Origin of the sequence: Actibacterium pelagium, assembly GCF_002285415.1 — a bacterium.
Classification (GTDB): Bacteria; Pseudomonadota; Alphaproteobacteria; order Rhodobacterales; family Rhodobacteraceae; genus Actibacterium_B; species Actibacterium_B pelagium.
Window position 1 is genome coordinate 115344 of sequence record NZ_NSBU01000006.1, and the last position, 228955, is coordinate 344298.

General features: G+C 57.4%; 216 protein-coding genes, 2 tRNA genes and 2 riboswitches (2 of these 220 only partly in view). Of the genes, 127 read left to right on the top strand and 91 right to left on the bottom strand.

Annotation, left to right across the window (positions count from 1 at the left end; translation table 11 throughout):
• From hisD to CLM58_RS07520, 13 genes are all read left to right on the top strand, one after another.
• Positions 1-731, top strand: partial view of a histidinol dehydrogenase gene (gene hisD, locus CLM58_RS07455; RefSeq protein ID WP_095595314.1) — the 3' portion only. 577 nt of this gene lie to the left of the window's left edge; the window shows 731 of its 1308 coding nt (coding positions 578-1308); the start codon falls outside the window, past its left edge; the stop codon is at positions 729-731.
• A gap of 3 nt (positions 732-734) precedes the next feature.
• The gene (locus CLM58_RS07460; protein WP_095595315.1) at positions 735-1493 is read left to right on the top strand and encodes an SDR family NAD(P)-dependent oxidoreductase; all 759 of its coding nucleotides are present in this window, start codon (positions 735-737) and stop codon (positions 1491-1493) included.
• Positions 1490-2470 carry an alcohol dehydrogenase catalytic domain-containing protein gene (locus CLM58_RS07465; protein ID WP_095595316.1) on the top strand — a complete coding sequence of 327 codons (981 nt, stop codon included), beginning with the start codon at positions 1490-1492 and terminating at the stop codon, positions 2468-2470. Before CLM58_RS07460 ends, CLM58_RS07465 begins: the two co-directional genes overlap by 4 nt.
• 11 nt (positions 2471-2481) lie before the next feature.
• Entirely contained in the window at positions 2482-2772 is a 291-nt protein-coding gene (locus CLM58_RS07470; protein ID WP_095595317.1) for a UxaA family hydrolase, read from the top strand.
• Positions 2773-2784: 12 nt separating this feature from the next.
• Complete coding sequence (locus tag CLM58_RS07475) at positions 2785-3966, top strand: UxaA family hydrolase (protein WP_095595318.1); 1182 nt, start codon at positions 2785-2787, stop codon at positions 3964-3966.
• Between the two features lie 645 nt (positions 3967-4611).
• Positions 4612-6345, top strand: coding sequence for an ABC transporter substrate-binding protein (locus tag CLM58_RS07485; RefSeq protein ID WP_095595320.1), 1734 nt, complete (start codon positions 4612-4614; stop codon positions 6343-6345).
• A gap of 134 nt (positions 6346-6479) precedes the next feature.
• Positions 6480-7544: an ABC transporter ATP-binding protein gene (locus tag CLM58_RS07490; protein WP_095595321.1), complete on the top strand. Its 1065-nt coding sequence runs from the start codon at positions 6480-6482 to the stop codon at positions 7542-7544.
• Between the two features lie 7 nt (positions 7545-7551).
• Complete coding sequence (locus CLM58_RS07495; RefSeq protein ID WP_095595322.1) at positions 7552-8637, top strand: ABC transporter ATP-binding protein; 1086 nt, start codon at positions 7552-7554, stop codon at positions 8635-8637.
• Positions 8634-9497, top strand: a complete 864-nt coding sequence (locus CLM58_RS07500) for a carbohydrate ABC transporter permease (protein WP_095595323.1) — start codon at positions 8634-8636, stop codon at positions 9495-9497. Before CLM58_RS07495 ends, CLM58_RS07500 begins: the two co-directional genes overlap by 4 nt.
• A 13-nt stretch (positions 9498-9510) precedes the next feature.
• A complete protein-coding gene (locus tag CLM58_RS07505; protein WP_095595324.1) occupies positions 9511-10308 on the top strand; it encodes a carbohydrate ABC transporter permease in 798 nt (265 codons plus the stop codon).
• Positions 10308-10586 carry a DUF2160 domain-containing protein gene (locus CLM58_RS07510; RefSeq protein WP_095595325.1) on the top strand — a complete coding sequence of 93 codons (279 nt, stop codon included), beginning with the start codon at positions 10308-10310 and terminating at the stop codon, positions 10584-10586. Before CLM58_RS07505 ends, CLM58_RS07510 begins: the two co-directional genes overlap by 1 nt.
• An 87-nt stretch (positions 10587-10673) precedes the next feature.
• Positions 10674-11072, top strand: a complete 399-nt coding sequence (locus CLM58_RS07515) for a BlaI/MecI/CopY family transcriptional regulator (protein WP_095595326.1) — start codon at positions 10674-10676, stop codon at positions 11070-11072.
• Complete coding sequence (locus tag CLM58_RS07520; RefSeq protein ID WP_095595327.1) at positions 11062-12195, top strand: M56 family metallopeptidase; 1134 nt, start codon at positions 11062-11064, stop codon at positions 12193-12195. The genes CLM58_RS07515 and CLM58_RS07520 overlap by 11 nt, the downstream gene beginning before the upstream one ends.
• 38 nt (positions 12196-12233) lie before the next feature.
• On the opposite strand, the gene CLM58_RS07525 is transcribed toward CLM58_RS07520, so the two are convergent.
• Complete coding sequence (locus CLM58_RS07525; protein ID WP_095595328.1) at positions 12234-12992, bottom strand: DeoR/GlpR family DNA-binding transcription regulator; 759 nt, start codon at positions 12990-12992, stop codon at positions 12234-12236.
• A 180-nt stretch (positions 12993-13172) separates the two neighbouring features.
• On the opposite strand from CLM58_RS07525, the gene glpD reads away from it, so the two are divergent.
• From glpD to CLM58_RS07540, 3 genes are all read left to right on the top strand, one after another.
• On the top strand, positions 13173-14801 hold the full coding sequence (gene glpD, locus CLM58_RS07530; RefSeq protein WP_095595594.1) for a glycerol-3-phosphate dehydrogenase: 1629 nt from the start codon (positions 13173-13175) through the stop codon (positions 14799-14801).
• Positions 14798-16285: a glycerol kinase GlpK gene (gene glpK / locus CLM58_RS07535; protein WP_095595329.1), complete on the top strand. Its 1488-nt coding sequence runs from the start codon at positions 14798-14800 to the stop codon at positions 16283-16285. The genes glpD and glpK overlap by 4 nt, the downstream gene beginning before the upstream one ends.
• 232 nt (positions 16286-16517) lie before the next feature.
• On the top strand, positions 16518-17276 hold the full coding sequence (locus tag CLM58_RS07540; protein ID WP_095595330.1) for a sulfite exporter TauE/SafE family protein: 759 nt from the start codon (positions 16518-16520) through the stop codon (positions 17274-17276).
• A gap of 19 nt (positions 17277-17295) precedes the next feature.
• Here CLM58_RS07540 and CLM58_RS07545 read toward each other — a convergent pair whose 3' ends face one another.
• Complete coding sequence (locus tag CLM58_RS07545) at positions 17296-19893, bottom strand: cation-translocating P-type ATPase (protein ID WP_095595331.1); 2598 nt, start codon at positions 19891-19893, stop codon at positions 17296-17298.
• Between the two features lie 108 nt (positions 19894-20001).
• On the bottom strand, positions 20002-21753 hold the full coding sequence (locus tag CLM58_RS07550) for an AMP-dependent synthetase/ligase (RefSeq protein ID WP_158221871.1): 1752 nt from the start codon (positions 21751-21753) through the stop codon (positions 20002-20004).
• 138 nt (positions 21754-21891) lie between these two features.
• Between CLM58_RS07550 and CLM58_RS07555 the strand changes: the two genes are divergently transcribed.
• Together CLM58_RS07555 and CLM58_RS07560 are read left to right on the top strand one after the other, a co-directional pair.
• Positions 21892-23151 (top strand): aminotransferase class I/II-fold pyridoxal phosphate-dependent enzyme, encoded by a 1260-nt coding sequence (locus CLM58_RS07555; RefSeq protein ID WP_158221872.1) that lies wholly within the window; start codon positions 21892-21894, stop codon positions 23149-23151.
• Positions 23152-23154: 3 nt separating this feature from the next.
• Positions 23155-23943 (top strand): SDR family NAD(P)-dependent oxidoreductase, encoded by a 789-nt coding sequence (locus CLM58_RS07560; RefSeq protein ID WP_095595334.1) that lies wholly within the window; start codon positions 23155-23157, stop codon positions 23941-23943.
• A 3-nt stretch (positions 23944-23946) separates the two neighbouring features.
• Here the strand turns inward: CLM58_RS07560 and CLM58_RS07565 are convergent, their stop codons facing one another.
• The 5 genes from CLM58_RS07565 to CLM58_RS07585 all read right to left on the bottom strand — a co-directional run bounded on the left by CLM58_RS07565 (position 23947) and on the right by CLM58_RS07585 (position 28218).
• Positions 23947-25005, bottom strand: coding sequence for a hypothetical protein (locus tag CLM58_RS07565; protein ID WP_095595335.1), 1059 nt, complete (start codon positions 25003-25005; stop codon positions 23947-23949).
• A complete protein-coding gene (locus tag CLM58_RS07570) occupies positions 24995-26545 on the bottom strand; it encodes a GH3 family domain-containing protein (RefSeq protein WP_158221873.1) in 1551 nt (516 codons plus the stop codon). The genes CLM58_RS07565 and CLM58_RS07570 overlap by 11 nt, the downstream gene beginning before the upstream one ends.
• Positions 26542-26973 carry a GtrA family protein gene (locus tag CLM58_RS07575; RefSeq protein WP_143226540.1) on the bottom strand — a complete coding sequence of 144 codons (432 nt, stop codon included), beginning with the start codon at positions 26971-26973 and terminating at the stop codon, positions 26542-26544. Before CLM58_RS07575 ends, CLM58_RS07570 begins: the two co-directional genes overlap by 4 nt.
• A 156-nt stretch (positions 26974-27129) precedes the next feature.
• Positions 27130-27828 carry an LOG family protein gene (locus CLM58_RS07580; protein ID WP_095595338.1) on the bottom strand — a complete coding sequence of 233 codons (699 nt, stop codon included), beginning with the start codon at positions 27826-27828 and terminating at the stop codon, positions 27130-27132.
• Positions 27829-27867: 39 nt separating this feature from the next.
• A complete protein-coding gene (locus tag CLM58_RS07585; RefSeq protein WP_095595339.1) occupies positions 27868-28218 on the bottom strand; it encodes a hypothetical protein in 351 nt (116 codons plus the stop codon).
• A 132-nt stretch (positions 28219-28350) separates the two neighbouring features.
• Between CLM58_RS07585 and ppsA the strand changes: the two genes are divergently transcribed.
• The 7 genes from ppsA (at position 28351) to CLM58_RS07620 (ending at position 39560) form a co-directional block, all read left to right on the top strand.
• On the top strand, positions 28351-30756 hold the full coding sequence (gene ppsA / locus CLM58_RS07590) for a phosphoenolpyruvate synthase (protein WP_095595340.1): 2406 nt from the start codon (positions 28351-28353) through the stop codon (positions 30754-30756).
• Positions 30757-30935: 179 nt separating this feature from the next.
• A complete protein-coding gene (locus tag CLM58_RS07595) occupies positions 30936-32501 on the top strand; it encodes an inorganic phosphate transporter (protein ID WP_095595341.1) in 1566 nt (521 codons plus the stop codon).
• A gap of 13 nt (positions 32502-32514) precedes the next feature.
• Positions 32515-34179 (top strand): Na/Pi cotransporter family protein, encoded by a 1665-nt coding sequence (locus CLM58_RS07600; RefSeq protein WP_095595342.1) that lies wholly within the window; start codon positions 32515-32517, stop codon positions 34177-34179.
• 258 nt (positions 34180-34437) lie between these two features.
• The gene (locus CLM58_RS07605; protein ID WP_095595343.1) at positions 34438-35691 is read left to right on the top strand and encodes a sarcosine oxidase subunit beta family protein; all 1254 of its coding nucleotides are present in this window, start codon (positions 34438-34440) and stop codon (positions 35689-35691) included.
• Positions 35692-35702: 11 nt separating this feature from the next.
• Positions 35703-36005 (top strand): sarcosine oxidase subunit delta, encoded by a 303-nt coding sequence (locus CLM58_RS07610; RefSeq protein ID WP_095595344.1) that lies wholly within the window; start codon positions 35703-35705, stop codon positions 36003-36005.
• Entirely contained in the window at positions 36002-39004 is a 3003-nt protein-coding gene (locus CLM58_RS07615; RefSeq protein ID WP_095595345.1) for a sarcosine oxidase subunit alpha, read from the top strand. The genes CLM58_RS07610 and CLM58_RS07615 overlap by 4 nt, the downstream gene beginning before the upstream one ends.
• A gap of 1 nt (position 39005) precedes the next feature.
• Positions 39006-39560, top strand: coding sequence for a sarcosine oxidase subunit gamma (locus CLM58_RS07620; RefSeq protein ID WP_095595346.1), 555 nt, complete (start codon positions 39006-39008; stop codon positions 39558-39560).
• 4 nt (positions 39561-39564) lie between these two features.
• On the opposite strand, the gene CLM58_RS07625 is transcribed toward CLM58_RS07620, so the two are convergent.
• Positions 39565-40581, bottom strand: a complete 1017-nt coding sequence (locus CLM58_RS07625) for a GlxA family transcriptional regulator (protein WP_229666228.1) — start codon at positions 40579-40581, stop codon at positions 39565-39567.
• Positions 40582-40815: 234 nt separating this feature from the next.
• Between CLM58_RS07625 and CLM58_RS07630 the strand changes: the two genes are divergently transcribed.
• The 6 genes from CLM58_RS07630 (at position 40816) to CLM58_RS07650 (ending at position 47957) form a co-directional block, all read left to right on the top strand.
• Positions 40816-43377, top strand: coding sequence for a GcvT family protein (locus tag CLM58_RS07630; protein ID WP_095595347.1), 2562 nt, complete (start codon positions 40816-40818; stop codon positions 43375-43377).
• A 72-nt stretch (positions 43378-43449) separates the two neighbouring features.
• A complete protein-coding gene (locus CLM58_RS07635) occupies positions 43450-44205 on the top strand; it encodes an IclR family transcriptional regulator (protein ID WP_095595348.1) in 756 nt (251 codons plus the stop codon).
• Positions 44206-44367: 162 nt separating this feature from the next.
• Positions 44368-45081, top strand: a complete 714-nt coding sequence (locus tag CLM58_RS07640) for a corrinoid protein (protein WP_095595349.1) — start codon at positions 44368-44370, stop codon at positions 45079-45081.
• Positions 45082-45088: 7 nt separating this feature from the next.
• Positions 45089-45403 (top strand): hypothetical protein, encoded by a 315-nt coding sequence (locus tag CLM58_RS16995; RefSeq protein ID WP_143226541.1) that lies wholly within the window; start codon positions 45089-45091, stop codon positions 45401-45403.
• Between the two features lie 21 nt (positions 45404-45424).
• Positions 45425-47005 carry a trimethylamine methyltransferase family protein gene (locus CLM58_RS07645; RefSeq protein ID WP_095595350.1) on the top strand — a complete coding sequence of 527 codons (1581 nt, stop codon included), beginning with the start codon at positions 45425-45427 and terminating at the stop codon, positions 47003-47005.
• A 118-nt stretch (positions 47006-47123) separates the two neighbouring features.
• A complete protein-coding gene (locus CLM58_RS07650; protein ID WP_095595351.1) occupies positions 47124-47957 on the top strand; it encodes a methylenetetrahydrofolate reductase in 834 nt (277 codons plus the stop codon).
• A 29-nt stretch (positions 47958-47986) separates the two neighbouring features.
• On the opposite strand, the gene CLM58_RS07655 is transcribed toward CLM58_RS07650, so the two are convergent.
• The 3 genes from CLM58_RS07655 to CLM58_RS07665 all read right to left on the bottom strand — a co-directional run bounded on the left by CLM58_RS07655 (position 47987) and on the right by CLM58_RS07665 (position 50407).
• On the bottom strand, positions 47987-48226 hold the full coding sequence (locus CLM58_RS07655; protein ID WP_095595352.1) for a hypothetical protein: 240 nt from the start codon (positions 48224-48226) through the stop codon (positions 47987-47989).
• Positions 48219-49406, bottom strand: a complete 1188-nt coding sequence (locus CLM58_RS07660; RefSeq protein ID WP_095595353.1) for an aromatic ring-hydroxylating oxygenase subunit alpha — start codon at positions 49404-49406, stop codon at positions 48219-48221. The genes CLM58_RS07655 and CLM58_RS07660 overlap by 8 nt, the downstream gene beginning before the upstream one ends.
• 95 nt (positions 49407-49501) lie before the next feature.
• Entirely contained in the window at positions 49502-50407 is a 906-nt protein-coding gene (locus CLM58_RS07665) for a LysR substrate-binding domain-containing protein (RefSeq protein ID WP_095595354.1), read from the bottom strand.
• 447 nt (positions 50408-50854) lie between these two features.
• Here CLM58_RS07665 and CLM58_RS07670 point away from each other — a divergent pair, with 447 nt between their 5' ends.
• The 11 genes from CLM58_RS07670 to CLM58_RS07720 all read left to right on the top strand — a co-directional run bounded on the left by CLM58_RS07670 (position 50855) and on the right by CLM58_RS07720 (position 61449).
• On the top strand, positions 50855-51841 hold the full coding sequence (locus tag CLM58_RS07670) for a LacI family DNA-binding transcriptional regulator (protein ID WP_095595355.1): 987 nt from the start codon (positions 50855-50857) through the stop codon (positions 51839-51841).
• Positions 51842-51976: 135 nt separating this feature from the next.
• A complete protein-coding gene (locus tag CLM58_RS07675) occupies positions 51977-53266 on the top strand; it encodes an extracellular solute-binding protein (protein ID WP_095595356.1) in 1290 nt (429 codons plus the stop codon).
• 114 nt (positions 53267-53380) lie between these two features.
• Positions 53381-54268 carry a carbohydrate ABC transporter permease gene (locus CLM58_RS07680; RefSeq protein WP_095595357.1) on the top strand — a complete coding sequence of 296 codons (888 nt, stop codon included), beginning with the start codon at positions 53381-53383 and terminating at the stop codon, positions 54266-54268.
• Positions 54268-55101, top strand: a complete 834-nt coding sequence (locus tag CLM58_RS07685) for a carbohydrate ABC transporter permease (protein ID WP_095595358.1) — start codon at positions 54268-54270, stop codon at positions 55099-55101. Before CLM58_RS07680 ends, CLM58_RS07685 begins: the two co-directional genes overlap by 1 nt.
• Before the next feature lie 42 nt (positions 55102-55143).
• Positions 55144-56457: a glycoside hydrolase family 32 protein gene (locus CLM58_RS07690; RefSeq protein ID WP_268236444.1), complete on the top strand. Its 1314-nt coding sequence runs from the start codon at positions 55144-55146 to the stop codon at positions 56455-56457.
• A complete protein-coding gene (locus CLM58_RS07695) occupies positions 56450-57427 on the top strand; it encodes an ABC transporter ATP-binding protein (RefSeq protein ID WP_095595360.1) in 978 nt (325 codons plus the stop codon). The genes CLM58_RS07690 and CLM58_RS07695 overlap by 8 nt, the downstream gene beginning before the upstream one ends.
• A 196-nt stretch (positions 57428-57623) precedes the next feature.
• Complete coding sequence (locus tag CLM58_RS07700) at positions 57624-58139, top strand: GNAT family N-acetyltransferase (RefSeq protein ID WP_095595361.1); 516 nt, start codon at positions 57624-57626, stop codon at positions 58137-58139.
• A gap of 285 nt (positions 58140-58424) precedes the next feature.
• Entirely contained in the window at positions 58425-59192 is a 768-nt protein-coding gene (locus tag CLM58_RS07705; protein ID WP_095595362.1) for an ABC transporter ATP-binding protein, read from the top strand.
• A gap of 33 nt (positions 59193-59225) precedes the next feature.
• Complete coding sequence (locus tag CLM58_RS07710) at positions 59226-59951, top strand: transporter substrate-binding domain-containing protein (RefSeq protein ID WP_095595363.1); 726 nt, start codon at positions 59226-59228, stop codon at positions 59949-59951.
• A gap of 56 nt (positions 59952-60007) precedes the next feature.
• Positions 60008-60709, top strand: a complete 702-nt coding sequence (locus CLM58_RS07715; RefSeq protein ID WP_095595364.1) for an ABC transporter permease — start codon at positions 60008-60010, stop codon at positions 60707-60709.
• Complete coding sequence (locus CLM58_RS07720) at positions 60709-61449, top strand: ABC transporter permease (RefSeq protein WP_095595365.1); 741 nt, start codon at positions 60709-60711, stop codon at positions 61447-61449. The genes CLM58_RS07715 and CLM58_RS07720 overlap by 1 nt, the downstream gene beginning before the upstream one ends.
• Before the next feature lie 107 nt (positions 61450-61556).
• Here CLM58_RS07720 and CLM58_RS07725 read toward each other — a convergent pair whose 3' ends face one another.
• From CLM58_RS07725 to CLM58_RS07745, 5 genes are all read right to left on the bottom strand, one after another.
• Positions 61557-62846 carry a TRAP transporter large permease gene (locus tag CLM58_RS07725; RefSeq protein ID WP_095595366.1) on the bottom strand — a complete coding sequence of 430 codons (1290 nt, stop codon included), beginning with the start codon at positions 62844-62846 and terminating at the stop codon, positions 61557-61559.
• Between the two features lie 71 nt (positions 62847-62917).
• Positions 62918-63922: a TRAP transporter substrate-binding protein gene (locus tag CLM58_RS07730; RefSeq protein WP_095595596.1), complete on the bottom strand. Its 1005-nt coding sequence runs from the start codon at positions 63920-63922 to the stop codon at positions 62918-62920.
• A gap of 22 nt (positions 63923-63944) precedes the next feature.
• Entirely contained in the window at positions 63945-64433 is a 489-nt protein-coding gene (locus CLM58_RS07735) for a TRAP transporter small permease (RefSeq protein ID WP_095595597.1), read from the bottom strand.
• 44 nt (positions 64434-64477) lie between these two features.
• On the bottom strand, positions 64478-65614 hold the full coding sequence (locus CLM58_RS07740) for an FAS1-like dehydratase domain-containing protein (RefSeq protein ID WP_095595367.1): 1137 nt from the start codon (positions 65612-65614) through the stop codon (positions 64478-64480).
• Positions 65615-65652: 38 nt separating this feature from the next.
• Positions 65653-67212 (bottom strand): acyl-CoA synthetase, encoded by a 1560-nt coding sequence (locus tag CLM58_RS07745; protein WP_095595598.1) that lies wholly within the window; start codon positions 67210-67212, stop codon positions 65653-65655.
• 149 nt (positions 67213-67361) lie between these two features.
• Here CLM58_RS07745 and CLM58_RS07750 point away from each other — a divergent pair, with 149 nt between their 5' ends.
• Genes CLM58_RS07750 through CLM58_RS07760 form a run of 3 tightly spaced genes read left to right on the top strand, consistent with a single transcriptional unit; the run spans position 67362 to position 69790 of the window.
• A complete protein-coding gene (locus tag CLM58_RS07750; RefSeq protein ID WP_095595368.1) occupies positions 67362-68147 on the top strand; it encodes an IclR family transcriptional regulator in 786 nt (261 codons plus the stop codon).
• Between the two features lie 3 nt (positions 68148-68150).
• On the top strand, positions 68151-68573 hold the full coding sequence (locus CLM58_RS07755; RefSeq protein ID WP_229666227.1) for a PaaI family thioesterase: 423 nt from the start codon (positions 68151-68153) through the stop codon (positions 68571-68573).
• Positions 68570-69790: a CaiB/BaiF CoA transferase family protein gene (locus CLM58_RS07760; RefSeq protein WP_095595369.1), complete on the top strand. Its 1221-nt coding sequence runs from the start codon at positions 68570-68572 to the stop codon at positions 69788-69790. Before CLM58_RS07755 ends, CLM58_RS07760 begins: the two co-directional genes overlap by 4 nt.
• A 281-nt stretch (positions 69791-70071) precedes the next feature.
• Here the strand turns inward: CLM58_RS07760 and CLM58_RS07765 are convergent, their stop codons facing one another.
• Positions 70072-71445: an aspartate aminotransferase family protein gene (locus CLM58_RS07765; RefSeq protein ID WP_095595370.1), complete on the bottom strand. Its 1374-nt coding sequence runs from the start codon at positions 71443-71445 to the stop codon at positions 70072-70074.
• A 222-nt stretch (positions 71446-71667) separates the two neighbouring features.
• Here CLM58_RS07765 and eutB point away from each other — a divergent pair, with 222 nt between their 5' ends.
• The 4 genes from eutB to doeB are packed head-to-tail and all read left to right on the top strand — an operon-like array spanning position 71668 to position 75839.
• Complete coding sequence (gene eutB / locus CLM58_RS07770; RefSeq protein ID WP_095595371.1) at positions 71668-72672, top strand: hydroxyectoine utilization dehydratase EutB; 1005 nt, start codon at positions 71668-71670, stop codon at positions 72670-72672.
• Positions 72659-73651, top strand: a complete 993-nt coding sequence (gene eutC, locus CLM58_RS07775; RefSeq protein ID WP_095595372.1) for an ectoine utilization protein EutC — start codon at positions 72659-72661, stop codon at positions 73649-73651. The genes eutB and eutC overlap by 14 nt, the downstream gene beginning before the upstream one ends.
• Before the next feature lie 11 nt (positions 73652-73662).
• Entirely contained in the window at positions 73663-74850 is a 1188-nt protein-coding gene (gene doeA, locus CLM58_RS07780) for an ectoine hydrolase DoeA (protein ID WP_095595373.1), read from the top strand.
• Positions 74847-75839: a N(2)-acetyl-L-2,4-diaminobutanoate deacetylase DoeB gene (doeB, locus tag CLM58_RS07785; RefSeq protein ID WP_095595374.1), complete on the top strand. Its 993-nt coding sequence runs from the start codon at positions 74847-74849 to the stop codon at positions 75837-75839. Before doeA ends, doeB begins: the two co-directional genes overlap by 4 nt.
• 546 nt (positions 75840-76385) lie before the next feature.
• Here the strand turns inward: doeB and CLM58_RS07790 are convergent.
• The 4 genes from CLM58_RS07790 to ltnD form a co-directional block, all read right to left on the bottom strand.
• The gene (locus CLM58_RS07790; protein WP_095595375.1) at positions 76386-77147 is read right to left on the bottom strand and encodes a hydroxypyruvate isomerase family protein; all 762 of its coding nucleotides are present in this window, start codon (positions 77145-77147) and stop codon (positions 76386-76388) included.
• The gene (otnC, locus tag CLM58_RS07795; RefSeq protein ID WP_095595376.1) at positions 77144-77794 is read right to left on the bottom strand and encodes a 3-oxo-tetronate 4-phosphate decarboxylase; all 651 of its coding nucleotides are present in this window, start codon (positions 77792-77794) and stop codon (positions 77144-77146) included. Before otnC ends, CLM58_RS07790 begins: the two co-directional genes overlap by 4 nt.
• Positions 77791-79062 carry a 3-oxo-tetronate kinase gene (gene otnK / locus CLM58_RS07800; RefSeq protein ID WP_095595377.1) on the bottom strand — a complete coding sequence of 424 codons (1272 nt, stop codon included), beginning with the start codon at positions 79060-79062 and terminating at the stop codon, positions 77791-77793. Before otnK ends, otnC begins: the two co-directional genes overlap by 4 nt.
• A gap of 240 nt (positions 79063-79302) precedes the next feature.
• A complete protein-coding gene (gene ltnD, locus CLM58_RS07805) occupies positions 79303-80205 on the bottom strand; it encodes an L-threonate dehydrogenase (RefSeq protein WP_095595378.1) in 903 nt (300 codons plus the stop codon).
• 173 nt (positions 80206-80378) lie between these two features.
• Between ltnD and CLM58_RS07810 the strand changes: the two genes are divergently transcribed.
• Positions 80379-81383 carry a LacI family DNA-binding transcriptional regulator gene (locus tag CLM58_RS07810; protein ID WP_229666226.1) on the top strand — a complete coding sequence of 335 codons (1005 nt, stop codon included), beginning with the start codon at positions 80379-80381 and terminating at the stop codon, positions 81381-81383.
• Positions 81384-81756: 373 nt separating this feature from the next.
• The gene (locus CLM58_RS07815) at positions 81757-82287 is read left to right on the top strand and encodes a GFA family protein (RefSeq protein ID WP_229666225.1); all 531 of its coding nucleotides are present in this window, start codon (positions 81757-81759) and stop codon (positions 82285-82287) included.
• Between the two features lie 117 nt (positions 82288-82404).
• Here the strand turns inward: CLM58_RS07815 and CLM58_RS07820 are convergent, their stop codons facing one another.
• The 3 genes from CLM58_RS07820 to CLM58_RS07830 all read right to left on the bottom strand — a co-directional run bounded on the left by CLM58_RS07820 (position 82405) and on the right by CLM58_RS07830 (position 86099).
• Positions 82405-84039 (bottom strand): hypothetical protein, encoded by a 1635-nt coding sequence (locus CLM58_RS07820; protein WP_095595381.1) that lies wholly within the window; start codon positions 84037-84039, stop codon positions 82405-82407.
• A gap of 2 nt (positions 84040-84041) precedes the next feature.
• Positions 84042-84782: an ABC transporter ATP-binding protein gene (locus CLM58_RS07825; RefSeq protein WP_095595382.1), complete on the bottom strand. Its 741-nt coding sequence runs from the start codon at positions 84780-84782 to the stop codon at positions 84042-84044.
• 381 nt (positions 84783-85163) lie between these two features.
• Positions 85164-86099, bottom strand: a complete 936-nt coding sequence (locus CLM58_RS07830; RefSeq protein ID WP_095595383.1) for a LysR substrate-binding domain-containing protein — start codon at positions 86097-86099, stop codon at positions 85164-85166.
• A 66-nt stretch (positions 86100-86165) separates the two neighbouring features.
• Here CLM58_RS07830 and CLM58_RS07835 point away from each other — a divergent pair, with 66 nt between their 5' ends.
• Genes CLM58_RS07835 through CLM58_RS07845 form a run of 3 tightly spaced genes read left to right on the top strand, consistent with a single transcriptional unit; the run spans position 86166 to position 87991 of the window.
• Positions 86166-86915 (top strand): hypothetical protein, encoded by a 750-nt coding sequence (locus CLM58_RS07835; protein ID WP_229666224.1) that lies wholly within the window; start codon positions 86166-86168, stop codon positions 86913-86915.
• A 27-nt stretch (positions 86916-86942) separates the two neighbouring features.
• Positions 86943-87458 carry an OsmC family protein gene (locus CLM58_RS07840; protein ID WP_095595384.1) on the top strand — a complete coding sequence of 172 codons (516 nt, stop codon included), beginning with the start codon at positions 86943-86945 and terminating at the stop codon, positions 87456-87458.
• 26 nt (positions 87459-87484) lie between these two features.
• Positions 87485-87991 carry a GFA family protein gene (locus CLM58_RS07845; RefSeq protein ID WP_095595385.1) on the top strand — a complete coding sequence of 169 codons (507 nt, stop codon included), beginning with the start codon at positions 87485-87487 and terminating at the stop codon, positions 87989-87991.
• 744 nt (positions 87992-88735) lie between these two features.
• Here the strand turns inward: CLM58_RS07845 and CLM58_RS07850 are convergent.
• Positions 88736-89281, bottom strand: coding sequence for a PAS and helix-turn-helix domain-containing protein (locus tag CLM58_RS07850; RefSeq protein WP_095595386.1), 546 nt, complete (start codon positions 89279-89281; stop codon positions 88736-88738).
• Between the two features lie 203 nt (positions 89282-89484).
• On the opposite strand from CLM58_RS07850, the gene CLM58_RS07855 reads away from it, so the two are divergent.
• From CLM58_RS07855 to CLM58_RS07890, 8 genes are all read left to right on the top strand, one after another.
• Entirely contained in the window at positions 89485-90954 is a 1470-nt protein-coding gene (locus tag CLM58_RS07855; RefSeq protein ID WP_095595387.1) for an ABC transporter substrate-binding protein, read from the top strand.
• 10 nt (positions 90955-90964) lie between these two features.
• Complete coding sequence (locus CLM58_RS07860; protein ID WP_095595388.1) at positions 90965-91912, top strand: ABC transporter permease; 948 nt, start codon at positions 90965-90967, stop codon at positions 91910-91912.
• 2 nt (positions 91913-91914) lie between these two features.
• Complete coding sequence (locus CLM58_RS07865) at positions 91915-92763, top strand: ABC transporter permease (RefSeq protein WP_095595389.1); 849 nt, start codon at positions 91915-91917, stop codon at positions 92761-92763.
• The gene (locus CLM58_RS07870) at positions 92760-94334 is read left to right on the top strand and encodes an ABC transporter ATP-binding protein (RefSeq protein ID WP_095595390.1); all 1575 of its coding nucleotides are present in this window, start codon (positions 92760-92762) and stop codon (positions 94332-94334) included. The genes CLM58_RS07865 and CLM58_RS07870 overlap by 4 nt, the downstream gene beginning before the upstream one ends.
• A complete protein-coding gene (locus tag CLM58_RS07875; RefSeq protein ID WP_095595391.1) occupies positions 94331-95794 on the top strand; it encodes an amidase family protein in 1464 nt (487 codons plus the stop codon). Before CLM58_RS07870 ends, CLM58_RS07875 begins: the two co-directional genes overlap by 4 nt.
• A gap of 57 nt (positions 95795-95851) precedes the next feature.
• Positions 95852-97306, top strand: coding sequence for an aldehyde dehydrogenase family protein (locus tag CLM58_RS07880; protein WP_095595392.1), 1455 nt, complete (start codon positions 95852-95854; stop codon positions 97304-97306).
• A gap of 9 nt (positions 97307-97315) precedes the next feature.
• A complete protein-coding gene (locus tag CLM58_RS07885) occupies positions 97316-98062 on the top strand; it encodes an SDR family oxidoreductase (RefSeq protein ID WP_095595393.1) in 747 nt (248 codons plus the stop codon).
• 967 nt (positions 98063-99029) lie between these two features.
• Positions 99030-100304 (top strand): AMP-binding protein, encoded by a 1275-nt coding sequence (locus CLM58_RS07890; RefSeq protein WP_233133020.1) that lies wholly within the window; start codon positions 99030-99032, stop codon positions 100302-100304.
• Positions 100305-100620: 316 nt separating this feature from the next.
• Here the strand turns inward: CLM58_RS07890 and CLM58_RS07895 are convergent, their stop codons facing one another.
• Complete coding sequence (locus CLM58_RS07895) at positions 100621-101340, bottom strand: winged helix-turn-helix transcriptional regulator (protein ID WP_095595394.1); 720 nt, start codon at positions 101338-101340, stop codon at positions 100621-100623.
• A gap of 157 nt (positions 101341-101497) precedes the next feature.
• Here CLM58_RS07895 and CLM58_RS07900 point away from each other — a divergent pair, with 157 nt between their 5' ends.
• The gene (locus CLM58_RS07900; RefSeq protein ID WP_095595395.1) at positions 101498-102100 is read left to right on the top strand and encodes a DUF1326 domain-containing protein; all 603 of its coding nucleotides are present in this window, start codon (positions 101498-101500) and stop codon (positions 102098-102100) included.
• 11 nt (positions 102101-102111) lie between these two features.
• The gene (locus CLM58_RS07905; RefSeq protein WP_158221875.1) at positions 102112-102846 is read left to right on the top strand and encodes a DUF2182 domain-containing protein; all 735 of its coding nucleotides are present in this window, start codon (positions 102112-102114) and stop codon (positions 102844-102846) included.
• A 248-nt stretch (positions 102847-103094) separates the two neighbouring features.
• Here CLM58_RS07905 and CLM58_RS07910 read toward each other — a convergent pair whose 3' ends face one another.
• Together CLM58_RS07910 and CLM58_RS07915 are read right to left on the bottom strand one after the other, a co-directional pair.
• Complete coding sequence (locus CLM58_RS07910; protein WP_095595397.1) at positions 103095-104012, bottom strand: ankyrin repeat domain-containing protein; 918 nt, start codon at positions 104010-104012, stop codon at positions 103095-103097.
• A 652-nt stretch (positions 104013-104664) separates the two neighbouring features.
• Positions 104665-105633: an SMP-30/gluconolactonase/LRE family protein gene (locus CLM58_RS07915; RefSeq protein WP_095595398.1), complete on the bottom strand. Its 969-nt coding sequence runs from the start codon at positions 105631-105633 to the stop codon at positions 104665-104667.
• A gap of 410 nt (positions 105634-106043) precedes the next feature.
• Between CLM58_RS07915 and CLM58_RS07920 the strand changes: the two genes are divergently transcribed.
• Together CLM58_RS07920 and CLM58_RS07925 are read left to right on the top strand one after the other, a co-directional pair.
• A complete protein-coding gene (locus CLM58_RS07920) occupies positions 106044-107069 on the top strand; it encodes a methionine synthase (RefSeq protein WP_095595399.1) in 1026 nt (341 codons plus the stop codon).
• 421 nt (positions 107070-107490) lie between these two features.
• On the top strand, positions 107491-108453 hold the full coding sequence (locus CLM58_RS07925) for a diacylglycerol/lipid kinase family protein (protein WP_095595400.1): 963 nt from the start codon (positions 107491-107493) through the stop codon (positions 108451-108453).
• Between the two features lie 372 nt (positions 108454-108825).
• Here CLM58_RS07925 and CLM58_RS07930 read toward each other — a convergent pair whose 3' ends face one another.
• Positions 108826-110442 (bottom strand): tetratricopeptide repeat protein, encoded by a 1617-nt coding sequence (locus CLM58_RS07930; RefSeq protein WP_095595401.1) that lies wholly within the window; start codon positions 110440-110442, stop codon positions 108826-108828.
• A gap of 103 nt (positions 110443-110545) precedes the next feature.
• Here CLM58_RS07930 and CLM58_RS07935 point away from each other — a divergent pair, with 103 nt between their 5' ends.
• From CLM58_RS07935 to CLM58_RS07960, 6 genes are all read left to right on the top strand, one after another.
• Positions 110546-110845, top strand: coding sequence for a hypothetical protein (locus CLM58_RS07935; protein WP_143226543.1), 300 nt, complete (start codon positions 110546-110548; stop codon positions 110843-110845).
• A gap of 524 nt (positions 110846-111369) precedes the next feature.
• Positions 111370-112389 carry a BMP family protein gene (locus tag CLM58_RS07940; RefSeq protein WP_095595403.1) on the top strand — a complete coding sequence of 340 codons (1020 nt, stop codon included), beginning with the start codon at positions 111370-111372 and terminating at the stop codon, positions 112387-112389.
• A 40-nt stretch (positions 112390-112429) separates the two neighbouring features.
• A complete protein-coding gene (locus CLM58_RS07945) occupies positions 112430-113947 on the top strand; it encodes an ABC transporter ATP-binding protein (protein ID WP_095595404.1) in 1518 nt (505 codons plus the stop codon).
• The gene (locus tag CLM58_RS07950; RefSeq protein WP_373286817.1) at positions 113947-115020 is read left to right on the top strand and encodes an ABC transporter permease; all 1074 of its coding nucleotides are present in this window, start codon (positions 113947-113949) and stop codon (positions 115018-115020) included. The genes CLM58_RS07945 and CLM58_RS07950 overlap by 1 nt, the downstream gene beginning before the upstream one ends.
• Positions 115020-115961 carry an ABC transporter permease gene (locus CLM58_RS07955; protein ID WP_095595602.1) on the top strand — a complete coding sequence of 314 codons (942 nt, stop codon included), beginning with the start codon at positions 115020-115022 and terminating at the stop codon, positions 115959-115961. Before CLM58_RS07950 ends, CLM58_RS07955 begins: the two co-directional genes overlap by 1 nt.
• A gap of 9 nt (positions 115962-115970) precedes the next feature.
• Positions 115971-117266 carry an amidohydrolase family protein gene (locus tag CLM58_RS07960; protein ID WP_095595406.1) on the top strand — a complete coding sequence of 432 codons (1296 nt, stop codon included), beginning with the start codon at positions 115971-115973 and terminating at the stop codon, positions 117264-117266.
• A gap of 730 nt (positions 117267-117996) precedes the next feature.
• Here the strand turns inward: CLM58_RS07960 and CLM58_RS07965 are convergent.
• Positions 117997-118455 (bottom strand): Lrp/AsnC family transcriptional regulator, encoded by a 459-nt coding sequence (locus CLM58_RS07965; protein ID WP_095595407.1) that lies wholly within the window; start codon positions 118453-118455, stop codon positions 117997-117999.
• Positions 118456-118631: 176 nt separating this feature from the next.
• On the opposite strand from CLM58_RS07965, the gene CLM58_RS07970 reads away from it, so the two are divergent.
• The 6 genes from CLM58_RS07970 to CLM58_RS07995 all read left to right on the top strand — a co-directional run bounded on the left by CLM58_RS07970 (position 118632) and on the right by CLM58_RS07995 (position 125684).
• A complete protein-coding gene (locus CLM58_RS07970) occupies positions 118632-119486 on the top strand; it encodes a transporter substrate-binding domain-containing protein (RefSeq protein WP_095595408.1) in 855 nt (284 codons plus the stop codon).
• 69 nt (positions 119487-119555) lie between these two features.
• Positions 119556-120221 carry an ectoine/hydroxyectoine ABC transporter permease subunit EhuC gene (gene ehuC / locus CLM58_RS07975; RefSeq protein ID WP_229666222.1) on the top strand — a complete coding sequence of 222 codons (666 nt, stop codon included), beginning with the start codon at positions 119556-119558 and terminating at the stop codon, positions 120219-120221.
• A gap of 10 nt (positions 120222-120231) precedes the next feature.
• Positions 120232-120903, top strand: a complete 672-nt coding sequence (ehuD, locus tag CLM58_RS07980; protein ID WP_188720555.1) for an ectoine/hydroxyectoine ABC transporter permease subunit EhuD — start codon at positions 120232-120234, stop codon at positions 120901-120903.
• A gap of 13 nt (positions 120904-120916) precedes the next feature.
• Positions 120917-121723: an ectoine/hydroxyectoine ABC transporter ATP-binding protein EhuA gene (gene ehuA, locus CLM58_RS07985; RefSeq protein WP_095595410.1), complete on the top strand. Its 807-nt coding sequence runs from the start codon at positions 120917-120919 to the stop codon at positions 121721-121723.
• A 58-nt stretch (positions 121724-121781) separates the two neighbouring features.
• Positions 121782-123251, top strand: coding sequence for a pyridoxal-phosphate dependent enzyme (locus CLM58_RS07990; RefSeq protein ID WP_095595411.1), 1470 nt, complete (start codon positions 121782-121784; stop codon positions 123249-123251).
• 180 nt (positions 123252-123431) lie between these two features.
• Entirely contained in the window at positions 123432-125684 is a 2253-nt protein-coding gene (locus tag CLM58_RS07995; RefSeq protein ID WP_095595412.1) for a molybdopterin-dependent oxidoreductase, read from the top strand.
• 224 nt (positions 125685-125908) lie between these two features.
• Here CLM58_RS07995 and CLM58_RS08000 read toward each other — a convergent pair whose 3' ends face one another.
• Positions 125909-126796: a LysR family transcriptional regulator gene (locus tag CLM58_RS08000; protein WP_095595413.1), complete on the bottom strand. Its 888-nt coding sequence runs from the start codon at positions 126794-126796 to the stop codon at positions 125909-125911.
• A 130-nt stretch (positions 126797-126926) separates the two neighbouring features.
• Here CLM58_RS08000 and CLM58_RS08005 point away from each other — a divergent pair, with 130 nt between their 5' ends.
• From CLM58_RS08005 to CLM58_RS17000, 4 genes are read left to right on the top strand one after another with little or no spacing between them, the layout of a single operon-like run.
• The gene (locus CLM58_RS08005; protein WP_095595414.1) at positions 126927-127334 is read left to right on the top strand and encodes a GFA family protein; all 408 of its coding nucleotides are present in this window, start codon (positions 126927-126929) and stop codon (positions 127332-127334) included.
• 19 nt (positions 127335-127353) lie between these two features.
• On the top strand, positions 127354-127554 hold the full coding sequence (locus CLM58_RS08010) for a DUF1059 domain-containing protein (protein WP_095595415.1): 201 nt from the start codon (positions 127354-127356) through the stop codon (positions 127552-127554).
• A 9-nt stretch (positions 127555-127563) separates the two neighbouring features.
• Positions 127564-127935: an ectoine synthase gene (locus CLM58_RS08015; RefSeq protein ID WP_095595416.1), complete on the top strand. Its 372-nt coding sequence runs from the start codon at positions 127564-127566 to the stop codon at positions 127933-127935.
• A complete protein-coding gene (locus CLM58_RS17000; protein ID WP_143226544.1) occupies positions 127932-128333 on the top strand; it encodes a hypothetical protein in 402 nt (133 codons plus the stop codon). Before CLM58_RS08015 ends, CLM58_RS17000 begins: the two co-directional genes overlap by 4 nt.
• A 110-nt stretch (positions 128334-128443) precedes the next feature.
• Here the strand turns inward: CLM58_RS17000 and CLM58_RS08020 are convergent.
• Positions 128444-128519 (bottom strand) — tRNA-Ala (locus CLM58_RS08020).
• An 89-nt stretch (positions 128520-128608) separates the two neighbouring features.
• On the bottom strand, positions 128609-128938 hold the full coding sequence (locus CLM58_RS08025) for a TIGR02300 family protein (RefSeq protein WP_095595417.1): 330 nt from the start codon (positions 128936-128938) through the stop codon (positions 128609-128611).
• Between the two features lie 159 nt (positions 128939-129097).
• Here CLM58_RS08025 and CLM58_RS08030 point away from each other — a divergent pair, with 159 nt between their 5' ends.
• Both CLM58_RS08030 and CLM58_RS08035 read left to right on the top strand, forming a co-directional pair.
• Positions 129098-129790 (top strand): M48 family metallopeptidase, encoded by a 693-nt coding sequence (locus CLM58_RS08030; protein WP_095595604.1) that lies wholly within the window; start codon positions 129098-129100, stop codon positions 129788-129790.
• A gap of 33 nt (positions 129791-129823) precedes the next feature.
• A complete protein-coding gene (locus CLM58_RS08035) occupies positions 129824-130474 on the top strand; it encodes a GntR family transcriptional regulator (protein ID WP_095595418.1) in 651 nt (216 codons plus the stop codon).
• 59 nt (positions 130475-130533) lie between these two features.
• Here CLM58_RS08035 and lpdA read toward each other — a convergent pair whose 3' ends face one another.
• The 7 genes from lpdA to mdh all read right to left on the bottom strand — a co-directional run bounded on the left by lpdA (position 130534) and on the right by mdh (position 141035).
• The gene (gene lpdA, locus CLM58_RS08040) at positions 130534-131928 is read right to left on the bottom strand and encodes a dihydrolipoyl dehydrogenase (protein ID WP_095595419.1); all 1395 of its coding nucleotides are present in this window, start codon (positions 131926-131928) and stop codon (positions 130534-130536) included.
• Between the two features lie 131 nt (positions 131929-132059).
• Entirely contained in the window at positions 132060-132818 is a 759-nt protein-coding gene (locus CLM58_RS08045) for a hypothetical protein (protein ID WP_095595420.1), read from the bottom strand.
• Between the two features lie 149 nt (positions 132819-132967).
• Positions 132968-134470: a 2-oxoglutarate dehydrogenase complex dihydrolipoyllysine-residue succinyltransferase gene (odhB, locus tag CLM58_RS08050; RefSeq protein WP_095595421.1), complete on the bottom strand. Its 1503-nt coding sequence runs from the start codon at positions 134468-134470 to the stop codon at positions 132968-132970.
• Positions 134471-134476: 6 nt separating this feature from the next.
• Positions 134477-137431, bottom strand: coding sequence for a 2-oxoglutarate dehydrogenase E1 component (locus CLM58_RS08055; protein WP_095595422.1), 2955 nt, complete (start codon positions 137429-137431; stop codon positions 134477-134479).
• 92 nt (positions 137432-137523) lie between these two features.
• Positions 137524-138405, bottom strand: a complete 882-nt coding sequence (gene sucD / locus CLM58_RS08060; RefSeq protein ID WP_095595423.1) for a succinate--CoA ligase subunit alpha — start codon at positions 138403-138405, stop codon at positions 137524-137526.
• Positions 138406-138410: 5 nt separating this feature from the next.
• Complete coding sequence (gene sucC, locus CLM58_RS08065) at positions 138411-139604, bottom strand: ADP-forming succinate--CoA ligase subunit beta (RefSeq protein WP_095595424.1); 1194 nt, start codon at positions 139602-139604, stop codon at positions 138411-138413.
• A 468-nt stretch (positions 139605-140072) separates the two neighbouring features.
• On the bottom strand, positions 140073-141035 hold the full coding sequence (gene mdh, locus CLM58_RS08070) for a malate dehydrogenase (protein WP_095595425.1): 963 nt from the start codon (positions 141033-141035) through the stop codon (positions 140073-140075).
• A gap of 159 nt (positions 141036-141194) precedes the next feature.
• Here mdh and CLM58_RS08075 point away from each other — a divergent pair, with 159 nt between their 5' ends.
• From CLM58_RS08075 to CLM58_RS08115, 9 genes are all read left to right on the top strand, one after another.
• The gene (locus tag CLM58_RS08075) at positions 141195-141950 is read left to right on the top strand and encodes a sulfite exporter TauE/SafE family protein (protein WP_095595426.1); all 756 of its coding nucleotides are present in this window, start codon (positions 141195-141197) and stop codon (positions 141948-141950) included.
• Between the two features lie 89 nt (positions 141951-142039).
• Positions 142040-142891 carry an HpcH/HpaI aldolase/citrate lyase family protein gene (locus CLM58_RS08080; protein WP_095595427.1) on the top strand — a complete coding sequence of 284 codons (852 nt, stop codon included), beginning with the start codon at positions 142040-142042 and terminating at the stop codon, positions 142889-142891.
• Between the two features lie 17 nt (positions 142892-142908).
• Positions 142909-143454: an NnrU family protein gene (locus CLM58_RS08085; protein WP_095595428.1), complete on the top strand. Its 546-nt coding sequence runs from the start codon at positions 142909-142911 to the stop codon at positions 143452-143454.
• A 36-nt stretch (positions 143455-143490) separates the two neighbouring features.
• Positions 143491-144525 carry a MaoC family dehydratase gene (locus CLM58_RS08090; RefSeq protein ID WP_095595429.1) on the top strand — a complete coding sequence of 345 codons (1035 nt, stop codon included), beginning with the start codon at positions 143491-143493 and terminating at the stop codon, positions 144523-144525.
• 281 nt (positions 144526-144806) lie between these two features.
• The gene (gene sdhC, locus CLM58_RS08095) at positions 144807-145190 is read left to right on the top strand and encodes a succinate dehydrogenase, cytochrome b556 subunit (protein WP_095595430.1); all 384 of its coding nucleotides are present in this window, start codon (positions 144807-144809) and stop codon (positions 145188-145190) included.
• A gap of 10 nt (positions 145191-145200) precedes the next feature.
• Positions 145201-145572 carry a succinate dehydrogenase, hydrophobic membrane anchor protein gene (gene sdhD / locus CLM58_RS08100; RefSeq protein ID WP_095595431.1) on the top strand — a complete coding sequence of 124 codons (372 nt, stop codon included), beginning with the start codon at positions 145201-145203 and terminating at the stop codon, positions 145570-145572.
• A 13-nt stretch (positions 145573-145585) separates the two neighbouring features.
• Complete coding sequence (gene sdhA, locus CLM58_RS08105) at positions 145586-147391, top strand: succinate dehydrogenase flavoprotein subunit (protein ID WP_095595432.1); 1806 nt, start codon at positions 145586-145588, stop codon at positions 147389-147391.
• 12 nt (positions 147392-147403) lie between these two features.
• On the top strand, positions 147404-148183 hold the full coding sequence (locus CLM58_RS08110; protein ID WP_095595433.1) for a succinate dehydrogenase iron-sulfur subunit: 780 nt from the start codon (positions 147404-147406) through the stop codon (positions 148181-148183).
• 58 nt (positions 148184-148241) lie between these two features.
• Entirely contained in the window at positions 148242-149504 is a 1263-nt protein-coding gene (locus CLM58_RS08115) for an isoprenylcysteine carboxylmethyltransferase family protein (protein ID WP_158221878.1), read from the top strand.
• Between the two features lie 48 nt (positions 149505-149552).
• Here the strand turns inward: CLM58_RS08115 and CLM58_RS17125 are convergent, their stop codons facing one another.
• The 3 genes from CLM58_RS17125 to CLM58_RS08130 form a co-directional block, all read right to left on the bottom strand.
• On the bottom strand, positions 149553-150512 hold the full coding sequence (locus CLM58_RS17125; protein WP_158221879.1) for a YceI family protein: 960 nt from the start codon (positions 150510-150512) through the stop codon (positions 149553-149555).
• A 123-nt stretch (positions 150513-150635) separates the two neighbouring features.
• The gene (locus CLM58_RS08125; RefSeq protein WP_095595606.1) at positions 150636-151121 is read right to left on the bottom strand and encodes a flavin reductase family protein; all 486 of its coding nucleotides are present in this window, start codon (positions 151119-151121) and stop codon (positions 150636-150638) included.
• Between the two features lie 96 nt (positions 151122-151217).
• Positions 151218-152048, bottom strand: coding sequence for a 2-dehydro-3-deoxygalactonokinase (locus tag CLM58_RS08130; protein WP_158221880.1), 831 nt, complete (start codon positions 152046-152048; stop codon positions 151218-151220).
• A 155-nt stretch (positions 152049-152203) separates the two neighbouring features.
• On the opposite strand from CLM58_RS08130, the gene CLM58_RS08135 reads away from it, so the two are divergent.
• Together CLM58_RS08135 and CLM58_RS08140 are read left to right on the top strand one after the other, a co-directional pair.
• A complete protein-coding gene (locus CLM58_RS08135; protein ID WP_095595436.1) occupies positions 152204-152641 on the top strand; it encodes an RrF2 family transcriptional regulator in 438 nt (145 codons plus the stop codon).
• 151 nt (positions 152642-152792) lie between these two features.
• Positions 152793-154538 carry an alpha-amylase family glycosyl hydrolase gene (locus CLM58_RS08140; RefSeq protein ID WP_095595437.1) on the top strand — a complete coding sequence of 582 codons (1746 nt, stop codon included), beginning with the start codon at positions 152793-152795 and terminating at the stop codon, positions 154536-154538.
• Here the strand turns inward: CLM58_RS08140 and CLM58_RS08145 are convergent.
• The 7 genes from CLM58_RS08145 to CLM58_RS08175 form a co-directional block, all read right to left on the bottom strand.
• Positions 154535-155758 (bottom strand): glycosyltransferase family protein, encoded by a 1224-nt coding sequence (locus tag CLM58_RS08145; protein ID WP_095595438.1) that lies wholly within the window; start codon positions 155756-155758, stop codon positions 154535-154537. The genes CLM58_RS08140 and CLM58_RS08145 overlap by 4 nt on opposite strands.
• A gap of 18 nt (positions 155759-155776) precedes the next feature.
• Positions 155777-156556 carry an HAD-IIB family hydrolase gene (locus CLM58_RS08150; RefSeq protein ID WP_095595439.1) on the bottom strand — a complete coding sequence of 260 codons (780 nt, stop codon included), beginning with the start codon at positions 156554-156556 and terminating at the stop codon, positions 155777-155779.
• Positions 156557-156744: 188 nt separating this feature from the next.
• Positions 156745-157731 (bottom strand): hypothetical protein, encoded by a 987-nt coding sequence (locus CLM58_RS08155; protein ID WP_095595440.1) that lies wholly within the window; start codon positions 157729-157731, stop codon positions 156745-156747.
• A gap of 69 nt (positions 157732-157800) precedes the next feature.
• Complete coding sequence (locus tag CLM58_RS08160) at positions 157801-159021, bottom strand: hypothetical protein (protein ID WP_095595441.1); 1221 nt, start codon at positions 159019-159021, stop codon at positions 157801-157803.
• A gap of 174 nt (positions 159022-159195) precedes the next feature.
• On the bottom strand, positions 159196-159681 hold the full coding sequence (locus CLM58_RS08165; RefSeq protein WP_095595442.1) for a HugZ family pyridoxamine 5'-phosphate oxidase: 486 nt from the start codon (positions 159679-159681) through the stop codon (positions 159196-159198).
• Positions 159682-159691: 10 nt separating this feature from the next.
• Positions 159692-160120, bottom strand: a complete 429-nt coding sequence (locus CLM58_RS08170) for an excinuclease ABC subunit B (RefSeq protein WP_095595443.1) — start codon at positions 160118-160120, stop codon at positions 159692-159694.
• Between the two features lie 19 nt (positions 160121-160139).
• Positions 160140-160466 (bottom strand): DnaJ family domain-containing protein, encoded by a 327-nt coding sequence (locus CLM58_RS08175; RefSeq protein ID WP_095595444.1) that lies wholly within the window; start codon positions 160464-160466, stop codon positions 160140-160142.
• A 210-nt stretch (positions 160467-160676) separates the two neighbouring features.
• On the opposite strand from CLM58_RS08175, the gene CLM58_RS08180 reads away from it, so the two are divergent.
• Positions 160677-161165 (top strand): NYN domain-containing protein, encoded by a 489-nt coding sequence (locus tag CLM58_RS08180; RefSeq protein ID WP_095595607.1) that lies wholly within the window; start codon positions 160677-160679, stop codon positions 161163-161165.
• Between the two features lie 345 nt (positions 161166-161510).
• Positions 161511-162023 carry a MarR family transcriptional regulator gene (locus CLM58_RS08185; protein WP_095595445.1) on the top strand — a complete coding sequence of 171 codons (513 nt, stop codon included), beginning with the start codon at positions 161511-161513 and terminating at the stop codon, positions 162021-162023.
• 3 nt (positions 162024-162026) lie between these two features.
• On the opposite strand, the gene uvrB is transcribed toward CLM58_RS08185, so the two are convergent.
• Entirely contained in the window at positions 162027-164213 is a 2187-nt protein-coding gene (gene uvrB, locus CLM58_RS08190; protein WP_095595608.1) for an excinuclease ABC subunit UvrB, read from the bottom strand.
• Positions 164214-164342: 129 nt separating this feature from the next.
• Here uvrB and CLM58_RS08195 point away from each other — a divergent pair, with 129 nt between their 5' ends.
• Positions 164343-165152 (top strand): class I SAM-dependent methyltransferase, encoded by an 810-nt coding sequence (locus CLM58_RS08195; protein ID WP_095595446.1) that lies wholly within the window; start codon positions 164343-164345, stop codon positions 165150-165152.
• On the opposite strand, the gene CLM58_RS08200 is transcribed toward CLM58_RS08195, so the two are convergent.
• Positions 165146-166093, bottom strand: coding sequence for a homocysteine S-methyltransferase family protein (locus tag CLM58_RS08200; RefSeq protein ID WP_095595447.1), 948 nt, complete (start codon positions 166091-166093; stop codon positions 165146-165148). The two genes, CLM58_RS08195 and CLM58_RS08200, sit on opposite strands and share 7 nt — an antisense overlap.
• Between CLM58_RS08200 and CLM58_RS17005 the strand changes: the two genes are divergently transcribed.
• From CLM58_RS17005 to CLM58_RS08215, 3 genes are all read left to right on the top strand, one after another.
• A complete protein-coding gene (locus CLM58_RS17005; protein ID WP_143226545.1) occupies positions 166004-167053 on the top strand; it encodes an NAD(P)-dependent oxidoreductase in 1050 nt (349 codons plus the stop codon). The two genes, CLM58_RS08200 and CLM58_RS17005, sit on opposite strands and share 90 nt — an antisense overlap.
• A gap of 90 nt (positions 167054-167143) precedes the next feature.
• Positions 167144-167455, top strand: a complete 312-nt coding sequence (locus CLM58_RS08210; protein ID WP_095595448.1) for an ETC complex I subunit — start codon at positions 167144-167146, stop codon at positions 167453-167455.
• Positions 167455-167910: a GNAT family N-acetyltransferase gene (locus tag CLM58_RS08215; RefSeq protein ID WP_095595449.1), complete on the top strand. Its 456-nt coding sequence runs from the start codon at positions 167455-167457 to the stop codon at positions 167908-167910. Before CLM58_RS08210 ends, CLM58_RS08215 begins: the two co-directional genes overlap by 1 nt.
• A gap of 6 nt (positions 167911-167916) precedes the next feature.
• On the opposite strand, the gene CLM58_RS08220 is transcribed toward CLM58_RS08215, so the two are convergent.
• On the bottom strand, positions 167917-169428 hold the full coding sequence (locus CLM58_RS08220) for a peptidoglycan-binding domain-containing protein (protein WP_095595450.1): 1512 nt from the start codon (positions 169426-169428) through the stop codon (positions 167917-167919).
• A 134-nt stretch (positions 169429-169562) separates the two neighbouring features.
• On the opposite strand from CLM58_RS08220, the gene CLM58_RS08225 reads away from it, so the two are divergent.
• A tRNA-Arg gene (locus CLM58_RS08225) sits at positions 169563-169639 on the top strand.
• 16 nt (positions 169640-169655) lie between these two features.
• On the opposite strand, the gene CLM58_RS08230 is transcribed toward CLM58_RS08225, so the two are convergent.
• From CLM58_RS08230 to CLM58_RS08255, 6 genes are all read right to left on the bottom strand, one after another.
• Positions 169656-170849 carry a TCR/Tet family MFS transporter gene (locus CLM58_RS08230; RefSeq protein ID WP_229666220.1) on the bottom strand — a complete coding sequence of 398 codons (1194 nt, stop codon included), beginning with the start codon at positions 170847-170849 and terminating at the stop codon, positions 169656-169658.
• Positions 170850-170852: 3 nt separating this feature from the next.
• Positions 170853-171560, bottom strand: a complete 708-nt coding sequence (locus CLM58_RS08235; RefSeq protein WP_158221882.1) for an alpha/beta fold hydrolase — start codon at positions 171558-171560, stop codon at positions 170853-170855.
• Entirely contained in the window at positions 171553-172335 is a 783-nt protein-coding gene (pcaD, locus tag CLM58_RS08240; RefSeq protein WP_095595453.1) for a 3-oxoadipate enol-lactonase, read from the bottom strand. Before pcaD ends, CLM58_RS08235 begins: the two co-directional genes overlap by 8 nt.
• Positions 172335-173537 (bottom strand): endonuclease/exonuclease/phosphatase family protein, encoded by a 1203-nt coding sequence (locus tag CLM58_RS08245; RefSeq protein ID WP_095595454.1) that lies wholly within the window; start codon positions 173535-173537, stop codon positions 172335-172337. Before CLM58_RS08245 ends, pcaD begins: the two co-directional genes overlap by 1 nt.
• 75 nt (positions 173538-173612) lie before the next feature.
• Positions 173613-174449, bottom strand: a complete 837-nt coding sequence (locus CLM58_RS08250; protein ID WP_095595455.1) for an alpha/beta fold hydrolase — start codon at positions 174447-174449, stop codon at positions 173613-173615.
• Positions 174446-175132 carry a haloacid dehalogenase type II gene (locus CLM58_RS08255; protein ID WP_095595456.1) on the bottom strand — a complete coding sequence of 229 codons (687 nt, stop codon included), beginning with the start codon at positions 175130-175132 and terminating at the stop codon, positions 174446-174448. Before CLM58_RS08255 ends, CLM58_RS08250 begins: the two co-directional genes overlap by 4 nt.
• A 141-nt stretch (positions 175133-175273) precedes the next feature.
• On the opposite strand from CLM58_RS08255, the gene CLM58_RS08260 reads away from it, so the two are divergent.
• A complete protein-coding gene (locus CLM58_RS08260; RefSeq protein WP_095595457.1) occupies positions 175274-175702 on the top strand; it encodes an FKBP-type peptidyl-prolyl cis-trans isomerase in 429 nt (142 codons plus the stop codon).
• A 140-nt stretch (positions 175703-175842) separates the two neighbouring features.
• Positions 175843-177120 (top strand): flavin-dependent oxidoreductase, encoded by a 1278-nt coding sequence (locus CLM58_RS08265; protein ID WP_095595458.1) that lies wholly within the window; start codon positions 175843-175845, stop codon positions 177118-177120.
• Here CLM58_RS08265 and CLM58_RS08270 read toward each other — a convergent pair.
• From CLM58_RS08270 to fabA, 4 genes are read right to left on the bottom strand one after another with little or no spacing between them, the layout of a single operon-like run.
• Positions 177117-177464: a YigZ family protein gene (locus tag CLM58_RS08270; RefSeq protein ID WP_095595459.1), complete on the bottom strand. Its 348-nt coding sequence runs from the start codon at positions 177462-177464 to the stop codon at positions 177117-177119. The genes CLM58_RS08265 and CLM58_RS08270 overlap by 4 nt on opposite strands.
• Before the next feature lie 9 nt (positions 177465-177473).
• Complete coding sequence (locus CLM58_RS08275) at positions 177474-178262, bottom strand: enoyl-ACP reductase FabI (protein ID WP_095595460.1); 789 nt, start codon at positions 178260-178262, stop codon at positions 177474-177476.
• A gap of 6 nt (positions 178263-178268) precedes the next feature.
• The gene (fabB, locus tag CLM58_RS08280) at positions 178269-179498 is read right to left on the bottom strand and encodes a beta-ketoacyl-ACP synthase I (protein WP_095595461.1); all 1230 of its coding nucleotides are present in this window, start codon (positions 179496-179498) and stop codon (positions 178269-178271) included.
• 30 nt (positions 179499-179528) lie between these two features.
• The gene (gene fabA / locus CLM58_RS08285) at positions 179529-180038 is read right to left on the bottom strand and encodes a bifunctional 3-hydroxydecanoyl-ACP dehydratase/trans-2-decenoyl-ACP isomerase (RefSeq protein ID WP_095595462.1); all 510 of its coding nucleotides are present in this window, start codon (positions 180036-180038) and stop codon (positions 179529-179531) included.
• Positions 180039-180181: 143 nt separating this feature from the next.
• Between fabA and irrA the strand changes: the two genes are divergently transcribed.
• Complete coding sequence (gene irrA, locus CLM58_RS08290) at positions 180182-180619, top strand: iron response transcriptional regulator IrrA (protein ID WP_095595463.1); 438 nt, start codon at positions 180182-180184, stop codon at positions 180617-180619.
• Between the two features lie 15 nt (positions 180620-180634).
• Here irrA and CLM58_RS08295 read toward each other — a convergent pair whose 3' ends face one another.
• From CLM58_RS08295 to CLM58_RS08305, 3 genes are all read right to left on the bottom strand, one after another.
• Entirely contained in the window at positions 180635-181144 is a 510-nt protein-coding gene (locus tag CLM58_RS08295; RefSeq protein WP_095595464.1) for a GNAT family N-acetyltransferase, read from the bottom strand.
• On the bottom strand, positions 181141-181908 hold the full coding sequence (gene cobF, locus CLM58_RS08300; RefSeq protein ID WP_095595465.1) for a precorrin-6A synthase (deacetylating): 768 nt from the start codon (positions 181906-181908) through the stop codon (positions 181141-181143). Before cobF ends, CLM58_RS08295 begins: the two co-directional genes overlap by 4 nt.
• A gap of 65 nt (positions 181909-181973) precedes the next feature.
• Positions 181974-182645: an energy-coupling factor ABC transporter permease gene (locus CLM58_RS08305; RefSeq protein ID WP_095595466.1), complete on the bottom strand. Its 672-nt coding sequence runs from the start codon at positions 182643-182645 to the stop codon at positions 181974-181976.
• A 33-nt stretch (positions 182646-182678) separates the two neighbouring features.
• A riboswitch (cobalamin riboswitch) is annotated at positions 182679-182900 on the bottom strand.
• A gap of 174 nt (positions 182901-183074) precedes the next feature.
• On the opposite strand from CLM58_RS08305, the gene CLM58_RS08310 reads away from it, so the two are divergent.
• Complete coding sequence (locus CLM58_RS08310) at positions 183075-183809, top strand: hypothetical protein (protein ID WP_095595467.1); 735 nt, start codon at positions 183075-183077, stop codon at positions 183807-183809.
• A 61-nt stretch (positions 183810-183870) separates the two neighbouring features.
• Here CLM58_RS08310 and cobA read toward each other — a convergent pair whose 3' ends face one another.
• The 5 genes from cobA to cbiT are packed head-to-tail and all read right to left on the bottom strand — an operon-like array spanning position 183871 to position 188213.
• Positions 183871-184587, bottom strand: a complete 717-nt coding sequence (gene cobA / locus CLM58_RS08315; RefSeq protein WP_095595468.1) for a uroporphyrinogen-III C-methyltransferase — start codon at positions 184585-184587, stop codon at positions 183871-183873.
• Positions 184584-185888: a cobyrinate a,c-diamide synthase gene (locus CLM58_RS08320; RefSeq protein ID WP_095595469.1), complete on the bottom strand. Its 1305-nt coding sequence runs from the start codon at positions 185886-185888 to the stop codon at positions 184584-184586. Before CLM58_RS08320 ends, cobA begins: the two co-directional genes overlap by 4 nt.
• On the bottom strand, positions 185885-186670 hold the full coding sequence (gene cobM, locus CLM58_RS08325) for a precorrin-4 C(11)-methyltransferase (RefSeq protein WP_095595470.1): 786 nt from the start codon (positions 186668-186670) through the stop codon (positions 185885-185887). Before cobM ends, CLM58_RS08320 begins: the two co-directional genes overlap by 4 nt.
• A complete protein-coding gene (locus tag CLM58_RS08330; RefSeq protein ID WP_095595471.1) occupies positions 186667-187029 on the bottom strand; it encodes a cobalamin biosynthesis protein in 363 nt (120 codons plus the stop codon). The genes cobM and CLM58_RS08330 overlap by 4 nt, the downstream gene beginning before the upstream one ends.
• Positions 187026-188213, bottom strand: a complete 1188-nt coding sequence (gene cbiT, locus CLM58_RS08335) for a precorrin-6Y C5,15-methyltransferase (decarboxylating) subunit CbiT (protein WP_095595609.1) — start codon at positions 188211-188213, stop codon at positions 187026-187028. Before cbiT ends, CLM58_RS08330 begins: the two co-directional genes overlap by 4 nt.
• On the opposite strand from cbiT, the gene CLM58_RS08340 reads away from it, so the two are divergent.
• Complete coding sequence (locus tag CLM58_RS08340) at positions 188212-188961, top strand: cobalt-precorrin-6A reductase (protein ID WP_095595472.1); 750 nt, start codon at positions 188212-188214, stop codon at positions 188959-188961. The genes cbiT and CLM58_RS08340 overlap by 2 nt on opposite strands.
• On the opposite strand, the gene cobJ is transcribed toward CLM58_RS08340, so the two are convergent.
• Genes cobJ through CLM58_RS08375 form a run of 7 tightly spaced genes read right to left on the bottom strand, consistent with a single transcriptional unit; the run spans position 188937 to position 196836 of the window.
• On the bottom strand, positions 188937-189674 hold the full coding sequence (gene cobJ / locus CLM58_RS08345; protein ID WP_095595473.1) for a precorrin-3B C(17)-methyltransferase: 738 nt from the start codon (positions 189672-189674) through the stop codon (positions 188937-188939). The genes CLM58_RS08340 and cobJ overlap by 25 nt on opposite strands.
• Positions 189671-190387, bottom strand: a complete 717-nt coding sequence (locus CLM58_RS08350) for a precorrin-2 C(20)-methyltransferase (protein ID WP_095595474.1) — start codon at positions 190385-190387, stop codon at positions 189671-189673. Before CLM58_RS08350 ends, cobJ begins: the two co-directional genes overlap by 4 nt.
• Positions 190388-190390: 3 nt before the next feature.
• A complete protein-coding gene (locus CLM58_RS08355; protein WP_095595475.1) occupies positions 190391-191020 on the bottom strand; it encodes a precorrin-8X methylmutase in 630 nt (209 codons plus the stop codon).
• Positions 191004-192191 carry a precorrin-3B synthase gene (cobG, locus tag CLM58_RS08360; RefSeq protein WP_095595476.1) on the bottom strand — a complete coding sequence of 396 codons (1188 nt, stop codon included), beginning with the start codon at positions 192189-192191 and terminating at the stop codon, positions 191004-191006. Before cobG ends, CLM58_RS08355 begins: the two co-directional genes overlap by 17 nt.
• Positions 192188-195433 (bottom strand): cobaltochelatase subunit CobN, encoded by a 3246-nt coding sequence (cobN, locus tag CLM58_RS08365; RefSeq protein WP_095595477.1) that lies wholly within the window; start codon positions 195431-195433, stop codon positions 192188-192190. The genes cobG and cobN overlap by 4 nt, the downstream gene beginning before the upstream one ends.
• A 9-nt stretch (positions 195434-195442) precedes the next feature.
• Entirely contained in the window at positions 195443-196477 is a 1035-nt protein-coding gene (gene cobW, locus CLM58_RS08370; protein WP_095595478.1) for a cobalamin biosynthesis protein CobW, read from the bottom strand.
• On the bottom strand, positions 196474-196836 hold the full coding sequence (locus CLM58_RS08375; RefSeq protein WP_095595479.1) for a DUF1636 family protein: 363 nt from the start codon (positions 196834-196836) through the stop codon (positions 196474-196476). Before CLM58_RS08375 ends, cobW begins: the two co-directional genes overlap by 4 nt.
• An 81-nt stretch (positions 196837-196917) precedes the next feature.
• Positions 196918-197112, bottom strand: a riboswitch (cobalamin riboswitch).
• A gap of 36 nt (positions 197113-197148) precedes the next feature.
• Here CLM58_RS08375 and cobO point away from each other — a divergent pair.
• Genes cobO through CLM58_RS08395 form a run of 4 tightly spaced genes read left to right on the top strand, consistent with a single transcriptional unit; the run spans position 197149 to position 199909 of the window.
• Entirely contained in the window at positions 197149-197769 is a 621-nt protein-coding gene (gene cobO / locus CLM58_RS08380; protein WP_095595480.1) for a cob(I)yrinic acid a,c-diamide adenosyltransferase, read from the top strand.
• Positions 197769-198116 carry a Lin0512 family protein gene (locus CLM58_RS08385; RefSeq protein WP_095595481.1) on the top strand — a complete coding sequence of 116 codons (348 nt, stop codon included), beginning with the start codon at positions 197769-197771 and terminating at the stop codon, positions 198114-198116. Before cobO ends, CLM58_RS08385 begins: the two co-directional genes overlap by 1 nt.
• Positions 198113-198457 (top strand): Lin0512 family protein, encoded by a 345-nt coding sequence (locus CLM58_RS08390; protein ID WP_095595482.1) that lies wholly within the window; start codon positions 198113-198115, stop codon positions 198455-198457. The genes CLM58_RS08385 and CLM58_RS08390 overlap by 4 nt, the downstream gene beginning before the upstream one ends.
• Before the next feature lie 3 nt (positions 198458-198460).
• A complete protein-coding gene (locus CLM58_RS08395) occupies positions 198461-199909 on the top strand; it encodes a cobyric acid synthase (protein ID WP_095595483.1) in 1449 nt (482 codons plus the stop codon).
• A gap of 10 nt (positions 199910-199919) precedes the next feature.
• Here CLM58_RS08395 and bluB read toward each other — a convergent pair whose 3' ends face one another.
• Genes bluB through CLM58_RS08420 form a run of 5 tightly spaced genes read right to left on the bottom strand, consistent with a single transcriptional unit; the run spans position 199920 to position 203825 of the window.
• The gene (gene bluB, locus CLM58_RS08400) at positions 199920-200543 is read right to left on the bottom strand and encodes a 5,6-dimethylbenzimidazole synthase (protein ID WP_229666219.1); all 624 of its coding nucleotides are present in this window, start codon (positions 200541-200543) and stop codon (positions 199920-199922) included.
• Positions 200540-201502 carry a threonine-phosphate decarboxylase CobD gene (gene cobD, locus CLM58_RS08405; protein ID WP_095595485.1) on the bottom strand — a complete coding sequence of 321 codons (963 nt, stop codon included), beginning with the start codon at positions 201500-201502 and terminating at the stop codon, positions 200540-200542. The genes bluB and cobD overlap by 4 nt, the downstream gene beginning before the upstream one ends.
• A gap of 15 nt (positions 201503-201517) precedes the next feature.
• Positions 201518-202456: an adenosylcobinamide-phosphate synthase CbiB gene (gene cbiB, locus CLM58_RS08410; protein WP_198950960.1), complete on the bottom strand. Its 939-nt coding sequence runs from the start codon at positions 202454-202456 to the stop codon at positions 201518-201520.
• Positions 202453-203274 (bottom strand): propanediol utilization protein, encoded by an 822-nt coding sequence (locus tag CLM58_RS08415; protein WP_095595486.1) that lies wholly within the window; start codon positions 203272-203274, stop codon positions 202453-202455. The genes cbiB and CLM58_RS08415 overlap by 4 nt, the downstream gene beginning before the upstream one ends.
• Positions 203271-203825, bottom strand: a complete 555-nt coding sequence (locus CLM58_RS08420) for a histidine phosphatase family protein (protein ID WP_233133056.1) — start codon at positions 203823-203825, stop codon at positions 203271-203273. Before CLM58_RS08420 ends, CLM58_RS08415 begins: the two co-directional genes overlap by 4 nt.
• A 69-nt stretch (positions 203826-203894) precedes the next feature.
• Here CLM58_RS08420 and cobU point away from each other — a divergent pair, with 69 nt between their 5' ends.
• The 11 genes from cobU (at position 203895) to CLM58_RS08475 (ending at position 216346) form a co-directional block, all read left to right on the top strand.
• Complete coding sequence (gene cobU / locus CLM58_RS08425; RefSeq protein ID WP_095595487.1) at positions 203895-204410, top strand: bifunctional adenosylcobinamide kinase/adenosylcobinamide-phosphate guanylyltransferase; 516 nt, start codon at positions 203895-203897, stop codon at positions 204408-204410.
• Complete coding sequence (cobT, locus tag CLM58_RS08430; RefSeq protein WP_095595488.1) at positions 204403-205425, top strand: nicotinate-nucleotide--dimethylbenzimidazole phosphoribosyltransferase; 1023 nt, start codon at positions 204403-204405, stop codon at positions 205423-205425. Before cobU ends, cobT begins: the two co-directional genes overlap by 8 nt.
• Positions 205422-206156 (top strand): adenosylcobinamide-GDP ribazoletransferase, encoded by a 735-nt coding sequence (gene cobS / locus CLM58_RS08435; protein WP_095595489.1) that lies wholly within the window; start codon positions 205422-205424, stop codon positions 206154-206156. Before cobT ends, cobS begins: the two co-directional genes overlap by 4 nt.
• A 427-nt stretch (positions 206157-206583) precedes the next feature.
• The gene (acs, locus tag CLM58_RS08440) at positions 206584-208530 is read left to right on the top strand and encodes an acetate--CoA ligase (RefSeq protein WP_095595490.1); all 1947 of its coding nucleotides are present in this window, start codon (positions 206584-206586) and stop codon (positions 208528-208530) included.
• 11 nt (positions 208531-208541) lie between these two features.
• Positions 208542-209159: an adenylate kinase gene (locus tag CLM58_RS08445; RefSeq protein WP_095595491.1), complete on the top strand. Its 618-nt coding sequence runs from the start codon at positions 208542-208544 to the stop codon at positions 209157-209159.
• 188 nt (positions 209160-209347) lie between these two features.
• Positions 209348-209605, top strand: coding sequence for a DUF4212 domain-containing protein (locus CLM58_RS08450; RefSeq protein WP_095595492.1), 258 nt, complete (start codon positions 209348-209350; stop codon positions 209603-209605).
• Positions 209606-209623: 18 nt separating this feature from the next.
• Positions 209624-211396 (top strand): sodium:solute symporter family protein, encoded by a 1773-nt coding sequence (locus tag CLM58_RS08455; RefSeq protein WP_095595493.1) that lies wholly within the window; start codon positions 209624-209626, stop codon positions 211394-211396.
• An 86-nt stretch (positions 211397-211482) separates the two neighbouring features.
• Positions 211483-213303 (top strand): DUF294 nucleotidyltransferase-like domain-containing protein, encoded by a 1821-nt coding sequence (locus CLM58_RS08460; RefSeq protein ID WP_095595494.1) that lies wholly within the window; start codon positions 211483-211485, stop codon positions 213301-213303.
• A gap of 21 nt (positions 213304-213324) precedes the next feature.
• Positions 213325-213849 (top strand): hypothetical protein, encoded by a 525-nt coding sequence (locus tag CLM58_RS08465; protein WP_095595495.1) that lies wholly within the window; start codon positions 213325-213327, stop codon positions 213847-213849.
• 2 nt (positions 213850-213851) lie between these two features.
• Complete coding sequence (locus CLM58_RS08470; protein ID WP_095595496.1) at positions 213852-214232, top strand: response regulator transcription factor; 381 nt, start codon at positions 213852-213854, stop codon at positions 214230-214232.
• Positions 214229-216346 (top strand): 3'-5' exonuclease, encoded by a 2118-nt coding sequence (locus CLM58_RS08475; protein ID WP_198950961.1) that lies wholly within the window; start codon positions 214229-214231, stop codon positions 216344-216346. Before CLM58_RS08470 ends, CLM58_RS08475 begins: the two co-directional genes overlap by 4 nt.
• On the opposite strand, the gene truA is transcribed toward CLM58_RS08475, so the two are convergent.
• On the bottom strand, positions 216316-217089 hold the full coding sequence (gene truA, locus CLM58_RS08480; protein ID WP_095595497.1) for a tRNA pseudouridine(38-40) synthase TruA: 774 nt from the start codon (positions 217087-217089) through the stop codon (positions 216316-216318). The genes CLM58_RS08475 and truA overlap by 31 nt on opposite strands.
• An 83-nt stretch (positions 217090-217172) precedes the next feature.
• On the opposite strand from truA, the gene CLM58_RS08485 reads away from it, so the two are divergent.
• Both CLM58_RS08485 and CLM58_RS08490 read left to right on the top strand, forming a co-directional pair.
• Complete coding sequence (locus tag CLM58_RS08485; RefSeq protein ID WP_095595498.1) at positions 217173-218585, top strand: YcjX family GTP-binding protein; 1413 nt, start codon at positions 217173-217175, stop codon at positions 218583-218585.
• Positions 218582-219577 carry a YcjF family protein gene (locus tag CLM58_RS08490; protein WP_095595499.1) on the top strand — a complete coding sequence of 332 codons (996 nt, stop codon included), beginning with the start codon at positions 218582-218584 and terminating at the stop codon, positions 219575-219577. The genes CLM58_RS08485 and CLM58_RS08490 overlap by 4 nt, the downstream gene beginning before the upstream one ends.
• On the opposite strand, the gene CLM58_RS08495 is transcribed toward CLM58_RS08490, so the two are convergent.
• Together CLM58_RS08495 and CLM58_RS08500 are read right to left on the bottom strand one after the other, a co-directional pair.
• Positions 219574-219984, bottom strand: coding sequence for a group III truncated hemoglobin (locus tag CLM58_RS08495; RefSeq protein ID WP_095595613.1), 411 nt, complete (start codon positions 219982-219984; stop codon positions 219574-219576). The genes CLM58_RS08490 and CLM58_RS08495 overlap by 4 nt on opposite strands.
• 71 nt (positions 219985-220055) lie before the next feature.
• Positions 220056-220484 (bottom strand): SET domain-containing protein, encoded by a 429-nt coding sequence (locus CLM58_RS08500; protein ID WP_095595500.1) that lies wholly within the window; start codon positions 220482-220484, stop codon positions 220056-220058.
• A 335-nt stretch (positions 220485-220819) separates the two neighbouring features.
• Between CLM58_RS08500 and ileS the strand changes: the two genes are divergently transcribed.
• Entirely contained in the window at positions 220820-223732 is a 2913-nt protein-coding gene (ileS, locus tag CLM58_RS08505; RefSeq protein ID WP_095595501.1) for an isoleucine--tRNA ligase, read from the top strand.
• Positions 223733-223742: 10 nt separating this feature from the next.
• On the opposite strand, the gene CLM58_RS08510 is transcribed toward ileS, so the two are convergent.
• The 3 genes from CLM58_RS08510 to CLM58_RS08520 all read right to left on the bottom strand — a co-directional run bounded on the left by CLM58_RS08510 (position 223743) and on the right by CLM58_RS08520 (position 225739).
• The gene (locus tag CLM58_RS08510) at positions 223743-223994 is read right to left on the bottom strand and encodes a hypothetical protein (protein ID WP_143226546.1); all 252 of its coding nucleotides are present in this window, start codon (positions 223992-223994) and stop codon (positions 223743-223745) included.
• A 111-nt stretch (positions 223995-224105) separates the two neighbouring features.
• The gene (locus tag CLM58_RS08515; protein ID WP_095595503.1) at positions 224106-225035 is read right to left on the bottom strand and encodes a tyrosine recombinase XerC; all 930 of its coding nucleotides are present in this window, start codon (positions 225033-225035) and stop codon (positions 224106-224108) included.
• Entirely contained in the window at positions 225032-225739 is a 708-nt protein-coding gene (locus CLM58_RS08520) for a DUF484 family protein (RefSeq protein ID WP_095595504.1), read from the bottom strand. The genes CLM58_RS08515 and CLM58_RS08520 overlap by 4 nt, the downstream gene beginning before the upstream one ends.
• Positions 225740-225918: 179 nt before the next feature.
• Between CLM58_RS08520 and CLM58_RS08525 the strand changes: the two genes are divergently transcribed.
• Complete coding sequence (locus CLM58_RS08525) at positions 225919-228114, top strand: primosomal protein N' (RefSeq protein ID WP_095595505.1); 2196 nt, start codon at positions 225919-225921, stop codon at positions 228112-228114.
• A gap of 1 nt (position 228115) precedes the next feature.
• Here CLM58_RS08525 and CLM58_RS08530 read toward each other — a convergent pair whose 3' ends face one another.
• Positions 228116-228799, bottom strand: a complete 684-nt coding sequence (locus tag CLM58_RS08530) for a YitT family protein (protein ID WP_233133058.1) — start codon at positions 228797-228799, stop codon at positions 228116-228118.
• A gap of 45 nt (positions 228800-228844) precedes the next feature.
• On the opposite strand from CLM58_RS08530, the gene CLM58_RS08535 reads away from it, so the two are divergent.
• Positions 228845-228955: the 5' end (the start) of an MFS transporter gene (locus CLM58_RS08535; RefSeq protein WP_095595614.1), read on the top strand. It continues 1122 nt past the right edge of the window; only the first 111 of its 1233 coding nucleotides appear in the window; it begins with the start codon at positions 228845-228847; the stop codon falls past the right edge of the window.

A 228955-nucleotide genomic window follows, 5' to 3' on the forward strand; every position in this document is an offset into this window, starting at 1 on the left:
TGCCCAAGGCCAATATTCTTGTTGGTCCGGGCAACCAGTTCGTGGCCGAGGCAAAGCGTATGCTGTTTGGCCGTGTTGGCATCGACATGATCGCAGGGCCGACCGACAGCCTTGTTCTTGCCGACGAAACCGCCGATCCGATGGTGGTCGCCGCAGACCTCGTTGGTCAGGCGGAGCATGGCTATAACTCTCCGGTTTGGCTGGTGACCAATGATCGGTCCCTTGCGGAAGAAGTCATGCGCCTTGTACCGACCCTGATCGACTCTCTGCCCGAGGTGAATCGCGAAAACGCGACCGCGGCGTGGCGTGACTATGCCGAGGTGATCCTGTGCGGTGATCGTGAAGAAATGGCCGCTACGTCTGATGAATATGCACCGGAACACCTGACCGTTCAGGCAGATGATCTGGATTGGTGGCTGGGCCGTCTGTCCTGCTACGGTTCGCTTTTCTTGGGCGAAGAAACCACCGTGGCATTTGGCGACAAGGCGTCCGGCACAAACCACGTGCTGCCAACCTCTGGCGCGGCCAGCTACACCGGCGGTCTAAGTGTTCACAAGTACATGAAGATCGTCACTTGGCAGAGATCCACCCGCGAAGGGTCCAAATCGGTTGCCGAAGCCACCGCCCGGATCGCGCGACTGGAAGGGATGGAAGGTCACGCCCGCACAGCGGATATTCGTCTGAAGAAATACTTCCCCGACGAAGACTTCGTTCTGAGTGCAGGGGAATAACTGGTGGCGCACTCCGACCTTTTCAGCGTTGAGGGGCGCGTTGCCCTTGTCACCGGGGCCAGTTCTGGCCTTGGGCGACATGCAGCAAATGTGCTGGCGAATGCCGGGGCCAAAGTTGTAGGCGTCGCCCGCCGAGCCGAAGCGCTAGAGGACTGGGCCAATAGTGTCGGTGATGCAGCGGCGGCCGTAGCCGGGGACATTGCTGAACTGTCAGGATTGCCCGAGTTGGCGCAGCAAATCCGATCTCCCTTTGGCAATCCGGACATTCTGGTCCATGCCGCCGGGCTAAACCCGCGCAGACCCGCAGAAGAGGTGACGCCCGAAATCTGGAGTGCGACGCTGGCGGTCAACCTGTCCGCCCCGTTCTTCCTGAGCCAGGCCTTCGTGCCGCCGATGAGGGCCAAAGGGTGGGGGCGGATCGTCAACTTTGCCTCGCTACAGTCCTTTCGGGCCTTCCCTGATGGACTGCCATATGGCGCGTCAAAGGGTGGCGTTGCCCAGATGACCCGCGCCATGGCCGAGGCTTGGTCTGGTGATGGGGTCAATGCCAACGCCATCGCGCCGGGCTTCTTTGAGACAGAGTTAACAGAAGCCGTCTTTGCAGACCCTGTGCGCGCAGCCCGAAATGCGGCGCAAACCTGTATCGGCCGCAACGGGGCACATGACGATCTTGATGGGCCTCTGTTGTTCCTTTGCTCGGATGCGTCTCGCTATGTGACCGGACAAATCATGATGCTGGATGGGGGGTTCACTGCAAAATGAAGGCGCTTGTTTATACCGGTCCGCAATCAATGGCCTACAGGGATGTTGCGGCCCCGGACCCGAAGACGGGTGAAGTTTTGATCCGTGTCGACAGTGTGGGGATTTGTGGCTCTGATATGCATGCTTTTCTAGGGCACGATGACCGACGCCCCGCGCCCCTTATCCTTGGTCACGAAGCTGCCGGAGTGATTGTTGGTGGCTCTCGCGATGGCGCGCGGGTCACGATCAATCCATTGGTGACGTGTGGCACTTGCTCGGCTTGTCTGTCGAAGCGCGAGAACTTGTGTCCAACGCGTCAGATCATCTCCATGCCGCCGCGCGAAGGCGCCTTCGCTGACTACGTCGGGATGCCAGAGAGCAATCTGGTCACCGTTCCAGATGGCTTTTCTCTGGCAAAGGCCGCTTTGGCAGAGCCCTTGGCGGTCAGTTGGCATGCGGTCCGTCTTGGGGTTGAGGCGCTGCACCCGTCAGACGACCGCCGAGCGATTGTTCTTGGGGGTGGCGCGATTGGCTTGGCTGCAGCGCTGGCGCTGAAGGCGATGGGCGTTAATGACGTTCTGATCGTTGAACCAAACGAGACCCGTCGCGCCTATCTTGAAAAGACCTGTGGTCTGCCAGCCGCCAAGGCGGCTGAGGGCCAGTATCCACTGGTGGTAGATGCGGTTGGCTATGCGGCGACCCGCGCGACGGCCTCGGCCATCGCGACTCCCGGTGGTGTCATCGTACACATCGGTCTGGGAGAAGACACCGGAGGTCTCGATATCCGCCGCATGACGCTGCAAGAGATCACCTTCATCGGCACCTATACCTACACCGCACAAGATTTTCGCGACACCGCCCAAGCCATGTTTGATGGCCGTTTGGGCGCCCTTGACTGGGTCGAAACCCGCCCGCTGTCAGAGGGCGCTTCGGCTTTTGCAGACATTAAAGCCGGACGTGTCGCGGCCCCGAAAACCATTCTTAAACCTGAAGCCTGAGGAGACTACAAATGGCTGAAATTCCGCACCTTCTTGTCCACGAACATGCCGACAATGTCGGTGTTGTGGTGGTCGAAGGGCTGACCGCAGGCACCGATATGCTGGTCTGCGTCACCCACGACAACTCGACTTTCCGCCTGACCGCAGGCGCGGATGTCCCGATCGGGCACAAGATCGCTCTGAAAGATTTCAAGGACGGCGATACAGCAATCAAATACGGCGAGGATATTGGCAAGATCATCGCCGACATTCCCAAGGGCGGCCACGTGCACACCCACAATTGCAAGACCAAACGCTGGTAAGGAGTGCGACTGATGCCATTCGATTTCAAAAATATGACCGTTCAGGGCTACCGCCGCGAAAACGGTCGCGTCGGGGTTCGTAACCACGTCATTATCCTGCCGGTAGACGATATCTCGAACGCCGCCTGCGAGGCTGTTGCCAACAACGTCAAGGGCACGCTTGCGCTGCCGCATGCTTATGGCCGCCTTCAATTCGGCGCGGATCTGGACCTGCATTTCCGTACCATGATTGGAACCGGGGCTAACCCGAATGTCGCTGCCGTGGTGGTTATCGGGATCGAGCCGGGTTGGACGAAGCGGATCGCCGACGGCATCCGTGAGACCGGCAAGCCGGTCGCAGAATTCTCGATCGAGCAGAAAGGCGACTTCGAGACCATCCGCCAGGCAAGCTGGGCCGCGAAAGAGTTTGTCCATCTCGCCACGGAATACCAGCGTGAGGAATGTTCTCTGAACGAGTTGTGGATTTCGACCAAGTGTGGTGAGTCTGACACCACCACCGGTCTTGGGTCCTGCCCGACCGTCGGCAACATGTACGACAAGCTGCTGCCCGAAGGGATCACCGGCTTCTTTGGTGAGACCTCAGAGATTACCGGGGCCGAACACATCTGTCAGAAACGCGCCATCAACGAAGAGGTTGGCGAGCGCTGGTACAAGATGTGGAAAGCCTATCAGGATGACGTAATCTTTGCGCATCAGACTGATGACCTGTCGGACAGCCAGCCGACCAAGGGCAATATCGAAGGTGGCCTGACCACCATCGAGGAAAAGGCCCTGGGTAATCTGGAGAAGATCGGTCGCACCTCGCAATATATCGATATTCTGGACGCGGCCGAAGCGCCCCAATCCGGCAACGGTCTGTACTTCATGGACTCGTCGTCGGCTGCTGCGGAATGCGTGACACTGATGGCTGCGGGTGGCGCTGTCATCCACACCTTCCCAACCGGGCAGGGTAACGTGGTCGGTAACCCGATCGTGCCGGTCATCAAGATCACCGCGAACCCCCGCACTGTCCGGACTATGGGTGAGCACGTCGATCTTGACGTGTCAGGCATCCTGCGCCGCGAGCAGACCATCGACGAGGCCGGTGATGCGCTGATCGAGATGATCCGCCGCACGGCCAACGGCCGTTATACCGCTGCCGAGGCTCTGGGACATCGCGAGTTCTCGATGACCAAGCTTTACCGCAGCGCCTAAATACTTCGGAGGTGGCGCCAACCTGTGCCACCTCCCACACCCAAGATTGGCTTTTGGGGTGCGGCATGTATCAACATGTCCTCATTCCGGTTGCAACCGAGCAAGAAAGCGTTGCTCCAAAAAGGATTGAACCTACACCAGCGCTGTTTGCGGACCGCGGTTGAGGCAAGGCCGCCCTTGGGGGCTGGCTTGGTCGCGAAAAGAGACGTTTTCTTTGAGCGTAAAGGGCACGGGCCAATCGGTCTTCCAGGCGCTTCACAAAATCATTTTGACCCGGAAAATTCGGCTGATTTCGGGGTGGGAAAAGCCCTTCGATTGCAAGCTTTGTCGACAATGATTCCCCTTTAATGCAGCGCAATACCGAAAGAAATAAATCATATACGAAAGAAAAAGATTGTGAATTTCCTAAGTACTCAAAGAAACGAACATGAGCTGGAATCGTGGCTAAGTAGTTGAAAGAAAATAAAAAACAACAAAATTCTAAGCTTTTATCTCGTTCTTTGTAATTTCTGCACCAGCAAAAACGAACATATTAATTTGTTCGTACTAAATAATTAGTTTGACAGGTGGTACATTGGTATGACAGCTCTGTGTCAGTCAAAGCGCATAAGCGGATTGGCATATAAATCTTAGGGAGGAAGCAAGATGCGTAAGTATCTCTTCTCCGCCGTTGCGGTATCGGCCGTGATTGCGGGAACAACTGGCTTTGCCGATGAGGCGGCCGCGAAAAAGTGGATCGACAGCGAGTTCCAGCCGTCGACTCTGAGCAAAGACGAACAAATGGCCGAGATGCAGTGGTTCATCAACGCCGCCGCGCCTTATGCGGGTATGGAAATCAACGTCCTGTCCGAAGGTATTCCCACACATGGTTATGAATCCGAAGTCCTGACCAAGGCCTTTGAAGAGATCACCGGCATCAAGGTGAACCACCAGATTCTGGGTGAGGGCGAAGTTGTGCAGGCGGTTCAGACCCAAATGCAGACCAAGCGGAACCTGTATGATGGCTATGTCAACGACTCGGACCTGATCGGGACGCACTCGCGTCTGCAACTGGCTTACAACCTGACCGACCAGATGGCGGGCGACTGGGCGGCGACAACCTCGCCGACGCTGGATCTGGATGACTTCATGGGCAGCCAGTTCACCACAGGTCCGGATGGTGACCTGTACCAGCTGCCGGACCAGCAGTTCGCGAACCTGTACTGGTTCCGTAAAGACTGGTTTGACCGCGCCGACCTTCAGGAAGCGTTTAAAGCCAAGTACGGCTATGACCTTGGTGTTCCGGTCAACTGGTCGGCCTATGAAGACATCGCCGAGTTCTTCTCGAACGACGTCAAGAACATCGATGGTGTCGATATCTATGGTCACATGGACTACGGCAAGCGCGCGCCTGACCTTGGTTGGCGCATGACCGACGCGTGGCTGTCGATGGCAGGCGCTGGTTCGAAAGGTGAGCCGAATGGCGTGCCGATCGACGAATGGGGCATCCGCATGGAAGCGGGTTCTTGTAACCCGGCAGGCGCAAGCGTTTCCCGCGGTGGTGCGGCGAACGGCCCGGCTGCGGTCTATGCGATCCGTAAGTGGGACGAGTGGCTGCGCAACTATGCACCGCCCGGTGCCGCAAGCTTTGACTTCTACCAGTCGCTGCCTGCCCTGTCGCAAGGCAACGTTGCTCAGCAGATCTTCTGGTACACCGCCTTCACCGCAGACATGGTGAAACCGCAGTCTGAAGGCAACAACACCGTGGATGCCGATGGCAACCCGCTGTGGCGGATGGCACCCAGCCCGCATGGCCCCTACTGGGAAGAAGGCCAGAAGGTTGGTTATCAGGACGTGGGTTCCTGGACTTTCCTGAAGTCGACCCCGTCGGATCGTGCTCAGGCAGCTTGGCTTTATGCCCAGTTCGTGACGTCCAAGACTGTTGACGTGAAGAAGTCCCACGTGGGTCTGACCTTCATCCGCGACAGCTCGGTCAACCACGAGTCCTTCAGCGAACGCGCACCGAAGCTGGGTGGTCTGGTGGAATTCTATCGCTCGCCTGACCGCGTTGCATGGTCGCCGACCGGTATCAACGTTCCGGACTATCCGAAGCTGGCCCAAATCTGGTGGCAGCAGATCGGTGACGTGAACTCGGGTGCCTTCACCCCGCAAGAGGCGATGAATCGCCTGGCCGAGGAGATGGATATCACCATGGCCCGGATGCAGGCAGCAGACGAACGTGCCAACGTCTATGGTGGCTGTGGTCCGCGTCTGAACGAAGAGCAGAGTGCCGAGTACTGGTACGCCAATGGTGGTGCGAAACCTCCGCTGGCGAACGAGAAGCCGCAGGGCAAGACCGTCAACTATGACGAGCTGGTTGCCCGGTGGGCCGCTCAGTAAACTGAAGATCCCCGCCGGCTGGCGGCGGGGACCCCTCTACAGGCACCGGTAGTCCTTCATTTTCCGGTGCCACAGGTCCCGACGCGGCCTCTCCCCGTCGCGCGGGACGCCTTATCTGAAAGAAACGCAGTACAATGGCACTCGAACTTCGAAAAGTGACCAAACGTGTTGGCGCAGAGCTACACATCAAGGAGACTTCGCTGATCCTTGAGCCGGGTCACTTCAATGTCCTTCTGGGCGCGACCGGGTCCGGCAAGACATCCCTGATCAAGATGATGGCAGGGCTTGACCCCATCGCAAGCGGTCAGGTCTGGATGGATGGCCAGGACGTCACGCAGCTGAACACGCAGAAGCGCAATATCAGCTTGGTCCACCAGTTTTTCATCAACTATCCGCACATGACGGTATTCGATAATATCGCCTCGCCCCTGCGCGTGGCCGGCATGGCGAAATCCGAAATTCAAGGTCGCGTGGAAGAGGCCGCAGATATTCTGCAATTGCGCCCGATGTTGCACCGCCGCCCGCAGGAACTGTCTGGCGGTCAGCAGCAGCGAACGGCGCTGGCCCGCGCGATTGCGAAGGAAAGCAAGGCGGTTTTCCTGGACGAACCTTTGGCCAACCTTGACTACAAGCTTCGCGAAGAGCTTCGTGATCAGCTGCCAGAGTTGTTTGCCGGTCGCGGCGCCGTGGTGGTTTATGCCACCTCAGAGCCGGAAGAGGCGCTGCTGCTGGGTGGTCGGACAGCCTTGATGGATGATGGGCGCGTCACCCAATTTGGTGTCACGGCTGATATCTATCGCAACCCTTCTAACGTGCTGGCGGCAAGCGTCTTTTCGGACCCGCCAATCAACACGGCCGAGATTGTGAAGCAGGGCGATACGGCTCTTATGAATGCCGGGGTCAGTTGGACCTTGAGTGGCGATGCCGCGGGTCTGGCGGACGGCACCTATACCGTCGCGATCCGTCCGCACCACGTGGTGCCTGTTGCTGACGATCATGCGACCGTTCACATGTCGGGGCGGGTGCAGGTGACCGAACTGTCTGGCTCTGAAAGTTCTGCACATTTCGAGATGGGCGACAGCAGTTGGGTCTCATTGTCCCCCGGCGTCCATCCCTACGAAGTGGGTGAAATCCACGAATTCTTCATGAACCCGGACGCGTGCTATTTCTTTGCACCCGACGGGTCACGGGCAGCGTGAGGCGACTATGGCTAAAATCACTCTATCCAAGCTGCGTCACAGCTATTACCCGAACCCCAAAGACCCTTCGGATTACGCTCTGAAAGAGATTGATCTGGAATGGACCGATGGCGGCGCCTATGCGCTTTTGGGCCCATCGGGTTGCGGGAAGTCGACCCTTCTGAACATTATCTCTGGTCTGCTGGTTCCTTCTGATGGTCGCATCCTGTTTGACGGGAATGATGTTACCGATCTGGCCCCCGACAAGCGCAACATCGCGCAGGTATTCCAGTTCCCGGTGATCTACGACACGATGACCGTTTACGATAACCTGGCTTTCCCCCTGCGAAACCGTGGGCGCAGCGAAGAGATCGTCCATGAACGTGTCATGGCCATCGCCGAGATGCTGGAAGTCACCGACATGCTGCAGACCCGTGCGGCAGGTCTGTCTCCGGATAACAAGCAGAAAATCTCGATGGGGCGCGGGCTGGTGCGCGAGGACGTGAACGTTGTCATGTTCGACGAGCCGCTGACCGTGATCGACCCGCATCTGAAGTGGAAGCTGCGTTCGAAGCTGAAAGAGCTTCACCAGCGCGTCAAAGCCACGATGATCTATGTGACCCATGACCAGACAGAGGCTTTGACCTTTGCCGATCAGGTGGTGGTCATGCAGGAGGGCGAGATCGTACAGATCGGCACCCCGGTCGAATTGTTCGAACGTCCCGCGCATACCTTTGTTGGCCACTTCATCGGGTCGCCCGGTATGAACGTCCTGCCCGCAGAGTTGCGAGGCGGTGTGGCCTACTTCGGCGACAGCGCCGTGGCCTTGGAAGGTCCGGTTCAGGGCCAACCTGCCGGCAATATCGAAATTGGCATACGCCCAGAGTTTGTTTCGCTTGGTGATGCAGGTCTGCCTGCCACGGTCACCAAAGTCTCTGACATTGGTCGTCACATCGTTGTCGAGTGTCAGGCGAGTGGCGCCAAGATCAATGCCATCATCGAGGGCGAAGCGCCGAGCCAAGGGGCAGAGGTCAATCTTGTCTTCGACCAAAGCCAGACGCGACTTTACGTCGACGGCTGGATCGCAACGCAGGCCCAGGAGGCAGCAGCATGAAAACCGTAAACCATAAAGGATGGTACTTCGTTGCGCCGGTTCTGGTCCTGGTGGCCTTTAATGCGCTGATCCCGATGATGACCGTCGTCAACTATTCGGTGCAAGAAACCTTCGGTGACAACGTGTTCTTCTGGGAGGGCCTGACATGGTTCGAACAGATTCTGCGGTCCGATCGTTTCCATGCGGCCCTTGGGCGGCAGTTCATGTTTACCGCGCTGATCCTGCTCATCGAGGTCCCGCTGGGCATTGCCATCGCCCTGTCGATGCCGCGCAAAGGGTTCTGGGTGCCGGTCTGTCTGGTCACCATGGCCTTGCCAATGCTGATCCCGTGGAATGTGGTTGGCGCGATGTGGAACATCTTTACCCTGCCGGACATCGGTCTGCTTGGGTATTTCCTGAACCACACGCTTGGCATCAACTATGACATGACACAGGATCCTGTTGCGGCCTGGGTGACCATTATCACCATGGATGTCTGGCACTGGACCTCGCTGGTCGTGCTGCTCAGCTATGCCGGTCTGGTCTCGATCCCGGACGCCTATTATCAGGCGGCCAAGATCGACGGGGCCAGCAATTGGGCGGTGTTCCGGTTCATCCAACTGCCCAAGATGAAGAATGTTCTGACCATCGCGATCCTTCTGCGGTTCATGGACAGTTTCAACATCTACACAGAGCCCTTCGTCCTGACGGGCGGTGGCCCCGGCAACTCGACCACGCTTCTGTCGATCGACCTTGTGAAAATCGCCCTTGGGCAGTTCGACCTAGGTCCCGCAGCCGCCATGTCGCTTATCTACTTCGCAATCACTCTTCTGGTCAGCTGGCTGTTCTACACGCTGATGACCAAAGACGATCAGAACTAAGGAGGCCCTGGATATGCAAAAACGATCCATCGTCCCCATCGTCTATATCCTGTTCCTGTTGCTGCCGATATATTGGCTGGTCGCAATGAGCTTCAAGACGACGAATGAAATCCTCGCGGGCTTCTCTTTGTTCCCGCAGACCTTCACGCTTGAGAACTATGCGACGATCTTCACCGATCCCAGCTGGTACTGGGGCTACATCAACTCGATCTTGTACGTGTCGATCAACACGGTGATCTCTGTCTGTGTTGCGTTGCCAGCGGCCTATGCCTTTAGCCGGTATCGCTTTCTGGGCGACAAGCAGCTGTTCTTCTGGCTGCTGACCAACCGGATGGCACCTGCTGCGGTCTTCGCGCTGCCCTTCTTCCAACTGTATTCGGCTGTGGGGCTGTTCGATACCCATCTTGCCGTTGCGCTGGCCCACTGCCTGTTCAACATCCCGCTGGCGGTCTGGATCCTTGAAGGGTTCATGGGTGGAGTACCGAAAGAGTTGGATGAAACCGCCTTTGTCGACGGCTACTCCTTCCCGCGCTTCTTCGCGACGATCTTCGTCCCGGCGATCAAAGCGGGCGTAGGTGTGGCGGCCTTCTTCTGCTTCATGTTCTCATGGGTGGAGTTGCTGCTGGCCAAGACCCTGACGGCTGTTGATGCGAAACCCATCGCGGCGACCATGACCAAGACGGCCTCTTCCGCAGGGTACGAGCTTGGCCTGCTGGCGGCTGCGGGCACACTGACAATCATCCCGGGCGCAATCGTGATCTACTTCGTCCGCAACTATATCGCGAAGGGCTTCGCGATGGGGAGGGTATAATGCTAAGTTGGATGGCCTGGACCTGGCCCACCGCCCTGTTGTTCATCGGTATCTTCACCGCGATCGGGACCTTGATCATGATCGAGATCCGCCACCCCGGCGGCGATGAGCGCCGGGGCGTTCTGGGGCTGACCACCACCCGCGGTGACCGCCTGTTCATCAGCCTTCTGGGCACAAGCTATATCTTTTTGGCTTGGCTTGGGCTGGTTGGAATGCCGCTATGGACACCACTCGGACTGTCAATCGCCTGGGGAATCTTCTGCTTCTGGAAAGTCTAGAAACCCTATCTCTTAAAAAAATAGTTTGTCCCGGCATTGGTATCGGCTACCTTGCCGGGACAGCTTCAAAACGGACCGCTTAAGTCAATGCCAAGAAAACAGAACAACGATCTTCTGACCGAGGTAGAGCTCGAGTTTATGAACGTCGTCTGGGAAACCGGCGGCGGAACCGTGCGTGACATCCTTGCCGAACTGAACAAAGTGCAAGAGCGGGCGTATACGTCCGTGGCGACTGTTTTGAAGATCATGGAGCAAAAAGGGTTTCTGACCAGCGAACGACGTGATCGCTCGTTAGTGTATCATCCGACTGTTCCGAAGGCAGATTACCAAAAAACGACGCTGAAGAACCTATCAAGCAAGCTTTTCAATGATACGCCTGCCGCTCTTGTCGCGCGCCTTGTGGAGGACGAGGACGTGACCAGCGAAATGCTGGAAGAGATGCGGGCGCTGCTGAACGAAAGGTTGGGGGAGGACAATGGACTCTGATGCGCTGCTGAATACGTATATAGACCTGAACCTGTTACTGCTCGCCGGAGCGATGATCTGGCTGGCCTTGCGATGGGGTTTGGCAAGGATTGGGCTTGGGGCGGCTTTCCTGCCTCAGCTGCGACTGATGAATTGGATGATCATCATCCTCGCCCTGTCGCCCGTGTTTGCCTCTGCTGTCAGCCATTGGATCGTCGCCCGCCCTCCGAACCTGTCTGACATGCTGGTTTCGCAATATCTGCAGGGTAACGTGCAGATGAGTGCGTCAGATTTCGAAGCGCTGCTGGGGGCCCGAGAAGAGGGCGTTCGCGCGCTTCTGTCGATGCAGTCCGTCGGGGCCAAAGCCCTTTTGGCAGGGTTCTTTTTGGGGGCGTTGTTCTGTTTCGGTCAAACTGCTCTCGCAGTTATCCGGTTGCGTAACATCGTCTCTCGTGCGTTTCACTGGAAGCGGATTGGGACCGTCAACCTGATGTTCAGCGACACCGCCAAGGTTGCCTTTTCGACCCGTGGGCTTTTCAAGCGTTATGTCATCCTGCCCTCGACCCTGTTGCAGTCGCCTAAAGACCTACGCCTAACCATCAGCCATGAGATTCAGCACTTCCGTCAGCGGGACATCGAATTCGAACTTTTACTAGAGGTTCTGCGCCCAATGTTGTGGTGGAACCCGGCCTTCCACATCTGGCGCCGCGAAGTCCGTCAGATGCGTGAATACGCGTGCGATCAGGCCCTGATTTCGCGCCCGAATTTCGACGCGCGCGCGTATTGTGAATGTTTGATCCGGGCCTGCACGGTCGCGGCACAAGAACGCGCCTATTTCACACGTCGCACACCAGCTGTGGCGCTTGTGGATCGCCGCGAAACCCGTCGCAGTTCTTCGCTCTATCGCCGTATTCTGCATGTTGCAGATGGGGCAGGGCGCCCGGGCAGCCGTGCAAGCTGGACCATGGTGTCTTGCCTGCTGGTCTTTGCGGTCTTCTCGACCGCTGTCATGATTCAGCGCCCTGCAGAGTGGAGCCATGACCGCATCATGTTGTCGACGGTCGTGAACCTAGAGCGTATGGCCAAGCGCAGCGAACCACCCGTCAGCCCGTTTCAGGGCGGGTTCGTAGGGGTTACGGATTAACTGCTCGGGTTAGTGCGCTGGCAGGCTGCCCGTAAGATCTAGGGCACAATGATTTGCGTTCCCCAGTCAGAGCATTTCGCGGCCAGATCGTCGGTCAGCGGCTGATCGGTAAAACACGCGTCAATCTCGGACAGCGAACAAATGCGCGCCGGAGCGCTTCTTTCAAATTTGGAATGATCGGCGACCAGAAAGATGTTTCTGGCCTGTCGGATGATCGTCTGGCTGACGCCGACCTCTTGAATGTCATAATCAAGCAGGTCCCCGTCTTCATCCACGGCCGAACAACCGATGATCGCATAATCATATTTGAACTGCTCGATGGCGCGCATTGTCTGACTTCCGACCAGCCCGCCGTCGGTGCGCCGCAGGGCGCCCCCCATCACCACAACTTCGCAGTTTGAATTGTCTGCAAGAATATTGGCGACGTTCAGGTTATTGGTGAACACCAGAAGATTGGCATGGTTCAGAAGGGCAGTTGCCACGGCTTCGGTGCTGGTGCCGATGTTCAGAAAGACAGAGCTGTCTTCTGGAATGAGTTCCGCACATTTATGGGCGATAGCGGCCTTGGCCTCTTCGTTCAGCCCTCGCCGATGTTCGTAGCCGATATTGGACACGGTGGAGGGAATGATCGCCCCGCCGTGGACCCGGTCCAGCTTGCCGGTCTCGGCCAGTTCGGTCAGATCGCGGCGGATCGTCTGAACGGTTACCTGAAAGTGCTCGGCCAGCCCTTCTACCGTGACCTTGCCCTCGCGACGGGCGATTTCAAGAATTTCCGGCTGACGAAAGGTTTGGGACATAAGGGGCTCGCTTTTCTTTCGAATGTGTTCGGTTTTCCGGCGTGACTCAAGGGAAGTCCAGCGAATTCCGACAGGAATCCTCAATTCTGCGTAATAACGAACAATAACGAATATATTTGCGTTGAAAATGGAATAATTCTGTGTTCGTAAGGGTTCGTAACGGACGTGCTGGAGATTCTGATGTCCCACTTCAATGAAACCGAAACCCCGGTTGACCTGTTTGTTATCGGCGGCGGCATCAATGGCTGCGGTATCGCGCGGGATGCCGCGGGTCGGGGCCTGTCGGTGATGTTGGCCGAGAAGAACGACTTGGCGTCGGCGACATCCTCGGCGTCGACCAAGATGTTTCATGGTGGGCTGCGCTACCTAGAGTATTTCGAGTTTGGCCTTGTCGCCAAGGCCCTGAAAGAGCGCGAGGTACTGCTACGTGCCATGCCGCATATCAGTTGGCCGATGCGGTTTGTTCTGCCGTATCACAAAGACATGCGGTTCGAAGGATCGACGCCAACCTCGCGGTTGCTGAGCTTGGTTATGCCTTGGATGAAGGGGCGGCGACCGGCTTGGCTGATCCGGTTGGGGCTGTTTCTATACGACACGCTTGGTGGGCGTCAGAAGATCCTTCCGGGGACCAGTACGGTCAACCTGCGTAAGGATGTTACGGGTAAACCGTTGCAACAGCGCTTTGCCAAGGCGTTTGAATATTCGGATTGCTGGGTCGAAGATTCCCGGCTGGTTGTCCTGAACGCCCGCGACGCCGAGGCCCGAGGCGCAACAATCCTGACGCGAACAGAGGTTGTCAGCGCTGAAAGAAAAGACGGGCTTTGGAAGGTGGTTTTGAACGATCGCGAAACCGGTGCGCAGTCGACGGTTTTTGCCCGCGCGTTGGTCAACGCTGGCGGCCCTTGGGTGGCAGATGTGATCCAGCAAAAACTGCGCCTGAATTCTAGCGAAGGGGTTCGGTTGGTGCGCGGCAGTCACATTGTCACCAAGCGCCTTTATGACCACGACAAGGCCTATTTCCTCCAAGGCGAAGACGGGCGGATCATCTTTGTCATTCCTTACGAAGAAGACTTCACCCTGATCGGCACCACTGATCTGGATCATGAAGACTTGTCGAAAGCCCCTGAGTGTACCGACGCAGAGGCCGACTATCTGTGCGCCTTCGCATCAAACTATTTTGAGAAGCCGCTAACGCGTGATGATGTGGTCTGGAGCTATTCCGGTGTGCGCCCGCTTTATGACGACGGGGCAAGCTCTGCGACGGCCGCAACCCGTGACTATGTACTATCACTGGATCAGGCGGGCGATGCAGCGCCGATCCTGAACGTCTTTGGCGGCAAGATCACCACCTACCGCAAGCTGGCCGAAAACGCGCTTGCCAAGCTGCAGCCCTTCTTTCCACAAGCAACCGGGGATTGGACCGCGGGGGTCACTTTGCCCGGTGGGGATTTCCCGGTTGATGGAGTTCCACGGCTGATTACCCAATTGCAGACAGACTATCCCTTTCTGGATGACTATTGGGCGCGCCGCTTGGTCAAAGCCTATGGCACCGAGGCTCAACAGATGCTGGTTGGCGCAAGCGGGGAAAAGGATCTGGGGCGGGCCTTTGGTGCGACCTTGACAGAGCGCGAGGTCCGGTGGCTCATGGCACATGAATATGCCCGTCGTGCCGAGGATGTCGTTTGGCGGCGCAACCGGTTGGGGCTTCGGATGAGCAAGGATCAGATCGCGGCGCTCGACCAATGGATGGCCACCGCGTACGCGGAGGGGGCTAAAAATAAATCGCCGGTGGAGGAGGCTGTCCAATGACCCATATTCTTGCGATCGATCAGGGGACGACCTCGACACGGGCTATCCTTTTTGATAGGGCGATGTCTGTGGTCGACAGTTCCCAGCAAGAGTTTGCACAGCATTTCCCGGATTCAGGCTGGGTAGAGCATGACCCCGAAGACTTGTGGACCACCACGGTCGATACGTGCCGAGAGGTTCTGGCGAAGACCGGTCTGACGGCAAGCGACGTCACCGCCATTGGGATTACAAACCAGCGTGAAACCACCGTGGTCTGGGATCGTAAGACCGGCAAGGCCATCCACAATGCAATTGTCTGGCAGGACCGCCGGACATCAAGCCTGTGCCAGACACTTCGGGACGCGGGCCATCAGGCAATGGTGACCGAGAAGACCGGTCTGCTTCTGGACCCCTATTTTTCTGGGACAAAGCTGAAGTGGATTCTCGACAACGTCGAGGGCGCACGGGAGCAGGCCGAGAAGGGCGAACTTTTGTTCGGCACGGTCGATAGCTTTCTGATTTGGAAGATGACCAATGGCGCCGCGCATGTCACGGATGCCACCAACGCCGCGCGCACCATGCTTTATGATATCCGCAAAGGCCGGTGGAGCCAGACAATCTGTGACATGCTGGATATTCCGATGCAGATGCTACCAGAGGTCAAGGATTGTGCCGCCGATTTCGGCCATGCGACGGCCGATTTCGCAGGGGCCGAGCTGCCTATCCTAGGTGTTGCCGGTGACCAGCAGGCGGCGACTGTTGGGCAGGCCTGTTTCCAGCCGGGGATGCTGAAATCCACCTATGGAACGGGCTGTTTTGCTCTGTTGAATACGGGCGATACGCCGGTGATCAGCCAGAACCGCCTGCTGACCACGATCGCCTACCAGCTGGACGGCAAGCCGACCTATGCGCTTGAAGGTTCGATCTTTATCGCGGGTGCCGTGGTGCAATGGCTGCGGGATGCGTTGAAGATCATCGACAGCGCGGCCGAGACGCAAGAACTGTCTCAATCTGCCGATCCAACGCAATCGCTGATCCTTGTACCCGCTTTCACTGGGCTGGGTGCGCCATACTGGAACCCGGATTGCCGGGGCGCGATCTTTGGGCTGACCCGAAACTCTGGCCCGGCCGAGTTCTCTCGTGCAGCTTTGGAATGCGTTGGCTTCCAGACACGCGATCTGTTGGAAGCGATGCAGGCGGACTGGGGTGCGGGCTCTGGCTCTGCCACCCTGCGTGTCGACGGCGGGATGAGCGCAAGCGATGTAGCGATGCAGTTCCTGTCCGATATCATCGGAGCAGAGGTCGACCGCCCGGTCGTGCTGGAAACCACGGCGATTGGTGTGGCCTGGCTGGCAGGGATGCGGGCTGGTGTCTACCCGAACATGGAAGAGTTCGCTGCGCACTGGCAACGCGAACACCAGTTCGCGCCGTCCATGGATGCAGAGACACGTACCGAAAAATACGCAGCCTGGAAACGAGCGGTAGAGGCAACCATCAGCGTTTAGGTAAGGTTGAGGCCTTTTGGGGAAAACTCACACACACAAAGGTCTGGCGGCAACCGTGGTCGGGCCTTTCCCTTAGCGTATGACGAAGGCCAAATTTCCTAGGGAAATAGTGGTTGGTTTGTTGTCCGAATTTCCGTTTTCTTACTTTTCTTTCTTAGATCTGAGTTTCTGCGCCTAGTGAGCTATTGATCGGTTCAGGATGACCGATAATGTGCTCACGTAAGAGGACTAGATGATCAGTGAGTTTACGTTAAACCTGCCGCCGTATGCCCTGGCTTTGACGGGTGTCGTTATCTTTGTCGCCTCCTTTGCGCGGGGATATTCAGGCTTTGGCTTCTCAGCCATTCTGATGGCGGGTTTGCTGCCCATCCTGCCAGCATCGCAGCTGGTCCCGCTTTCCATCGCGCTAGAGATTTTGGCGTCTTGTAGTCTTGCGCCGCGCATCCTGCCGGACATCAACCGACGGTTTTTGGCAATCCTTCTGGTCGCCAGCCTGATCGGAACCCCTGCTGGCGTTTTCCTGCTGTCTTACTTTCCAGAAGACAAGCTGAGCCTCGCGGTTTACGGCGTTATTCTCGTCTCGACCGGTCTGATGCTGTTGTCGTCCTGGCGGCCTTTTTCTGTCGCCTTACCGGGGTTGTTTTTGGCGGGGCTGGTTGCCGGTGCCGTCAACGGTGCGACCGCCTTAAGCGGGTTGGTGCTGGCGCTCTTCTTCACCTCTTCGACGGTAGCTTCGCACACCATGCGAGCGACAATGATCGCTTACCTCTTTTTCACGGACGTTATCACCGGCGGTATGTTGTTCGCCGCGGATCACTACGACATGGTGACGCTGTGGCGGATTTTGGCCTTTGCGCCAATCATGCTTGTAGGGATTTGGCTGGGGTCACGGCATTTCCTTTCGACACCGACTGAATCCTTCAAGAACAGGGTTTTGTGGTTGCTTTTGCTCTTTTGCATTGCCGGTGCTGGACGGTTGGTCTTGAGCTGATCCGCTCAAGTCTGAAGGTTCATTCAGCTTGGGGCCCGTCTTGGGTGGTGCGCAGGGTCTTTATAATCTCCGGCACAGCAACCAGTGGAATAGCGAACAAAGCGATCATCTGCCAGTGTTCCCACCCCAAGGGGGCTGTTCGCAAAAGCGTCTGCAATGGCGGCCAGTATACCGCGGCAAGCTGGGCACCGATCATGGCAACCAATGCCAAGATCAACAACGGGTTCGAGAACCAGCCCAGTTTCCAGCACGGCCGCGTAAAAGACCTGAAGGCGAAAACGCTCATCTTCTCGAACAGGACCATGCCGCTGAAGGCGACAGTGCGTGCAATGGCCTCGCCCTCATGCATGAAGCTATGGAACAGATACAGGCTCGCGGTCCCGGTGTAGGCACCAAATGCAAGAATGATCCACATCGCAGTGCGGTCCAGAATGCCGGATTTTGGATTGCGCGGCGGCTGCGTCATCTGATCCGAGGTGCCGGGTTCTAGCCCCAACATCAGCGCGGTCACACCATCGGTAACAAGGTTCATCCAAAGAATTTGGGTTGGCAAAAAGATCAAAGGGCCGCCAAGGGCGAGATTGATAAGAATTGCGACAACTTCACCTGCGTTTGATGACAACAGGTACCGTACGAACCGTTGGATGTTGGCGAACTGTCGTCTGCCCTCTCGGATCGCGCGCTCTAGCGTGGCGAAGTTGTCGTCCAGCAAAACAAGGTCGGCTGCATCTTTGGCGACATCGGTGCCGCGTGTGCCCATAGCCACACCAATATCTGCTTTCTTCAGGGCGGGGGCATCATTCACGCCATCCCCGGTCATGGCTACGATTTGCCCATCTGCCTGAAGGGTGCGGATCAAGCGCATTTTGTGTTCGGGCGAGGTCCGGGCGAAAAGGACGGGCTGTTTCAGAAGCTGCGCAAGAGCTTCGTCATCGGTCTGTTCCAGTTCGGCACCGGTGATGGTTCGTTCGACTGGCATGTTCAGCTTTTCGGCGATCGCCCGCGCTGTCAGTGGCCCGTCGCCGGTGATCATGATCACGTCGATACCTGCGGACTTGCAGGCTTGGATCGCTGCGCGAACTTCTGGGCGCGGCGGGTCGACCATACCGACAAGTCCGATGAATTCGAGCGACTCTTCCTTGACCTCGGTCTGAGAGACTTCGCGCCGCGCAAGAGCAATGACACGCAGCCCGCGCTCTGCAAAAGAGGCATAGGCGGTTTCAATGGATTTGCGATCGGCATCGGTCAGCACAGCCGTTCCGTTGGGGCCGCGCCAATGGGTGCAGACATCCAGAACCTGTTCCGGGGCACCTTTGACCAGCTGGATCAGGTCTTCGCCCAACCAGCGAACGGTACTCATGCGTTTGCGCGCTGACGAAAAGGGTATTTCGGACAAGGCCGGCCCCGCGGGTATCGAGGTCCAGCCTTTGTACGCAAAGGTTAGCAATGCGCCTTCGGTTGGGTCGCCGACCATTTGCCACTGCGCTCCTTCGCGCCGAAGCTTGGCATGGTTACAGCCAACCATCACATCCAGTGCCGCGTCCAGATCGGCATTCGCGCCGTAACGAATAGGTTGACCTTCTAGCAAAATGCGCCCGGTCGGATCATATCCCGTTCCCACCGCATCATATTGACGACCAGTAATCCACAATGTCTCGGTCGTCATCATATTTTCGGTTAAGGTGCCCGTCTTGTCGGTGCAGATCACCGACGCAGAGCCAAGCGTTTCCATCGCCTGCAAACGCCGCGCCAATGCTTTCTGTCGCACCATCGCGGCAGCCCCAAGCGCGAGGCTGATCGTCACAACCGCGGGCAATCCTTCGGGCACGATGGCCACAGCCATCGAAAGTCCGGTCATGACCATGTCGATGACGTCACGACCCACAAGAACCCCGACCAAGGCAACGGCTACCCCGATCCCGATTGCAACCAGACCCAACTGCGCGCCAAGTTTCCCCAGTTGCCGAGAGAGGTTGGTTTCTTTCTCGCCGACAGAGCCGGTCAGGGTCGCGATCTTGCCAAATGCGGTCTTTGACCCGGTCGCTTCAACAATCGCCTCGGCCCTGCCAGAGACCACATGGGTGCCCATCATAACTGTGTTGTTTGCGTCGTCAGGGCGAATGGATTTGGAAACCGGTGCGGATTCGCCCGTCAGAACGCTCTCATCGACGCGCAGCTCAAGGGCGGTGGTTAGTCTTGCATCCGCAGGCACTTGGTCGCCTGCATCCAGAAGGATCAAATCCCCCGGAACGATTTCGCGGCGGTCGATCTCGATCAACTCTTGGTCCCGGATCACACGCGCCTTCGGGGCCAGCATATTGCGCAGGGCGGCCAGCGCGGTCTCGGCACGCCATTCCTGCACGAACCCAAGAACCCCGTTCAGGATGACGACCATCCCGATCGCAATACTGTCGACATGCTCTCCAAGTACCAATGCGACAAGCGCAGCACCAAGCAACAGCAACACCAATAATCCGGTAAACTGGCGCAGTAGAATTCGCCAAACCGATATTGGTTTGGCTTCAGCCAGCGCGTTGGGGCCGTGCTTTTGAAGCCGTTTGGCAGCCTCTGCACTGGTTAGGCCGGTAGGTTGGTTTTGTGGCTCGTCCGGACGCATGGTGAGTGTTCTGCCCTGATTAGAATACTTCCCAGTTTGAGCATGCCTGAAATTCAGGCTTTGAGGCAGGTCAAATTGGCTTAAGCGAACAAGGTCATGAAAGCCGGTTTAGTCGTAGAGCGCATTCAGTTCGTTCCTGAAGCGCTGAGCCACCTTCGGCCTTTTAGCTTTCAGGGTTGGGGTCAATAGACCGCTTTCCAGCGTCCAAGGTTCTACCTCTACATGAACCGCGTTGATGCGGGCAAAGGGCGGTATGTTGTCCATCTTTTCCAGAAGTCTGTTTCTCAGGGACTTACGTAAGTGTGCGTCATTAAAATCCTTTACCCCGGGGATTTGATTTTCTGCCCACTTTTCGAACCGTTCAGTATCAATCACCACCACGGCAGAGCACCACGGTTTACCGTCACCTAGAACACATGCTTGCTGGATTAGTGGATCGCTTTGAATTGCGGACTCGATTGGCATTGGGTTTACGTTCTCACCCGTGGACAGCACCAGGATATCTTTGATCCGCCCCTTTATCCGTACCCAGCCATTTTCAATCTCGGCTGCGTCTCCGGTGTGCAGCCAACCATCCTCATCTATCGCCTTCGCCGAGGCCGAAGGATTGCCCCAATACCCCATCATCAGGCCGGGTGAGCGGATCAGTAACTCTTGCTTTGGACCCGTCCTAACTTCGGCGCCAGGCAAGGCCTTTCCGACACTTTCCAATCGACGGTCTTCAAAGGTTGACCCGGTGGCAGCCGGTCCTGCTTCCGTCAGCCCATAGCCTTCGATCAGCGGAACCTCCATCGCGGCCATGAAGCGAAAGGTCTGCGCCGACAAGGGCGCGCCACCGCTGATCACCATCCGTAATCGGCCACCGAATGCGTCCCGAATGCGCGCGGCTACACGCGCGCCGATAAGGGACCAGAAGAACCTATCCAGCAAATTGGAACTCAGGCTCGGGTCGAGCGTGGTTTGGAACCGACGCCAGCCAGTCCGCTCGGTTTGCTTCATCAAGAAACCACCGATCAAGGATGACTGCGCGCGTTCCACGGCCTTGTGGTGGGCCTTTTCGAAAAGCCGCGGGACCGCAAGAAGTATGGTTGGGCGCTGCGAACGCAAATCCTCTGCCAGCACTTCGATCGACCGACCATAGGCAACTGTCGAGCCATTCAGCATTGGACAAAGCCAGCCCAAGGAGCGTTCGAACCCATGAGCCAGCGGAAGGATCGATAAGAACACGTCGTCTTCGAATATCTGGTTCACCTGCCCGACAGCGCGCGCATTCCAGAGAAGGGCGCCGTGGCTTAACATGACCCCCTTGGGCGGGCCGGTTGTTCCAGATGTGTAGATGATCGTTGCAAGTTGGTCTCCGTCTGATGGCAAAGGCTCAGAGCTTTCGGCAATGTTGTTCTCGGTATAGGCGCTGACGCGTGTGTCGTCCTGCCCATCTTCCCCCGACAACAGCCAGACGTTGCGCAAATCAGGCAGAGAATGGGTTTCTGTTCCTAGATCGGCCCAACGTTCGAATTCATCTGTCAGGCAAAGAGTCGCGCCACTATCACGCATCACATGACAAATGTTCGCGGGACTGTCGCGACCGTATAACGGGACCGTCACCAAGCCCTGTGCCATTGCGGCAAGATCAGTCACGACCCACTCGATCCCGTTTGGCAGGAAGATAGCAACCCGATCTCCGGGCTTTAAACCTGCTTCGGCAAAGGCTGCGCGTCGCCGTGCCACGCGCTGGGCAATATCTGACCAATTGTAGTCCTGAAAACCACCGCTGCCCGCATCCCGATACGCCACCGCCGAGGGCGTCGCTTTGACCCTTTCAAGAAAGGCTTCCGGGATGGTTTTGGCTTGTCCGATCACAACTCCGATCCACGAGCAGGTTGGAAAGTTCCTTATTTTGGCGCATTCCCCTACGGAACTTCCATGATTCAAATCAAATCGATTTTGGGCAACCCAGACTACGATTGTCCAATTGCTGCTTGCAAAAATGGGGGAGAGATGACCGAAAAAGTTCAATCACCTGCCGATCGGATCAAGACTCTGGTTCAGATGATCAAGGCCTCAGACCTGTATCCAGTAAACCCGATTGTTAACAGTGCGACCACTGAACCGGTCATTTGGGTGGACGGCCGGGACCATCTGTTATTCTGCTCTAACAACCTGCTTGGCCTGTCCAACCATCCGGACGTCAAAGAAGCGGCTGCAAAAGCTTTAGATCGCTACGGATTGGGGTCTGGTGGATCCCGCCAGATGGCTGCGAATATCGACGTGCATCGCGCTTTGGAGCTTCGGATCGCCGAACATCTGGGGCGAGAGGATGCGATCTGCTACACCACAGGCTATATGGCGAATGTCGGGACGGTACCGGCTTTAATCATGGTGGATTTGCTGCAAGCGATTGCGGCATCCTTGCTGGGTAAGTCCGATTTGGTTCCGCCAGAGTCCGAGGGATCAAGCTGGGAGGTGTTCAGCGAGCAATTGAACCACGCCAGTTTGGTGGACGGGGTTCGCCTTGCCAGAGCTGATGTCAGCAAGTTTCCACACAAAGATACCGCTAGGCTGAAAAAGCAATTGGAGGCCTCTGATAAACCATCGAAGTTCGTTGTCAGCGATGGTGTGTTCAGTATGGACGGGGACATTGCCCCGATCCCAGAGATTGCGCGCTTGGCGAAAAAGCACAACGCGATGCTGATGATTGACGATGCCCACGGGGTCGGCATGCTTGGCGAAAATGGTCGAGGCAGTCTGGAACACTTGGGCGTTTCAACCTCGGACGTTGATTTGCAGATGGGCACATTTACCAAAGCCTTTGGCGGGGTTGGTGGTTATGTCGCTGGTGACCGTGATCTGATTGATTTTCTGAGGATTTCAGCGCGCAGTTATATCTTTTCCGCGCCGTTACCGCCGTCGATCGCCGCAGGTGTGGCCGAGGCAATCGATGTCGCAGAGAAAGAACCCTGGCGCAGAGAAAAAGCGATGGAAAATGCCTTCTATTTCCGTCGCGAAGTTGAATCCCTTGGTTATGACACCCTTGGAAGCGAGGCTCACATCGTGCCCGCCCTGATCGGCAACGAACTAAAGGCCGCTGAGGTGACAAAAATGCTGCGCCATCGCGGCATCGTTGCCCCACATGCCCGGTATCCTGCCGTCGCTCCGGGTATGGCGCGCATTCGCTTTGTGATGACCTGCCAGCATGAAAGAGAGCAGATCGACTACTTGCTGAAATGTTTGGCCGAAGTACGCGAGCAGGACGCATAGCAGATGGCAGGTGAACCCACCCCCTTTGTGATCGTCACGGGTGCGTCTTCTGGGATTGGCTACGCCATCGCCGAAGCCTTGGCCAAACGTGCGCATAACCTTGTGCTTATCGCCAGACGGGAAGGCCCTTTGGCAGATGTGGCGCAAAAACTGTCTAAGGATTACGGAATAAAGGCCGAAGTGATCCCCGCAGACCTTTCCGACCCTGAAACCCCCGATGCACTTTTACAGGAAACACTCAAAAGAGGCCTCAAAATCGGCGGTCTGGTCAATAATGCGGGCTTCGGTGTCCCGGGCCTGCTGAGCGAAGTCGAGTGGCAGCGGCACCGCACCTGTCTTGAGGTGATGGCAGTGGCGCCGGTTCACTTAACCCAGTTATTTGCTCCCGAGATCGTCAAAAGCGGCGGGGGCATGATCATAAACGTGTCTTCCCTGTCAGCGATCCTTCCACCGCATGCTGGCGGGACGCTTTATTACCCGGTCAAATCGTTCCTGTATCAATTCTCGTTAGCGATGCGAGAAGAGCTGAAGCCTGACCACATTCATGTCACGGCGCTTTGTCCGGGGTTTACAGAAACCAACTTTCAGAATGCAGCTGGTGGAACGGTCGAATCCGTGGCCATGCCGCATTGGACGTGGAGTAAGGCAGAAGATGTCGCTGAGGCCGCAGTCATCGCGGTTGAGCGTAACAAAGCGGTTTGCATTCCGGGCCTGGTGAACAAGGTCATCGCGCTTGTGTTCAAGCTTGCGCCAAGTGCCGTGGGTCGGATGCTTGTTCACGGAACGCCTTAGATCTTAGAACACGTCGCCGGCGCTGACGAGCAGCGGCTGTTTGGAAAGGCGTTCCAGCATCGCGTCGTCCATCCCCACGACATCAATATGAAGCTTGGCTGATCCCTTTAATGCGCCAGACAAAACCCCTAGTTGCCCTTTCTCGCGCAGTCGCGTCAGCATGGGGCTGCGGGCGTCCAACATGATCAGGCCAACCTTCGCGTCGTGCTTTGCCAGCGCCGTCTCTAGTACTTCAAAGAACGCGGCTTCCGCGCCCTCGGGCATCAAAATGTTTCCAAACCGAACAATTCGCAGATTACGAAGGTTCAAAAACCGGTTTAACCCGGGCACGTGAGGCAGCACCTTTAGCAGAAGGACGCCTGTTAAACCGGGCATGGATTGGACCGACCAATTTAGCAACTCTGCCTGCGCGCCGGCGACGACACCGTTTTCATCCCGAATGCACATGAACTCTTCCGGCTTAAGCGTTGCGCGGAAGTCATCCAGTTCGTGGTCCTGATAAAGGGTTTGAAGCTGACCTGTCACGGCTTCAAGTTCGTCTTCACGTAACGCAGAAACCTCGCGGTCGGGCCGCGGAAAGAGGCGCGAGAAAAGGGTTAGTGGGATTTCGGCATCAACGGCGTAACCAATCTGTTCAGACAGTTTCAAAGAGAAGACGGTACTTTCTTCGACATAGGCAAAGCCAAAGCCGGGGCTTCCAACGGTTTCAAGACAGTAGTCACGAATATGTTCAATCAGTATTCCGGCCAATCCTTCGTTTTGACGGTCTGTCACGGTTGAGGCCATCACGAAGTGCCACGCCCCACAACTTTGGCCCATCAGGTTCTTGTGGCAATAATCCAGAACGAAAACGCAAAGCTCTCGACCTTTCTCGGAAAGAACAAAGTAGCGAGGATCCCTTAGGCGGGCGAGTTTCTTGGACACACCTAGAATGCGATAGCGGGTCGCCCTGCTGCCCCAGATCGTCTGGTCCAGAATGGCGACCGTTTGTTCGGACGGTGCAGTGTGGCAAGTGACAGCTTTCCCGGTATCCGCGTCGGACCAAAGGGTTTTAAGGGTCATCAGTCTCTCCTTTCGGGTCCAAAACGATGTCTCTGATATCTCTGAAAAGCTCGGTATCGGTGACGATGCGCGGAATTTTATTCTGACCGCCAAGGCCGCGCCGCAGTTTCATCCAGCGCGCAAATCCACCGGGTTTAACCATCTTGGCTTGTGGCGCGCCTATGGCTTGGTTGCGGCGAAGTTCTTCATAGTCTTCATTCAGTTCGGAAAGTCTGCGGTCTACGCGTTTCGCGAACTCTACAGCCGAGAATCCTTCAACGCCTTGCATGGGCTCGACAAGATACAGGTGATAGCCTCCGGTCTCATCTCGCAAGGTGCCCACAGAGTAGTCCAGTATCGTCGTGTTCTGATCGTGGGCGGCAGCGCTAATGGCCTCGGTTATTTCTGTTTCGATCAGGTGTTCCCCAAAGGTCGAAAGCCCCTGTTGGACGCGACCGACAACGATAAGACGCGGTGGGTCCAATTCAACAAAGCGAACGACATCCCCCACGACATACGACCAAAGCCCCGCAGCTGAGGTGATGACTAACGCGTAATCCTTGTTCGCCTCGACAGTCTCGATCCATCGCCTGTCTGGAGAAGAATGTTGTAGCTGAGCGGGATCTACGAACTCGAAGAAAACGCTACCATCAAGGTGCAGTCTTAGGCCTTCGCCATCGCCCCGGTCGGCATAAGCGAAAACGCCCTCGGACGCAGAATACATCTCGCGGGTTTCAGCATGGCTGCCTTTGAGCAATGCCGCGAACTCGTCTCTGTATGGGGCGAAATTGACGCCGCCATGAATGATCAGTTCCAAATTGGGAAACCAATCCTTCAATTGCGCATCCGGAGAACTGCTGTGTTTAGCGACCTCTGCAAGGAAGATTAGCAGCCAGTTGGGTGATCCCCCAAGGCAACGTACATCGTCAGTAAGTGCAATAGGCGACAGGCGCGCGATCTTTTCCTGCCAATCTTCCACATTTGCCAATTCACTGGGCGGTAGGACGCGGTGTTGAAGCCAGTTGGGCACTGCTGCTGCAGTCACAGCACTTACCGCGGCCAACGCCGCCCCTTTCGCGCGGTTCTCAAGCGCGACAGGTCCGGTAAGGGCAAGGACAGCACCACCCAGAAGACGGCTATGGGGACGACTTTTGAGGTGAAAACAGAGAAGGTCCAGGAAGCCACGCACGGCTGCTCGGCGCATATGGTTGGTGTAAGGGATGTATTTTGAGCGTCCCGATGTTGTACCGGAGGTCATGGTGAAAAATGGAATTTTTCCCGGCCAGCACACATCGACCAGTTCGGGAAAATCAGGCTGCCACCATTCCTGCCAGAATTGGTCATAGCCACGGATTGGCACATTCCGCTGAAAGTCTTCGATATCCTCTATCTCGTCGAAGTTATGCGCTTTTCCAAACTTGGTCTTTGACGCTTTGGCCAGAAGTTTCCGAAGAAGATCACGTTGCGCGACCTCTGCTAGTGTCCCCTCAATACGCCGAGTTCGCGCCCGAGCATAGAGCCGAGCCAGCCCAGTCCAGTCGGTATATTGGCGACCTTTCACAAGCTGTCTCCTTCGCGGCGGCCGCTGAAAACGAAAAGCTTCATGAGTGCGTATTCTATGCCTGACACAGTCACGAGGCAGAGCCCCCATGCGACGCGGTGCTGAAGGTCAAAGACTTGCGTCAGCGAATAGTTCAGGATGACCCCGATCAGAAGTATCAAGACGCTGGCCGCTATTTCCCGCTGCAGAGAAGACAGATAGGACAGGCGCGCTTTTGGAAACGACAACGTCCGGTGCAGATGGTGCTGGCGGAATATTCCGATGGTAAATGCCATGCCCCAGCTCAGGGGCGCCCGAGGAGAGAACGGGTTCAGGAAATACACAATCTCATAGGTCACCCAAGAGAGTGCTGTGCCCATCACGGCGACAATCGCAATCCGGACCAGTTCAGGTTGATCGTGGACTGTATTTACAAACCAACGCAGCATTGGATGAACCTCCCGGCACTGCCAGTTCTCGGCCTCCTTATCCTGATTGGGCGCCAAGCACGGCCTTGGTGGCAATGATCTTGATCAATCCAGTGACAGGGGTGAAGGACAGAGAGGCGCGTGATAGAGCGTAATCTTCAGTCTAAACCAGCCTGATCACTTGGCCCCTTGGCATATCCACTGGACGGCCTCGTCGACATCATCCGTAAGCTTCACGACTTTCAGGTCTTCTAAGTTGATCAGGCCTGCTTCGACCATTGTTTCAACCAGCATCTTTTGAATGGGCTGCCAAAACTCGGTTCCCATTGCGACCACTGGAAAGCGCGTCAGCTTTCGTGTCTGGATAAGAGTCGCGATTTCGAAAGCTTCGTCCAAAGTTCCAAAACCACCGGGCAAGACTACAAAGGCAGAAGAGTATTTGATCAACATAAGTTTGCGGACAAAGAAGTGATCAAAGTCCATGAACTGGTCCAGATATTCATTGGGTTCCTGTTCGGTCTCCAACTCGATATTGCACCCTAAACTGGTTCCCCCAGCCTCTTTGGCACCGCGATTGGCGGCTTCCATCAATCCAGGCCCGCCGCCCGTCATGACCGCGAACCCGGCCTCTGCAAGTTTCGCGCCCAAAGCGCGGGCCATTTCATAATTCGGAGAACCCGGCGCAATTCGAGAAGAGCCGAAAACGGTCACACATGGAGCCGTTACCTCGAACAATTTGAAGCCTCGCAGTATCTCAAGGAAGATGGCGACCGCACTTTCGACGTCTTCTTGTTTTTGCTGGCGGCCCGCAATGAAGGCAGCTTCTGTTCCCCGAATTAATTCGGATAAAGAGCTATTCTGTGGGTATCGCTGCATGTCTCCCTCCCTTCAGACAAAGTGCAGTGGGAGGGCTGGTTACCCCGCCTCGAACGAACAGGATTTGAGCCAGCAGGAGAGCAAAGCATGCGGAAGCGTCGGTCCGCGGGCGATCCCAAGGTATTCGTCGTTGTCGCGGATAGACGATTTCCTTAGCGAACACCGCCAATGCCCGTTCGGTTTAGAAGCATTGCCGCGAATGCTGATGTTCCAGCCGGGTTTTTCCGAGTGGATCAGGTCCAGAATTATGTCCGTGGACTCAAGGTCACTTTTTGCCAGTTTCTTGTGTGCAAGATGCTCAATCGTATCCAGAACACGTTCGGAAAGCGTGTCATCAATCACCAGTGCTGCTTCAAGTTCTTCGGCCAAAGCTGCAAGTTTCTTGTCCATTGCAAACCTCCCTTTCAATGCGGACAGCATGTGATCCAACAAGTTTGCTGTCTTTGAGCCGGATCAATGATCTTCGTGAAATCTTGGAGATAATCACACGGGTTAAATTCCAGTTTAGGAGGCTTCTGGATCATGCCTGATAAGCAAGACGTCATATTCTTCGAGAATTTGCGGCGCGAGGATGTCGCGTTGGTCGGCGGCAAGAATTCATCGCTTGGAGAGATGGTTCAGCAACTCGGTTCCGTTGGGATCAAGGTGCCGATTGGTTTCGCGACCACCTCGGGCGCGTTTCGTCGGTTCATTGACGAGAATAATCTGGAAGCGGTTATCAAGAGCACTCTCGCGGACTTCGACTCGGGGAAAATTGACCTGCATACAGCCGGTCAAAGCATCAGGGCTGCAATTGTTGGTGGCGACTGGCCTGACGAAATCGAGGCCGCGATCAAGGATGCCTACCGCGAGCTTTCCGAACGTGCTGGTCAGCAAAATCTTTCTGTTGCCGTCAGGTCCAGCGCGACCGCCGAAGACTTGCCTGACGCCAGTTTTGCGGGTCAGCAGGAAACCTTTCTGAATGTTGTTGGCGAAGACGACCTGCTGACGGCGTGCCGCAAGTGCTATGCGTCGCTGTTTACCGATCGGGCGATCACCTATCGAAACGTGAAGGGGTTCGACCACATGCAGGTCGCCCTTTCGGTTGGGGTGCAGCAGATGGTTCGTTCGGATATCGGCGGCTCTGGCGTGATGTTCTCGATCGATACAGAGTCAGGCTTTGACAAGGTCGTATTAATCAACGCGGCTTGGGGCTTAGGCGAAAACGTCGTTCAGGGGGCTGTGACGCCCGACGAGTTTCAGGTCTACAAACCCTTCTTGGACCGTAAGGGCGTGTGCCCGATCATCGAAAAACGGCTGGGCGCCAAAGAGATCAAGATGATCTATTCCGGGCAGGGCGACGACAAACCGGTCAGAAACGTCCCAACCTCGCGATCAGAGCGCAGCCAATACGTTTTGACCGACGACGAAGTGCTGGATCTCGCCCGTCAGGCTGCGACGATCGAGAAGCACTATGGTCTGGCAATGGATATGGAGTGGGCCAAGGATGGCAAAACCGGTGAGCTGTTCATCGTTCAGGCCCGTCCCGAAACGGTGAAGTCACGCCTTAGTACTGGCCTGCTTAAAAGCTACAAGGTCGGGGACCACGGGCCCGTTGTCGCCACGGGCCTTTCGGTCGGAGAGCAGATTTCGACAGGCCGGGTTTGCTTGATCGAGGACGTCGCGGACATCGACCGTTTCGTCGATGGATCGGTTCTGGTGACCTCGACAACGGACCCAGATTGGGTGCCAGTAATGAAACGGGCCTCTGCCATCGTGACAGATCACGGCGGCCGGACCAGTCACGCGGCGATCGTCAGCCGCGAACTTGGGGTGCCCGCGATAGTTGGCTGTGGTGATGCCACCCACGTCTTGCATGACCAACAAGAGGTGACGGTCTGCTGTGCCGAGGGCGACGAAGGCTTTGTCTATGACGGTATCGCAGAGTTCTCGGTGGAAGAGCTGGATCTGGATCATGTGCCCCAGACGCAAACCAAGGTCATGTTGAATCTTGCGAACCCCGCGACATCCTCTCGGTGGTGGCAGTTGCCGTCTGATGGGATCGGTCTGGCCCGAATGGAATTCGTGATTTCCAATACCATCCGGGTGCATCCATTGGCGCTGATACACTTCGATCAAATTCAGGACGAAAGCGTTCGGGAGGAGATCGAGACACTGACAAGGGGGTATTCCAGCAAGCCGGACTTCTTCGTTGATCGCCTTGCGACAGGACTGTCGCGTCTGGCAGCGGTGGCGCACCCGAACCCGATGATCCTGCGGATGAGTGATTTCAAAACAAACGAATACGCTGATCTGTTGGGCGGGCGTCAGTTTGAGCCACTTGAAGAGAACCCGATGATCGGTTGGCGGGGCGCATCCCGGTACTATGACCCGGCTTATTCGGATGGTTTTCGACTAGAGTGCCGCGCAGTCAGAAAGCTGCGAGAGGAGCTGGGCTTTGACAATGTTCGTCTGATGATCCCGTTCTGTCGTACCCCGGAAGAGGCCGATCGAGTTCTGGAAGTCATGAAGGACGAAGGGCTGGAGCGCGGAAAGAACGGGCTGCAAATATACGTCATGTGCGAGGTGCCCTCGAACGTCATATTGGCGGAAGAATTTGCCAAACGGTTTGACGGCTTCTCGATTGGGTCCAACGACCTGACGCAGCTGACGCTTGGCATTGACCGCGATAGCGACAAGCTGGCCCCTATTTTCGACGAACGGCACGCGGCGGTCGTCTGGATGATCCAGACCGTGATCAAGACCGCGCATGAGTGCGGAAGAAAAGTCGGGCTATGTGGGCAGGCTCCGTCCAATTATCCAGAGTTTGCAAGGGTGCTGGTGGATGCCGGAATCGACACGGTTTCCGTAACTCCTGACAGCTTCCTGAAGGTCAAAGCTCAGGTTGCCGCGGCCGAGAAACAGCGCGATGGAAAGACGATCACCTAAGGTAAGGCAAAAAATTTCTTGCAAGATGCCTGCATTGTTTGCGTTGTGGTGTCGCGCTTCAACGCGTTTGGGACAGCGCCGTTACAGCCGCCCTTGATTCAAATCATGGCGGTTGGGAGGGAAGGCAACAGGATAGGGTCGCTGCGGTTTTGAGGCCGTAGATGTTTGGGGGTCGAAATATGCTTCACACAGATCGTGTTGAATCTGCGGTTAAGGTAAATCGAGCAGAATTGTTCCGGTTTGGAACGGCTTTGATTTTCATTGTCGCGATCATGCTTTTTACCATCGTTCGAACCGATGGGGGAACGGATGGGGTTCTTCTGGTCGTCGCCGCAATGATTGGCGGCTACATGGCGATGAACATCGGTGCGAATGATGTGGCCAACAATGTTGGTCCGGCGGTTGGCAGTCAGGCGATTACACTGACCGGGGCCATCGTCATCGCCGCCTTCTTCGAGGCCGGTGGTGCATTGATTGCTGGCGGTGATGTGGTTGGCACCATCAAGAAAGGGATCATCGACCCGGATCTGATCGCCGATCGCGATACGTTCATCTGGCTTATGACGGCCGCTCTTTTGGCAGCAGCGGTCTGGCTGAACGTGGCAACCGCTGTCGGAGCGCCCGTTTCGACCACGCACTCTATTGTCGGTGGCGTTCTGGGGGCCGGCATTGCGGCCAGTGGCTGGGGTATCGCCGATTGGAATCAGGTCGGTCTGATCGCCGCAAGCTGGGTCATTTCGCCGGTTCTTGGCGGTTTGATCGCCGCAGGATTCCTGTATTTGATCAAACATTCCATCACGTACAAGAAAGATGTGCTGACCGCCGCGAATAGGATGGTTCCCTTGCTCGTGGCGATCATGGCCATGTCCTTCGGTACATATCTGATGCTGAAGGGGGTTAAGAAGCTCATTAAAGTTGGGTTCCCGACCGCGCTTCTTATTGGGTTTGCCGTGGCCGTACTGGCCTACATGATCATGCGCCCCTATGTGGCCCGGATGACCAAGGCGATGGAAAATCACAAATCCAGCGTCAATGATCTGTTCACGATCCCGCTCATATTCGCCGCTGCTCTTCTTAGCTTTGCTCATGGTGCCAATGACGTTGCCAACGCTGTTGGGCCACTTGCCGGTATCAACGAAGCCATCACCGCAGGTGGCGTAGCGGCCAAGGCTTCGATCCCGCTTTGGGTCATGGCAGTTGGTGCTATCGGCATTTCCTTGGGGCTGGCGCTTTATGGTCCTAAACTGATCCGAACAGTGGGTTCTGAGATCACCGAGCTCGACAAGACGCGCGCCTTTTGTATCGCGCTTGCCGCTGCCATTACCGTGATCGTCGCCTCTCAGCTTGGCTTGCCGGTCAGTTCTACCCACATCGCTGTTGGAGGGGTGTTTGGTGTTGGGTTCCTGCGGGAGTTCATCAAATCCAGCTACGCGCAAACACTTCAGGAAATTCGCGACCACCACACTGAAAACAACCCCGAAGAAGTGGATGCTTTCCTAGAGAAGTTCGAAGCCGCGGATGTGGAAACAAAAGGTTATATGCTGCGCGAACTGAAAGCTCAGACCTCAGGCCAACGGATTCTTGCCAAGCGTGAACGCCGGGGTCTAAGACGCGTCCATCGCGTTGAACTGGTCAAACGCAACCTCTTGCTACGCATCGCGGCAGCTTGGGTCATCACAGTTCCGATTGCTGGCAGCCTTGCGGCGATGTTCTTCTACATGATCCGCGGCATCATGCTGCCCTAACCCGTCTGAAAAGATGATCACAGAGCTGAACCATCTGGAGTTATCAACCGGGCTCATTGGTGGGCTTGCGCTGTTTCTCTTTGGGATGGACATCATGACGCGCGCGCTGAAACAAGTGGCGGGCGCGTCGATGAAGTCGATCTTGGCGCGCATGACGGGCAACCGGTTTCTGGGAATGTCCGCAGGCGCAATTGTTACGGCGATCATCCAGTCGTCATCAATCACGACGGTCCTTCTGGTGGGGTTCGTGTCGGCTGGCCTGATGACAAGCGCACAAAGCGTGGCCGTGATCCTGGGCGCGAATATCGGCACGACCATCACGGCCCAGATTCTGGCCTTCAAGGTGACCGCCTTGGCGTTGCCCGTGCTATCAGTCGGGTTCTTTGTTTCTTTCGTTGCAAAGAACAAGGTGACGCGCGAGTACGGTCGCATCCTGCTTGGGGTGGGCATGGTGTTCTTCGGGATGGCAATCATGTCAGACGCGATGAAGCCGCTGCGTGACTTTCAACCCTTCCTGAACTTCATGCTGTCCTTGGAAAGCGTGTTTCTGGCCGCTCTGGTCGGGGCGGGGTTCACCGCCTTGGTCCAGTCTTCTTCGGCAACCACCGGCATTCTTATCGTCATGGCTGGGCAAGGTCTGATCGGGTTAGAGCCTGCGGTGGCGCTGGCTTTAGGTGCGAATATCGGGACATGCGTGACCGCGTTACTGGCGGCGATCGGAAAACGGAGAGAGGCCGTTCGTGTGGCCTTGGTACACACGATCTTCAACGTTGCAGGCGTCCTGATCTGGATCGGGTTTGTTGAAGAACTGGCCGGGTTCGCCCGACATATTTCGATTGGAGCAGAGGCCGGGGAGGTGAGCTTGCCGCGCCAGATCGCGAATGTTCACACCTTCTTCAACATTGTGAACGCGTTCCTGTTCATTGGCTTCACGAAACAGATCAACAGGTTCGTCGAATGGCTGGTGCCCGAGAGGCTGGAGAAGCCTGAACCCGGCTTCGCCCCGAAACACCTTGATCCAAAATTTCTGGATGTCCCCGCGATCGCCATCGATGCCGTGCGTCTGGAGATTCTGCATCTTGGCCAGTTGCTGCGAAACTTGCTTTCAACGGCGATCCCCACCGTCACAACAGGAAGCCCTTTGGAAATTGACGAACTCAGAGTGTTGGACAGGCCTGTCGACCTACTGCACCGGGAGATCGTTGGTTACATGCGCCAGATAAGTTTGCGGAGCTTGCCGGCAGAGGAATCCGATCTTCTGATCGGGCTGGTGAAGATCGCTAATGACATGGAACACATCGGCGACCTTGTAGCGACCGGCATGGTGACGTCAGCACGCAAGCGACTGGATGAAGAGGTTGTGATAAGCCCAACCACCGCGGGGGTCATTGCAGGCCTTCACCGAGAGGTCGTCGAAAGCCTCGACGGTGTGCTCCTCTCGCTTGAAACTCAAGACCCCGAGGTTGCCGCCGACGTTAGAAAGATGAAGGCCGATTTCTCGGAGTTGGTGGAAGGCATCGCGAGCCACGAAATAGAACGGCTTCGCGCAGACGAACCGAAACGCTTGCACACCTACACGCGTGAGATCGAGTTGACGGAAACGCTGGATGACATCTTCAAGATCATTCGCCGTATCGCCAGAACCGAGATGGCTATTCTGCAAAAGCCCGGCAGCTGACGTGGGAGACGCGGTGCTGATGATCGGCTAAAGGCAGGTCGCGAGTATCCTTCGTGCCAAAAGAAATAGACGCCGTGGCTTTGATTCTGGACGAAGGACTTTTCCTAAACCTCAGGTTTTGCCGCCTCTGATCTAGCGTGATTGGATCGCGCTAATGTAGTTGTCGAGTTTTTTCTATTTCACGGCGCAAATGTTCTGAATTTTTGAAGGCTAACTCTGTAGGATACGGATCATCCTTTCAGTTGGTCGGACCCTCCAATGACACGCTTTAATGCCTTCTCGCTTTTGAAGAATGCCTTATCTGGCAACAAAAACTGGACCGAGCAGTGGCCCGAAGTTGAACCCAAAAGCTCTTATGATGTGATCATCGTTGGGGCGGGCGGCCATGGGCTTGGTGCTGCGTATTACCTTGCGAAAGAGCACGGCATTACGAATGTTGCGGTCATCGACAAGGGCTGGCTTGGTGGCGGCAATACCGGCCGAAACACGACGATTATTCGGTCCAACTATCTCTATGACGAAAGCGCACGGCTGTACGATCATGCTGTCGATCTATGGGAGGATCTAAGCCAGGACCTGAACTATAACGTCATGTACTCTCGCCGGGGCGTGTTGATGCTGGCTCATAACGTCCATGACGTTCAAAGCTTCAAACGGCACATCCATGCCAATCGTCTGAATGGCGTCGATAACCGATGGCTGACGCCCGAAGAGTGCAAAGAATACTGTCCCCCGCTGAGCATTTCCAAAAATGCCCGCTACCCGGTTATGGGCGGCGCGTTGCAAGAGCGCGCGGGAACGGCGCGTCACGATGCTGTCGCTTGGGGCTATGCCCGTGGTGCGGCGATGCGCGGGGTCGATATCATTCAGAATTGCCCTGTCACCGCGATACGCCGCAATGCTGACGGGTCGGTTGCCGGCGTCGAGACGGCCAAAGGGTTTATCAAGGCGAACAAGGTTGGTGTCTCTGCGGCAGGTCACACTTCGGTCGTGATGCAAACCGCGGACGTGCGGCTTCCGCTGGAAAGCTATCCGCTTCAGGCGCTGGTCAGCGAGCCGGTAAAGCCGATCTTCCCGTGCGTTGTAATGTCCAACGCGGTCCACGCCTACATCAGCCAGTCTGACAAAGGGGAGTTGGTGATTGGCTCTGGCACGGACCAGTACACCAGTTATAGCCAGCGGGGCGGCCTGCCGTTGATCGAACACACCGTTGCCGCCATCACCGAGATTTTCCCCATCTTCAACCGTATGAGGATGCTGCGCAAATGGGGCGGGATCGTTGATGTGACGCCTGACCGATCTGCGATCATTTCCAAAACGCCGGTGGATGGGCTGTACGTCAATTGCGGTTGGGGCACGGGCGGTTTCAAAGCCACGCCCGGGTCGGCGCATACCTTTGCGTGGACCATCGCCAAGAACGAACCCCACCCGATCAATGCGCCCTTCACGATGGAACGGTTCCGCACCGGGCGCCTGATCGACGAGGCCGCCGCGGCCGCCGTGGCACATTAGGGAGGTCCTCGATGCTTTTGATCCATTGCCCGTATTGCGACGAAACCCTGCCCGAGGCCGAATTCACCTATGCAGGTCAGGCGCACGTTATTCGCCACCCTGAACCGTCTTCACAGACCGATCAGGAATGGGAAGAGTTCTTGTTCATCCGTGAAAACGTGAAGGGCGACCATTTTGAGCGCTGGCGGCATTTTCATGGCTGTGGCCGGTACTTCAACGCGGTTCGAAACACGGTTTCGGACAAGTTCCTGACGACATACAAGGCGGGCGCCCCGCGTCCGCAACTGTCCGATTTGAAGGAGGGCGGGGAATGAGCCTTTATCGTGTCGCGGGCAAAGGCCGGGTAACGACGGCCAAGCCGGTCAGCTTCAGCTTTGATGGACGCACCTACAAAGGCCTAGAGGGCGATACCGTCGCTTCGGCCCTGTTGGCGAATGGCGTGCACCTTATGGGCAGGTCCTTCAAATATCATCGGCCACGCGGACCTGTTGCCGCCGGTTCGGAAGAACCCAATGCGCTGATCGGAACACGTCGCGGGCCCGGACGGTTCGAGCCCAACACCCGCGCGACCGTTCAGGAAATCTGGGATGGTCTGCAAGTCACTTCGCAGAATAAATACCCAAGCCTGAAGTTCGACATCGGCGCGGTCAACGATGCAGCCTACATGCTGTTTTCGGCTGGCTTCTATTACAAGACATTCATGTGGCCGAAGAGCTTTTGGCACAAGGTTTATGAACCTTTCATTCGCGCCGCGGCCGGATTGGGTGTGTCCCCGACAGAGGAAGACCCTGACACCTATGCCTCGCGCAACATGCATTGCGACCTTCTGATCGTTGGCGCAGGACCGACCGGGCTGGCAGCGGCGCGGGCGGCGGCCATGGATGGCCTGAAAGTCGTGGTTGTCGATGAAAACCCCGAGGCTGGCGGCAGTCTTCTTTCCGAACCTCAGGTACAGATCAACGGCCAAAGCGCATGGGACTGGCTGAGCGGAGAGCTTGATGCCCTGCAAGAGCTGGGCGTCAAAGTCATGACCCGCACGACGGCCATTGGCTACTACCATCAGAACATGATTGGCCTGTGTGAAAAGGTCACCGATCATCTGGCCGTTTTGCCGGAGGATACCCCGCGTGAACGGATGTGGCGTGTCCGCGCAAAGCAGGTGGTTCTGGCGCAGGGCGCGTTGGAAAAGCCTTTGGTGTTCAACGGAAACGACCGTCCCGGCGTGATGCTGGCGGGGTCGGCGCAGACCTATCTGAACCGATATGGGGTGCTGGTTGGCAAACAGCCCGTGATCCTGACCAGCCACGACAGCGCTTGGCATGCGGCCTTTGATCTGCACGACGCAGGTGCAAAGGTTCAAGCGATCGTGGACACGCGCGACAGTGTGAACGAGGCACTGCAAAAGGAAGCCCGTGACCGCGGAATACCGGTGAAGCTTTCCCACACCGCGACCGGGACTTCGGGCAGATTGAGGGTGAAGTCATTGCGGGTAAATCCCGTTTCTGGCGCGACGGTTGGCGCAGGGTATAACATCGCCTGCGATGCGGTGCTGATGTCTGGTGGATGGACCCCTTCGCTGCATCTGTTTTCCCATACCAAGGGCTCTTTGGCGTGGGATGATGACAGAACGACCTTTCTGCCCAAGGAAACGCCAGAGGATTGCGTGATTGCAGGGGCAAGCCGTGGACTTTGGGGGGTCGCCGCTGCGTTGATGGACGGGGCCGAGAAGGGGCGCGCGGTTGTCGCTGCTCTTGGGAAAAAGGCCAACGTTCAGGACTATTCGGTCGAGGTTGACCGGGCCGGATCGGGCGTTTCGCATAAAGAGCTTCCCACCGACCAGAACCCCGGCAAAGCCAAGGCCTTCATCGATTTCCAGAACGATGTAACCGCCAAGGATGTGCGCCTTGCTGTGCGCGAGGGGATGCGCTCTATCGAGCATGTCAAACGCTACACCACGACCGGGATGGCGACCGACCAGGGCAAGATGTCGAACATCAACGGGCTGAATATCGCGGCTGATGCTCTTGGCAAAAAGCAGCCAGAGGTTGGCCTGACGACGTTCCGTCCGCCCTATACGCCGACGACATTTGGGGCCTTCGCGGGGTATCACCGAGGTGATCACTTCGAGGTCGTCCGTAAAACCCAAATCGATTCCTGGGCTGAAGAAAACGGCGCGGTATTCGAACCCGTCGGGCAATGGCGCAGGGCTTGGTACTTCCCAAAGTCGGGGGAAGACATGGATGCGGCGGTACGGCGCGAATGCGCTGCCACCCGCGCCTCTGTCGGCATCTTTGACGCCTCGACCCTTGGTAAGATCGAAGTGGTTGGCCCGGATGCGGTTGAATTCATGAACCGGATGTACACCAACCCATGGACCAAGCTCGCACCGGGACGCTGCCGCTATGGTCTGCTACTTGGGGACGACGGCTATATTCGCGACGATGGCGTTATCGGGCGCCTAAGCCAAGACCGCTTTCACGTGACGACCACGACCGGGGGCGCGGCGCGTGTTCTGAACATGATGGAGGACTACCTTCAGACGGAATGGCCAGAATTGAATGTCTGGCTGACCTCGACTTCCGAGCAATGGTCGACAATCGCTTTGAACGGTCCGAATGCCGCCAAGCTTTTGCAGCCACTGGTCGATGGGGTCGAGCTGACCGAAGAGGCCTTCCCGCATATGTCCTGCATTGAATGCACGGTTGCCGGGCTTCCTGCGCGCTTGTTCCGGGTCAGCTTTACAGGCGAGATCGGGTTTGAGGTGAACGTTCCTGCGCCCTATGGCCGACAGCTTTGGGAAGCGCTTTGGGACGCAGGGCAGCAGTATGACATCACGGCCTATGGAACCGAGACCATGCACGTCCTTCGCGCCGAAAAAGGCTATATCATCGTGGGTCAGGACACCGACGGAACGGTCACCCCGTACGACGCAGGCATGGGCTGGGCCGTTGGTAAGAAGAAGCCTGATTTCGTAGGCATGCGCGGTTTGGCTCGGCCTGATCTTGTGGCGGAAGGGCGCAAACATCTTGTGGGCCTTTTGACCGAGGATCATTCGAAGCTTGAAGAGGGCGCGCAGATCGTCTTTGACAAAAACCAGCCCATTCCAATGACAATGGTCGGCCACGTCACGTCGTCATACGACGTCGGAACAACTGGGCGTCCGATTGCCTTGGCCTTGGTTGAGGGTGGGCATGACAAGGTAGGGGATACCGTCTACATCCCGATGCCCGACCGGACAATCGCCGCGAAGATCACGGACACTGTGTTCTATGATCCTGAAAACAATCGCCTGAAAATCGGATCGGGGGTCTGACATGTCTGTTTCAATCTCAACCCTGTCTGCTGGTGTGATCATCGAGACAAAGTCTGCACGCGTTTCGGTGGCTGCGCCAAAGGGGCGGCTGTCTCTGCGGACGCGCGGTGATCTGGGCGTTTTTGGATCAGCGCTTGGCGTGGAAATGCCAAGCAAGATCGGTGCTTGTGTCAGGTCTGGCGAACTTGAAGTGCTGTGCCTTGGACCCGATGAATGGACCTTGATGCTGCCACAGGATCAGGTCGCAAGCATCTTCGATGCTCTGAACGCCATTTATGAAGCACAACCGCACAGCCTGACCGAGGTCAGCGCGCGGGAGGTCACGTTTGAAATCGAAGGCACCCACGCGACCGACTTGCTGTCAATCGGATGCCCGCGAGACATTGAGTCCATTCCGGTCGGAGAGGCCAGACGGACCGTATTTGATGGGGTAACAGTGATTTTGTGGCGTGATGCCTCGACCCAGTTTCGGATGGATGTCTGGAACAGTTTCGCCCCGTATCTGGCGCAAACGCTAGAGACCGGATGCAAGGAAATCGCGGCAGAACTTGCCTGATGGCCTAGGCTTCTAGTGGTGCCGATTGGCGCAGAACCTTTGGCGTGGCCCCAAATCTGCGCCGAAAGGTACGGCTAAAATGCGAAGAGTCGCAGAAACCGCAATCCATCGCGATCTGGGCAATGGATTTCTGTGTCGTGGTTATCAAATGCCGCGCGATATCTAGGCGCATCTCCAGATAAGCCGCCTTGGGTGACGTATCGAGCGCGAGACGGAAGTGTCTTTCGATCTGGCGCTTGCTGTTGCCCATACGGTCAGACAGGTCATCAACTGAAATGGGTGTGTCTATGTTCTGCTGCATCAAAAGCAGGGCACGTTGCACAATCGGGTCCCGCGTCTTCAGCTTGATGGGTTGGCCCGGCTGCGGCTTTTCGGCCTGTAGGGCTTCGTCGATAATCATGATGTGCAGGCTCTTGCTGGCTTGCGACCTGCCTACATGCTTGTCCACCAGATAGGCCGCCAAATGCGCAGAGCTTGCGCCGCCAGAACAGGTTAACCGGTCACGATCGACGACAAAGATCTGGTCGGAGACAGGATCAAGCCCTTCAAACTGCTCCAAGAAATCCAGATGATGGAACCAGCTGACGCAGCAGCGATACCCCTCTAGAAGGCCCGCTTCATGCAAAAGAAAAGCGCCCGTGCAGACACCAATAAGTGGGACGCCCTTATCGGCGGCTTGATTGAGAAACTTGTGGTAAAGCGGGCCAAGCTTGGGTGTTTCGTCCATCAGGCCGCCCACCACGACGATATAGTCGAACCGCGTCGGGTCGCCCAATCGCTCGTTCGGTTGTACCGAAATGCCGCTGCTGGATAGCACCGGGTTCATCGTGTCGGAGAGAACGGTCCACTTGCACAGGATCGGTCGGCTTCGATCGCCTTCGTCCGCAGCAAGGCGCAGGACGTCGACAAAATTCGCAAAGGCACAAAGCGTAAAGCGTTTAGCAAGAATGAAGCCGATCGAAAGCCGTGGCTTTTCTGACTTTGGGCGCTTTGTGCGTTGAAGAGAGCTATCGATTGGCACGTCAATGGATCCTGACAATGGTCTGGGGCGTCCGAAGCCCTTCACCAGTTGGCTTTGAATTTGTCGTAGTGGTAATCCTACTTTGACGCAAACATTCTATTTTTTGACGCAAAATTCTCGACCCTGTGCCGGTGGGACAGCTCCTTTCATCGGAGCGATGTCACCCAATTTTCAACCCAGTCTGTTGACCGACCAATCAACACCTACAAAGATCGAACCGAGGGGGACGAAAACTTGGCAAAATTTCCTGAAAAGGCGAAGGTCGTCATTGTTGGGCTGGGTGGCATCGTGGGTGCCTCGGTCGCGCATCATCTGATCGAGAATGGATGGGACGATATTGTCGGCATCGACAAGTCGGGCATCCCCACCGATATCGGCTCGACCGCTCATGCGTCAGACTTCTGCTTTGCGACCGGGCACGACTATCTTACCGCCTGGACGACGCTATATTCGATGAACTTCTACGAAGAGATGGGCCACTATTCCCGGATCGGCGGTTTGGAGGTTGTGCGCAATGGCGACGATGTGCGTCTGGCAGAGGTGCGCCGCCGCATTGACTCGGGCCGTGCGTTTGGCGCGGATCTTAAGATGATTTCGGCCGCTGAAGCGAAAGAGAAGTTCCCGCTGCTGGAGGAAGATCAAATTCAGGCCGCGCTGTGGGATCCACATGCAGGACTGGTGGTTCCTCGTTCGCAGACCGTTGCTGGCAAGCTGGTCGATGCCTGTGTGAAAACTGGAAAGCTTCAGTCGTTCGCGAACACCTCGGCATTGGAGCTGTTGAAAGACGGCGACCGTATCACCGGCGTCAGGACAGAGCGGGGCGACATTGCCGCGGACCACGTGATCGTATGTGCAGGTCTGTGGGGGCGGCTAATCGCCGAAATGGCTGGTGAGGACCTGCCGGTAATGCCTGTTGATCACCCTTTGACCTTCTTCAGCCCGTTCACTGAATTTGAGGGCACCGGTGTCGAAATTGGTTACCCCTTGCTGCGTGATCAGGGCAACTCTGCCTACATGCGCGACACAGGTGACCCGAACTCTACCGAAGGCGGCCAGATTGAGTGGGGGTATTACTATGAAACAGAGCCGCATCTGGTTCACCCCAAAGATATTCTTGAAAAAGAGCAGGCGCGTCTGTCCCCATCGCAGCGCGATCTTGAACTTGACGAAGTGATCGAGCCGCTGGAACGCGCGATCGAACTGACGCCCATCTTGGGTGAACTGGGGTATCGCGAGCACCATTCGTTCAACGGGCTTCTGCAAACAACAACGGACGGTGGGCCTTCGATCGGTGAAAGCCAAAAGTTGCGGGGTCTTTGGTATGCGGTGGCCATTTGGGTGAAAGATGCCCCGGGAATGGCCAAGCTACTTGCCGATTGGATGACGCACGGGCGGACCCATATCGATCACAACGGTATCGACTATGCGCGGTTCAGCGACTTTCAGCTGGACGCAGGGTTTATCCATGATCGCTGCTATGAAACCGCTCAGAAGATCTACAATCCTCCGGTCCACCCCCGAGAGCCGTTTTCAAAAGGCCGGAACATACGCCGGTCACCATTCTACGAACGAGAGGTCGAGCTTGGCGGATACTTCATGGAACTGGGCGGTTGGGAGCGTGCCCATGGCTATGCAGCGAACGAGCCTCTGCTAGAGAAATACGCTGATCAGGTGCCTGTGCGTGAAAACGAATGGGACAACCGCCACTTCTGGCGCGTCTCAAATGCGGAACAGCTGGAGATGAGCGCGGATTGCGCGATTATCAACCTGTCGCACTTCCACATGACGGATATCAGCGGGCCGGACCACGTCGCCTTTCTAGAGTGGCTGTGTGCCGCGAAGATTGGTGGGGACCGGAATATCAATCGGGGGATCTATACCCATATGCTTGATGATGAGGGTATGGTCCGCGCCGATTTCACAGTGTTCCGCATGGCGGATTATTGTCGTTTGGTGAACGGTGCCGATGCCGGACCACGCGATTTCCAATACATGTCGCGGATCGCGCAGGACAAAGGCTTTGATGTCACGATCACCGACGTGACAGAGCAATTCACGACAATAGGCATCTGGGGGCCAAATGCGCGTGAAAACCTGAAAAAGGTCGTGTCTGATCCCACGGCTCTGGACCATGACAACTTCGCCTTTGCGACGATCCAAGAGATTGAAATAGCGGGCAAGCCACTGTCGGCGTTCCGTATTTCCTATGTCGGGGAGCAAGGCTGGGAACTGCATATGCGTTACGAAGACGGGTTGGCCGTTTGGGATGCATTGCGGGCCGAAGGCATCATGGCGATGGGCGTAGAGACCTATGCAAACTCGCGTCGGATGGAGAAGTCATTGCGCCTTCAGAACGCTGATCTGCAGACCGAGTACAATCTGTATGAGGCTGATCTGGCGCGGCCGAAGGTGAAAGAGGCGGACTTCCGTGGCAAAGAAAAGCATCTGGAATACAGGGCGCGCGACCATCAACCCGCGATGCTGTGCACTTTGGTTATGACCGAAAACACCGATCGCGACGGCGTCGCGCGGTACCCGGTCGGACTGATGCCGGTTATGGACCCGGAAACAGGCGATACGCTTGTGGATTCCGTAGGGCGCCGATCCTACACGACCTCCGTCGCTTTCGGACCCACGATCGGGAAGAATATCGCGCTGGCTTATTTGCCTTGGGAGTATTGCGAGGTTGGCCGCAAACTGTCGGTCTCATACTTTGACGAAATCTACCCCGTGGAAGTGGCTGGAATTGGCTATGCGCCGCTTTATGATCCTGAAAACTTGAAACCAAGAAGCTAAGAACTCGACGCGGCTCTCTTTGGTTGGGTCTTCTCAATGCATGGTGTATGGCTGCCTTTCAGGAGGTAACCAATGTCTTCAGTGCAATCCGTTCGTCGGGCGTTTTCTGTCCTGCAAAGCCTAGCTTTGGGGCCTGCTGGCGTGACGGAAATTGCCGTGCGGACCGAGCTTCCCAAAAGCACTGTGGCGCGCTTGCTTTCGACGCTGGTTGAGGTTGGCGCCGTCGAACAGAACGAGGATCTGGGCGTCTACAGTATTGGCGAAACGATTGCCGACCTGTCATCTTCCGTCAGTCTTGGTCAGAACCTCGTTCAACTGGCGCGTCCGTATCTGGTCGAACTTGTCGAAGAAATAGGTGAGGCCGTCGGGCTTGGAACGCTCGAAGGGCATGAGGTCTATTATTACGATCAAGTCGACAGCGAGCACGAAGTTCAGGTTCGAAACTGGGCGGGTGAAAGCATCAGCGCACATGTCGTGTCGTCGGGAACTGTCCTGCTTGCGCATGTTGACGAAACAGCGCGATCTACGTTCCTAAGCCTGCCCTTAGAGCGCTGGACCCCCAATTCTGTGATTGATCCCGCGCTGATTGCACGCCGTTTGGACGAAGCGAAAGCTCAGGGCTTCGCTTGGACATTTGAAGAAATGTCCGAGGGTCTAAATTCTGTTGCCGCTCCGATCTTCAATGCAGCGGGTGATGCCGTTGCCGCGATTCATGCGCATGGCCCGTCTTATCGCTTTCCCCAGAAGGGTCAGGAACGCGCGGTGGCCAACGCTGTGGTGAAAACCGCGGGCCGTATCTCCAAACGTCTTGCCGGTCGTCACCTGTAAGAATTCCCCAGAAAAGTTTTGCAAGAAATCGTGATCCCATTTCATCGAAAAGGGATGACAGGTCGATTTTTTGCGTGCTAGCATTCCGCAATGCGGACCTGTTCTGCATCGTGGAACAAGGGGCGTGTTAGCACACCGAAAATGTAACTGGATAATTTGGCCATGACTGAAGAAGACGACATTGATCTGGCATCCTTGGCAGACGAGGATTTGGTCTCGCAGATGCATGACGACCTTTACGATGGGTTGGCTGACGAAATCGTCGAAGGCGTAGAAATACTGCTTTCTCGAGGTTGGGGCGCCGACAGGGTTCTGAACGATGCGCTGGTCGAGGGGATGGGCATCGTCGGAATTGATTTTCGCGATGGTATCCTATTCGTGCCCGAGGTTCTTCTGGCCGCAAAAGCGATGAAGGCAGGTATGGCAATCATCCGGCCTATTCTGGCCGAAACCGGTGCGGAACCGATGGGTAAAGTCGTCATTGGAACCGTCAAAGGTGACATCCATGACATTGGCAAGAACTTGGTCGCCATGATGATGGAAGGGGCCGGGTTTGATGTAATAGATCTGGGCATCAATTGTGATGTGGAAGCCTATCTTTCAGCCCTTGAAGAGCATCAGCCAGACATTCTGGGGATGTCGGCGCTTTTGACGACAACGATGCCCTATATGAAAACCGTCATCGAGGCCCTCAACGAACGCGACTTGCGGTCAAAATATATCGTGCTTGTTGGTGGTGCGCCGCTTGACGAGAATTTTGGAAAAGCGATCGGTGCAGATGGCTATTGCCGGGATGCCGCGATTGCTGCGGAAATGGCAAAACAAATGGTCACCGCCAGAAGACAGCAGTCTGAGCCTTCCAGAATGCGGGCTTAAGATATCGATGCAACGGCTTAACCAAGACATCGGATACGGTGTCGTGTCTTTAACCCAGTGCCACAGAAGATCAGAGCGGACGGATCGACACCGCCGCTTTGTCGTTGCCGCAGAGAATTTACTGCGGGGTCGCCAGATTTCTGATTATCTAGGGGAAGAAGATGCATCTGCCGAACAATTCGCAGCCGAGTTGGAGGCAAGGTATTCAGGCGTTCCTGCTGGGAAACCTGCAAAACCCAATGGCTTTGCGGATGTTGGAGCCAAAGGCTCTGAAAAACCAAACTGGTTGAGCATGGCAGATCTATCAGAGGATTTTGCATGACGGTCACGTCAACAATTGAACATGTCTTTAAGGGAGACAGAAGTGTCTGAAACAACTGACGCAAAAGCAGCCGGACGCAGGGGGCGACGCGGCGGCGGCCGGGATGCGCGGCGCGCTATTCGTAAATCCGCGGCAGAGGTTCACAAGCCCTTTGTGATCCGGAAACTTAAGCCGTTCGAGATCGTCGATGAGGCTGGCCTGAAGATCATCGAAGATAACGCAGATACGATTCTGGAACAGGTCGGCGTTGAAATACGCGACGCGCCGCATGCGATAGAACGGTTTGTCAAAGCCGGTGCGAAAGCGGATGGCAATCGCGTCAGATTCCCAAAGGGCATGTGCCGGGAAATCATTCAAAAATCTGCGCCTGCGGTTTACACCCAGCACGCCCGTAACCCTGCAAGGAATGTTCAGATTGGGGGCGATACGACGGTATTCGTGCCGAACTATGGCTCTCCTTTTGTGCATGACCTGGACAATGGGCGACGTTACGCGACGCTGAATGATTTCGAAAACATCGTGAAGCTCGCATATATGTCACCCCATATGCACCACAGCGGGGGAACCGTTTGCGAGCCGGTCGATATTCCGGTGCCGCTTCGTCACCTCGACATGGTGTATTCCCACCTTCGCTACAGCGACAAACCCTTCATGGGATCTGTGACAGCCGGTGAAAGAGCGGCCGACAGTGTCGAGATGGCCCGCATCGGTTTTGGCGGTGATCTGGCGGATCGCACGGTCATGACAAGCCTGATCAACGCATCGTCACCCCTGGTTTGGGACGCGACGATGCTGGACGCGGCAGAGGTTTACGCCAAGAACAATCAAGCCTGTATCATTACGCCATTCATTCTGGCGGGTGCGATGTCGCCTGCAACCGCGGCCGGTGTCGCGGCGCAGTCTTTGGCCGAAGTTCTTGTGGGCATTGCATTCACCCAATTGGTCCGTCCGGGCGCACCTGCAATTTTCGGGTCATTCGCCAGCTCGATGTCGATGCAGTCAGGCGCGCCGACATTTGGCACGCCCGAACCGGCCATCATCCTATATACCGTTGCAGCGCTGGCGCGGCGCCTTGGCGTTCCGTTCCGGTCGGGTGGGTCGTTGACCGCCTCTAAAATTCCGGATGCTCAAGCCGCGTATGAATCTGCCTCTACGCTGATACCCAGCATGATGGGCGGCGTGCACTTTGTTCTTCATGCCGCTGGTTGGCTGGAGGGCGGGCTGGCCGTCGGATACGAGAAGTTCATCCTTGATTGTGACCAATTGGGTGCCATGGCGAAATTCGCGGATGGTCTTGATCTAAGCCCCAACGGTCAGGCGATGGAGCCTTTGCTGAACCAGCCACCGGGCGAGCATCATTTAGGAACAGCCCACACCCTGCAGAATTTCGAAACCGCTTTCTACCGGTCTGAAACAGCTGACAACAACAGCTATGAACAGTGGTCGGACGAGGGGGGCTTGGACGCCGCCAAGCGTGCGAACAAAATCTGGAAGAAGCAGCTTGCTAACTACGAAGCGCCGCATCTCGACGAAGCCATTGACGAAGAGCTGAAGGACTTTGTGGCCCGGCGTAAATCTGAAATCGACGCTGGAGGCGAGTGACCCTCGAACCCTTAAGAAATGATCGGATCAACAGATGGTAGACCTTCAAAGCAAAGCATCATCTCTCTTTTCGTCTGGGTCTAAGTCCGCGAAGTCGAGCAGTTTGGCATCACCGGAAATGAAGCGTCTGGTTTCAAACCTTCACTACGAAGTCATTCCGATGAAGTCTTTGGATCAGGCGATCAGTGATCTGCCGCGGGAAAGTACCGTGTCGGTCACGTGCTCTCCGGTCAAAGGGATCACTGCGACACAGGAAATCTGTGACAGGTTGCTGGATCTTGGTCACCATCCGATTCCTCATTTCGCGGCCCGAAAGGTGGAAAGCCACGCGCATACCAAGGCGCTTGCGGAATGGGTGCGAAGCCGGGAACTTTCCGATGTTTTCGTGGTTGGCGGAGATGCGCCCGAACCCGCAGGTCCCTATGCCAGAGCCTATGATTTTATTCGCGATTTCATTGACGCAGGGCCCACGGTTCGGCGGCTAGGAGTAACAGGATATCCTGACGGTCATCCCTTGATTAAGGCAGACGTCATCGATGAAGAGTTGATCCTGAAAGCGACGTTGCTGAAAGAAGCGCAGATAGACGGATGGGTCTCGACCCAGATGTGTTTCGATGAGGGGGCGATCAGAAGCTGGATTTCCAGAATTCGCGCTGACGGTGTCGAGCTGCCCATCCATTTGGGCGTCGCGGGCATTGTCGACAAGGCGCGGTTGATGACCTTGGGCACCCGACTGGGTATCGGCGCGTCGATGAGGTTCCTGTCTCGAAACCGCTCGGCAATGTTTAAACTGTTTGCGCCGGGGCGCTTTGACCCCTCCGACATGGTGGCAAGTTTCGCGGCTGATGCAGACCAATTGGGGGTCGATGCATTGCACGTGTTTACGTTCAACGCAGTGGATGAAACGCGCATGTGGCAAGCGGCAATATTGGACAGAGAAACGAGCGAATAGCATGGGCGCGAATGGCGCCCCATTGCGTGTCAAAGTTCAATTAGGTTCGCGCGTCCATGTTGGGCCAAGCGCTTGTTGAGGGCTTTTGCTTCCGAACAGCCAGCCTCGAGTGCAAAAACGAAAGCGTGGGTCAGATAGAAACAGGCCGCGTCAATGTCTTGTTCAGCCTCGGCGTCATCACCGGCGATAGTATAAAACCGCACCAAGTCATCCATGTCGTGGCGTGCATGTGCGTCCAGAATGGCTTTTTCGAGGGCATCTCTATTCATCGTCAGCGTCTTCCAGAAAAGGCGATCTTTTCCGGCGCCCGTATTCGACCTGCGTCGCAACCCAGTGGTGGAAGTTATGCGTCGGTCCATCCATGACCGGAGAGAAGCGCCCGCCATCAAAAAATTCAGCGTGACGCCCCTTTTGCATTCCCTCGACCACGAAGACATCTTCTTCGAATACCGCGCTCCAAAGGGCAGCGTTCTGTTTGCGCAACTCGGCCTGTGAAGATGTTTCGTTGGGATCCTCTGCATAGTAAAGCGCGATGGATTCCATTGTGGTTTCGATCCCAGTGGGGTGAACAATGATGGCAAAAGCATGGTCCCGATGCACCCCCAACAGCACATTGGGGTAGACCGCGACGTATTCAGCGCCCTGATCCCACTTTTCACTAAGGCCATCGAAGTCCTTCAGCCGGTCTCTGTCGTCGCTTTCGATCTGACGGTAAACCACCGTGCCTTGCCCCGCGAAATTCTGGGCCTCGTCGATATTGTAGTGGTCCTCCAGCCGCGAGTAGCTGTTCAGCCCCGGATGCACCCAAGGCAAGTGATAGCTTTCGCAATAGTTTTCGACCGCCAATTTCCAGTTTGTCTTGAGGTTCAGTTCCAGCGTCTGGCCGTCCCCGCCATAGAACATCGGCTGATCGAACTCCGTCCAACGGTCGATGAGAACGGCATGCTCAGTTTCGAAGTCTTGCGCATCGCCATCCACATTCACGAAGATGACATCGCGCCAGACATGAGACCGTATTCGAACGAGGCCAAGCTCTTCGGTGTCGATATCTTCATGTGTGTTTTGGCCCGGTCCGCCAATATGCGGGGTGGCGCGCAACCTGCCGTCCAAGCCGTAGCACCAACTGTGGTAAGGGCAGCGGATCGCGCCGCCAATCTTCTTTGGTTTGTCGACCAGGATCATGCCGCGATGACGGCAGGTGTTCTGAAATACACCGATGTTGCCATCGCGATCCCTTACCAAAAGCAGGGGCATTCCCAGAAAGTCCACCGGCTTGGCGTCGCCAGCCTCGGGTATGTCTTTGCCAAAGCCGACGCCCGACCAGTTTGCAAAGAGAACCGAACGCTTTTCTTCGTTAAAAACGTCGGCATCAATATAGTGTTCGTTCGGGAGGCCATTGGCCTTATTTACCGTGCTCAGAACCGACGAAAGTGACGTTCTATGGTTCATCGAACTCTCCGAGGGGGTGTGTAGGGGCACTGTTACTTGGAAATGATCTGCCTGCGCCTTCAATAGTAGAAAAGTTCAATTACGGGTTACTTGAACTAAACTGAAGGTTGGGTTGCCTCTGTCAGTATCCAATCTTTAAGTTTCAGGGCATTTGGCGACAGCTCCTCATCTGGAAGCCCTGCTAGAAAAAACTCTTTCGGGGCGGGCAGGCTATGGTTGCCCACCACCACCAGCTTCCCGTTATCAAGCATGGGTTGGATCAGTCGTTTCCAGCCCAATGCTATTCCAGCCCCCTTCTGCGATAGCTGCAGCGCCACGGAATAGCTGGTGACGCGCGTTCCTTCGGAAGTCTTTCCCGTATAGCCAAGTTGCTGAAACCACTCCGCCCATGTTGTCCAAGACTGGTTGGCTGAATCCAGATGGATCAGGCGCTGTTTTGCCAAGTGTGAAAGGGAACAGTCCGCCAATTGTTTGGCTGTTTCGGGTGTTGCGACTGGCACCAGACGATCCCGATATATCGGCGTTTGCTGCAAAGAACTGTCTGCGTTGCGTCCATAACTAATGAAGAAATCATAATCGCGCGTGTTTTGGAAAGGCCGATCTTGCGTAATCTGATGCACATTCAAATCCGGATACTCTCGCCAGAAATGAATGAGCGCAGGGGAAAGCCAGAGCGCAGCAACGGCGGTGGTGGACCCGACTTTGACGGCGTTGCTTTCTCCATCCTGTCGGATTTTTGCCAGCTCCCGAGAAATCTGTCGAAAAGAAGTCGAGAGCGCCTGATAAAGCCCCAGACCTTCGCGCGTCAGCTCCACGCCCCTGTGTTTTCGCCGAAATAGGGACACGTTCAACTCAGCTTCAAGTGCTTTGATCTGGTGGCTGACGGCGCCGGGGGTGACCGACAATTCCTGAGCCGCGTCTTTGAAGCTTAGGTGCCTGGCCGCTGCTTCAAAAGCTGACAAGGTCGTCAGCGGGGGCAATCCGTAATGACGTCTGGACATTGAAGATGCCTCGTTGGGTTAAGACAGTTCAACTTAACATATGTAATTAACGGATCGATGGTTTCTTGTCACTGGCTTCTAACTATCCGGTGGGGTATCGATTGCTGTGTGTTTCGATAGGGGCGGAATTTCTTTGGCCCGTTTCCATATCTTTCAGTGTTCTACTAATCGAAATGGCCCAAAGATTTCCGCTGAGGCCCTGCCTTTATCTGGGCCCAAACGGCGGCACGTCGGACCGTGGTTGGCGGCACGGGTCGGGGTGAGGAACTCTATGCGTGGCCCGCTGAAACTAGATTTGGATGACAATTCGACATTGACCGAATTGGGGTATTGGTCGATTTATTGGGCATTGGAGGCTTAAGTTTGTCGTTTATTGGCCGCATTGTCCTTACACAGGATTTTCAGAACGGTTCCTTAATGCAGGCGACCCTGACGGAGATTTAACTTGTGACGACCCAACGCCACATCGCCAAACTTGCGAAGACGTCCCTAAAGACCGTTTCGCGGGTCATAAACAAAGATCCGTTGGTGAATGAAAAGACCCGCAAGCGGGTCGAGAAAATTATCGCCGATGTTGGCTACCAGCCCAGCCAAGCTGCCAGAATGGTGCGCTCGCAGACGTCCAATATCGTTGGGTTTGTCGCAGATCGGGTTGCGACGACGCCGTCTTCGATTGACTTGATCAGGGGCGCGCAGGACGAGGCTTGGGACCGCGGCAAGCATATGATGCTGTTCAATATCGAAGAGGGTAAGGACAGTGCGACGCTCGCCGCGCAGCAATTGTCGGCGTTTCGTGCTGAGGCCATCATCCATGCAGCAGTATTTCATCAGAAGGTATCGGTCGCGGCCGGAGACATTCCTTATGTGCTTCTGAACTGTTTTGAGGAAGAAACCCGATTCCCAACCGTGGTTCCAGACGACGCGCGTCTTGCTTATGACCTTACAGAACGCGTTTTGTCGGCGGGCTACTGTCGACCATTGTTCCTAAACTTGGCCAGCAATATCGTCGCTTCAGGTCTTCGTGCGCGAGGGTTTGTCGAGGCAGGAGAGGTGCGCGGAATTGATCTGTTTGACCGGGTCGTAGAAGCTGCTGTGCCTGATGCAGAGGGCATCAGCTATCTGACGGATCAAATTTTACCGGCGGCCATGAAGAGTGATAATCCGCCAGATGTCATCGTCTGCGGTCAGGATCTCATGGCGATCGGAGTTTACTCTATCCTACAAGGGCTTGGGTTGAAAATCGGGCAAGATGTTGCTGTGGTTTCGTTTGATAACCTCATGCCGCTCGCCGAACTTATGGTTCCTGGGCTGACCACCGTCGAGCTTCCCTATTACGATATGGGAAGGGCAGCGATGGCGCTGGCTATCGATGGTCAGGAAGAGCCCAGAATTCACCGTCTGCACGGTCGTATCGCGGAACGCCAGTCCTTGTGATTTCAAAGTTGTAGCTCGCGTTCAAACCATTCAAAATTCAAACAGTGTTGACATCAAGAGAGACTTGGGTCACAAAATGTCTCACGTAAGACAATTTTGGATCAAGCGAGCCAAACGGTTCTGGGAGGACGGATAATGAAACATATTCTTACGGCGGGTGCTGCTTTGGCCGCAGGTATTGCGGGGCAGGTTCAGGCCGGTGAACTGACTGCGTGGGTTATGGATGCTGCGGCTGAAAAGCCGTATTTCGCACAGCTCGAAACAGCTTTTAACGCGGCGCATTCTGCCGATGGGATCACGCTCGATGTCGTGCCTCTGCCAAGCTACAATGACGCGTTGCAGGCGGCGACGGTCGATCGGAGCTTGCCGGACATCATTTTGGTCGATGGTCCGAATATGGCTTCGATGGCTTGGGCTGGTACGCTTCAGCCGATTGGCCATTTGGTAGAGCCAGAATTGCTCGAAGACATGTTGCCCGTCGTCAAGGCGCAGGGAACATACGGACCTACTGGCGAGATCTATTTCCTAAGCCAGTATGACTCGTCGGTTATCCTGTGGGGCAATCGAGCCATGCTCGAGGCTGCAAATGTCCGCATTCCTACATCCGTCGAAGATGCGTGGACACGGGATGAGATGGCCGCTGCTCTTGAGGCTCTTGCCGAGGTTGACGGCGTAAAGTGGCCGCTGGACATGAAGCTGAACTACGGCGCTGGCGAATGGATGACCTATGGTTTTGCACCGTTCATTCAGTCCAACGGTGGCGACTTGATGAACCGCGTAACATGGCAAGCGGATGGGGCGTTAAACGGCCCGGAATCCGTCGAAGCGATCACCGAGATTCAAAACTGGTACCGCAATGGCTGGATTGTGCCAGCGAGCGCGGGTGACAACCAGTTCTATGGAGAAAAATCGGCTGCCTTGTCTTGGGTGGGCAACTGGATGTGGCCTCCGCATTCTGAAGGGTTGGGCGAAGATCTGGTCTTCATTCCGGCGCCAAAATTTGGTCCTGAAGGTCCGAAGGCACCCAACGGGGGATGGGGTTGGTCTGTTCCCGCATCGACAGAAAATCTGGATGATGTGAAGGTCTTTCTCGACTTTGTGATGTCGGCAGAACAGGTGGCCAAATATGCGGATATCACCGGTTTTGCACCGGCACGCGCAGCCGCTGTTCCTCTTTCGGAAAAGTATGGCGGTGACGGACCGCAGTCACTGTTCTTGGATCAGGGCAATTGCTGTGCAGTTGTTCGCCCGGTGCATCCGGCCTATCCGGTGATTACACTGTCTTGGAGCCAAGCGATGCAAAACATCCTCTCGGATGGCCTTGCGGATGTTCAGACAGAGCTTGATGCCGCAGCGCGCGCGATCGATCTTGAGATCGAAGACAGCCAAGGCTACCCGCCCTTTAACGCTGTTTCATCGAACTAAGTGTGCTCCAATTGACCATGAAGATCAGCCCGGGTCTCCGGGCTGATTTGTTCCCTAGGTGGTCGTAGACAACCTGCCCAAAAGAACCGTCCCGACTTTCGGAGGAGTCGTCCCATGTCGACTAAATCACGCGACAAGCGCCAGCAAATGTTGATGCTCGCTCCCGCGCTAATCTTCCTAGGCCTTCTGATTGTTGTGCCATTTTTCATGTCGATCGGTCTGTCTTTCACCGACCAACGACTGGTTCCAAGGCCAATTCCAACACGGTTTGTTGGGTTCACGAATTACGAACGGCTGTTTGATGACCCGTTGTTTTGGAAAGCGGTAGGTAACACAGCGCTCTTTGCCGCTTTGGTCGTGCCGTTCCAGCTTTTCATTTCCCTGTCGGTCGCCTTGGTGTTGAACACAGCACTCCCGTTCCGCGGAATGTTTAGGGCGATTTCGGTTTTCCCGCTGCTTCTGCCGATGTCTGTCGTGGTGGCCATTTGGGCCGTGATTTATCGCATTCCCACCGGACCGCTGAATGCGATCTATCAATTCTTTGCGGGGTCAGAGGCCTATATCGACTTCATCGGCTCGTCGTCTACGGCGATGGTCTCACTGGTCGTTTTGTCGGCTTGGGCCACATTCCCCTACCAGATGCTGATCTACCTTGCAGGGCTGCAAGACATCCCCGGTGACCAATATGAGGCTGCGCAGTTGGATGGCGCGAATGCTTGGCAGAGGTTCTTGTACGTAACCTGGCCGGGATTGCGTAACGTAAATATCTTCCTGCTCATCATCACGACGATTCAGGCGCTCAAGCTGTTCACTCAGGTCTCTATCATGACCAAGGGTGGGCCCAACGGCGCGACGACGACAATCATCTATTACCTGTTCCAGCAGGGCTACACGACGCAGAAGGTCGGCTATGCCTCGGCGGTGGCCGTCATCTTCTTCTTGGCAGTTGTGTCTATCGCGCTGTTGCAGCGCATCATCCTGAAAAATGAAGGAGAGACGTGATGCGTCGCAGTTCTCTTCCGCTTGTCTTCGCCGGCATCACTGCACTTGGTGTGATGTTGCCTTTGATGATGATGGTCACTGTCAGCCTGAATCCGGACGAACAGGATATCCTCATCTCGATGGGGTCTATCAAGTCCTTCATCCCGCACGAGTTTTCACTGAAGAACTACGCTGACATCTGGCTTGATCCGCAGCAACCGTTTGCCCGGACAATGATGAATACGCTCATCATCACTCTGTCCACGCTTTCACTGTCGATCTTGTTCAACTCGATGGCCGCCTTTGTGCTGGCGCAAGGAACCTTGGGTCTTCGAAAGCCGGTATTGCTTCTGATTGTTGCGACGTTGGCTGTGCCTGCTGAAAGCCTCGTTCTGCCGCAGTTGATGATGGCCGCGTGGGCTGGGCTGATTGATACCTATACCGTTCAGGTGCTGCCGGGAATTGCGCATGCGATGTCTATCTTCCTGTTTTATCAGTTTTTTTCGCGGATACCGAAAGACCTGATCGAAGCCGCACGGTTGGATGGGTTCAGCTTTTTCCAAGTTTGGCGCTACATTGCCATGCCTTTGTCCAAGCCGGTGATCTCGGCGGTTGCCATTCTGCAGTTCTTGGAAGTTTGGAATGCCTACCTCTGGCCCGTGATGGTTACGCGTGGTCCGGAAGTGCGCCCGCTAACCGTTGCTATGGCGTCTTACTTCGGAACCAACCAGCGCATTCCTTGGGGTGACGTCATGGCTTTCTCGGTGTCGATGGCTGTGCCCGTCATCATCTTCTTTCTCATCATGCAGCGCCAATTCATCGCTTCGGTTATGAACTCGGGCGTCAAAGGTTAACAAATGTCGGAACTACATCGACCCAATCTCCATTTCAGTCCGATGAACGGTTGGATGAACGACCCAAATGGCCTGATCCGGCTGGATTCCGTCTGGCACATGTTCTTCCAGCATCATCCTGACGGTATCGACCATGACGACATTCATTGGGGCCATGCCGTCAGCCATGACTTGTTGTCTTGGGAGGAAAGGCCAATAGCGCTTGCGCCCGACCAGATGGGAACCTGCTTTTCGGGTAGCGCGGTGGAAACGCCAGATGGTGACGTCAAGATCTTCTACACGGCGCACTCGCTGACACCGGAAGGGCGTGATCACCAGGTGCAGTGTTTGGTTCATGCAGATCGATCGCTAACCAAATCTGCGCGGGATTACCGAAACCCCATTCTTCCGAACCCTGGGCGTGAAGCGTTTCGCGATCCCAAAGTGATCTGGCACGAGCAAACCTCTCGCTGGATCATGCTGGTGACTTTGGGGCAGGAGATCGGAATTTATTCCTCAACAGACCTCGTCGACTGGCGCTTCGAAAGTCGTTTTGGCGAGGCGGATATCTCGTACCGCGGTGGCGTTTGGGAATGCCCGGATTTGTTGCGGTTCGACGACGGCGACGGTGGCGAAGTCTGGGTTTTGATCGTGGGGGTACAGTCAGGGGCGGCCAATGGCGGGTCCGGCACCATGTACTTCATTGGGGATTTTGACGGCCAACGTTTTGAAAATCACGGTGATCCAGATCAGATGCTGTGGATGGATCGCGGTCGGGATTTCTATGCCGCGCAAGGATTTTTTGACCGGGCTGGTGGTGAACCGGTCGTCATGGCGTGGATCAGTAACTGGGACTATGCACGAGAGACCCCGACAAAGGCGTTTCGCGGTGTGATGTCGCTGCCGCGCATCCTTTCTTTGGTGAATACGCCAAAGGGAAGACGACTGCGCCAAAACTTGCCGGAACAGGTATTGAACAAGCTGAAATCCTCTTCTGTGTCATCCGGAACATACGGTTTCGCGAAAACGTTTGAAATGGTGGAGGGTGATAGGACCGCAATCCTCCTCTTTGGTTCGGAAACGCCTCAGTTCGTGCTGTCGCGCAAAGCCGCAGCGACCGGTGTAATTCACTGCCATCGAGACGAACACCCCGATATGCAGAATTTCGGCCATGATCTAAGCATCGAATTCGATTGGCCCATGGAAGAGACTCTTGAGCTTCAATTCTATGTGGATCGCGGTGTTGTAGAGCTGTCCGCTATGGACGGAACGCTTTGGGTGACAAACCTTTTCTACCCAGAGGATCCGGGTGGCGAAGTCCGCATTTTGCCGAACAAAAACACAACCACGCAATTAAAGGAGATCGTCCATGGCTGACGTCCGTTTCACCCGATTCCGTAAGGCGTTTGGTTCAGTTGAAGTTATTCCCGAACTTGACCTGCATGTGCCAGACGGTTCTTTCACGGTTCTGGTCGGTCCATCGGGCTGTGGTAAGTCCACCTTGTTGCGATCGATAGCCGGCCTTGAAGAGGCAAGCTCTGGTGCGATCGAAATCGGTGGTGAGGATGTCACGCACCTCGACCCGGCAGAGCGGGGTGTCGCGATGGTTTTTCAAAGCTACGCGCTCTACCCACATATGACGGTACGCGAGAACATTGGGTTTGGCTTGAAGCTTTCCGGCTTGCCCAAAGAGGAGATTGCCGCGCGGGTTGAAGAGGCCGCATCGACCCTGCAACTGACCCATTTGCTTGAAAGGAAGCCCAAGGCGCTTTCCGGAGGGCAACGGCAGCGCGTCGCGATCGGCCGCGCGATTGTTCGCAAGCCTCGCGTGTTCCTGTTTGATGAACCCTTGTCGAATTTGGATGCCTCATTGCGTGGACAAATGAGGGTGGAATTGGCCGAACTTCACAGTCGTCTGGGCGCAACGATGGTCTACGTCACACATGATCAGGTCGAAGCGATGACCCTCGCTGACCAGATTGTTGTGTTGAATGGCGGCAAGATTGAACAGGTCGGAGCGCCTATGGAGCTCTACCAAAAACCGAAAACACCGTTCGTGGCGGGTTTCATCGGGTCGCCCACCATGAATTTCGTCGAAGGTGCGCCCGCAAAAGCGCTCGGCGGGGCCAAGATCGGCATTCGGCCAGAACATATTGATATTACCCAGGGTGGCGGCATGTGGACCGGTCAACTGCGCCATGTTGAACACTTGGGGGGCGAAACACTTGCCTATGTCGAAGTGCCGGGGATTGGCAGCATGACCGTAAAGCGCGAAGGCGATACGCAGTGGGAACCGGGTCAGCAGGTGCATCTCACACCAAGAGAAGGCTGCCTTCACGTCTTTTGACGCTTCCCCAAAATTTAGCCACAAATATTTGAACCGGCTTGCTACACTTGGGGTGAGCCGATCAAACCCGACGGCTGTCAGGGCAGGGCATGTTCGCGTGTGCTTAACGGCTCTGTCAGGCTGTTCTGCACCCCTAGGGCCGTTGTGGCTGGTGAGCCGAATTGATCGATGAGATGAAGGTATTTGGAAAAGACTTATGGCTATCTCCATAAAACTTGCGTCGAACGATTCTGAAGTAGAGCAAGTGCGCGACTTGTGCCGACAGTGGCTGGACTGGCATTGGGATAATTACCCATCGGACTGGCCAACAAAGGGAAACCCAATGGACCCCGAGCGCTTTGCGCAGGTTCTGCGGGACTTGCCAGAGCTGCACGCGCGACCACGAGGCGGTATCTTTATTGGGTTAGTAGACGATCAACCGGCTGGGTGTGTGATGTACAATGAACAATCCGCTGGTGTTGCCGAATTCAACCGTATGTTCGTAAGCGAGGCCGGACGTGGATATGGGGTGGGCCGACGCCTATTGAACCGGATGTTTGATCAGATGATCGAAGATGGTTACCAAAAGGTCATCTTCTCATCTGCAATTTTCCTGACACATGCCAGGGCGATGTATGAGGCGGCTGGATTTACGGACATGGCGCATCCTGACGGCTTCCCCAACGAATGGAAGCCTTATGTCTACTTCATGGAACGCCCGCTATTGGGTTGAAGCCGTCATTCAGGTACGCGGTCGTATCGTATTCTGGGCCCGATAAGGGGCACGGGACTGATTTCGCAGAAATGCTGGATATTTTGGTCGAACCGGATTATCCGCGTGGTTTGTTTGGTATGCTGGAGCGGGAGCGGTCAAAACGGTCCCGAATCCTTGATGCCGCCGCGTAAAGCTTGACCTCATCGTTTACAGACGATGAACATCAGTCGGTCCGCAGATCAAAGGCAAGCCGGGGACAGTTTCCCGCTTGTGTTTCTGCGCTAAAGAACAGGGAAACCATAGATGGGCGAAGCCATCATCCAAGTGCGTAATCTGCACAAGTCCTACGGCGATCTGGAGGTGTTGAGGGGCATCGACCTGACGGCGAACCGGCATGATGTAATCTCGCTGATCGGTGCATCAGGGTCGGGGAAATCCACCTTTCTGCGCTGCCTGAACTTGTTGGAAATCCCGACCAAAGGCGAAATCTTTGTGCAGGGCCGCCGCATGCCCTTGTCGAACCCTGAAAACGGGCCCGCCAAGGTGACGTCAGAGCGAGAATTGCGGGAAATCCGCGCGCAACTTGGTATGGTGTTCCAGCAGTTCAATCTGTGGAACCATATGACGGTTCTGGAAAACGTGATCGAGGCCCCAATCCGTGTGTCACGCAAGTCAAAGGCCGAGGCGATAGCGCATGCGCAGGAACTCTTGGATCGGGTTGGCCTGTCAGCAAAGGCAGATGTCTACCCTAGCCAGCTTTCCGGAGGCCAGCAGCAACGTGTGGCCATTGCCAGAACCCTTGCCATGGATCCCAGTGTCATCTTGTTCGATGAACCGACATCGGCACTTGATCCAGAAATGGTGGGCGAAGTATTGGCGGTTATTCGCGACCTCGCTGGTGAAGGCCGTACCATGATCGTGGTTACCCACGAGATGGGTTTCGCCCGAGAGGTTTCTACCGAGGTCGTTTTCCTTGATCAGGGACGTGTCGGTGAGCGTGGTGCGCCAGAGCAACTTTTTGGCGACCCTCAGACCGCCTCGTGCAAACAGTTTCTTAAAAAGGTCCTGTGACCTAACCAACCTAGCAACCAACGGGAAAAGAACATGAAAAAAACAGTTATGACCCTCGCGCTTCTTGCCGCGACCCCCGCCATGGCAGAGCCTCTGCGTATCGCCACGGAAGGCGCTTACCCTCCGTTCAACGAAGTCAATGCAGCGGGCGAGCTTGTGGGCTTCGACGTGGATATTGCCAATGCATTGTGCGCCAAGATGGAAGCAGAATGCGTCATCGTCGCACAGGATTGGGACGGCATCATTCCGGGCCTGACCGCAGGTAAATACGACGCGATCATCGCTTCTATGTCGATCACGGAAGAGCGCCTGCAAACCGTCGATTTCACCGATCCGTACTACAGCAACTTTCTGGTGGTTGTTGCCAAAGACGGGTCCGGTGTGACGTCTGAAAATGTCAAAGAATATTCGGTTGGCGCACAGCGTTCGACCATCGCGGCCGTCTGGGCTGAAGAGCAGATGGGCACCCGCGGTGACCTGCGACTTTACGATACCACCACAGCCTCTTTCGCGGACCTTGAAGCAGGCCGCATTGACGCGTTCGTTGCTGACTATTTCCCGGCCGTTGAGTGGCTGAAGGATAATGCTGGCTTCTCGATCGCTGGTGATCGTATCGATATCGACGACAAGATCGGCATTGCCATCCGTCAGAACGAAGGTGAGCTGAAGGATGCGCTGAACGCGGCGCTGAACGGGATTATCGCTGATGGTACTTACGGCGAAATCTCGACGCAGTATTTCGGCGTAGACATCTACTGATCTAACTTCGGGGCGGCGATCTATTTCGCCGCCCCAACAAGCGGGATGTTGAGGGCATGTTCGAGCTTTTAAGCTTCGGCGATTCCGGATGGGGCGACGACCTTATAATCGGGGCTTTGCTGACCATTCGTCTGGCGCTGGCATCCTTGTCGCTTGGGCTTTTGTTCGGGCTGGTGCTGGCGATGATGAAATTGTCGCGGCTCGCACCGGCTCGCTGGCTGGCCGAGGCCTATACGCTTTTTATTCGCGGTGTGCCCGAATTCCTGATCCTGCTGATGGTGTTTTTCGGCACCGAGAAAGCGGTTGCCACAGTTGGACAGTGGCTGGGTTTTGAAACCACGTTTGAAGTTCCCAAATTTGCTGCCGCGGTCGCGGGGCTTTCCGCCATTTTTGCGGCCTATTGCTGCGAGGTGATCCGGGGCGCTTATCTTGCCGTGCCCAAGGGCCAGATCGAGGCTGGGCTGGCCGTTGGCATGTCACGCTGGCAGATATTTCAGCGCATTCGCGTGCCGCAGCTGTGGCGCTTTGCCTTGCCGGGCTTAGGGAACCTTTGGCTTGTGATGTTGAAGGATACCTCGCTTGCCGCCGTGCTGGCGATTGACGAACTTCTGCGCGTCGCCAAGGTCGCGGGCGAAGCAACACGTAACCCGCTGCTGTTCCTATTGGCCGCAGGGCTTCTGTATCTGATCATGACGGCGGTTTCTGACCATCTGCGTGCGCGAATGGAAAAACGGCTTAACCGTGGGATGGCGCGCTAGTGGGTTATCAGGACATTAAATACGCGGTATCCGATGCGGTTTGCCTTTTGGCGCAGGATACGACCCCCGCCAGTTTCGCAAAGTATTGCCCGCGCTATATCGACGGGATTCTGGTGACAGTAGAGCTTTTGCTCCTGTCGTCGTTTATTGGGTTTTTCATTGGGGCGCTGGTCGCGGTTGGGCGTGTCTCGGGTGGGCCGTCCGTGCGCTCGCTGGCTTGGGCATGGTCTTATGTGTTCCGTGGCACGCCGCTTCTTGTGCAGCTTTGGATCGTCTACTTCGGGCTTGGCTCTCTTGGGGAAGAACAGCTTGGGGTGCTTTGGCCGTTCTTCAAAAGTGGATGGGCCGTGGGTTTGGCCGTGCTGACCATCAACACCTCTGCCTATATCGCTGAAATCTTGCGCGGAGGTCTGGCCACATTGCCACCGGGCCAATACGAGGCCGCCGTATCCTGCGGCATGTCGCGCGGGCAGGCCATGCGCCGCATTTTGCTGCCACAGGCAATCCGTGTGGCGTGGCCCGCCTATGGCAATGAACTGATCCTTTTGATGAAAGGTTCCGCGCTTGTATCGACCATCACAGTCATGGACCTGATGGGGCAAACGCGCTCGGTGTTCGCCCGGGGCTATGCGATGGAAACCTATGCCTATAGCGCGGTTCTTTACCTGCTGCTTGCGCTGTTCCTAACGCTGCTTCTGAAGATGGTCGAGCGGCGATTGAGGGTCGGCGGTTACCCCTAGATCTGCCTCGCAAAGCTGGGAGATCTGGTGGGAAAGCGCAAAGGCACTTTCCCGGCAAGGGTCATCTTCAGTTTTCTGGGATCAAAGCAGATCGCCAGTCGCAATCTCTATTTCAGCATCAAGGATGGCAGCCATAGGGTGATCTGCGGGAAGCATAGTAGCAACACCAGAACCAACACCTCCATCAAGAGGAAGGGTACGACCCCCTTGAAGATCGTGCGCAGCGGAACACCTGTCTGGGCCGAAGCGACATAGGCGTTTAAGCCCAAGGGTGGCGTCAACAGACCGATCTCGACGGTTTTGGTTACCACGATCCCAAACCAGATCGGATCGTAACCAAGCGCCATTGCGGTTGGAAATGCGAGCGGCATCGACAATGACAGGATCGCCAGTTGATCCATGAACATGCCCATCACCAGCAGGATCAAGACCATGAAGATCAGGATCGCCTCGCGCGGCAGTTCCGTGGTCGAAGTGAATTCAAGAAGAGAGTGGGTGATCCGTGTGAATACGAGGTAATTGGCGAAGATGGCCGAGCAGGTCACGATCGTGACGATCATCACCGTCGCACGGATCGCACCAGAAACCGAACGATTGAAGGCGCTAAAGCTAATCGTGCGTTGTGCGAGAATGATAAGCAAAGAGCCCATCACGCCCAATGCAGCAGCCTCGGACGGAGAGGCGATACCCCCGTAAATGGCCCCGATCACGGCCACCATAAGCAGGGCCATCGGAATAATATGGCGGCTGGCACGGGCGGCTTTGCCAAGATCAAACGGATCACCCTTGGGGGCTTGATCGGTGCGCATGGCGATGAACTTGATGACGACAGCAAGTCCAGTGGCCGTCAGCAAGCCCGGGACGATACCTGCGATGAACAGCTTGCCGATCGAAGTTTCGGTCAGGACGCCATAGACCACCAGAACGATCGACGGTGGTACGACAACGGCAAGTGTGCCGCCGACACTGACCACCGCTGCGGCAAGGCGATCGGCATAATTGTGGTTGCGCATTTCCGGATAGGCCGAGGCAGCCATCGCAGCGGTTGAAGCTGTCGAGCTGCCGACAAGCGCTGCAAGGATGACCGAAGCGGCGACCGTTGCCATCGCCAACCCGCCTTTGACATGTCCGATCCAGGACTGGCAGGCAAAGATGGCGCGCCGGGTCACATCTCCTGATGTCAGAAGTTCGGCCATCAGAATGAACAGTGGGATCGCCACCAGGATGAACGAGGAGGAACTGTCAAAGAAGGCACGTTCCAGTACGGCGAATGCCGGGCGCCAGCCAAGTTGCAGGGCAAGGCCAAAGAACCCGACTAGCCCCATGGCAAAGGCGATGGGCATCCGAAACACCATGAACAGGGCAAGCAAAGCAAGAAGGGCAATAAAAGTCAGCATCGTCGTGGCTCGATCTATTTGAAGACCGGGGGGCGCTAGGGGCCACCCGGTTCGTTTTTGTCTGGACGGTGTTAGTTCGAGGTCAGCGAACGATAGCGGTTCAGCACCGCGTGCGAGCCTTCACCACCGATGCGGGTTTGCCAGTCTTCGCCAACGGCTTTCATGCTGTCGCGCAGGGCGGCCAGTTCATCGTTGGAAAGATCGTAAGTCTCGATACCTTGCGACTTCCACTCAGCCAGAAGGCCCTCAACCGAGTCATCCTGCGCTTTGGCAACATGGGTGGCCGTTTCGTCACCTAGTTCGATCATCTTGGCCTGCACATCCGCAGGCAACCCATTGAACAGGTCGGTGCGCACCGCCATGACAAAGCTGTAGCCGCCAAAAGATCCGTTGGTGGAGATGTGGCTGACCACCTCATTCAGCTTGTAGCCGGGGACAGATGCCAGCGGGAACAGCACGGCATCCAGACGGCCACGTTCAACGGCGGTATAGACTTCGGGGCCCGGGATCGAGATGCCGACAGCCCCCATCGAGCGTGCTGTCATCGCTTGGGTGGAGCCCGAGGTGCGGATGTCTAGGGCCGCCCAGTCTGCCGGGGCGCCAAGGCGTTTCTTGGCAAGAACCTGATAAGGCGGCAGCACGAAGCCGAAGATCGGTGTTACGCCAGCGGCCAGAAGTTCATCGCGCAGCGGACCTTCCTTCAGCATGGTTTGCAACGCGGCGGTGCCTTGTGAGGCGGACCCGTAAAAGCCGGGCAGGCCAACGACCGAGTTCAGCGGCAGCGCCTCGGCATGATACAGCACCCCAAGAAGCGCGACATCAAGGATACCGTTGTTCACGGCATCAAGCTGGGCTTTGGACTTGGCTGCCTGTTGCGAGGGGAAGTGCTGGAACGTAACCGCCCCATCGGTCGCCTCTTCTACGGCTGTCATCCAACGCGTCGTGCCTTCGACCGACACGATGTGACTGGTCGATTGGAAATCACCAAGCCGCAGGGACTCGGCCTTGACGGGCATGGCCGCCACGCCAAAGGCCATGATGGCAGATAAGGTACAAAGCTTCTTCAAGTTGTTCATTTCATTTCCTCCCATTTGTTGATTAGCGGGTGAGATCCGGTTCCGAAGAACGGAACACATCGTGGATCAGCCGCAGGACCAGCACGCCGCAACCAAGAGGCGCGACGGCATAGGCCCACCCAAGCGGCCAGTCGATGACGCCGTATTCGATCTCGTTATGCGCGAAGGCACCCCAAGCGAATTTGGCGGACATGTAGGTGACGCAGGCGAAGAAGGCGGCCGGCAGCAAAAGCCGCGCCTTCTCGACCACGAGCCCGAAAATCCCAGGAAGGGTTTCAGGGCCAATATCCAGCGCCAGGTGACCTCCATCCCGAAAGACCCGGGACAGGGACAATGTTGCCAGCGCAGGCATCAGGTATAGTTCGGTCAATTCGAACTGGATCTGGACCGGGCGGTTCGCGATTAGACGCAACAGGATGTCGGCGTTTATTAAAACCGCGACCCCGACCAGCCCGAGGCACCCGGCAAGATGCAGGGTATCCTCGACCTTTCTCAGTATTTTCTCGATCACGTTCAAACCAGCCTCCCTACCGGTTGAAGTGAGCTGCCTGCGCCTTAACGCTTGGGCAGCTCGACGATGGCGGACCCGACAGCAGACATCTCTCCGTCCTGCTGTTCAGCGCGCTGCTGAATTTCCAGCAGATAACGCCCGTCTTCTTCGAACTTGCGGATGACCGTGCCGTGAATCAGGATGATGTCGCCTTCAGGGTTGTGCCGGCGCACTTGGCACTTTGCCTGACGCAGGAACCCGTCATCGCCCATCCAGTTGGTGATCTGATGGGTCAGCCACGAGGTGCGCTCTGGGCCGTAGTCATAAGCGCCCGGTGCGCCAACTTCGAGGGCAAACTCTTCTTCCCAGTGCACGCGTTCGGGGCAATCGGGAATGCCATAGCGGTTCTTGGGGCCCGCAGAGGGGTGTTTCTGTTGCAGCTGCCACGCCAGTTTGTTGGCACGAATGTACAGACCACCCCAGCCTTGGGCATAAGCAATAAAGCCCGTGGCGGTCATCGGACCTTTGACCATGGTGGGCAGGTCTTCCCCTTCGGCCACATCATCCCAGTAACGGGTCTCAGCACCGCGGACTTCTTCCTGTTCGTAGTACTTGTAGTACTCGTCCAGTTCGCCCTGGGTCCAAACTTTGCGGCCCTTCTCTTTGGCTTCGGTGTATTTCGTGCCGTTTTCTCGTGCCGCATCGCGGTCGGTGCGGAAGCACCAGCTATCGGCATCAGCCAACAGGTCGCCAGTTTTCGCGTCGTAGAAATCGACGTGATAAATTTGCTGAATGGCCTTGCCGGCGAAGCGCGTGTCGTGCTCGATCAGGTCTTTCAGATAGGCCTCGGTGCGAAACTCGGTATTGCGAGAAATGGTCTTGTGCCAATTCCAGTTGGCGCCTGACCACATGGCATGCACACCCGGAAGGCCACCCACGTAGCCCGAAATGATCCGGTTGGTCGCGAACAGAAAGCTCGGCAGCGCAATAACGTCGCCGTATTTCGTTGTCTTGGCGTATTCCGGGTCACACCAAAGCGGGTTGTCATCACCAATTCCGTGAGCGTAGTGGCGGATGTTGTCGCGGGTGGCCTCATAGCACCAGGGTTCAACCGTTTTCTCGATCTTCACCCCGACGCGTTTGCGAAGGTCGTCGAGCCCTTCCTCGGTAATCCGTGGGAATTTTCGGGTCATATCATTCATCTTGTTTTTCCTCCTAATTTGGTTCCGGCGCGCGAGCGTCAGCTCGCAGCTTCCAGGCGTTTGGCTTGCTGATCTCTCAGGATTTTGCGGTTCACCTTGCCTGCCGGTGTCTTTGGCAACTCGGTGACAAACTCGATCTGTCTGGGGTATTCGTGACGTGCCAGCTTGGATCGGACATGCTCTTGAATGCTTTCTTTGAGCCCGTCCTTCTCGTCCTGCTTAAGGATGATGTAGGCTTTGACGATCTGGCCTCGCAGTTCGTCCGGGGCACCGATCACGCCGCATTCGGACACATCTGGATGGCTTAGGACGGCGTCCTCGACTTCGACAGCGCCGATGGTCCAGCCCGCCGAGATGATCACGTCATCGGCACGACCGCCGTGATAGAAAAACCCGTCTTCATCGACGCGACCGAGGTCCTTGGTCGGGAACCACTCGCCCGCTTTCTTGACCATCAATTCGCCGGTCTCGCCCGGATCCGCGGGCGATCCGTCGGCTCTTTGAACCTGCACTTCAACACCCGGAACGGCCTTGCCCATGGCGCCGTCGCGCACTTCCAGATCATTGGCACCCGGGTAGTTGGCGATGATCACGCCAATCTCGGTGGTGCCATACATCGAGCGCACCTTCGTGCCGAACACGCGCTCGACAAAGTTGGCCGTTTCGCTGTCGATTGGCTCGCCGGTGAAAGACAGCTTGTCGAAATGATATGTAAAGTCTTCCGCCCGGCCCGAATTGCGCATCATCCGGTAATGCGTCGCGGCCGCCGTCAGGTTGGAAATTTCGAAGTCCTGCAATGCCTCGAGTAGGCGCACCGGGTCAAATTTGCCTGAGAACGTGCCAGTCGACACGCCAAGCGCCAGCGGTGCCAAGGTGCCGTGCCAGAAGCCGTGACCCCAGGCAGGCGATGAAGGGCAGAAGAACCGATCCCCCTGTCGAATCCCGGTGGCATAAAGCGCGGCCACCATCAGCGTGACGATGGAGCGGTGATTGTGTTTTACCGCTGCCGGAAGCTGTCGCGTCGTGCCGGAAGTGTATTGCAGGACGGCCAGATCATTGGCCGCTGTGTTGCATTCGAAGGTACCGGGTAAGCCGTCCAGACTGTCGAGAAACGCCAGATCGGCGACGACCACGTTTTTCGCGCCGCCAGCTTCGGCTTCGGGTGCCTTCTCTTCGTTGGTGAAGAGGATTTTGGGTTGGCAGTCTTCGACGCGAAGACGAATGCCGTCCGGGCCGAATAGAGTGAACATCGGTACCGCGACCGCCCCGGCTTTCATTGCGCCGAACATTACGCAGTAGAATGGCAGAGAGGGTTCGATCATCACCGCAACCCGGTCGCCCTTGCCGATCCCTTTTGAAATCAGGAAATGCGCAACTTGCGACGAACGGCTCGACAATTCAGCAAAGGAAATGATTTCGTTTTCACCCGATGCGTGCGCAATGCGCAGAGCGGTTTCATCGCTGCCAGCGTGGCGGTCCACACACTCATGCGCGATGTTGAACTGTTCACGGTCGCCATCGAATAGCGCCCACAAGGCATCTTTCGAAAACTGCGTCTGAGCGTCCGCATAGGACGTGAATTCCGTCAGGCGCTGCATCGCCATTCCCCTTCATTTCGTCATTCAACAAGCTCGCCAATGCGACCAGCCCGTGTTCGTTGACAACGGTAGGGATCAGGATATGTTATTGTCAATACGCTATAATTGTTGTATCTAGACAATGAAATTAAGCGTTAAATGAGGGAAAAATGGCTGCGAAATCGACCGAAACAACGACCAAAAGGCAAGTGCCCGCCGTCACGCGGGCCGTTGCAATATTGAGGTTTCTGGCTCGTTCTGACGAACCGGTGGGGGTTAATCCCATCGCTCGTCAGTTGGATCTGGTTCCAAGCACTTGTTTGCACATTTTGCGCGTGCTGCAGGATGAGGGGCTTGTGGAATTTGATTCGAACACCAAGCGATATTCGATAGGAATCGGTATCCTGCCTCTGGCGCGATCAGCGCTTCAGAAGAATACGTTTTCGGTTCTGGTGCAGCCGCTTCTTTCCGAGTTGTCCGAGAAATTCGCCGTCACAACGATTGCCACCCAGCTGGCCGAGCCATCGCAAATGGTGGTGATCGCGCTGTCCCAGTCCTCGCTTCCATTCCGGTTGCAGGTCGATCTGGGAAGCCGTTTTCCCATTCTCATCAGCGCGACGGGTCGCCTGTTTGCCGCCTTCAATGTCTTGGACGTGGAAGAGCTGCATGCCAGCTTTGACAAGCTTAGCTGGGACCACCCGCCGAGTTTTGAAGACTGGGTGACCGAGGTCGAGGAAACACGCGCGCGTGGCTACGCGGTCGACCGGGGTAGCTATATCTCGGGGGTTACCGTGGTGGCCGTGCCGGTCTTCAACGCTGCCCAACAAATGGTTCGCTCTCTTGTGGCGATCGGCATTTCCGAACGGATGGACGACCGTCAGGTCACAGAACTCGCCCAGTCGCTACTGAAGCTGCGCGACAAGATCGAAACCATGCAAATCGAAACAGGGAGTTAGACGTTGCTGCAACCCGAAGAGCAAAACGGCTGGAAAGCACTTAAGGCCGGCCCGTATATGGCCAATATCGGTCCGGTGCTCAAAGCGAAGGCGCTGGATGGAACCACTCTTTACGGGTTGCAGACAGACAAGTCGCACTGCAACGCCATTGGCACGGTCCATGGTGGGGTTATGACAAGCTTGCTGGATCAGGCTCTTGCTGTCGAAGCTTGGAACTTGGCAAGCCGGCAACCAACCGTAACGCTGCAGATGGACACGCGTTTCACCAATGCGGCGAAAGCCGGTGACTTCCTTGAGGCCAGCGCCGTCCTGCGTCATGCGACGCGCAGCTTGCTTTTTGTTGATGCTGATCTGCACTGTGGCGACAGGTTGGTCGCCTCAGCCACTGCCGTCATGAAAATCGTTGCTCAGAAGGACAAGGCATGAATCCCCAGACAGAACAGACACGCACCGGACCGCTGGCGGGGATTAAAGTTCTCGATTTCTCACGGATCCTGTCCGGCCCTTATTGCAGTATGGTGCTGGCCGATCTGGGTGCCGAAGTCATCAAGGTTGAGCCCATTGATGGTGGTGACGATACCCGCAATTTCCCTCCTTTTAAGGGGCCGCTCAGCCATTACTTTATTGCCTTAAATCGCAGCAAACAGAGCATTGCCCTAGATTTGAAGAACCCTGATGGCGTCAAGATTGCCCGGGATTTGGCACGTCAATGCGACGTGGTTCTAGAGAACTTCCGCCCCGGTGTTATGGATCGGCTAGGCCTTGGCTATGATGTTCTGAAGGCTGAAAACCCGGGACTGGTATATTGCTCGATCACTGGTTTCGGACGTAAGAGCCCACATGGTGACAAGCCCGCCTTCGATATCGTTGCGCAGGCGTTGTCGGGTGTGATGAGCGTCAACCGAGAGCCTGATCAAGCCCCGAATAAGCTCGGCATTCCCCTTGGTGATATGGCGGGCAGCATCTTTTCCCTTTTCGGCTTGTTGGCCGCGCTGGTCGAGCGTGGTTCAACCGGGCAGGGCCGCCATGTGGAAATCGCTATGCTGGACAGCCTGATAGCGATGCAAGGGTATCTCTCTCAGATTTATTTTGTGACTGGCGAAAGCCCACAACCTGTCGGAACACGCCATCCATCCATCTTGCCCTATGGGTCTTATCCCGCAGCGGACGGGCATGTCATTGTCGCGTGCCTGACCGAGCGCTTTTGGCACAATTTCGCACGCTGCCTTGGGCGTGAGGACCTGATCACTGACGAGCGTTTTGGACAATACGAGAAGCGATTGGAAAATCGGGATGAGCTGGAAGAAATCATTTGTGGGATCATGAAACAGCAAACGGTCGACACTTGGCTTGACCGACTGACCGAGTTCGATGTCCCCAACGCCCCGATCCTTAGTATCGGGGGCGCATTGGAACAAGACCACGTGGCAGAGCGGGGGCTGATCGAAACGGTGTCCCACCCGGAAGCAGGTGAAATCAAACTGGTGCGTGGTCCGATCCTGTTTGACGGTGAAGGACCCGGGAAAGCACGTGCCCCGGCTTTGCTTGGTGAAGATACGCATGCGGTGCTGGGACAGTGGCTTGGGTATAGTGAGGCACAGATTGCAGAGCTTGAAAAAGCTGGTGCTATTGGGGCCGCGTAACTGTCTTAAATGCCTTCTAGGGCGAAAATCTCACGATGGGTTCCCCTACATTCATTGGGTGGGGTGAAAGTTACAGGTCCTTCCGTCGGCCCTGATGGTCGGAACCGGAAAGTGCCTTTCCAATTGGTCAAATCGGCTTTGCTCTCTGCGATCACTCAAGTTGATCGCAGAGGCCTACGCTTCGAATGCTGGCATCGGGGATACTTGCTGAGTTGCAACCTGTCCCCGATCGTCTCGGCAGATCGATAGATGGTTCTATGGTCGCAATGCAATAATTGCGCCTAGCCAAAGTCGGTGGAACCAACCGCACGGCGTGTTGCTTCGACGATGCTGTCGGCTTCTTCACGTGTAAGACACAGTGGCGGAGCGAACCCAAGTATGTCCCCTTGGGGCATGGCTCTTGCGATGACGCCTTCGGCCAGAAGCGCCGTCGCGATCTTAGCGCCGATGCCTCTGCTGGCCTCAAAGAATGACCGATTTGCCGGATCACGCGCGAATTCAACGGCACACAGCATACCCTCGCCACGAATTTCAGCGACGTTCGGATGGTCACCCAAGGCCTTGTGCATTTCGGCATTCAGATAGGCGCCGTTGGTTCCAGCGTTGGTCACCAGATCCAGTTTGTCGATCAGTTGTAGATTGGCAATTCCGGCGGCTGCACCAATTGGATGGGCGGAATAGGTCCATCCGTGGCCGATCGGACCGTTTTCGTCTGTCCCCTGTTCCAAGACAGACCACATCTTTTCGGACACGATCGAACCGGAAAGAGGCGCATAGGCAGAGGTCAGGCCCTTGGCGATGGTGATGATATCCGGCTTCAATCGATAGTGCGTCGAGCCGAACATGCTTCCAAGCCGGCCGAAGCCGGTGACCACTTCATCAGCGATCAGCAGGATATCATACTTCTGCAAAACCGCCTGGATGGCGGCCCAATAGCCCTCGGGTGGCGGGACGATCCCACCAGTGCCAAGGACGGGTTCGCCGATGAAGGCGGCGATCGTGTCAGGGCCCTCTGTCAGGATAAGTTCTTCCAGCCGCTCGGCACACCAGTTTGAAAAGGCGCGCTCGCTCATATCCGCGTCGGGGCGGTGAAGGTAATAGGGCGCTTCGGTGTGGATGACCTGAGACAGCGGCAGGTCGAACTTCTTGTGGAAGAGCTCTAGCCCGGTGAGGGACCCGGTCATCAATCCCGATCCGTGGTACCCGCGCCAGCGGCTGATGATTTTCTTCTTTTGGGGGCGGCCAAGGATATTGTTGTAATACCAGACCAGTTTGATGTTTGTCTCATTCGCGTCCGAGCCACTCATCCCGAAATACACCTTGGACATATGATCCGGGGCGCGATCCAGAATCATTTTCGCAAGCGTGATCGAGGCTTCTGTGCCGTGGCCCACATAGGCATGGTAGTAGGCCAGTTCCTTGGCCTGTTCCGCAATGGCTTCGGCAATTTCCTGACGTCCATAGCCAACATTGACACAGTAGAGCCCGGCAAAGGCGTCAAGCAGTCGCTTGCCATCGCGGTCTTCGATGTAAACACCCTCTCCGCCTGTGATGATACGTGATGGCGTGTCGCCCCGTGCGTGGTTGGCCAGATGTGTTGAGGGATGGAAGAAATTGTCACGATCCCATTCGGCCAGTTGGTCATTCGTCAGCATTGCTTTTCCTTGCCTTTGTCACGCACAGTCGTAGCAGACATTTTTGATATCCGTGAAGGCCTTGTGCTTTGTGTTGCGCCTTCGCGTCCAAACCTAGACTGTTTCACACCGTGCGTTTCGGGCTGTCCGATGGTTGCGAGGGTGTTCGAGGCATCTGGCGATGACCTTTGACCTGTCGCAAGATGGCGCGCTATTCAAGAGGTGACGGGTTTGGGTGAAAGAATGAAATCTGAAGTCACTCTCCAAGACAGTTATGCTGCGCGAATGCGCATCTCAGGTCGTGTTCGAACGACCCCGATTGTGTTGTCACCTAGCCTTAGCCACATGACCGGCGGCACCATCCAGCTGAAGATGGAGCACACCCAGCTAACCGGAAGTTTCAAATTGCGCGGGGCAAGCAACGCGCTGTTAAGCCTGACAGAGGCGCAGCGCGCGCACGGGGTGGTGGGCGTGTCCACGGGCAATCATGGCCGCAGCTTGGCTTATGCCGCGAAACAAGCGGGCGTCCGGTGTATCATCTGCATGTCCGAATTGGTGCCCCAAAACAAAGTGGACGGGATCAAGGCGCTGGGTGCCGAGGTCCGTATCGTCGGGCGTTCTCAAGACGATGCACAGGTCGAAGTCGATCAGTTGGTGGCTAAAGGCATGGTCATGCTGCCGCCCTTCGACCACCCGCAGGTCATTGCAGGACAAAGCACGCTGGCGCTGGAAATTTTGGAACAGTCGCCAGATGTGGACACGGTTCTGGTTCCCCTTTCGGGGGGTGGTTTGATCTCGGGCGTTGGGATGGTCATGAAAGCCGCCAATCCAGCCATCCGTGTGATCGGAATTTCGATGGAGCGTGGCGCGGCTATGTTCCAAAGCCAGCAAGCGGGCAAGACAATTACGGTGCCAGAGCTTCCAACCCTTGCCGACAGTCTTGGCGGTGGCGTGGGACTGGAGAACCGGCATACGTTTGCGATGACGCGCGCCTTTGTCGACGATATTGTCTTGGTCAGCGAGGCAGAGATCGCCGCGGCCATTCGCCATGCCTACTGGCAAGAGAACCAAATCATCGAAGGCGCTGGCAGCGTCGGAATCGCGGCGCTTTTGTCTGGGAAGATAAAGAACCCGGGCAAGTGCGTGGTGGTCGTTTCGGGGCAGAATATCGATATGGCCCTGCATCACCGCATCATTTCTGGTGAAGATGTTGATGTGAGCCGGGAGAGTATTGATGCCCGAAGTTAAGATTTTAACCGAGGCCGAGCTTCGCGCGCTGGTTCCGCTGGATATCGATGCGATTGAGTGCGTTGAGCAGGGGTTTGCGGTGCTGGCCGATGGCAGCGTCGTGATGCCCCCGATCATGACCTTGATGGTTCCCGACCATAACGGCGAGGTTTGCGTGAAATCCGCCTATGTCCCCGGTATCGACAGTTTTGCAATGAAGATGAGCCCGGGGTTTTTCGACAATCCCAAATTGGGACTTCCAAGCACTTCGGGGTTGATGGTCTTGTTTGCATCCAAGACCGGCATGCTTGAAGCGCTTCTATTGGATAATGGCTATCTCACGGATGTGCGCACTGCCGCTGCCGGCGCAGTGGCCGCGCGTCGCCTTGCAAAAGAGGATGCAAGCACGGTCTGTGTCATCGGAGCTGGCGTTCAAGCTAAGTTGCAGTTGAAGGCGATTGCTCTAGTCCGGCCAATTTCGGCTGCTGTGATCTGGGCACGAGACAAAGTGAAAGCGGAGGCCCTTGCCTCTGAACTTCGGGAAGAAATGGGTATCGACGTCAGCGCACAAGAAGATGCCGCGATTGCGGTCTCTTCGGCGGATATCGTTGTGACAACGACACCCTCTAACACGCCACTTGTCATGGCTGACTGGCTGCGCCCCGGACAGCTGATCATCGCTATGGGCTCTGATCAGGAACACAAAGTCGAATTGGAACCTGCCTGTTTGACCGAGGCCGACCTGTATGTGCCTGACAGCCAATCGCAATGCGCGGTCAAAGGGGAACTGCGCAGCGCGTTGGTGGCCGGTGTCGTTTCCCCTGAACGCGCGTTTCCCGAACTGGGCGACATCGTTACCGGTAAAGTCGCGGGTCGCGGATCAGACGGCGATATCATTATCGCCGACCTCACAGGCACGGGGGTGCAAGACACCGCGATTGCCACCTTCGCGCGCCAGCGGGCAGAGACCGTTGGCGCAGGAACCACCTTTACAAGTTGAAGCATAAGATCATGAACGCACCCATTCTTCACTTCACGCAAAATGAGTTCGCAACTCGCCTGTCCAAGACCCGCGCTGCAATGGAAGCGGCCGGACTGGATGTGCTGATAGTCTCTGATCCATCCAATATGGCATGGTTAACTGGCTATGACGGCTGGTCTTTCTATGTGCATCAGGCCGTCGTGGTTGGCACGGATTTCGACCCTGTCTGGTTCGGTCGTGGTCAAGATGCTGCGGGCGCGCGGCGCACCACATGGCTGCCCGAGGGCGATATTATTGGGTACCCCGACCACTACGTTCAATCCACAGAACGCCATCCGATGGACTATCTGGCCGCGCGCTTGATCGATCGCGGTCAAGGCGCAAAACGTATTGGCGTCGAGATGGACAACTATTGGTTCTCTGCCAAGGCCTATGCCGCCTTGACCAGCGGACTGCCAGACGCAAGCTTTTCCGATGCTACGGCCCTTGTGAACTGGCAGCGCGCCGTTAAATCCGAGACCGAGCTGGACTATATGCGCGTCGCGGGACGCTTCGTAGAGAAGATGCACAAGCGCATCTTAGAGGTTGCCGAGCCAGGTCTCCGAAAATCTTCACTTGTGGCTGAAATTTATGACGCCGGTCTGCGTTATGATGATCAAATCGGTGCTGGCGGTGACTATCCCGCGATTGTCCCGCTTCTTCCGTCAGGAGCTGACGCCGCCGCGCCGCACCTGACGTGGGACGATAAGCCCATGAAGTCGGGAGAGGGGACATTTTTCGAAATCGCAGGTGTCTACCGCAGGTATCATTGTCCGCTATCGCGAACGGTTTTTCTTGGCCGGCCGCATAAGGAATTTCTTGAAGCCGAGAAGGCGATCCAAGAGGGTATGGAGGCAGGTCTTGAGAAAGCTCGGGCGGGAAACCCTTGTGAGGATATCGCCAAAGCCTTCTTTGCGGTCCTAGCCCGCTACGGCATCAAAAAGGACAACAGAACGGGCTATCCCATCGGGCTGTCTTATCCCCCGGACTGGGGCGAACGGACGATGAGTTTGCGGGCAGGTGACAAGACGGTGCTGGAACCTAACATGACGTTCCATTTCATGACGGGCCTTTGGATGGACGAGTGGGGCTTCGAGATTACCGAGAGCATTGTCATTCGAGACGGCGAACCTGAATTGCTAGCCAATGTCCCACGCAAACTGATGATAAAGCCATGACCGCAATCAATCCGATCTCAAGCACTGTTCCGTTCGATCAGGACGGGGAGTTTCATGGTTTTCTGTCTCTTCCGCATAGCCAAGAGGACAGCGCATGGGGGCTTATACAGATCCCGATTTCAGTGTTTCGAAACGGAGATGGGCCAACCGCGCTGCTAACCGGGGCAAACCACGGGGACGAATACGAAGGGCCAATTGCGCTTCAATCCCTTACCCACGACCTAAGCGCGGAAGACGTTCAGGGCAGGGTGATCATTGTACCCTACATGAACTACCCGGCCTTTCGTGCAGGTCGACGCATCTCGCCGGTAGATGGGCTGAATATGAATCGCATCTTTCCCGGAAAACCGGATGGTACGGTGACCGAGAAGATCGCAGATTACTTTCTGAACCAGCTGATCCCCTTGGCCGATATTGTTCTGGACTATCACTCGGGGGGGAAGTCCCTGGACTTTATTCCCTTTGCCGCAGCGCATCTGCTTGAAGACAAAGCCCAAGAGGCGGCATGCATCGCCGCGATGGAGGCGTTCGGCGCGCCTTATTCGATGACCTTGAAAGAAATCGACCCGACCGGAATGTACGACACGGCGGCCGAGGATGCCGGGAAAGTATTCATCTCAACCGAGCTTGGCGGCGGCGGCTCTGCCACAGCACGCTCAGCGGGCATTGCGCGAAGGGGGGCGGAAAACATCCTTAGGCATGCGGGCATTTTACAGGGAGAGCCCGCAAGTAATGGTTCCACGCGGATCGATACCACCGGTGGCGATTGCTTTCACTTCTCTCCATGCGACGGAATGCTTGAGATGCTGTTCGACCTCGAGGACGAAGTGGCAAAGGGCGACACCATCGCAAGAATCTGGCCCTCGGATCGATCAGGGCAGAAGCCTGCAGAAGTAGTATCCAAGGAGTCCGGAATCTTAGCTGCGCGACACTTCCCCGGGCTGATCAGGCTTGGTGATTGTTTGGCTGTTGTGGCGATCGCGGGGTGATTCCAGTCGACGCTAAGGCCTTTTGCTTGTTTGAGATGCGCTTGATGCAGGCAAGTGAGCCATCAAGCAGTGACCGCAGACAAGATACAAAAGAGTGACAAGTCAGCCGAACGGAATCCGGTCTCAGCGAAACGCGCCAAACATGCCGAAATTTATTGGGAAGATTTGGTAGAGCGTAAGGGCGTCCAATCCCTCACCTCTTGCATGCCATGGGCGAAATAAGTTTGTGCGACCAGTTCACCAGATCGGACGAGATTGTGGGGAGGCGAACATAATTCGATACCCTGAGAAACACGCAACGCTCAGCGCGAAAGGTGCAGTTTCGTTGAGCTTAGTTGAGTCTCGCCGAGTTTGGTGTTGGAGGCTAAAGAGGGACAAAACGCGGATCTTTCCCGAAATCTGAGGTCTGTATCCGGCCCTTTTCTACCAATCTAGTGTCGCGCAGTGAAGGTTTGTTCCCAGTCATATCGGCGCGTTCATCCAATTGCGCCAATCGTCCGAGTTCAAGTGGAAACGGCTCAAGTACGCGGGCGCATCCGTATGAGATCAGCCAAGCGTCGACATCCACGCCAATGAAGCATCTGTTTCACCTTTAGGTTTGTATTCTGCACCTAAAGGGGTGTGCCAGCCCAAGGCTTCAATCTCTGAAAAAACCGTCCGATAGTCGATATCGCCGTGGTCAGGGGGGGCGCGATCAGGCACGGAGGCGAACTGGATGTGTCCGATTAGAGGCAGCAAATCCCGCAGTCGAGAGATTACGTCACCTTCGGTTCGCCCAACGTGGTAGCAGTCGAACATTAGTTTGAGGTTCGATGCACCAACGCGATCGATGACTTCCGCCGCCTGATGTGTCGTTCGCAAAAAATAACCCGGCGCGTCATGTTCGTTCAGTGGTTCGATCAACATCGTCAACTCTTGCTTGGCACCCTGCTTGCAAGCGTATTCCAAGTTCTCAACGAAAGTGCGGCCACCGGCGATGCTTTGATTAAACCCTGCCATGACATGAATGTTGCGCGCACCGATCTTGACGGCGTAGTCGATGGCTTCGTCGATCGCAGCGCGCGCTTCAATCTCACGGCCTGGAATGGCAGATAGGCCGTTTTCACCGGCTCGAACGTCGCCTCGACGGGTGTTTAAACCCAACATGGTCAGCCCTGTTTCCTGCAGTGCGGCCTTCACCTCTAAGGCGGGAACGTCATAGGGCCAATGGCATTCAACGGCATCGAATCCTGCATCCTTTGCCGCGCGAATTGCGTCGGGCAAAGGACGGTCGTTCCATAGAAAACCAAGGTTGGCCGAGAACTTCATACGTCCCACTCCACGTCGAATTTCGTCACCAAGGCCTGGATCTGGGTTTCGGTCAAAGCGCGTGGGCTCATACCCCGTGTCATCATCGCCAGACGGGCGGTGTCTTCAAGTTCCTCGATGGCATTGCAGGCCGCTTCGACATCCTTGCCGGCCACCACTGGCCCGTGATTGGCCAGCATTACCGCAGACCGTTTGCCCGCGAGACCGCGCACCGCTTCGCCCATTGCCGGATCGCCTGGCAGGAAAAAGGGCAACAGCTTTACCTTGCCAAGCTTCATGATCGCATAGGGGGTCAGGGGCGGCAGGAAGTTGTCTGCATCCACATCAGGCATCATCGACAGCGCCACAGAATGACAAGAATGCAAGTGGACTACCGCACCTGCTGTTGACCGCGTGTCGTAAAAAGCAGCGTGCAGTGGCATTTCTTTCGTTGGTTTGTCCCCGCCAATCAAAGTGCCATGCGCGTCGAACCGGCTCAGGCGTCCGGGATCAAGCCGGCCAAAGCTGGTGCCCGTTGGCGAGACCAGCAATCCACCATCTGGCGTGCGTGCCGAGATATTGCCAGTGCTGCCGCCTGTCAGCCCCCTGTCGAACATGGACTTCGCTAGCAGGCAGATTTGCTCGCGCAGTTTGGATTCCTCGCTCATGCGGCCTCCAAAATCTTTTGGGCGTCGGTAAAAAAGGTCTCAGCCCCGAAATTACCGGATTTCAGGGTCAGAGCAATCTGGTGTCCATCGGACTGGCAATAGGTCCACGGCACACCCGGTGCGATTTCAGCTCCGACATCAAGTTGTGACACGCCAAGCGCCTTGGTCACCGCACCCGAGGTTTCACCGCCGGCGACGATGACACGCCGCGCTCCTGCATCGCGGGCAGCTACTGCGCAGGCCGACAATGTGGCCTCGACGATCTCACCAGCAGCGGCGATACCCAGCTTGGCCTGTGCGGCTTTGACTTTTTCGGGGGTTGCGGTCGCATAAATAAGGGGGGCGGCGGTCAGATCCTGCTCCGCCAACCAATCTAGCGCCTCTTGTGCGCCATTTTCAGCAAGAGCCAATGGGTCCAGTTGGAACGCAGGCGCGCCTCGACGCATGTAGTCAGCCACCTGCCTGTTGGTCATCGCTGAGCAGCTACCTGACAGCACGATCGTCTCTGGGCTTAAGCGGGGGGCTTTTGCCTTGGGAGCATCCGCAGAAAGCGTCCCATCGGCCAGATACAGAGCGGGCAATGGCATCGCCACCGCACTGCCACCGGTCATCAACGGCATGTCACGGCACGCCTCGGCGATCACTTCCAGATCAGAGTTTGCCACCGCATCCACAACCACATGAGCAATGCCTTCGGCTTTCAGTTGCGCTAGCTTGTTGCGCAAAGCTTCAGCACCCTGCGCGACTGTCAGGCGGTCTGCCAGTCCAACCGATCGCGTCACCTGTGGCGCCAGTAAGCGCATCAGGTTGCTGTCTCGCATGGGGGTAAGCGGGTGATCCTTCATCGGGCTTTCCGCCAAAAGCTGTTGTCCTACAAACAGGTTTCCCATGAAGATTGACCGGCCATTCTCTGGAAATGCGGGGCAATAGATCGTCTGATCGGTGCCGAGATCCGCCATCAAAGCTTCGGCGACCGGGCCGATATTGCCTTCCGGGGTCGAGTCAAATGTCGAACAGTATTTCCAGAAAAACCTCTGCGCGCCGGCGGCTTTCAACCATTTGAGGGCCGCCCGAGTTTCTGCCACGGCTTCGGCGACAGGCGCGGTGCGGGATTTGAGGGCAATGACTTCAAAGGCCGACGGGTCGGAAGGTGGATCGGATGGCACTCCGATCCGAAGCGAAACCTGTACGCCGCTGCGCGCCAGCAATCCTGCCAGATCGGTTGCACCCGTAAAGTCGTCGGCAATGCAGCCCAGAACGGTTTTCATCGGTTCATTCCTTCACAATCATTGCCGTCAGAACGGGGGCAGCTGACAAACTGTTCACAGCCAAAGGCTTGTCATTGAGGGTCGCCAAGAGCAGCTGGGATTTCACGTTCACATCGTGCATGGGGCATCACAGTCATCGGATCGATAAGATAGATTAAGGCGTCAGGTTTGCCTCTTGCAATCATCGCGTTCAATTGCGCGTTACGGGCATAAAAGCGCAATTCGTGCCTCCATAATTGCTTACTCCTCGCCGGGAAGTGTCAATCCCGCATTTCGTGCGTAAACCTTTGCCACTGCTGCATCGTCTTCCCAACCATGCCCCATGCCTGCCGCAGCCACGAACTGCTGCAAGGCGGCGGCTGTAATCGGCGCGCTGAACTGGGCAGATTTGGCGATGTCCAGAACGATCCCAAGGTCCTTGGGCCAGATATTGACCGAACTATGTGGTGTGTAGTCTCCGGCCACGATATGCGGAGCGCGATTTTCCAACATCCAACTTGTGCCTGCGCATTTGCTGATGACCTCGACAAATTTCTCGGGCGTAACGCCTTGCGTCATGCCAAAGGTCAGGGCTTCGGCCATCGTGGCGATGTGAACGCCTGCCAGCAACTGGTTGACGGCTTTCATCGCGGATCCTTGCCCGGCGGTTTCACCAAGCTCGAACACCGTCTCTGCGGCAGCTTCCAGTACGGGGCGTGCGGCAGAGAAGGCGGCCGACGACCCCGAGGCCATTATAGATAGTTGACCTCTGGCGGCCTTGGCCGAACCGCCGGATATTGGCGCATCAAGATAATGAATTCCCTTTGCGTTGCATCTGGCTTCCATCTCCCGGGCGAATTCCGGAGGGACAGTGGCACAAGCGACAACAACAGCCCCCTCGCGCATGGCTGGCACGATACCGTTGTCACCGAACAAAACCTCTTCGGTTTGAGCCGCATTCAAGACCACAATGACAGCGGCATCCAAAGACCCGGCGATAGCGGCAAGGTCTCCACCTGCACCGCCCTCAGCCTGAAACCGCTCCATCTGAGAAGTCACGACATCAAAGCCGTGAACGTCAAAACCCGCCCGCAGGCAGGACTGAGCGATCCCGTATCCCATGGACCCTAGACCAATAACCGCTGTTTTGAAGGTGTCAGTCATTTCGCAGACCTCATTCGGTGTAATTCTTGACAGTTGACCTTATAACCGGTACCGATACCGGTATCGATATCAGGTGTCAACCACCAGCGGTCAACATGGACCGTCAATTGCCCCAAACGCTCGGAGTTGGTAGGGCGAACACTGATGGAAGCAGTAAAAGGAGCGGGCGTCCATTGGATGAGAAGAACCGTGTAACACTGGCAGATGTTGCCGCTGCTGCGGGCGTCAGCAAGATGACCGCATCCCGCGCTCTACGCGGGGCAGGTGACGTGTCCGCGAGAAGTATCGAGAAAGTCCGGCAGACGGCGAAGGACATTGGCTATGTCGGAAATCACTTGGCCTCATCTCTCTCGGGGAAACGATCCGACCTGATTGGCGTGTTGGTTCCCAGCTTGGCAAACATCGTCTTCGCCGAGGTCCTCTCTGGGATTGCAGAAGGAATTGAGGGCAGTGGCCTGCAGCCAGTCTTCGGCGTAACCGACTACGATCTCGAAAAAGAGTACAACATCATCAGGAGTATGCTGTCTTGGAATCCGGCCGGTCTGATTGTCACCGGGCTTGATCAGTCAGATGACTCAACACGGCTGCTGAAAAACGCAGACATCCCCGTGGTTCAGATCATGGATGTGGACGGGACGCCGGTCGATGCATGTGTTGGCCTGTCCCACTACTCGGCCGGAGAAGCGATGGCAGAGACCTTGATCGCGATGGGCCGCAGTCGCATTGGCTACATTGGCTGCGACTTGAACAAAGACACCAGAGCGCAAAAGAGACTGGAAGGGTTCAAGAGATCCCTAGCGAAAAACGGCCTTAGTCTCGTAGTCGAGAAGACAAGCGAGAACCCATCTGCGGCGAAAACCGGGCGGGACCTCACAGCGCTGGCTCTTGCAGAAGAGCCTGACTTGGACGGTATTTACTATTCCAACGACGACCTCGCCGCTGGTGGAGCATTTCATTGTATTGCCTGCGGCATAAGCGTTCCGGAAAGAGTTGCCCTCGCAGGGTTCAACGGGCTCGACCTCATCGACAGCCTTCCGGTCAAGATCATAACCTCTCGGACACCGCGAAGAGAGATAGGGAAGACCGCAGTCGAGTTCATCACCGGCGCAAACAGGACAAATGAGAAACCCGAAAGTCGCACGATTGCGTTCACACCGTCCATTTCTGTCGAAACCTGATGCATACTTTTGAAGTGACGTCGAATGTGGGCGATAGCCGACCCTTTTCGATCCGCGAGAGGGTCGCCGAGGAATTCGAACATAAGGCGGCAGCGGCTGAGGGTAGGTTCACCGGACCGCGGTGGCACCGCAGATATGCTTTGAACCTTCTTGCCCAACCCTGTGGTGCATACGAATGATGACTCGGACATCTCAATGTCTGTAATACTCAAAGAAATAGCTATCAGAAACCTCCGGCACCTAGGGCTGCTTCGAAAGTTTCGGAAAGGGGAACAAAAACGGGCGATGGACCCTAACCGACAAACCCTTGGACATGCCGCCACAGACTGCCGATGCTATAGTTGCCTTAATTGACAATTGTGGGAGCGAGCCAGTGGCACAATTCGAGACATGTGAAGGCGGCTGCACCTGTGGTCACGTGCGGTATCAGGTAATTTCCGAACCGATGATCGTTCATTGCTGCCATTGCAGTTGGTGTCAGCGCCAAAGTGGAAGCGCGTTTGCCGTAAATGCCCTGATTGAAGCAGATCGCGTGAAACTCATCTCCGGGGCGGTGGAAGAGGTTACCGTTCCGTCTCCCAGTGGCAAGGGGCAAACCATTGCGCGTTGCCCGATTTGCCGGGTCGCGGTCTGGAGCAATTACTACATGGGCGGGCTAAAAGACCGTATTCGGTTTTTACGCGTCGGGTCACTGGATGACCCGAACCTGATGCCGCCTGACGTGCATATCTTCACGTCAACAAAACAAGACTGGGTCATTCTGCCACCCAAAGATAAATCAGCAAAAGTTTTCTATGACGTGGATGCGACCTGGTCACCCGAAAGCCTAAAACGTTTGGATGCGCTCGATGCAGCGGCCGGAATTGAGCAGCCTTGGCGATACCTACGGCGCACGGTCGAGTAACGTGCAACATAGTGGACGCTTGTCCCTGATTACTGACCTCGAGCCCAAGCCCCCTATTCCGTCGGCTAAGACTTCCAGTATTCAGGATGCCCTAGCCGGGGCTCTTCCTTCGTCGCTTTAGTCGACGGTTTCGGCTACCGCAAACCGACGGAACGCGAATTGCATCACGACCAACGTCAGAACCCCGATCAAGGTCAATGTTACCCAGCTGGCCAACCCGGGCAGAACCAACGAGGTTCTTATCATTGTGAAAGTGGCCAAACCCACGCCCGCCGATACCGCAGCCGCAGTCAAAACAACGATTGTCTTCGCAATGAACTCGACAAGTGACCGACCAAGAAATTCAAAGTCGGCCCGCCCCATCGGAACGAGTTTCGTCGGAAACAGCAGATGTATCGTGTTTTCGACCACATAGATGAGCACGGTCAGCGGAAGCGCAAATGCCGCAAACATCAACGCAACAGATGTGTCTACACCATCCTCAAAGACGAGAATGCTGGCGATCATGGTCAAGGCAATCACATAGGCCAAAAGCACCTGCGCCACGAGCTGCCCCGCGCAGATGCGCCATGGCGCAATGGGCAGGGTTTTGTAGATTTCCATCCGGCTCAGGTCACCACGAAAATCGCACACAAGCGTCCGCGGCAGGATAAAGCCGTAGAAAATGTAGATCATCGTCAAAGCCCGCGAATCCGTGACCGGAACACCGAAAGCCGACGCAAGAGGCCCGAGGCAGGCGGCCATCCCAATGAACACAGCAATGACCTTAAAGGAATTGCGTGCCGCGTTGAGTGTCTGTCGAAAGGCAATGGGCCCCAGGCCGCCCAAAAGCGGCGCACGACGGATTGAGCGTACCTCGGTTCGTTGCGTGGCCCAGAATGATCCCCCTTGCTTTATCCGCTCCCACCGGTCGCTTTGTCGGGCGTTTTCCTTCAGGGCTCGGTCGGTCGTGAGCGCATCAAGCTTGATCGCCACGTACAGCAGTACAGCGTTGATAAGGACCGCGATACAGGCCCAAAGGGCCAGATGCGGAAACAACGAGGGCGCCACGAAAAGCTCGGCGAACACGATGTACGGTATCAGGATGATGGTGCCGATCCACGAGTGTCGAAACTCGGTCAGCAGGTCAAAGACGCTGCGGTCGGGCGTCACCCAAGCATAAAGTGCGGTGGCGACTGCGGCGGTGAAAAGCAGCGCAATTGCGGGCCATCGATACCGTGCGAACCTGCTGCCTTCCAGCGCCTGCCCCGCCATCCCGATCACGGCGCTGTTCAACTGAACAAAAGTCAGCGTCAAAAGCGAGGCGACGAACGCCGAAAGGGCCGACCCTGTTTGCGCCTGCGCAAAGGGAGTAATAAGCGCGCTGCTTAAAGTAACGCCGGCAACGTAGGCGCTAAATTTGTAAAGGATCAGGTCACGCCGACGGAACGGCCCGGTAAAAAGAAAATTGATCTCGGTCGGCGAAAAGTGAAACGTCGGGCCAGTCGTCAGCACGACAGTGAGCAGCGACATCCCAAGCATGGCAAGCGGCATGAACGTTCTGATTTGCGGACTTAACGCCTGCCGATCCAAAGCTCCGTTATTCAAAAATTCCGGGTTAAGTGCCGAACTGTTTGCGACGACCAGCAGCCAAACGATCCCGCCAAAGGCAAGAAAGAACAGCAAGCCGCGCAAGCTTTTCAACTGCATCAGCCGCATGCGCAGACCGCCACGCAGTCGCATCATCAGAAGGCGAAGAAGCGCTGAATCCATTCTTAGGCCTCACCCTTCTCTTTTTGTTGGGTGAGAGAGAAATACGCCTCTTCAAGGGCAGAGCTGCTGTCAGTCTGTCCGACTTCGCTTACCACGTCGCTCATCGTGCCAATTCGACGACACTCGCCAAGGCTCAACACCATGATATGCGTGCACAAGTTCTCGAACAGGCTCAACAGGTGCGAACTGATGATGATAGCGGCGCCAGCCTGCGCACGTTCGCGAATGGCCTGCTGGATGCCCCGGATCCCTTGAGGATCAAGCCCTGTCAGAGGCTCATCAAACAGGATCACCTTTGGATCGTGCAAGAAGGCACAGGCAATCGCCACCTTTTGGCGCATCCCGCGTGACAAGTTGTGAACCAGCGTATCGCGCTTGTGCGTAAGCTCGAAGGACTCAAGAAGCGCTTCGGCGGTTTGCTCAAAATCTGAGAGTTTGTAAGCCGCCGCAGTGAAGGCCAGATGCTCCCAGACCGTCATCGTATCAAAGAGCCGCGGATCGTCTGGAATATAGCCGATGTTCTGCTTGGCTTCGATAGGCTCTTCGACAATGTCATGGCCCGCAACCAACAACTGACCCGCGGTCGGAGGGATAATCCCACACAAGGCACGCAATGTCGTTGTCTTGCCCGCCCCATTCGGCCCGACCAGCCCAAGGATTTGGCCGGGTTCCACCGAAAAGCTAAGATCCTTAACGGCGGTGAAGCCTTTGTATTGCTTGCTGAAGTTCGTGACTGTGATCATGCGCTCTTTGCCCAAGATTCTGTGGTTTGCCGGCAGCTTAGCGGGCTGGCATCGGCTCCAACACCACTCAAGACATCGATACTTCGCACCGATTCATGTCAACTCTAAGTCCAAAACCGTTGTTCAAATCGTTTAATATGCCTCAATTTCAGCGAAACGCTGGAAATACTTGGGTTGCGCACTGGGATAGTCTACGGACGTCGGTACGAGGTAAGATAGGAAGGACGGTAAGCGGCCTCTGGCCACACAGGGCGCTAACGACCGGTTTGTTGAAAACGGACCTTGTACCGCGTGATGCTGCGATGGCTTGGGGTCATGAGCGCATGACCTGTCAATGGCTTTGCTGCCCAAGCGATACCCCTTTATTTTGCATGTTCAAGGTCAACTATCGAGCAGCAGGTCAACTTCACGCCGGTATGTCTCGGCCTCTGCAGCCATCCAGTCTCTGAAATCGTTTTGCGTCTTGGAACGAGCCCGACCTCGCAGCGAGACAAGCCGGTAGGAAAACTCTGATCGCGTCGCAGATTTGCCCCCAAAAGGCATGACCATAGAACCTTCGGTAAGGGTTGAGAACGACTCAACCATTCCACACAAGACGAGCCCCAATCCTTCCTTTGCTCCCCTCAGACCGGAACTAAGGCGAGGAAACTCTGGAATGGCTGATCGCTCTTCGTGCTCAAACCCGTATTTTTTGCCCCAGTTTTCCCAATTCAGCCAACCGGGATCGGTTGTCTCTTCTTTGACATGAATGAGTGGAACGCCAGTGAGCGATTTGGTGCTCTCCGACAGGCCGTATTGCGCCGCAAACTCTGGAGTGCAAATCGGCACCACACATCCGTCAAAGAGGAACACGCTCTCTTGTGAGTTGTCAGGCTCTGGACCGAAGCGGATGACAAAATCAAACTCCTCCGATCGCAAGTCGACAAGACGGTGTGTTGTATCAATGCGTAAATCAAACTTATCGCAAATTGCGTAAAAATTCGGTAGGCGCGGCGTTAGCCAGCACTCTGCGATTGCCAAGCTCGTCGACACTGAAAGGCGGTTGTCCAGAACGGGCTCTTTTAACCGTTCCAGAACTGTACCGATGGACCCAAAGCCAGCCGTTAGTTCCGATGCCACGCTAATGGCGGCTTTGGTTGGTATCGCCCCTGAAGGTTTGCGAACAAACAGCTGACATCCAACGTAATCTTCAAGCCCGCGGATTTGCTGCCCAACGGCTGCAGTTGTCACTCCAAGATCATCTGCGGCTGAGCGAAAGCTGCCTGTCCGTAACGCAGCCTCCAACGCGCGTAGTGCATTGAGATGTGAGGTCTTCACCGTCTAAGCCTAAAGTTTGAGTTTATACCTGAAAAGAACAAATGACATGACATTGCTGGAAAATCCATGGAAATTTGGATCATTGGTGATGGTTGCGTCTCACGAAAAAAAGATTTTCTAAATACCATTTGCACCAGGACTAGTGTGAAGACCGAAAAGGGGTCCCATCCGAGTCCGCTGCTTTCCGCGTCGCGCACCGTCCCAGAAGAGACGAGACATCAACTGAGAATAGGAGCTGCTGACATGTGGAATTATTTGAAAGCCAAAAGAAAGGGAGCCATCGGCGCATCAGTCGTGTTTTTTGTCGCTGCTGGAGTGGCGAGTTCGGCTTTGGCGGAGTCAAACGAAGAAAAGATCGCGAGAGCCATGTCGGCCGCACCCTTGGACATCAGCGAGAACGCTACCATCATGGACGTAGACGGGACAATCCTCAGAGAGGGCAGCAACGAGTGGGTGTGCTTGCCAGGTGTCGGCCTCATCCCTGGCGACAAACACCCGATGTGTAACGACCCTGTCTGGATGAGATGGATGGCCGCTGTTGCGTCCGGGTCGGAATTCTCCACCGAGGTCGTGGGCGTTTCATACATGCTTCAGGGCGATGCAATGGTGAATAATGACAATCCAATGGCAACAGATCCCAATGACGGGGGTGTTTGGGTTCAGGATGGGCCGCATCTGATGATGTTATTTCCCAACAAGGACTTGGTTGCGAACTTGCCACGTGATCCCTTTGTCGGCGGCTCCTATGTCATGTGGGGAGACACCCCATTGTGGCATGTCATGTTCCCAGTTGAAGCCAAAGAAAACACCAACTGACCTTTAGCGACAGAGCGGGAGAACGAGATGTCGGTCGAACACATTCAGAAATCAGTTAATGGCGTAATCGCCTACCTCAAAGAGAACCCCAACGAGGCCCTAAGCACCAGCCCACCAATCACCGCTGTCATGGAAAGTGGTTTGCGCTGCAGAGCGACTGGAGACGAAGGTCAATCCATAGTCACCGATATGCCGCAAGCAGTCGGCGGTGGTGGCTCGGCTCCTTCACCCGGCTGGTTATCTCGCGCAGCGCTGGCAACCTGTGACGCAACCAGAATTGCCTTGCGCGCGGCTGAATTGGGCATTGAGCTGGACACGCTCGAGGTCACAACTGACAGCGTGGACGACGACCGAGGACTCTTTGGAGTGGACCCCTCGGTTCGTGCGGGTTCCCTTAGTCTAAGGACACGGGTGAAAATCGGCGCTTCGGGGGTCAGCGATAAAGTCTTATGGGAAATTGTTGACTATGCAGTGACACACTCACCCGTCGCTGACGGATGCCGGCGTGAAACGCCCTCAACATTAGAAGTCAAAATAGCCTGACGGCAAAAAGCAAGGATTGCAGCATCATGAGCACAAAAACTCACGTCAGAGAAGGCGGCTGCACGTGCGGACATGTGCGCTATCAGGTGGAATCAGACCCCCTGATCGTACATGGCTGCCATTGTCGAGGCTGCCAAAAGAACTCTGGCTCCGCCTTTGCGCTCAACGCATTATTTGAAGCCGATCGTGTCAAACTTGTATCTGGTTCAGTTGAGGAAATTACAGTTCCGACGCCAAGTGGAACGGGGCAGGACATCACCCGATGTAAAAGATGCAAAGTTGCGGTTTGGAGCAACTACAACATGGGCGGCCTGCGAAAACACATACGGTTTATTCGTGTTGGCACTCTGAATGATCCTGACCAGTTCCCGCCGGATGTGCACATATACACTGAAACGAAACAACCCTGGGTCATCCTGCCAAGGGCCGATCAAAAGGTAAGCAAGTTCTACAAGTTCGGGGAGACTTGGTCGCCAGCGAGTCTAGAGCGTCTCGCGAAGATCGAAGCATCTGCCGGGATCAAGATTTCCTGAGGTAAAGGCGTCGATTGCGAAAGGAACAAATGTCCGTCATGGCTTCGAAGCAGTATTTCGTCACATCGCCTTAGATCGGCAACTTTGGGTCGTTTTTGACATTTGTTACACCAAACGAGTGGCATTGGAGTGACGTGGTACTGCATGCGAAAGAGTGACAATGTATCCGAACGGCAACCGAGTACCTCGTAACCCGCTCAAAACACGTCGAAAGATATTGAGAAGATTTGGTGGAGCCTAGGGGGTCGAACCCCTGACATCTTGCATGCCATGGACGAAATACATTTGTAAGGTCAGATCAGCTTATTTAATTCAGATGAGCAAAAAGAAAGGTAAATCAAGGTATTGGAAGAGGTGTCTAACAGATTGCAAAGATTGAATTACGCTCAGGTTTGTCGAATTCAGTGGAATTTACAGGCGATGACCGAAAGGTGACAAAACCCTTCGAATTTAAGTCCTATTATAGTCGCTCTCGGCGCAGAGCTGACGTGCTAACATCTAGCAGCGAACGACCGCTTCGAGCCCAACTTACCGAGTTTCTGCAGGATGACGAAAGTCTTGGTCCGGGGCGCCGTTCAAAATGTGAAAAAATTAAAGGCAGCTTAGACAAAGGTTTGTGGCACAATAATTTTCAACGAAACCGTCTATCGCGGCGCTTTTTTATAGAGCCGAACATTATTGAAGCAATCCGGATAACATGCCAAGGCATCGCAACAAAAAGCTCAGGAGTTTTGAGGCCGTCTCTTAATTCTCTAGATTCGTGAACTTCGCCAGCATCTCAAGCGCATTCTTTGACTTGAACTTCGCCAGCAAGCGTGCCCGGACATCTTCCACCGTGCGTGGAGAGAGGCCAAGGAGAATGGCAATTTGTTTGCTGGTTTGTCCTGCGCGCAAGCCCAAGATCACATCCATTTCCCGTGCCGTCAAATCGGGTTTGTCGTTGGTATCTGCAACTTTGGCATAGGTTAGCACTGTTTGCTCTAGCGGGTCGTTGGGATTCATGGCTTGTGCACGAAACCGGCACCAAATCGAACTTCCGTCCGAGCGTCGCAAGAGCCTCATGTCGGAATAGTCTCGACCGTCGCGCAATTCCTTAAGTCCAACATCTCGCACGCGCTCAAACTCTTCATCGCTGGCATAGAAAACTCGGGAGCTTTGGTTGAGCAGCGCTTTTTTGTCGAAGCCCGTAAGCGTACAAAACATCTGATTGCAGGCGCGTATCACCCGCCGTTCGATCAGGGCGATTCCGACTGGCGCGGACTGAAACGCAATTTCGTTGAATGACTGCATGACACGCCATACCGTAAACATACGGTATTGTCACCGTAGTTCTTGAAGCTACGATCACCGAGTTGAAAATCGAAAGGACGCCAAAGCGAAGTGGGGCCGCAACAGTTGAAGGCTACGTAATTTGCTGTGGTGACGGACGCGCAGTAGCCGAAAGTGCGTTTATGTCTGCTTGATGATCCAAAATAACGATCAGGGAGAAAATCATGAAACATCTGCTGCTATCCACAGCGCTCATTATGGCGGCGAACGCTGCCTTTGCAAACACGACAGAGGTCACAGTTGGTCTGCAACTGGAACCACCCCATCTTGATCCAACATCAGCGGCTGCTGGCGCGATTGACCAAGTTCTCTATTCAAACGTTTTTGAGGGTCTCACCCGATTTGGGCCAGACGGTTCCGTGAATGCGGGACTGGCGGAAAGCTGGGACATTTCGGAAGATGGTTTGACCTATACGTTCAAGCTGCGGTCTGGTGTCACGTTCCACGACGGCACAAGCTTTGGATCCGAAGACGTTGTCTTTTCGCTCGACCGCGCCCGCGCCGAAGACTCTACGAACGCGCAGAAAGCCCTCTTTGCGGGTATCGAGAGCGTCGAGGCGGTAGATGCGACGACAGTCAAAGTCACGTTGAAATCACCGCAGGGTAACTTCCTTTTCAATATGGCCTGGGGTGACGCGGTCATCGTGGCCGAAGAAAGCATCGCCGACATCAAATCCAATCCTGTCGGCACAGGTGCTTTCCGCTTTGGCGACTGGAAGCAGGGCGACAGCATCACTTTGACGCGCAACGCGGATTATTGGGGCGATGCAGCAGCGCTGGAGAGCGCAACGTTCAAGTTCATTTCTGAGCCGACAGCCGCATTCGCGGCAATGATGGCGGAAGATATCGATGCCTTCTACAGCTATCCAGCTCCTGAAAATCTTGCGCAATTCGAGGCCGACCCGCGTTTCACGGTGCTTGCGGGGAACACCGAAGGGGAAACCATTCTTGCCATCAACAACAAGATGGAACCCTTTAATGATGTCCGCGTCCGTAAAGCGGTCAGCATGGCAATCGACCGTCAGGCGATTATTGATGGAGCCATGTTCGGTTACGGAACGCCAATTGGATCGCATTTCGCGCCACACCATCCGGACTATATTGATCTGACCGGCAACGCGCCATTTGATCCGGAAGCGGCCAAAGCATTGCTGGCAGAGGCTGGCTATCCGGATGGATTTACAACAACGCTGAAGCTGCCGCCGCCGTCTTATGCACGCCGAGGGGGCGAGATCATCGCTGCACAGTTGCGCGCCATCGGGGTCGAGACAGAGATCAGCAATCTTGAATGGGCGCAGTGGCTGGAGCAAGCGTTCAGAGGTTATGACTATGGCCTGACGATTGTCAGCCACACCGAGCCGATGGATATCGGTATTTATGCCCGAGCAGAGTACTACTTCCAGTACGACAATGCCGACTTCCAGGCGTTGATCGACAAGCTCTCGGTAGAAACTGATCCGGCGATGCGTTCCGACCTTCTCAAGCAAGCGCAAACCACCATTTCCGAAGACTACGTCAACGGCTACCTGTTCCAGTTGGCTTTGACATCTGTGGTGAACGCGAAGCTTAACGGCTTCTGGAAGGACGCGCCCACGCAGGCCGTTGATCTAACAGCCGTGTCCTGGTCTGAATAGTCCGCACCAGATGCTTCCGTATCTCATAAAAAGACTTGGCTCGCTCATTGTCTCGCTACTTGTAGCGAGCCTAGTCATCTTTGCCTGCATCGAGGTTGTACCCGGTGATCCGGCGTCCTTTATGCTGGGCATTAATGCTCAGCCCGACACGGTGGATGCCCTCCGCGAAGAGCTGGGGCTAAATCAAACGATCGCACAGCGGTACATGTCCTGGATTACTGGCCTGCTAACAGGCGATATGGGGACATCTTATACTTACCGCTCTCCGGTTTCGGACATTGTTGCCGACCGTCTACAAGTGTCGTTGCCACTTGCGCTTTATGCCTTGGCATTGACGGTTTTGGTGGCGTTCCCGGTTGGCGTTTTGGCCGCTGCGCGGCGTGGGTCGGCTACTGATCTTTCGGTGATGGGTGTCACGCAGCTTGGCATCGCCGTTCCCAATTTCTGGTTCGCCATTCTGATGGTGATCGTGTTTGCTATCAATCTAGGCTGGTTTTCGGCTGGCGGTTTTCCGGGATGGGACGCGGGCTTTTTTGCGGGGCTAAAAGCCCTGACGCTACCCGCAGTGGCCTTGGCTCTGCCGCAAGCGTCAATCCTTGCCCGTGTGATGCGGTCCTCGCTATTGGATACGCTATCAGAAGACTACATTCGAAGCGCGCGCGCGAAGGGATTAACGAAACGGCAGGTCATGTGGCGCCATGCGTTGCGAAATGCCATGATCCCTGTGCTCACCATCATCGGCCTTCAGTTTTCCTTCCTGCTGGCAGGGGCCATTATCATCGAAAACGTGTTCTTCTTGCCGGGTCTTGGAAGGCTGGTCTTTCAAGCGATCACACAGCGCGATCTCATCGTTGTTGAAAGTGTCGTGATGCTGCTGGTGTTCGCCGTGATTCTTGTCAATTTTCTCGTGGACCTCGCTTACGCTTGGGTCGATCCGCGACTGAGGGCGCGTTCATAACAATGGCTGAAACTGGATTTCTCAAGAGCGCAGTGCGCTCGCGCAACCTGATGCTTGGTTTGGCTCTGACGTCCGTCTTTGCGATTGCCGCATTGGTATCGCTGATATGGACACCCTACGATGTCACCGTTCTGGACATCGCGTCAAAGCTCAAATCCCCCTCGGCTGAGCATCTGTTTGGAACAGATCATTTTGGCCGCGACACGTTTTCGATGGTTATGGTCGGCGCTCAGACATCCATCGCTGTTGCCTTCATTGCTGTTGGCATTGGCATCGGCCTTGGAGTTCCGCTAGGTCTGGCCGCAGCTGCCAATCGCGGGGGGTGGCTCGACGAAGTGATTATGCGTGGGAACGATCTTGTTTTCGCGTTCCCGTCCCTTCTGATTGCCATCATGATCACAGCCGTCTTTGGCCCCTCTGCTGTGAACGCCATCATTGCCATTGGTATCTTCAATATCCCGGTGTTTGCGCGCCTTAGCCGGGGTGCTGCATTGCCGCTTTGGACCCGCGAGTTCATTTTGTCGGCGCGCGTTGCAGGAAAGGGGGCGACGCGTATCTCTGCTGAGCACATCCTGCCCAACATCACAAACCTGCTGATCGTTCAGGGCACAATACAGTTCTCGCTGGGTATCCTTGCTGAAGCCGGTCTGAGCTATGTTGGCCTTGGTGCACAGCCACCGACTCCGAGTTGGGGCCGGATGCTTGCCGAAAGCCAGACGCTCATCTCAATCGCACCGCATCTGGCATTGTTTCCCGGTTTTGCAATTCTATTGACCGTATTGGGATTGAACCTCGCTGGCGACGGTCTCCGCGATCTTTTGGATCCTCGTATACGGAGGACTGGACGATGAGCCTATTGAGCATTCAAGATCTGTCGCTATCCATTCACGGCACACCGATCCTAGACCGCGTTTCAATTGACATTGAGCCCGGCGAAGTCTGTGGCGTGATCGGAGAAAGCGGGTCAGGCAAATCGCTGACTGCGTTCTCTGTCATGCAGCTCTTGCCAGACGGCGCGGTCTGTTCGGGAGCAATTCGCTTGGCTGGCACAGACATCTTGCAAGCCGATGAGCAAGCCTTGTGTAATATGCGTGGCAAGACCGTCGGGATGGTGTTTCAAGAGCCTATGACCGCACTTAATCCAGTGCAAACCATCGGGCAGCAAGTGGCCGAGACGATCCGCATTCACCGGAAAACCTCGCGCGCCGAGGCCATGGCGCTGGCCGCTGAGAGCCTCGCTCGGTGCGAGCTTCCCCAGGATCGCTTTCCTCTTTCCCGCTATCCCCATGAATTGTCAGGTGGACAGAGGCAAAGGGTGGTCATCGCTATGGCAATTGCCTTGCGACCCAAGCTCTTGATTGCGGACGAACCCACGACCGCACTCGATGTGACTACCCAGGCAGAGATCCTCAGCCTCTTGAAGCAGCTGGTCACCGAAGACGGCATGGGGCTGATGCTGATCACGCATGATTTGGCGGTTGTGACAGATATCGCTGACCACATTGTTATCATGAAAACCGGTGAGGTTGTGGAGCGCGGCAGGGCCGAGACGCTTCATCGGGAGATGCAGCATCCCTACACCAAGGCGCTCTTTGAGGCATCAACCCATCAACCTGAAACCGCAGGACAGATCGAAGACACGGTTTTGCTATCTGTAAAGAACGTCGTTCGGGACTACACCGGAGCGCGCACGTCGCTGTTTGCCAAACCCACGCCGTTTCGCGCGGTCAATGATGTTAGCTTCAACCTTCACAAAGGAGAGTGTTTGGGGCTCGTCGGAGAAAGCGGATGCGGGAAATCGACCCTAACGCGGGCCATCTTGGGCCTAGATGACATTCAGGGTGGGTCGATCAAATTGAACGGGCTGGATGTTCACGCGGATGAATCCGCACGGCAGCAGATGCAAGTGGTGTTTCAAGACCCGTATGGATCTTTCAATCCGCGGCATAAAGTCGGGCGCTTGGTTTCTGAACCCTTTTTCCGATTGGGGCGGCAGGCGACAGATGATGAGATCGCGGACAGTCTAATTTCTGTTGGTCTCAAGGCGACAGATCAGGACAAGTACATTCATGAATTCTCCGGCGGGCAACGACAACGTATCGCCATTGCCCGTGCTTTGATCATCAAGCCGGACCTTATCATTCTTGACGAAGCCGTTTCGGCGCTCGACGTTTCGATACGCGCGCAGATACTTGACCTATTGGCAGAGCTTTCTTCTGAACGCGGTCTGACCTATCTGTTCATTACCCATGATCTGACAGTCGTGAAGGCCATCGCTGATCGCGTGTTGGTCATGCAAGGTGGCCAAATTATCGAGCAAGGCGAGACCGAGACTGTCTTCAGCGCACCACAACAGGACTATACAAAAAAACTGATTGCGGCTGCGCCCGAACTCCCCTCTTTGGAAGGTGTTAGCGCATGACCAAGGTTCTTTGGCGACTGAGTGCTGTCGAGATTTCGCAACGAACGCAATCAGGCGACCTGTCTGTAGAAGACGTCACAAAATCGCACATCGATAGGATGAACGCGATCAATCCGCAGCTGAACGCGGTGGTCGAAGATCTTAGCGAGGCGGCTCTCGAAAGGGCATGTTCTTTGGACGCCAAGAGAGCAGCGGGGGCTGATCTAGGACCCCTCCATGGGGTCCCGGTGACGATCAAAATAAATGTCGATCAGGCCGGTTCTGCGACGTCGAACGGTGTGACGGCATTCAAAGACATGATTGCAAAGCAAGATGCGCCGCTCGTTGCCAACCTGCTGCGCGCAGGTGCGGTTGTGATCGGGCGGACGAATACCCCAGAATTTTCGTTCCGCGCGGATACCGACAATCCGCTACATGGCAGGACACACAATCCTTGGGGGCCGCATGCCTCCCCCGGTGGGTCATCTGGCGGTGCTGGTGCCGCTGTGATGGCAGGTATTGGTGCCCTTGCGCATGGCAATGACATCGGCGGCTCGCTTCGGTTCCCTGCCTATGCGACAGGGGCCGTGACGATAAAGCCGGGCCTTCATCGGGTGCCTGCGTGGAATCCAAGCCAAAAGGTGGAGAGGGGTGCTCTCATTCAAATGATGTCAGTTCAAGGGTTTATCGCGCGATCCGTAGACGATTTGGAGCTTGGCATGCTGACAGCGGTGCAGCCAGGAGCCGGAGATCCCTTTCACGCACCTTTACCTTGGCGAGGAACCCGGCCCGTTGCGCCCATCAAAGTCGCATTCACCAAGAACACCTACGAATTCGATTTGGACCCAGAGGTTTCACGCGCGCTTGATGCTGCAAAATCAGCGCTGATTGACGCGGGCTATGAGGTGGAGGAAGTCGATCTGCCGCTGTTGAGAGACTGTGCACTGGACGGCTACCGCGCATTGCTTACCGAAGTCTCCAAGACGATTGGGCCAGACATTCAATCCCATGGATCGTCAGAGATCAAAGAAATCTTTAAAGAGTATGACCGCCAGTTCCCGCAAATGGATGACGACGAATTCAGCCAAACACTTGCGAAACGAACCCATTATGCGCGCGTCTGGGCGGAGTTCATGGAAACCTACCCATTGGTTCTTACACCGTTTCTTCCGCATCCGATCTTTAGCCCAAACCGCGACTTGGAAGGCGCGGAGGGCGTACGTGATGTTCTGGGTGCGGCGCTTTACTCCTACTCGATGAATTTCCTGGGACTCCCCGCGGGCGTTATGTCGACGCATCTTTCCAACCGCGCCAATGCGTTGCAGCCCGTTGGCGTGCAAATTGTTGGTCAACGCTGGCGAGAGGATTTGGTTTGCGACGCTATGCGCGAGATCGAAAAACAGGTGGGCCGGATGTCCGTGCCCCTTTGGGAATTGTTGGACAAACAGGACGTCGAAGATCGACGACATGCGCCTGCATGACGCGACTCCTTTCACAGGACTCCTACCCACGGCGCGTAGGACATTAGGAAGTAGACCATGACACTAACACCAATTGGAATTGCCCCCGATAAATGCATGATCGGCGGCAAATGGGTGCCCGCCATCGGCGGCGAGACGATTACGCTGACTGATCCGTCGGATGGATCGGCGCTTTGCGGCATTGCAAAGGGAGGGGCAGAAGACATCCACCAAGCCGTGCTTGCGGCCGAGACCGCACTGCAAGGCGATTGGGGAAAATCGACGGCGGCTGAGCGTGGGCGTGTCTTGGCACGACTGGGTCAGCTCGTTCTCGACCATACTGAAGAGCTTGCAACGCTCGAAGCAAAGGATGTTGGCAAACCATTAAAGCAGGCACGAGCGGACGTCATCGCACTTGCCCGGTACATGGAGTTCTACGCCGGTGCAGCGGACAAACTGCATGGTCAAACCATTCCCTATCTCGATGGCTATACCGTCTACACTTTGCGAGAACCGCACGGGGTAACGGGCCATATCATTCCCTGGAACTACCCGATGCAGATCATCGGCCGTTCGGTTGGCGCAGCGCTTGCCACCGGCAACGCCTGTGTTTTGAAACCTGCAGAAGAAGCCTGTCTGACTGCATTAGCCTTTGCGCAGCTCGCAAATCGGGCCGGTTTACCTGCGGGAGCTTTGAACGTGGTCCCGGGATTGGGTGCCGAAGCTGGGGCTGCACTGACACGACACAAGGGCGTGAATCATATCTCGTTTACCGGTTCCGTCGGTGTCGGCAAATTGATTCAAAAGACGGCTGCCGACAATGTCGTACCTGTTACGCTGGAGCTGGGGGGCAAATCTCCGCAAGTGGTATTTGAGGATGCGGACCTAGAGGCAGCTTTGCCGTTCCTCGTGAACGCAGGAATTCAAAACGCGGGTCAAACCTGCTCTGCATCGTCGCGTATTCTCGTGCATCAAAGCCTTTATGACGAAGTTCTGGCCAAGATGGCAAAACGCTATGATGCGCTGCGGGCAGGACCGGCTCTGGACGATCTGGATGTGGGCCCATTGGTGTCACATCGCCAGAAGGAAATCGTTGAAGGGTTCCTTGCCAAAGGTGCCGATCTTGAACTTGCAGCGCAGGGCAAGATCGTGGCTGACGCTCCGTCTGGAGGTGCCTTTGTGGCCCCAAGCCTGTTTGCCTGTGCGAACCCCGATCACACGTTGTCGCAAGATGAGATATTTGGCCCAGTGCAAGTCGTCATTCCCTTCAAGGACGAGGACGAGGCGGTCGCCATCGCCAACGGCACGGACTTTGGCCTCGTGGCCAGCTGCTGGACCAAAGATGGTGCACGTCAAATGCGTATGGCGAAGAAGCTGCGTGCTGGCCAGGTCTTTCTCAATAACTACGGTGCAGGAGGCGGAGTCGAACTGCCGTTCGGGGGCACGGGCCTTTCCGGTCATGGCCGCGAAAAGGGGTTCGAAGCGTTGTACGGCTTCACAACCCTCAAAACTGTCGCCGCACTTCACGGATAAGGAATTAAGATGAGACTCAAAGGAAAAACGGCAATCGTCACTGGCGGAGCTTCCGGTTTTGGCGAAGGGATCGTTCGCAAGTTTGTGACAGAAGGCGCAAAGGTTCTCATTGCTGATCTGAACATTGAGGCTGCGCAACAGCTTGCAAACGAATTGGGGTCGGCAACGCAAGCGGTTGAGGCCAACGTCGCAGATGACGGAAGCGTTCAGGCCATGGTGAAAGCTGCTCTGTCTGAATTGGGTGGCATCGACATTCTTGTCAACAATGCAGGCACCACGCATCTGCCTGCACCCATGGAAGAGGTCAGTGAGTCTGACTTTGACAAAGTATTCGCCGTGAATTGCAAATCGGTCTACCTGACGGCTAAGCATATCGTTCCAATTTTCAAAGACCAAAAGGCTGGCGCAATTCTAAATGTTGCTTCGACGGCAGGGGTCAGCCCTCGTCCACGTTTGAACTGGTACAATGCTTCGAAAGGTTGGATGAATAATGCAACCAAAGGCATGGCGGTTGAGCTTGCGCCCGAAGGTGTCCGTGTAAACGCGATCAACCCGGTGGCAGGCGATACGCCGCTTCTCAAAATGTTTATGGGCGAAGATACCCCGGCAGTGCGCGCTAAGTTCCTGTCGACCATTCCGTTGGGCCGTTTCTCTACGCCGGAGGATATGGGCAATGCGGCCTGCTATCTCTGCTCCGATGAAGCCAGCATGGTGACGGGTGTTTGTATGGAGGTCGACGGTGGTCGTTGCATCTAAACTTGCAGCGTCACATGACACCTTGGAATTGCGAACCATTGATCCCTATGACTTGATCCCACGCGTTCTGGATTTTGCGCGAAAAGCGTCGCTTCAGTTCTCAGGGATCAGCTCAGAGAGACTTGCCTGCGGAGAATTCCTAATTGTTTTCGAGTTTGACGCAGGCGGTACAGCAACTTTGGAGACACTGCGCCGTCGTGCCATGCAAATACATTCGGAACTAGAGATCTAGGCATGAGGCTCAGTTCCAAGACGCCCACCATGCGTGTGAAACGGCAGCAAAAATAAACCCAGAGCGCCACATCGACAACGCTATGAGTCGTACGCAGCGATGTGCTTTTATGGGAACCTTGCCAAACGGTCCATGACTGACATCAGTCGACACGCTCTACGCGTCACAAAGTGTGACTGGATGCTATCGGAATACGTATCAATGACTGAGCCCCGTATATCGATCTATCTCCAGATCTATCGCGCCCCGGCATCATAGCGCCCGTTTTTCCAACTGGGCCCGGAAGTCCCGCATCTGCTCACCCTCGGCCCCACCAGTTTACGCGGGGTCGAGTACACCGGTCTTGGCGGTGACACCCTAAGGTTCCTGCTCGTGAGAAAGGCTGCCATCCTGACAGTCGAAACCCTTGGAGACATTCGATGCATTTCGTGTGACTGGCAGCTTTGCGGACGAAGCCGCCGTTTGATGTTGGTGACCTCATGTCTGCTTTCGCGGTATCTCAGGTGACTATGATCCTGCGCGAGTATCAGATTTGACATTGGTCAATGCAACGCAGCCCTTTGCTATAGTCTAAAATTATCGACTTTTTCGACGCGGGATACAAAACGAGAAATGCCAGAGAACATGCATCTTAGTCTTCAAAAAGCGTTAGGGTATTTGATTGGCGGGCTTTGGACAGGTTGGGGCGGACGTACGCGAATAGAAGCCAAGCAACTCCGAAACTTGCGGCACCTCGTGGAGAAGGCGCGTGGTGACTCACCTCTGTTTCGCCGACTATACGCAGAGCTGCCACCAACTGCCGAGATCGAACTTCAAGACTTACCTGTGACCCATAAGCCCGAACTCATGGCAGAGTTCGACGACTGGCTGACAATCCGCTCTCTTCCGCTCGACAAGGCGCGCGAACATCTGCGAGACCTGCGCAAGGTTGGTGTGCCTGTCGACGATGTCGCCGTTTTTCAGACCTCCGGGACTTCGGGCGAACCTGCCGTCATCGTCTTGTCCGAAGCGTTCGTGGAATATGCCTTTGGCATCATGCTGGCACGCTTCGAACGATATCATCGAAAGCTTGTGCGAGACGTCCGAAAACATGGCGACAGGGTGACGATTACCGGCGGGAACGGCCATTTTGCCGGAAACGGCTTCAACAAACTAGTGCAACGTTTGAACCCCCGGCTTGCCAAAGGCTTTGGTGTCACCTTTGTCGAGGCTGAGCAGCCAATTGGTCAGCTTGTCAAAAGACTGAATGCGATTGGGAACGTCGCTTGGATCGTGACATACCCCAGCATGCTGGCCATTCTAGTCAAGGAAAAGGAGGCCAGGCGGCTGCGGATCGAACCGACGTTCATTACCACGGGAGGCGAGACACTCACCGACGATCTCCGCGAACGGGTCGGGCGAGCCTTTCCCTCGCTGAAATACGGCATTGCCGATCCCTATGGGTGCACCGAGTGCTTGGCGCTTTCGTTCGAGTGTAGCCACGGGCGGAAACACGTGAACGAAGATTGGGTTATTCTCGAAGCGGTCGACGAAGCAATGCAACCCGTTCCCGACGGAACGCTGTCTGCGACCGCTCTGCTGACCGTGCTCGCCAACGAGGTTCAGCCCTTCATCCGCTATGATTTGGGTGACTGTATTCGGTTTGACCAGGATGCTTGCCCCTGTGGATCGCCGTTTCGCAGTTTGCATGTCGAGGGACGCCAAGCGACATTGGTTCGCGTAGGCGAGGTGACCTTGTCGCCGCTGATTTTCGATTTTGAGCACGACCAAGCCCAGCGCATCCAGTTGATCCAGACTGGCGAATTCGATTTCGAACTGCGCGTGCAACTGGCAGCGGGTGCGGCGGCGGGGCTTGTTCTTGAGGACGTCATCGGGTCGGTGAAGAAAGTATTTCGCGACAACGGCCTAGATGAAGTCACAGTTCGAGCGAGCACACGACCTCCCGAATTCACCGCAAGCGGCAAATTCCACGAAGTTGTGCCTTTGCGAAACTCTAGCTCACCGTCATGACATATACCGGCAGTCGCCATTAGATCTCTGAGAAAGTGTGTTCTTGGCTTTCCTCTTCCAACTAAAAGGGATTCTTCCCTTCGTCAAAGCCGACATTCGCCGCGGCGCAAAAGACTAGTAAATTGGGCCGAGAGCAGAACTGGTCGCTACGAGCGGGAAGCAGTCATTCGCTGCAAACCATATAAGTGGCCGAATAACGGACGAGGCCGTCTTTTCAACAGTGTCAGTTTTCAGGAGACGCTCAACGAAAATAGAGGATTGTTCGATGCGATCGGTGCGCACTGAACCGCTTTCTCGTGATGCTCACGAACTATCCCTAGCGGAGAGCAAGGTTTTGATCAGCCGGACGATCCGTGATTTTGTCTGCAAAACTGCTTCGAACCAACCACTTCGTCAGCGTACGGCCTAACAGTTCATGACCCGAAAGCAAGATGCGGTCGGAGGCGATTTCAGTTTCGAATGAGGAATGCCCCATCCAAGCCGAGGTAAAGGCGCGCAAGTCGGCATCGATATAAAGATCTACGTCGAATTTGGGGTCCGTAAAGCAAAGATCGGTCTCTTCACCGGGTTTCGAGACCAGCCAGTATTGTGCCTCGCCTTTTCGTGGGTCTCTCAAGATGATCTGGATCACACTTCTACGGCGCGGCAGTTCAAGCTGGTCGATCTTGCGGCGCACGTTCCACATCAGCATTCTGGCATCCAAACTTTGCAGCGACACATCGCTGTCGATGTTGCGGTGCGCCCATTCACCAAGCCCGCGGATCAAAGGTTCAAGCTCGTCGGCAACCGGTGTTGTGAAATACTCTCGATGCGCGCCCGCCTTCGTTTCTCCGCGCCTGATCAGACCGCTGGCCTCCATTTCGCGCAACCGCTTTGTCAAAAGCCCTGGCGACATGCCTGGCACGCCGCGCTGTATCTCGCTGAACCGTGTTGATCCCGACCACATTTCGCATAAAACCAGCATGGTCCAGCGCGGTTCCAGCAGGCTCGCCGCCATCGCAACAGGGCAGAATTTCGGATAATTCACCTCGGACATCGCATCCCTCCTGTCTCTCTATGCCCCGCTACACGCAACCAATCTACTTCAGAAACTATAGTATATTTACTGCAATCGCTGAACTGGATTGGTGCTCCGACAAGATGCGAAAGTCGATCTCAAGGCAGAAAACGCGACCAGAGAGGACTAACCACTCATGCCAGACCAGACCCGATACAGGATCGAAGGCAGCTACTACGAGGCCTGCAACTGCGACGCGATCTGCCCTTGCAGGCGCCAGAACGGCATGGAGGGCGGGCTGTCAACCTATGGCAATTGCGACTTCATTTTGTCCTGGGCGATCCTGAAAGGGCATTCAGGTCAAACGGACCTGTCGGGTCTCGGTGTCTGCATGGCCGGCACCTATGACGATGACGAGGACGGTAGCCTCTGGAGCGTGTTCATTTATGTGGATGAGCATGCAAGCGACGCGCAAATGGCGGCTTTAGCCGAGATCTTTCAGGGTCAAGCCGGGGGCAACATCCTGTTCACCGGCAACATTTCCAAGGTCTTCGGCGTCAAGCGAGCTAGGATCGCGCTGGACCACACCAAAGGCCATGAAACTATTGCAGTCGGTGGGATCGGCGCGGCGCGGGTCGATGAATACGTGGATTTCCACGGCACAGTTTCCTGCGGCATCCCGGGACACGAGCACCCCGGAAAGGAAAGTGTTTCAAGCCTCAGTATCAAGGACGGACCGTTGGAATGGGACTATAAAGAACGCTGCGGTTTTTCCACCGACTTTGCCTATTGGTCATGAGGGATAGCGCCATGACACGGTCGGGATTTCACTTATTCCAGTTTGCAGCTTTCACCGCCCTTTTGTGGGCGCTGGTCCTGTGGTCCACAAACAATATGGACCAGCCCATCGTGAAACTCATGATGCCCATGCACAGCGGCTGGAACACCATGCAGGTGTTCTTTGTCTGGGTCATGTGGGCCGTGATGATGGCGGCGATGATGCTACCCTCGGCCTGGCCGATGGTGCGATCCTACCAACGGATCGTTAAGCGCAAAGGGCAAGCGCATGGCGTCTGGGCTTTTGTCGCGGCCTATCTTGTTGTCTGGAGCCTTTTCAGTTTGGGCGCAACACTTACGCAATGGGCACTACAGGCAAACGGGGTGCTGAGCCATATGCTGGTCGTCAAGGACAAGACCGTCGCCGGTTGCCTCTTGGTCATAATCGGCATCTTCCAGTGGACACCCCTTAAGGATATATGCCTCAATACCTGCCGCACACCGGCTGGATTTTTCACTAGTGACTGGCGAGACGGCACCAAAGGCGCGTTTCACATGGGGCTGCGCCACGGGGTATTTTGCGTCGGATGCTGTTGGGGGTTGATGTCGCTTCTCTTCGTCGTCGGGGTGATGAACCTAACGGCAATCGCACTGCTTACTGCCTCTGTGATCGCGGAAAAAACACTGCCCCAAGGCATTTTTTTAGCCCACATCGGAGGGAGCGCACTAATCCTTTGTGGCGGATTAATTTTTATCGGCTCGGCATAGATACTCTTAGGGAAATCCGACCTTCGCTAATCTCGGCCAAATGCCTAAAATGGGCTCTAAGCCGCATTTCGGAGCAAAACTGTTGGAGGTCTGCTTTTGGCCGGTAGCAGAACTGGTCGCTACGGGCGGAAAGCCGAGGCTCGCTGCGTTCGAGCCCAAGGTCGGCAGTGCGGACTAGGCTGACCTTCGATTGCTACGCAACCAGAATCAACAGGGCGCCGAAATACCACCTACTTAGATGGCCACAACTAGTTAGCCTGACGGCGCAAGAACGCAATGACGTCGGCGACGTCTTGTGGAGTGCGGGCTTCTTCGAAGACCATCCGGGTGCCCGGCGCAGTCGTCATTGGATGGCGAATAAACCCATAGAGGCGCTCCTCGGTCCATTCACCCCCCATTGCGCTCAGGCTGGTGGTGTATTCGAAGTCAGGAAATGAGGCGATGGCGCGGCCGATTACGCCCATCAAGGGCGGCCCGGGGTTTGGATGGCTGGGATCCGGCTGGCCTTCGGTCAACATGTGACAACGTCCGCATTTGATCGCAATCTCCGCGCCTGCAATTGGGTCGCCTGAAGCGATAACTCCTTCGGGCGGCGGGGTTACGCGCGGGCCTGCTCCTGCGTCGCGCAAGAGGTCCGCAATGTCAGTGTGGCGGCGATACTTAGCAATATGCAGCGCGGTGAACTCACCTTCACCCCAAGCCGAGCCATGCGCATTGAACGCCACGGAATTGACATCAGCTCCGACCTCAATCAGCACACTCGCAACCTCAGTCCGCCCGCTATAGGCTGCTATGTGGAGCGGCGTCTTTCCGTCCTTGTCGCGAACATCGACGTCCGCGCCTTTGGACACTAACAGGCGGGTCTGCTCGGGTAAGCCGCGCTGCGCGGTGGCGTGCAGCGGTGACCCGAGTGCGTCTGTGAGACGGTTGATGTCCGCCCCCTCCGCGATCAGCAGTTCGGCAACCGCATCGTGCTTGTTTAGGATCGCCCAGTGGAGCGGCGTCCCAAAACTGTCCGCCGCATTGATATCTGCGCCATTTTCCAGAAGCACTGTAGCGTTAGCCATATCGCCTGTCTTGGCAGCATCATGAAGTGGGTCTGCGTAGGCTAGATGACCGCCAAGGATGGCGACACAAAGCCCAAATGAAGAAAAAAACTTGCTCATGCATCCCCCAATTCTTTTGAATCAGATGTCTTAGTCTATCATGAATTTTACGCACTCAAGACATGGACAGATCGGGCTCGAAGTAGGCATTCGCCGCGAAGGGCACGAATGGCAGCTCACGATCGGAATCTGACCCAAGAATTTTAACAAATCGGCGTTTTTTCACCCAATGGTCATAACCACCAAAAATGACGAAATTCGTCTAAAACTCCCAAAGCCAAACCTTATACCCTGAGCGCTGTGCGTTCTTAGAACGTCAAATTAGGTTCGTTTAAATCCAGTCTCGTATACTTTCCTGAACTGGCCGCACAAATGTATTTCGTCCATGGCACGCGAGATGTCAGGGGTTCGACTCCCTAGGCTCCACCAAATCTTCCAAATATCTTTTGGCATGTTTTGAGCGGGTTACGAGGTAGCCGGTTACCGTTCGGATACGTTGTCACTTTTTGCATGCAGTCCCCGGTCACTCCTGTGTCACTCGCTCGGTGCGACCAATGTCAGAAAACGGCCCAAAGCGGAACTTCACGTCCCTCGCAGCGAACGACCGCTTCGAGCCTAATGCCGACCCACTGCAGTGTAGAGCGGTTACTTCGCTCTGCTCAGAGTGCACTAGATCCCAGACTGCGCGGTCAATCTCAGGTCAAAAAACTGATTACCCGCCTTGGACACCTGCCACATTCACATAGAGCGCATAAACTGATTGAGAGGCTGCCATGAAAAGCCGACTGTTGGCGCGTCCGCCAAAACAGAGATTGGCGCACCGTTCAGGCAAAGCGATGCGCCCGATGGGCTTGCCGTCCGGCGCAAAGATCATAACTCCATCCAAATCGGGATCGCCCATGCCCCAGCCGCACCACAGGTTACCATCCACGTCACATCGCATTCCGTCAGGAGTACCGGAGCCTGCGTCGATCAGTACACGCTTATTCGACAAGGTGTGTCCATCTTTGCCAACGTCGTAAGCCAAGATTTTTCGGGTCGGAACGCCGCGCGATTCAACGATATAGAGAATGCTCTCATCCGGTGAAAAGCAAAGGCCATTCGGTCCAAGGATGTCGTCCGCCACGACTATCGCGTCGCCCGTTTCAGGATCGAGGCAATAGACGTTCTGTCCGATTTCAGGCGCGGATTTGTAACCCTCATAGTTGCCAAGAATTCCGAAGACCGGGTCCGAAAACCAGATCGTACCATTAGACTTCACAATAATGTCGTTGGGCGAATTCAACCGCTTGCCCTCAAAGCTATCCATCAGCGTGGTGATCGTGCCGTCATACTCAGTCCGAGTGATCCGACGTCCCCCGTGTTCGCATGAAACAAGGCGGCCCTGTCGGTCCCGGGTATGCCCATTCGCGAAATTCGACGGGGACCTAAATTCACTGACCTGACCCGTTTCTTCGTTCCAGCGCATGATCCTGTTGTTAGGAATGTCGCTCCAAAGAAGGTGACGGGCATCGCCAAACCAAACTGGTCCTTCTGACCAGCGCATCCCAGTCGCCAATCTTTCGACACCCGCCAAAGGAAGGCGGTAAGCATCAAAGGCCGGGTCGATCGATTGAACCGCAGGATCAGGATAACGGGTTGTCGGCTCCCAGCCGTTTGGAAATAGATCGTGGTCGCTCATCCTGATTTCTCCTGAGGCTGGCATCTTGAATGCAATAGAACCAAGTTCGGCTGGCGAACTCGAACGGTATAGGTTGTCGTACAATGAAAGTATTGCAAAGGGCAGACTGAACTCAATTGCAGGTTCTGTTCTTCAAGCTGATCATAGTTATCGCGCGTTAATCCCTAAAGGCAGTTTTGTCCCGCTCTCCCGCCCTTCAATTACTCATCACCAAACGACTGCTTTCAAAAAGTGCCCCCTTTTATAGATGTCCCGCCACCGATGCATCGGACAGAAATTGGGGCGGAATTGCGGTTTGGTCATTTTCTATGCGAAGGTTCGAATCTGTAAAAAAGCAGAGCGACCTACGTGATGTCCGGTGTCAGTGCCAAAGGGACAGCTTATGTGAGTTTGATTAGGGAGGGTTTCGGATGATTCCGACGACAATAGCGGGGAGCCTGCCGAAGCCAAGTTGGCTTGCGGAGCCGGAAAAGCTTTGGGCGGCATGGCAGCTGGAAGGCGATCAACTGATCGAAGGGCAGCAGGATGCAGCCCTATGCTGGCTCAAGATTCAAAGTGAGGCCGGGATCGACATTCAGTCCGACGGCGAGCAGTTCCGGAAGCACTTTGTCCACGGTTTCCTTGAGGAGATTGACGGCATCGACTGGAGCCTGATGACGACCATGGGCATCCGCGACAATCGCTATGATGCCTCGGTGCCTACGGTGACTGCGGAAGTCAGACGGAAAAAGTCGGTGCACGGAGACAGCGCAAAGTTCCTTCGCAAGCATACGACGTCTCAGCTGAAGTTCACGCTGCCGGGGCCAATGACGATTTGTGACACGATTGCAGATAAGCACTATGGCGAGCGTTCGAAAATGGCGATGGCCTTCGCTGAGCTTCTGAACGAAGAAGCATTGGGGCTTGAGGCGCTCGGCGTCGACGTGATCCAGTTCGATGAGCCTGCTTTCAATTCCTTCATGCATCTTGTGCCTGAATGGGGCGTCGACTGTCTTCACCGCGCCATACAAGGCCTGAAATGCAAGACAGCCGTTCACATTTGCTACGGATACGGAATCAAACAGAATATCGATTGGAAAGACACGCTTGGCGATGAATGGCGGCAGTATGAAGAATTCTTCCCCGCCCTGAATTCAAGCCGTATCGATCAGGTTTCATTGGAATGCGCAGATTCCCATGTCCCACTTTCGGTGATGTCTCAGTTGAAGGACAAAGAGGTTCTTGTCGGGGCGATCAACGTTGCAACAAACGAAATCGAAACACCGGAAAAAGTCGCTTCGACCCTTCGGGCAGCGATGGAGTTTGTAGATCCGGAAAGGCTAAACGCTTGTACGAACTGCGGGATGGCGCCGCTGCCTCGCAGTGTTGCTGAAGGCAAACTTCATGCCTTGGGGCAAGGGGCTGAGATCATTCGAAAAGAGCTTGCAGGTCGCTAGTCACTAACAATCGGCAGCCAAGTCGTCAAAGACGGTTTGGCCCCGCATAGCGTTCATTCAAATGGTCAACCCGTTCCATCGCGCAGCGAAGGCTTGCTTCGGGCTCAAAGCGGGTTCGATTCAACAGCTGGTGTCTTTCCGTCCCATTGGGTGGACTAGGTAAACCCCTGAGTGTGAAGGCACACAGTCGAGTTTCCCATAAGCGTCTGAAGCTAGGAAACGATGAGGCTTGAGCGAATGATTAATGGATTGCTGGGAGAGGCGGCCTCTATGTTGTTTGTTCGAACGAGGATCGTAAACAGAATGGGCAAAATCAAGTTTTCTGCAGTAAGATGACGAAGTGTTCAGGGGGGGGCAATCTGCACACACATTGGCAGGCTTTAATTGGTCTGACTACGCCGAAAAACGCTCCCCGCGGACAATGGACAAATTCAATATGGGAAAGAAGGGGCTCAACTTGGGAAAGTCGGTTCACTCAACAAACAGCAACGCCGAATACCTGTTTTTGGTGAACCCAAGCTCCGGCAAGGCCAGCATTCAAAAAAAGAGGGACCTTGTTTCGAAGGTATCAAGGCATTCGAACGCAATCACACTGATTAGCGAGTCCGAAGATCACGCTTCACAACTTGCCAAAGATGCGATGCTAGAGGGGCGTATTGTAGTCGCATGTGGTGGTGATGGGTTGCAAAATATTGTTGCACAACAGGCTATTGATACGGGCGGCGTGATGAGTGTCTTGCCATTTGGGCGGGGGAATGACTTTGCAGCTTCGATGCAAATTCGGTCCTTCAGAGACACAGAGCTGGCGATCAAGAACGGCGTTGTCCAACATGCCCGATACGTAAACGTAGAGTTTTCGGACTATTCGAGGATTTGTCTGACCTGTGCAGGAGTTGGCTTGCTTAGCGATGCCAGCCTCCGGGCCTCTAGGTTGCCATTGCTCAAAGGGAAAGCTCTTTACACCGTCGCAGCCCTGATCAGTTTGATGAAGCTGAAATGCCATAGGTACACGTTGTCTTTCGACGATGTTGAATTGCAAAAAGAGTTATTGATCTTGGTTGGGGCGGCATCTGAATGCACTGGTGGCGGGGTCCGCATTGCCCCTGACGCCAAGTCAGAACCTGATCGGTTAAACGTTCTGTTTGCAACAAGCCAAGGCAGAACCTCGGCTATAAAACTCTTAGTGAAAGCCCTCTCTGGCAAACATCTGGCCCATGACAAAGTGGAGAGCAATTTCCATGAGCGGTGCCGCATTGCATGTGAGAACGACAATTATGGGGCTTCGTTGGTCTACGGAGACGGAGAGTATCTGGGCGTCCTTCCAGCAAGTCTGCAAATTGGTAACAAGCCTCTTCGTGTGCTTGTCCCAAATGCGAATGCATAGGAAATCCAATTGTGCAGCTGGTTTGCTAAGTGTTCTAACCAACCTGCGTGCAGCTAAAGCCGATACCTAAGCCCAAGTAAATCGACAACGTCAGCCTATCCAAAAGTATGGCTCGCCATCCCGATGCTGCTTTGATTCAGAGACGAAATTACCGCATCGTTTATTTATCCCTGCTTCTCCTCCGACGCGTCTCTTGCTCCTTCCAGAGCCGTCGGAGGTTTTTTATCTGCCACCGAAGTAACGGACAGCGCTAGGGTGGCTGATGTAAGACAAAGGTGGACGTTTGGCTTCGTTGTAGCGAAAGTCAGTTTCGCGCCCTCTTCGAAATACCCCAATGATCAGGTGTCTCTGTTTGGCGACTAATCGGACCTCCTATTCCGGTATGCCGGCAAGCCTCAGCCCGTCAATGACCGCCTTTCGGTAGGGAGGGTGTTCGATGTTGATCACCTGCATGATTTCGGTGATCGTGGCGGGAACGCCCAAGGCCTCGTATTCCATGACCAGCCACTCTGCGTCGTCCAGCCGCCCCATATGACCATAAGTTGCGATCAGGATCCGCAGGGCATTCTGGAGGTTCGGGTTCCGCTCTAGGAGTTCTGTTAGCGCAGCCTCAGCTGCGTCGTAGTCGCCTAGGTAGAAGTTGGCCAGTCCAAGCGGCATATAGTACCAATACGGAGGAACGGGATTGCGTGCGAGAGCTTCCGCGATGGTGTTCAACCCCTCCTCTGCCCGTCCATTGGCCACCTGCACAATCGCGTAAAAAGCGTAAGCATCCGTGTAATTTGGGTCGAGTTCGATGGCCCTCTCAAACTCGGCGCTAGCCCCTGCAAGGTCCGCGATGAAACTTCGGGACAAAAGCCGTCCGAGCGCGAAGTGAGCGAAGGGCAGATCGGGTGACAGGGCCACCGCCCGTTCCGCATGCTGCGCCGCCCTCGCCAAGCTATTCGCCACATCGCTTGTCCAGCCGTACTCGGCCCGCATGCTGAGTACGATCGAAAGTTGCGCGTGGGCAGCGGCATAATCTGGGTCACGTCGGATGGCCTCTGAAAAGGCCTCTTCCGCTCTTTCATTTTGGCTCGCGGTCAGGAAGCCGGCCAACTCTTTGCCCCGAAGGTAATTGTCAAAGGCATCAACATCTCGCGTTCCCCGAATTCCCAAACGTTCACGCTCTTGCTTGGACAGACGGACCGACAACACACGCACGAGTTCGGAGAGGACCCTTTCTTGGAAATCGAACACATCCGCTTCGGCTCCTGCATAGCTATCAGCCCAGATGTTTTCGCCATTCGCGCCGTCAATAAGCGCTGCCGTGATCCTTAGGGTCTGACCCTCGCGGCGCACGCTACCATCCACGAGATAGGACACTCCTAATTCCCGAGCGACCTGTCGCGGATCGCTCGCACTCTGCGCGACCGAGAAAGACGCTGCTCGCGATACGACCCTAAGATCAGCGATCCTCGAGAGATTTACGATGAGCTCTTCGGCGAGGCCATTGGAATAGTAGGCCTGCCCGGCAATACCGCTGAGGTTCTCGAAAGGCAGAACGGCGATCGACTGGGCCTCTGATGCGGTCTGCTGGCGAGGCGTGAGCAAAAGCGCCGAAAGCGCGAGAACAGCTAATATGGCCAGAACGGCGATCCGGACTGTTGTAAGCAAGGACGGGCGACGTGCCCGCGCGAGCGACACATCTAGGCGGTAGCCCTGTTTCGGTACAGTGCGCAGGAGAGCGCCCGCCTCCGGACCAAGTGCTTTCCGGATTTCCGAGATACATTGGACGAGGCTGTCGTCGGTCACGTGGGTGTCTGTCCAGACTCGCTCCATAAGGCTGTCCTTCGTGACAAGCTCCCCGGCCCGTTCGCTTAGAACCGACAAAACGCGGAGCGATTGCGGGCGCAAGGACACCAAATTCCCGTCACGGTCATGCAGCTTGAGTGATCGCTGATGAAAACGAAATCCTTTAATGTCAATGATTTGATCCGATTTCGGCATTTTTCGTGGCCGCTTTCGTGACTTTCGCTGTCGCTTTGAGGCCCCACTGGAGGAAGGCGCTCGCAATCAAAGGGCGCTTCAAGCTCAACCAATGGAGGACACAATGACAAGTATTGCAAAATCCACAGCGTTTGTCGCCACTTTCGCGTTATCAGTGGCAGTCGGCATAAGTGATTTACAGGCATCCCCCGAGAACTGCCCGACGATCACCTCAGTGAACGTGCACGGAGAACAGGTCGAATTACCTACCGATACGGCCGCGCAAGTGACTATGTTGCACCAGTATGGTGCTCGGTATGCACGGGTGATCGACTTGATCCTCGAAGAAAACGCCAAGCCCGTATGGACCTTTGAGGAAGATTGCTCCCCGCAAAGTGCTTACATGCTTGCAACGACCGAGTGATAAGAGCCTGGCAGGCGCAACGAGTTACCCGGTGGAGCCTGCCAGTCCCTGTCTCGCCGCTTTCACATCTTGCATGGTGAATGGCCACAGCACGTGGAACACGCCATTTGCTCCACCGCGTTCTGAGACAAAGTCAACAACAGAGCTCTTTCATTAAGCCTAAGGACCCAGAGTCTATATTCTGTCGTTGCTCCACACCATTGCTTCATAGCACTCCTCTGCGCCAGCACGCCCACACCAGTCTCCGTCGCGTCCAACAAGAGGGGTACGGTCAGGACCCCAATCAATGTGTCGCCAACAAGTTGCCTGCCACGACAAACACCTAAGACCGCTTCGCGGAAGCAGTAGTCCTTCTCTTGATTCCGACATCAGATGTTTTCCCTAGAAACCATAAAATCGATGAAAAATCGGGCTGTTCTGCACAAAAAATCAAACCGTAATGTCAGATGCGGCGAGACATGGAGACGAAAAAATAAAAAGATTGATCGAATGGTCAAAATTTAACAGACTTAAGGAATTAAAAAATGAAGGAAAGAAAAGGGGGTCTACTGTTGAAGCTCATTGGTTCAATATCACGCCGGATTTTGCTGGCGTCCGTGGTCGGGGTTGGGGTGCTTACTTCGGCTGGCGTTGCCGCTGCCGAATCTATCAAAGTTGCCGCGATCTACACGTTGCCGGTCGAACAGCAGTGGATTAGCCGTATTCACAAGGCGTTAAATACGGCAGCTGAACGCGGGGACATCGAATATGTGTTCTCGGAGAATGTCGCCAATACGGATTATGAACGCGTGATGCGCGAATATGCCGAGCAGGGTATGCAATTGATCGTTGGCGAGGTGTTCGGGCTGGAACGCGCGGCGCGAAAAGTTGCAGGGGATTATCCGGAAACCGCTTTTCTAATGGGCTCGTCCTTTGGACCGGTTGCGCCGAACTTCTCGGTCTTTGATAACTGGATTCACGAGCCCTCCTACCTGTCGGGTATGGCAGCTGGCGCGGCGACTGAGACGAATGTGATCGGCATGGTTGGCGGTTATGCGATCCCTGAAGTGAACCGGCTGATGCATGCGTTCATGGGCGGTGCCCGCGAGGTAAATCCAGACGTGAAGTTCATCGTGAACTTTATCGACAGCTGGTATGACCCGCCCAAGGCTAAAGAAAGCGCCTTTGCAATGATGGATGCTGGTGCTGACATCATGTACGCAGAGCGTTTTGGCGTATCAGATGCCGCTGTTGAGCGGGGGATAAAGGCCGTGGGCAACGTAATCGACACCTCAGGCGACTATCCGGGTACGATCCTCGCTTCGGCGCTGTGGCACATGGAAGCCACCATCGACAAGGCCGTCGCCAATGTTGCGGGCGGCACTTTTGACGCGGCGGATTACGGGCAGTACAGCTTCATGGCCTATGGCGGCGGATCGCTGGTGCTGGACGAAAGCCTGGTTGCAACCAATGTTGTCGATGCCATTCGCGCCAAGGAGGCTGATATTATGGCCGGCATGTTCCGCGTGAATGTTAACGACGACCGCCCGGTCTCAGACAACTGATATGGGGAAGGTCGGTCCGTGTGACCGACCTTTTCACATCATGACACAGCAGAAAATTTTATCCCTGAACGGGCTTTCCAAGCGGTTCGGCTCCGTTATCGCTAATGATGCGGTCAGCCTTGAGTTGCACAAGGGCGAAGTCTTGGCGCTCCTCGGCGAAAACGGCGCGGGCAAGACCACGCTGATGAATATGCTTTTCGGGCATTACATGCCTGATGAGGGAAGTGTGGATGTAGCTGATGAGGAGGGTAATCTGCGGCCCCTTGCACTGGGCCATCCTCAGGCGGCATTGCAGGCCGGGATCGGTATGGTGCATCAGCATTTCACTCTGGCTGAAAACCTAAATGCTCTGGACAACATCGTACTTGGCTCAGAACCACTGCGCATGCTCCGACGCGACAGGGCCGGAGCGCGAGCCAAAATCGAGAGGATAATGGCACACACCGGGCTGACCGCTCATCTCGACGTACCGGTGGGAAAGATGAGTGTTGGCGAGCGTCAACGAGTAGAGATTCTGAAAGCGCTTTATCGCGATGTTCGGATTTTGGTTCTAGATGAACCGACAGCTGTCCTGACCCCTCAAGAAGCGGACACATTATTCAGCAATATTGGCGCGATGACACGCGAGGGGCTTTCGGTCATTTTCATCTCGCACAAACTGCGCGAAGTGCTGGCGTTTTCCCATCAAATCGCGGTTTTGCGTCACGGGGTGAAGGTTGGAGAAATTGCCACGGCTGATGCGAACGAGCGGGTTATCGCCCGCATGATGGTCGGTGCAGACACTCAGGAAACTCCCCGTGAAGCAATGGAGCCGGGGAAGCCGGTGCTGAAGCTCGAGAACATCTCGGTAGTAGGGCGTTCCAAGCGTGACACCCTCGAGAATGTTAGTCTAACTGTCCGACGCCACGAAATCCTTGGTATTGCCGGTGTTTCCGGCAACGGACAGAGCGCCTTGGCCGGGTTGATCTCCGGTCTGACCCGACCGTCAGGCGGTTCGATTGTCGTTGATCATATCGGTATCACCGAACATCACCCGCAGACGATGATCCGTGAGGGCGTGGGTCGTATTCCCGAGGATCGCCACCACGATGGCATCGTTGGTGCGATGAGCGTCGCCGAAAACATGGTGATCGAGCGCCTTGATGACCCAGAGGTGCAATCGCGTGGGCTCTTGAAACACGATGCGATCAGCGCCAACGCGGACAGGCTGGCCGCAGATTATGACGTGCGCGGCCCGGGTGTGAATGCCCGGGCGCGGCTTCTGTCTGGTGGCAATATACAAAAAATGATTCTGGCGCGGGTGTTTGAGCAAAACCCCAAGCTCATTCTCGCCAACCAACCAACCAGAGGCCTCGATATGGGGGCAGCGGCAGAAGTGGCTCGCAGACTCCTTGAGGCGCGCGCACGTGGGGCCGGGATCGTCCTCATTTCTGAGGATCTTGACGAAGTGTTGAGCCTGGCCGACCGGGTAATGGTGATCCACGACGGAGAACTGATCGAGGCGAACACCCGCGATCGCGAGAAGATAGGGCTTATGATGGCGGGAGAGATGGCATGATCCGCATCGAACCAAGACAGGCCCCCTCACGCCTGATGACACTCGGCATTCCCGTTCTTTCAGCGGTGGTCGCGCTGGCGCTGGCAGCCATCCCTCTGGCTTTCGCCGGCGCAGGTATCGCGACGGCGTATCAGGAGATGTTCAAGGGAATATTCGGCTCGGTTTTCGCCTTTACTGAAATGCTGACCCGCGCCACTCCACTGATTTTCACCGGTCTCGCTGCCGCTCTGGCGTTCCGAGCGCGGCTATGGAACATCGGGGCTGAAGGGCAACTTTACCTGGGCGCCATGGCCGCCGTAGCCGTCGGTGCCGGAGCAGTGGACGCGCCGGGGTTCGTTCTGATCCCACTGGTCATACTGTTTGGATGCGCGGCGGGCGCGGTGGGAATGGCGGTGCCAACTGTTCTGAAATCTCGCTTCGGTGCCGATGAAGTAGTGACCACACTGCTTCTGAACTTCGTCATCTTGATCTTTCTGCAGATGATGTTGGAAGGGCCTCTGAAAGACCCGATGGGGCTGGGCTGGCCGCAAAGCCCACCCATTCTGGACCAAGGTATGCTGCCGCCTCTGATGGATCGGATGCGGGTGCATTCGGGATTCATAATCGCGCTGGTGGCCGCCGGTGTTGCGCAGTTCATGCTGGTTCGCTCGGTTTGGGGCTTCAAGCTGCGAGCCGTAGGGGAAAATGCGGCCGCCGCACGCCATGCCGGGATACGGGTGAACCGCTCGATGATGAGTGTGGCCTTGGTTTCGGGGGCGTTGGCAGGCATGGCGGGGGTCAGTGAAGTCGCGGGGCTCAAGGGCTACCTTACCGCCGATCTAAGCCCCGGTTTCGGCTATACCGGCATCGTGGTTGCAATGCTCGCAGGGCTTTCTCCCGCAGGGGTCGTTGTCTCGGCGCTTTTCATCGCCAGCGTTTTCGTAGGTGCCGACAGTATGAGCCGGGCCATGGGCGTATCCTCCTACCTTGCCGATCTGGTCGTTTCCATGTCGCTTATTTGTGTACTGATCGGTGGCTTCACCGCCCGATACAGGATCACGCGCGTCAAACCTCTGCGCGGAGAAGGCGCATGATGGACATACTTCAAATCCTATTGAGCGAAAGCTTCTGGGCCGCATCCCTGCGTATTGCCACCCCCCTAATTTTTGGTGTCCTCGGGGCGCTTCTGTGCGAGAAGTCCGGTGTGCTCAATCTGGGCATTGAGGGGATTTTCGTGGCCGGCGCCATGGCAGGCTGGATGGCCGTTTGGTTGGGTGCAGGGCTGTGGGGTGGCGTGATCGTCGCGGCGCTGGTCGGCGCCTTTTTCGGCCTGATCCATGCGATACTGACTGTACCGCTTGGATTGTCCCAGCATGTTTCCGGCCTGGGCGTCACAATGTTTGCGACATCGGTCAGTTACTTTGTCTATCGCACTGCGCTGCCGAATGTTTCCTCGCCGCCGCGGATCGAGCCCTTTCAGGTACTCGATATCCCAATTTTGTCCGAACTTCCTTTTTTGGGGCCTGTGCTGTTTCAGCAGACCGGTCTGACCTGGCTGGCAATTTTTATGGTTGGCAGTGTTTGGTATGTAATGAACCGCACGCCGCTTGGCGTTGCCATTCAGGCCGTAGGAGACAATCCGGACAGCGTGGATGCGCAGGGCTTGTCTGTTTACGGCCTGCGCATAGGCGCGGTTGTGGCCGGTTCGGCATTGATGGCCTTGGGTGGTGCATTCCTGACGATGTCGGCATTTGACGCATTTTTCTTCGGCATGGTGAACGGGCGCGGTTGGGTTTGTATTGCGCTGGTGATTTTTGCTAGCTGGCGACCGGGAAAGGCGTTCCTTGGCGCTCTGCTTTTCGGAGCCTTCGACGCGTTTCAGGTGCGGCTTCAGACCGAAGTAGGGGCTTTGGTGCCCGGACAAGTCTTCCTGATGGCACCTTATATCTTGTCGATAATCGCTCTTGTGGTTGCGGCTCGCAGCGCGGATTATCCACGCGCGCTTCTGACGCCCTGGTTTAAAGGGCAACGGTAGGGGAAATTCATGTTCGATCTGATCATTAAAAACGCTACCTTACCTGACGGGCGGACGGGGACGGACATTGCCTGCAAGGACGGGATAATCACTGCGGTTGAGACAAGGATCACCGCCGAAGCGCGCGAGGTGATTGACGCAGGTGGTTATTTGGTTTCTCCGCCTTTCGTAGATCCACATTTTCACATGGACGCTACCCTGTCTCTGGGCACACCGCGGATTAATGTCTCGGGCACTTTGCTTGAAGGCATAGCTCTGTGGGGCGAACTCAAGCCAGTACAAACTGTCGACGACATAATAGACCGAGCTCTTCGATATTGCGATCTGGCAGTGTCTATGGGTCTGGGGGCGATCCGCAGCCATGTTGATACCTGCGACGATGAGCTGAAGGGCGTTCAAGCGCTGATTGAAGTGCGCAACCAGGTTAAAGACTACATCGACCTTCAGCTGGTCGCCTTTCCTCAGGATGGCGTGCTGCGGGATCCCACGGCGATGGCGAACACTATCCGCGCGCTTGATATGGGTGTGGACGTGGTAGGCGGTATCCCGCACTTCGAGCGCACCATGGCTGACGGCGCAGAGTCTGTGCGCCAACTTTGTACGATCGCGGCCGAGCGTGGGCTGATGGTTGACATGCATTGTGACGAGAGCGACGACCCGCATAGCCGCCATATCGAGACCTTGGCTTACGAAACACAAAGGCTGGGTCTTCAGGGGCGCGTAGCAGGCTCACATCTAACCTCGATGCATTCCATGGATAACTATTATGTCTCCAAGCTCATCCCGTTGATTCTCGAGGCGGGTATACACGCCATTCCCAACCCGCTGATCAACATTATGCTGCAGGGTCGACACGATACATATCCTAAGCGGCGCGGGCAGACACGGGTGCGCGAGCTACGCGACGCGGGGATCACTGTAGGCTTCGGTTCGGATTGTGTAATGGATCCATGGTACTCCATGGGGACAGCCGACATGTTGGATGTAGCATTCATGGGACTGCATGTCGGACAGCTTTCCAGCCGTTCTGATATGGCGTGGTGTTTTGATGCGGTAACAGAGAACTCGGCCCAGATTATGGGATTGGAAGGTTACGGACTTAAAAAGGGCAGCGCTGCCAATCTGGTTCTGCTTCAAGCCCGCGACAGGATTGAGGCGATCCGTCTGCGTGCCAATCGACTAGTCGTTGTCAGAAAAGGAAAGGTAATCGTGCGGAATGAGCCAGTGTCAACCAAACTGTCCCTGAGTGGACGTCCAACAAGTCTTGATCCTGCTGATTACGCGCCAAAAACAGATACTGTGTAGGTAAGAGAGCATTCACCGTGCAGAAAGCTTCTAAACTTTGGCCGGTTTTGCACACAGTCGCTTCCAACTAGCCTGCTTTGGCTACCAGTGCGGATCAATCACCCACCCCTACTGTTGAATTTTAAATCGGTCTATCAAGCAACGTGACGCAGATTGGGCACCAACCGTTGATGTGCTACATCGGTGGGGAACGACCGCTTCGGGCCGGAAGCTGACCCATGAATTTTGACATAATTGGCGCTTTATCACCCAATGGTCCTCACCTCGAAAATGACGAAATTCGTCTAAAATCCCCAAAGCCAAACCTTTTCCCCTGAGCGCTGCGCCGTTCTTAGGACGTCAAATTAAGTTCGTTTAAATCCAGTCTCGTATACTTTCCTGAACTGGCCGCACAAATGTATTTCGTCCATGGCATGCGAGATGTCAGGGGTTCGACTCCCCTAGGCTCCACCAAATCTTCCCAATATCTTTCGGCATGTTTTGAGCGGGTTACGAGGTAGCCGGTTACCTCCAGGATACATTGTCACCCTCTTGCATGCAGTACCGGGTCACTCCTGTGTCACTCGCATTGTGCGACCAATGTCGGGAAACGGCCCTGAGCCAACATTGGAGTGTGTTGCAGCGAACGGCAGCTTCGAGCCCAGTCCCGTTGTTTATGGCGACCCCAGCAAAGGTCGCGTTCGAAGGGAGGACAGCCATTTGGTGGTTTTCTCGAGCTTACTGAACGAAGTCAAACCGGCACATTCATTCCGACCTTCGTGCGATCCATTACGACCGAGGTGCGAAAACGTTTCACGTTCGTGTCGTCGAAGAAAAGCCTTTGAATAAGGTCGCGGTATTCGTTCATGTCCCGTGCTAACGCGACGAGAGCGAAGTCAGCTTCGCCTGTGATGTAATAGCATTGCTGAATCTGCCCCTCGCTGTGAATCTTCCGCCGGAATGCATCCAAGATGTCCAAACGTTCCCGTTCAAGTTCAACGAGAATCAAGAAAGTCATTCCTTGACCGACAGATTCCGGATCTACGATCGCGGTTTCGCCTTTGAGGACGCCATTCTCTCTCAAGTACCTTAGTCGGCGTTGAATTGTCGCCACCGACGCCCCAGCTTGTTCAGCTATGTCTTCAAGGCGCGATTTCGCATCCCTTTGAACCATTCGGAGGATTGTTCGATCGATTCCCGTAAGTTTCACCGTGACCTTATCCCATCAGATACATCGATTATCTGATATCTTTAAGTCAAATTTCGGTAAAATCAAACATTTGAAATCAAAAATTCAACGCTATCATGATGTGATTAGCTCCAGAATAGTCCGATACAATTCAAGAATTGCGCCCCTGCGCATGAAAAATACAGAGAGGAAAACCCATGAGATTCAATGTAAAATCAGCCGCCACAGCTCTTGTCGGAGGCGCAATGCTCATGTCTTCGGCGTTTTTTGCCCAAGCCGATGAGCTAAGTGACCGGATCAATGCAGGTGAGCCGATCCGCCTAGGCTTCGCAACGGCCATTCCCTGGGCTTATCCCGGTGACAACGGTGAACCCCTAGGCTTTGTGAACGCGCTGACTCTGGTCGTGTTGGAAGAAATGGGCATTACCAATTACGAGACCTCGGTCAACGAATGGGCTGGTCTCATACCCGGACTTCAGGCCAAACGCTATGACATCATCACCGGAGGCATGTACATTCTCAAAAGCCGTTGCGAGAACATCAACTTCTCGGACCCGATCGGGTTGTTCGGCGATGCGATGCTGGTACCGGCCGGGAACCCCAAAGGCATTCACAACTATCAGGATGTGATTAAGACGAGTGCGACGCTTGTCACCGGAGCGGGCTTCAACACGGTTGAGGCCGCTAAGAAAGAGGGTGTTCCGGAAAGCCAGATGATGCTCGTGGCTGGCGAAGTTGAAATTCTCGCGGCAATGAACGCCGGGCGCGCGGATGCCGCCGTCCAGACCTTCTTTGGTGCCAAGGAGCATGTCGACAAGTCGAACGGCAAATTCGAAGTTACCGATCCGGCAGATATGCCCGACTGGACCAAAAACTGGGTCGGCATCGGCATGCGCAAATCCGACCCCGAATTCCTAGCAGCCTTCAACGAAGCCATGGCAAAAGTCATTGGCGGACAAAAGTGGATGGCCGCAACAGCCCCGTATGGCTACACCGAATTCCAGCTTCCGGGCGAAGATGCGTCGACCGCATTCGCCTGCGCAAACCGCTAGAATTTTGTGAGGAATTAGGTGGCCCTTCGGAGCTGCCTAATTCCCTTTCTCCAACAATTGGGTGATGATGTGAGCTATTGGGGTTTCTTCGTCGAATACGCTCCCAAGATGGCATCGGGTGCAATGACCACGGCGATGGTCATGGGGTGCTCGGCTCTTTTGGCCGCAGTCATTTCACTGATCTTCGGATTGATGCGATTGTCGCAAAACTGGGGCGTGCAGGCGGCCGCAACGGTCTACATAGAGTTCTTTCGAGGCACCTCGCTTCTGGTTCAGCTTTACTGGATTTACTACGTCCTGCCGCTCATGGGGCTGACGCTCAGCCCGTTCATGTCGGGTGTGCTGGCCCTGGGTCTGAATTTCGGCGCTTATGGGGCCGAGATTGTGCGCGGTGGCGTGCAATCTGTGCCCCGTGGCCAATGGGAGGCCGCTTTGGCTCTGAACATGTCGCCAGCCCAGAGGATGCGACGGATCATCGTACCTCAGACCTTCACCTTGATCCTGCCGCCAATGGCAAATTTGACGGTCGAGTTGTTGAAGGCGACTGCGCTTGTGGCTTTGATTACCGTGGTCGATCTGATGTTCGTGGCCAAGCAGATCAATGCAACGACATGGCTGTCGGCACAGGTCTTTGGCACGGCGCTGATCATCTACTACATCATGGCGCGTTTCGCGCTGATCCCCTTCCTGCGGTGGCTTGAGGTTCTGGCCGCCCGCAAAGTCGGCAAGGCGTGAGGGCTAATTGATGGAATGGCGCTGGGACTTTACCTTTGAAATCTTGCCAAGGATGCTTTGGGCCACGGGCAATACGCTCTTGGCAGCCGGGATCGGCTATCTGATCGCCCTCGTCGTCGGGCTTATCCTGATGCTTGGGCAACGAACGCCCTACAGGATCGTGAATTTCATTGTGCGCGAAGTGGTCGAGTTCATCCGCTCAACCCCGCTACTGGTACAGCTCTTCTTTGTCTTCTTCGTGGCCCCGCAATTCGGCATCAAACTGACTGCGTGGACCTCGGCGATGCTCACCATCGGCTTGCACTTTGGCACCTACCTGTCCGAAGTCTATCGCGGCGCTTTGGAAGGTGTGCCCAAGGCGCAATGGGAAGCCTGCCGCGCGCTGAATTTTTCGACCGCCTACACCTATCGCCGCGTGGTCCTACCACAGGCATTCCCGATCGCCCTGCCGGGAATGGGCAACTATCTGGTGGGTATCTTTAAGGATACGCCGCTTCTGGCGACCATAGGCGTCGCCGAGCTTATGCACACAGCAAACGCACTGGGCGCGGAAACTTATCGTTATCTCGAACCCTACACGATGGTTGGGTTCATCTTCCTGATCATATCACTTCCTGCCGCCATGGGGTTGCGTCGGCTTGAGGCCGCAGTTGCCAAGGCGCAGGGCAAGGTAAAACACTGAGGCATACCTGAACATGGACACGAGACATCCACAATCACTCCCGGACGGATCGCCCCTTGTGCGCTTTGCCGACGTTACCAAAAGCTACGGCGACCTGACGGTCCTAGACAAACTCAATCTCGACATTGCCCAGAACGAAATGGTGTCGATCATCGGGCCTTCGGGGTCCGGGAAAACCACCGTGCTGCGTGTCTTGATGACACTTGAGACGATTAATGACGGTGTAATTTATGTCGATGGTGAACCGCTGACCCATATGCCCAGCGGGGCGGGCCTTGAGGTTGCCAGTGAAAGCTACCTGCGTCAGCGTCGTTCCAAGATCGGGATGGTATTCCAGCAGTTCAACCTGTTTCCGCATATGACCGCGTTGCAAAACTGTATCGAGGCTCCGATGCAGGTCCTTGGGCTTAGCCGCGACGAGGCCGAGGAACGCGCTCTGGATCTGTTGCAGATGGTCGGCATGGACAGCAAGAAAGATCAGCACCCAACGCGCCTTTCAGGGGGCCAGCAACAGCGTGTTGCCATTGCCCGAGCTCTGGCCATGCGGCCGCAGGTCATGCTTCTGGACGAGGTCACTTCCGCGCTTGATCCCGAGGTGATCGGTGAGGTTCTGAACGTCATTAGGTCACTTAACAGCGAGCATAACCTGACGATGATCATGGTCACGCATCAGATGGGGTTTGCCCGCGAGATTTCCGACCGGGTTTGTTTTTTCTACGAAGGCAAGATCGCGGAACAGGGATCGCCCGAAAAATTGTTCGAAGATCCGCAAAACGAACGCACCAAACAGTTCCTGCACGCCGTATTGGACGCGAACTGATCAACATCAATATGCACCCGCAACGCTGGGTGACTGAAACCAAGGGAGGGCTGGTGTCATGACGCCAGGACTAGAGGATACGATTGTCGATCGCGATGCCTATGAACGCAATGTCGAACACCTGCACGAACGCGGTGTCGTGCTGCCAAAAATCTCGCAATTGGCCGATCCGGTTGGACAATTGTCGGATCGGATGGAAGCGCTTAACGCCGCCGATCCCGATGCCGCCGATCCGCTCAACCTCTTTCGTGTGCACTGGCACAATGGCGATGACCGTAAATCTCTGGCTGATGTGCCCGAACATTTGGTTCTGGGCGAGGATCTGACCGGGGTGAAGGCCAAAATCGTTGTCGCCCTGGGAAACAGATTTCCGATGATCGACTGCCACAAGGTTCTTGCCGCGTATGGATGTCTGATCCCGCGCCTTATGTCCGGCGTGTTTGATGCGACCCGGCACCGGGCGGTCTGGCCCTCAACAGGCAACTATTGCCGTGGCGGCGTGGCCATCGCCAACCTTCTCGGCTGTCGCTCGGTGGCGGTGCTCCCAGAAGGAATGAGCCAGGAACGATTCGATTGGCTCAATGCCTGGCTGGCAGACCCAAACGACATTTACCGTACCCCAGGAACAGAGAGCAACGTCAAGGAAATCTACGACGCCTGTTACGATCTGGCAAAAAGCCCGGAAAACCTGATCCTGAACCAGTTTGCCGAATACGGGAACTACATCATTCACCGCGCGGTGACTGGACCAGCAATGGAGCGAATTTTCAATCACCTCAACAAATTCGGCACACTCAAGCCCCGCGCCTTTGTTTCGGCCACAGGTTCGGCCGGCACCATTGCTGCCGGGGATTACCTGAAAGCCTCGCTAGGGGCGCAAATTGGCGCGATTGAGGCTCTTGAATGCCCGACCATGCTTTATAACGGCTATGGGGAACACAACATTCAGGGCATTGGCGACAAGCACGTGCCGTTGATCCAGAACGTGATGAATGCCGATTTCGTGATAGGTGTATCCGACCGGGCCAGCGATGGCTTGAACCTTGTGTGCAACACCACAGCCGGGCGCAGTTACCTATCGAACTATCGCGGGCTACGCCAAGAAGACATCACCGACCTTGGCAATCTGGGGCTGTCATCGCTGGCCAATATCGTCGGAGCGATCAAATACGCCAAGTACATGGATCTTGGATCTGATGATGTGGTGCTGACCGTGGCGACGGATGGCGCGAAAATGTACCAGACCGAACTGGGCATCGCCGAGCGCAAGTTTTATCCTGCCGGGTTCGACGCCGTGCGGGCTGCCGAGGCCTATGGGCGTTCCATACTGGGGGCGACTACCGATCACATGATCGAAATGACTCGCCCTGATCACGAGCGTGTCTTCAACCTTGGTTACTACACTTGGGTGGAACAGCAAGGTACCACACTCGAGGATTTCGACCGACGCCGCGATCAGGCATTCTGGGATGGTTTGCTTGATCTGGTTCCGGTGTGGGATGACATGATCGAGGCGTTCAACCGGTAGTAACGGGATGGTTCCAGTGCCCGTCTTGCATGACCGTGCGGCGAACGTGCTTCGTCGCAGGTGCAAGGGCAAACCGGGTATAGAGGATGAGACGCTAGATCCGAGCGCTGAAAAACCGGTGCTAATAGATTTTGGTCAAAGGTGTCGGCAAGATCGAAAGGTCAGGAAGGAGAAGCGAGGATGACCAGTGGATCGAGAAAGTCCAGAAGGGTGACCTCCAGCCATTGGGGCGCGTTCGAGGTCGATGTCGAAGACGGCCGGATCGTTGCCACGCGACCCTTTTCCGAAGACCCGGATCCGTCGAAAATACCCGATATCCTGCCCGCTGCCGTTCACCACAAAACACGCGTGGCCCGGCCATCAATACGGCGCGGATGGTTTGAAAAGCGACGATCTGGAGAACGCGGGAGTGACGCGTTCGTCGAAGTGCCTTGGGACGAGGCGCTTGACATTGCGGCCGAAGAGATCGGTCGTATTATCGGAAGCCATGGCAACGAAGCGATTTTCGGTGGATCCTACGGTTGGGGATCTGCTGGCAGGTTTCATCATGCGCAAAGTCAGGTGCATCGATTCCTTAATTGTATCGGCGGCTATGTGGCCTCAGTCGGGAGCTACTCGACCGGGTGCGCGCAGTCGATCATGCCCCATGTTTTCGGGGTAGACTTCCTCAAGCTGCTTTATGAACACCAGGACAGTTGGCAGACGATCCACGACTATACCGAGACATTGGTGATGTTTGGGGGAGTGAACCCAAAGAACTCCCAGGTCAGCATGGGCGGCGTAACCCAGCACGAAACGGCGGTTTGGTTCGAACGCTTCTCCAGGAAGGGTCTGCGTTGCGTGAATGTTGGGCCGCAACGCACCGATGCGCCGGATGGGTGCGAATGGTTGCCGGTTCCACCTGCATCTGACACAGCGTTGATGTTGGCTTTGGCATTTGTGCTGGAAACGGAAGGCCTGACCGATCACGCCTTCCTCGCGCGCTACACGACGGGATTCGATCGGTTCCGCGCCTACCTGATGGGCGAGAGCGACGGAACGCCAAAGGATCCCGATTGGGCCGCCTCGCTTTGTGGGGTAGAGAGAGACGTGATCCGTGAACTGGCCAGGCGGATGGCGTCGACCCGCACTCTGATCACCGTGGCATGGTCACTCCAGCGCGGCGAACATGGCGAGCAGCCCTACTGGATGTCGGCGGTTCTGGCCGCAATGATCGGCCAGATCGGTCTGCCCGGAGGAGGTGTGGGCTATGGCTATGGGGCAATCGGTGGTGTTGGAAAGTCGCTGCGCGGCCTGCGCGGGATGACTTTTCCGCAACTGGAGAACCCGATCAAAACAAACATCCCCGTGGCGCGGATCGGCGACATGCTTCGCAATCCCGGCCAAGTTTACGATTTCAACGGGCAGCGAAACCCATTTCCCGATATTCGCCTGATCTACTGGGCCGGAGGTAACCCGTTTCACCATCACCAGGACTTGAATGCGTTGCACGAGGCCTGGCAACTGCCTGAAACGATCATCGTGAATGAGCCATGGTGGACCGCGACCGCCAAGCGGGCCGACATCGTGTTCCCAGCCACGACACCCTATGAACGCGAGGATATCAGCCGGTCCAATCTCGACGATTTTTTGTTTCACATGCCGCAGTTGATCCCGCCTGTCGGCGATGCGCGGGATGACTATGACATTTTTACCGGACTTGCGACCCGTCTGGGTGCAGGCAAGAGCTTCACCGAACACCGCAGCGCGGCTGAATGGATATCGCTACTCTACACCGAGTATCGCGACCACGCCGCCGATGCCGGTGTTGACGTGCCCGAGTTGGACGAACTGAAAATGAAGAACTGGGTCCGGCTTCCGATCAAATACGATGGGCCAAACCGGACATTCTTCGCTCGGTTCCGCGAAGATCCTTCTGCCTTTCCCTTGGAAACGCCATCGGGTCGGATCGAGATATTCTCCGAAACGATCAACGGGTTTGGATACGACGACTGCCCCGGTCACCCCGTATGGCTGCCGCCGTCGGAATGGCCGGGCGCGGCAACGGCCAAAGCTCCGCTTCACCTTGTTTCCCCCCAACCAGGCGACAAGCTTCACAGCCAGTTGGAATGCGCTCTTGCAGATGCCGAGGGTGCACGCCCGGTAACGCTGGTCATTCACCCTGAGGATGCAGGGCCGCGCGGGATCAAAACCGGCGACATCATTCGTGTTTTCAACGCCCGCGGCGCCTGTCGTGCTCATGCCCGCGTTTCCAACGATATCAGGGCGGGCGTGGTCTCGCTTCCGACAGGAGCATGGTTGGGAGACCCTAGCGACAATATCGATCCCCATGGAAATCCGAACGTACTGACCAAGGATGTGGGAACTTCGCGCCTCGGTCAGGGGTGCAGCGCGCACACAACTCTTGTCGACGTGGACAAAAGCTTGAATTGATTCGGCAAATAGAAACAAATCAGCGCATGTGAAGCGACAGCGTCGCTTAAAACGGGTCCAACTTGAAGCTGCATTTCACCGGTCGGATCCGAGGCAGTTTGGGCGGCAAGCGGACCTTCGCCGCGCTTCAAGCCAATGTCTACTATATGAACTTTTAGCCTTCTGCTTTTGTGGCCGGCTTGATTGCGAGTCTGCGGGTCTTACCAGAGCTTTTGCGGATGCCATTACGTTCCGTCCCCAAAATCTTCGGCCTGCGTCTTGAGCCAATTGATAAACACTCTGGCAGATCGGCGTGGCTCTCCTGGCAGTGTGTGAATGTAAAAAGCGCCTACACGCTCTTCGGGGAAAAGTCCGACCAAATCGCCCGATTGCAGATCCTCCTCGATCCATTGCTTCACGGTGTAGGTGATCCCGTCTCCGCGCTTCACAGCATCGAGTATCAGGTTTCCTGGCATGTGCGATATCATGATCGGCCTGTCGAGCTTGACTCCACATCTGGCCAACCAGTCACCTACCTCATTCGTTCCAAGCTCTTGCAGCCATGGAATATGAACTAGGTCGCCCGGATTGGTGATTTCTATGCTCTCGATCAGTGAGGGTGTGCCCGCGACGACTAGATCGACCTTGATCAGCACATCAGCCCCTACGGGCAATTCTTCTAACCGTGAGTAGCGTATCGCTACCTCCATGCCACCCGAAGAAAGGTCGACAAGCATTCCGCTTGGGTTGAGCAGCAAAGTGACGTCGGGGTGGCGGCTCTGGAAATCGGCTATTCTGGGCATCAGCCATCTGACAGCGAAGGCCGGAGACATTGTGACCTGAACCGGGCGCGTGTTCTGAATGTCGCCTAGTGCCTCGACCCCGTCGAGGATTCTCCTAAAACCAATCCGGATTTCTCGGGCAAGTAGTTGCCCTTCCATTGTGAGCGCAATCTTTCGTCCGGAACGGGTGACAAGCTGTTGATCAAGGTGCGCCTCAAGCGCTTTCACCTGCTGCATCACGGCTGCGTGTGTTACATTCAACATCTCGCCAGCTCGCGAGTAAGAGCCTGCCTCAGCCACGGCAGAAAAGGCCTTGAGAGCATTGAGCGAAGGTAGGCGGCGCCAATCCATTTGTTAGATTTTCTTACATCACAGATTAATTCCTGAATCGCATTGATACACTCTTCGGTCAATACTGTGATAGAATTGCTCTTTCTGAGGTGATGAAACCCTTGGGAAAACTAACACTGGAGTGACCTGAATGGCGGTGTCGGAAGTAACCTTGAAAGGGCACTGTAAGTGCGGTGCAACCCGCTACGAGGTGGCGGGTTCCCACACCTATGCCGGTATCTGCCACTGCGACGACTGCCGCCGCGCCACTGGAGGTGCCTATGTGCCGTGGTTTGGTGCGACGCCCGACAGTTTTTCGGTAATTGAGGGCAAGATCTGCGAGTACGAATCCTCGCCCGGCATCTGGCGCGGGTATTGCCCCGCCTGCGGCTCTCCGCTGACCTTTAGGGGAGAGGGGTGGAATGACATCGCGATCACTATCGCATCGCTCGACGATCCCAACGCGATTACCCCGGAGTCGAACGTGTTCCTGAAGGAACGCCTGCACTGGGTCCTGATCAACGAAGAAATGCGAAACTATGACGGATTCCCGTCGTGAACAGGAAAGGAATGCAACCATGACCAAGGCCTATTCATATGCCTGCCGTGACTGCGAAGGTATGGAAACCTGCCCTGCCAGCGTGACGGCCGAGAGCCGGGAGGAGGTCTGGCAGTTGATGGGCCACCACGCCCGGATCGCCCATGGCGAAAACCCTGACGACTGGGATCAGGAAACCCGAGATTACCTCGATACGCTGATCCGCGAAGTCGAAGTGTGAAACCGACCGATGATCGTCAAGACACTTGAAGACGTTCTCGGAACCAAGGGCGAGGCGCATGGTGACAAATGGCATTCGATGCGACTGCTCCGTGCCGAGGATGGCATGGGGGTAACCCTGACCGACAGCATATTAGAGGCCGGGTTCGAGATGACGCTCTGGCAGAAGAACCATCTCGAAGCCTGTTATTGTCTCGAAGGAAGCGGAACGGTTGAAGAACTTGATCGAGGGATTATCCATCAAATCCGACCCGGGACGCTTTATGCGATGAACAATAACGACAGGCATCTCATTCGGATAGCAGAGCGCACTCGACTTATTTGTACCTTTGTTCCCGCTCTGACTGGCGATGAGGTCCATGACGAAGATGGCTCATTGTGATGCTTTCTGAAAGATTGTCAGTGGACTTCTATTGGAAGGCTGGTGTCCGTTCCCCACTCACTTATCGAATTTTCGCAAACCGCCATATTGTTGTTCCCTATCTGGTCGAGCCAAGGAGCAATGACGGTCGCAAATATGCCCCCTCCACTGTAGGTGATGTTTCCGCCAGCTTTATGCGCGCCAATAACCTCAAAGGTTCGGGCAATCTCTTCAGGCTTCCGAAAAGCGTGGCAGCTAGGGTCTACAAGTTCGGCTTTGTGAACATTCGCTCTGCGTGGAATTCGGCTAGGGCGGCCATATCTTGGGTTTTCACCACTGAAAACGTCCTGCCCTCGTTCGTCACATCGCCTTCAAATGGCAACTTTGGGCCGTTTCCTGACACTCTGTGCGCCAACTGAGTGACACAGAAGTGACAACGGACTGCATGCAAAAGAGTGACAACGTATCCGAACGGTAACCGGCTACATCGTAACCCGCTCAAAACATGCCGAAAGGTATTGGGAAGTTTTGGTGGAGCCTAGGGGAGTCGAACCCCTGACCTCTTGCATGCCATGCAAGCGCTCTCCCAACTGAGCTAAGGCCCCGAACCAGGTACAGACGCTACCGTCTGCCCGGCGGTATTTATGTAAGCCCGCAGGGGAGTGCAAGCAAAAAACGCCCCTGCGGTGCGAACTTAGTTGTCTTCGTCGTCCGCTGCGACATCCGCCAGATCGTCGAACGAGACATTGTCGTCATCGTCTTCGTCATCCAGCACATCATCGCCCAGATCAACATCCGCGTCATCGTCCAGTTCCACGTCACCGGTGTCCAGATCATCCTCTGTCTGGGCCGATTTGGCGTCGGACTTGTCCGCAACCAATGTGCGGCTCTTGCCGGAGTTCAGCGAATCGAGTGACACGCTGTGGGCGCAGGACGGGCAGACCATCGGGTCGCGCTGCAGGTCGTAGAAGCGGGTCGAACAGCTAGGGCAAACGCGTTTTACGCCCCATTCTTCTTTGGGCATGGATATCCCCTCAATCGTCGTCTAAGGAATTCAGTCGCAGCCAACTGCCACAATGAAACAAGGCTGTCAAAGCCCTTTTCGCAATGGTGCCACTGAAAGTGGTTGGTTTTCAACAATGCAGATTGTTAACCTGCTGTCGAGGCACAGATGGAGCAGTCAATGGCGCTCACACGTTTGCCCGGCAACCCCGAGGTGCCGGTCACTATCCGCAAATCAGCACGGGCACGGCGACTCAGCCTGCGCGTGTCGCGTCTGGATGGGCGTGTAACGCTGACGATGCCCAAGCGGACACCGGTGGCTGAGGGCGTTCGTTTTCTGGAAGAGAAAGCGGATTGGGTGCGGGGACACCTTAGCCAGCAGCCAGCGGTTATGCGGCCCCAAATCGGGGGGACGATCCCGTTTGAAGGCGCAGAAATCCTGCTGTTGCCCGGAACACGCCGGTCGGCGCGGTTGGTGGAGGAAGGTATTGAGGTTCCTCAGGATCCGGAACGGATTGGTCCTAGCCTGAAATCCCTGCTGCGAGAAACCGCGCGGGATCGGTTGGTGACTGCCTGCGATCGTTATTCAGACGCGATCGGACGGCCATTTTCCCGTATGACCTTGCGCGATACCAGGTCCCGGTGGGGGTCCTGCACCGCAGATGGAGCGCTAATGTTTTCGTTCCGCCTGATTATGGCCCCTCCGGAGGTGTTGGACTATGTCGCGGCCCACGAGGTGGCGCACCTTGTGGAGATGAACCACTCAAGCGCCTTTTGGAACGAGGTGGCGGCGCTATGCCCTGATTACAAAACGCATCGGCAATGGTTGCGAGATCATGGGGAACTGCTGCACCGGGTTCGTTTTGACGGTTGACGGCAGACGTTTTTTTGTGATCACAGTTGCCGAATGTTGATCCAGTCCCGACAGCCTGAAACCGAACTTGCCGCGCATGATATGATCTATCGCCAACTGCGCAGCCAGATCATGCACGGGCAGCTGACACCGGGGGCGTCTTTGACGATCCGAGGCGTGGCCAAGCAATTCAATGTCTCGATGACTCCGGCACGGGAAGCTGCCCGCCGTTTGGTGGCCGAGGGGGCGTTGACGATGTCGTCTTCGGGTCGGATGGCAACCCCGGCACTGACAAGTGAGCGAATCGAGGAGCTGGCCGCGCTGCGTGCCCTTCTAGAACCGGAATTGGCCAGCCGAGCCTTGCCCAGAGCGCATATGGCGCTGATCGACCGGTTGAAAACCATCAATGGGACGGTGGCGGAAGCCGTCAGTCGCAATGATGCAGTTGGCTATATTCGAACAAACCTTGAGTTTCACCGTACCCTGTATCTAAGGGCGCAGGCCCCTGCGATGTTGGCCTTGGTGGAAACGGTCTGGTTGCAGCTTGGTCCCACGATGCGCTCTTTGTACGGACGGCTAGGGCGCAGTGAACCACCGCGCCTGCACCGGGAAATTCTATCTGCGCTGGAGGCTGGGGATGAGCCCGGACTTCGGTTGGCCGTGCGCACAGATGTGACGCAAGGTTTGCGTCTGCTGGCAACTTAGGGTTCCCAAAATGAAAAAGCCGGGCAAGTGCCCGGCTTTTAAGTCTTTTGTGTGTTTGGTTATGCGTGGATCGCGCCGTCGCCGCAGGCGAGCGCCGCTTCGCGGACCGCTTCCGAATAGGTCGGGTGTGCGTGGCAGGTGAGGGCCAAATCCTGGGCCGAGGCACCGAATTCCATGGCAACGCAGACCTCGTGGATCAGGTCGCCGGCTGCCGGGCCGATGATGTGGCAGCCAAGGATACGGTCGGTTTCCGCGTCAACGATCAACTTGACGAAACCGTCACCCTGGAAGACAGCCTTGGCACGGGCGTTGCCCATGAAGGGGAACTTGCCAACTTTGTAGGCGCGACCGGCTTCTTTCAGTTCGGTTTCGGTTTTGCCGACCGAGGCGACTTCAGGTGTCGTGTAGATCACGCCGGGGATGACGTCATAGTTCACGTGGCCATGCTTGCCCGCGACAACGTCTGCAACAGCCATACCTTCGTCTTCAGCTTTGTGAGCCAGCATCGGGCCATCGATCGCGTCGCCGATGGCGTAGATGCCTTTGACGTTGGTCTGCCAGTGCGCGTCGGTCTGAACCTGACCACGCGGGGACATCTCGACACCCAGAGCCTCTAGGCCCAGACCGTCGGTGTAGGGCTTGCGCCCGGTGGCGACCAGAACGGTGTCGGCATCGACGGTGTGTTCGCTGTCGTCTTTGCGCAGTTTGTAGGTGACTTTCGCCTTGGTTTTTAGGGTTTCGACCTTCGACACAGCGGCGCCCATCACGAACTTAAGCCCTTGCTTTTTAAGGGTTCTTTGCAGCTGTTTCTGCAGATCGGGGTCCATGCCCGGGGTGATGTGGTCGAGGAATTCGATCACGGTGACCTCGGTGCCCAGACGGGCATAGACCGAGCCCATTTCCAGACCGATGACACCAGCGCCAACGACGATCATCTTGCGCGGGATCTTTGGCAGATCCAGCGCGCCGGTCGAAGTGACAACGATTTTCTCGTCGATCTCGACCTCTGCACCCGGGATCGAAGCAGCCTCTGACCCGGTTGCGATGATGATGTTCTTGGCGTTGTGAACCTCGTCACCGACTTTGACTTGACCCGCAGCAGGGATCGAGCCCCAGCCTTTGATCCAGTCTACCTTGTTCTTTTTAAACAGGAATTCGATGCCCGTGGTGTTCCCGTTCACGACATCCTGCTTATAGGATTTCATCTGGTCCCAATCGACCGACGGAGACTTGCCCTTCAGGCCCATGGTGGCAAAGTTGTGCTCGGCTTCGTGCAGGCTGTGGGTGGCGTGCAGCAGCGCCTTCGACGGGATGCAGCCCACGTTCAGGCAGGTGCCGCCAAGGGTCTCACGACCTTCGACACAAGCGGTTTTCAGGCCCAGTTGGGCGCAGCGGATGGCGCATACATAGCCGCCGGGGCCGCCGCCAATTACAATTACATCATAGTCTGCCATGGGTCTCTCCTTGCCCGTTTTGGGCTGTGTGAATTCCATATGACCTGCATATGACTTGCATATGAGGAACAGGAGCTTTCGTGATCATAGAAAATGCTGGTGAAGTTCCCAGCGAATTGCGTTCTGGTGCTTCAGAAAAGAAGGTCATCTAGGGATCCTTGATTTCTGAGATGTTGGGCAATGTTGTGAGTGTTGGTCTCTGCACCTACCACCGAGACATTGGGGAGCTCCGCGATGCGCGCAGCCTGACGTTTGTCTTTATAGTGGGAATTGCCGTGGAAGACTTTGATGGCGGGCCCATCTCCGGTCTTGCTCATGCAATTCAGCAAGTCGTTTTCTGGGTCACTGGCTTTAAAACCTGCTTCAAAGGGGCGCATCTTTGCGAAGCGCGAGAAAGTATGACGGTCCACCAGTGTTTGCGGAGCAAAGGCAAGCACGCGGTCAGCTGACAGACGTGTTCCAAAGAAGAGCGCGGCATAGCCCCCAGAGCTAGAACCGATAAAGGTCCAAGGGCGAGGCAACTTTGACAGCAGCTCTTCAAGAAAGGCACTTGTTTCTTGGCGGTTAGAGGTGACTCCGTTCAAACCCTGCTGAAACCAGACGCGAGAGAAATCTTTAACAAAGACAAGTTCGAAACCCCGCCCGTGTAGGGTGCGTCCAAACTCTGCTGGCGGAAGTGCATTCTCCAGGCGCAAGCTGGAAAAAGAAACGAAAGTCCCTTTGGCATTAGGCTCTCGCAGTGTTTCGATCGGGCTGAAATCCGCGTTTTTCGATCCATATTCTGCGACCGGCCCGTGAACACCGACGAGCCGGGCAGAAAAATCGAGCAGGGTCGACTGGCGCGCGCGTTCAAGGTTGCGCGGTGCTTGGCTGACAAGGCCGGTTTCCATACTGGAGTTTGGCTGGCTCATCGGAATACGGGAACGTTGAATTTATGCACCTTAGGCCCGGATCTTGGAAAGCTTTTCGTACCGATTTGGACGGTCGACGCAGTCCGGAAGAATGTATCGCCGGGCCAAAATGACCCGGCGACAAGTGCTTACAGATCCATCAGCAGGCGGCGCGGATCTTCCAGTGCTTCCTTGACGCGCACCAGGAAGGTCACGGCGCCTTTGCCGTCGACGATGCGGTGGTCATAGGACAGCGCCAGATACATCATCGGGCGGATCTTGATCTCGCCGTTGATGACCATCGGACGATCCTGGATCTTGTGCATGCCGAGGATACCCGACTGCGGGGGGTTCAGGATCGGCGAGGACATCAGCGAGCCGTAGACACCACCGTTCGAGATGGTGAAGGTGCCGCCCTGCATCTCTGCCATGGACAGTTTGCCGTCACGCGCGCGCTTGCCTTTCTCGGCGATGGCGCCTTCGATTTCGGCAAAGGACATCTTGTCGGCGTCACGGATGACCGGAACAACCAGACCCTGCGGGGTGCCCGCGGCGATGCCCATGTGCACGAAGTTCTTGTAGACGATGTCGGTGCCGTCGATCTCGGCGTTGACCTCGGGAACTTCTTTCAGCGCGTGGCAGCAGGCCTTGGTGAAGAAGGACATGAAGCCCAGACGGACGCCGTGTTTCTTCTCGAACTGGTCTTTGTACTGTTTGCGCAGGTTCATGCACTCGGTCATGTCCACCTCGTTATAGGTGGTCAGGATCGCGGCGGTGTTCTGGGCGTCTTTCAGGCGCTTGGCGATGGTCTGGCGCAGGCGGGTCATCTTCACGCGTTCTTCGCGTGCAGCGTCGTCTGCGGAAACCGGGGCGCGCGGTGCAGCAGCCGGGGCCGGAGCCGCGGCTGCGGGTGCGATAGCTGCTTTCAAAACGTCTTCCTTCATGATGCGACCGTCACGGCCCGACCCCTGAACATTGGCCGGGTCGATGCCTTTTTCCGCCATCAGCTTGTTGGCCGACGGAGCGTTTTCGACGTCTTTGCCACCAGCCGCTGCCGGGGCCGCTGCGGGGGCAGGGGCCGCTGCCGGAGCGGCCGCAACAACTGCGCCGCCGGACGAGATCACGCCCAGTTTTGCGCTTGCGTCGACAGTTGCGCCTTCGGGGGCGGTGATTTCAGCCAGAACGCCAGCGGCGGGGGCCGGAACCTCGACCGAGACCTTGTCGGTTTCCAGTTCACACAGCATCTCGTCCTGAGCGACGGTGTCGCCAACGGCTTTGAACCAAGTCGAAACAGTGGCTTCAGAGACCGATTCACCAAGGGTCGGAACCATCACGTCGACGGCTTCACCAGCGTCGCTTGCCGGGGCAGCAGCGGCTGCCGGGGCAGGGGCCGCAGCCGGGGCAGCAGCGCCCGCGCCTTCGGAAATGGTGGCCAGCAGGGCGTCAACACCAACGGTTTCGCCTTCGGCGGCAACGATCTCGCCCAGAGTACCAGCCGCAGGGGCAGGCACTTCGACGGTGACCTTGTCGGTTTCCAGCTCGCAGAGCATTTCGTCAACGGCGACGGCATCGCCGGGTTTTTTGAACCAAGTGGCGACGGTGGCTTCGGTGACACTTTCGCCCAAGGTGGGTACGCGTACTTCAGTAGACATGGTTATTTACCCTTCGATGGTCAGCGCTTCGTTCACGAGCGCCTCTTGCTGTGCTTTGTGTTGGCTGGCGAGGCCCGTTGCGGGCGAAGCCGAGGCAGTACGGCCTGCGTACTGCGGACGGGTGTGCTTGGCACCGATGCGGGTCAGTACCCACTCGATATTCGGCTCGACGAAGGTCCAGGCGCCCTGGTTCTTCGGCTCTTCCTGACACCAGACGATTTCGGCCTGCTTGAAGCGTTCCAGTTCCTTGACCAGCGACAGGGCCGGGAACGGGTAGAACTGTTCAAGACGCAGCAGGTAGACATCGTCGATGCCGCGGGCGTCACGCTCTTCCAGCAGGTCAAAGTAGACCTTGCCCGACGAGATGACGACGCGTTTGATCTTGTCGTCCGACTTCAGCTTGGTGTCCGAATTGCCGCGTTCCGCATCGTCCCACAGGACGCGGTGGAACGAGGAACCGGTGGTGAAGTCTTCGGCTTTCGAGATGCACATCTTGTGGCGCAGAAGCGACTTCGGCGTCATCATGACCAGCGGTTTCCGGAAGGACCGGTGCAGCTGACGGCGCAGGATGTGGAAGTAGTTCGCCGGGGTCGAGCAGTTCGCCACGATCCAGTTGTCGCCACCACACATCTGCAGGAAGCGTTCCAGACGGGCCGAAGAGTGCTCTGGGCCCTGACCTTCAAAGCCGTGGGGCAGTAGCATGACCAGACCGGACATCCGCAGCCATTTCGATTCACCCGAAGAGATGAATTGGTCGAACATGATCTGCGCGCCGTTGGCGAAGTCGCCGAACTGGGCTTCCCACAGGGTCAGCGCGTTCGGTTCTGCCAGCGAGTAGCCGTATTCGAACCCAAGCACGGCGTATTCTGACAGCATCGAGTCGATGACTTCATAATTCGCCTGACCGGGGCGGATGTGGTTGAGCGGGTAGTAGCGCTCTTCCGTTTCCTGGTTCACAAAGCCCGAGTGACGCTGCGAGAAGGTACCGCGGGTACTGTCCTGACCCGCCAGACGGACCGGGTAGCCCTCGGTCAACAGCGAGCCAAAGGCCAGTGCTTCGCCGGTGGCCCAGTCAAAGCCTTCGCCGGTATCGAACATCTGCTGTTTCGCCTTCAGGAAGCGACCAACAGTTTTGTGCAGCGGATAGCCTTCGGGGGCTTTGCACAGCGATGCGCCGATCTCTTCCAGAGTTTCCGGTTTGATCGCGGTTTCGCCGCGCTGATAGTCCTCGCCCTCGCGGTTGAGGTGTTTCCAGCGGCCATCCAGCCAGTCGGCCTTGTTGGGCTTGTATTCCTTGCCGGCCTCGAACTCGTCGTTCAGGTGGGCTTGGAACGCGGCCTTCATGTCTTCGATCTCGCCTTCCGGGATCAGGCCATCTTTGACCAGACGCTCGGTGTACAGCTGAAGGGTCGTTTTGTGGCCCTTGATCTTCTTGTACATGATCGGGTTGGTGAACATCGGCTCGTCGCCTTCGTTGTGACCGAAGCGGCGATAGCAGAAGATGTCCAGAACCACATCCTTGTGGAACTTCTGACGGAACTCGGTCGCGACGCGGGCAGCGTGTACAACCGCTTCCGGGTCGTCGCCGTTTACGTGGAAGATCGGAGCCTCGACCATCAGCGCGATATCCGTCGGGTAGGGCGAAGACCGCGAGAAGTGCGGCGCGGTGGTGAAACCGATCTGGTTGTTCACAACGATATGCATGGTGCCGCCGGTCTTGTGACCTTTCAGGCCGGACAGGCCGAAGCCTTCTGCAACTACACCCTGACCGGCAAAGGCCGCGTCACCGTGCAGCAGAACGCCCATCACCTGTGTGCGGTCCTCATCGCCCAACTGGTCCTGCTTGGCGCGGACCTTACCCAGGACAACCGGGTTCACCGCTTCAAGGTGCGAAGGGTTTGCGGTCAGCGACAGGTGGACGTTGTTGCCGTCAAAGGCGCGGTCCGAAGACGCACCTAGGTGGTATTTCACGTCGCCCGAGCCATCAACGTCTTCGGGCTTGAACGAACCGCCCTGGAATTCGTTGAAGATCGCGCGATAGGGCTTTTCCATCACGTTGGCCAGAACCGACAGGCGGCCACGGTGGGGCATGCCGATCACGATGTCGCGCAGGCCCAACTGGCCGCCGCGCTTGATGATCTGCTCCATCGCCGGAACCAGCGCTTCACCGCCGTCCAGACCGAAACGCTTGGTGCCCATGTACTTGACGTGCAGGAACTTCTCAAAGCCCTCGGCCTCGACCAGCTTGTTCAGGATCGCCTTACGGCCTTCACGGGTGAATTTGATTTCCTTGTCGAAGCCCTCGATGCGTTCTTTCAGCCAGCCGGCCTGCTCGGGGTCGGAAATGTGCATGTATTGCAGCGCGAAGGTGCCGCAATAGGTGCGCTTCACGATCTCGACGATCTGGCGCAGGGTCGCCATCTCGAGGCCCAGAACCTTGTCGATGAAGATCGGGCGGTCCATGTCGGCATCGGTGAAGCCATAGGATTTCGGATCCAGCTCTGGGTGCGGAGTGTGGTCACGCATGCCAAGCGGATCAAGGTCAGCGACCAGGTGGCCACGAATACGGTAGGCGCGGATCAGCATCAGCGCGCGGATCGAGTCCAGAACCGCACGTTTGACGTCTTCGTCGGAAACCTTAACGCCTTTTTCTTCGGCCTTGGCTTTGATCTTGTCGCCAGCGGCTTTGATTTCGGGTTCACCCCATTCGCCGGTCAGCGAGGCGGTCAATTCGTCCTGCGGCTGCGGCGGCCAGTCGGCGCGCTGCCACGAGGGGCCGGCGGCCTCTGCCTTTACGTCCAGTTCTGCATCACCAAGCTGGCGGAAGAACTCTTGCCATGCCGCGTCAACCGCATTGGGGTCGCTGGCATAGCGAGCGTACATCTGTTCCAGATATTCCGCGTTGTGCCCCTGCATGAAGCTGGAGGCGTGGAAGATATCGTTGGGGCTTTGGTCGGTCATGGAGGACTCCCGATCCCAGAAGGGTTGCTATAATTATGGCCCGCGACCTGCGGGAAGGTTGGAAGGGGCGTTGCCGCCCCCTCCGAATGGTTTTAGCCGATGGCTTTCAGCACGGCTTCGCCCAGACCGGCGGGGCTGTCTGCGACAACGATACCAGCCGATTTCATGGCTTCGATCTTGTCTTCAGCGCCACCTTTGCCGCCGGCGACGATTGCGCCCGCGTGGCCCATGCGGCGGCCCGGAGGTGCGGTACGGCCGGCGATGAAGCCAGCGGTCGGCTTCCAGCGGCCTTTTTTCTTCTGCTCGGCCAGGAATTCAGCGGCTTCTTCTTCCGCCGAACCACCGATCTCACCGATCATGATGATCGACTGGGTCTCATCATCGTCCAGGAACATGTCCAGTACGTCGATGTGCTCGGTGCCTTTGATGGGGTCGCCACCGATGCCAACCGCGGTCGACTGGCCCAGACCGATGTCTGCGGTTTGCTTAACCGCTTCATAAGTCAGGGTACCCGAGCGCGATACAACGCCAACCGAACCACGCTTGTGGATGTGGCCGGGCATGATGCCGATTTTGCAGGCGTCAGGGGTGATGATGCCGGGGCAGTTCGGGCCGATCAGGCGCGAGTTACTGTCGATCAGCGCGCGCTTTACCTTCATCATGTCCAGTACCGGGATACCTTCGGTGATGCAGATGATCAGTTCCATTTCCGCGTCGATCGCTTCCAGGATCGAGTCGGCCGCGAAGGGCGGCGGAACATAGATCACCGATGCATTCGCTTCGGTCACGTGCTTCGCCTCGTGGACCGAGTTGTAGACCGGCAGGCCAAGGTGCTCAGAGCCGCCTTTGCCCGGGGTCACGCCACCAACCATTTTGGTGCCGTACGCGATTGCCTGTTCAGAGTGGAAGGTGCCCTGCGAGCCGGTGAAGCCTTGGCAGATTACCTTGGTGTTTTCATCTACGAGAATTGCCATGGGTCTTAGCCTTTCACCGCTTTTACGATTTTCTCGGCACCATCCGACAGGTTGTCGGCGGCGATGACGTTCAGGCCAGAGGTGTTGATGATCTCTTTGCCTTTTTCGACGTTGGTACCTTCCAGACGGACGACCAGCGGAACTTCGAGGCCAACTTCTTTGACAGCCGCAACAACGCCTTCAGCGATGACGTCACAGCGCATGATGCCGCCGAAGATGTTGACCAGAATGCCTTTGACTTTCGGGTCCGAAGTAATGATCTTGAACGCCTCGGCCACTTTCTCTTTGGTGGCGCCGCCACCAACGTCGAGGAAGTTCGCAGGCTCGGCACCATACAGTTTGATGATGTCCATGGTGGCCATCGCCAGACCCGCACCGTTGACCATGCAGCCGATCTCGCCGTCTAGCGCGATGTAGTTCAGGTCGAACTTCGATGCGGCCAGTTCTTTCGGATCTTCTTCGGTCTCGTCGCGCAGGGCCGCAACGTCAGCGTGGCGGTAAACCGCGTTGCCGTCGAAGCCAACTTTGGCGTCCAGAAGCTTCAGGTTGCCGTCTTCCATGACGATCAGCGGGTTGATCTCCAGCATCTCCATGTCCTTCTCGACGAAGGCACGGTAGAGGTTGTTCAGCAGAGCAACACATTGCTTGACCTGTGCACCCTCAAGGCCCAGAGCGAACGCAACGCGGCGGCCGTGGTACGGCATGTAGCCGGTGGCGGGGTCGATGGTGAAGGTCAGGATTTTTTCGGGGGTCGAGGCTGCGACTTCTTCGATGTCCATGCCGCCTTCGGTCGAGGCAACGATCGAAATGCGCGAAGACTGACGGTCGACCAGGAAGGCCAGGTACAGTTCGCGGGAAATGTCGGATCCGTCTTCGATGTAGATGCGGTTCACCTGCTTGCCCGGCGCGCCGGTCTGGTGCGTCACAAGGGTGCGGCCCAGCATCTTTTTGGCTTCTTCAGCAGCTTCTTCAACCGAGAAGGCAAGGCGGACACCGCCCTTTTCGCCAGCGTCAGCTTCTTTGAAAGAGCCCTTGCCGCGGCCACCCGCGTGGATCTGTGCTTTGACAACCCAAAGCGGGCCATCAAGCTCGCCTGCTGCGGTTTTAGCGTCTTCCGCTTTCAGTACGACGCGGCCGTCCGAAACCGGGGCGCCGTATTCACGAAGGAGAGCCTTCGCCTGATACTCATGAATGTTCATGAATCTGTCCCATCTCTGGTTAAAGTACCCCGCGTTCTTTGCACGTCTAAGGGGGGGCACATACAAAATTTCACAAAAATATTAGATTTTAGCGCTAAACATACGATTTGTGATCACACCCCCAAAATGTGTGATCACATTTTGATAAGCTGTGATCGCGACTCAAGGCGGACTTGCAGTATTCCCTTGTTATATTGGGCTTTCCTTAATCCTGCAGAACCGGTCTGGCAATGGCCGGACAGGTCAGCCAAACAAGAATTACGCGAAGATCAGTGCACGAACTATAGTCGGGCTGTGTTTGGAAAGCAGCTTAGAGCGTGGTAACTACCGTGAAAGAAACTGTCAGCTTGCTGGCGGCCTTCGCATCGCAGATGCCAGTGCAATATGCCCAACTGACAACCTGACTGACAGGCCAAAAAGAAACGGCCCCGCCAATGGCAGGGCCGTCTAATCATTTTGCCGGATGGCTTATGCCAGCGACGGGTCGATGCCTTTGCATGCGTCAACCAGGCCCTGAACGGCGGCGACTGATTTGTCGAACATTTCCTGCTCTTCTTTGGACAGGGTGATGTTGACGACTTTTTCGATGCCGTTTGCGCCGATCACGGTCGGAACGCCAACGTACATGCCTTTCAAGCCGAACTCGCCGTCGCAATATGCGGCGCAAGGTAGAACGCGCTTCTGGTCTTTCAGGTACGCGGTTGCCATCTCGATGGCCGAGGTTGCAGGCGCGTAGTAGGCCGAACCGGTTTTCAGCAGGCCAACGATCTCGGCGCCACCGTCACGGGTGCGCTGAACGATCGCGTCCAGTTTCTCTTGAGTGGTCCAGCCCATGTCGACCAGATCCGGCAGCGGGATGCCGCCAACGGTCGAATAACGAACCGACGGAACCATGGTGTCGCCGTGGCCGCCCAGAACGAAGGCAGTAACGTCGCGCATGGACACGTCGAACTCTTCTGCCAGGAAGTGGCGGAAGCGAGCAGAGTCCAGAACGCCGGCCATGCCGACAACTTTGTTCGCGGGCAGGCCCGAGAACTGCTGCAGGGCCCAAACCATCGCGTCCAGCGGGTTGGTGATGCAGATCACGAAGGCATCAGGGGCGTTGTCGCGGATGCCTTCGCCAACCGACTTCATGACCTTCAGGTTGATGCCCAGCAGGTCATCACGGCTCATGCCCGGCTTGCGCGGAACGCCTGCGGTCACGATGACAACGTCTGCGCCAGCGATGTCGGCGTAGTCGGTGGTGCCGGACATTGCGGCGTCAAAACCTTCCGACGGGCCGGATTCTGCGATGTCGAGAGCTTTACCCTGCGGGATGCCGTCTGCGATGTCGAAGAGGACAACGTCGCCCAATTCTTTCATTGCTGCGAGGTGGGCAAGGGTGCCGCCAATCTGTCCGGCGCCGATGAGCGCGATCTTGGGTCTGGCCATTGTATAGGTCCCTGATCTGGTTGAAATTGCGCGAATGCCTAACGATTTACACGGCTTCGCGCAAGTCCGCTGCTGTGCGGCAATTCTGTCGCGACATCTGGGCAGGCGGAATTCAGTGCGCTAAACCTTGCTTGGTTGCCAAGAAATCCGGATTACCGCGTGATTGAGCTTAGCCTGATCTTGTTTCTAGTTTCTGTCCCGGCGGTGATTTTCGCAGGGATATCGAAGGGTGGATTCGGCTCTGCAGCGGCCTTTGTTGCGACGCCGATTCTTGCCTTGGTGATAGAGCCTGCGGCGGCTTTGGTCTTGTTGCTGCCCTTGCTGATGCTGATGGATGTCGCCTCGTTGCGGGCCTATTGGCAACAATGGGATACACATGCCGCAAAGGTTCTGATCATTGGCGCGATGCCGGGTGTTGCCTTGGGGTATCTGTTGTTCAGCCTGACCCACCCGGATGTGTTGCGGTTTTTGATTGGCCTCATTTCCGTGCTCTTTGTTCTTTATCGGTTGGCGATGAGCTTGAACTGGCTGCGCCCGCCAGCTCGGCTGCCGGGAACCGGACTGGGGTTGCTGGCCGGTGCCGTTTCGGGGTTCACCAGTTTCATCAGCCATGCCGGAGGGCCCGCCGCCGCGATCTATCTGCTGGGGCGGCGATTGGATAAGACGGCGTTTCAGGCCACGACCGTCATCGTGTTCTTCGTCGTCAATATTGCCAAGCTTGCCCCCTTGGTGTGGTCGGGCTCTTTTGACAGATCCATCCTGCTGGCAGACCTTATCCTTGCCCCGGTGGCCTTGATCGGCGTTTGGTTGGGCGTCTTTGCACACCACCGAATATCAGAGCGGAATTTCTTTGCTTTGACCTATGTTCTGCTGCTGGTGACGGGAAGCAAATTGATCTGGGATGCGCTGACCTGATAGTTTCCGCTGCAATGCGGCAAATCAGGGCTTGCGTATTTGTGCGTTTTTGGCATCTTCTGCGCAACAAAGTTACCAGAGGAAGAATCATGGATCAGCCGCGCCCTTATCGTTCCGTCCTGTATATCCCCGGCTCGAAAGAGCGTGCCTTGGAAAAGGCAAAGACCTTGCCGGTCGATGCAATCATCTTTGACCTCGAAGATGCGGTCGCCATCGACGAGAAGGAAAACGCGCGCAACCTGCTGGCCGAGACGCTGAAGACAGCGGACTACGGGGCGCGGGCGCGGATCGTTCGGATCAACGGTCTGGACAGCCAGTGGGGCAAAGACGATGTCGCGGCTTTTGTTGGCGCGGATATCGAGGCGATCCTGATCCCGAAAGTGAACTCTGCCGCTGATGTGCAGGCTGTGGCCGACCTGATCCCGGATGTGCCGCTGTGGGCGATGATGGAAACACCGCTTGGCATGCTGAACGCCGGCGAGATTGCCGCGCATCCGCGCATGGCCGGTTTCGTCATGGGCACCAATGACCTTGCCAAGGAACTGAAATGCCGCTTCCGCGCGGATCGTCTGCCGATGATTACCAGCCTTCAGCTGTGCCTTCTGGCCGCCCGCGCCGAGGGCATCGTGGCCGTCGACGGCGTCTATAACGCGTTCAAAGACAATGAAGGCCTGAAGGTCGAATGCGAGCAGGGCCGTGACATGGGCTTTGACGGCAAGACCCTTATCCATCCGGCGCAGGTCGAGGTTTGCAATGACGCCTTTGCCCCGACTGAGGAAGAGATCGATCTGGCCAAACGTCAAATCGAAGCGTTCGAAGAAGCCGAGAAATCGGGGCAGGGCGTTGCAGTTGTCGATGGCAAGATCGTCGAAAATCTGCATATCGTTACGGCAAAGGAAATCCTTGCCAAAGCAAGCGCGATTGCAGCTTTGGCGAGCTAAGCCAAAGGACACTTGCCATGACCCTTCTTATCCTCGGACTGCTTTTGTGGACCCTCGCCCACCTGTTCAAGCGGATCGCGCCCTCACTGCGAGAGCCGATGGGGGATAAGGGTAAGGGGCTGGTGGCGCTGGTCCTGTTGGGCTCGATCGTGCTGATGGTGTTTGGCTACAAAGCGTCGGAATACTCGCCGCTTTGGGCAGCACCGGTTTGGGGCAATCATCTGGTCAGCCTGCTGATGCTGATCGCCCTGTACTTTACCAGCCCGGGGCCGAAGAAGGGCGCGCTGTTTCACAAGATGCGCCACCCGATGCTTACAGGGTTCATCATCTGGGCCGCTGCGCACCTTTTCGTGAATGGCGATGTGGCTTCGCTGATCCTGTTCGGTGGCCTGGGTGTCTGGGCTATCACGGAAATCATCGTCATCAACCGGGCAGAGCCTGACTGGACCCCGAACCCCAAAGGCACGATCGCAAAGGACGGAATGTTCCTTGTCGCGTCCGCCGTTTTGGTGGGAGTCATCGGATACATCCACGGAATGATCGGGCCGTCGCCTTTTGGCTGACGGGCCCCACAGAAATACTGAATTAGGAGAGCAGAGATGGCCAAGACCAATCCGGGCCGGTTTTTTGAAGATTACGCTGTCGGTCAGGTAATTGACCACGCGGTGCCGCGCACCGTGTCCGGCGGCGAGCGCGCGATGTATCACGCGCTGTATCCGGCGCGCCATGCTTTGTACTCTTCGGATGAATTCGCACGGGCCTCGGGCCTGCCGGCGTCTCCGGTGGATGACCTGATCACCTTTCACACAGTCTTCGGTAAAACCGTTCCGGACGTGTCGCTGAATGCCGTGGCGAACCTTGGTTATGCCGAGGGCAAGTTCCTGAAGCCGGTCTATCCCGGTGACACGCTGCGCTCTACCTCGGAAGTGATCGGGCTGAAGCAGAACTCGAACGGGAAGTCGGGCGTGGTTTACGTGCGTACCCGTGGCCTGAACCAGCGCGACGAAGTCGTTCTGGATTATGTCCGATGGGTAATGGTGCGAAAGAACAATCTGGACGCCCCGGCGCCTGAGACGGTGATCCCGGAACTGTCGAAGGTTCTGTCGGTCGACGATCTGGTGATCCCCGAAGGCCTGGACTTCACCAACTATGATTTCACTCTGGCAGGCGAACCACATCGTTTTGGCGACTATGAGGTGGGCGAGCTGATCGACCACGTCGACGGCGTCACCATCGAGGAAGCCGAGCACATGATGGCGACCCGTCTATGGCAGAACACGGCGAAGGTACATTTCGACGCGACCTTCCGCCCAGATGGCCAGCGCTTGATCTACGGTGGTCACGTTATCTCCATGGCGCGGGCATTGTCGTTCAACGGTCTGGCGAATGCGCAGATGATCGTTGGCCTGAACGGCGGCGCGCATGCGAACCCCTGCTTCAGCGGCCTGACCGTGCGCGCGTGGTCCGAGGTTCTGGACAAGGCCGAGACATCCGCACCCGGCGTCGGCGCAGTACGTCTGCGTCTGGTGGCCACCAAACATGGTGCCGAAGTGGGGCAGTTGAAGGGTGAAGACGGCAAGTACCTACCCGAAGTCCTGCTGGATCTGGATTATTGGGCGCTGATGCCGATGTAATCGGCTTTGGCCTAATTTCATTGGCCAGAATCGTTACAAATCATGAACCTATGGTGGTTTGTAAGAATTCAGCTGACGACTCGATAGTTGGCATACAGGCTTTGTGATCACGCTTTGGTTTTGTGTGATCACATTTCCTGAAGTTGTGGAGCATCTGGTCGCAGTTAACGCTATCTGAGGGCGATTTAGTCGAAATCCGATTCCAACTGCGTGACTCTCTGAAAAAATTTGATATCACAAACCGAAAGCAACGCGCTAAGCGCTAGCGAGAGGGACATCTTATGGCTGATGTGAACAGGGGGAACCGTCCGCTTTCCCCGCATCTTCAAATTTACCGCCCACAGTTGAACTCGGCGACGTCGATTTTCACTCGTATCACCGGGAACGCCCTTCTTTTGGGGGCCATCCTTGTGGTCTGGTGGCTGCTCGCCGCGTCCTATGGCGGCGAATACTTTGAAACCGCGGATTGGGTTCTGACCTCTTTCGTCGGTGATCTGATCATGCTGGGTTCGGCATGGGCGCTTTGGTACCACCTGCTGGCGGGCCTGCGTCACCTGATCTGGGATGCCGGTTACGGTCTGGACGTCAAATCGTCCGACAAGATGAGCTGGATCATCATTGGCGGGTCGCTGTTCCTGACCCTTTTCACCATCGCGATCGTATAAGGGGACAGACATGGCTTTTCTGACTGACCGCAAACGCGCTTCGGGCATGGGCTCTGCCAAATCTGGCGCCGAGCATCACTGGAACATGATCGTCAGCTCTGCTGCGCTACTGATCCTTGTTCCGCTGTTCGTTTTCACATTCGGCCCGATGCTGGGCCAGCCGCATGAAGTGGTTGCCGAGTATTTCTCGCGTCCCTTCCCGGCGATTCTGACCGGCCTGACCATCACCGCGGGCTTCATCCACTTCAAGAACGGCGCGCAGGTCGCGATCGAGGATTATACGCACGGGCTGACCCGCAATATCCTGATCATTGCCGTAACCTGCATCAGCTATGCCGCCATCGCCACGGGCCTGTTCGCCCTGGCGCGTATGGCGCTGTAAGGAGACACCAACAATGGCTGAATACGAATACGAGACGCATGAATATGACGTCGTGGTCGTTGGTGCTGGCGGCGCCGGTCTGCGGGCGACGCTTGGCATGGCGGAACAAGGCCTGCGCACGGCTTGTGTGACCAAGGTTTTCCCGACCCGCTCGCACACGGTTGCGGCGCAGGGCGGGATCGCCGCATCCCTGTCGAACATGGGCCCCGATAACTGGCAGTGGCACATGTATGACACCGTCAAGGGGTCCGACTGGCTGGGTGACACCGACGCCATGGAATACCTGGCCCGCGAAGCGCCCAAGGCGGTCTACGAGCTGGAACACTACGGTGTGCCGTTCTCGCGCACCGAAGAAGGCAAGATCTATCAGCGTCCTTTCGGCGGCCATACCACCGAATTCGGTGAAGGCCCCGCGGTTCAGCGGACCTGTGCGGCAGCAGACCGGACCGGTCACGCGATCTTGCACACGCTGTATGGCCAGTCGCTGAAAAACAACGCAGAGTTCTTCATCGAATACTTCGCCATCGACCTGATCATGTCCGAAGAAGGCGAATGTCAGGGTGTCGTCTGCTGGAAGCTGGACGATGGCACCATGCATGTCTTCAACGCGAAGATGGTGGTTCTGGCGACCGGCGGTTACGGCCGCGCGTATTTCTCGGCCACTTCGGCCCACACCTGCACCGGCGACGGTGGCGGCATGGTGGCCCGCGCGGGTCTGGCCCTGCAAGACATGGAGTTCGTGCAGTTCCACCCGACCGGTATCTACGGCTCTGGCTGTCTGATCACCGAAGGCGCCCGTGGTGAAGGTGGTTACCTTGTGAACTCGGAAGGCGAGCGCTTCATGGAGCGTTACGCACCGCAGTACAAAGACCTTGCGCCGCGCGACTATGTCTCTCGCTCGATGACCATGGAAATCCGTGAAGGCCGTGGTGTGGGTGAGGAGGGCGATCACATCTTCCTGCATCTGGATCACCTGCCTGCCGAAGCACTGGCCGAACGCCTGCCGGGTATTTCCGAGTCCGCGAAAATCTTCGCCGGTGTTGACGTGACTAAAGAGCCGATCCCGGTTCTGCCGACCGTTCACTACAACATGGGCGGCGTTCCGACCAACTATTGGGGTGAAGTGCTGAACCCGACCGCCGAAGACCCGACCGCGATTGTGCCGGGCCTGATGGCTGTTGGTGAAGCAGGCTGCGCCTCGGTCCACGGTGCGAACCGTCTGGGTTCGAACTCTCTGATCGACCTTGTGGTCTTCGGCCGCGCCGCCGCGATCCGCGCCGGTAAGGTTGTCGATCCGTCGACCCCGAACCAGACGCTGAACCAAGCTTCGGTCGATGCGGCCTTCGATCGCTTCGACGGTCTGCGCAATGCCAACGGTTCCGTTGCAACCGCCGATCTTCGCCTTGAGATGCAGAAGACCATGCAGTCGGATGCCGCGGTTTTCCGTGCCTCTGACTCGCTGGCCGCTGGCGTCGAGAAGATGACCGCGATTGCAGCCAAAATGGACGACCTGAAGGTTACCGACCGCTCGCTGGTCTGGAACTCTGACCTGATGGAGACGCTGGAACTGACCAACCTGATGCCGAACGCGCTGGCCACCATCCACGGTGCCGAGGCGCGTAAGGAATCCCGCGGCGCCCACGCGCACGAGGACTTCAGCGAGCGTGACGACAAGAACTGGCGCGTCCACACCGTCAGCCGCGTCGAAGGCAACAAGGTTGACCTAAGCTATCGCCCGGTCATCGTTGATCCTCTGACCAACGAAGACGAAGGCGGCATCAGCCTGAAGAAAATCGCGCCGAAAGCGCGGACGTTCTAAGGAGATACGGAAATGGTTCAATTCACACTCCCCAAGAACTCGAAAATCACCACGGGTAAGACTTGGCCGAAGCCCGAGGGCGCGACCAATGTTCGTAAGTTCCAGATTTACCGCTGGAACCCGGACGACGGGAAAAACCCGCAGGTCGATACCTATTTCCTGGACATGGACAAGTGCGGCCCGATGGTTCTGGACGCGCTGATCAAGATCAAGAACGAGATCGACCCGACCCTGACCTTCCGTCGGTCCTGCCGTGAAGGCATCTGTGGCTCTTGTGCGATGAACATCGACGGGATCAACACGCTGGCCTGTATCTATGGTCTGGACGAGATCAAGGGTGATGTCAAAATCTACCCGCTGCCGCACATGCCGGTGGTCAAGGACCTTATCCCGGACCTGACCCATTTCTATGCGCAGCACGCCTCGATCATGCCTTGGCTGGAAACCAAGACCAACCGTCCGGCGAAAGAATGGCGTCAGTCGATCGAAGACCGCAAAAAGCTTGATGGTCTGTATGAATGCGTCATGTGCGCCAGCTGCTCGACCTCTTGCCCGAGCTACTGGTGGAATGGCGACCGCTATCTTGGCCCGGCAGCGCTGCTGCACGCCTATCGCTGGATCATCGACAGCCGCGATGAAGCCACAGGTGAACGTCTGGATGCGCTGGAAGATCCCTTCAAGCTGTATCGCTGCCACACCATCATGAACTGCTCGAAAACCTGCCCGAAAGGCCTGAACCCGGCCAAGGCAATCGCCGAGATCAAGAAGATGATGGTAGAGCGTCTCGTCTAAGCTTGCCGCTTCACTAAAAGACCTTCAGAATGCGCCCATCGAGCAGATGAGGCGCATTTTGTTTAAGAGCCCGACGGAAGACCGTCGTCCGACATCGGATGTGCGGAATTGGACTGGCCTTATTGGGTTGGTCGGCTTTGTCATTGCACTCTTTCTTTTGCGAATGGGCGAGGTGACGGGGACGGTTGGGCCATTGATCATGCTGGCCAGCGCGGCCATCCCGATGGTCCTGTGGGATGTGCTTGTCGAAAAGGTGCACCGCGCGCCAACCGCCGGATTTGACTTTGGCGCCCCGACCCCCTGGGACGAAGCGCTCTCTCTTGCCGGGGTGAAACTGGTTGGGCTTCTTGCGACATTTGCCTTGATCGGGGCTGCCTACTTTGTGTTGCGGACCTATAGCGACGCGAAGTTCGACTATTACTACGTGGTTCTGGGGTCTGTTGGGCAAGGGCTGTTGCTGATGTCGCCCTTCTATATTCTGCTGACGACGCGGTTCATGTCGCAGCCGCGCGACAGCCTTTGGCAATTCGGCAATCTTGTTCTGGGGCGTTGGGGTCAGGTCGAGTGGCCCGAGATCAGCAACTATCTGCTATCTTGGGCGGTGAAGGGCTTTTTCCTGTCCTTCATGTTCAGTGTCATTCTGCCGATGTATCAGAACGTCATCTTGTTCGATTTCTCGGAGCTGGCCAATGACCCCAAGGTGCTGGTGTTCTTTGCAATCCCGTTGCTCTTTCTGGTCGATGTCTGCTTTGGGACGGTTGGGTATATCTTCTCGCTGCGGATTTTGGACAGCCATATTCGGACCGCCAACCCATACCTTGCCGGGTGGGTTGCCGCGCTGATTTGCTACCCGCCCTTTGCGTTGATGGCGAGCGGGCAGATTCTGGATTATCGCGCGAATACGGTTGAGTGGTGGCAGTGGTTCCAAGGCTATCCGTTACTGCTAGCGTTTTGGGGGCTCTGCCTTGTAATCCTTACCGTGATCTATGCATGGGCCACTGTGATCTTTGGGCTTCGGTTTTCGAACCTCACGAACCGGGGTATCATCACGGCGGGTCCCTATAGCCTGTTTAAACACCCGGCTTACCTGTCCAAATGTGTCTTCTGGTGGATGCTGTATGTGCCCTTCTTGTCCCTAAATGGACCGGCAGAGGCCATTCGCAGTTGTGTTCTTTTGACTGCTGTGTGTGCGATCTACTATTGGCGCGCCAAGACTGAAGAGCGTCATCTTATGGAAGAGCCCAAGTACCAAGCCTATTCCGAATGGATTGCGCAGCATGGGCTGCTTCAAAGAATTCGTCAGGCGGCCCTGAAACTATAAGGCCCGAACACATGTCCGGGCCTTTTGGGTATGTGAGATGTTAGTGCCTTACTGCGCGGCGAGATAGGCCAGCAGGTCCTGAATATCACCCTGTTCATACAGACCCTCAAACGCCATAGACGTGCCGGGAATATAGGCGGCCGGGTTGGTCAGGTAGTTGGCCAGTTCGTCCTCTGTCCAGGGGAAGCCAGCGCCGGCAAGGGCATCTGAGTATTGATAACCTTCCTGCGTACCTGCCGGACGCCCCAAAACATTGTGAAGCGACGGCCCCGTACCGTGACGGCCTTCTTTGACCGAATGGCAGGCAAAACACTTCATGTAGACCTTGATCCCACGTTGGGCGTTACCCTGAGCGGCAAGCGTAGAGCTTGACCGAACCTCTTGCGCATTGGCGCTGGCAACCTGAACCTGTGTTGCAGCCGCGACAGCGCCCTGGCCATCGAAAACAAACCGCAGCGTAACCGGGACAGCACCAGAGATCTGGGGCAAACCCGCCAGATCGGCCAGCTTGGCCAGACTATCGGTAATTCCCATATCTTCAGCGTTCAGGAAGATCATGTTTCGCGTGTTCACCATGACCCGCAGGTCCGACAACCGAGCTACCACAACATCAAGCTGAAGGTTATGCTCTTTGCCAAGGAATTCTAAAGTTCCGAAAATAGAGAAAATCTCTGTCCCGCCGACAGGGAGTTGCCCCAGACGATCCATATCGATCTGAGTGCGAATTGCAGCGCTGGTATAGCTGCCAAAGACGTACTCGATCATCCGAGAGTTGCGCAGATCAACATTGGTATTCACCGATGTCAGGTCGATGTTCACCTCGACGTTGCCATCTTCTGAAACAGAACCGGACACACTATCAAAGCGGTGCACTTCGCCGGCAAAATCTCTTTTGATAGAGCCAAAAGAGACCTCGGAAACTGACGAATCCAGTTCCCAGTTTTGCGCCTGTACGCTGCCACATAGTGCAAAGAAACCTATCGCGGCCAAAGCCATGGGTTTCAGCATCTTATTCCCTCCATCCTTAATTGTTGCGCTTTCCCATCCGCAACAAGTTAACAATACCGCGCTTTCGGGCATGTTTGTGACGGGACTAAGAAAATACCTGTAAAATTTTTACCAATTACAGCTCTAAGCTGTAAAAAACTTTCCGCGCAGGTAAACTAGCCCGTTGCCCGGGCCATGCGTGAAAGCGTTGACTTGCCCCAGTATGATCTGGTGGTCGCCACCGGGGTAACTTGCGTACCGCTGGCAGTCGAACCGAGCAAGGCAGTCGTCGATAACCGGCACCCCGTCTGCGTTCTTCGATAGGCTCAGATCATCAAACGCATCCTGACGAGAGGTGAAAGCTTCACAAACAGAGTTTTGGTCGTCGCGTAGCACGTGGACAGCAAAGTGTTCCGCATTCTCGAAGAACAGTCTGCGGCGCGCGTGGTTGGACAAGGCCCACATGATCAGAGGTGGATCCAGCGAGAGCGACGAAAAGCTGTTCGCAATAAACCCGACCGGGCCGTCTTCGGTCTGCGTTGTGACCAAGGTGATCCCGGTAGCAAAACACCCGAAGGCATCGCGCAGGGCGCGGGGGTCAGATGGGTCAAGAAGGGGTGCGTCGGTCATGCGAGTGTCGCGCTTCCATGGGCTGTGTACATGTTGCGTGTCGGGCAACATAGGGGTGGGGTGCCGGAAAGCAAAGTGGCAATACCCAAGGTGACGTCAGGATTTACAGCGTTTCCACGCCAGTGCGAAGCCTTTCAGAAGCATCGCTTCGCCATCTGCAAGGATCGGTGGCAGCCCCTGTTTGCCAAGCGCTGCGGAATAAAGCGCGCCAAGTTTGGGCTCAGAGATCACGGCCACTTGCTGGCCCAGCCAATACGGACGGGTCGCCGACAGTTCGGCGCCAAGCAGCGCCCCCCAAGTCTGTGCCTGAAGAGTGTTCCCTGCATGATCCTGAAGGCGCGCCTCAGCGCGGGCGGAGGCAAGCTTGGCAGCCAACCTTTCAGGCTTGCTGATCGTATCGGACAGGGCGTCGTCAAACTCTGGGGTGGATGGGTCGGGCAGGGCGCATTCGCCCTCGTCAGACAGCGCCGTTGCCAGATGTTGGGTGGCGAAAGTCTGCATGCTGACAACTTCGCCCGCACTGATATGGGCCCAGGTTGTTTCCATGTCGGGAAGGCACAAGACACCGTCAAAATCGGGGTTTAGGGACAAAAAGCCCGATATACGGGTTTCGGCCCCGCTGGTGATCGCAGTTGGGCTTGATTGGCTAAGACCTCTGATGCCGATCCGGGTCAGGGGGCCGCAGACTTTGGGGGCCAGAGTCTCGGCGATCGGTTTTGCGGGCAACGGGCGGTACCCGTCACTGGCCATGCCGCAAGTCACCAGAGCCGCGTCCTCTGTTTCGGCAAATTCCGTGACTGCGGCAATCCACGCGGCCTCGTCCGGCGCAGTGATTGACGTCTTGCGGGCCAATTGCCCCGAGGGGTCAACCGCATAAAGGAAGGTACATCCGGCCTTGATTTCGGCCGCAATCCAAATCGTAGTCACGTGATCCATCCCCTGTTCGCTTGCGCGCCATCCTTCCCCGATTTTACCGCGTCACGCAATCTTTCGCGTGATCGGGCAAAACTGATCCAGATCAAGGGGGACCCCTCGGAAATGGTATAGCTCACAATTAGCTTTTACCGAGGAGGACTTCGAAGATGCGTATCACGATGAGAACAAATATCGCCATGCGGGCGTTGATGTTCTGTGCCGTCAACCAAGGCCGGATCGTGCGAAAGTCCGAGATTGCCGAGGCGTGCAACACCTCGGAGAACCATTTGGCCCAGGTCATCAACCAACTTTCCCGACTTGGCTTTCTGGACACGCTGCGTGGACGCGGCGGTGGGATTAAGCTGAACAGAGAGCCCAAGGACATCTCTGTGGGCAACGTCTTTCGTTCGCTTGAAGGGACCTTGCCACTGGCAGAGTGTTTTACCGGTGGGGAAAACACCTGTCCGATCAAAAATGCCTGTCGCCTGAAGGGAACGCTTTCACGCGCACAAGAGGCCTTTTACGCTGAGCTGGACAAGGTGAATTTGCGCGACTTGACCCAAGACAATGACCAGTTGTGCGGGATTTTGATGGCCGAGGCGTAAGGCCCCGAATACAGCTTTGCACAATTCACTGGCACTACCGTGCCAGAACCCCATGAAATTACCCAAATTTCGGTGAAATTCTGGTCTTGGGCTTGTTCGTTTGACGGGTGGGGGGCATTCAAGAAAGAGTACCCCCAAAGCGTGCAATACAATGACCAGCCGTTCCCCGACTTTAAGCCAGAAACTTGCTGACCTGATTGCGCAGATCTATCCCGATCTCGATCCAGACATCCTTGCCAGCCAAGTGGTCGAGGCCTTCTGGCCCGACGCCGCGCCCCGTCGCAAACGTGCGCGCGCGCCGGGTAATCGTCTTTGGTCGTCGCAGGATGCGATGGTGATCACCTATGGCAACTCGCTTCAGGACGGGAAGCACAAGCCCTTGGATGTGCTGCACGATTTTCTGGAAGAGCAACTGGCCGACACGGTGAATGCCGTCCATATCCTGCCGTTCTTTCCCTATACCTCGGATGACGGTTTCGCGGTCACCGACTACCGCGCGGTCAATCCTGTCCTTGGCAACTGGGAGGACATCCAGCGCATCGCCGGTTCGTTCAAGCTGATGTCGGATCTGGTGCTGAACCATGTCTCTAGTCAGGGGACGTGGTTCAATGGTTATCTTCAAGGCCATAAACCCTTCGACAAGTTTTTCTTCGAAGCCTCGCCCGAAGACGATCTAAGCCAGGTGGTTCGCCCCCGGACGCACCCGCTGCTGCGAGAGGTCGAAACAGCAGATGGTACCCGCCATGTCTGGTGCACCTTCAGCCACGATCAGGTTGATCTGGACTTCCGCAACCCCGAGGTCCTGTTGGAATTCCTGCGGATCATGCGCCTGCATATCGACAATGGCGTGCGGATTATCCGGTTGGATGCGGTGGCCTTCGTATGGAAAGAGATCGGCACAAGCTGTATCCATTTGCACCAAACCCATGCCATCGTGCAGTTGATGCGGGTGCTGTGCGACTTTGCCCATGAACCGCTGGTTCTACTGACCGAAACCAACGTGCCCAATGTCGAGAACCTGTCGTACTTCGGGAACCGGAACGAGGCCCATTCGATCTATAACTTCTCGCTGCCGCCTTTGATCCTGCATGCGATGATGTCGGGAACGGCCGAGTATCTGCATCGTTGGCAAATGTCGATGCCACCGGCGCAGCTTGGGTGCGCCTACCTGAACTTCTCGGCCAGCCATGACGGGATCGGGATGCGTCCGGCCGAGGGGATCATCACCGAGGACGACAAGGCGCAGATCGTCGACACGGTGAAGGCCTTTGGCGGGCGCGTGTCCATGCGGGCCCTGCCTGATGGCGGCGAGGCACCATATGAGCTGAACATCACCTTCTTTGACGCGATGAAGGGCACGTTTGACGGGCCGGATGACTGGCAGATCGAACGCTTCCTGTGCAGCCAGTCGATCGTCATGGCGCTAGAGGGTATTCCGGCTTTCTACATTCACTCTTTGCTTGCCACGCCGAACGATCATGTTGGCGTCGAAAAGACCGGCGCAAACCGCGCGATCAACCGGCACCGGTGGGATTACCCGAAGCTGAAAGCGCTTCTGGAAGACCCCAATAGCACCCAGTCGCGTGTGCTGGGCGAGATGCGTCGTCGGATCCAGATCCGCTGTGCGCAAGAGGCCTTTCACCCCAATGCGACGCAATTCACTTTACATCTGGATCCGCGTGTCTTTGGCGTTTGGCGGCAGGGACTGGATCGCGATCAGTCGATCTTTGCTCTGCACAATGTCAGCTTGGACGAGGTCACGGTCTCGCCTCTGTCGATCAACCTGATCGGCGGGGAAACATGGGTGGACCTGCTGACTGGGGAAGAGATCAAAGCAACCGGCGGCGACATCACGCTTGCCCCGTATCAGTGTCGGTGGATCAGCAACCGCAGTTAGACGCCAAAGGCTTCCCGGTCTGCGGCGACAGCTTTTAGCATATCGCTCATCAGCGTGGTGTCGGCAGAGTGCACACGGCTCCACGTCGGGATGAAGGGTGTGGCCGAGGGGTTGTCCATGAAGACCTGACCGGCGGTCATGATGTTCTGGGCGAACAACTCGATCATCTGTTCTTCGGCATGGCGATCAATGGCAAGACCGTTCATCTGTGCATCTGCCTGATAGTTTTCCAGCAGGTCCAACGCGGTCCGATAATAGGTGGCTTTCAATGTGCGAAAGACCTCTTCGGTAAACACCGTGCCATCGGCGGCCAGTTTGCGGAACAGTGCCTTGCTGATATCGACGGACATCCGCGACAGACCTTTCGAGGCATCCTCTTCCGACACGGGCTGGTGTTTGTGGTCATAATTGTCGGTCAGTTCGACCTGACAGACAGAAGAGGGCGCAAGGTTGCGCCATGCCTCTGAAAGCGTGCCGATCTCTAACCCCCAGTCGGACGGAATACGTAAGTCGGGCAGCATCGGCATGCGCATCGCAAACTCGCCCGACAGCGGGTACCGGAACGAGCGCAGGAAATCGAGGTAATCGCGGTCGCCAATGACCTTCTTCAGGGCAATCAGGATCGGGCTGACCAGCAGGCGGCTGACCCTGCCGTTCAGCTTGCCGCCACCTACACGGGGATAATAGCCCTTGGCCATCTGGTAGCGGAAGTTGGGGTTGGCCACCGGATAAACCAGACGGGCCAGAAGCTCCTGATCATAGGTCACGATATCGCAGTCATGTAGCGCCACGACCGACGTGTCGGCGCAGGCCATCATATAGCCCATGCAGAACCATACGTTCCGACCTTTGCCCAGTTCGCCGGGGTCGATGTTCAGGTCGTCCATCCGTTTGTGGATTTCCTTCATCCGCGGTCCGTCATTCCAGATCACGACATGGTCCTGAGGAAGGCGGCTGAAGAATTCGCACGCGTGCCGGTACTGCGCCTCATCCGCGCGATCCAGTCCAATTACGATGCGATGCAGATAGGTAACCTTGGACAGCTCATCCAAAATCTTGGGCAGCGCTTCGCCTTCCAGTTCCGAGTAGAGCGACGGTAGGATCAGCCCGATCTTGCGGCTGTGTCCGATTGCGGTCAGCTCGTGGTTCAGGGTCTCGACCGACTTGGTGCGCAGGTTGTGCAGCGTGGCAACGTTGCCGTTCTGGTGAAAATCAGCCAAGGGTGGTCTCCTTCCGGGTCAAAGCCCTAGTTCGTTCAAAATCTCGTTGATCGCCGCGTTCCAGCCTTCCGGACCAGGCAAGTTCGTGCGGCGGATTTGACCGGTCTCTTCACCCCGCAGATTGGGTAGGGGTTGCCGGTGCGGATTGGCGATGATTACGCCATAGGTTGCCGCCTGAAGCATCTCGACATCATTGGGCGCGTCGCCCAAGGCAACCGATGGGGGGGCGCCAAAGCTGTCTGCTATTTCCGCCATCCGGTCGGCCTTGGTGCTACCAAGCGAGAAGGTCAGGAAGCGTCCGCCTTCGCGGGCGCTGATCCCCTGTTTGGCCAAGGCATTGATGAATGCGGTTCGGTCCTTTGGGCGTCCCGACCAAAGCCCGGGTTCAGAGAACTGGCGCAAACAGGCCAATGAGGCGTTTTCCGGCGACAGACCTGTGGCCTGTGCGACGCCACCGATGCCCAGATCACCGAACCCGCGAAACGGCGCGCGCAGGTTTTCGGGCAGGCTGTCGAGTGCTGCTCTGATCTGTGCATAGTCTGTTGAATCGCCAAGACTGTTTTGACCCGGGTTCAACAGCCCGGCCCCGTTTTCAACGATGGCGGGCGCGTCGGCAAACCCCATCTGCTGACGGATCGGTGCGATCTCAGCCGCGGTTTTGCTAGAGGCAAGCACGACCGGAATGCGCAGGCTTTTCAATCGTTCCAAAGCCGGAAGCGCGGCGCTGTGGCTATAGGTTTCGTGATCCAGCAACGTCCCGTCTAGATCGGTGAAAACGATCAGGGGAGGAAGGGTCATGAATGAAGCTCCGGTTGTCGGATCAGCTGGCAGGCTGGCGTCAGGTTGCGCTTAACCTTTCGCTTCAAACAGGGTGTGACAACATTAGCGCGGGCGGAAACGCCTAAGAAATCAGCAAAACCCCACGACCTTGCTGCGGTTTGCGGAAAATTGCGCCGCGCTGCTTAAAAATGCGACGCCCGTGAATCCTAGCGCATCCAGAGGTTCGATCGCTTCAATTGATTGCGGATTGCCCGCTCTTTGCGGGGCAGGGCGTCACGGTCAAACAACGCCCGAGCCTTCTGGCCCTTGGGTTGAAAGATCATTCGGCGGAAAGGTTCATACTGTTTCAGAACCTTCTTGATCTTGTTCGGAGCGGCGACCTTTTCCATCACTTCAATCACCCGGTCTGGCGCACGGGCATACATCAGCGGCAATATGCGCCAATGGTAGGTCACGTCACCATCCAGCCCATCCAGTTCGGGGCCCGGACGCCCGCCACCAAGTGCATGGATCACAAGCGGCAAAGCGATTTGATCCAGCCACGGATACAGTTCCTGGCAGACCAAAGCCTCGGGTGCGTCATCGCGGATCGTGGTCGCGTATTCTGCAAAACGCTTGCCAAAGGCGTCAGGGCAGGGGCCAAAGAACCAGCCCGCGTTGAAGTACATGTAGCGCTGCCAGTATTCCTCTGGCTGCGACAGATCCAAAGAGCTTTCGAAGTCCAAGCCGAACCGGTCGTAAAGCGATTTCCACGTCTCAGAGTAGCCCGGCCCATAAAGCTCGATTGTAGGCCAAGTGCCTTCACGGTTCATGCTGGCGCTTGGGCGGCTGAAGTCAAAAGGAACCTCTGACAGGGCCCCGGTCACAAGCGTATCTGAATCGAAGAAGATAAAGGGTTCACCTTTCGGCAAAACCTTAAGTGCTTCGATCTTGTTGCCCTGCGGATAGCCTGCGCCGAAGTGTTCTGTGTCAAAGGGCAGGATTTCTGCACCCAGCTTTTCCAGAAGGGCGCGCACATCGGGGTTGTTGATACGCGGGTCGCCATCCCACCATCGCGGACCGGGCTGAGGCTCTGCCACAATCATGCGACCTTTGAACCCGGGGTCGGAATGGCGCAACGACGCAACGAACAGCGCTGCTTCGTATTGCAGGCGGCCGGATTGAGCAGCGATCAGGATGTTGAACTTCGACATGCGCGGACCCTAGGTCGGAATTCGGGAAAAGGGAACCGCCCACGCGGATGATTTGGATGCGTCAGGAGGTCAGCTGTCAGGGGTGTTGTCGCTGTCGGCCGCCGCTGTCTCTGCGTCTTCTTCCGCATCAGGCTCGACCTCAATCGGGTTGCCCTCTTCGTCCAAAATCACTGCCGGAGCGGGCGGTGCGACTGGGCCGCGGGGCACACGGCTGACCACGCGGAGCGCGCTCATACTGTGGCCATATCTACTTAGGCTTCCGGTGCCCTCGATCACGTCACCCGGAAGCAGGTCGTTGGTGATCGCTGCATCAAGTTTGCACAACGTGAAAGCGCGGTCTTCCGCTTCTTGGAAATGCAGGCCCAGACACCCGTCCACAACGTCGTTCAAACCGTTCTTACTGACAACGTAACGCAAGCTTGCCTCTGGAGCAGGGTTCATCTTTTGCCAGACCCATGGAATTGCGTGATAGGTGACCGAATAGAACAGGATGACCGAGAAGACAGGCAGGGCAAGTACGACAAACAGCAGCTTCTTCAATGCAGGCATGCGTTGCGCATCAACAATGGGGCGCCGAAGCATCGTCATTACAGGTTTGAACAGGATCAACAAAGCTGCGGCAGCCATGCCGGGGATCAGAAACTTGGTGGCCATCTGATCAAGTTCCAGCGTTGGAGCAACAGAGTCTGTCAGAAATGCGAAGGCTGTTACGCCGAGAACAGCCAGCAGAGGCAGGCGTAAAAGGAAGTCGAAAATGTCACGGTTTCTGGGGCCTATATCGACCTGCATTTTTGGCTCTGGCATCCGGCCACTGCCCGGATGATAGGCACCCGAGGTCGTCGGAGAATAGGTAGCCTGGCCGCCAAAATTAGCGGCATAGCGATAGGAAATGCCAAGCGGAAACAGGAAAAGGAAAACATAGGCCCCGAAGCCAAACACCATCGCGCTGACGGCGATGCGCCCGAATTCGGCTGGTATGGGGCCAATCCCACTGCGCACAGACATCTCTAGCCCAAAGGCTACGACTGCGCCCCAGGCAAGACTGCATAGTACGAAGACGATCCGGCCAAGGATCCCTCGGCTAATCTTAATGGCGCTGTCATGGAACGAGGGTATTAGGTAGGTCAGTGCCCCGGCACCGGTAAACAGAAGCAGCCCCGCCTTGAACTCGGTGCTCAGGTCTGGGTCCACGGGTTGTTGCACGAGATTGGCATACAGAAAACACACGTACAGCCCCGCCAGACCAAACAAACGGGCCGCAATGTCGTCGAACAGCAATCCCCATCGCATTGGGTATCGTCCCCACTCAATCAACTTTGATCAAAACGCGAACCTCGCTTTGATCTTCAATAGCCCGAGAGTGGCGAAAATCCTTTAAGCTGTCTAGCTTCTGAACGGATAGATTGCTTCAAAATAAGGGATTGTGGCTCTGTGTGTGCCCCATTGTCCCCAGATTGGAGTGGTTTACGACAGATCTGACGCGCTAAGTTTGAATGCCTTGCCGAAACCTCCGTTCAAAAGGGCGTGGTTGACGTGAAGCCGGACAAAGCAGAAATCCGCGAAATCAACGTATAGCGCGGCTTTGGGGTGGGACTTGAGGTAGTGTTCACGAAGTGCGGCGTGCGCGTCGGTGTCGCGCGGCAGGAACTCTGCTTCGCAATCCAGCGTCAGGCGCGGGTGGGTTAGTGGATCGCCTTTGGGTCCGGGCTCTCCGACCAGCAAAGAACACCGGGGGTCCGCCTTTAACGCTGCTGTGTGGCTGGAGAGGTTGGAGATCAGCGTCATGGGGGTTCCGTCTAGGTCTGTGCCGACTGCTATCCGCGTGACCGATGGTGCCCTGGTCTCTGGCGACAGGACGGCCAGCGCGCCAAAGCGGGCTGTGTCGATCAACTCATTCGCGAGCGATCTGGCTTCATTATCAACAGGTTGGAAGGGGGCTTTGGCTGGCATCGAGTTCGGGTCAGATCGTCTGGGCGTCAGAGCATTCGCGGAAAGATTGGACGGCGTTGGCGGCGTGGGTGAGGGGGATGATCATGACGGACTGGCCGGTGGCGGCGATGGCCCACTCGTTATATTGCAGCCCGTCCAGCACATTGCCGAAGCCCCGGTCGGTGACTGTCAGGCCGGTCTTATCGGGGGTCAGTTGGTGGCGGTCTGTGGTGATGAAGATGGGGCGTGTTTCGTCGAATTTGATCGCGAAAACGTCGTCGGCTTCCCATGGTTCTGACCGGGTCAGAGTTATGGAAAACTCTTCATTTACAGGGGCATAGGTCAGGTGAACGGTGCCGTCGGGCATTTGGTGGGAGAGGTGGCAGATGGCGCCGTCAGAGCTGGCTTGCCAGCCAAGGGCGGGGGTGGCGAGACAGCAAAGAAGCAACGGCAAACGCATGGGATCAGCCTAGCATCCCTTAGTCGCGGGAGGAATAGTAGCGTTTGCGCGCCTCTTCCTGAATGTTCAGCTCTTGCTGCAGGCGGGCGAATTCGGCCATGGCGGCTTTGCGTTCTTCCGGGTCGGTGAGGGTCTGCATGAATTCCGCGTGCGATTTCAGGGCCTTACGCAGCTCTACCTCTTTCGGCAGGGCACCGGCCTCGGCCATGATACGAAAGCCTGCCTCTTCCGAGGCGTCGCCGTGACCGGCGGGCGGCAGGGGTTTTCCCGCGCCTTTCAGATCGTCCAGCTGCCCCTCTGCCTTGGCCTTGAGGATCTGGCGTTCGATGAGTTCTCGCCATTTCATGGGGCAAATATAGGGGCGGGGGCGCCCCCAATGAAGGCGTTTTTCGACCGTATGACCTGCATATGACTGCCATTTGACGTGCATATGAGTCTTTTACGCCCCCCTTTCCCGTGCGACTTCCGGCTTGTGCGGACCCTCGTGCGCGGTAAAGTCCATTCATAGTTAAGGCGGCCCATGCCGCGGATCGAGTATTTTGAGAAAGCGTTTTTTATGAATTTTGAACTGGTGTTCTATGGGGTCGTCGCCCTGATCGCCTTTGCGCTGTTCGGCGCGATTTTCCAATGGTTACGTCAGCCCAAACGACTGCCCTATATCGCGGTGGACGGATCGAACGTGCTGTATTGGGATGACGATACGCCGTCGTTGAACACCGTGAAGCGGGTGGCCGAACAGTTGCGCGTGGACGGGTTTCAGGCGGTGATCTGGTTCGATGCCAATGTCGGCTATCTGGTCTCTGACCGCTACCTTGGCCCCAGAGCCTTGGCGCATCACCTTGGGCTGCACCCGCGCTATGTCCGGGTGGCGGGCAAAGGCACCCCGGCCGACCCGCTGGTGATCGAGGCCGCCGCGACCCTGAATGCCCGGATCGTCACCAATGACCGGTTCCGCGACTGGGAAGAGACCTATCCGCAGGTGAAGGACAAAGCGCTGTTCGTGCGCGGAAGCGTTCGCAACGGCGCGTTGAAGCTGCGGTATTAGCGAGGCGCTGACCACGTGCCTTGGCAGGGCACTTGGCGATGTAGGATGGGTGATTTCACCCATCATTTGGTGTTTGAGGTGATGGGTGCAGAGCACCCATCCTACGCTTTATGACCACGTGCCTTGGCGCGGGGCGACCAGCCCCGGGCCGCGCCCGACCCTCCCCCCGGGAGGGCGCATTTGCGACGTTATCGCGGGATCAACCTTTGGGGGTGTTTGACACCATAAAGCGCGCGCCACCGGCGTTGCGAAGCGCCCACCCAGAGTCGGGCGCGGCCCTTCATGAAGTAGGACCGGTGAAAAATCTCAATTTCAGTTGTGTGAGTTCACTGCTATGATTCTGGCATGATTTCCATTGTTGAACTTGCCGCCGAGTTAGGCATCCGAAAGCAATCAGTTTTCAAAATTGTCAAACGCCTCGGTATCGAGGCTCAGAAGCTTAAAACGGATGACTCTCGTGGGCAATTGGCTGCTCATGTAAGCGACGAAGAAGCGGATTTGATCCGACAATCTGTTAAACCGCAGGTTTCTCCGATGAAAGCTGATGAGAAAACGAATTCAGCGGGATGGTTTTATTTGATCCAGCTGGAACCGGAAGTTGACCCCGGGCGCTACAAAGTTGGGTTTGCTCAAGATCTTGATCAACGAGTCCGCTCGCACAGGACTTCCGCGCCGTTTTCCATTGTTGTTAACGCATGGCCCTGCAAATTCCTGTGGGAAAAGACCGCAATTGATTGCGTGAGTAGAGACTCAGAGAAGCTGCATACAGAGGTTTTCCGTACGAGTGATTTGGGCGAGGTTGAAAGTTTGGCTGAACAGTTTTTCTCGGCGATGCCAAATCCCAACGATTTGAGTTAGCTCCTACCTCTTCCGCCTCTTCACACCACCCCGCTGCCCCGGTTTCCCGGCCTTTGACCGGCCCGTGGCAGCTTCGCCTGCGGCCTCGATGGCGGATTGGCGGGCGAGGGGGTCGTCTGATACGGCGAGGTCCACGGCCTCGAGCCGTTTGATCTCATCCCGCAGGCGTGCGGCTTCTTCGAACTCAAGGTTCTCGGCGGCTTTGCGCATGTCGGTGCGGAGCCCGTCCAGATGCGCCTCTAGGTTCGCGCCGTGCATCGGTTTGTCGATCTTGGCGGTGACGCGGGATTGATCGGTGTCGCCTTGGTAGAGACCGGCGAGGATATCCTCGACATTCTTTTTCACGGTCGCGGGGGTGATCCCGTGTTCTTCGTTATAGGCGATCTGTTTTTCGCGGCGGCGGTTGGTTTCGGCTAGTGCGCGTTCCATCGATCCGGTGATGCGGTCGGCATACATGATGACGCGGCCTTCGGCGTTGCGCGCGGCGCGGCCGATGGTTTGGATGAGAGAGGTTTCCGAGCGTAAGAAGCCCTCTTTATCGGCGTCCAGAATGGCGACGAGGCCGCATTCGGGGATGTCGAGGCCCTCGCGCAGCAGGTTGATGCCGATCAGCACGTCGAAGGCGCCAAGGCGCAGGTCGCGCAGGATCTCGATCCGCTCGATCGTGTCGATGTCAGAGTGCATGTAGCGGACCTTGATGCCCTGTTCGTGCATGTATTCGGTCAGGTCCTCGGCCATGCGTTTGGTGAGCGTCGTGACAAGGGTGCGGAAGCCGTTGGCGGTGACCTTGCGGACCTCATCCAAGAGGTCGTCGACTTGCATTTCGACGGGGCGGATTTCGACCTGAGGGTCCAGAAGACCGGTGGGGCGGATGACCTGTTCGGTGAAGATGCCGCCGGTCTGTTCGATCTCCCATTTCGCAGGGGTGGCCGAGACGAAGACGGATTGCGGGCGCATGGCGTCCCATTCCTCGAACTTCAGCGGGCGGTTGTCCATGCACGACGGCAGGCGGAACCCGTGTTCGGCCAGCGTGAATTTGCGGCGATAGTCGCCCCGGTACATGCCGCCGATTTGCGGCACGCTGACGTGGGATTCGTCGGCGAAGACGATGGCGTTGTCGGGGATGAATTCGAACAGGGTGGGGGGCGGTTCGCCCGGGGCGCGGCCAGTGAGGTAGCGCGAGTAGTTCTCGATCCCGTTGCAGACGCCGGTGGCTTCCAGCATCTCAAGGTCAAAGTTGGTGCGTTGTTCAAGGCGCTGGGCTTCCAGCAGCTTGCCTTCGGCCACCAGTTGGTCCAGCCGGGTGCGCAGTTCTTTTTTGATGCCATTTATGGCCTGCTGCATCGTGGGTTTGGGCGTCACATAGTGAGAGTTCGCATAGACGCGGATGCGGTCCATCGTGTCGACCTTTTCGCCTGTCAGCGGGTCGAATTCGGTGATGGATTCCAGTTCCTCGCCGAAGAAGGACAGTTTCCAGGCGCGGTCTTCAAGGTGGGCGGGCCAGATTTCCAGACTGTCACCTCGGACGCGGAAAGACCCCCGCTGAAAGGCCGCGTCGTTGCGGCGGTATTGCTGGGCGACAAGATCGGCCATGACGGCGCGCTGGTCGTATTCTTGCCCGGCGATCAGGTCTTGGGTCATGGCGCCGTAGGTCTCGACCGAGCCGATACCGTAGATGCACGACACAGAGGCCACGATGATCACATCGTCGCGTTCCAGAAGGGCCCGCGTGGCCGAGTGGCGCATGCGGTCGATCTGTTCGTTGATCTGGGATTCTTTCTCGATATAGGTGTCCGACCGGGCGACATAGGCCTCTGGCTGGTAGTAGTCATAGTAGCTGACGAAATACTCGACCGCGTTGTCGGGGAAGAAGCCTTTGAATTCGCCGTAGAGCTGCGCCGCCAGCGTTTTGTTCGGGGCGAGGATGATGGCGGGGCGCTGGGTTTCCTCGATCACCTTGGCCATGGTGAAGGTCTTGCCGGTGCCGGTGGCACCCAGAAGCACCTGATCCCGCTCGCCGTCTTTCACGCCCGCCGTCAGTTCCGCAATCGCCGTAGGCTGGTCGCCTGCAGGTTCGAATTCGGTGTGCATGACGAAAGCCTTGCCGCCTTCCAGCTTTTCCCGCGTTTTCACGTCGGGGGCAGGGGCGTGCATCATTGGCTGCGATTTGTCGGAATGAACATGGGGCATGGGCGACTCCTTGAACGCCACATTTGATCACTTTTTGTTCCGGTTCAAGGGGCGGGTTTTCGGGCGACTCGGTTAGATGTGCTAGACTGGCGCTTTCCAAGTTGGAATGGCAGCCATAGGAGGGGGACCATGGCAATAGGACACCACGAATTCATAGGCGACGTGCCGCGCAACTACGACGAATGCCTAGGACCGAATATTTTCGATTTTTACGCCCGTGATCTGGCCGAGCGTGTGGCGGCTTTGCTACCGAACCACCTTTTGGAAATCGGGGCGGGGACCGGGATCGTGACCCGGCACTTGCGCGACCGACTTGGGCCGACGGTCGAGGTGACGGCAACCGACCTGAATCCGCCCATGCTGACCTTTGCACAGGCAAAGTTCGACGGAGAGCCGGGCATCCATTTTACCGAGGCCGATGCGCAGGATTTGCCCTTCGATGACAACAGTTTCGACGTGGTCGCCTGCCAGTTCGTTCACATGTTCTTTCCCGACCGTGACAAGGCCCATGCCGAAGCCGCGCGGGTGCTGAATCCGGGTGGAACCTATCTGTTCTCGACGTGGAGCAGTTTTGCAAAGAACCCCTTTGCACAGATCGTCTATGAGACGCTGGCCGAGGTGTTCTCGGGCGATCCGCCGGGGTTTTACAGGGTGCCATTCTCTTTGCACGACCCCGACGCCATGATGACAGAGCTGGAAGATGCCGGGATCGGCACGGTGCAGCATGTGGCGATTGATCATAAACGGGTCGTGCCGGACTTCCTGCATTTCGCGCGGGGACTGGTATATGGAAATCCGTCGATCGAGGAAGTGCGAGAACGCGGCGGCAACCCGGAAGAAATCCAAGCCGAGATCGCCGAACGGCTGCGGTTCCGTTTCGGACGGGAACCTGCGCCGATGCCGCTACAGGCCCATGTCTTTGAAGTGACAGTTCACTGAACAGCGGTGACGTTCCGGGCTATCTGTTCGAAATGCTTGTCCCATGTGCCGCAGCACCCGCCGACGATGTCGACATTGGGATAGCGACGCACCAGATCGCCCATCAACTGTCCCAGTTCCACTGGGTCACCCTCTTCGATGTGACCAAGGCGGCAAAGCGAGACTTTTTCCATCTTCGAGGCGTTCGGGCGCAAGGACCGGATGCGATCGGTCCAACTGCCCGGTTCCAGGGCGGGTTCGAACTCGACCGGGTGTGAACAGTTGATGCCATAGCTGTCGGGCTTCCGGTCGCCCGCGCGCTGGTCGGTCAGTTCAATGGCCTCGCGCAGGCTGGGGCCGGATTTCAGCTTGTGAGAGCTGTCGAGCGTGAAGCTAAGGCTAAGTGGCAGGCCCGCCTCGGCTGCGGCGCGGGAAAGGCCGACGGCCTCGGGGATGTTGTTGAAGGTGGCGCCCCAGACAAGGTCGACCTTGGCCGCCTTTAACGTGGCCATTTGCGTGGCGTGATATTCTTGGGCGCTGTCCTCGGTGATGTCTTCGTTCAGCGAATAGGCGTCACCACGTGGGCCAGCGCAGCCACAAATCACGACTGCGGGTAACTGGTCAGCGTAAGGGGCAGAGACCTCGCGCAGGAAGTCGATGCAGCGATGTTGGAAATCGGCCAGCGCGTCTGCCGAATAGCCCAGCTTGCGGCCCCAATCCGGGCTGGCCCGGTAATCCAACCCGGCCATCAACGCCCCCATCCCCCAAGCCGCGGCCACGTCCAGATAGCGGCGGTACATGTCTTTCAGGTCGATCATGGCCTGCGGGTTGTCGACAAGTTCGAACATGGCGAACTCGCGTAGGGGGTGACCATGGCGATACATGATCTCTGTCTCGATGCCACCTTCGGCAAGGTAGAACACGCCGTCTTTGCGAGGGAGCGGAACGGTTTTTGCGGACATGGCAAATTCCTCTCGGTGGATTGGAGATTGGGGTATCGTAGCATAGGGTTGAAACAGCACAAAATTGGACCACAGGAGCGGGAGATGGCCGAAGGTATTGCAGAACGAATTGGTGTCGCGGGTCTGGGGCGAATGGGTCAGGCCATCGCCGAAAGCTGCGCCAAAGCGGGATATTCGGTGGCGGGCTGGACACGCAGTGGCGTGACCCCCGAGGCGGCGCAGGCTTTGGGTATTGCGCCCTGCCAGACGCTTGCGGAACTGGCTGCGGGCAGTGACATCGTGATCCTCTCTTTATTCGACGATGCGGCTGTTTCCGAGGTACTGGGCCAATTGGTGCAGGCTAACCTGAGCGGCAAGTTGGTGGTGGACACCAGCACCGTGTCGCCGGGTACATTGCGGGCCGCCGAAGCCGCGGTTAACGTTGCCGGGGCTCTGGCGGTGGATGCTCCGATTTCCGGAGGGCCCGAAATGGTGCGCGGCGGGGTCTCTGGCGTGTTCATGGGCGGGGCCGAGGAGGCCGTGCAGCGCTTTGCCCCGGTTGCGGCGATCCTGTCGGACAAGGCGGCGCATATCGGCGACTTGGGGCAGGGGCTGGCGGCAAAGATCGTGAACAACACGGTGATTGGCGGCTATCTGGAGATTCTGAAGGAAGCAGTGCAGACCGGTAAACGCGCCGGCCTGACGATGGAGGCCATGATGGGGTTGCTTAGCAAAAGTCCGGTGGCCAATCCCTTTCTGATGCATCGTTTGCCTGTGCTTCTGGGAGAGGAGGGCTGGGTCGGGTTCGCGGCCAACGGGGCGCGCAAGGACGCGATCCTCTTTTGGGAAACCGCTGATGCCTTGGGGGTCGAGGCCCCGGCGCTGAAGGCCTATATGGAAAGCGCGACTGCCTTTGTGGAGGAAGGTGGCGGAGAGGAGGACGTCGCCATGATCGTCCGCAGCGCTTATCTGAATGCGTGATGGTCTGAATTTCAGTGCCGCGGCGCATTGCTGCACTTGAAAACCGGGGTAATTTCGGGTGATAAGACCCCGGAATAGACGGAGAGTTCCATGCAAGCCAGAATCTATCAGCCCGCCCGTAACGCCATGCAGTCCGGCACCGCCAAAACCCACGACTGGGTTCTGGAGTTTGCCCATGACACCGCGCGCAAGGTGGACCCGCTGATGGGCTGGACCGGCTCGCCCGACACGCAGTCTCAGGTCCGGATGAAGTTCCCGACCAAGGAAGCGGCCATCGAATACGCCAAGGCGAACGACATCGCCTTCACCGTGACCGAGCCGCACAAGCGTAAGCCCAACATCCGCGCCAATGGCTATGGCGAGAACTTCGCAACCAACCGCCGGACCGTCTGGACCCACTAATGACGGTCGAGAGGGTCGCAGCGCTTGATGATCAGGTCGCCGCGATTCTGGATCGGCATTTTGCGCTGATGCGCTCTCAAAGCCCTGAAGAAAGCTGCCATGTGATGGAACCCGGCGCCCTGTTCGACAGCGGCGCCGATGTTTTTGTGTGGCGGGAAGAGGGCCGGGTGCTGGGGATCGGGGCGCTGAAACCCTTTGCGCCGGGGCATGGAGAGTTGAAATCCATGCACACGCTGTCCGAAGCACGGGGTCGTGGCATCGGGGCGGCAATCCTGACGCGCCTGTTCGAAGAGGCCCGCGCGCAGGGGCTGACCCGGCTTAGCCTTGAAACCGGTTCGTTCGATGCCTTTGTGCCGGCAAGACAGCTTTATGCGCGGTTCGGGTTTGTCGAATGTCCGCCGTTCGGGGATTATGTCGAGGATCCGTTGAGCACTTTCATGACGCTAAGCATTTAAGGCGGGCTAGCTCGCGACCTTGGCCGACTTGGCTATGATCTTTCCGGCTTCTTTGGAAATCTGCTTGATCATCGCAGGGGTCCAAAGCTTAGCGCGTAACTCTTTTTCGAAGGCGGCAGGCGACATCGGACCTTTCCATTTGTCGTAGATGTCGCCAACGACCGCATCGAAGACTTTGGAGGTGGTCTTGTTGATGGCCGCTGCAATTTGATCGGTCGCTTTCTTGTCGACCATACTGATGTGAATGGTGCGTCCCTTGGCCTGTTTCGAGGCCTCGGCCAGTGCCGCATCCCACAGCATCTTTTCATGACGCGGATCCATATTGTCGGCGGCGTTCTTGGCAAATTTCTCGATCACTTTACCAACCGGACCCAGGGCAGCGCCTTTCACGAAGTTCATGACCATGTTGTTGAGGAACTTGTCCATGGTCATGGTTTTGTCGCCCTTGGCCATCTTGGCCGCGTCTTTCAGGGCATCTTCTACCGTTTTCTTCAAGCCTTCGGTCATAAGGAACATGGCGGCTTTCTTCAGTGCCGTCTTGGACAGCAGTTTGAAGCCGGTTTCCTTGGCCAGTTTGGGAAGAAGCTTTTCAACCGCGGCCTCGACAACATGTTTGCCGCCAGAGCCGCCTTTCGTGAAATAGCCTATGATGGCCCCGATGCTGCCGTCGATTACAACGTTCAGAAGCGCACCACCCGGGGTCCAGTTCTTCTTGCCAGCTGACCAGTTCCCTACTTCTGAAGCTGCGGATTCCGTCGTCGCCACGGCAGCGCCACCAATAACAGCTGATGCAAGCGCACCTGTGCCAAGCGCGGCCCCGGCTGCCGGGGCGGCGAAAATGCCGACGAAGGTGAAAGAAGCCGTTTTAGTGAAGGTCAGTCCCGTCACCCAATTGCCACCACCTTCGATCATCTGGATGCGGTAGTTCCGCATCTTGTTGACCGCATCGTTCACGGCCATTTCGCATTTCGGGTATATCGTCGAAAACTTCTTGATGTCGCCCGCCGCAAGCGCCCCTTCGACCTGCTGATAGCACTTGATCGCATGGGTCATCATCGACTTCGGTGGAAGGTTCGCGCCGCGCGTGGTTTCGATGCACAAAGAAACGAACCACTGGTCCTTGTTCAGTTTGTCGAAGTGTTCCCATTCAAACATCGCGGCTTCTGCGTTGATTTTCATCTGAAGTACGGGGCCGCGGCGCAGGTCCCTGATCAGTTTCTTCTTGTAAGCTTGGTACTCTTTCTCGGTCATGCCGACCACTTTGCCGCCGACCTTGAAATAGTGTTTGGGCTGTTCTTTCTCGACCTTGCCAGTCTTCATTGCCCGCGCGATGACTGAAGCGGTCTCGGCGTCGACAACGCCAGATTTCTTTAGTCCGGCCATTCCTTGCATTTGCTTCAAGGCGGCCGTGGTTTTCTTTCCGACGATCCCATCGACGGAAAGGGGCGGTTTCGGTTTTACGACGCGGTTTAACAGCTCTTGAAGCTTCTTAGCCCGCGCTGGAGGCAGCTTGGTCATTAAAAAACTCCATTAAATAGGCGAATTTCATCATGGGGTCGGGATTCGGTCAAGTCAGCGGACCTGACAGGTCTTGCCGAAGCCCGACGGTCCCTGTATCCGCAGATGACCGGACAGTGTTCCGGTTTAAGTGCGGTCCCTTAGCTCAACTGGATAGAGCAGCTGACTTCTAATCAGCAGGTTGAGGGTTCGAGTCCTTCAGGGATCGCCATTTTCCAACATCTCGCCTAGGGCGCGCGGCGCAGTGCCAGTGCGCAGAGGACGATCAGCACAGCCGACAGCAGGAACGGGGCGCCGGGCAGTTGGAACGAAAGCTCTTCCTTCGTGGCAGCCGCGAAGACCCGGGTCATGATCAGTGGAGAGATGATCACCGCCAGCGAGCGGACGGATGTGGCCGCGCCCTGAAGCTCTCCTTGCTGGTTGGCCGGGGTGGCCTTGGACATCAGCCCCTGCATCGCGGGGATGGTGATCACGCCAAGGGCTGACATCGGGATCATAAGCATCAGCAGCGTGCCGTTGCTGATGAACCCAAGGGCGACGAAGCTGACAAGGCTGAAACCAAGCCCGGCGAACATCGTGTTACGCTCCCCCAGTTTTTTCAGGAACAGGCGGATCAGAACGGTTTGGGTGACGGCGATCGAGATGCCGTAGATGGCCAAAGTCGTGCCGATGGTCGCGGTGCTCCAACCAAATCGGGCTTGTGTGAAATAGGCCCAGATCACCGGATAGACGTAGAAGGCAAATTCAAACAGGAAGAAGGCCACAAAAAGCGGGTTCAGCCCGGGCAGGCGGCGCATCTGGCGCAGGGCGCCGATGGGGTTGGCGCGGGACCACTGAAACGGGCGCTGCTTGTCCTTGCCAAGCGTCTCGGGCAGGACGAAGAGACCGAAGAGCGCGTTCAGCCCCGCCAGTGCGGCGGCGGCAAGGAAGGGGGTGCGCGGGCCGAACTCTCCCAGCCAGCCGCCGATCATGGGGCCAAGGATGAAGCCAACACCAAAGGCCGCGCTCAGCAGGCCGAAGCGGGCCGATTTCTTTTCGGGCGTCGAGATATCGGCGATATAGGCGGTTGCGATGGGCTGGGTGGCCGCGGTGATCCCGGCCACGAGGCGCGCAGCCAGCAGCAGCCAGATGGTCGAGGCAACCGCCATCACCACGTAATCGGCCGCCATCACCACCAGCGAGATCAGCAGGATCGGCCGCCGCCCAAACCGGTCGGACAGATTGCCCATGACCGGGCCAAAGACGAACTGCATCACCGCGAAAGAGGTCGTCAGGATGCCGCCCCAGACGGCCGCGGTGCCAAGGGTGCCGCCTTGTACCTCTTGCAGGAGGTCAGGCATGACCGGCAGGATCAGACCGATCCCCATGGCGTCGATCACCATCGTGATAAGGATGAATATCAGCGGCAGTCTGGAAGCCACGGGCTACAATCCCTTCAGGATTTCGATCAGCTGGTTTGGCTGGGTCATCATCGGTAGGTGACCGCAGTCCATTTCATAGCGTTCGGTGACACCATGGGCGTCTTGCATCCATGTTTGAAGCTCTGTCGGGATGGTGCGGTCCTGCAGACAGGTGACATAGGCCTTGGGGACGCTTTCGAAAGCTTTGCCAAGCGAGATCACATCGGTCTGCGGGCTGTTGGGCTGCACTTGAAGGTAGGCCGCGATCTGGGCCTGCATGGTCTCGGACGCGTCATGGGCCAGAAGGGCCATCGCAGGCATCGGGTCCAGCAAGGTGGTGCCGTCAACCGGTCCGGGTAACAAAACATCTGTCATATTGTTGGGGAACATGCGCATCAGGTCCAACAGGCTGTCGCCATGGCGGGGCAGGAAGGCACTGATATAGGCCAGTTTTCGGACGTGCGGGGCAGCCCGTTCTGCCGCGCCAGAGACCGCCATCCCGCCCATAGAGTGGCCGACCAGCAGGGCTGGCGGGCCACTTTCAAGCTCTTCAACAACGCGGTCGATATAGTCGTCCAACGTGACCTCTTCCGGTGGGGTCGGGTCGTCCCCGTGGCCGGGCATGTCCAGCGCCGTGACATCATAGCCCGCGCGACGCAAGGCTCGGGTCAGGGGCCCCCAGCTGAGGCTGGAGCCCCAAGCGCCGTGGACCAGTACGATGCGTTCAGCCATGAGCGATGTCCCGCAGGAACCCTGTAAGCACAGCGGCGTAGTCTTCGGGAACCTCGATGCAGGGCATGTGGCCGGCATTGCGGAACAGATGGAAGCGCGAGCCTTTGATCAGGTCGGCTGTCTCGCGCACCAGATCGGCAGGTGTGGTGCCGTCGAAACTGCTGGCCAGCGCCAGTGTCGGCAGGGTCAGGCCAGAGGTGGGCGTATAGAAATCCGTGCCGGAAATCGCGGCGCAGCTGCCGCAGTAGCCTTCGACCGGGGTGGCGGCCATCATCTCGACCCAAGGCTGTTGAAGGCCCGCGTCCAGGAATTTCTTGGTGAACCAACGCGGCATGACCACGTCGCAAAGCGCCCCGACGCCCTGGGCCCGCGCGATGTCGGCGCGTTCCTGCCATTGCTTGGGCTGGCCGATCTTGGCGGCGGTGTTCGACAGAACCATCGCGCGCACCTGATCCAGTCGTTTCACCGCCAGACCCTGGGCCACCATCCCGCCCAAAGACAGGCCGACAAAGACGCAATCGCGAATGTCCAAGGCGTCCAGAAAGCGTTCTGCATCCCGAACTAGCGCGCCCATGGAATAGGGGCCGTCTGGGACGCTAGAGGCGCCGTGCCCCCGCCCGTCATAGGTCACCAGTCGCAGGCCTTGGGGCATCAGGGGTAGGATCGGCTCCCATATTTTCTTACTGGTCCCAAGCGCATGGGCAAAGACCACCGCCGGGCCAGAGCCCTGATCGGTATAGTTCAGCTGGACGTCTCCGAGATCACAAATAGGCATCAGTCCACCCGGATATGCGCCATGATCTGACCGTGGTCAGAAGCAAGCTTGTTATAGGGGGCTTCGGGGTGCGAGCCGTCGGTCAGGTGGTCATTGAAGACGCTGAAATATTCCATCTCGCCCATGGTGTTGTCTGCTTCGGGCAGGAAGTGGCGCGACAGGAAAATCTGGTCGATGCTTTCATAGACCCCGCCAAAGGCCGAGGTATAGACCATGTCGCGCAGCGATTTCTTGACGAAAAGCTTTTCAGCCGAATGCAGGCGCACCCGTTCGACATCTGCTGTGATCTGCAGGTTCTCTTCCTTCGAATACCGGTCGTTATACTCTTTGGCGTCGTGGCGCAGCATCCAGCCATAGTTCTTGAAGGGGATCTCTCCCGAGATGATCTCGGAGCTGACCGCGTGTTCGCCATCGTTGAAATCACCCAGAACCATGACGGGGCGGTTGAACTTGAGTTCTTCCAGGATGGCGCGGCGCAGTACCCAGGCCTCGGCCATGCGGCGCACGGCAGAGCGCAGGCTGCCCATGGCGCGACCAAGCGGGTCATAGCGGGTCAGATCCTGTTCGGGGGCGAACTCGGCCCCGGCAGGTTTGTGATATTCGCCCAGCTTTGACTTGAGGTGACAGTTGAAGACGGTGATGACCTGTTCGCCCACGGGCACGCGAACCTTCAGGATCGGGCGAGAGATACGGTGCAGGCGGAAGACGCCTGCGTCCTTGTCCCCGGTCAGGCCGCGCAGGGGCTGAAACGGAATTTCCAGCGGTTCGTCCAGATCCTGAATGATCTCTGGCGGTTCGACAAAGCCGAAACGCGACAGGATGGCGACGCCGGGGCGACGCTGGCCCGGGACGCCTTCGTCGGCAGAGTTCGGCGCAAAGGCCAGCGCGGCCTCGTCATAGGGGGTGTAGCCCAGTTTCCGGAAGATCGCCTTTTTGTGGTAGCCCTTGGATTTGTCGGGGATCGAGGCGTCGTTCAACGCGTTGCCGCGTTCGTCGGTCTCGTCGATGACCGAGCGCAGGGCGTCGCCGTCAAAGATTTCCTGAAAGCAGACAATATCGGCGTTCATGGACAGAAGTTGCTCTGCCACCCAGTCCTCTTTCCACGCGTATTCCTCGGGGGTGTAGGACTGGAACTCGTAATATTCCTGATCGGCACCGATCAGGTTTTTGACGTTGAAGCTGGCAATGGTGAAGCGGGGCATGGCGTGTCCTGTTCGCGAGGTAGGCGTCAGAAATTATAGGGCGAGCGGCAGAGCGCTACGGTGGATTTCCGGAAGCTATCCCGGTTTTCCGGGTCGGCAGCGTTCAAGAAAGGCGCGGACGGCCGACAGGCTTTCGGGTTCGTCCAGAAATGGAACATGGCCCCGGTCCGGCACATTGGCGTAAATGATATCGGGGCGGCGGTTCTGCATCTCTACGGCTGTTTCGTACGACAAAAGTTTAGAGTTCGCCCCGCGGATCAGGGCAACCGGCATGCCATCAAGCGCGTCGAACATGGGCCAGGCATCGGGCAGTTCCGCGTCGTAATCAGCGACGAACGGGTCCCGCAGGGCGGGGTCATAGCGAATGACCAGCCCGTCTTCGGTTTCTTTGAAGTGATGTTCGGATTCCTCTAGCCAGCGTTCATGGGGGACGTTGTCATACCCGGGGGTGTAGGCCAGCAAATCGGCCATCTGTTCATGGGTCTTGGCAGGCGGGTTGCGGCCCACATATTCGAAGATCATTTCCAGCCCTTCGCGTTCGATCACCGGGCCGATGTCGTTCATGCAAAGACCTTTTATGCGCCCCGGTACAGTCGCCCCAAGCGCCATGCCGATCAGCCCCCCGCGAGAGGTGCCGAGAATGGGAACCGATTTCAGCCCCAGATGGTCCAAGAGGGCAATGGCGTCCTGCGCTTCTTGGGCGATCGTGTAGGTGTCGGGGCCAGAGTATTCGGACAAGCCGCGCCCGCGATAATCCATGCAGATCATCCGGACGCCGTCCAGATGCGGCTCTAGATAGTCGAAATCGTGCATGTTGCGGGTCAACCCGGCCAGACATAGCAGGGGCTTACCCTTACCCGGGTCGCGATAGGCAATCTTGGTGCCGTCATCGGCCTTGAAAGAATGGATCATGCGCGGCCTGCAAGGTCTGGAATGGTGGTAAGATCGGAAAGAACATGGGCGGGGGTCCACGGCAACCGGTCAACCGGTGCGCTTGTTCGGTTCACCCAGGCGGTGGTAAAGCCATAACCGGTGGCACAGCCCGCATCCCAGCCATTCGACGAGACGAACAGGACCTCATCCCTTGCACAGCCAAAGCGCGCTTCGACAAGGTCATAGACAGAGGCATGGGGCTTGAAGACGCCGACGCTTTCGACCGACAGGACATCGTCAAGAAGGTCCTCTAAATCGGCAGAGGTCACGGCACCGCTCAGCATGTCCGGAGACCCGTTCGACAGAATCGCGGTATTCTTGCCCATCTGTTTGAGCTGGCTCAGCATTTCGGGCACTTCCGGGTAGGCCGACAGTTCCCAATAGAGCGCAAGCAGCCGTTCCCGAAGACCGGGGTCCGACAGGTTCGAGGCCTCCATCGCCCAGTCCAGACCGTCTTGCGTTACCTTCCAGAAATCTGTGTGTGCGCCGGTCACGGCCCGCAGCCAGCTGTATTCCAGCTGTTTGAGCCGCCAGTCGCTGGCAATCTTGGGCCAGATATCGCGGATCGCCTCGGCCCCGGGTTCTGCTGCGGCCTCTCGTGCGGCAGCGGTCACGTCGAACAAGGTGCCATAGGCGTCGAAGATACAGGTGGTGATGGTCATATTGCCCCCATTTGGGGCAGATTTGCACAAACCGTCCTTCCGCGAAAGAGGGGGAATTTGTCTTTGCCCGACGGGGTTTACTTGGGGCAGGGGATCGTTAGGTTAAGCGCTTCCGAATTTTCAGCCCCGAAAGGCCCCCCGATGACCCAGATCAAAAGCGGCGATACCGTGAAACTGCACTACACCGGTTCGTTGAACGACGGCACGGTGTTCGACAGCTCTGAAGGGCGCGAACCGCTGGAGTTCACTGTGGGCGCGGGCCACGTGATCGTTGGCTTGGACAAGGCGCTGCCGGGCATGGAAGTGGGCGAGAAGAAAACCGTCGAAATCCCTGCGGACGAGGCCTATGGCCCCTATATGGACGACGCACGTCAGGAAGTTCCGCGCAGCCAGATCCCGCCGACCATTGAGCTTCAGGATGGTATGATGCTGCAGATGCAGATGCCGTCGGGCCAGTCGGTGCCGGTCACTGTGGCCTCTGTTACCGAAGAGACCGTCGTGCTGGACGCAAACCACCGGCTGGCAGGCAAGGACCTGACCTTCGCGATCGAGATCGTCTCGATCTCTTAAGGCGCTGTACGCAGCGCCGCTGCTGGTGTCCGCCGGAAGGGTCGGTCTGAACCGGACCGACCGTTTCTTGAACAGGCAGGACGCCAGACGGTAGCGTGGTTCACGCGAATAAGAACGACCCCAACCCTAAGGGACAACGAATGAGTACTCCGACAGTAATGATTGCAGGTGGCGGCATTGGCGGTTTGGCGCTTGCGCTGACTTTGAACCAGATTGGCGTGCGCTGCACTGTGTTCGAAACTGTAACCGAGCTGAAACCGCTGGGGGTGGGCATCAACATCCAGCCCAACGCGGTACGCGAGTTGTTGGACCTTGGGATTTCCACGGATGAGCTGGACGAAGTCGGCCTGCCTGCACTTGAATGGGCGCTGGTGGGGCGGAACGGGAACGACATCTATGCCGAGCCCCGAGGACTGGAAGCCGGGTACAACTGGCCGCAATACGCCGTGCACCGCGGCAAGTTCCACATGTTGCTTTACCGCAAGCTGGTGGAACGAGCGGGCCCTGAATCCGTCCGTCTTGGGTGCCGTGTAACAGGCTATACCAACAACGCGGATGGAACCGTCACCGCCCAGATCGAGACCAGCGATGGTCAGGTGATCTCGGAAACAGCAGGTCTTTTGATTGGGGCCGATGGCATCCACTCGGCAGTTCGAGCGCAGATGCATCCCGATCAACCCCCCATCCACTGGGGCGGGGCCATCATGTGGCGCGGTACCACCCGGGCCAAACCCATTCGCACCGGGTCGTCTTTCATCGGGCTGGGCACGTCCAAGCATCGGATGGTCATCTACCCGATCTCGCACCCGGACGAGGAAGGCTACGCTCAGATCAACTGGATCGCCGAGGTCACCTATGACAATCCGTCAGAACGCGGAACAGGTTGGTTCAAACCCGTCGGGCTTGAGGATTTTGCGCACCATTTTGATGGCTGGACATGGGATTGGCTGGATGTGCCCGCGCTGTTTCAGGGGTCTGAAGTGGCATATGAAAACCCGATGATCGACCGCGACCCGATCCCGACATGGATCGACGGTCAGGTGGGGCTTATGGGGGACGCCGCCCATGCCATGTATCCAACCGGGTCGAACGGTGCGTCACAGGCAATTATCGACGCCCGGGTGATGGGGCAGAAGATGGTCGAGCATGGCGCGACCGCCGAAGCGCTCGCCGCCTATGACGAAGAACTGTGCGGTCCCGTTTCCCAACTGATCTTGCGCAACCGGGACGCCGGGCCTTTCGGGCTTCTGAATATGGTCGAAGACCGCTGCGGCGGAGAGTTCGACAATATTGATGATGTGATCCCGGCAGAAGAACGCGCAGCCTTTATGGCGGGTTACAAAAAAGCTGCTGGTTTTGCGATCGAACGCCTGAACAATTCACCGCGCACGATCCCCGAGGGTGCCAAAGCCGGTTAGAGCGTATCCAGATACGCTCTGGTCGCGTTTTGCACGTGTCGAAAGCGGTCTCCGCCAAGGTGTTTCCCGCCGTACCAGCGGGTAACCACGACGATGTGGTTGTACAGGCCTTCGCGTTCCAGCATTCGCAGGATCACCATTCCTGCGCCGCTTTCCCCATCATCATTCTTGACCGGGCCTGCATCGGTTAGCAGGCCCCAAGTGTTATGGGTCGCCTTGGCGAATTTCTTCTTACGGCATAGCTGTTTGATAAAGGCTTTTGCCTCGGCGTCAGAAGCGCAGGGGCCACCCGAGACCGCGTATTTGGAACCGCGGTCCGAGATGATGTTGTCGAGTGTCCGCAAGGGCCTGGGTTACAGGTTTTCCGGCTGCGGCATGCCCAGAACGTGGTACCCGCCATCGACGCGGATGATCTCGCCGGTCGTGCAGGCCCCTTGCGGAGAGCAAAGGTAAACCGCTGTGCCGCCGACGGCTTCCAACGTCGCGTTGGCGCGCAGGGGGGCGTTGGCCTCGGTCTGGCGGAAGGTCTTGCGTGCGCCGCCGATGGCAGCCCCGGCCAGTGTCTTCATCGGGCCGGGAGAAATCGCGTTGACGCGGATGCCGTCGGGGCCAAGGTCGTTGGCCAGATAGCGCACGGTGCTTTCCAGCGCGGCCTTTGCCACACCCATGACGTTGTAGAACGGGGTCACACGGTTCGACCCCTGATAGGTCAGTGTGATGATCGAACCGCCCTCGGGCATCAGCTCTGCCGCGCGGCGGGAGACGTCGATCAGCGAGTAGCACGAGATCGACAGAGAGTTCTTGAAGTTGTCGCGGCTGGTGTTGACGAACCGGCCCGTCAGCTCGTTCTTGTCGGAATAGGCGATGGCGTGGACGACAAAGTCGATCGTGCCCCATTTGTCTTTCAGGGCAGCAAAGGCGGCGTCCATCGAGGCGTCGTCATTGACGTCGACATCGACCAGAAGGTCGGATCCAACCGACGCGGCCAAAGGTTCGACGCGCTTGCCGAACGCCTCTCCCTGATACGAGAACGCCAGTTCCGCGCCTTCTTCGGCCAGTGCCTTGGCAATGCCCCAAGCAATAGAACGTTCGTTCGCGACCCCCATAACGAGCCCGCGTTTACCCTTCATCAAATCAGCCATTGGAAATCACCCGCGATATTTGCTTAGCAACATAGAGCCATTGGTCCCGCCAAAGCCGAAGCTGTTGGTCATGGCAGTGTCCAGACCGGCGTTTTCTACCAGTTTGGTGGCAATCTCACCCTCGTTGATCGACTCGTCGAGGGTTTCGACGTTGATCGACGGGGCGATGAAATCACCGTCCAGCATCAGAAGGCAGAAGATTGCCTCTAGCGCGCCAGCGGCACCCTGTGCGTGGCCGGTCAAAGATTTGGTCGAGCTGATCGGGGGCACGCTGCCTTCGCCAAAGATGCGACGGACAGCGGCCACTTCGCCCGCATCCCCAACCGGGGTCGAGGTACCGTGGGCGTTGATATAGCTGATCTTGCGATCTTCGGGCAGGGTGTCCAGCGCCAGACGCATCGCACGCTCGCCACCTTCACCAGAGGGCGCGACCATGTCGTGGCCGTCAGAGGTTGCGGCAAAGCCGGTGACCTCGGCGTAGATCTTGGCGCCACGCGCCAGTGCGCGGTCCAGTTCCTCCAGCACGACGATGCCGCCGCCGCCGGTGATCACGAACCCGTCACGGTTGGCGTCAAACGCGCGCGAGGCTTTGTCGGGCGTGTCGTTGTACTTGGACGACATCGCGCCCATCGCGTCGAACAGGCAGGACAGGGTCCAGTCCAGTTCTTCGCCACCGCCAGCAAACATGACGTCCTGCTTGCCCATCATGATCTGCTCTGCCGCGTTGCCGATACAATGCAGCGAGGTCGAGCAGGCCGAGGTGATCGAATAGTTGATGCCCTTGATCTTGAAGGCCGTCGACAGGTTGGCCGAGATGGTCGAGGACATGCACTTCGGAACCGCGAAGGGGCCGATACGCTTGGTCGCGCCGGTCGACAGTACGGTTTGATGTGCGGTCAGCATTGCGCTGGTCGACGGGCCGCCGGAACCGGCAACCAGACCGGTGCGCGGGTTCGAAATATCGTCTTCGCCCAGACCGGAATCGGCAATCGCCTGTTGCATCGCGATATGCGCGTAAGCGGCACCCGGCCCCATGAAGCGCAGGGTGCGCTTGTCGACATGTTCCTTGATATCCAGCTTCAGCGTCCCGGCGATCTGGCTGCGGAAACCGTGCTCTGCCATCTCGGGCGAGGCGACGATGCCGGACTTGCCCGCTTTCAGCGACGCGATAACTTCTTCCGCGTTGTTCCCGATGGACGACACAACGCCCAGACCGGTGACGACTACTCGACGCATATGCGTTCTCCTGCGATTGGGGCCGGGGCCTTAGGCCTCGGACAGAGCGACTTTCATGTCTTTGACTTCGTAGGCCAGTTCGCCATCGATTTTCACGATGCCGTCGGCCACACCCATGGTCAAGCGACGGGTCTGTACCGCCTTGGTGAAGTCAATTTCATAGGTCAGCAGCTTGCTTTCGGGGCGGACCATGCCTTTTAGCTTCACCTCGCCAACGCCAAGCGCGTAGCCGCGCCCTTGCCAGCCGCGCCAGCCAAGGTTGAAGCCGGTCAGCTGCCACAGACCATCCAGACCAAGACAGCCGGGCATGATCGGGTTGCCGGGGAAGTGGCATTCAAAGAACCACAGGTCCGGGGTGATATCGAATTCTGCCAGAACGTGGCCTTTGCCGTGTGCGCCGCCATCACCCGAAATATCGGTGATGCGGTCCATCATCAGCATGGGCGGTGCGGGCAATTGCGCATTGCCGGGGCCAAACAGCTCTCCTCGCGCGCATTTCAGCAGGTCGTCCTTGTCAAAGCTTGTCGGAAAGTCGGCCATACCGGTTTGCCCCCTCATTTTTTAGTTCCGCCGTTGCTATCTCACTACCACCGTCTGAGACAAGCCTGCAAGTGGCCCCGCACCTTGGATTCATTGCAAAATACATTGTGGATCAGGAGAATTCCGCCCTATATAAGAGGGACATGGCGAATTTGAACCTGAACCTGAACGACGAGGCCCTTGTGATGGGGGGCAAATGGCTGTCCGACGCGGACCTTCGGCCAACCCGTCAGCGCGTCGCATTGGCGGCTTTGCTGGTTGGTGATGGTCAGGATCGGCACGTCACGGCCGAGACCTTGTTCGAGGCGGCAAGTTCATCTGGTGAGAAAGTTTCGCTGGCCACGGTCTACAACACCCTTCGCGCTTTCTGCGATGCAGGCCTGATGCGAGAGGTCGTCGTCGATGGCGCGCGCAGCTATTTCGACACCAACATGTCGGACCACCCGCATTTCTTTTGGGAAGACGAAGGTCGCCTGACCGACGCCCCCAAGGATGAGTTGCAGATCGTCAACTTGCCAAAGGCACCGGATGGCGCCGAAATTTCCAAAGTCGACGTGGTGATCCGCCTGCGCAAGCAGTGACAATCCGCTGGGCGTCTAGCCTTCGATCTTCTTCCACATGAAAACCAGATCCAGCCAACGGCCGAATTTTGTCCCGACTTCGGGCAGGGGGGCGCTGGCCTGAAACCCAAGTTGTTCATGCAGCCGGATCGAGCCTTCATTGCTAGCGTCGATCCCGGCGATCATGATGTGAACTTTCGCCTCTTCGGCCTTGGTAAGCAGGGCGTGCATCAAGTGACGGCCCAGACCCAGACGTTGATGGTCTGGATGGACATAGACCGAATGTTCGACCGTGTGGCGATAGCCCTCATGCGGGCGCCACGGGCCGTAGGTCGCATAGCCGGTGACATGGCCTTCCGCGTTTTCGGAAACCAGAATGGGAAAGCCCGCGCCTTGGCGTTCCGTGATCCAGTCTTTTCGGTTTTGGACGTCGACGATGGTCTCGTTCCAGATCGCGGTGGTGTGGGCCACGGCGTGGTTGTAGATTTCCGTGATGGTTTCAGCGTCGGCCAACGTGGCGGGGCGAATGATTGGTGCTGGTGTCATGTCTCGGCCTTTGTGTCGCGGCGCAGAAGGTAGATATCCATGATCCAGCCGTGCTCTTCGCGGGCCTTTGCACGGGTCTCGATGATGGTATCAGCGGCTTCTGACAATGGGCCGCTAAGGGCGATTTCATTGGCCATGCCCGCATAGGCAGACCACCAGATATGCACGCCTTGTGGGTCGATGGCCTGAAACGAGCATTCGCCGTCCAACATGATAATCAGCGTATCGACGCCCTCGGGCCAGCCATGGTCGCGCAGATTGCGGCCGGTGGTGACGGTAAAGGGCGCGCCGATTTCATTCACCGGAATCGCGTGGGTGGCGGTCAGCGCCTGCATCGAGGTGATGCCGGGGATGACCTGCACTGTCATCTCGATCTGGTTTTGAACACGTTCGGCGATGCGCAGGGTGCTGTCGTAAAGCGAGGGGTCGCCCCAGACCAGCAGCGCGACTTTCCCGCGGCGGCCCAGATGAGACAGGATTGTCCCGGTCCAGACGTCGGCAATCGCATCGTGCCAGTCGTCCACACCGTCTTTGTAGCTGGGGTTCTTCGCATCGCGAACTGGCAGGTCGAATTCGGCGATCTCTACCGCCGGGTCAGTCAGCATTTCTTCGCATATTGCGCGGCGAAGCCCGGCAAGATCGCCTTTGCGCGGTCCCTTTTTGGGGATCAGCACCAGATCAACCCGGTTCAGAGCGCGGATGGCCTGAAGGGTCATATGCTCGGGGTTGCCGGTGCCAATCCCGATCAGGGTCAGTTCAATCATCGTGGGGCCTTAAAAAGAAACGCGGCCCCGATTTGGGGCCGCGTCACAGGAATTGTCAATCAGTCTCAGGCTGCGGAATGCAGGCGCGAGGTGAAGATCGGCGAGGTCGTGCGCAGCGCCTTTGCTGCGGCCAGAACGGCCAGATCCACGACCGGCTCGATCACGACGACCAGCATGTAGGATGCGGCAAAGGCCGACACAGCGGTGATGTTTTCAACGCCAAAGCCCTGACCATAGAAGGCCCAGAAGCCAACCCAGGCGACAACGCCGCCCTGATAGGCAGTCGAAAGCGCCAGCGCCTGCTTGTAGGTGATGTCCACATAGGCGGTGTTCGGGGCGATCAGACGCTTGGCCAGATACTGCAGCGCGAACAGCGGGGCCAGCAGGGTGGTGACGTTCATGCCATACTGCGGCAGGTCAAACGGTGCGACCAGAACGCCCTGCAGCAGCAGGCCTGCGGCCAGCGCCAGCGCGGCGGGCGCGGCACCGAACATCAGGAACAGGGTCGACCCCAGAATGAAGTGAACTTCCGAGACGCCGACCGGGAAGTGCGGCAGAATCTGGAAGAAGCTGAAGACCATCGCGGTCGCGATGACGGTACGTGCGGCCAGTTTGCCCAGACCCGACGCTTTGACAGAGTCCCAGACCTGTTTTGCGCCGTAAGTTGCGGCACCGGCAGCGGTGGCATAGCTTAGTGCGATTTTTGCGCCATTCACGACGCCCGGTTCGATATGCATATTCGTTCTCCTAGCCGTCACACCCGACGGCGGTTGATAGTGTCTCGAATGGCCGGTCTCCTGACTTGCGGCTCTGGCGCGGTCCTTTCCCTTCCCGTCGGCGGACCGACAGTGGGTATGCAAAGGACCGCTTGCCGCACACAGTCGCGGGGGCGGTTGGGGCTTTGGACGCCGCGATTTGGTCCGTCCTGTCCCCATTCCCGTTTCAGTCCCGGCGCTTTGCACCTTTGGGACACCATACGTCCTTCCATATGCCGTCAGAAATGAAAGCCGGTCAATCACGAATTCGTTCTGACCCTGTGTCGAAACCGGTTCTGTAGGGTCCAAAAAGCCACAAAAGAGGCCAATTCGGGCGTTAGAGGTGTGGTGGGGCTTGAGCCATTTGTCGCATCAACCTAATTCAGCCCCAAACGGAGAAGAGGCCACGCAATGACAGCAAAAGTTTTGGCGTTCCTGATGGCGGGAACCGCGCTGATCGGAACACCCGCGAGCGCAATAGAATTTGAAGCGGCACACGCTGATTTCTCCTACTCGACTTTACGTGATGAGGCGGATGGACATCGCTTTGGCTTAAACATGGGCGCTGAATATCAAGTCTTGTCGGGGTCCAATGTTCAACTGAATTCAGGCCTGAACTACTACAATGGTGACGACAATTGGCAGGGGGATCTGAGTGCTCATATGATCTATACCCCGCTTGAGACCTTCGCACTTGGCGGATATCTTGGCTACGAAGGTTTCGCTGGATACAACACTTTTTTCGGCGGCTTGGAAGTGCGTGTCGATCTGGGCAATTTTACGGCTCAATCCTATTTCCAGAAGGGTATTGCCGACGGCGAAGAACTTAATACTTGGGGTCTGAGGGCGCGTTATACCTTGTCGCCAGGTTTGAGCATCGGTGTATTCTACGATAGTGCAGAGTTCCCCGGTGCGACCAACTATGGTCGTTCTGGCTTGGGTGTCGACTATCGCATTGACAGCGGGTTCGCCGTTTTCGCGAAGGCGGGTCGGATTGACTATTCTGAAAGCGGCGGCCGGAACGATACAGATTACGGATTTATCGAGATCGGTGGTCGGGTCATTTTTGGCGGCAACGGTCAGACCACATTCGACAAGCGCTCTGTTTTCGGTGTGGCGCAGGGTCAGTCGCGGCCTAACCTCTAAGCCCATTCAGATAAGAATGACGAAACGCGTGGGCCTTTGGCTCGCGCGTTTTTCGTAGGGATCAGTCGGCCAGCGGTCCGTAAAGGATCAGCGCAGGTACATTGCCCGACGCGTTTTCCAGCGTCTTGGCCATTTCCCCGATGGTGCTGCGATGCAGTTTCTGATCTGGGGTCGAAACCGCTTCTGCCAGCATGGCAGGTGTGTCGGCGGACATGCCGTTTTCCATCAACAGCGCCGCAAGCTCTGCAAAGGTGCGCTTGCCCATGTAGACCACGGTCGTGGCGTCGGGATCGGCAATCGCGGGCAGGTTCAGCGTTTCGGGCAAACCACCTGTCACATCCGCCCCGGTCAGGAACTGGACACGACGAGAGCTGTAGCGACGTGTCAGCGGGATATTCGCCGCCGCCACTGCGGCAGTGGCAGAGGTCACACCCGGCACGATTTCAAACTCGATACCATTTTCGCGCAGGGCGGTGATTTCTTCTTCCAGCCGCCCGAAGATGCTGCAATCTCCCGATTTCAGCCGCACGACCTTTGCGCCTTGCTTGGCATAGTCGACCAGAAGCTGGTTCACATGGTCTTGCTTGGCAGAAGGACGCCCAGCCCGTTTGCCAACACCGACCATGTCGGCCTCGGGGTTGGCATAGTCCAGGATCGGGCCCGAAGAGAGGTCGTCATACAGAACCGCATCCGCCTTTTTCAGGCGATCCACCGCTTTCAGCGTCAGAAGCTCGGGGTCCCCGGGACCGGAAGATACGAAACTGACGAAGCCGCTCATGTGGCCCTCGCGATCAGGTGAAAATAGGTGCCGGTGGCATTCCCACGGCGCGAGCCTGTCTCTGGCACCATTGCACCATTGGCGTCAACCACTTGCGCAAGCGGGGCGTCAGGTTGGTCGAGGATGGTAGAGTAGTGAAACTCGTGCCCGCGAAGCCGTGTTCCGGTTTCAAATCCGGGCGTGGACGCTTGTAGCGTCGCGTGACGATAACCCAGATGCATCTTCCTTTTTTCATAGGAGGTGACCAAACCCAGAAGGCCAGCCATCTGGTGGCGAGTGCCTTCCTTGTCGACCAAGGCCGCCCCCATTGCCATATAGCCCCCGCATTCGCCATGCACCGGGCGGGTTTCGGCAAAGGTTTGCAGGCCAGTCCGGAAGGACGCCGCAGCCGCGATTTTACCCGCATGCAGTTCGGGATAGCCTCCGGGCAGCCAGCAGACATCGGCGCTGTCGTCCGGGGCTTCGTCAGCCAGCGGAGAGAAGGGCAGGATTTCCGCGCCGGCATTTCGCCAGCCCTGCAGTAGGTGGGGATACACAAAGGAAAACGCCGCATCACGGGCCAAGGCGATCCGTTGTCCGGGCGGGTTGATGCCAAAGCTTGCAGGGGTCAGCTGCGTGTCCCGGGCTGCGGCCTGTATGGACTCTAGGTCGATGTGCTCGGCGACAAAGGCAGCGGCTTCTTCCAGAATACGTTCTAGCTCTGGCTGTTCCTCGGCTTGAACCAGACCCAAATGGCGTTCCGGCAATTCGATGGTCTTGCGGCGGGGCAGGGCACCCAGAACCGGAATGCCTGCGCGGTCCATGCCGTCGCGCACCAAGGCCTCATGCCGGGGCGAGGCGACCTTGTTCAGCACAACGCCAGCCAGTTTTACGTCTTCTCGCAAAGAGGCAAATCCAGTTGCGACGGCGGCAGCCGATTGCGCCTGCCCCGAAACGTCAAGGACCAACACCACTGGCCAGCCGGTCAGCGCGGCCATATCGGCGCTTGCGCCGGTGCCGCATTCGCCCGGGGATGCCACCCCGTCGAACAGCCCCATAGAGCCTTCGGCTAGTACCAGATCGCAGCCTTCCGCTGCGCCAAGCTGCGCGCCAAGCTGATCTTGGCTCATGGCCCAGCTATCCAGATTGACCGAAGGACGTCCGCTGGCGGCACGGTGGAAGGCCGGGTCGATGTAATCGGGCCCACTTTTGAACGGTTGCACGGTGACACCTGCGTTGCGCAGCGCGCGTAGCAGACCCAGCATTAAGGTGGTTTTGCCGGTGCCAGAAGCCGGGGCTGATATCAGCAGACCCCGCGTCATTCGGTGCCCTCTGGAAAGCGCGGCTCGGTGCCCACGGGGCGATAGCGGCGGTCATAGTCGCCTGCATAGAGGCAGCTTTCGTCGAATTCTTCCGCGCCGATGGCGTGGCCGACCATGATCAGGGCTGTGCGCCCGCGCTCGCCCTGTGTGGCGTCGATGATCGTTCCAAGCGTGGCCTTGATGATTTTCTGATCGGGCCAGCTGGCGCGCCAGACAATCGCCACCGGACAATGTGCGCCGTAATGCGGGGTCAGGTCTTCTACCACGCGTTCCAGAACGTGAACCGACAGATGCACCGCCAAGGTCGCGCCGGTTCGCCCGAAGTTGGCCAGTGTCTCTCCATCCGGCATAGTCGAAGCGCGGCCCGAGGTACGGGTCAGGATCAGCGACTGCGCAACGCCGGGCAGGGTCAGCTCTGCCCCAAGTGCGGCAGAGGCAGCGGCAAAAGACGGAACCCCCGGTGTCACGGCATAGGGGATGTCCAGCGCGCGCAGGCGGCGCAGCTGTTCGCCCATCGCGGACCAGACCGACAGGTCACCAGAGTGCAGGCGCGCGATGTCATGCCCTTGCGCATGGGCAGCGGCGATTTCGTCGATGATTTCGTCCAGCGACATGGGCGCGGTGTTCACGATCCGCGCGCCTTCGGGGCAGTGCGACAGGATTTCTTCTGGCACCAGCGATCCCGCGTAGAGGCACACCGGGCAAGACGCGATCAGGTCGCGCCCGCGCAGGGTGATCAGGTCGGCTGCGCCGGGGCCTGCGCCAATGAAATGCACGGTCATGTGTCGGGTCCTTCTGCAATAGCGGCGGTGGCCAGCCCGTCTGCCGAGATGACCCGTGGCCCGGTCAGCCGCGCGCCGGGGCGGCTTGCGGCCAAGGCGGCGGCCTCGGCCACCGAACCGATCCCAAAACGGGATTGGATCGTGGGGGACTGGGTCAGGGTGGTTTGGGTGGCCAAAATGTCTTTTGGGGTTTCGATAAGGGGAAGCCCAAGCGCATGCGCAAACTCTTGCACAGCGGGAAGGGCTGCTTTTTCAGGCAATGTCGCCAACCGGTCGGCGTTTCCACCGGCCTTGTGCAATGCATCCTGTAATGAGGCAATGGTCACAGCGCCCCGGCATCCGATCCCGGCGGTTCTCATGTCGTGACGCTCCATTGGGTGACCGGGCGGGCGGGGGTCCAACCGCGCATAGAGCCCAGAGGCTGGACTTCAGACAGTTCCACACGCAGCAGATGGCCCCCTTTGGCTGCGTGCCATTCGGCCAACAGGGTTTCAGTATCCAGCGTGACACCGTTGACCACAAGGCGGGTACCTGCCGGCAAACGGTCCCAAAGCGCGCTCAGAAGGTCTTTGTTTGCACCGCCACCGATGAAAACCGCATCGGGGTCGGGCAGGTCGGCGAGGGCCTCGATAGAGGGGCTGACAGTCAGCTCCATCCGATGGCCAAGGCCAAAGCGCTGGATGTTCTGGCGAATGTTTACGGCGCGGTCTTCGCGACGTTCGACGGCATAGGCGCGGGTGCGCGGCGCAGACAGACACCATTCGACCGAGATCGAACCAGAGCCTGCGCCAAGATCCCAAAGTACCTGCCCGGGGCTTGGGGCAAGAGCCGACAGCGTCATGGCCCGGACCGCTTGCTTGGTGATCTGCCCGTCATGGGCAAAATAGTCGTTATCCAGACCGCTGGCACGCGGCAGGCCCTTGGAACCGGCTGGGGTTATTGCAACGGAAACGGGGGCCTGAACGTCTTTCAGGTCGAAAGTTTGGGCTTTTGCTGCGCGTACATTCTGTCTTGGGCCACCAAGGGCTTCGAGAACGTGCAGCGTCGAAGGGCCAAAGCCATTCGCGGTTAGCCAACTGGCCAGTTCCCCAACCGCAGCCCCATCGCGAACGGTCGCGATGATCTTCTGCCCGGGGCACAGTACGGGGGTAAGTTGTTCGAACGGGGCCGCATGCAGACCCATGCACAGCGTCTCTTCCAGCCGCCAACCCAAAGTGCTGGTGGCCAAGGCAAAGGTGGATGGCGCGGGGATCGCTGTCCATTCGCCGGGTTTCAGCGCGTCGGCGAGGGTGCTGCCCGCGCCGAACCAGAACGGATCGCTAGATGCCAGAACGACGACCTGTTTACCGCGCGCTTCCAAAACGGGTGTGATCGCGAAAGGGATCGGCCATGGTTGGCCCTTGTCACCTGCAGCGACCAGTTCCAGATGCCGGGCGCCACCGATCACCAGATCGGCGTTTTCAATCGCCTCGATGGCGGCTACACCTAGGTCGGCTTTACCGCTTTCGGTCAGGCCGATGATGGTGACCCAAGGATCAGACATGACGCGCATCCTTCTGCTCGGCGGCACGACAGAGGCCCGACGCATGGCCAAAACCTTGGCCGAGGCTGGGCTGGACGCGGTGTTTTCTTATGCCGGGCGCACCAACAATCCGATGGCGCAACCGATCCCCACACGTATGGGCGGGTTTGGCGGCGTAGCCGGGCTGGTCGATTACCTGCGGGCCGAAGGCATTACCCATGTTATCGACGCGACCCATCCCTTTGCCGCGCAAATGAGCAGCAATGCAGTTCACGCTTGTGCCGAGGCGGGCGTAGCGCTGACCGCGTTGGAGCGCCCCGCTTGGGCGCCCGAAGCCGGTGACAACTGGCAGTTTGCGCCAAATATGGACGGCGCTTTGGCGGCTTTGCCTGATGACCCGACGCGGGTGTTTCTGGCGATCGGTCGGTTGAACCTCGACCTTTTCGCGGCGAAGCCGCAGCATCACTATCTTCTGCGCCTTGTGGATGCGCCCGTCGCGCCATTGCCCCTGCCCAACACGCAGGTGGTTGTGGCCAAGGGGCCGTTCACGTTCGACAGTGATCTTGCCCTGATCAAGGACCACGGGACACAGCTGATCGTCGCCAAGAACGGCGGCGGCGCGGGCGCGCGGGCCAAGCTGGATGCGGCGCGCGATCTTGGCCTGCCAGTGATCATGATCGACCGCCCCGCCGTTCCCGAACGGCAGGTTCTGGGCACCGTGCCCGAGGTTATGGCGTGGCTGGATCAAGAGGCCGACCGGGGGGTATAGACCCACCGTCCGATGCGTTTCGTGCCCCGGCTGCCGACAATGACCATGGTGCGCATGTCGGCCATTTCTTCCGTGGCTTCACCCAAAGTGACCGTCGTGATCTCTTCTTCCGGCTTGGTGACCGATTTGGCGAAGCTGATCAGGGTGTGCGGACCGAGTTCTTCACGCAGAATATCCAGCGCAATCCCGAACTGATGCGGGCGACTTTTGGAACGCGGGTTGTAGAAGGCCATCGCAAAGCCACCCCGCGCAGCCATGCGCAAACGGTGTTCGATCAGTTCCCACGGTTTTAGGTTGTCCGATAGGTTGATCGCCGCGAAATCATGGCCCAAGGGCGCACCGATATGGGCGGCGGCGGCCAGCATGGCGGTGATGCCGGGCAGGACGCGAATGTCGAGATCCAGCCATTCTTTCGGACCGGTCTCCATCGCTTCGAAAACAGCAGAGGCCATAGCGAAGACACCCGGGTCACCCGAGGATACGACGACCACGCGTTTTCCCGCCTGCGCCATTTCCAACGCGTGGGTGGCGCGGTCCAGTTCAACGCGGTTGTCGCTGGCGTGCAAAGTCAGGCCGTCGCGGGGTGCCACCCGTTTGACGTAGGGGATGTAGCCAACGATGTCGGTGGCCTCATCCAAAACAGCGCGAACCTCGTCCGTGACCAAGGCCTCGTCCCCCGGGCCAAGACCCGCAATGATCAGCCAGCCGCTCATGGGCGTCGACCCTGACCGTGGACAAGGACGATGGCGAAATAGGGGACCTCGTCAGTCATCTCTGCCAGTTTCCTGACCTGTTGGCCCGGCATGGTGCCCTGTTCGACGATCCATGCGTCGTCCAATCGGCCGGCGGTTTCCAGGGCGCGGCGCAGTTTGGGCAGGTTGCGGCCAATTTTCATGACGACCAAGGCGTTGGTTTCCTTGGCACGAGTAACCAGTTCCTCTTCCGGCAGGGTTGCCATCAGAACCGTCATCACGTCGTCGCCCCAGGTGATCGGCATATCGGTGGCCGTCCAGCAGCCGGACATGCCAGTGATGCCGGGCACGACTTCGACCTCGGCCTTGCCTTGCAGACGCGAGTGCAGGTGCATGAACGAGCCATAGAAGAACGGATCGCCTTCACACAACACGATGACATCGTCGGTTTTGGAAAGCTCTGCCAGCCGTTCGGTCCAGTCCTCATAGAATTCCGACAGGATACGGTTGTACTCGGGGTCGCTGAAGTGGATCTCGGTCGTGACGGGATACTCCATCGGGTATTCTGCTGCGCTCTCGGGCATCACCCCGTTCACAATCTGACGGGCTTTGCCTTTGCGGCCGGCCTTGCGGAAAAAGGCCACGTGGCGCGCGTTCGTCAGCAGGCGATGCGCCTTGACGCTCATCAGGTCCGGGTCGCCGGGGCCGAGGCCGATACAGATGACTTTGCCCATTGGTTATTCCTTCCGGCTGGCCAGCGCGTTGATCGCGGCAACGGTGATGGCCGACCCGCCAAGGCGGCCTTCGACGATCATAGAGGGAACGGGCAGGTCCTGCATCAGCGCATCTTTGGACTCGCGCGCGCCGACAAACCCCACGGGGCAGCCGATGATGGCGGCGGGGCGGGGGCAGTCAGGGTCTTCCAGCATATTCAACAGGTGGAACAGCGCCGTTGGTGCGTTGCCGATCGCGACGAGCGCACCTTCCAGCTTTGGGCGCCAAAGTTCGACCGCGGCGGCAGAGCGCGTGTTGCCCATCTCTTTCGCCATGTCGGGCACGACGGGTTCACGAAGGGTGCAGATTACTTCGTTGTCCGCGGGCAGACGGGGGCGCGTGACGCCTTCTGAAACCATATAAGCGTCGCACAGGATCGGTGCGCCGTTTTGCAGGGCTTCCCGGGCCACCTTTGCCATGCCGGGCGAAAAGCGGACGTGTTCTTCCAGCCCGACCATGCCAGCGGCGTGGATCATGCGGACGACAACGCCTTCTTCGTCGTGATCGAAGCGTTCCAGATCGGCCTCTGCCCGGATCGTGGCGAAGCTTTCCTTGTAGATGGCAGCGCCGTTGGTTTCATAGGTGTGGGGCATTCAGGGCCTCTTGGATTTGGTCTTGGGTCAGACCGGTCATCGCGGGCGCATCTTGGGCGCGGCCGTTGCGGATCAGGTCGTATTCGTCAGGGGCGGTGGCGACAAGGGTGATATCGCAAACGGTCGGATGCGCGCATCCCTTGGAGCAGCCCGAGACATGCAGGTGGGTGTTTGGCGCTATCGCATTGGCGAGCCTGCGGGCCAGCGGGCGTGTTTCGCCAATCGCTTGTGTGCAGGCGGGGGCGCCGGTGCAAGCGGTTACTCGAAGTCTGGGGTCGTCGCTTTGGGTGATCAGATTGTCCCGCCCGTTGGCAAAACTGGTTCGCGTCGGCCCAAGGTCAGGCGTTACGTCCCCTTGCTCAAGAAGCAACATCCGCCATGGGGTCACGCGAATTGGGCCGAGTGCGGCCAGTTCCGAAAGCAAATCAGCGTCGATTTGGCCGAATTCAAATCCGACCAAAGCTCCGGTTTTTGTCGCGCCGGGGTGCGCGCTGAAGGAAGACTGGCATGCTTTCGTCTTGCACATGACCTGCGGCATCTGAACCCCGCTGGCCAAATGCTTGGCCATCCGGCCTCTGCCATCTGGCGCGCCACCGGTTCCAAGGAACCAGCTTGCAAGTTCCAAAGCGGCCTCTGCAGCGGTGCGTTCGGTCACAGGCATTCCGGTTTCACCGCCATCAGCGCGGCAGATCAGACCGTCTGCATTGCGTTCAATCCGGATGTCGGCAGAGACGTCCTGCAAAACGGGCGACGGCCCGCAATCCACTGCGAAGCCGAATTTGCCGGGAAGCGCTGGTGCGTCCGGGCCGGCCAAGCCTGTTTCAAGCGCCGCTGCGATCTGACAGGTCTCATCCACGCCAGTCCAAAAGGGTGTGACCGTGATATTGCGCCGCGCTTCCAAGGCCGCGTCGTCGTCCACAAGGCCAAGGTCCCGCAAACCGTCGATCAGAGCGGAATGGGAGGCCTCTGTTACCCCGCGTAGCTGAACATTCGCGCGCGAGGAAAGGTCGATCAGCCCGTTGCCAAAGCGGCGCGACAAGTCGGCGATCCCCATTGCCTGTTCCGCGGTAAGGCGCGCCAATCGCGGCCGAATGCGCACGACCAGACCATCACCCGACATCATCGGACGCAGGGCACCGGGGCACCAGCCTTTGATCTCGGGCGTGCTCATGATGCCCTCAACGAGGCGGCGATGGAATTGCGGCGGGTGATCCACAGGCCCGCGTCGGCAAGTGCCTGGAACCGGTCGCGCATGGCTTGCAGGGCTTGGGGGTTCTCGCGCTCCATGAACTCGACCAAATCGTCACGGCCCAATGTGGCGTCGTGGTAGAGGTCGAACAGATGCGGTGGAACGACCTGCGCCAAATGGGCAAAGGCGGCCATGTGATCCAGCGTGGCGGCGATCTCGGCCGCGCCTCGGAACCCGTGGCGCATCATGCCGTTGGCCCAGTCGGGGTTGGCGGCCCGGGCGCGGGTGACGCGGGCGATTTCTTCGGGCAGGGCGCGGGCTTGCGGCGCGTCGGGGCGCGTGGCGTCCATGTGATAGAGCGCCGGGGCCTTGCCGCCCAGTTTGGCGACAGCGGCAGCAAACCCGGCCTCATGCGCGGCATAGTCCGAGGCCAGCAGGATATCGGTTTCCGGCATGTCCTGAATGTGGACGAAGCTGTCAGCCTGGGTGACCTTGGCTTCCAGCGCAGCGCGATCGTGATGCGACTGTCCCTGCGCGTCGATCGCCCAGTCAGAAGCCGCTAGCCAAGCCTCTCCGGCAGCCGCGCGTGCCTCGTCAGAGTAATCATCAAGGTGGTCGGCCATGGCCAACCCATAGAGGCCCGGCTTTGGGCCGAACACGCGTGGGGTGGCGGATTTATAGGGGTTGTCGGCCTCGGTTTCTTCCCGCTCCGACAGCGCGGCGCTGGCGGCTTCGAACATCTGGGCAAGGCCCGGGAACACATCGCGGAACAGGCCTGATACGCGCAGGGTGACGTCGATGCGCGGGCGTTTGAGCAGCGCCAGCGGCAGGATCTCGAACCCGGATACCCGTTCTGATCCCTCGTCCCACTTGGGCTCTAGGCCTGCCAGATGCAGGGCCATCGCGAATTCTTCGCCTGCCGTGCGCATGGTGGCAGAACCCCACAGGTCAATCACCAGCCCCTTCGGCCAGTCACCATGGTCTTGCAGGTGACGGCGCAGCAATTCCTCGGCCAGTTTCACGCCTTGGGCATAGGCCGCGCGGGACGGGACCGAGCGTGGGTCGGTGGTGTACAGGTTCCGGCCCGTCGGCAAGACGTCTTCGCGGCCTCGGAAGGGCGAGCCAGAGGGGCCAGCGGTGACACGCTGGCCGTTCAGGGCGGTCAGCAGGCCGTCGGTTTCTGAAGTTCCACAATCACCGGTGCCAAAGATGTGCAACCCGTCGCCGTATTGGGATTCTTTGATGTCACAGACAAATTTGTCGATGCGCGTGATCGCCTCGGCCGGGCTGGCGTCGGGTGTCAGGCCTAGGTCACCCTCGACGCCCGTGCCTTGCGCCTCGGCTCGGATGTCGGCGATCAGACGGTCGCGGCGCGCGGGGTCAAGGCCGTCTGCGGTCGAGTATTCGTCCAGCAGGTGTTCCAGCCGTCCCATGTTTTCGGGCAGCGTGGTCTGCGACAGGGGTGGCGGCAGGTGGCCGATGGTAACCGCACCAATGCGGCGCTTGGCCTGCGCAGCCTCGCCCGGGTCGTTGACGATAAACGGATAGATGACGGGCGTAGCACCCAGAAGGGCCTCGGGCCAGCAGGCGTCAGACAAGGCGACGGATTTGCCGGGCAGCCATTCCAGCGTGCCGTGGGCGCCCATATGGATCAGCGCATCGATGCCTTGGGCGCGCAGCCAAAGATAGAAGGCGACATAGCCATAGCGCGGGGTACGCGACAGATCGTGATAGTCGTCGTCGCGGGTGGTGACTTCGCCACGTTCGGGCTGTAGCGCGATCAAGACTTTGCCGCGTCGCAGGGCCTTGAAGTGAACTTTGCCGTCGCTCACGGCGGGGTCCTCTTCTGGTGCGCCCCATGCGGTATGCAGGTCATCCTGCAGGGTCTCGTCAAGCGAGCTTAGCGCCTCTTTAAACGCTTGCAGGTCCCAAGACAGCGTCTCGGTCAGCAGGTCTTGGCCAAGGCGCGCACCGCATTCGGTGTCATAGCCAGCTACGGTCAATTGATCCAAAACGGCCTCGGTAGAGGCCAAGGCATCAAGCCCTACGGCATGGGCGAGGTTGTAATCGCGGCCGGGATAGGTCGACAGGACCATCGCAAGTTGGCGGTCCTTGGTCTGGGTGTTGGACAGGCTGTGCCATGCGGCGACCTTGTCGGCGATCATTGCAACGCGGTCGTTATCCGCCCGATGGGCGAAGCGCGAATACTGTAGGTCCGGGTCTTTCTTGGCGGGCTGCTTGAAACTGGCAACGCCAGTCAGGATGCGGCCGTCAACCTCTGGCAGGACGACATGCATGGCAAGGTCTGCGGGTGACAGGCCCCGTTCGCTCTCAGTCCATTCCTTGCGCCGGTTGGTGGATAGCGCGACCTGAAATACGGGGCAGGTGCCCGCGTCCAAGGGGGATGGCGCGCCGTCAGAGCCTTGGGCCGAAAAGGCCGTTGCGTTCACGATGGCGGAGGGTTGCAGATGCGCGATCTGTTCCCGCAACCAGTCTGCAGCAGCGGGGGTTTTCAGTGACGGGGCGAAGGCCCCGAAGGCCGCGAAACCTTTGTCGCGCAATGCTTTGATCAAGGCGTCTACGGGCGCAGTGTCGGCCGATGTCAGGTACGAGCGATAGTAGGTGACCAACGCCAATGGTTTGGTGTCAGGGTTGATCTCTGACATCGCGCCGTCTTCGGGGGTGTAGAAACCGTAGTCGGGGACAGATTTCTTGCCGATGACGGGTTTGGCGTAAAGCCCTGCGGCCAATGCCAGTTGCGCCAATGCGGCTTGGGCGGCAACCGCCCCGCCGGTGTCGCACAGCGCCTGCAAACGGCGCAGCGTGCTGACGGGCAGGGTGGATAGCTCGTCCAGCGCCGGATCCTCGCGCCCATCTGCGGGTAGCACGGCCAGCGCGATGTTGTTGCGACGGGCGAGATCTTGCAGCTGCATGAGCCCGTAAGACCAATAGCTCTCGCCACCAATCAAACGAACCAGAATGCCCTTGGCCGCATGCAGTGTGTTTTCGACGTAGGTGTCGACCGAGACCGGGTGGCGCAGGGCCACGATATTGGCCAAGCGACAAGAGGGCAGGTCGCCCTCTGCCCGATGCCAGCCCGCCTGAAATGCACCAAGATCACTGTCGGAATAGGACAACACGACCAGATCGGCCGGGTCCTGGCCGAGGTCAAAGGGCGTGTCGGTTTCCTCCAGCCCGTGGGATTCACGGAAGATAACGTGCATGTGCTGGCTTTAGGCCTCCAGGATCTCGCGGATCTTCGCGGCGTCGATATGATCGTGTTCAGCGATGACCACCAGATGGGTCTGGCGCGGCGCATCGCCCCATGGTTTGTCGTATTGCGCGCGCAGACGCTCGCCCACGGCTTGAACCAGCATGCGCATCGGCTTGCCTTCGACCGCGACGTAGCCTTTGACACGAAGGACGTTCAGCTCTTGCGCCAGACGGATGATGTTGGCTTGCAAGGCGTCCGGGTCGACGACCTCTCCCATCTCGACGACGATCGTGTCGAAGTCGTCATGTTCATGGTCGTGGTGACCGTCGTGATGGCTGGGGCGCGCGTCAAGATCGTCTTCGGCGGCGGCCCCCAGCCCAAGGATCAGGCGGGGATCGATGTTGCCGTCGGTGACGGCGATCTTGGGCAGGTTGCGCGGGGTTTCTGCATCCACGACCGCTTGAGCCTTGGCCATGGTCTCTTCGTCGACAAGGTCGGCCTTGGTCATCAGAACGATATCGGCGCAGGCGATCTGGTCTTCAAAGACTTCGGACAACGGGGTGTCGTGATCCAAGCTGTCATCCGCTTCACGCTGGGCTTGAACGGCGTCGACATCCGTGGCGAACTGACCTTTGGCGACGGCCTCAGCATCGGCCAAAGCAATCACGCCATCAACGGTGATGCGCGAACGGATCGCGGGCCAGTCAAACGCTTTCAGCAGTGGTTTAGGCAGGGCAAGACCGGAGGTTTCGATCAGGATATGCTCGGGCGCCTGAGGCATGGCCATCAGCGCTTCGATCGTCGGAATGAAATCATCGGCTACGGTGCAGCAGATGCAGCCGTTCGCCAGTTCCATGATGTTCTCTGCCGGGCAGTTCTCATCCGCGCAGGATTTCAGGATCTCTCCATCGACGCCGACGGTGCCGAACTCGTTGACCAAAACGGCAAGGCGTTTGCCTTGCGGGTTCAGCATCAGGTTGCGGATCAGAGTGGTTTTGCCCGAGCCGAGGAAGCCGGTGATCACGGTGACGGGGATTTTGGACAGGTCGGTCATTTGGTCTCCTGCGGAGGAATGCGGGCAAGGGATTGTTTGCGGAAAATCACGGGGCGCTCGCGCCACGGCACAAGGCCATCGTCGGTCGCGTCATAGGCTTTGGCACCGGCAAGGATGTCTTCGACATGGTCCAGCGTCAGGTGGCCGTAGACATAGGTCCATTTCTCGTCGCCCCCGGACAGAACCATCGAGCAACCGTTATCGCAGGCCGACAGGCATTCGACAGGGCGGATGGTGACGCCGTCAGGCAGGTCTGCCGCCAGCGCATCATAAAGCTTTTTGCCGGGGCGATCGCCATCGGCTTCGACAGGACGTCCGGCACGGCAAGTGGTGCAGACAGTCAATACGGTTCCGGCCATCAAAGCCTCTTTGTCTTTGGACGTGGGGATTGCCAGCGCGGACCATCGGACCTGTCACCGACGCGAAACACCCCGTTCGCCCGTTGCGGTTTGGTGCTGGCAGGTCTCCCGGCTTGCAAGGTGGCTTGGCCCGGGCCCCGGCCTTCCCGACATTGGTCAGTGGCGCGTGGGACCCATCCTTGGTCACGGTCGCGGGGGCGGCTGCGCTTGGGCCAAAAGCCTATCGCATTCCCTCTTCGCCTGTCATAGACAGGAACCAGCGATGCCTCACCTGAGGCATGACCCCCCTGCTTGTCAAGCGAAGGATGCGCCATGACCGACCCAGTTAAGAGCGATGAGGCCCGCCACGCCACCAAGATGGCCAAGAAGAAGGCCGCCCGCGACAAGATCATGGCCACCAAAGAAGGCGAGAAAGGCCTGATCATCGTCCATACCGGGCCGGGGAAGGGGAAATCCTCGTCCGGATTTGGTATGATTCTGCGCTGTATCGCCCATGACATGCCTTGCGCTGTGGTGCAGTTCATCAAGGGCGCGTGGAACACTGGCGAGCGCACGCTGATCGAAGAGAAGTTCCCGGATCTTTGCCAGTTCTATGCCATGGGCGAAGGGTTCACATGGGAAACTCAGGACAAAGCACGCGATATCGCGGCGGCAGCAAAGGGCTGGGAAAAGGCCAAGGAACTGATCCGCGACGAGCGCAACAAGATGGTCCTTCTGGACGAGATCAATATCGCGCTGCGCTATGACTATCTGGATATCAACGAAGTGGTTGAATTCCTCGTGGAAGAGAAACCCGCGATGACCCATGTCGTTCTGACTGGCCGCAACGCCAAAGAAGAACTGATCGAGATCGCCGATCTTGTGACAGAGATGACCTTGGTCAAACACCCGTTTCGCTCCGGCATCAAGGGACAAAAGGGCGTGGAGTTCTGATGGTCAAGAAGCGTCTTCTAACCGAGTTCGGCATGGGCACCAGCCTGCGCCGCCAGGACTATACCGAGGCCGCAGTGCGCGGTCTGCGTGATGCGCTGTGGCACAACTCGATTAACTTGGCAGAGCTGTTTGGCCGCCCCAAGGGCGACATGCTGATTGATGTCGAGGTCGGTGTGCAGCAGCCCGATCAGATCGACGAAGACGCGCTGTTGGCTGAATTTCCATATGGCCAGCCCTCTTTGAAGGTTGTCAAAGGTGGGCTGGATGTGCCGCGCCCGGATGGCAACCCGACTGTGATTGCCAATGTCGCGATTTCGGTTTCCTTCGAGATGGGGGAAGAGGCATGAGCGATCGGCGGTTCATCATCGAAATGGGTATGGGCAATGACCAATACGGTCAGGACTATACCAAGGCTGCAGCCCGCGCGATCGAGGACGCGATCCGACACAGCTCGATCCCGATGTTTGGCGCGCTTGGCATGGATCACTCTCAAATGCGAGTGCAGGTCACCGTCGGCGTACAAGAGCCTGACAAGGTTGATTGCGCTGTGCTGGCGGCAAAGCTGCCTCGTGGGCAGGCCACCGTGACAGCGACCTTCGGGGGGCTGAATGTCACCAATCCAGACGATGGCAATGTGATCGTCATTGCAAGCGCCGCGGTCGAGGCGTTTTTGCCGTTTCAGGGCTGACCCATGACGCGCGCGGTCATGATCCAGGGGGCGGGCTCGAATGTGGGCAAGTCCTTGCTGGTGGCGGGGCTTTGCCGTGCCGCACGTAAGCGCGGGCTGAAGGTAGCGCCGTTCAAGCCGCAAAATATGTCCAACAATGCAGCCGTCACCGCCGACGGGGGCGAGATTGGTCGTGCGCAGGCCTTGCAGGCGCTTGCATGCGGGTTGGAGCCCATCACGGATATGAACCCCGTACTGCTGAAGCCCGAAACCGATACCGGCTCTCAGGTGATCGTACAGGGTAAGCGCCTGACGACGGTGCGGGCGCGCGACTACGCGGCGCTGAAACCGCAATTGATGAACTCAGTCTTAGACAGCTTCCATCGCCTTAAGGCCGAAAACGATCTGGTGATTGTCGAAGGCGCGGGTAGCCCGGCAGAGGTGAACCTGCGCAAAGGCGATATCGCCAATATGGGGTTTGCGCGGGCTGCGGATGTGCCGGTTGTTCTGGCAGGGGACATCGACCGGGGTGGCGTAATTGCCCAGATGGTCGGAACGCAGGCCGTTCTGGACGCGGGCGATGAGGCCCAGATCGCGGGCTTCCTGATCAACAAGTTTCGGGGCGACCCACGGCTGTTCGATGATGGTTTCGCCCTGATTGAACAGCGGACGGGTTGGGCAGGTTTCGGCGTTCTCCCTTATTTCGATGCTGCCCATAAACTGCCGGCCGAGGACGCGCTTGATCTGTCCAGCCGTGCTTCGGATGGCAAATTGCACGTCGCCTGTCTGGTCCTGTCGCGCATTGCCAATTTCGATGATCTGGATCCGCTTGGACAAGAGCCAGAGGTGAAGCTGACCATGGTTCGGGCCGGAGAGCCGATCCCGGGGGATGTTGATCTGGTGATCCTACCGGGCAGCAAGTCAACCCGAGGTGACTTGGCCTTCCTGCGGGAACAAGGCTGGGACATTGACCTGTCTGCACATGTACGGCGCGGCGGTTTTGTTCTGGGGATTTGCGGTGGCTACCAGATGCTTGGTCAGTTGATCCGTGATCCAGAAGGCATCGAAGGCCCGGCGGGTGAGATGCCGGGGCTGGGCCTGCTGGACGTCGCCACGACGATGACGCCTGACAAACGCCTGACCCGCGTCACCGCCAAACACGCGGCCAGCGGTTCAAACGTTCAAGGCTATGAAATCCACATTGGGCGCACCGATGGCGCGGACCGGGCCCGACCTTTCGCCTATGTCGACGGCCAGCCCGAAGGCGCCGTGTCGGCGAATGGAAAGATCATTGGCAGCTACCTTCACGGCCTTTTCTCTGACGACGGGTTCCGGTCAGAGTTTCTTGACACTCTTGGTGTCAGTGCGGGGTCTCTTGCTTATGGTGCCGAGGTCGAAAAGACGCTCGACGCGCTAGCGGATCACATGGAAGCAAACATTGATGTCGATGGCTTGTTGAAGGTCGCGCGCTGAGGTTTCGGGCCTACCGAAAATCCCATTCCCGTCGGGTGTTTTCCTGCCACCCTTTGCGGTGCAGCAGCGGCGTGTCGTCCTCGAATTCGGGGTAGCCGATACAGAGATAGGCCGTGAACACCCAGTTTTCAGGGGCGTCCACGATCTTGGTGACGCGATCAGGATCAAGGATCGACAGCATGCCAACACCAAGGTTCAGGCTGCGGGCGGTAAGCCACATAGCAAAGATCGCCATGGCGGTGGACTGCTGCAATGTCTCGGGCATGGTGCGCCGCCCCAACCTGCGGCCTGCTTCCGGATCAACCGCGGTGAAGACCGCCAGTTGTTCGGGCGCGTTGTCCAGACCCGCCAATTTCAGCTTCAGATACTCAACTCGGGTTGCCGGGTCATAACTGTCAGCTGCCTCGGAGTTGCATCGCAGGAATTCTTCGCGAATGGCGGCGCGCCGCTCTGGGCTTTGGATGCGCAAGACGCGCCACGGACGGGCGTTGCCGACAGAGGGCGCGCGCTCGAAGGCGTCTTGAAGCATCTCGAAGGTTTCAGGCGGGATCGGATCGGTCCGGAAATGGCGGGTGTCGCGGCGCCATGTCAGGATGTCTTCCAACGTCTGCGTGTCTTCGGGGGTGAACTTCACGACAGCGCCTCCTTCAACCGGTCCCATTCATTGATGGGGCCCGGCAGGCCCAAGCGGATCAGGGTTGGCGACCACGGGAAGATGCGTGACCAAATCTGGTTCTGGGCCAAGGTTTTCTGGGCCTCTTCCGCCGATGAGGTGTCGTAAAGCCGGAACAACTCTGTCCCGCCGACAAGCGTCCAGCCAGCCTTCGTTGCGATATCGTCCATAATCGCGGCCTCATTTCGAAGCCTCTCGGTCGTCCGCGCTGCCCATGTCTTGTCGGCTAGGGCCAGCCGCCCAATCTCGATAGCCGGGCCCGAGATGGGCCATGGGCCTGCAAGTTCTGACAGGCGCGCCAGTGCGGCCTTGGGTCCAAGGATGAAGCCAAGGCGCAAACCGGCCAGACCATAGAACTTGCCGAAGGACCGAAGGACGAACAGCCCATCGCGCCCCGCATCGGCAGCCAAAGACAGGTCTGGCTGAGGGTCAGCAAAGCTTTCGTCTACGATCAGAGTGCCAACAGTCTTGGCCAGTTCCAGCAAGGTCTCTGGCGAGTATCGGTTCCCATCGGGGTTGTTGGGATTCACGACGACGGCCAGTTCGGCGCCCTCTAGTTGGCCCAAGGTCGAGACATCCTGAACCTGCCAGCCAGCCGAAAGCAAAGAGGCACGGTGTTCATTGTATGTCGGGGCCAGAACGCGGGCGTGACCGGTTTCGATCACGGTCGGAAGCATCTGGATCGCGGCCTGGGCGCCAGCGACGGGCAGCATCGGGGCCGAAGTGCCATAGGCGGCTTGCGCGGCGGCAATCAGGCCTTCGGTGGCCTGACGTGTCGGCAGCTTTTGCCAGATGTCGGTCGGAAGGGGCGGAATAGGATAGGGAACGCGGTTGATCCCGGTAGACAGGTCGATCCAGTTTTCCTGTGCGCCACCAAAGTGACTGACGGCCCAGTCAATGTTTCCGCCGTGATCCCGCAAGTCATCGCTCCCCGTTCAGACAAGCGCCATTAGCCCGATCATTGCCGACATGGCAAGCATGGCGCGGCGGTAAAGCGCCAGCCCACGCCACAGATCAGCAGCTTTCGGGTCGGGGCAAGTTGGGTTCACATAAGGGTCTTCTGTGGGTTTGCCGTCATATACTCTGGGGCCGGACAGGCGCACGTCAAGGGCACCGGCCATCGCGGCCTCGGGCCAGCCAGCATTGGGTGACCGGTGGTGCCGGGCGTCCTTGACCATGACCCGGATCGCGGTGATTGGTCGGGCCGATGTCAGGGCGAACAGAAGGCCGGTCAGACGCGCCGGGACCAGATTGACCAAGTCGTCAAAACGAGCGGCGGCCCACCCGAAAGCCTCATGTTTTTCGGTTCTGTAGCCGATCATGGAGTCCAAAGTGTTGGCAGCCTTGTAAGCGGCGATTCCCGGCAGTCCCAATAGCAGGCCCCAGAAGATGGGCGCCGTGATCCCGTCCGAGGTGTTCTCTGCCAGACTTTCGACCGCAGCGCGCGCGATACCGGCCTCGTCCAGTTGCGAAGGGTCGCGGCCGACGATCATCGCAACTGCGTGGCGGGCGGCTTCAATGTCTCCTGACGCCAAGGGGCGAACGACGGCAGCGACATGATCGTGCATCGACCGTGTTGCGACCAAAGGCCACGCGAGAATACCTGCGACGACGGCACGCGGCGCACCTTCGGGGATGAGTGATAGAATGGCAAAGGCGATTCCAGAGACCAGCGTGACAACAAAGGCGGCACATAGAAGTCCCGTCAAGCAGCGGGTTGTCTTGCGCCAACCCGGGCGGTTCAGGGCCTTGTCCAGCCGCGCAATCAGCGCGCCGATCCATGTCACCGGATGCCCGATCCTACGATAAAGCGGGTCCGGCCAGCCTAGGGCGGCATCAATCGCCAGCGCGATCAGCATGGACAGCGCTGTCATTGGTTGCCTCCGGCCTTAAAGGTCACCAAGCCGCGCAGCCCTGCGTCCAGCAAAACGGGTTTGATGTTGGCCGGAACGGTGCCGGGGGCAAAGATCAACCCGCGGGCCGAACCGGTATGGGCGATCACCATGCCAAGGGCGCCGGTTCTTGCGATCAGGTCGTCGGTCGGATCATTGCTTCGACCCCTCAGGGCAAGGCAACGCCGCGCGGATTCTGTTGCGATATCGGCCAGCGCGGATGGGTCGCTTTTCCCGCACGCTTTAGAAAGCTCGGGGGTCAGATCGGCGATATCGGGGAACAGTTCGTTTGCGGGACACGTGCGCTCTGGCTGCCCGAAGAATCCTCCGACCACGTCGAAACGGGGCAGGGGGGGCAGATGGTCCAGCACTTTGGCCCGGCGCGAAGCCCAAAGCAGTCGTCCCGGAGCCCGGTACATGATCGGATCACTGGCCCCTTCGACCGAGACACAGGCTTTTGCAATTTCGTCGGGCATTGCCTCTGGTGCGATTAGCTTTGCCAATGTGCTCAAAGATGCGGTCGAGGCCCCCGCGCCGCCACCCAAGGGCATATTCACCCGGACCAAGAACTGGCCCCGCGCGACTGTCCCCAAAGCCTTCGCCAATTGGCGTAATTGGGTCGGTGTGACCGCGCGTGGGGTCGTGCCGGTCAAGCGAAGCCCGGGTGAGGGGGACCATCGGGCTTCTGCCTGAAAGGCGCAGGATGGCAGCGTTACAAGCGCGACCGGCCCGTTGGGGCCAAGCTTGCCTTGCAGGATTTCTCCGAAGTGGCTGTAAACCTGCGCGCGACGGATTGTCATGACACGGTCCAGTTGACGCGGGTGGCTCTGTTGCCGGCCGAGGTCAGTTCGATCTGCGTCAGCGACAGGGGCTCAATGGCAAAGCTAAGAGCAGAGGGGCCAAGGTCCAGCGCCCAGGATAATGCAGCACGAATGACGCCCGCGTGGCAGATGATTGTTGCATCCTTACCGATGTGGTTTTTCAGGCCTTCGGAAATGCGGTGTCGAAGGTCGTTGAAGCTTTCGCCGTTTGGGGGTCGGTGTGCGGCTAATTCCGATGTGGCAAGCAGGCCGATATCCGGAAGTTCGCCGTAAGGTGTTCCTTCCCAGTCGCCAAAGTCCTGTTCCCAAAGTGACGGAACTTCCGTGGGCTTCAGATCAGGCCACAGCATGTTTGTGGTCTGCAGGCAGCGTTGTGCAGGCGAGGAAATCAATACGTCGGGTTGCCCTAATAGCGCTTGCAGTGCTTCGATTTGCGCAGCGTCCCCGGGGTGGGCCGGAACGTCCCTGCGGCCCGCAAGACAGCCCCCGTCCTGCGCAGGCGCATGGCGGATCAGCGACAATCTGGTCACCTTGGGTGGGGGCATTTCTGGCGTGTTTCCTCTTTTCCTTTTGTCCCGTTTCTGCTTTGTCACGGCCACATGAGCAAGACGATACTGGTCACAGGCGGCGCTAGGTCCGGGAAAAGTGCGATTGCAGAGGGGCTGATTTCCGGCATGCCGGGGGCACCCATCTACATCGCAACGGCCGAAGTGCGCGATGGCGAGATGGCAGAGCGCGTTGCTGTGCATCAGGCACGCCGCGGGCCGGAGTGGACCACGGTGCATGCTCCGACTGATTTGATTGGCGCGTTGCGCGACAGTGACGGTAAGGGTCCCCGGTTGGTGGATTGCCTGACCCTTTGGCTGACCAATCTGATGCTGTCCGATGCCGATTGGCAGGCCGCCGGTCGCGCGCTGGCATCAGAGCTTGGGCAACAGGCGTCGCACGTGGTTCTGGTGACCAACGAGGTTGGCGCCGGGATCGTCCCCGAAAATGCTTTGGCCCGCGCGTTTCGTGACGCAGCTGGACAGTTGAACCAATGGATTGCAGCCGAAGCGGACGAGGTCATCCTTGCCGTGTCCGGCCTGCCTTTGAGAGTGAAATCGAATGACTAAGACCTTTACGCTGTCTTCTCTGGCCGAGCTGAATGATCTGGCCGCCACCCTGCCCAAAGCAGATGCGCAGGCCGCGCAGGCGGCAACTGACCGCCAGAACAGCCTGACCAAGCCGCCCGGCGCCTTGGGGCACTTGGAAGATCTGGCAATCTTCATGGCCGGTTGGCGGGGGGCAGAAAAGCCCACGATCAACGTGGCGCAGGCGCTGGTCTTTGCGGGCAATCATGGCATTTGTGACCGTGGCGTGAACCCGTTCCCGCAGGAAGTGACCGCCCAGATGGTTCTGAACTTCGAACACGGTGGTGCGGCGATCAATCAGCTGTGCCGGGCCAATGGGGCTGAACTGTCTGTAGTCGCACTGGACCTTGAGACGCCGACAAAAGATTTCACCAAAGGCCCCGCGATGACCGAGGCAGAGGTTCTGAAGGCGATGAATGCTGGTGCCGCGGCCGTGAACCCGGATGCAGATATCTTGCTGCTGGGTGAGATGGGCATTGGAAACTCGACGATTGCAGCGGCACTGGCGGCGACTATCGCTGGCGGAACAGCGGAAGAGTGGGTTGGGCGCGGCACCGGATCGGATGACGAAGGTGTCCGCCTGAAGGCCAGCGTGATTAAAGAAGGACAGGACCTGCATGCACAGCTTCTGACCCAGACCGCCGGGGCACTTTTGGCCTTTGGCGGGCGCGAGCAGGCCGCGATTTGCGGGGCGACACTGGCTGCACGCGCCTATGGCATCCCGGTGATGCTGGATGGGTTCATCTGTACCGCAGCTGCGGCCGTGCTGCATGGGGTTGATCCTGCGCTGCTGGATCACTGCCTTGTCGGGCATGCCTCTGCCGAGCCGGGGCATCCGAAGCTTCTGGCCGCGATTGGTAAGCGCCCGGTGCTGGAGTTTGATATGCGACTTGGTGAAGGGTCCGGCGCCGCACTGGCCCTCGGCGTCTTGCGCTCGGCGTTGGAGTGTCACAACGGCATGGCCACCTTCGCAGAGGCGGGTGTTTCCGACGGATGAGCCAGATTCTAGCCCAGTTCCAAATCGCGCTAATGACGCTGACCCGGTTGCCCGCAGGGCATATCCGCGGAGAGGTGCCGCAAGTCGCGCGATCGGTCTGGGCGTTCCCCGTGGTTGGGGTGATTGTGGGCGGCTTGGCGGCGCTTGTGTTTGTGGCGGCAACTGCGCTTGGGCTTCCGCCGTCACTGGCTGGACTTCTGGCGATTGCGATCAGCGTTCTAGCGACGGGTGCACTGCACGAAGACGGGCTGGCTGATCTGGCCGATGGGTTCGGCGGTGGCCATAGCATAGATCGCAAGCTTGAGATCATGCGCGACAGTCGAATCGGCAGCTATGGCGCCGTAGCCTTGATTCTTTCGGTCGGCATACGCGCTGTCGCGATCGGGGAATTACAGCAAGCTGCTTGGGCGCTGATCGCGCTGGCGGCGTTTAGTCGGGGCGTGATCCCTTTGGTCATGTGCTGGTTGCCCCCTGCACGTGCAGACGGTTTGGGACGGTCTGCGGGCGCGGTCTCGGCTCAGCAGTGCCTGATCTCTCTTGTTTTGGGGGCGGTGGCCGTCGTGTTTCTTCAGGCCAGTGCCTTCCCGGTCATTCTGGGCATGGTTGTTGCGGCGGCACTGGTTTCATTGCTGGCAAAGCGCCAGATCGGGGGCTTTACCGGAGACGTCCTTGGCGCGACTCAGCAAGTAACCGAAATATCCGGCTGGTTGATTCTTGCTGCGATATCCTGAATTTTGGATATTTACGCAAATCGAGGGGCGCAGTGTCGCAACAATTTTGCTTGCCTAGTGCGGTGGACTTGATCTGCAAGCCGATTCTGAAAACCTGCCTTTAAAATGCATGAAATATTCTTTCGCGAAGCCCAATCCGCAGTTGCTTTTCGCACGTTATACGGCTTTTGTGCATGCGTAACGTTACAAAGTCAGGGGGAGTAACGTAATGATTTCGCGCCTATTTTTCAGGCGCTACCGCAGAAATTTACAAACTGCCGATGTTGTCTGTGAAAAGTGTTACAAAAAAACGCTTTAAACAAAATAACTTACGCGAAGTTTGACAATTTCAGTGTATCAACTTTTCGAGACCGTCGCCCGCGTGGGTGAATGTTGAAGACGTGCAGGGTTCTGACGCTAAGCCCTGCAGACTTAGGAGGAGCGTACCATGTCGAACCCCACATATCCGCCAAATGCCGAGCTTGCGGCGAATGCACACGTAAATGCAGAGAAGTACGAAGAGATGTACGCTGCGTCGATCGCTGATCCTGATGCCTTCTGGGGGGAGCACGGCAAGCGCCTCGATTGGATCAAGCCTTATACCAAGGTTAAGAATACCTCGTTCGAGCCGGGCAATATCTCGATCAAATGGTACGAAGACGGCACTCTGAACGTCGCGGCCAACTGTATCGACCGTCACCTTGAAACCCGTGGCGACCAGACCGCGATCATCTTCGAGCCCGATGATCCCGAAGAAGGCGCCCAGCACATCACCTACAAACAGCTTCACACGAGCGTCTGCAAAATGGCGAACGTCCTGGAAGAGCTTGGCGTACGCAAAGGCGACCGGGTCATTCTGTACCTCCCGATGATTCCGGAAGCCGCTTATGCGATGCTGGCCTGTGCCCGTATCGGTGCCATCCATTCGATCGTTTTCGCTGGTTTCTCGCCCGACGCTCTGGCTGCTCGTGTTAACGGCTGTGATGCGAAGGTTCTAATCACCGCGGACGAAGCGCCGCGTGGTGGTCGTAAAACGCCGCTGAAGTCGAATGCCGACGAAGCGCTGCTGCACTGCAAAGACACCGTGAAATGCCTTGTTGTGAAGCGCACCGGCGGTCAGACCACTTGGATCGACGGCCGTGATTTCGACTATAACGAGATGGCGATGGAAGCGAACGACTTCCACCAGCCGGCAGAGATGAACGCCGAAGATCCGCTGTTCATCCTGTACACCTCGGGTTCGACCGGTCAGCCGAAGGGCGTTGTACACTGCTCGGGGGGCTATCTGGTGTACGCGGCCATGACGCAAGAGATCACCTTCGACTATCAGGAAGGTGACATTTACTGGTGTACCGCTGACGTGGGCTGGGTGACCGGCCACAGCTACATCGTTTATGGCCCGCTGGCCAACGGCGCGACTACGCTTATGTTCGAAGGTACTCCGACCTACCCGGACGCCGGTCGTTTCTGGGCCGTCTGCGAAAAGCACAAGGTCAACCAGTTCTATACTGCACCGACCGCAATCCGCGCGCTGATGGGGCAGGGCACCGAGTTCGTTGAGAAATACGACCTGTCCGACCTGAAAGTACTGGGTACCGTGGGTGAGCCGATCAACCCCGAAGCTTGGAACTGGTACAACGACGTCGTCGGTAAAGGTAACTGCCCGATCGTTGACACCTGGTGGCAGACCGAAACCGGCGGTCACATGATGACCCCGCTGCCGGGCGCACACGCGACCAAGCCGGGTTCGGCCATGAAGCCGTTCTTTGGTGTTAAGCCGGTCGTGCTTGAGCCGACTTCGGGTGAAGAGATCAGCACCTATCCGACCGAAGGCGTTCTGTGTATCGCAGACAGCTGGCCGTCGCAGATGCGTACCGTCTGGGGTGACCACGAGCGTTTCGAGAAGACCTACTTCGCGGATTACAAAGGCTACTACTTCGCAGGTGACGGCTGCCGTCGTGACGAAGATGGTGACTATTGGATCACTGGCCGCGTCGACGACGTGATCAACGTTTCGGGTCACCGCATGGGTACCGCCGAGGTCGAAAGCGCGCTGGTTGCACATCGTGACGTTGCTGAAGCCGCGGTTGTTGGTTACCCGCACGAAATCAAGGGGCAGGGCATCTACTGCTATGTCACCCTGATGAACGGTGTCGAGCCGACCGAAGAGCTGCGTAAAGAGCTGCGCACTTGGGTCCGCACCGAAATCGGCCCGATCGCTGCACCGGATCTGATCCAGTGGGCACCCGGTCTTCCGAAAACTCGTTCGGGTAAAATCATGCGCCGCATCTTGCGCAAGATCGCCGAGAACGACTACGGATCGCTTGGGGACACTTCGACTCTGGCCGAACCGGCTGTCGTGGATGACCTCATCGAAAACCGGATGAACAAGTAAGGCCGACACAGATGACAACCGACACTAATAACCGTCCCGTCAACCTTATCCTTCTCGGCCCCCCGGGCGCCGGGAAGGGCACGCAAGCCCAGCTCTTGGTCGAATCGCGCAACATGGTGCAGCTGTCGACTGGCGATATGCTGCGCGCTGCGAAAGACAGTGGTACCGAAATGGGCAACCGCGTAGCCGAGGTTATGGCGCGCGGCGAGCTGGTTACCGATGAGATCGTGATCGGTCTGATCGAAGAACAGCTGACCACGGTACAGGCTGATGGGTTTATCTTCGATGGTTTCCCGCGGACGCTGGCACAAGCCGACGCACTGGGTGAGCTGCTGGAGAAAACCGGCATGAGCCTGGACGCCGTAATCGAGATGCAGGTCGACGACGAGGTCCTGGTTGGCCGCATCGTAGGCCGCGCCGAAGAAGCACGCGCCGCCGGCAAGGAAGCGCGCGCTGACGACAACGAGGAAAGCCTGAAGCTGCGGCTGATGGAATACTACAAGAAAACCTCGCCGCTGATCGGTTACTACCATGCCAAGGGTATGCTGCAGTCGATCAACGGATTGGGCCAGATCGACGAAGTCGCCGGCAGCATCGGCGAAATCATCAACGAAATCGCAAAAGGGTAGGGAGACCCTTAGGGCGTCCTTCGAGAGGGGCGCCCAAAGCGTTTTAGCACTCGCAAAATCGATCTGTTTCGGTTTGCGAGTTCTACAGAGATAGCCGGGTGGCATTCGATGCGCTCTGGTTAGGAAGGGGAGCGGTACGGGCAGAGCGATTTGCCCGCACCATATTCAAACAAGAGGAGGAGCGCCAAATGGCGGATAACTCATCAAACAACGAATATTGGTCGGCAAACGTCCGACTGATTAAAATCAGCCTCGTGATCTGGGCGCTGGTTTCTTTCGGATTCGGCATCCTGCTGCGCCCGCTGCTGAAAGGCATCAGCGTTGGCGGCACCGACCTGGGCTTCTGGTTTGCCCAGCAAGGTTCGATCCTGGTCTTCCTGGCGCTGATCTTTTTCTACGCTTGGCGGATGAACTCCCTCGACCGTGAACACGGCGTGGAAGAATAAGGGAACTGAGAGGGACACATGGATCAGTTTACTCTAAATATTCTCTTTGTGGGCGCGTCGTTTGCGCTTTACATCGGTATCGCGATTTGGGCCCGCGCGGGTTCCACATCTGAATTCTACGCTGCGGGTCGCGGCGTTCACCCTGTAACCAACGGTATGGCGACCGCTGCTGACTGGATGTCGGCTGCTTCGTTCATCTCGATGGCGGGTCTGATTGCCTTCACCGGCTATGACAACTCGTCCTTCCTGATGGGCTGGACCGGTGGTTACGTTCTGCTGGCTCTGATGCTGGCTCCGTACCTGCGTAAGTTCGGCAAGTTCACGGTTCCGGAATTCATCGGCGACCGCTTCTACAGCCCGACCGCACGTCTGGTTGCCGTTATCTGTCTGATCGTGGCTTCGACCACTTACGTGATCGGTCAGATGACTGGTGTTGGCGTTGCGTTCTCGCGCTTCCTGGAAGTTTCGAACTCGACCGGCCTGTTCATCGGTGCTGGTGTTGTTTTCGCCTATGCTGTTTTCGGTGGTATGAAGGGTGTGACCTACACCCAGGTTGCTCAGTACTGTGTTCTGATCACCGCCTACACCATCCCGGCGATCTTCATCTCGCTGCAACTGACTGGTAACCCGATCCCGGCCCTAGGCCTGTTCGGCGAGCACACCCAGTCGGGTCAGCCGCTGCTGCAGACGCTGGACGCACTGGTCACCGACCTAGGCTTCAACGACTATACCGGCCATCACGGCAATACGCTGAACATGGTTCTGTTCACCCTGTCGCTGATGATCGGTACTGCGGGTCTGCCGCACGTCATCATCCGCTTCTTCACCGTGCCGAAAGTTGCTGACGCACGTTGGTCGGCGGGTTGGACCCTGATCTTCATCGCACTGCTGTACCTGACCGCTCCGGCTGTTGGTGCAATGGCGCGCCTGAACCTGATCACCACCACCTACGAAGGCGGTAACATCGAACAGCCTATCGATTACGCTGCACGTCCGGATTGGATGAAGAACTGGGAGGTCACCGGCCTGCTGAAGTTCGAAGACAAGAACGGCGACGGCAAAATCCAGTGGTACAACGATGCATCGTCGAACGAAGAGTTCAACGCCAAAGTCGAAGCCATGGGCTGGAAAGGCTCTGAGCTGAGCGTTAACCGCGACATCCTGGTTCTGGCGAACCCGGAGATTGCACAGCTGCCGGGTTGGGTTATCGCCCTGGTCGCGGCTGGTGGTCTTGCGGCTGCTCTGTCTACCGCGGCGGGTCTGCTTCTTGCGATCTCGTCCTCGGTGGCGCACGACTTGTTCAAAGGCCAGCTGACTCCGAATATCTCGGAAGCCGGCGAGCTTATGACAGCGCGTGTTTCGATGGCGATTGCGATCGGTGTTGCGACGTATCTGGGTCTGAACCCCCCGGGCTTCGCGGCGCAAACTGTTGCTCTGGCCTTCGGTCTGGCGGCGGCGTCGATCTTCCCTGCACTGATGATGGGCATCTTCTCGAAGCGCATCAACAACAAGGGCGCTGTAGCAGGCATGCTGACCGGTCTGGTCGTCACCCTGATCTACATCTTCCTGCACAAGGGCTGGTTCTTCATCCCGGGCACCAACAGCTTCTCTGACGCTGATCCGCTGCTCGGCCCGATCAAGTCGACCTCGTTCGGCGCAATCGGTGCAGCTCTGAACTTTGCAGTGGCCTACTTCGTGTCCAACGCGACCGAAGAGCCTCCGCAGGAGATCATCGACCTGGTCGAAAGCGTTCGCATCCCGAAAGGTGCTGGCGCGGCTCAGGACCACTAAGTGGACCTGACTTGACCCAAGTCATATAAGATCAGGACTGCCCCCGGTAAGCGTCGGGGGCAGTTCTAATTCAAAAGGAGCCGCGCGTGAGCGAAATTGCTGAGATCGCCGGGTTTTTATCCCACGTACACCCTTACGACAGCCTCTCCCCCGAAGAGCTGAATCGAGTCGCGGGATTGTTCAGACGCAAGACATTTGCAGCGGGGGAAAGAATTTACCGATACGGCGACCCCTTGGAGGGGCTGTACGTGGTCGAAGGCGGCGCCGTTCGGATCACAGATACCAATGGCGAGACCGTCTCGCACCTTGGTTCCAGAAACAGTTTTGGTGAGCGTGGCCTGTCGCGCGGAGGTCTGGCCGCAACCTCGGCAGAGGCTGGCGAAGATACCTGCGTTCTGATCCTACCCGCGGCCGAGTTCCGGGCGCTTGGTATCGCGCACCCAAGCTTTCAAAGGTTCTTCGATCGAACGCGCCCGACAGAGCCGCGAAAAACCGACCTGAATACCTCTAGCGTTTCGACCTTGATGGCGCGGAACCCTGTTCATTGCACACCCGAAGACACGGTCGCAACAGCATCGAAAAGGATGCGAGATCGCCGGATTTCCTGCCTTGGTGTCATTGAGAACGAAAAATTGGTGGGCATCCTTACGCACTCTGATCTGGTGGATCGGGTCATGGCAGAGGGGCTGCCATACAGCCAGCCGGTTGCGAAGGTGATGACCGAAAACCCAATCACATTGGCCTCGTCCGCTATTGGCAGTGATGTTCTGCATGTGATGCTGGAACGCAAGATTGGCCATTTGCCAGTTGTTGATAACGGGCGCTTCGTTGGGATCGTGACGCAAACGGACCTGACACGGTTTCAGGCGATCTCGTCCGCGGCGCTGGTACAGGATGTGGCGGCGGCCAATACGGCCGAGGAACTGGCCGAGGTTACCGCGCGCATCCCGCAACTTCTTGTGCAGCTTGTCGCGGCAGGCAATCGGCACGAGGTTGTCACGCGCCTGATAACCAATATTGCGGATGCATGTACGCGCCGCTTGCTGGCTCTGGCGACCGAAAAGCTGGGCCCGGCTCCGGTGCCGTGGCTGTGGCTGGCCTGTGGCAGTCAGGGACGTCAGGAACAAACGGGCGTCTCGGATCAGGACAACTGCCTGTTCCTTCATGACGATGTGACCGACGCCGACATGCCCTATTTTCAGGAGTTGGCGAAGTTCGTCACAGACGGTCTGGATGTATGCGGGTATATCTACTGTCCCGGTGACATGATGGCGACCAACCCGCGTTGGTGTCAGCCTGTCCGCGTCTGGCGAGAGTATTTCCGGGGCTGGATCGACAAGCCTGATCCCATGGCGCAAATGCTGGCCTCGGTGATGTACGACCTGCGTCCTATCGGCGGCGACGAAAGCCTGTTTGAGGGGCTGCAAAAAGAAACGTTAGAGCGGTCTGCTGCGAACTCGATCTTCGTAGCGCATATGGCCTCGAATGCGCTGAAGCACACGCCGCCGCTTGGGCTGCTGCGCGGCATTGCGACCATCCGCTCGGGTGAGCACAAGAACCACTTGGATATGAAGCACAACGGTGTGGTTCCGGTGGTGGATCTTGGGCGCATCTATGCGCTGCAGGGCAAGCTGACCGAGGTCAACACCCGGGCTCGGCTAGAGGCCGCTATCGACGCGCATGTCGTAAGCGAAACCGGCGGGGCCGACCTGTTGGCGGCCTATGACTTAATCGCCAATGAACGGCTGGAACATCAGGCGGCCCAGATCAAGAACGGTCAGGCGCCAGACAACTTCCTGTCGCCATCAGACTTGTCAGATTTTCAACGAAGCCATCTGCGGGACGCGTTCGTCGTTATCCGCTCGATGCAATCCGCGCTTGGCCATGGACGGGCCGCGCCGGGTTAAGGGAACACTTGGGGAGGAACAATGTTTCTTGAATTGATCGCAACTTTTGTGGCGGGTCTTGCTGCCGCGGGACTGGTAATGCTGGTGAACCGAACCATCGGCGGGCGGCTTCCCCGGTGGTTCACCCCTGCCTTTGCGGGTGCTGCCATGATCGGATTTACGATCTGGAACGAGTATAACTGGTTCAACCACACCACCTCGCAATTGCCCGAAGGGATCGAGGTTGTCTCGACGGTCGAGAAGACCGCGATTTATCGCCCTTGGACCTACATTGCCCCTTATATCGATCGCTTCGCGGCCGTCGATTACGCCAGCATCATGACCAATCCGCAGGCTCCGGATCACCGCATTGTCAGCGTTGTATTCATGGGCCGCTGGTCACCGGTTCGTCAGGTTCGGATGTTGTTTGACTGCGAAGGCGGACGCCGGATCGATCTGGTGGACGGGATTGATCTTGATCCGGACGGGTTGCCTCCGGAAGGGACGCCATGGATTGGCATGGAATCCGACAGCCCGCTTCTGATCGGGGCCTGCAAGGAGGTATAACCATGTCCGAGACCTCGATCCTGATCGTCGAAGACGAAGACAACATCGCGCTGGCGCTGACCCATGTATTGCGGCGCGAAGGCTATGCGGTCGACCGGGTCGCGGATGGCGCCAAAGCGGTGCCCGCTATTCGGGCGATGTTGCCTGATCTGGTGTTGCTCGACGTGATGCTGCCCGAGGTCTCTGGCTATGAGATTTGCCAGACTGTTCGGATGGATGAAGGTCTGACGGACGTGAAGATTCTGATCATGACGGCGCGTGGCACCGATGTAGAACGCCGCAAAGGTCTGGCGCTTGGGGCGAACGGGTTCATCACCAAGCCGTTTGAGCTGACCGACCTGAAGCAGCAGGTCGCGGATTGTCTGGCAGGTGATGCCTCATGAAAATCACCGAGAAACTAAGCCTGCGCATTCGGGTCTTTTTGTTTTTCGCCTTTCTCGGGCTGGCGTCCGTTGGGGCGGTAATCGCCGGTTTGATCTTTGCCTTCCAAAGAGCCGCGCAGCCCGAGTTGGCGGATGCCTTCACAATGGCGGGCCTGATTGCCAGCTTTGGCATTCTAGGGCTGACTGCATGGGTTTGGTTTCTATTCGATGAAAACGTAGCAAAAGCGATCCAGAAGCTGGCCGGTGGCATGATGGCCCGCGCCCATGCCGAAGTCGGACGTGAGATCGATCAGAACCCGGCGCGTTATCTTGGTGAACTGGCACCAGCGGCCAAGGCTGTCACCCAAAACCTGTCGATCACTCGTTCTGCCTTGGCAGAGGCGGTTGAACGGGAAACCGAACAAATTGCCCGCGAAAAGACCCGTCTGGCGGGTCTACTAGCGGATGTCCCCGAAGGTGTGTTGTTATGCTCGGGCGCCCATAACGTGGTGTTCTATAACGGCTCTGCGGTCGAGCTTTTGGCCGAAGAGGATATCGAGCCCGGCTTGAACCGTTCGCTTTTCACCTGTTTGCGGCCGGGGCCGATCCGCAGCGCCTATGCCCGACTGCGCGCGGGTGAAGCGGGTGCCTCGACCGAACTGATCTGCGCGACCATCGGTGAAGGTCGGGTGCTGTCGGCGCAGATGCGCCTGATGCGCATGGACGAGGGCGAAGTTCCGGGTCCGGGCTATGTTCTGACCCTGCGCGACATCACCGCCGAGCTTGCCCAGCACGCCGAGCGCGAAGAGATGATCGAAACGATGGTCGACCGCACCCGGCGTCCGGTGGCCAATATGCAAACCCTGTTGGGGGCCTTTGATGCGGGTGATGCCCCGCCCGAATTCCGAGCCGCGCTAGAGGCCGAGGTGGCAGGTCTTGCCCGAGACATTGATCGTCTGGGCAGCAAGCACGATGCGGAACGGGCGGCTTGGTGGCCAAAGGGAGAGCATCGCGCAGCGGATATCGTTGATGGGGTGATTTCACAGCTCGACTATCATGGCATCAACCTGACCGCAGATTCCGAACAACTGTTGCTGACCTGCGATGCCTATCAGGTCATCGCGCTTCTGTCGCATATTTCAGAGTATCTGGTGCGTCGCCACGGGGCCTCTGCCTTGTCACTGTTGGTGAGCGAGGATGAGCACGGCGGCGCGATGGTATCGCTTGGCTGGGCCGGCGAAACGCTGCCGTTTGGTATGCTGGACGACTGGCTGGAAGCCCCGATGGATGTCGGTTTGGCCCATATGACGGGTCGCAGCATCCTTCACGGGCACGCAACCGACATGTGGCCTGAACCGGGCATGGCGGGTCGCGCTGTGTTGCGCTTGCCGATCCAGAAAGCCTGCCGATTGGAAGACCGGGCCTCTACTGCCAAAAGTCGTGCCGCCTATGACTTTGACCTGTTGTCACGCGAAGTGAACGACGACTACGTGAATGTGCCGCTTCGGCAATTGTCCTTTGTGGTGTTTGACACAGAGACGACAGGGCTCTTGCCGCATCAGGGGGACGAGATCGTACAGATCGCGGGTGTGCGTCTGGTCAACGGTCGTCGTGTCGAAGGGGAAGAGTTCGACAGTCTTGTGAACCCCGGTCGCTCGATCCCGCCGGGCTCTACCGAAGTGCACGGGATCACCGAAGCCATGGTGGCTGACGCGGACCCGATCCAGACGGTGGGCCGACGGTTCCACCGCTTTGCAGAGGGCGCTGTTTTGGTGGCCCACAACGCCCCGTTCGATATGGCGTTTTTCAAGCGGCACGAAGGCAATATCGGCAAGCTGTTCGATCATCCGGTTCTGGATACCGTCCTTCTGTCTGCGGTTCTGTTCGGTCAGTCCGAAACGCATACACTTGACGCGTTGACCGAACGGCTTGGCATCATCATCCCGCCAGAGCTTCGCCATACGGCGATGGGCGATACGGTGGCCACGGCCAAGGCGTTCGAGATGATGTTGCCGATGCTACAGGCAAAAGGCCTGAACACCTTCGGGGACGTTTTGGTCGAGGTGCGCAAGCACGCTCGGCTCATACAAGATCTGAACGCCGATCAGGCCGCCGCGAACGGATCCACCGGGTAACCGACCCGCGCCAAGTAAAGCCCCTGCGGCGGCGAAACAGGTCCACAGGCCGCACGGTCGCAGGCCTCTAGCGCAGCCTTAACATCATCCGGGGTCCATGACCCGGCCCCCACGCGTTCTAGGGTGCCGACGAAACTGCGCACCTGATTGTGCAGGAAGCTGCGGGCGCGCACGTGAAAACGGAACTCTTGCCCGCCGGGGTAGGGGTGCTCTTCCACCCGAAGCTCGTCCAGTGTCTTGACCGGAGAGGCGGCCTGGCACATGGCCGCGCGGAAAGTGGTGAAATCGTGCAGGCCGATCAAGTGGTCGGCGGCCGCTTGCATCGCGTCGCGATCCAAGGGCTGGGACACCTGCCAGACCTTACCGTCATCATGCGTAACAGGCGCACGACGTGTCACCAGCCGGAACAGGTATTGCCGCTCGACCGCCGAGAACCGTGCGTGAAATTCATCATCTGTGCGCGCACAGGCCACGATTGATACGGGTAGCGGCTTCAGGTGATAGTTCAGAGCCTCTGACAGGCGGAACGGATCCCAGTCCTTTGCCATATCGCAATGGGCCACCTGACCGTAGGCATGTACCCCGGAATCGGTGCGACCTGCTGCTGCGATGGACGGCACGTCGCGTTCCAGTTTGGCCAAAGCAGCCTCTACCGCCCCCTGAACAGAGGGCTGGTCCGCCTGACGCTGCCACCCGGCAAAGGGCGCGCCATCATATTCAACTTTAAGCGCGTATCTGGGCATGGTGGTCCGGTTACACCTCACACGAGCAATTGGCAATCTTCGGGGCACTTCCTATCTTGGGATCAACAGTCAGGAGACAGCCCTTGGGTATTGGTGAGATTGCAGGTGACCTGTGGCGTAACGTGGAAGAGGTGGGCGAGACCCTGACCGCCCCGTTTTCGGATCCGGTGATCCGTTTGGGTGTGACCGGTCTGTCGCGGGCCGGTAAAACGGTGTTTATCACCTCGCTTGTTGCAAACCTGCTGGACCGCGGGCGCATGCCCGCGCTGCAATCGGGCAGCGCGATCACCACCGCCTACCTTCAGCCGCAGCCAGACGACACGGTGCCCCGGTTCGACTATGAGACACATCGTGCGGCCCTGACCGCGCCAGAACCGTTTTGGCCCGAAAGCACCCGCGCTGTGTCGCAACTGCGCCTGTCCCTGCGGGTGCAGCGGCAGGGGATGCTGGGCGCGATGTCAGGCCCGCGTACGGTGCACCTTGATATCGTGGATTACCCCGGCGAATGGCTTCTGGACCTTGGCCTGCTGGATCAAAGCTTTGCCGAGTGGTCGGAAGAAACCTTGGCGCGGATTGAAAACCGGACCGAGGCCGCAGAGTTCCTGAAGCAACTTGATGGCGCAGAGCCTGCCGCGAATTTCGAAGAGTCGCTCGCCAAGGTTTTGGCCAGTTCTTTCACCGGCTATCTTCATGCGGCGCGCGAAGCGGGGTTTTATGACTGCACCCCGGGTCGGTTTCTGCTGCCCGGAGAGATGGAAGGCTCGCCGGTTCTGACTTTCGCGCCCCTACGGATGACCGGAAAAGCCGCGAAAGGCAGCTTGCAAGCCGAGATGGAGCGCCGGTTCGAGGCCTATAAGTCCCGCGTCGTGAAACCCTTCTTCCGTGACCACTTTGCCCGGATCGACCGACAAGTGGTGCTGGTCGATGCGCTTGGGGCGATCCATTCGGGCCCTGCCGCGCTAGAGGACCTGCGTGGCGCGATGGCGCGTATCCTGTCGGCCTTCCGTCCCGGTCGGAATGCGTGGCTGACCACGTTATTGCGTGGCAAGCGGGTCGAGAAAATCCTGTTTGCCGCCAGCAAAGCCGACCACCTGCATCACCTGCAGCATCCGCAGTTGACCGCTGTTCTGGAAGCCCTGCTACGAGAGGCCAAGGACCGCGCCGATTTCTCGGGCGCAGCGACCAAGGCCATGTCGATTGCCGCTTTAAGGGCGACGGTCGAAGAAACCATCAGCCACAAAGGTGAGGACGTGAATTGCGTCTCGGGCATCCTGCTGGATAGCGGCAAGCGTGCCGCGATGTATCCCGGCACCTTGCCCGAGGACCCCAATCAACTTCTCTCGGCTGCCCGCAGTGGTGCCGATGCTTGGCTGGAGGCTGACTATAACCTGATGCGATTTGCCCCTGCGCCCTTGCATCTGAAGCGTGGCGACGGGCTGCCCCACATCCGGCTGGACAAGGCCGTGCAATTCCTGATCGGAGATCGCCTGTCATGACCAAGGGCCCGATTGTTATCGACCTCGACTCAGAGGCCAAAGAGACCCCGGCCACCGCGCCGCCGGTGCCAGAGGTGCAGGGTGATATCCCGCAGGGCCAAGCCATGAAGGCGCTGGCACAGGCTGCATCCCGGCCCCGGTCACCGTGGGCAAAGTGGTTCTGGGGCGCGGTTACGGGGCTGCTTGGGTTGATCCTGTCCGTGGCGATCTGGGATTTCGTGACAGGCCTTTTGACACGCAATTCAGTCCTTGGGGGCGTTGCACTGGCGCTGGCAGGAGTTGTGCTGCTTGGTTTGGTCCTGTTCGGAATACGCGAGCTGGCCGGGTTTGCCCGGCTACGTCGGATGGATGGGTTACGCAAGTCGGCAGAACAGGCTTTGGCAGAGAACGATTTGGCGCAGGCGCACCGGGTCAAGGATCGGCTTCTGCAGACCTATTCCGCGCGCCCTGACACAAGCTGGGGCCGCGCCCGATTGGCCGAGCGTGAAGCCGATGCCTTTGACGCGGATACTTTGCTGGGATTGTTCGAGGTCGAGGTTTTGTCCCCACTTGACCAAGCCGCACAGGCAGAGGTTCAGGCCGCAGCCCGTCAAGTTGCGACGATTACCGCGCTGGTGCCTTTGGCGCTGGCTGACCTGATCTCGGCACTGGTGGCCAATCTGCGTATGATCCGGCGGATCGCGGAAATCTATGGCGGCCGCAGCGGTGTTATCGGAAACTGGCGTCTGACCCGATCGGTCCTGACCCATCTGGTAGCCACCGGCGCTTTGGCGGTGGGGGATGATATGCTCGAGCCGCTGATCGGCGGCGGTCTGTTGGGCAAACTGTCCCGCCGCTTTGGGGAAGGTATGGTCAACGGGGCCTTGACCGCGCGTGTGGGAGTGGCAGCAATAGAGGTTTGCAGGCCGCTGCCCTTTGTGACGACGAAGAAGCCCTCCGTCAGAAAAACGATCCAGAAAGCCCTGTCGGGTCTGTTCAAGTCCGAGAGCTAGCGCAGCTTGGGCACGCCACCCGGCAGGGTTTCGCGCTCTACCACACCTGCTCGCAGACTGCGGCCGATCCTGCGAGCGAGTTCCGACCATGCTGCCGCTTGCTCGGGGCGGAGTTCGGCGCGCAGGACGCGGTCGAACAGGCCCAGCCAAGGATCGAACATGCCGGGGCGGACGTTACCGGCTTTGACGTGTGCCTCCATTGGGGACCCGTCATAACTGCGCTCATGCAGGATAGCGTTGGCCCAGAAATCGGCCACCTTTGCCTCGTGCGTCTCCCAGTCTTGGACGTGCACGGCGAACACCGGACCCAAGCCGGGATGAACCCGTATCAGGGCATAGAATTCGCGGACCACGCGCTCTATCTCGGGGCGGGTGATGTCGAACTTGGGGGGCAGGGAAGTGCTCATGGCGCCAATAGAGCCCAACGGAACAGGGGCAGCAAGAGACATCTTGCCGCCCGAGTTCGTGCTAGCCCCAATTATGCGGGGCGTAGACCTTGTGTCGGCCTGACCATTGCTGACCGTGTCAAGGCAGAGGGCATAAGGGCAAAGCCGGGTTCGAAATCGGCGTAATTGCAGGTGATTTCCTCGCCTTCTTCAATGTCGAACAGCGCAACGCCGCGGATGTGACCAGCGAAGGTGACATTGGGGTATTCAGCGTGGTTCATGAACCGGCCGTTGTCGATCTCGATCACCAGAAGATCGGTGTTTTCGTGATAGGGATAGGCGTATTTATCCAGATAGTTTTGCAGGATGTAGTCGCTGCGCGCGATATCGGCGCGGTGGACAAGGCGGTCAAACCGGCGGTCGAACCGCCAGATCACGGTGCCTTTTTCGATGTCTTTCGCGGCGAAAACGCCGACCCCTTCAATTGCACTGGGGCCGACAAAAGTTTCAACTGTCAACATGACAGGCAGAACCTTCCAAATAGGGTGGGTGCCGCCGGTACCGTTGGTGCTTTTCCAACCAGCCCGGTCTTGCGTAGGACAGATTTTGTACCGGCTGCGGCGAAATACAAGGGGCGCGTGATCTGTAACAGAAAATGTGATCGCGCAGGGTTGGGGCTTGCCCTCTGGACGCCCCCGAGACTCAAGCCTATAAGGCGGTGTATGACCCACCAGATGGCGATCATTATTCGAATTATATGCCCGGCGCTCGCTGCTTGAGACGCCGGGACAAGGCGCTTGATCCTTCGCGCCGCCCCAACCTCTGACATGACTGATACGCCAAAGGACCACGACCGATGTGTGCCGATACGCCTGAATACAAAAATACTTTGACGCTGCCCGAAACCGATTTCCCGATGCGCGCTGGCTTGCCCAAGCGCGAGCCCGCGTGGCTGGAACGGTGGGAGAAGATCGGCGTCTATGACCGCCTGCGCGAAAAGACGGGCCGCAAGCCTTTTACCCTGCATGATGGCCCTCCTTATGCGAACGGCCACCTGCACATCGGCCACGCGCTGAACAAGACCATCAAGGACATGATCGTGCGTAGCCATCAGATGATGGGCTTTGATGCGCGCTACGTTCCGGGTTGGGATTGTCACGGCCTTCCGATCGAATGGAAGATCGAAGAGCAGTACCGCAAGAAGGGTAAGAACAAGGACGAGGTGAACGTCGTCGACTTCCGTCAGGAATGCCGCAAGTTCGCCGAGGGCTGGATCGACATCCAGCGCGAAGAGTTCAAGCGTCTCGGCATCACCGGCAACTGGGCTGATCCCTATGTGACCATGGACTATCACGCCGAGCGTGTGATCGCCGAGGAATTCATGAAGTTCCTGATGAATGGCACCTTGTACCAAGGGTCCAAGCCCGTGATGTGGTCGCCAGTCGAAAAGACCGCGCTGGCCGAAGCCGAGGTTGAATATCACGACAAGGAAAGCTTCACCATCTGGGTGAAGTTCAAGGTCGCTGAACCGGCGGACGCCGATTTGGCGGGCGCGATGGTCGTGATCTGGACGACGACCCCTTGGACCATGCCGTCGAACAAAGCCGTCGTTTACGGCGAAGACATTTCTTATGGCCTGTACGAGATCACCGGCACTCCGGACGAGTGCTGGGCGAACGTAGGCGATAAATACCTGCTGGCCGACAACCTGGCTGGCGACGTCATGGCGCGTGCCCGTCTGGAAGAGGGGCAGTGGACCCGTGTCCGCGATGTCCCGACTTCTGAACTTGAAGGGCTGGCGCTGACCCACCCGCTGTATGGCGCCGAAGGGTCGAATGGCGAATGGGACGACCTGCGCGACTTCCGCGCGGCCGAGTTTGTGACTGACACCGAAGGTACTGGCTTTGTGCACTGCGCGCCTTCCCACGGTATGGAAGAATATGAGCTTTACCGTGATCTGGGCATGCTAGAGCAGGTCATCACCTATAACGTCATGGACGATGGCGGCTTCCGGGCGGATCTGCCGTTCTTTGGTGGCTCTTACATCCTGTCCCGCAAGGGCGGCGAGGGCGACGCCAACAAGAAGATCATCGACAAGCTAGTCGAGGTTGGCGGGCTGCTGGCACGCGGCAAGATCAAGCACTCTTACCCGCACTCGTGGCGGTCCAAGGCCCCTGTGATCTATCGCAACACGCCCCAGTGGTTTGCTGCGGTTGATAAAGCGGTTGGCGACGGTCAGGACGAGATGGGAACCACCATCCGCGAGCGTGCGCTGAACTCTATCGACCAACTGGTGAAATGGTGGCCGCAAAGCGGCCGCAACCGCCTGTATTCGATGATCGAAGCACGCCCCGACTGGGTTCTGTCGCGCCAGCGTGCCTGGGGCGTACCGCTGACCTGTTTCACCAAGAAAGGCGCTTTGCCGACCGACGCAGACTATTTGCTGCGCGACCCGGCCGTAAACGCACGGATCGCCGAAGCGTTCGAAGCAGAAGGTGCCGATTGCTGGTACGAGGACGGCGCGAAAGAGCGTTTCCTTGGCGCTGATTACAACGCTGATGATTGGATTCAGGTTTATGACGTTCTGGACGTATGGTTCGACTCTGGCTCGACCCATGCCTTCGTCCTGCGCGACCGTGAGGACGGGACCGAGGACGGGATCGCTGACGTCTATATGGAAGGCACCGACCAGCATCGCGGGTGGTTCCATTCTTCGATGCTGCAAGCTTGCGGCACGCTTGGTCGTGCCCCCTATCGCAACGTCGTGACCCACGGCTTCACGCTGGACGAGAAGGGCAACAAGATGTCCAAGTCGCTTGGCAACACCATCGTGCCAGAGGCCGTGGTGAAGCAGTATGGCGCGGATATCCTGCGACTGTGGGTGGCACAGACCGATTACACCGCGGACCAGCGGATCGGGCCGGAAATCCTGAAAGGTGTGGCCGACGGCTATCGCCGTCTGCGCAACACCCTGCGCTTCATGCTGGGCAACCTGAATGAGTTCGAGGCTGCTGAAGCCGTTGATCCCGCAGACATGCCGGAGTTAGAGCGTCTGGTGCTGCACCGTTTGGCTGAATTGGATGCGATCGTCCGCAAAGGCTATTCCGAGTTCAACTTCCAAGGTGTGTTCCAGGCGATCTTCAACTTTGCCACAGTGGACCTGTCGTCTTTCTACTTCGATATCCGCAAGGATACGCTGTACTGTGACGCTGCAACCTCGGCTGACCGCCGTGCAGCGCGCACCGTGTTGGACATTCTGTTCCACCGCTTGACCACTTGGTTGGCGCCGATCCTACCCTTCACCATGGAAGAGGTATGGCTAGAGCGTTTCCCGGGTGACGACAGCTCGGTCCACCTGGTCGACTTCCCCGACACCCCATCTGAATGGGCGGACGAAGCATTGGCGGCGAAATGGGCGGGGATCCGTCAGGTGCGCCGCGTGGTGACCGCCGCGCTGGAAATCCAGCGTCGCGAAAAGGTCATCGGCGCTTCGCTAGAGGCAGCTCCGGTGGTTCATGTGGCCGACGCAGATGTTCTGAAGGCGCTGAAGTCGGTCAACTTCGCCGATATCTGCATCACTTCGGCAGTCCAGCTGACGGGCGATTCGTCCCCCGCCGAGGCCTTCCGCATGCCAGAGTCCGAGGGCGTTGGTGTCGTGTTCGAAAAGGCAGATGGCGAGAAATGTCAGCGCTGCTGGAAAATCCTACCAGACGTCGGAAGCCACGCCCACGAAGGAACCTGTGGGCGGTGTAGCACTGCGCTAGGCTAAGACAGTTAGATCAAACTCTGATGCTCCCGCTCTTTGTAGCGGGAGTTTTCGTTTCACGCCGTTGCGGGAAGCGAACGATCTTGCCCCCTTCTTCGACTGTCGGGAATTTGGGGGCGTAGACGCCATCGTTTTCAAGTCGTAGCCGCTCTTCAGCGACGGCAACGGACAGTGAATAGGCAAGCTCTTCAAGCTTCATGATATTCGCTGCGCGAATGGATTCGACTAAATTATCCAGCAGCTGGTCACGTGTAATCTCAGACATATCAAATTCCATTGTGACAAATTGGACTAACTAGAATCGCTAAAATACTCGCCACAATTAAGACTTATTTTTGCCTCTTTTGGAAGTCGGCCAATGGAAACAGTGTTTTGCCTACTGTTTTTGACGGGGATGCGCGCGTTCGTAAGCGTCCATAAGGTGCGCCGTATCGACGGCCGTGTAGACCTGAGTTGTCGACAAGTTTGCGTGCCCCAAAAGCTCTTGGATCGCGCGTAGATCGCCGCCGGCCGCCAACAGATGCGTCGCAAAACTGTGCCGCAGCGCATGGGGCGTGACCGTGTCTGGCAGACCGAGTTGGTTGCGAAGTTTCTCCATCAGGCCGGACACCAGTCGTGTATTCAGTTGGCCGCCGCGTTTGCCACGAAACAGGGGCGCGTCGTTGGTAAGATCGTGCGGACAAAGGCGGGCGTATTCGGCCACAGCATCTTTCGCAGCGGGCAGAACGGGGACTTGCCGTTCTTTTCCTCCTTTGCCGCGAATGGTTAGGACGTCGGGCAAATCCCGATAAGCGCCGGTTAGGTTCAGGGCCTCTGATATACGCAGCCCACACCCGTATAAAAGCGTGATGACCGCCGTATCGCGAGCCTGCATCCACGGCTCGGAAGACTGAAATTCCACGTGATCCAGAACAGCCTTGGCCGCATCTTCGGACAGGGGGCGGGGCAGCTTGCGTTGGAACTTGGGCGCACGGGCCGTCAGGACGTGGGTCGCGTCGAAATCCTGTCTTTCAGAGAGCCATCGGTAAAAGCTTTTGACGGCGGACAGGCTGCGAGCGACCGAGCGTGCGCTTTTGCCGTCTGCCCGCATCCGGGCAAGCCATGCCCGCATGTCCCGCGTTTTCACGGCCTTTAGCCCGGCAAGAGAGACCGGCGCACCGTGATGGTCTGTCAGAAACAGGAAAAAGTGAACCAAATCAGATTGATAGGCTGTCAGCGTGTTGTCGGATGCATCCGCAATGCTTTTCTGATGCGCCAGCCAGCCGTCAAGGAAATCCCGCGCGGCTGGTGACAGTGTCAGGCTCATGAAAGCCAGTGGCGCATTGACCGTTCAAACACGCCAGCGAAGAAAATCAGAAGGTCGGCCCCCTGTTGGGGCGAGAACTGATGCGGGTCACTTGAGGCCAGCGCCAACAGGCCGGGCAGGCGACCCGGACCGAAGTCCAGCCGCATCAGGGCTTCGGACTGAAGGTTGCTGTTCCGGTTCTCATAGATCTCGGGCTGGCCGGGGCTCATCTGGCGCAGGACAACCTTGCGCCCCGCTGGTGTTCCGGGCTGGGTCAGATAGTTTTCCAGAAAGCCCGGTTCGGCCAGCAACAGAACTTCGTTAAGATCTTTAAGGGTGTCCCCGACGCGATCAGGGCCAGCTTCCAGAACTAGCCGAACGCCATCCACGCGTAGAATCGCAGCCACTTCGCTGTGCAGGTTGTGAAGGAAGTCGGTAAATTCGACCGGATCCATCATCTTCAGGATCGCGCGATGAATCTGGTTGGTGCCAGCCATGTTGTCGTAGGCGGCTGCTATGACTGACCTGTGGGTGTCCTCCAACTGATCCAGACGGCTTTCCAACCGTTTCATGGCGACACTGCGCAGGTCGACGACATTCGCGCCCTGCGACTTATCGTTGGCAGCAACAAGGGCCTGCATCAGGGCCTGATCTTCCAGAATAACACTGGGATCAGCGATAATGCGGTCGCGCAGCACTGCTGCGGGATCTACTGGGTCTGTCATGGCTCGGCCTCGGTCCGATTGGTGTTTTTTCGTCACTCTACACAAGTTGAGCATCATTTCTCGACCTTTTTTTGACCGGAATGGGGGCTGTGGCGAGAAAGACTCGGTCAGCTTTGGGGGTTTGCGCATCCCTTCCGACGGGCCTAGGGTGGCGGACGTGTTTGAGATTTGCCCGGCTCATGGATCTGCCCGAATTTTACCCTGAACAGACGTTGGTTGGAGTGCTGACCACGCAGCCTTTGGACCGGCTGCTGGATTACCGTGCGCCTGAAGGCGGGTGTTATCTTGGCGCCTTTGTCGAGGTGCCCTTGGGTCCGCGCAAGGTTCTGGGCGTGGTTTGGGGCCCCGGGCAAGGTGGGTTTGATCCGGCCCGTATCCGGCAAGTGAACCGCGTGTTGGACGCGCCGCCGATGCGCGAGGAGATGCGACAGTTTCTGGGGCGTGTGGCCGATTACACCCTGACCCCAATGCCTGCGATGCTGCGCCTTGCCAGCCGCGCGCCGGGGCTGGGGGACGCGCCTTCGATGCGGAAGATCTATCGTCTTGGGACGGGCACGGTAGAGCGTCAAACTGATGCCCGAACACGGGTCTTGGAAACCTTAAAAGACTATGGCGGACTGGCTTTCACCCTAGGCGAATTGGCCGAGATGGCAGGGGTATCAACCTCTGTCGTCAAGGGGTTGGTCAAGCTGGGCGCTGTTAGGGAAGAGGACAGCCCCCGCGATTTGCCTTACCCGCGTCTGGATCCAGCATTGCAAGGGGTGAAGTTGGCCGACGACCAGCAAGAGGCGGCAAACAAGCTGATCTCGGGTGTCGCCAGCGGATCTTATGGAACCACCTTGTTGAAAGGTGTGACCGGGTCCGGGAAGACCGAAGTCTACCTAGAGGCGGTCGCGGAATGTCTGCGGCAGGGGCGGCAGGCCTTGGTTCTGTTGCCCGAAATTGCATTGACCGCCGAGTTCCTGACCCGCGTGGAAAAGCGGTTCGGGGCAAAGCCGGCAGAGTGGCATTCAGGCGTGACCATGACCGAGCGGCGCCGTTGCTGGCGTATGGTCGGGCAGGGGGAAGCCCAGCTTGTGGTGGGCGCGCGGTCTTCTTTGTACCTGCCGTTCCGCGATTTGGGGCTGATCGTGGTCGATGAAGAGCATGATACCTCTTACAAGCAGGAAGACGGGGTGCATTACAACGCCCGCGACATGGCAGTTTTACGGGCCAGTCTGAACGGCGCGCATGTGGTCCTGGCCTCGGCCACACCAAGTCTTGAAAGCTGGGCCAATGCCGAGGCTGGGAAATACGGTCGGATCGACCTGACCAGCCGGTTTGGGGCCTCTGTGATGCCCGATATGCGGGCCATCGACATGCGCAGCGAAGACCTTCCGGGCAGCCGTTGGGTCTCGCCCACACTACGCGCAGCTGTACAGGCAAGGATTGAGGCTGGAGAGCAATCCCTGCTGTTTATCAACCGTCGTGGGTATGCCCCGGTCACCATTTGTCGTGCCTGCGGGCATCAGATCGGTTGCGATCATTGCGATGCGCGCATGGTCGAGCACCGCTTTCAAAAGCGTTTGGTGTGCCACCAATGCGGTGAAAGCAAACCGATGCCGCAGGCCTGCCCCTCGTGCGAGGTTGAAGGCAAGCTTGCCCCGGTTGGCCCCGGTGTTGAACGTCTGGCCGAAGAGGCCAAAGAGCTGTTCCCGGACGCTCGGATCGCGGTTCTGTCGTCGGATTTGTTCGGGTCCGCCCGTGCCCTGAAAGCGCAGATCGAGGCGATTGCCGGGGGCGAGGCCGACATCATCATCGGTACTCAGCTTGTGGCAAAGGGGCATAACTTTCCTTTGCTCACGCTGGTCGGGGTGATTGATGCTGATCTGGGGCTTCAGGGCTCTGACTTGCGCGCGGCGGAGCGGACATTCCAGCTAATGCGGCAAGTGGCCGGCCGGGCAGGGCGGGCCGAGAAGCCCGGCGAGGCCTTGTTGCAGACGTTTCAGCCCGAACACCCCGTGATCCGGGCCATTCTGTCAGGCGATGAAGAAGGGTTTTGGCGGGCCGAAGCCGCAGGTCGCGAAGCAGCTGGTGTACCTCCCTACGGTCGCATGGCGGGCATTGTGCTGTCCTCTCCGGACATACAGGCCGTGTTCGATATTGGCTCTGATCTGGCGCGAAACGCAGGTGCATTGCACGAAATCGGCGCGCAGGTATTTGGCCCGGCACCCGCGCCAATCGCGCGTATTCGCGGCAGGCATCGGGTCCGTTTGCTGGTCAAGGCGACCAAAGGTGCGCCTTTACAGGCTGCTTTGGCAAAATGGATTGCGCCTTTGAAGTTGCCAAACAACTTCCGTCTTCAGATCGATATCGACCCGCAGAGTTTCTATTGATCTAGCGGCCGATATATCGGTCTTGCCGGTGGTTCACCCCGACAATCACGTTCACCAAGGCAGCCCCTAGCAAGGAATAGATCACCAGCAAGGGTGTCTCTAGCAGCAAGAACGCTACAAGAAACAAAACCGCGTCAAATCCCAGTTGAATCCAGCCCGCCTGAACCCCCCAGCGATCCTGCGCCCACAGTCCCACGACGCCGACGCCCCCCAGTGAAGCCCCGTGTCTGAAGAAGGCCAATAGACCAAACCCGGCCAATACTCCGCCAGCGAAAGCTGCGAAAAGAGGGTGAAGGCTCTCGATGGTAAAGACCTGCGGCATGTAGTCGGCGCTAAGGGAGACCAGAGTGACCGAAATGGCTGTTTTGACCGTAAACCGGACCCCCATTCGGATGTAGGCGAAGATATAGAAAGGGAGGTTGATCAGAAAGAAGACCTGTCCAAAGCTGAGCGGCGTAAGCTGGTCGATCAAAACGCCCAGACCGGCCGTCTGACCTGTGATCAGATTTGCAAATTTCAGGAAATTGATGGCCAGACCAACTAGAAGCGCGCCGATACAGAACGCAAGAGCGTCTTCCCACAGCGCGTGAGAGGTTTGTTTATGTGGTTCACGTTTTGCCATCTGGATGCCTGAGATTGTAAGAGCTGCGCGTGTGTGTTCGCGCACACGAAGCGTGAATTGCACGAATTGCCCTCGCCAATGCAACCGGAAAGGCTGTAAGGCATGGCTATGTTTCGCAAAGTTCCCCTGTCCGAGGCAGCCAACCTGCCACGCTGGCGTCAGCCTGTAACGCTTTTGATGCTGATGGCTGTGGCTATGCCACTGGCGTTTTCCACGTGG

Excerpts from the sequence above, each read along its gene's own strand:
- CLM58_RS07970 (WP_095595408.1), top strand. The coding sequence starts at position 118,632 with ATGAGATTCAATGTAAAATCAGCCGCCACAGCTCTTGTCGGAGGCGCA.
- CLM58_RS07840 (WP_095595384.1), top strand. The coding sequence starts at position 86,943 with ATGTCGGTCGAACACATTCAGAAATCAGTTAATGGCGTAATCGCCTAC.
- CLM58_RS08355 (WP_095595475.1), bottom strand. The coding sequence starts at position 191,020 with ATGCCCCACACCTATGAAACCAACGGCGCTGCCATCTACAAGGAAAGC.
- sdhA (WP_095595432.1), top strand. The coding sequence starts at position 145,586 with ATGGCTGAATACGAATACGAGACGCATGAATATGACGTCGTGGTCGTT.
- CLM58_RS07645 (WP_095595350.1), top strand. The coding sequence starts at position 45,425 with ATGTCTTTAAGGGAGACAGAAGTGTCTGAAACAACTGACGCAAAAGCA.
- CLM58_RS07855 (WP_095595387.1), top strand. The coding sequence starts at position 89,485 with ATGAAACATCTGCTGCTATCCACAGCGCTCATTATGGCGGCGAACGCT.
- CLM58_RS07995 (WP_095595412.1), top strand. The coding sequence starts at position 123,432 with ATGACCAGTGGATCGAGAAAGTCCAGAAGGGTGACCTCCAGCCATTGG.
- CLM58_RS07820 (WP_095595381.1), bottom strand. The coding sequence starts at position 84,039 with ATGGATTCAGCGCTTCTTCGCCTTCTGATGATGCGACTGCGTGGCGGT.
- CLM58_RS07865 (WP_095595389.1), top strand. The coding sequence starts at position 91,915 with ATGGCTGAAACTGGATTTCTCAAGAGCGCAGTGCGCTCGCGCAACCTG.
- CLM58_RS07745 (WP_095595598.1), bottom strand. The coding sequence starts at position 67,212 with ATGCAGCGCCTGACGGAATTCACGTCCTATGCGGACGCTCAGACGCAG.
- CLM58_RS07900 (WP_095595395.1), top strand. The coding sequence starts at position 101,498 with ATGCCAGACCAGACCCGATACAGGATCGAAGGCAGCTACTACGAGGCC.
- sdhD (WP_095595431.1), top strand. The coding sequence starts at position 145,201 with ATGGCTTTTCTGACTGACCGCAAACGCGCTTCGGGCATGGGCTCTGCC.
- cobM (WP_095595470.1), bottom strand. The coding sequence starts at position 186,670 with ATGACCGTGCATTTCATTGGCGCAGGCCCCGGCGCAGCCGACCTGATC.
- sucD (WP_095595423.1), bottom strand. The coding sequence starts at position 138,405 with ATGGCAATTCTCGTAGATGAAAACACCAAGGTAATCTGCCAAGGCTTC.
- pcaD (WP_095595453.1), bottom strand. The coding sequence starts at position 172,335 with ATGCCTATTTGTGATCTCGGAGACGTCCAGCTGAACTATACCGATCAG.
- CLM58_RS08500 (WP_095595500.1), bottom strand. The coding sequence starts at position 220,484 with ATGTTGACAGTTGAAACTTTTGTCGGCCCCAGTGCAATTGAAGGGGTC.
- CLM58_RS08390 (WP_095595482.1), top strand. The coding sequence starts at position 198,113 with ATGAGCGATCGGCGGTTCATCATCGAAATGGGTATGGGCAATGACCAA.
- CLM58_RS08375 (WP_095595479.1), bottom strand. The coding sequence starts at position 196,836 with ATGGCCGGAACCGTATTGACTGTCTGCACCACTTGCCGTGCCGGACGT.
- uvrB (WP_095595608.1), bottom strand. The coding sequence starts at position 164,213 with ATGCCCCATGTTCATTCCGACAAATCGCAGCCAATGATGCACGCCCCT.
- CLM58_RS08030 (WP_095595604.1), top strand. The coding sequence starts at position 129,098 with ATGGCGCTCACACGTTTGCCCGGCAACCCCGAGGTGCCGGTCACTATC.
- CLM58_RS08465 (WP_095595495.1), top strand. The coding sequence starts at position 213,325 with ATGTTTCTTGAATTGATCGCAACTTTTGTGGCGGGTCTTGCTGCCGCG.
- CLM58_RS07955 (WP_095595602.1), top strand. The coding sequence starts at position 115,020 with ATGGACATACTTCAAATCCTATTGAGCGAAAGCTTCTGGGCCGCATCC.
- CLM58_RS07470 (WP_095595317.1), top strand. The coding sequence starts at position 2,482 with ATGGCTGAAATTCCGCACCTTCTTGTCCACGAACATGCCGACAATGTC.
- CLM58_RS08180 (WP_095595607.1), top strand. The coding sequence starts at position 160,677 with ATGAATTTTGAACTGGTGTTCTATGGGGTCGTCGCCCTGATCGCCTTT.
- CLM58_RS08055 (WP_095595422.1), bottom strand. The coding sequence starts at position 137,431 with ATGACCGACCAAAGCCCCAACGATATCTTCCACGCCTCCAGCTTCATG.
- CLM58_RS07615 (WP_095595345.1), top strand. The coding sequence starts at position 36,002 with ATGAGCCTTTATCGTGTCGCGGGCAAAGGCCGGGTAACGACGGCCAAG.
- CLM58_RS08415 (WP_095595486.1), bottom strand. The coding sequence starts at position 203,274 with ATGACAATCCGTCGCGCGCAGGTTTACAGCCACTTCGGAGAAATCCTG.
- CLM58_RS08110 (WP_095595433.1), top strand. The coding sequence starts at position 147,404 with ATGGTTCAATTCACACTCCCCAAGAACTCGAAAATCACCACGGGTAAG.
- CLM58_RS08135 (WP_095595436.1), top strand. The coding sequence starts at position 152,204 with ATGCGTATCACGATGAGAACAAATATCGCCATGCGGGCGTTGATGTTC.
- CLM58_RS08275 (WP_095595460.1), bottom strand. The coding sequence starts at position 178,262 with ATGGCTGATTTGATGAAGGGTAAACGCGGGCTCGTTATGGGGGTCGCG.
- glpK (WP_095595329.1), top strand. The coding sequence starts at position 14,798 with ATGACCCATATTCTTGCGATCGATCAGGGGACGACCTCGACACGGGCT.
- CLM58_RS07485 (WP_095595320.1), top strand. The coding sequence starts at position 4,612 with ATGCGTAAGTATCTCTTCTCCGCCGTTGCGGTATCGGCCGTGATTGCG.
- CLM58_RS08175 (WP_095595444.1), bottom strand. The coding sequence starts at position 160,466 with ATGAAATGGCGAGAACTCATCGAACGCCAGATCCTCAAGGCCAAGGCA.
- CLM58_RS08235 (WP_158221882.1), bottom strand. The coding sequence starts at position 171,560 with ATGGCTGAACGCATCGTACTGGTCCACGGCGCTTGGGGCTCCAGCCTC.
- eutB (WP_095595371.1), top strand. The coding sequence starts at position 71,668 with ATGAAATCTGAAGTCACTCTCCAAGACAGTTATGCTGCGCGAATGCGC.
- CLM58_RS07910 (WP_095595397.1), bottom strand. The coding sequence starts at position 104,012 with ATGAGCAAGTTTTTTTCTTCATTTGGGCTTTGTGTCGCCATCCTTGGC.
- CLM58_RS08160 (WP_095595441.1), bottom strand. The coding sequence starts at position 159,021 with ATGCGATGGGGATTGCTGTTCGACGACATTGCGGCCCGTTTGTTTGGT.
- CLM58_RS07465 (WP_095595316.1), top strand. The coding sequence starts at position 1,490 with ATGAAGGCGCTTGTTTATACCGGTCCGCAATCAATGGCCTACAGGGAT.
- CLM58_RS08170 (WP_095595443.1), bottom strand. The coding sequence starts at position 160,120 with ATGCGTTTGCCGTTGCTTCTTTGCTGTCTCGCCACCCCCGCCCTTGGC.
- sucC (WP_095595424.1), bottom strand. The coding sequence starts at position 139,604 with ATGAACATTCATGAGTATCAGGCGAAGGCTCTCCTTCGTGAATACGGC.
- CLM58_RS07850 (WP_095595386.1), bottom strand. The coding sequence starts at position 89,281 with ATGCAGTCATTCAACGAAATTGCGTTTCAGTCCGCGCCAGTCGGAATC.
- CLM58_RS08260 (WP_095595457.1), top strand. The coding sequence starts at position 175,274 with ATGACCCAGATCAAAAGCGGCGATACCGTGAAACTGCACTACACCGGT.
- CLM58_RS08045 (WP_095595420.1), bottom strand. The coding sequence starts at position 132,818 with ATGGAAACCGGCCTTGTCAGCCAAGCACCGCGCAACCTTGAACGCGCG.
- cobA (WP_095595468.1), bottom strand. The coding sequence starts at position 184,587 with ATGAGCGGCTTCGTCAGTTTCGTATCTTCCGGTCCCGGGGACCCCGAG.
- CLM58_RS07665 (WP_095595354.1), bottom strand. The coding sequence starts at position 50,407 with ATGTCCAGACGTCATTACGGATTGCCCCCGCTGACGACCTTGTCAGCT.
- CLM58_RS08215 (WP_095595449.1), top strand. The coding sequence starts at position 167,455 with ATGACGGTCGAGAGGGTCGCAGCGCTTGATGATCAGGTCGCCGCGATT.
- CLM58_RS08495 (WP_095595613.1), bottom strand. The coding sequence starts at position 219,984 with ATGAGCACTTCCCTGCCCCCCAAGTTCGACATCACCCGCCCCGAGATA.
- CLM58_RS07925 (WP_095595400.1), top strand. The coding sequence starts at position 107,491 with ATGGACAAATTCAATATGGGAAAGAAGGGGCTCAACTTGGGAAAGTCG.
- CLM58_RS07690 (WP_268236444.1), top strand. The coding sequence starts at position 55,144 with ATGAACGGTTGGATGAACGACCCAAATGGCCTGATCCGGCTGGATTCC.
- CLM58_RS08250 (WP_095595455.1), bottom strand. The coding sequence starts at position 174,449 with ATGATCCATTCTTTCAAGGCCGATGACGGCACCAAGATTGCCTATCGC.
- ileS (WP_095595501.1), top strand. The coding sequence starts at position 220,820 with ATGTGTGCCGATACGCCTGAATACAAAAATACTTTGACGCTGCCCGAA.
- glpD (WP_095595594.1), top strand. The coding sequence starts at position 13,173 with ATGTCCCACTTCAATGAAACCGAAACCCCGGTTGACCTGTTTGTTATC.
- CLM58_RS07525 (WP_095595328.1), bottom strand. The coding sequence starts at position 12,992 with ATGTCCCAAACCTTTCGTCAGCCGGAAATTCTTGAAATCGCCCGTCGC.
- CLM58_RS08330 (WP_095595471.1), bottom strand. The coding sequence starts at position 187,029 with ATGAGAACCGCCGGGATCGGATGCCGGGGCGCTGTGACCATTGCCTCA.
- CLM58_RS07680 (WP_095595357.1), top strand. The coding sequence starts at position 53,381 with ATGTCGACTAAATCACGCGACAAGCGCCAGCAAATGTTGATGCTCGCT.
- CLM58_RS08090 (WP_095595429.1), top strand. The coding sequence starts at position 143,491 with ATGGCCAAGACCAATCCGGGCCGGTTTTTTGAAGATTACGCTGTCGGT.
- CLM58_RS07990 (WP_095595411.1), top strand. The coding sequence starts at position 121,782 with ATGACGCCAGGACTAGAGGATACGATTGTCGATCGCGATGCCTATGAA.
- CLM58_RS07880 (WP_095595392.1), top strand. The coding sequence starts at position 95,852 with ATGACACTAACACCAATTGGAATTGCCCCCGATAAATGCATGATCGGC.
- CLM58_RS07725 (WP_095595366.1), bottom strand. The coding sequence starts at position 62,846 with ATGCTGACTTTTATTGCCCTTCTTGCTTTGCTTGCCCTGTTCATGGTG.
- CLM58_RS07545 (WP_095595331.1), bottom strand. The coding sequence starts at position 19,893 with ATGCGTCCGGACGAGCCACAAAACCAACCTACCGGCCTAACCAGTGCA.
- cobN (WP_095595477.1), bottom strand. The coding sequence starts at position 195,433 with ATGCACGTTATCTTCCGTGAATCCCACGGGCTGGAGGAAACCGACACG.
- CLM58_RS08510 (WP_143226546.1), bottom strand. The coding sequence starts at position 223,994 with ATGTCTGAGATTACACGTGACCAGCTGCTGGATAATTTAGTCGAATCC.
- CLM58_RS07565 (WP_095595335.1), bottom strand. The coding sequence starts at position 25,005 with ATGACCCTTAAAACCCTTTGGTCCGACGCGGATACCGGGAAAGCTGTC.
- CLM58_RS07905 (WP_158221875.1), top strand. The coding sequence starts at position 102,112 with ATGACACGGTCGGGATTTCACTTATTCCAGTTTGCAGCTTTCACCGCC.
- CLM58_RS07875 (WP_095595391.1), top strand. The coding sequence starts at position 94,331 with ATGACCAAGGTTCTTTGGCGACTGAGTGCTGTCGAGATTTCGCAACGA.
- irrA (WP_095595463.1), top strand. The coding sequence starts at position 180,182 with ATGGCGAATTTGAACCTGAACCTGAACGACGAGGCCCTTGTGATGGGG.
- CLM58_RS08310 (WP_095595467.1), top strand. The coding sequence starts at position 183,075 with ATGACAGCAAAAGTTTTGGCGTTCCTGATGGCGGGAACCGCGCTGATC.
- CLM58_RS08385 (WP_095595481.1), top strand. The coding sequence starts at position 197,769 with ATGGTCAAGAAGCGTCTTCTAACCGAGTTCGGCATGGGCACCAGCCTG.
- CLM58_RS07660 (WP_095595353.1), bottom strand. The coding sequence starts at position 49,406 with ATGAACCATAGAACGTCACTTTCGTCGGTTCTGAGCACGGTAAATAAG.
- CLM58_RS08455 (WP_095595493.1), top strand. The coding sequence starts at position 209,624 with ATGGATCAGTTTACTCTAAATATTCTCTTTGTGGGCGCGTCGTTTGCG.
- CLM58_RS07710 (WP_095595363.1), top strand. The coding sequence starts at position 59,226 with ATGAAAAAAACAGTTATGACCCTCGCGCTTCTTGCCGCGACCCCCGCC.
- CLM58_RS07505 (WP_095595324.1), top strand. The coding sequence starts at position 9,511 with ATGCAAAAACGATCCATCGTCCCCATCGTCTATATCCTGTTCCTGTTG.
- CLM58_RS07635 (WP_095595348.1), top strand. The coding sequence starts at position 43,450 with ATGTCTTCAGTGCAATCCGTTCGTCGGGCGTTTTCTGTCCTGCAAAGC.
- CLM58_RS07575 (WP_143226540.1), bottom strand. The coding sequence starts at position 26,973 with ATGCTGCGTTGGTTTGTAAATACAGTCCACGATCAACCTGAACTGGTC.
- CLM58_RS16995 (WP_143226541.1), top strand. The coding sequence starts at position 45,089 with ATGCAACGGCTTAACCAAGACATCGGATACGGTGTCGTGTCTTTAACC.
- ppsA (WP_095595340.1), top strand. The coding sequence starts at position 28,351 with ATGCCTGATAAGCAAGACGTCATATTCTTCGAGAATTTGCGGCGCGAG.
- CLM58_RS07870 (WP_095595390.1), top strand. The coding sequence starts at position 92,760 with ATGAGCCTATTGAGCATTCAAGATCTGTCGCTATCCATTCACGGCACA.
- CLM58_RS07475 (WP_095595318.1), top strand. The coding sequence starts at position 2,785 with ATGCCATTCGATTTCAAAAATATGACCGTTCAGGGCTACCGCCGCGAA.
- CLM58_RS08515 (WP_095595503.1), bottom strand. The coding sequence starts at position 225,035 with ATGAGCCTGACACTGTCACCAGCCGCGCGGGATTTCCTTGACGGCTGG.
- CLM58_RS07500 (WP_095595323.1), top strand. The coding sequence starts at position 8,634 with ATGAAAACCGTAAACCATAAAGGATGGTACTTCGTTGCGCCGGTTCTG.
- acs (WP_095595490.1), top strand. The coding sequence starts at position 206,584 with ATGTCGAACCCCACATATCCGCCAAATGCCGAGCTTGCGGCGAATGCA.
- cobF (WP_095595465.1), bottom strand. The coding sequence starts at position 181,908 with ATGATTGAACTGACCCTGATCGGGATTGGCACCGGCAACCCCGAGCAT.
- CLM58_RS08255 (WP_095595456.1), bottom strand. The coding sequence starts at position 175,132 with ATGACCATCACCACCTGTATCTTCGACGCCTATGGCACCTTGTTCGAC.
- sdhC (WP_095595430.1), top strand. The coding sequence starts at position 144,807 with ATGGCTGATGTGAACAGGGGGAACCGTCCGCTTTCCCCGCATCTTCAA.
- CLM58_RS08150 (WP_095595439.1), bottom strand. The coding sequence starts at position 156,556 with ATGACCCTTCCTCCCCTGATCGTTTTCACCGATCTAGACGGGACGTTG.
- CLM58_RS07595 (WP_095595341.1), top strand. The coding sequence starts at position 30,936 with ATGCTTCACACAGATCGTGTTGAATCTGCGGTTAAGGTAAATCGAGCA.
- CLM58_RS08025 (WP_095595417.1), bottom strand. The coding sequence starts at position 128,938 with ATGCCCAAAGAAGAATGGGGCGTAAAACGCGTTTGCCCTAGCTGTTCG.
- CLM58_RS07920 (WP_095595399.1), top strand. The coding sequence starts at position 106,044 with ATGATTCCGACGACAATAGCGGGGAGCCTGCCGAAGCCAAGTTGGCTT.
- CLM58_RS08165 (WP_095595442.1), bottom strand. The coding sequence starts at position 159,681 with ATGCCAGCCAAAGCCCCCTTCCAACCTGTTGATAATGAAGCCAGATCG.
- CLM58_RS07915 (WP_095595398.1), bottom strand. The coding sequence starts at position 105,633 with ATGAGCGACCACGATCTATTTCCAAACGGCTGGGAGCCGACAACCCGT.
- CLM58_RS08350 (WP_095595474.1), bottom strand. The coding sequence starts at position 190,387 with ATGGGCAAAGTCATCTGTATCGGCCTCGGCCCCGGCGACCCGGACCTG.
- CLM58_RS08520 (WP_095595504.1), bottom strand. The coding sequence starts at position 225,739 with ATGACAGACCCAGTAGATCCCGCAGCAGTGCTGCGCGACCGCATTATC.
- otnC (WP_095595376.1), bottom strand. The coding sequence starts at position 77,794 with ATGAGCGAGGAATCCAAACTGCGCGAGCAAATCTGCCTGCTAGCGAAG.
- lpdA (WP_095595419.1), bottom strand. The coding sequence starts at position 131,928 with ATGGCAGACTATGATGTAATTGTAATTGGCGGCGGCCCCGGCGGCTAT.
- CLM58_RS07555 (WP_158221872.1), top strand. The coding sequence starts at position 21,892 with ATGACCGAAAAAGTTCAATCACCTGCCGATCGGATCAAGACTCTGGTT.
- CLM58_RS08085 (WP_095595428.1), top strand. The coding sequence starts at position 142,909 with ATGACCCTTCTTATCCTCGGACTGCTTTTGTGGACCCTCGCCCACCTG.
- CLM58_RS07580 (WP_095595338.1), bottom strand. The coding sequence starts at position 27,828 with ATGCAGCGATACCCACAGAATAGCTCTTTATCCGAATTAATTCGGGGA.
- fabB (WP_095595461.1), bottom strand. The coding sequence starts at position 179,498 with ATGCGTCGAGTAGTCGTCACCGGTCTGGGCGTTGTGTCGTCCATCGGG.
- CLM58_RS08035 (WP_095595418.1), top strand. The coding sequence starts at position 129,824 with ATGTTGATCCAGTCCCGACAGCCTGAAACCGAACTTGCCGCGCATGAT.
- CLM58_RS07705 (WP_095595362.1), top strand. The coding sequence starts at position 58,425 with ATGGGCGAAGCCATCATCCAAGTGCGTAATCTGCACAAGTCCTACGGC.
- CLM58_RS07790 (WP_095595375.1), bottom strand. The coding sequence starts at position 77,147 with ATGAAGTTCTCGGCCAACCTTGGTTTTCTATGGAACGACCGTCCTTTG.
- CLM58_RS08445 (WP_095595491.1), top strand. The coding sequence starts at position 208,542 with ATGACAACCGACACTAATAACCGTCCCGTCAACCTTATCCTTCTCGGC.
- ltnD (WP_095595378.1), bottom strand. The coding sequence starts at position 80,205 with ATGACTGACACCTTCAAAACAGCGGTTATTGGTCTAGGGTCCATGGGA.
- CLM58_RS07740 (WP_095595367.1), bottom strand. The coding sequence starts at position 65,614 with ATGAATGATATGACCCGAAAATTCCCACGGATTACCGAGGAAGGGCTC.
- ehuA (WP_095595410.1), top strand. The coding sequence starts at position 120,917 with ATGGACACGAGACATCCACAATCACTCCCGGACGGATCGCCCCTTGTG.
- CLM58_RS07945 (WP_095595404.1), top strand. The coding sequence starts at position 112,430 with ATGACACAGCAGAAAATTTTATCCCTGAACGGGCTTTCCAAGCGGTTC.
- CLM58_RS08195 (WP_095595446.1), top strand. The coding sequence starts at position 164,343 with ATGGCAATAGGACACCACGAATTCATAGGCGACGTGCCGCGCAACTAC.
- ehuD (WP_188720555.1), top strand. The coding sequence starts at position 120,232 with ATGGAATGGCGCTGGGACTTTACCTTTGAAATCTTGCCAAGGATGCTT.
- CLM58_RS07650 (WP_095595351.1), top strand. The coding sequence starts at position 47,124 with ATGAAGCGTCTGGTTTCAAACCTTCACTACGAAGTCATTCCGATGAAG.
- CLM58_RS07835 (WP_229666224.1), top strand. The coding sequence starts at position 86,166 with ATGGAAATTTGGATCATTGGTGATGGTTGCGTCTCACGAAAAAAAGAT.
- doeB (WP_095595374.1), top strand. The coding sequence starts at position 74,847 with ATGACCGCAATCAATCCGATCTCAAGCACTGTTCCGTTCGATCAGGAC.
- cobO (WP_095595480.1), top strand. The coding sequence starts at position 197,149 with ATGACCGACCCAGTTAAGAGCGATGAGGCCCGCCACGCCACCAAGATG.
- CLM58_RS08470 (WP_095595496.1), top strand. The coding sequence starts at position 213,852 with ATGTCCGAGACCTCGATCCTGATCGTCGAAGACGAAGACAACATCGCG.
- CLM58_RS08245 (WP_095595454.1), bottom strand. The coding sequence starts at position 173,537 with ATGCCCCGCTTCACCATTGCCAGCTTCAACGTCAAAAACCTGATCGGT.
- CLM58_RS07695 (WP_095595360.1), top strand. The coding sequence starts at position 56,450 with ATGGCTGACGTCCGTTTCACCCGATTCCGTAAGGCGTTTGGTTCAGTT.
- CLM58_RS08295 (WP_095595464.1), bottom strand. The coding sequence starts at position 181,144 with ATGACACCAGCACCAATCATTCGCCCCGCCACGTTGGCCGACGCTGAA.
- CLM58_RS07885 (WP_095595393.1), top strand. The coding sequence starts at position 97,316 with ATGAGACTCAAAGGAAAAACGGCAATCGTCACTGGCGGAGCTTCCGGT.
- CLM58_RS08220 (WP_095595450.1), bottom strand. The coding sequence starts at position 169,428 with ATGACCAAGCTGCCTCCAGCGCGGGCTAAGAAGCTTCAAGAGCTGTTA.
- CLM58_RS07825 (WP_095595382.1), bottom strand. The coding sequence starts at position 84,782 with ATGATCACAGTCACGAACTTCAGCAAGCAATACAAAGGCTTCACCGCC.
- otnK (WP_095595377.1), bottom strand. The coding sequence starts at position 79,062 with ATGAAAACCGTTCTGGGCTGCATTGCCGACGACTTTACGGGTGCAACC.
- eutC (WP_095595372.1), top strand. The coding sequence starts at position 72,659 with ATGCCCGAAGTTAAGATTTTAACCGAGGCCGAGCTTCGCGCGCTGGTT.
- CLM58_RS07930 (WP_095595401.1), bottom strand. The coding sequence starts at position 110,442 with ATGCCGAAATCGGATCAAATCATTGACATTAAAGGATTTCGTTTTCAT.
- CLM58_RS08490 (WP_095595499.1), top strand. The coding sequence starts at position 218,582 with ATGACCAAGGGCCCGATTGTTATCGACCTCGACTCAGAGGCCAAAGAG.
- CLM58_RS08320 (WP_095595469.1), bottom strand. The coding sequence starts at position 185,888 with ATGACGCGGGGTCTGCTGATATCAGCCCCGGCTTCTGGCACCGGCAAA.
- CLM58_RS08005 (WP_095595414.1), top strand. The coding sequence starts at position 126,927 with ATGGCGGTGTCGGAAGTAACCTTGAAAGGGCACTGTAAGTGCGGTGCA.
- CLM58_RS08265 (WP_095595458.1), top strand. The coding sequence starts at position 175,843 with ATGAGTACTCCGACAGTAATGATTGCAGGTGGCGGCATTGGCGGTTTG.
- cbiT (WP_095595609.1), bottom strand. The coding sequence starts at position 188,213 with ATGTCTGATCCTTGGGTCACCATCATCGGCCTGACCGAAAGCGGTAAA.
- CLM58_RS08140 (WP_095595437.1), top strand. The coding sequence starts at position 152,793 with ATGACCAGCCGTTCCCCGACTTTAAGCCAGAAACTTGCTGACCTGATT.
- CLM58_RS07585 (WP_095595339.1), bottom strand. The coding sequence starts at position 28,218 with ATGGACAAGAAACTTGCAGCTTTGGCCGAAGAACTTGAAGCAGCACTG.
- cobG (WP_095595476.1), bottom strand. The coding sequence starts at position 192,191 with ATGAGCACGCCCGAGATCAAAGGCTGGTGCCCCGGTGCCCTGCGTCCG.
- cobS (WP_095595489.1), top strand. The coding sequence starts at position 205,422 with ATGAGCCAGATTCTAGCCCAGTTCCAAATCGCGCTAATGACGCTGACC.
- CLM58_RS07560 (WP_095595334.1), top strand. The coding sequence starts at position 23,155 with ATGGCAGGTGAACCCACCCCCTTTGTGATCGTCACGGGTGCGTCTTCT.
- CLM58_RS07610 (WP_095595344.1), top strand. The coding sequence starts at position 35,703 with ATGCTTTTGATCCATTGCCCGTATTGCGACGAAACCCTGCCCGAGGCC.
- CLM58_RS07940 (WP_095595403.1), top strand. The coding sequence starts at position 111,370 with ATGAAGGAAAGAAAAGGGGGTCTACTGTTGAAGCTCATTGGTTCAATA.
- CLM58_RS07765 (WP_095595370.1), bottom strand. The coding sequence starts at position 71,445 with ATGCTGACGAATGACCAACTGGCCGAATGGGATCGTGACAATTTCTTC.
- cobU (WP_095595487.1), top strand. The coding sequence starts at position 203,895 with ATGAGCAAGACGATACTGGTCACAGGCGGCGCTAGGTCCGGGAAAAGT.
- CLM58_RS07620 (WP_095595346.1), top strand. The coding sequence starts at position 39,006 with ATGTCTGTTTCAATCTCAACCCTGTCTGCTGGTGTGATCATCGAGACA.
- CLM58_RS08305 (WP_095595466.1), bottom strand. The coding sequence starts at position 182,645 with ATGCATATCGAACCGGGCGTCGTGAATGGCGCAAAAATCGCACTAAGC.
- CLM58_RS08000 (WP_095595413.1), bottom strand. The coding sequence starts at position 126,796 with ATGGATTGGCGCCGCCTACCTTCGCTCAATGCTCTCAAGGCCTTTTCT.
- CLM58_RS07675 (WP_095595356.1), top strand. The coding sequence starts at position 51,977 with ATGAAACATATTCTTACGGCGGGTGCTGCTTTGGCCGCAGGTATTGCG.
- CLM58_RS07655 (WP_095595352.1), bottom strand. The coding sequence starts at position 48,226 with ATGAATAGAGATGCCCTCGAAAAAGCCATTCTGGACGCACATGCACGC.
- CLM58_RS07715 (WP_095595364.1), top strand. The coding sequence starts at position 60,008 with ATGTTCGAGCTTTTAAGCTTCGGCGATTCCGGATGGGGCGACGACCTT.
- CLM58_RS07730 (WP_095595596.1), bottom strand. The coding sequence starts at position 63,922 with ATGAACAACTTGAAGAAGCTTTGTACCTTATCTGCCATCATGGCCTTT.
- CLM58_RS07860 (WP_095595388.1), top strand. The coding sequence starts at position 90,965 with ATGCTTCCGTATCTCATAAAAAGACTTGGCTCGCTCATTGTCTCGCTA.
- mdh (WP_095595425.1), bottom strand. The coding sequence starts at position 141,035 with ATGGCCAGACCCAAGATCGCGCTCATCGGCGCCGGACAGATTGGCGGC.
- CLM58_RS07760 (WP_095595369.1), top strand. The coding sequence starts at position 68,570 with ATGAATCCCCAGACAGAACAGACACGCACCGGACCGCTGGCGGGGATT.
- CLM58_RS07895 (WP_095595394.1), bottom strand. The coding sequence starts at position 101,340 with ATGTCCGAGGTGAATTATCCGAAATTCTGCCCTGTTGCGATGGCGGCG.
- doeA (WP_095595373.1), top strand. The coding sequence starts at position 73,663 with ATGAACGCACCCATTCTTCACTTCACGCAAAATGAGTTCGCAACTCGC.
- cbiB (WP_198950960.1), bottom strand. The coding sequence starts at position 202,456 with ATGACAGCGCTGTCCATGCTGATCGCGCTGGCGATTGATGCCGCCCTA.
- CLM58_RS08185 (WP_095595445.1), top strand. The coding sequence starts at position 161,511 with ATGATTTCCATTGTTGAACTTGCCGCCGAGTTAGGCATCCGAAAGCAA.
- CLM58_RS07750 (WP_095595368.1), top strand. The coding sequence starts at position 67,362 with ATGGCTGCGAAATCGACCGAAACAACGACCAAAAGGCAAGTGCCCGCC.
- CLM58_RS07960 (WP_095595406.1), top strand. The coding sequence starts at position 115,971 with ATGTTCGATCTGATCATTAAAAACGCTACCTTACCTGACGGGCGGACG.
- CLM58_RS08155 (WP_095595440.1), bottom strand. The coding sequence starts at position 157,731 with ATGTCGAAGTTCAACATCCTGATCGCTGCTCAATCCGGCCGCCTGCAA.
- CLM58_RS07935 (WP_143226543.1), top strand. The coding sequence starts at position 110,546 with ATGACAAGTATTGCAAAATCCACAGCGTTTGTCGCCACTTTCGCGTTA.
- CLM58_RS08010 (WP_095595415.1), top strand. The coding sequence starts at position 127,354 with ATGACCAAGGCCTATTCATATGCCTGCCGTGACTGCGAAGGTATGGAA.
- CLM58_RS07685 (WP_095595358.1), top strand. The coding sequence starts at position 54,268 with ATGCGTCGCAGTTCTCTTCCGCTTGTCTTCGCCGGCATCACTGCACTT.
- fabA (WP_095595462.1), bottom strand. The coding sequence starts at position 180,038 with ATGGCCGACTTTCCGACAAGCTTTGACAAGGACGACCTGCTGAAATGC.
- cobW (WP_095595478.1), bottom strand. The coding sequence starts at position 196,477 with ATGACCGACCTGTCCAAAATCCCCGTCACCGTGATCACCGGCTTCCTC.
- CLM58_RS07700 (WP_095595361.1), top strand. The coding sequence starts at position 57,624 with ATGGCTATCTCCATAAAACTTGCGTCGAACGATTCTGAAGTAGAGCAA.
- cobJ (WP_095595473.1), bottom strand. The coding sequence starts at position 189,674 with ATGAGCGGCTGGCTGATCATTGCGGGTCTTGGCCCGGGGGACGAGGCC.
- CLM58_RS08525 (WP_095595505.1), top strand. The coding sequence starts at position 225,919 with ATGGATCTGCCCGAATTTTACCCTGAACAGACGTTGGTTGGAGTGCTG.
- CLM58_RS08015 (WP_095595416.1), top strand. The coding sequence starts at position 127,564 with ATGATCGTCAAGACACTTGAAGACGTTCTCGGAACCAAGGGCGAGGCG.
- CLM58_RS08450 (WP_095595492.1), top strand. The coding sequence starts at position 209,348 with ATGGCGGATAACTCATCAAACAACGAATATTGGTCGGCAAACGTCCGA.
- CLM58_RS08340 (WP_095595472.1), top strand. The coding sequence starts at position 188,212 with ATGACGCGCATCCTTCTGCTCGGCGGCACGACAGAGGCCCGACGCATG.
- CLM58_RS07605 (WP_095595343.1), top strand. The coding sequence starts at position 34,438 with ATGACACGCTTTAATGCCTTCTCGCTTTTGAAGAATGCCTTATCTGGC.
- CLM58_RS08125 (WP_095595606.1), bottom strand. The coding sequence starts at position 151,121 with ATGACCGACGCACCCCTTCTTGACCCATCTGACCCCCGCGCCCTGCGC.
- cobT (WP_095595488.1), top strand. The coding sequence starts at position 204,403 with ATGACTAAGACCTTTACGCTGTCTTCTCTGGCCGAGCTGAATGATCTG.
- CLM58_RS08395 (WP_095595483.1), top strand. The coding sequence starts at position 198,461 with ATGACGCGCGCGGTCATGATCCAGGGGGCGGGCTCGAATGTGGGCAAG.
- CLM58_RS07510 (WP_095595325.1), top strand. The coding sequence starts at position 10,308 with ATGCTAAGTTGGATGGCCTGGACCTGGCCCACCGCCCTGTTGTTCATC.
- CLM58_RS17125 (WP_158221879.1), bottom strand. The coding sequence starts at position 150,512 with ATGCTGAAACCCATGGCTTTGGCCGCGATAGGTTTCTTTGCACTATGT.
- CLM58_RS08475 (WP_198950961.1), top strand. The coding sequence starts at position 214,229 with ATGAAAATCACCGAGAAACTAAGCCTGCGCATTCGGGTCTTTTTGTTT.
- CLM58_RS07640 (WP_095595349.1), top strand. The coding sequence starts at position 44,368 with ATGACTGAAGAAGACGACATTGATCTGGCATCCTTGGCAGACGAGGAT.
- odhB (WP_095595421.1), bottom strand. The coding sequence starts at position 134,470 with ATGTCTACTGAAGTACGCGTACCCACCTTGGGCGAAAGTGTCACCGAA.
- CLM58_RS07490 (WP_095595321.1), top strand. The coding sequence starts at position 6,480 with ATGGCACTCGAACTTCGAAAAGTGACCAAACGTGTTGGCGCAGAGCTA.
- CLM58_RS08210 (WP_095595448.1), top strand. The coding sequence starts at position 167,144 with ATGCAAGCCAGAATCTATCAGCCCGCCCGTAACGCCATGCAGTCCGGC.
- CLM58_RS07845 (WP_095595385.1), top strand. The coding sequence starts at position 87,485 with ATGAGCACAAAAACTCACGTCAGAGAAGGCGGCTGCACGTGCGGACAT.
- CLM58_RS07520 (WP_095595327.1), top strand. The coding sequence starts at position 11,062 with ATGGACTCTGATGCGCTGCTGAATACGTATATAGACCTGAACCTGTTA.
- CLM58_RS07540 (WP_095595330.1), top strand. The coding sequence starts at position 16,518 with ATGATCAGTGAGTTTACGTTAAACCTGCCGCCGTATGCCCTGGCTTTG.
- truA (WP_095595497.1), bottom strand. The coding sequence starts at position 217,089 with ATGCCCAGATACGCGCTTAAAGTTGAATATGATGGCGCGCCCTTTGCC.
- CLM58_RS08080 (WP_095595427.1), top strand. The coding sequence starts at position 142,040 with ATGGATCAGCCGCGCCCTTATCGTTCCGTCCTGTATATCCCCGGCTCG.
- CLM58_RS07515 (WP_095595326.1), top strand. The coding sequence starts at position 10,674 with ATGCCAAGAAAACAGAACAACGATCTTCTGACCGAGGTAGAGCTCGAG.
- CLM58_RS17005 (WP_143226545.1), top strand. The coding sequence starts at position 166,004 with ATGGCGATACATGATCTCTGTCTCGATGCCACCTTCGGCAAGGTAGAA.
- CLM58_RS08200 (WP_095595447.1), bottom strand. The coding sequence starts at position 166,093 with ATGTCCGCAAAAACCGTTCCGCTCCCTCGCAAAGACGGCGTGTTCTAC.
- CLM58_RS07600 (WP_095595342.1), top strand. The coding sequence starts at position 32,515 with ATGATCACAGAGCTGAACCATCTGGAGTTATCAACCGGGCTCATTGGT.
- CLM58_RS07495 (WP_095595322.1), top strand. The coding sequence starts at position 7,552 with ATGGCTAAAATCACTCTATCCAAGCTGCGTCACAGCTATTACCCGAAC.